Below are 174724 nucleotides of genomic sequence, written 5' to 3' on the forward strand. Positions count from 1 at the left end.
GCCAATGTGACCCGGGGCTATCTCAATAACCCGGTAGCAAACCGGGAAAGTTTTAAAGACGGCTGGTTCTATACCGGCGACCTGGGCTATTTTGACGAAGACGGCTATCTTTTTCTGACCGGCAGGCGCAAGGAGTTAATCAACCGGGCCGGTGAGAAAATTTCGCCGCGCGAGGTGGATGAAGTCCTGTATCAATTGGCCGGGATCGAGGTGGCGGCGGCGGTTGGCGTACCCGACAAGCTGTTCGGCGAAGAAATTGTCGCCTTTGTGCAGCTGCGGCCGGGGGCCGAGTTAAGTACCGACACCGTGGTTGCCCATTGTAAACAATGCCTGGCGGATTTTAAAGTTCCGAAAAACATTGTATGTATTAATGACTTCCCCAAAGGTCCCAACGGCAAGATCCAGCGTCGCAAGCTGGTTGAACTGTATCAGCAACTTACGGCAGCCACTGAAGTCTAATCACAGGACGAAGTATTCGCAAGAAAGGGGAGTGCGGTTATGGCTTGTGAACCAAAACAAGGCGCCTATCAGGTAGAGGTCGACGGGCAGGGCTGCAAAGCCTGCGGCTATTGCCGGGAAGTCTGCCCCCGAGAGGTATTCGGCCAGGCCGATTATTTCAATGACAAAGGCTATAAGCCGGTGCAGGCTACCGCGCCGGAAAACTGTATCGGTTGCCGGCGGTGTTTTTTCGCCTGTCCGGATTTTGCCATCAATATCGCGAAGCGACCGGTAAAGGAGGATTGTCATGAAAAGAGTATTTGACACCGGCAATGCCGCCATTACCGAAGCCGCTATTTTTGCCGGCTGTAAGGTTTTCGCCGGCTATCCGATCACCCCGGCCACCGAGATTGCCGAAAATATGTCCCGCCGGCTGCCGCAGATCGGCGGTTATTACGTCCAGGCCGAAGACGAACTGTCGGCTATGCATATCTGTGTTGGGGCCTCGTTGGGGGGGCTAAAAGCCATGACGTCGACGTCCGGTCCCGGCTATATCCTGTTCGCCGATCCTTACGGCTGGGCCTTAGGCAGCGAAATTCCCGTAGTTGTCGTCAATGCCCAGCGGGTCGGTCCGGTGAGCGGAATTACCGGCGCGCCCGGCCAGGGCGAGTTTTACTTCAGCCGCTACCCGACCCATGGGGGAAATTTTGAAAGCATCGTGTTGGCACCCAACAGCGTCCAGGAAGCTTTCACCCTGACCGTGGAGGCTTTTTATCTCGCCGAACGGTTCCGCATGCCGGTCACGGTCCTGGCCGATCAGATTGTCACCGATGGCTGGGAAACGCTGCTGATTCCCGAGACAGACGAGGAAATAAAAACGATGGGACTCAGGGTTGTTCCCCGGCAAATTAATTATGGTCCGGAATTCTATCCGGCCACCGATGCGATCGATGTTCCGCCGGTGGTCCTGGGGCATAACACCGGCGCCGCCTGTTCGGACTGGACACCCACCGCCGAGGGCTTTGACACCGAGGAAGTGGAATGGCAGCACAAGCATGCCTATCGCCTGATTTATAAAGTAAGAAATCACAAGGATATCTTCACCCGCTATGAAGAACTGGAAATTGAAGATGCGGATGTCATCCTGGCAGCTTACGGCAGCCCGTCGCGGGTACTAAAGAGCGCCGTAAAAGCAGCCCGGGAGCAGGGCCTGAAAGTGGGAGGCATCCGCCTGGCTTCCATCTGGCCTTTTCCGGATGAAGCCTTTAGCCGCAAGGCCAAATACCTGTCGGTGGAACTCAACTATGACGGTCAGCTGGTACGGGAAGTGCAGCGGACCGTTCCCAAAGACAGCCGGGTGCATTTTCTGGGAAGATGCGGCGAACTGCCCAAGGTGGAAGAGCTGGTGGCAGCCGCCCGGGATTTAATCAATGACCGGCCGCTCACAAGCGTAAAATGGCAGCGGGAGGCTTGGTGACATGGACTATTTAGCAACAAAGTACCTCAAAGCAAAAAAAATACCCAGCACCGCCTGCAGCGGCTGCGGTCTGGGCCAAGTGCACAAAAAAGTATTGCTGGCTATTGATGAGCTGGGGCTCAATACCGGCGATGTGGTATGGGGCACAGGCATCGGCTGTTCCGGCCGGCAGACCTTCAACACCTGGAAAGGCGATAACTTCGCCGGCACCCATGGCCGGGTGTATGCCATTGCCACCGGTTTGCGGCTGGCACTGCCGCCGGCACAAAAAATCATCCTTACCGTGGGTGACGGCGACGCTTTCGGCATCGGCCTGCTGCACCTCTTGCATTCAGTGCGACGCAATGTGGATATGACCGTCATCGTGGCCGATAACTTCGGTTACCAGTCTACCGGCGGCCAGTATGGCTGCACAACCCCCCGCGGCTCGATTACCGACAGCAGTCCGTATGGCATGCAGGACCCCAACTGGGTAGAGGACGGACGGGACATCCTGGATATCCTGCGGGCAGCCGGCGCCGGCTTTTTGGCCAGACATACCAGTATCGAAGGCCAAAATGCCGTGGAGAGCATTAAAAAGGCCATTCAGTTTACCGGTTTTTCCCTGGTGCATATCATCTATCCCTGTATCACTAATTTTGCCGGCAAGGCCTTGGGGTCCCGGAAGCCGGTGGTTGCCTACCGCTGGCTTAAGGAGCGCACCAACCCTGATCCGGCCGCCAAAGAAAAGATTGAGGGAATTACCTTTACGACTGGCATTTATCATGAAACGGCAGCTGGTCGGCCGGAATTTGCCGAGCATCTGCGGCAATTTACCGCAGCGGTGCGAAAGGAGGGACAACATGCAGCGGACTGAGATTTTAATTAGCGGCTTTGGCGGCCAGGGTGTTGTCCGCCTTGGCCAGATTTTCAGCACGGCGGCAGTCTATGAAGGCCTGTTCACCACCATGCTGGTAAGTCACGGCACCGAAACCCGGGGCGGCTATGTTCGTAGTCAGATTGTGGTGTCCGGCTCGCCCATCGACAGCCCGGTCGTGGAAAATCCGGCCTACTTCTGCGCCATGTCCAAATCAGCCTATAGCAAATTTGCCGGTCTGGTTAAAGCGGGTACGATTATCTATGATCCAGGCTATATTGAACCCGACCTGAGCACCGGTGTCCGTCACACCGCCCTGCCGGCCCGCGATATCGCCGTCCGGGAACTGGGCCGCGACATCTTTGCCAATATCGTTTTTCTCGGTATGCTGGGGCAGCAGCTGAAAACTGCCGTCAGCAGGGAGAACCTGATAAAAGCCTTACAGGCGCGGGTGCCGAAGTTTGTGGAGGAGAATGTAAAGGCGTTTGCGTTGGGGTATAAGGCAGGGTAATACAGTAACCCGTATTTAATAAATGTTACAAGCGTCCTGTGAGGACGCTTTTCTTGTGTCTGAGACCGGATACAAGAAAACGGGGGACACAGATTTGGCAGCCGCCATCTATAGGGAACGCTCCAACTCAAATTCCCAGTCCGTTTCTTCCGACCACCATCTGGGGTAATGCCGGCGTTCATATATCTTGCGGAAAAAAAGCCCCTGCGGCAAAAATTCCCCCGGCGACAGGTTGACCGGTATATCCCGGAAAGTTTCCACGGCAACCAGCATGTCCTCCTGGTTGCTGTTGCGTCCCCATAGCTTTACGGTTATGCTTTTAATTCTTTTGATTTTTACCTCACCGCTATTGTAAAACACCCCCTCAGCATAGGCTATGTTGCCGTCAAACCCGGCCCTGTCCACCCGAAACTCAATCAGCGCCTCAGGCGCGGGCAGAGTTTTCGGATTATTGGCAGGCGTGGGGGGAGTTTTTATGCCGGCAGGCGCGGCAAAGGCGGTAACAACAGATAATAGAAGCAATAAGATGATTATAATCGATATCTTTTGATAAATGATCAAAATAACCCCTCCCGATATTTTGTGGTTAATATTGGACATTATTTAAGAAATTCCTGCTTACCGTGGTAAATTTTATACATAATAATCAGTAGTACATTTCTGGTGATGATTGTTCATATAATTGAGATATGAACACGGAGCGGTTTTTCTGTATTTCATATCGAAAGGGGTTTGCCGATGGATGAGGAATTTTTACGTAAAATTCTGGAAGAGCAAAGAAGTATGGGCGCCGTATTGAGACAGTTGTTGGATGACCAGAAGCAATTGGCGGAGGCTCACAAACAGCTGACTGAAGGTCAAAAGCTATTGTCCGAAGGTCAGCAGCAGTTGTTTGGGGGGCAGGAGAAATTAGTTGCGGACCAAAAGCAAAATGCCGATTTTATTCAAAAGCTGCTGCAATCCGCCGGGGAAGCGGCTCCAGAGTCCGATGGGCACTTACATAATAACGCTGCTAATGAATTATTGGAAAACCTGGCCAATACTGTTGCAAAAGTTGAAAGCGAACTTAAAAAACTTCATTCAAACTTACGGACCATTGAAGCAATAACCGCAAAAAACTGGAATGAGCTTATTGATCTTCAGGCTGGGAAGTGAGGATGGGAGGATGCAATATTTTTTATCTTGAGCTTACATAGCCGGGTATTTGGTCTGATACTTAAGAAGGGCGTGTCGCAAAACGTTTTGGAAAAAACGTTTTGCGACACGCCATATTTTTGTATAGAGTGTTGAAGCTGGTATGCAGGAAACATTATTTTACTGCTTGAGATCGTTAAACTTAAAGCCATTATTGACGATAAAGACCCGCATGCTTTTGTTGTCACGATTCATGACGTTCACGACATAATCGGCGGCAGAGTTAAAACACAAAAAACTATATTGTAATATCCGTTACACTGTGTTAATATTACATGTGTAACGAATGTTACAAACAGAAACTAAATCGGATTGATAAGACACTAGAAAGGAGAATCGAAATGCTTTGGTCTGCTGTAGTATCATCTTTTCTTGCTTCCATAGTGGAATTTGTCGAGGCGCTAACAATTGTATTGGCTGTGGGCGTCACAATTAACTGGAGAAGCAGTTTGTCGGGGGCTGGCGTCGCTATGTTGCTTCTGGCGGCTTTGGTTGCTATATTTGGTTCGGCCCTGGTTATCTTTATTCCTATTGAGATTCTAAGGCTTGTGATCGGAATTATCCTGGTGCTCTTTGGCATGCAGTGGCTAAAAAAAGCTTTGCTCCGTTACAGTGGCCTCAAAGCCATTCACGATGAAGCAGCGATTTACGAAGAGGAAATGCGCGAGCTTAAAGCCCAGGGCGGAATAAACCATCGGGAGTTTAACGCTTTCGGTTTTGTAACTTCTCTTAAAAGTGTTTTGCTCGAAGGCTTGGAGGTCGCCTTTATCGTGATTACTTTTGGTACCACTGCTACAGCCGATAAAATGCAGGGAATTTGGAATGCGACAATTGGAGCTTCCTTGGCATTTTTGGTTGTTGTTGTATTTGGGGTTATAGCTCGTGGGCCACTCACCAAAATTCCGGAGAATACTCTCAAGTTTATCGTCGGAATCATGCTTGTCACTTTTGGAACCTTCTGGTCCGGCGAAGGGATGGGTATCGAGTGGCCCTTTTCTGACTGGTTCCTGTTCGTATTAGTTGCGTTCTTCCTCTTACTAAGTGCTGTAATTGTGCAGTGGCTTAAGCCTTATGGCAGTGCTCAAACGAAACTTAACCCTAATGCGGGAGGGGGTGGAGCATGAATATCATTACTCATACTCTTACGGCGATTTTTGATTTTTTTTGTGGCGACTGGCGGATATTCTGGGGTGTAGCTGTAACTTGCATTCTCGTTGAATTGGTTGAACATCTTACCATCCTTACGGTTATGATACCGTTTTTGGGGATCATTTATATAACCGGAATCTCATTAAGTCTGATTGTTGCTCTCCAGCGGGAAGTCCCCAAGTAGGTTATAACAGCACTTCGCCCAATTGGAGTACGTTTCTCACGGTTGAAGGGTATGCACCAGGATGGTGCTGGTTAAAATGGATATATATTATTGATAATAAGGGGTAGGGTAGGTCTAATGAGAAAATGGCTTGTAATAAGCTATAATTTACCAACAGAGCCTTCCAGAATACGGGTTGCAGCTTGGAGAGGGTTGAGAAAGCAAGGTGCTGTTAATATACAGAAGTCGATGTGGGTCTTACCGTTTAGTGAGGAGAATTATTCAGCACTATCATTACTATCACAAGAACTGGAAACGAATAACGGTGAAACTATTATAATGGAATCCGTATTTATTGAAGAAAAATATGAACAAAGAGTCATTTCAATTTATAATAAAGCCAGAAGTCTAGAGTATGAGGAGATTATTGACAAGTGTAATGATTTCTTTATTGAAATTGAAGACGAGACAAACAATGAAAACTTAACTTTTGCCGAGGCAGAAGAGAATGAAGAGGAACTAAATAAACTTTTATCCTGGTTTAATAAAATAAACGCCAGAGATATTTTTGGTGCTCCCCTTAGAGCCGAAACGGAAGAGGCGCTGGAAAAATGCAAGAAAATCTTTGAGGAGTTCAGTAATAAAGTTTTTGCTAAAGAAATAATATAAGAAGTGGCCAATTTCTGGGGATATTGTGCCGGCTACCTTTGGCTGGGTGATGGCCGCAGCTCCGTTCCAGGCCATCGTAATATTATGGATCATAACCTTTATTGCTACACTGATCTTGGATAGACTAAAGATGTGGTATTACTATCTTTACCGGCGCTCTTGACGTAGGAGTCCGGTCTTGTTACAATCAAAGTAATTAAGGAGCGATGGAGTTCGCTCGAAATCCTGGTTGACCAGGTAATGACTCCTACCGTAAGAGGTAGGAGTCATTTCTTTTTTTTGCAATAGGGAGGCATACTATGCATTATCTATGTACCGGGCGACTGTTGACGGCGGGAAGTTTGGCACAGGAAACGGAGCATTGATACGCTGGGATTAGGGGGAATTTCATGGCAGAGGATCGTGGAGTAGATCAAGAGGAAGGTCTGGCGGTGCTGCTGGCTGAAGCGGATGGACGACTAAAACAGGCCGGCAGGCGTTTTGCTCCATATGCCGTCCGGGCGGGTGAACTGGCTGCTCGGCTGCGGGAGGAGCGATTTCATCTAGCAGTATTGGGCCAGTTTAAACGGGGTAAGAGCAGCCTGATCAATGCATTATTAGGCGGGGAATTTCTGCCGGCCAGTTCGGTGCCGATGACGGCGTTACCGACTGTCATTGGCCGGGGAAATACGCGGTGGGCGAAGATAACATTTGCTGACGGGCGAACAGATGAGGGTACGTTTTCTGACGACTCGGCTCTAGAAGCCTATTTAAGCCGGTTTGTCGCCGAGCAGGCCAACCCTGGCAATCGCCTTGGGGTGAACCAGGTGGACGTTGAATATCCAGCCAGTTTGCTGGCCGGAGGAATCACGCTGATTGACACACCCGGCATTGGTTCTACCTTCCAGCATAATACGGACACTACGCTGCAGTTTCTCAGCCAATGCGATGCCGCATTATTTGTCGTTTCCGCCGATCCGCCGATTACAGCAGCGGAAGTGGCATTTTTGCAGGCGGTGCAACAGCATGTCCGGCGCTTCTTTTTTGTGTTAAATAAGGCCGATTATCTCAGCGCTTCTGAACGGGAAGTCGTGGCGGGATTTTTGCGGCAAGTCTTACAGGAGAAAGCCGGTGTGGCAGCACCAATACCAGTTTATCTGGTGTCAGCCCGGCAGGCGCTTTCTGCCAAAAAAGCCGGTGACCGGAATTTGTTGGCAGAGAGCGGGCTGAGTTTGCTGGAGGAAACGTTAATCGCTTTTTTTCGACAGGAGAAACAGGCCGTATTGACGGCGGCCATTGGGGCGAAATTGGCTGCTGTGCTGCAGGAAGCCCTGTTAGAGTTGGAGTTGACCGTACGAGCGTTAGAATTGCCAGTGGATGAATTGACAACCAAACAAGCGCTGTTGGCGCAAAAGCTAACTGAACTTACGGCGGAGCAACGCCTAGCGGGTGACTTGCTGGCTGGCGATCGCAAGCGAACTTTAGCATTTTTGGAAGAGCAGGCGGCCGCCCTGCGGAAGAAGGCAGGCGAGTACCTGGACAGAATAGTAGCAGAGCAACTGGGCGGCTATCGTCCCGGCTTGGAACAAGAAGTGCAGGCCGCGCTGGCGGAAACCGTTCCTACTTTTTTCGACCGGGAACTGAAGGCCGCGTCCGATCGGTTTGGCGAATATATAGCCGGTGTATTGGCGCCCCACCAACAACGAGCCGAAATGCTGGTCAGCTCCGTGCGCCAGGCTGCCGCCAGTATTTTTGCTCTTGACTATCAAGTGACGGAGCAGGCTACGGTTTTTTACATGAAGCGTCAGCCTTACTGGGTGAAAGAGAAGTGGAAGACCGGTTTGGGTGGTATTCCGCACACCTGGTTGGAGTCACTGTTGCCCGCATCTGTTCGACTGGCTCGTATCCGTAAGCGCCTAGAACAACAGGCGGAGGAACTGGTGTTGCAGAATGTGGAGAATCTGCGCTGGGCACTCTGGCAAAATGCCGAAACAACCTTTCATTCGTTTGGCGAAACACTTAAAACCCGCTTGTTAGAGGCGGTAAGTGGCACCAGTCAGGCGGTAGCAGCGGCAACGGCACAAAAGCAAGGACAGGTGGAGGCAGCAAAGGCCGAGCTGGTTCGCCTGCAGGAGGAGGCCGAGGCGTTGCGCCAGCTTGTGCGCCGTGCTGCCGCTTTATGCCTATCTAGGTAACGCGCAGACTCTGCGTCTGCCGGTGCCGATGATGAATATCTTAAACGGCGGCAAGCATGCCGATAACAGTGTGGACTTCCAGGAGTTTATGGTTATGCCGATTGGTGCCGCGACCTTTGCCAAGTTGTTATCATCTTAGTTTCCTGGCAGGCGTCGTAATCCGAAAGTCGGGCGATGGAGTTCGCCAAAGGTCAACAAAAGGAGGTAGTCGCAGATGGAACAAAATTTTGCTATTGCCGCGCAGTGGGTGCTGTTGGCCCTCATTGCCACGTTGGTGTCCATTCGGCTGGGCATTTCGGTGGCTCTGGTCGAAATTGCCGTGGGCGTGGTCGGTGGCAATGCTATGCAACTGGAGATTACGACCTGGGTCACTTTTCTGGCCGGGTTTGGAGCCGTGGTCTTGACGTTTCTCGCTGGAGCCGAGATCGATCCGGACAGCCTCATAGGCAACTTAAAAGAGAGCCTGGTCATTGGGTTTGCATCCTTTCTGCTGCCATTTGTGGGTGGCATGCTGTTTGCCGAGTATGTGTTCGGCTGGGACAGCAATGCGGCCAAGATTGCCGGCATTGCCCTGTCCACCACCTCGGTGGCGGTAGTATATGCCGTCATGGTGGAAAGCGGGCTGTCAGCCAGTCGCCTGGGGCAGGCCATTTTGGCCGCCTGCTTTGTTACCGACCTGGGAACGGTGCTGGCGCTGGGGCTCTTATTTACCGGTTTTTCGATGAAGGTTGTCTGGTTTACGGGGGTCATGATTGTGGCCGTATTCTCCGTTACGCCGCTGGCGGCCAAGGTATTCGAGTGGTACGGTGGGCGGGTTAGCGAGCCGGAAATCAAGTTTATTTTCCTGGTATTGTTGGGGTTAGCCTATTTGGCGGTAATCAGCGGCAGTGAGGCAGTGCTGCCCGCCTATATCATCGGCATGGCTATGGCCCGTTTTTTCAAGCAATATAAAGAAACACTAACCAAGATGCGAGCCATTGTGTTTGCAGTGTTTACTCCTTTTTATTTCATTAAAGCGGGAGCGCTGGTATCGGTAAGCGCATTATTTACTATGTCTGGTGCCATTCTGGTCTTCCTGCTGGTCAAAATGGCCGCCAAGTTTATCGGCGTGCTGCCGACCACCCGCTGGTTTCACTATATGCCGCGCACCGGCATTTATACTACGCTCTTAATGAGCACAGGTTTGACTTTTGGCACCATTTCTGCATTATACGGACTAACCAACAACTATATTGACGGCAATCAATACAGCGTGCTGGTTGCGGCAGTTATTTTGAGCGCCGTCCTGCCCACAATGATCGCCCAAAAATGGTTTTTCCCACTAGAGGCAATAAATGAGTTGCCAGCGGTCAGTAAAGAGAAGGAGGCTGATTAGCATGGATGTGAAGAAAATGGTCGTGGCTTATGATGGTTCAGCGGGTAGTCACAAGGCACTGGTCTGGGCGGTGGATCTAGCCGCTAGACTTGGCTCTAACGTGGTAGTGGTAAGTGTCGTCAAACCACCCGAGTTTAGTTCCAGCATTGACGAAGTGGATGAATGGTATGAAGATGGCGAGAAACAGTACCAGCCGCTCTTAGAGCAGGCGGCCGCCTATGGTGAGGATCAGGGAGTGTCCCTGCAGACGGAAATCTTAAAAGGGCATCCGGCCGAGAGCCTGATACGTTATGCCTCTGACCGCAAGGCTGACCTTATCGTCATGGGTACACGGGGGATGGGCGGCTTTAAGAGCCTCATTATCGGCAGTGTGGCACAAAAGGTAGTTACCTATGCGAAAGTTTCAGTGGTCGTGGTGAAATAACGCGAGCATAGCTGGTCCGAATTTGTACCTTTTTTAGGCTTTTCCGATAGTTATTGCTGGCAGTGACGGCGGCGGTTCGCTGGAGTGCTGTCTATCGACAAGTCGCATTAATGCAGGTGTAATCATCAGCACTACAATGATAACACTTGACGCGCATTCCATATGGAAGAATGCGCGTCAAAAGTTTGATTTGAGCTATTGGGGGCTGTAAAAAAATGATTTAAATCTAAATATCGAAATACAGTTTAAATTCCATCGGGTGAGGCCGTAGTCGGACAGCGTCAATTTCATTTGCATATTTGTATTCGATCCAGGTCTCCAATAGGTCCTGGGTGAAGACGCCGCTTTGAAGCAAGAAGTCGTGGTCGGCCTCGAGGGCTTTGAGCGCGTCTACCAGAGAACCAGGAACGCTCTTTACCTTGGTCTTTTCCTCGCCCGTCAGTTCGTAAATATTGACTTGAAGCGGGCCAAACCCTTCTTTAACCGGGTCGATCTTGTTCTTGATACCGTCGATACCGGCCATTAGCATAGCGGCTAGAGCAAGGTATGGATTCGCAGACGAATCAGGTGGGCGGAATTCGATCCGTTTGGTTTTTGGGTTAGTTGAGTACATCGGTATACGGATTGCAGCACTACGGTTACGGGCGCTGAAAGCGATATTAACCGGAGCCTCATAGCCGGGAACCAGACGCTTGTAGGAGTTGACGCTGGGAGCGGTAAAGGCCAGGAGCGCCGGAGCGTGTTTTAAAAGACCGCCGATATAGTAGAGAGCGGTCTGGCTCAAGAGGGCATAACCATTTTCATCGAAGAAGGTTGGTTGGCCACCTTTCCAAAGACTTTGGTGGACGTGCATGCCGGAGCCGTTGTCGCCAAAAAGCGGCTTGGGCATAAAGGTTGCGACTTTGTTGTTACGACGGGCGACGTTTTTGACCACATACTTAAATAGCATTACTTTATCAGCCATAGCGGTCAAGGTATCGAAACGCATACCTATTTCTCCCTGTCCTCCGGTAGCCACTTCATGGTGATGGGTTTCGACCGGAATGCCCAGCTCTTCCAGAACGAGCACTATTTCGCTGCGAATATCGTGAGTGGCGTCCATTGGCGGAACTGGCAGATAGCCTTCCTTGTTGCGAATCTTGTAGCCAAGATTGGGGCTTTCGTCGCGTCCGGTGTTCCATATAGCTTCTACCGAATCTACTTTGTAAAATGAGCCGTTTTGGGTCAAGTCATAGCGCACGTCGTCGAACAGGAAGAATTCGCATTCAGGCCCCCAGTAGCTGGTATCGGCAAAATCGAGCGTTTGCAGATAAGCTTCGGCTTTCTGGGCGACATAGCGAGGGTTACGACTATAGGAAGTTTTATCAGGACTAACGACATTGCAGATCAGACTGAGAGTAGGAACAGCCATGAATGGGTCGATGAAAACGGAATTGGGATCGGGAATGAGCAGCATGTCGCTTTCTTCGATACCTTGAAATCCTCGAAGGCTGGAACCGTCGAACCCGCTACCCTCCTCGAATACCTTTTCGTCAAATTCACCAATGGGAACGGTTTTGTGCTGCCAGATACCCGGCAGGTCGATAAATTTGTAGTCCACTAATTTGGCACCTTTGGTTTTGGCCAGAGCGACTACGTCTTTGGGGGACATACTCATTGTTTTCTCCTCCTCTTAGAAATTTGGGGTAAAATAAAAAACGCCAAAACATATAGGCTGAAAGCCTACATTGTCTGGCGTCAGTGCCGACTAAAATTTTTTATATTAAACTATCACTTCATTTTTGCGTGTAGATCAAGCAAATAAAAAAACTCCTACTAGTCCAAAGCTAGTAGGAGTCATTATCGGAATATCCGAGATTACGGTGAACTCCATCACCTTATTGCAATTAAATCAATCTTATTATAACAAATAGAAAAAATGCTGTCAATTACAACTTACAACTTAGAATAAGTCAGACAGCTTGCAGGTAAGGTCTTATCGTCAATTAGGGGGATACAGGCTGATCTTCCATATACGTTTGACGAAAGGGCAATATGGATGGTACAATGAATTCAAAGAATAGCATGAGGCGATGGGGTTCGCCGTAAACAACGTCTTGGACGCTAATGACTCCTGCAGGTATTATTTGCCTGCAGGTTTTTTTTTGCATTTTGGGGAGAAAAAGTTTGCATTCAGGAGGAGAATTTTTATGTCAAGAGATATTGTTGATACTTTTCCCTTGCCCTATCACAGTATACTATTTGAAAAGCCAGACGAAAACTTAATGATTGCACCGGAAGCGCCTGCTTTTTCCATCGATTTGAATCTTGATCAGATCATTGACGCCATAACGGCTCAAAAGCAGGAATATAATTTAAAATCTTTTTTCTATACTTCCCTGCATGCTGTAGATATGATTGAGTATCGCTATGAAATCATGCGGGAACTGGAAAAGAAAATTCTATTTGAGTATATAAAATCATTTGCCCAAAAAATGCAGGCAATGCGTGGCCAATTGGCCCAAGCAGAAAAGCTTTACTACCAATATCAGAAGGAGAGCTGGTTCTTGGACGCGGTAGAAATTTATTGTGAAACCATTAATAGCCTAGTAGATGGGTTAGCCCTTGTAGAATTAGAGGCCCGCGGTTTTCTTGCTTTCCGTGAATATCTATCGAATTATGCCCGGTCGGAAAGTTTTATTTCGCTTATCACAGAAACGAAAAAGCTCCAAGCCGATTTATCTTCGATAAAATATTGCCTGCTCCTAAAAGATAACAGCATCAAGGTTCGTAAGTATGAATTTGAAGGCGATTATAGTCTTGAGGTATTAGAAACATTCGAGAAATTCAAGCAAGGAGCAGTGAAAGACTATATCGTCAACTTTTATGAATCACCGAGTATGAACCACATCGAAGCAAAAATACTGGATTTCGTAGCCCAATTGCATTCCGACATCTTTTTCAGGCTAGATAATTATTATGAGAAAAATAAAGACTACCTTGATAAAAAGATTAGCGCTTTTGACCGGGAAATTCAATTTTACATTGCTTATCTGGAGTATATTGCAAAATTTAAACAGGTGGGTTTGAAATTTTGTTATCCCAAAATCTCTGATACCTGTAAGGAAGTTTATAATTATGGCGGCTTTGATTTAGCCTTGGCCAATAAACTTATAACCGAAAACTCAACCATTGTCTGCAATGATTTTTACCTGAAAGGCAAAGAACGCATATTTGTAGTGTCCGGTCCGAACCAAGGCGGCAAAACGACCTTTGCCCGCGTTTTCGGACAACTGCATTATCTGGCCAGCATAGGCTGCCCCGTCCCTGGCAATGAATCGGGACTCTTTCTGTTCGACAGGCTTTTTACCCATTTTGAAAGGGAGGAAGACATCGCAAATTTGCACGGTAAACTGCAGGATGATCTGGTCAGAATCTATGAGATTCTGAGCCAGGCTACAACAAACAGTATTATTATTATGAATGAAATTTTCACGTCCACTACCTTACAAGACGCTGTCTTCCTTAGCAAAAAGGTGATTGGAAGAATCATAGAACTAGATATGTTGTGCGTTTGCGTGACGTTTATTGACGAATTGGCTTCATTAAGCGAGCAAACCGTAAGCGTTGTCAGTACGGTGGCTTCGGAAAATCCAGCCATGCGGACGTATAAAGTCGTGAGAAAGACTGCCGATGGGCTGGCCCATGCGATGTCTATTGCCGAAAAGTACCGGCTTACCTACGATGCTATAAAGGAGCGGATAAAGTCATGAAAACTTTTCTCATATACAGGGACCGTGATTTTGATCTGCAGCGGAAACTGCCGGTAAATGAAAAGGCTCTGACGCAAGACCTGGAATTGAATACGTTGTTTAACGCCATGGCGCTCGGTGATAAGTTCCTGTTTGAAGTGGCCAGGAAAGTTGTTTTGTCTAGTATGAGTGACCTGGACGCAATACTTTATCGCCAAAGTATTCTTAAAGATTGCCTGAAAAACTCTTTAATTGTTAAAGATATGTACAACATCGCAGTAGAATCCATTGAAATCGAGAAAAAGCATTATCTTAGTTTTTTTTCATTTAAATATCCATCATCAATATTGCATAGATCGATAGGACTGTTGCAACTGTTCGTCGGCATACTTAAGAAACTAAGGGGTATTGCCGATAGTCATGCCGATAAATTTGAGTCTGAGGGGTTTATTAGGTTTTTTGCAATGCTTCAAAAGGAACTTACTGACGAATATTTCCTTCACATCCAAGAGCATTTGAAGGAATTAAAATTTCGTGAGGGAGTTCTGATCAGCGGCGAATTAGGAAAAGGGAATAAAGGTCTACATTATCTACTTCATAAGGTACAAGATAAAAAACAGAGTTGGATTGAACGGTTATTTAACAGAAAGACGCCTGATTACACCGTTTATATTCATGAGCGCGATGAAGCTGGTGCAAGAGCCCTAGGGGAATTAAAAGACCGAGGGATTAACACAGTAGCCAACGCCCTAGCTCAGTCCGCCGATCATGTTCTCGATTTTTTCACCATGCTGCGGACGGAGTTAGCCTTCTATGTTGGTTGTTTGAATTTGCAGGAAACACTTGTTCAAAAGGGGGAGCCGATAGCCTTTCCCCTGCCCGTGGCTGCCAACGCACGTAAGTCTTCTTTTAAGGGCTTGTACGACGTCTGTCTTTCGTTGACTATAGAAGGGAAAGTTGTGGGCAATGATGTGAATGCTGATGATAAAGATCTCGTGATGATCACTGGCGCCAACCAAGGTGGTAAATCGATCTTTTTACGGGCTATAGGCTTGTCCCAATTGATGATGCAATGCGGTATGTTTGCTCCGGCGGAAGCCTTTTGCGCCAATGTCTGCAACGGTCTTTTCACGCATTACAAGCGGGAAGAAGACACTTCCATGAAAAGCGGGAAACTGGATGAGGAACTCAGGCGGATGAGTGATATTATAGACAACATCTCCGAGAACTCCATGATACTGTTTAACGAATCGTTTGCTGCGACGAACGAGCGGGAAGGTTCTGAAATAGCCCGGCAGATTATTTACGCATTGCTCGAAAAACACATTAAGGTTTTCTTTGTGACGCATTTATATGAATTAGCGCATGGACTCTATGAGCAAAGGCTGGAAAGCGCAACTTTTCTGCGGGCTGAGCGGCAAGCCGACGGAAGCCGGACTTTTAAACTGACCGAAGGCGAACCCTTGCAAACTAGTTTTGGCAAAGATTTATATAACAGGATATTCAGTAATGCCGGATAGCTGTTAACATCGCTTTTGGAAAAGGAAGACGGATACACACTGTCCAATGATCATCTGTTGATTTTAGACTTTAAATCCACCGCGCCTCTCATCGCCCGGTGGATTTTTTTATATAAAACTGAAATATTTTAAACATATTGCTAATAAAAAAGATATTGTACGTATTTTTTAAAAGTTGTTTTATACATCATTTGCCTGACGCCATTTCCTACACTAATTTTTCAGTGGGGGGATTCAAAATGCACGCTATTCCTAACTGGTTACGTTGGGTACTTGTTCTCCCATCCGCCTATGCCATATCCTCGGTATCAAGAACAATAGAACAAGCGGGAAATAGTTTATGGCCTGGCGATACCCCGGTAAACTTATTTTTTCAAATAATATCGGCCATACTGGAAGGATTTATCGGCACAGGAGCATTTTTGCATATTATTTATGTACTGGTTCCATCACATAAAACGGCGGCAGTAATTACCACTTCAATATTATTGAGCATACTTTACGTAAGCAGTTTAATTATAAACATTTTATATTTGCCAAGCTGGAAAACCATTGCCGTGTGTATTCTTACCATATTTACCTGTATCATCTACAGTATATTGACAATAAAAAAAGTTGAGCTTTTTGGTTGCCGAATCCAAGAGCAAAATCGCCCACAATCATTTTGCAAAAAAGAGCCAAAATAAACGACTCCCGTTTGTTCACGCCGGCATAAAGGGATAGCACTCGCTTACTTTCGTTAGCAGCTTACTACATAACTGTGTCCTAATTATTTAATATTTTCAGAGAAGAATAGACTGTATTACGTTTTTAATATTCGGGGGATTCTAGTATTAACTTTAGCACTGCCTTTTTACAAGGAGTTGAATAGACGGTGAGCCCATTGCTTGATATAAATTTAGACAAAATCAGGTACAATACCGCTCAAGTCAGAGAAAAATGCCGGCAACAGGGTATAGCCGTGCTGGGAGTTACGAAAGGGTTTAGCGCTATGCCGCAGATCGTATCCGCAATGTTGGCAGGAGGCGCTGACGGCCTTGCCGATTCCAGGATGGAGAATATTATTGAGTTGAGGAACAGCGGGTTTACGCAACCGATTACCTTGCTGCGGATTCCGGAGCTAAGCGACGTTGAAAATGTTGTCCGCTACGCTGATATAAGTGTGAATTCAGAAATCACTGTAATGGAAGCGTTAGCTGAAACTGCTCAAAAAACGGAAAAATCCCACCAGGTTATTTTAATGGTTGATGTAGGCGACCTGCGGGAGGGCATCCTGAAGGAGCATGTGCTTGAAACCGCCAAACAAATATCCCGCCTTAAGGGGGTAAGATTACTGGGGTTAGGGACTAACATGGGCTGTTTTGGCGGCGTACTGCCCAGCACCGATAATTTAGGGCTTTTGGTTGAACTGGGATTTAGAATTGAGAATCAGTTAGGTTTCAAGCTTGAAGTCATTTCAGGCGGAGGAACGTCCACATTATTGCTGGTAGAAAACCGGAAGGTTCCTGCCGGAATCAATCAACTGCGAATCGGCGAAGGGATACTATTAGGCACCGACACCACGAACCAGAGAAAAATCTCATGGCTGTGGGATGATGCATTTGTTCTAAGTGCGGAGGTTATCGAGCTTAAATCTAAACCGTCTGTGCCGATGGGGGATATTGGCCGAGATGCATTCGGCAATGTTCCTGAATTTGTCGATATCGGAATCAGAAAAAGAGCAATTTTAGCTCTGGGCAAGCAAGATGTCTATATTGAAGGAATTGTCCCCGTTGATGGAAACCTGAAGATTTTAGGCGCCAGCAGTGATCATTTGATTGTGGATGTAACTGACACTGAACAAGATATAAAGGTTGGCGACAATATTTCTTTTCAGTTAACATATTCCGGTTTGGTTTCCGCCAGTCACTCCCGGTATGTAGCGAAAAAATTCAGGGAGGTTCAGTGATGGTAGAGATGATCGTGATGGTCGAATTGGTTGACAAAAATGATATTGAACTTATTCCCCAATTGGTTAAACTGGAAGCAGAGGCCTTTGGCCAGGGCGGATTGAATGAATGGCACCTTGTGCCGATTATCAGGCACGGACGGGTATATATCAGCAAAAAGGGCGAAAAAGTTGTCGGTTCGGTCCAGTACATATTAGACTGGGACAATCCGCAAAAAGCGTATATGATTGGTGTTTCGGTATCGCCGGAATACCGTGGCCGCGGGATAGGTACCGAATTACTTAAGGAAACCTTTAAAGCTTTGTCCAGGGAAAATATTGCAGAAGTTGAATTAACAGTTGCCCCGGATAATCTGGCAGCAATTAAAGTCTATGAGAGAAAATTGAAATTTGTAGTTACGGAATACAGAAAGAACGAATACGGAAACCACCAGGATAGACTGGTAATGAATTTATCTTTAGCCTAGCGTTGTTTTCGAAGCTTTGGCCTGCCGGGCGGGGTCAAGGGATACCTTTACCCGTTGTTGAAGTGTTCTTTTCCCCATTCGGCTAAACAGCGGAGAATCTTTTTTAAACTTTCACCCCGGGATGTAAGGGAATATTCAACCCGCGGCGGAATTTCCGGATATACTTTTTTAGTAAGTATTCCTTCCTTCTCCAGCTCACGCAACCGGGATGAAAGGGTTTTCGGGCTAATTCCCTGCAGTGATTTCTGCAGTTGACTAAATCTTTTGGTTCCGTCAGCAAGATCCCTTAGAATTAGCAGTGTCCACTTACTGCCAATAATGGAAAGAGTATTTTTTATCGGACAAATATCATTCTCATCATATTGTTTATCTTGATTAGTCACGTTGCTTTCCTCCTTTATAGCAATTATAACAAATGTAAGTACTTCCGCAATTGTAGAATTAACGGTATACTTGATTTGAATTTTATCATGAATATAAAAAAATTTCAAAACTATGGAGGGATAAGTCATGAGAATTCTCGCGGTTAACGGCAGTCCCGGGAAAACATGGAATACTGCAACACTGCTGAATAAAGCGCTGTTCTCTAAAACCGGACAGTGCGGGAAATAGGGAAAATTTTCAAGCAATAAGGAGTGGTGATTAGAATGTTGACGGTAAGCTCAGAATGCGAGAAGTGCGGTATTTGTGGGGAAACATGTCCAATGGGAATTATCCATATAGCTGAAGATGGGCCTGAAATCTCTTTTCTTGATAAGTGTATAGAGTGCGGGCATTGCATCGCAGTATGCCCGAAAGATGCACTGGATTACGAGAAGGCACCGCTGGATAAACAGGTTCCGTTAGGGGATGATCCAGTCCTGGACCCACTGACTGCTTCGCGTTTTTTAAGATCGCGCCGGTCAATCCGTTGCTACAAGCAGGAACCGGTATCCCAGGAGAAATTGCTTGCGCTATTGGAAATAGCCAGGTTTGCCCCCACCGGCGGCAATAGCCAGGGGTTGTCATATGTGGTGGTAACTGAACGGCAGCTAATGGAGAAGCTGACCGAGGCAACGGTTGAGTGGGTGGAGGAACTGGTCAGGGACAAGGTGGCAATGATAATGCCGTACGCCGAAATTGTGGATGAATACCGGCAGACAAAACGGGATGTTATTCTGCGGGGCGCACCCCATTTAATTGTGGCTACTGCCCCGAAGGAAATGAGCAGCGGGCAGAGCAACGCCCGTTTTTCACTGGCCTATGTGGAGCTTTTCGCACCGACTCTGGGCCTGGGTACGTGCTGGGCCGGTTTTTTGGAACAATGCGGGTTCTCAGGTTATCCCAAACTGCTCCAATTATTGGGGATCGAGGAAAACATGGCGGTGGCGGGGGCAGTGATGGTGGGTTATCCCCGTTATACGTACCGGCGAATGGTAGATAGGAATCCACTGCAGGTGACTTGGCGGTAATTTCTTTGGATTATCGGGAAAGAATTTCAGATATGATAATGCTTTGGTACAAGGAGGAAAACTGATTCTTTCTATAGAATTGCCAGATATGACTATGTTAAAATAATTTTTTGAGACCGGACAGAAGTATTGTAGAAAACAAAGCATAATCGACGGAAGCATTAAAAAAAACTACCCGAGTTGTAAACTAAGATGATGGTGTCAGATTTGCGTTATTGCAGGAAACGCAAGCCTGAACGCAAACCTGCCCCTGGCCTTCGGGTTTATTAATAACGATAGAGGTGATTGTAATGAAAGCAAAAGATATTATGGCAAAAGAAATTATCACTGTCAAACAAGATGCAACTATCAGGGAAATAGCAAAAGTACTTATTGATAACAAAGTTTCAGGAGTACCGGTTGTTGATAATAACGGGGGACTGGTGGGCATTGTCACGGAAGGAGACCTTTTGTTTAAGGAGACTAATCCTAGGCTTCCCGAGGCTGTTAATATCCTGGGAGCCATCCTATACTATGACGGGGTGGAAAGGTATAACGAGGACTTTAAGAAACTTATCGCCGGGCAGGCTGGTGAAATTATGACAGATAAGGTTGTTGTAATTTCAGAGGACACGGAAATAGCTGAGATAGCCAAGTTAATGATTAAGCATAATATCAAACGGTTACCTGTAGTCAAGGAAGATAAAATCATTGGCATTGTCAGCAGGGCTGATATTATAAAAACTTTTCTAACTTAAAGGAGCTTAAAGGATCTTAAAGGATAATTAAATGGCACGGCCCCACGCGCTGATGCCCGGCGATGCCAGCAGGGGCCTCCCTTTCCGGGAGGCCCTTTCTGTGATGCTGGGGGCGTTTCCGCTGTATTTTGTTGTTATTTACATTGTGCGCGCAACTGGAAACTAAGCAGATTACAGGTCAGCCGGATAAATATTTAATGCTATTGTCAGCCATAATAGGCGGGGGAGGGAGTATTTTGGCTGACAAGATTCTGGAGCTTTTAAGCAGCCTGGGATTGCCAGGAGTGTTTGCCGGCGTTTTTTTAGAAGCGATAGGATTGCCTTTTCCAGGCAGTGTGTTGGTGGCTTTGGCCGGTTTTTTGTCAAAGCAGGGGGAGTTTAATATTATCATGGCCTGGCTGGTATCTCTGCTGGGCTACCTGCTGGGATCACTTTCCGCCTTTATGTTGGGACGTCATATCGGCGAACCCTTTATAAAGAGATGGGGAAGATATATCAGACTAACTCCGGAACGCATTGACAAGGCGCAGGAACTTTTGCAAAAGTCGGCCCCGGCTTATATTATCGGTGGCCGCTTTGTACCGACAGTGGGTAACGTTACCCCCTACGTAGCCGGCATCAGCGGCATTTCTATTGTCAAATTTCTTATCTACGACATGGTTCACGCCGTTCTCTGGCTGACCGTCTTTTTAAGTGTCGGGGCTGTGCTGGGCAGCAAATGGCATAGGCTGGCGGACAACCCGTGGCTTAAATGGGTTGCCATCGGCGGCGGGTTAGCTATATTGATTTATGTATTTAGGGATTTATTTCCTGTACGCAGTAAAAATAGGGTGTAAAATATAGTATGAAGTAGATAAAGAAAAAAGCCGGTTGGAGTGGTAGTAATCATCTTGACCGGCTCTTTTTTATGTGGTATATGGTATATAAAGATATATAAAAATAGTAAAAAAGTAAAAAAGTAAAAAAGTAAAAGGATGATTGAAAATGAAAAGATGGTTTTTAGTATTACTGACTGTAATTATTATTAATTCTGGCTTAATAACCGGCGTGAATGCGGCGGCTCTCGTAGAAAAGAAGGAAATTGGAAAATATTTTACGGAATTTACCACCGGTACGTTTGTTATGTATGATGAGGCTAACGACCAATATGTAGTCTTCAACGAACCTCAAAGTATAAAACGCCTGTCACCGTGTTCTACCTTTAAAATTTACAATTCGCTTGCCGGGTTGGAAACTGGTGTCTTGGACCAAGAAGATGTATTTACTTTATTTAAATGGAATGGGAAGCAATATGCGTTTCCTGCTTGGAACCATGATCAAACATTGGCGTCTGCCACAAGGGATTCGGTTGTGTGGTATTTCCAAGAGCTTGCATCCCGGGTCGGAACGAAAAGAATGCAGGCATTTCTTGATAAGATAGGGTACGGCAACCGGGACATTTCTGGCGGATTAACCACATTCTGGCTACGGTCTTCGTTACAGATTTCGGCAAGTGAACAGGTGGACTTGTTGCATCGGCTGTACTCGGAAAAATTGCCGGTTTCCCCCCAAAATGTGGCGATAGTAAAAAAGAATATTACATTGTCAGAGGATAATGGAGTGCGATTAATGGGGAAAACTGGTTCGGGATTCCAAGATGATAAATGGCTATTAGGGTGGTTTGTCGGTTGTGTCGAAAAACAGGGAAATCGCTATTTTTTCGCTACCAATATTGAAGCGCCAGATGGTGCAACCGGTGGAAAGGCCAGAGAGATTACGAAATTAATCTTAAAAGACCTTCAAGTTTTATAAAATCGCTATTGGCTTAGAAGTATTAAACGAGCGTCTTCCTTTTCAGGAGCGCTCGTTTTCTTATTTACTACTATCCTCTACTTATTTATTAGCCCCTATTTGTAGTCAACACCGTCTTCAGATCGCTTTCAATCTTTATCAGTTCCGTGGCGGCCTGCTGCCGCTGTTGCCGCCCTTGGGCATAGATGCTGATTACTTCTTCAATGGTGTTGATCAGGTTGGTATTGACAGTCTTCAGGGTATCGATATCAATAATGCCCCGCTGCGCCGCCTTGGCGGTTTCGATTGTCGTATTCTTTAAGAGCTCCGAATTTTTGCGCAGCATTTCATTTGTGGCATTATCAACTTCGTTTTGCAGCTGCAAAGCTTTTGTCTGGTTAACCATGGCAATAGCCAGGACTACCTGCTGTTTCCAGATGGGAATGGTATTCAGGATGGATGTCTGGATTTTTTCCAGCAGAACCTTGTCATTGCTTTGAATAATGCGTAGCTGGGGAGCCGTTTGGATGCTTAAAGTGCGGCTGGTCTTCAAGTCATACAGGCGCTTCTCGAAACGCTCGGCAAGTTGAATCAGGTCATTTACTTTTTGGGCGAACATCATGTCGTTTTTCAAAGCAGCTTCGGCCTGGGCTTCAGGGATGGTCTTGTCTTTCAGAGCGCGCAGTTTTATCTCGCCGGCGATAATGAACTGGTCCAATTCGGTAAAATACTCTTCATTGGCCTCATACATCTTGTCGAGCATGATGATATCCCGGGTGAGGCTCTGTTTGGCTGCTTCCAGGCGATCGACGATTTTTTCTATTTCAACTTCGACTTTTTCGTATTTGGCCATAATTTTTTTGGCAGTACTTACCATGGGCCCAATGATGGGCAGGCTTTCCCAAAAACCGGGCTTGACTGCAAGGTCGGAATTCATTTCCTTAACTCTGGCAACAAGCTGATGAAGAATATCGCCCACTTCTCCCGCATCTTTATTACGGACATGCTGGATCATGTTGTCGGCCGTATGAGCGATTTTGGTTTGGGCGGACACTCCGTAATTAATGATTGCCTGACTGTCGGCAATATCAATTGCCTTCACAATGTCGTTAACCCGTTTCAACTGTTCGGCGGTCAAGTCTTTGGTCAACTCCGGCGTAACACTCAGTTCTTCCATGGCAGATACCTCCTACATACTATTATAGAAGTCAGAATTCAGAATAAGAGAACCGTCGAGCCGGGTCATTCTGACTTCTGACTCCTGATTTCTATTTCAGGTTGTTTATCAATGTATCCATTACTTCCGGTTTGGGCAGCGGGACAATTTTGTCGATCCTGTCCGGTATTCCCAAGCCGTCAAGCTTGTTTGCATCCGCTTCGATCCAGCCCAGCCCTGTCCTGAAGCCGTGACGTTCCCAGGCCAGCTTGCTTAGCTCCGTATCGGTCAATGCTTTGAGCAGTTGGCGGGCATTGGGTTTGATAACAATCAGCGGGTGTGAACTCCATATCGTCGGCACCGGATACAGCACGCGAACCTTGCTTTTTGCCTTGTTCCAGACATCCGGGTTTTGCACGGCAAACTCAATCAGCTGATTTTCATAGCCGATGATCATTGGCTTGCCGGTTTTGAGATATTGTTCAAACAGGACGGAAGACGTGTTTTCCATGTATCCCACCCGGGCATAGTATTCTTTCAGTTTGGGCAGGACGGTATTTAGCGAATCCATATTAATCACATCACCGGCCAGAACGTTGGCCATAAGGGCAAAGAATTCGTTGCCTGAGTTGGATTTGAGCGGATCGGTGGATGTAATGATAATTTTGCCATACAGGTCCGGTACACCGATATCCGGCCACTGGCTGCCGGCGAGGGCCAAATCGATTAATTTGGCAAAATCGACGGCAAAATAGGTTCCATCAATATTGTGGGCAATACCACGTTTGACCAGCGCGTCGACAATGTTATCCCAGGTATAGATGACCAGCGGTGAATTAAAAATAATTTCGTTTTCCCCATTACCATAGGCTTTTTTGTACATTTCCAAAATGTTCTGGCTGCCGGGAAAGATAAAATCAGAGTTGGACAGATAATCACTGTTCAGCATTTCCAGGGAACCGGCAGTTTTATAATCAACAGCTATCCCCCGTTTTAACAGCGCCGCTTTCACGGCTTCGTCCTCAAAAAAGGCTGCTTTTTCCCCGCCGATAAAGCCTTTTATCTGTGTTGCCTGCACGGCAGCAAGCCGGTTTTCCCTGCCTGGCCCCTCAGTCATATTATTTTTTATCAGGACCCCGCTGATGATGACCGCAACCAAGATGGCAATACCAAGTAGCCGCAGAATGACCGGCTTGTTCAAATGATTCTCCTCCCGTTCAGTGCGAGTCAAGATTTTTTTGCAAAATTTCGATCTCTACGTCCAGGTCCAGCCTGGTGTTGTTTAGCAGGGAATCCATGACCTTTTGTAAAGCTTGTTCCACAGCCGCCAAAATAGCGCTCACCTTTTCCTGATAGCTGCGGGTTGACGGACCGGGGGAGTATTCTCCCAACTCGGACTGGAGCGCCAGGACTTTAATCACGGCCTCCAGATAATAGGGCAATTGCCGGCGAACTGTTTTGACTAAATGGGGTTTCTTGCGTACGTATTCCAGTATTTCCCTGGATTTTTCAGCGATTTTTCCCGCTTGCGGCAGGCCGGAATTTTCTAAAATCGCTGCCTTTTGTGTGATATCGTCACGGAAGGCAGCGAAATCTTCTTGTGTCAACCCGGCAGCCATAAGGCGAAAACCGGTCCGGTTGCCGGCGGCAAACAACAGCAATATGGCAATGAAAACCGCAATAGCCGCCGCTACGGCAAAAACCAGGCTGGCTGACAGGAAAAGATAAAAAATCAAAAAAGTCAATCCCGCCGTGAGGCCTGAGTAAATATGGATCACAGGTATCCTCTCGCTTTCTTGAAAGCTTCGACAAGATTGTTGCGCCCGTCAAACAAGTTGGCGCGGGTGAGGTTTGTAATCTGCTGCAGCTGGACATCGGATGCTTGTCCGAACATAATACAAAAGACGGGAATATCCTTGTTGAGTTCCATAAAAGATTTCTGAAAATCCGCTACTTTCTTGCCGGTGTTGGAAAGGCCGTCAGTCATTAATACAACCGAAGCCACATACTTGTCGGTATTGACGGATTTTAACAACTGGAGCGCCTCAATCAGCGGACTGTATATGTCCGTTTCCCCGCCGGGATTTTTTTCCTCGATATGGGTCAGCAGTGTTTCCCAGGACATTTCCTGGCCTTGTCCCGCTTTCCAGACAGCTTGCACTTTATCGTTGAAAGGAATAACGATTACAATATCGTCGCCGGATGCCTGCAGCATGTACTTGGCGGCTTCGCTCTGATTAAGGACCAGCTTCATAGCTTCCTTGAGCTGACCGCTGCCGCTGCCGGCCATGCTCCCGGAATAATCCAGGCAATAAACGATATATGAGGGCTTGCGCAGTTCAGTTTGGTACATATTTAAGGCTTCCTGCAGGGTGTCGAACGAAGGCATTTTGATGAAAGAGAACTGTTTTTTTATATTAATACCCCAATTGGGATTGAATACGGCTGGATCGGCGCCGTCCATGGACATGCCGATACCTGTTCTCCGCCCCAAACCGGCTATTTTGCTCTGAGTATCACCGGCGAGCAGAAAGGCCTGGACTTTTTTGAACATTTCCTCTTTTTTCTGGCGGCCATGATCTATGTAGCCGAGAATATAATCGGCAACCGCAATGCCGTCGGCAGGATAAACAACGTGTAAGGGCTCTTTGCCGGCCGCGACAAGTTCCTTGTTCGCATCAATGATTACCGCCTCGTAATTGACCATCGCATCATAATCGCTTTTAAGAAACAAATCCTTCAACCACTCCGAACTGCCTGATGACCGATTGACTCCGGACAGCAGCAGTTTAACGCCGTCTTTTACTTTCTGCTCCTTCAGGTGGTCGGGAGTAATGGTTTCCGGGTTGCCGGCCAAAGCATATAGGAAGCCGATGTACGCACAGGCGCCACTGTTGGACTGGGTGGCCGAAGTCATGGCAAAACGCAGTTGCCCGGCCTCAATGGCTGCCAAAATATCTTTGGTCGCAATATCGCGGCCGGTGAAGCCAAGTTTTTGGGCCACACTTTCCCGAATGCCAAACACCACCGGCGAAGTCATAATGGATTTTTGCTGTTTGACAATTTTGCCTTTATCGCCCATGGAAAGCCACATACCGTTAGCGATCCACACCCCATCATAGCCATTTGCGCCGCTTTCCAGTTTATGCATGATGTCAATTGAGCCCAGGTAATCCATTTTAACGGCAAAACCATTTTTTGCGGCAAATTCGGCGATCATTGGCTCCATAATCTTATTTTCCGAACTTGATAGAATAACCAGGGTTTTATCATTATCAGCAGTATTGGCAGCAGGGTCTGGTCTTGAGCTGAAACAACCGGAAAGCGCAAAAGCTGCGAAAATAATTAATAGAATGAATACTATCCTTTTTTTCCCGAAAGCCATGAATATTCACTTCCTTATGCCGGCATCCTGTTTATTAAGCAGACGTCCATGCCAATATATTTGGTGCCATAAGAATAAAGGTGTTTGGGATAACGAGATTACTACGGCAACGCCTAAATTCCGTCTTATGCGAATAATGGCAATGCAAGCGGCGATCTTGTTTTTGCATTGAATGCCAACAGAAGGGGTTAATGATAAATACAGGCCTCATGATGTCACTTCGCCTGCTTTTTCAATCGCTTAGCTGGGTTTCCTGAAAAAATATACGGTCATTTAGTGCGCTGAATTTATCATCCAGATCGCGATATGATTCTTGTATTAATTCAATAATAGCCGCGTCGGATTCTTTAAGGGTTTTAATTTCGGCTTTTAGTTCCTTAATATCCTGTTTAGTAGCCATATTAGCTTTTACTTCCGCTAATTCCTGTTTAGTAGCCATAGCAGATTTAATTTCTTTAACTTCCTGGCGAAGCTCTTCGATAGCGGCATTTCCATTGCCAACTATGCGGATAAGTTGCTCCATCATTTTTTCGAGGCGGTCGAGCTTCTCATCGCTCATGGTTATCATCCTTTCTTGTGTAACATCTAGCAACCGTTTTAATAATAATCAGCCCATATATAATAAAATAATAAACATATATTCTGCTTTTACAGTGTCTTCTCCTTTAATTGTTTTGTCTATATTATACCAATAATCGACAAAAATTGGAAATTAAACTTAGGAGTGATTAGTGCATGAACGCAGCAAAAGCAATTGGAAAGAAATTAATGGAGAAAAAATGGCCAATTGCAGGCAATGCTTTTTGGAGCTACGTAAGCTACAACACGCCATGCTGGGGAATGAAGCCAGATACTTGCATCAATAAATAATAAATATATAAACAAGCAAATATTGAATTGAGCTTTTTACCGTCAAAATAAGGGATATCTTAACAGAAGAAGAGATAACGCAACTAACGTCCATTTTCACAAAGATATTGAACAAATATCAATAATTAAAAAATTGCGTGCTAAATATTGACAAAGACTGCGTGGTTGATTAAAATACAGATAACATATGTTACAGGCATACAGGCATACAGGCAATGAACGGAAATAGTAGGGACTTGGATAATTTTCAGAGAGCCGAAGGTTGGTGTGATTCGGTAGTTGATAAGTCTTGAACTCATCCGTGAGCTGCAGCCCGAAAATGTAGGGTGAGCCGGAATTCCACCGTTACAGGGATAGATGGTGTTAGCCGTCGAAAAAGCGGGTTCATTTTTTGAACCAATTAGAGTGGTACCGCGAGTAACCTCCGTCTCTATACAGGGATGGGGGTTTTTTAGCGCCTAAATTCCGGGTTTAGGCGCTAAAAATTTAAATTTAACAAGGAGGATATTGGGATGCGAAAAATTCTTGTATTAGACACTACGCTGCGGGATGGTGAACAGGTACCCGGGGCAAAATTGAACCTCCACGAAAAATTAACAATTGCGCATCAATTAAGGCGATTAAATGTGGACATTCTTGAGGCGGGTTTTCCTTCGTCCTCCAAGGGGGATTTTGAGGCGGTAAAAAGAATTGCGGGCGAATTTCAGGATGGTCCGGTGATAACTGCTCTGGCCAGAGCCGTACAGAGTGATATTGACGCGGTTTATGAAAGCATCAGACAAGCACAGCGGCCGCTTATCCACATTGTATTAGGCACTTCCAATGTTCACGTAGAAAAGAAGTTTAATAAATCCAAGGAAGCTATTTTGGAGATGGGAGTAAATGCGGTGAGATATGCAAAATCCCTGCTGCCGGATGTGCAGTATTCCACCGAAGACGCTTCGCGGTCGGATTTTGAGTATCTTTGGCAGACAATCGAAGCTGTTGTTAAAGCCGGCGCAACTATGGTAAATATTCCTGATACGGTGGGCTATGCCGTTCCCGAAGAGTTCGGCGAATTAATAAGCAAGATCAATTATCGGTTGAAAAATGTAAATGATAAGGTCATATTAAGCGTGCATTGTCACAACGATACCGGTCTGGCAACTGCCAATACCCTGATTGCCGTGAAATATGGCGCGGATAAGATAGAATGCACTATCAATGGCATTGGCGAGCGGGCCGGGAACGCCGCCCTGGAAGAAGTGGCGGTGGGGATGAAATTGCGGCCGGAATATTACAATGCATATACAGGTATTACTACTAAGGAAATTAAGGCTACATCCAAGCTGGTCAGTAATTTGATGGGACTGGACGTGCAGGTCAATAAGGCCGTTACCGGGGAAAACGCTTTTGCGCACTCAGCGGGCATCCATCAGGACGGTTTATTAAAATCCCGTGAATCCTATGAAATAATTCGACCGGAAGACGTTGGCGTGGAAGAGATGGAACTGGTTCTGACAGCCAGATCGGGCCGACACGCTTTTAAAGCCGCGGCCGTCCAATTTATACAAGAGAATCTGGCAGATGATGAATTTGAAGTCCTTTTTGCTATGTTTTTAGAACTTGCCGATGCGAAAAAAGAAATATATATTCACGATATTTATTGTCTGGTTAATGACTATTATACAAAGAAAGGAAAAAATCAGGAAGAAACCGGCCGGCACAGTCACTTGTACGAACTTATCAGTTCGCAAGTGATAAGCAATGATGTTTTTCCTTCCGCCAGCGTGAAAGTTAAGCATGGTGGGGAAGTACTGGAAGGCAGCGCCGGTGGTGCCGGTCCCATTGATGCTCTCTACACTGCCTTAAAAAATATCGTGAATTTGGATATTGGTTTGGTGGAATATAAAATCACCAGTGTGTCCAGAGGCAAGGAAGCTATGGGGAGGGTAAATTTGCAACTGGATTACAACGGAAAGATATACCCGGCCAGGGCTGTTGATACGGATATTATAAGGGCAAGTGCCGTTGCGTTTCTAAACGGAGTAAATAATATCATTCTTAGCCTTGACCTTGACATTTCTTAAGCGGACCTCCATGCCAATATATTGGGCGTCACAAGGAATCACAAGGAAGGAAAATGGAGAACGTTTTACCGCAGAGGCGCAGAGGGCGCAGAGAAACGCAGAGGGATTCATTCATTATTTATGGTTTTTCAACGATCTTCGTTATCCTTTTTCTGTGTCCCTCTGTGTCCTCTGCGTCTCTGTGGTTCCGGTTCCTTTGGCTTATGACGTTTAGATTTTCAGATAGCTCTTCAATTTTTTGGGCGGTTAAGTGGCTCCGGTAAAAGAAGGGGAGCCGGGAATTAAATAATAATTGACAAAATAATTATTATTTGATAATATAAATTATAAAGAGGCGCTAAATTTTAGTAGACTAAGGAGGAATACGGCAATGGAATCAACTGGCATTGTTAGAAAAATAGATGAACTCGGCAGAGTTGTGTTGCCAATGAAATTGCGCCGTACTATTGGCATCGCCGAAAAGGATGGTCTCGAAATATATGTTGATAATGACCGCATCATTCTACGGAAATATGTACCTGCCTGTGTGTTCTGCGGCAGTACTGATGAAATAGCTAACTTCAAAGGTAAAAATGTTTGTAAAGAGTGTTTTGCAACCATGAGTCAAAAGGTGGGTTAATAGCTCACCAACGGTTTTATCCGGGCCCGTAGCCGGGCAAGCCGTCTGCCTTGAAAGTTCAGGGCGGGCGGCTTTTATTATAAAAGTATCTGTTTGGGGCGGCGCAGGACCGCCTTATTAACGCTGCAATGCCGCTTAACCTCCCTTATAATAAGGCTGTCCTTTGCCTGCCGGTCGTCAAAAAGACGCGTTAGCTTTTTTCTCATAATCTAAGAAAGTATATTTATTATGAGCCGATTAGAGGAGTTCGGCGACATACGGAGAAAAATTTAAGACATCACGGGTTAAGCGGAGGTATGCACATGCAGCGGGGATTATTCAGCAACGTTTGTGCGCAAGCAGGAAACCCGAAATGGGAAAAATGTATAAATCGGATTTCGCCAATTTACAAAAAGCCAAAGGATATTCGCAGTGAATTTGCCCGCGATTATAACCGCATTTTATATAGTACTGCTTATCGGCGGCTTAAACACAAAACCCAGGTCTTCTTTGCCACCCGCCACGATCATGTTTGTACCAGAATAGAACATGTGAACCACGTCGGTGCCGTGAGTTACACCATTGCCAACTATCTTGGCCTAAATACGGAACTGACTAACGCAATAGCAATAGGACACGATCTGGGGCACGCTCCTTTTGGCCATACCGGTGAAGAATTTCTAACGGAAATCGTAAAAAGTGAATTAGGAGAAACGTTTTGGCATGAGCGCAACAGTCTGAGATTCGTGGACAAATGCGAGACATTGCCCGACAATGAAGGTATGGAACGCAACCTCAACTTAACTTACGCCGTGCGGGACGGTATCGTGTGTCACTGCGGCGAAGTTGATGAAAACTCGCTGTTTCCCAGAGCTGAAGCCTTTGATTTATATTCGGTGGAGAAGGCAGGTCAGTGTCCGCCCTTTACCTGGGAAGGCTGTGTTGTTAAGATTGCGGATAAGATAGCATACTTAGGACGTGATATTGAAGATGCACTCCTGCTTAAAATATTGACGGTCAGCCAACTGAAAGAACTTGTAAGAATTGGTCGTGAATTCGGCAATGCCAAAGCCAGTGAGATTAATAACACCCTGTTAATGCACGATTTCATCATTGATTTATGCAATACCAGTTCGCCGGCGAAGGGGATTGCCTTTTCCGCCAGATATCTTGAATTAATCAATGTATTGAAGCAGTTCAATTATCAGTATATCTACCGTCATGAGCGGCTTGCCACCTATAAGCGCTACGCCAGGCTGATTATCGAAAGCATATATCAGACGCTTTTAAATGGTTATAACGGTAAGGATACACAGGCTGAGCTAGCGAGGTATCGCGACATCTATCCGGTTTTGGTGCAATCCTTTAGCGACTGGCTTGATAAATACTCGGACATCGGCGCAAGAGATGCAAAAGGAAATAAATATCATAATGAAGTGTTATATTTCCTCGCCAACAGGAGGGATTACATTCAGGCAATTGTGGACTATATTTCCGGCATGACTGACAGCTTTGCCATAAAAATTTTCAATGAAATTACTACATTTTGAGGAAGAATTTGAGGGATATAAGAGGTAGATAAAATGAGCCATTTCTTTGCATTTTTATCCCGGATGAAGTTTATTCAACGTTGGGGCCTCATGCGTAATACCATGCCTGAAAACATCCAGGAACATAGTCTGCAGGTAGCTATGATTGCCCATGGTCTGGCTGCAATCCGGAATACATATTTCAAGGGAGAAATTGATGCCGCCAAAGTAGCTGTATTGGGCATGTATCATGAAATCGCCGAGGTTTTCACCGGCGATCTGCCAACTCCCGTGAAATATTTCAATCCGCAGATTAAGGATATCTATAAAGACATTGAGAATATGGCGCAAAAGAATTTGTACAATATGCTGCCGGATGAATTGAAGAATACTTATAGCAATCTCTTGATAAGGAAGGATGAAGATACGGAATTATGGCGGATAGTTAAGGCTGCGGATAAGATCAGTGCCTATCTGAAGTGTGTCGAGGAACTGAAAGCCGGTAATCAGGAGTTTTCTGTTGCCCTTAAGATGATTCGGCAAGAGCTTGATGCGAGTAATTTACCCGAGGTCAAATACTTTATGGAAATATTTGCGCCCAGCTTCTCGCTATCTGTGGATGAGTTAAACTACTAACGAATGCTTACCGGGACAGGGAAAACGATAAAAGCCAGTGAACTCGTTTAGCAGAAGCTAAACGAGTTCACTCGTAATTTGGCTCTTTTTTATTTTTTCAGATGATACGGAATGGTTGATACTATTACATTTTCTTTTAGAATTAATAAAGTCCGCAGGATCCATCCTGTCTGGTTATGCAATAGACGATGCCACCATTTCTTTGTTTCAAATTCAGGGATTAGCACTGTAATAAAGTCTTCAGGCGCTTTGTTTTTTTGTATTTTTTCAATAAAATGGAGGACTGGCTGAATGACCAGGCGATAAGGGGAATAAATGGTGATTAACCGCACGCCGGGATCCCAGGTCTGCCACTTTTCTTCTACTTTGCGGCCTGCTTCCCGGTCGGTGGCCACATGCAGGGCAATAACATCATCACTAATCGAGCGGGCATATTTCATGGTCTGCAGCACTACGCTGGTAGGACTGGATACAGGGACAACGACGATATTTTTGCCCTTTGGCCCGGGGGTCAACGCCTGCCACTCTTCCAGCGGCAGGTGGAGTTGCTCGGCGACATCCATGTAGTGCCGTTTGATAGCCTTAAAGATAGCGAACATAGCCGGAATAAAGATTAATACAATCCATGCTCCCTGGAAGAATTTAGTAGTGGCGATGACCACTACCACAAGACCGGTTACAATGGCGCCAAAACCGTTAAGAAAGGCCCGTATTCTCCATTTTGGCCCTTTTTCCCGCCTCCAATGCACAACCAGCCCACTCTGGGCAATGGTGAAGGACATGAATACTCCAATGGCATAAAGGGAAATCAAGTGCGTTACATTACCTTCGAAGCCGATAATCAGGATGCCGGCAAATAAACTTAATAGAAGGATACCGTTAGAAAAACCTAAGCGTTCCCCTCTTGCTCCCAGATAGCGCGGCATATAACCGTCTTTTGCCAATATGGAAAGCAATAACGGCAACCCGTTATAGGCGGTATTGGCTGCTAAATAAAGTATCAGCATGGTGGTAATCTGAAAAAAGTAAAACATCCACCCGCGGCCAAATGTCTTATCTGCCAGCGCGGAAAGCATGGTCACATTTTCTTGCGGCAAAAGGTGATTATGGAGAATCAGGAATGTTGTTCCGGCCAGCATGATAGCCAGCATCCCAGCCATCCAGAATATAGTTCTAATCGCATTCTCAGCCTGCGGCTTTTTGAACATGGGAACACCGTTGGAAATGGCTTCAATGCCTGTCATCGAGCTGCAACCGTTGGCAAAAGCGCGGAGCAAAAGCGCTAAAACCATCCAGTCAAACGAATGCCTTACGGCAGATGCGGGCGGAATGGCCGGCGCTGTTTCGGTAAGAGCATGATACATACCTACAACAATCAAAGCAAATATACTGAATATAAACAAATAAGTCGGTAGAACAAATATGTTGGATGATTCCCTTAAACCCCTTAGGTTGACAAGCATTAAGACGACAAACAGGACAAATAGGTCAATGGTAACTTCCGAGCCAATCAAGCCGGGAAACGCGGAAACTAATGCTTCCGTTCCCGCAGAAATACTAACGGCGACAGTCAAAGTGTAATCGGCGAACAAAGCTGCGGCCGCAATCAAGGCAGGAATTTCACCAAGATTATGCGTGGCTACGGCATAAGAACCGCCGCCGCCGGGATTAGCGCGGGCCACCTGTACGTACGACAGGGTGACAATGGCCAATAACACCAAAATAGCTGCGGCAACATAGCCGATATAACCGTAAAGCATCAGTCCCGGTACGGCCAAGGTAATGGCAATCTGCTCGGGACCGTAACCAACGGACGAAAGGGGATCGGAGGAAAAAATAGGTAATGCTTTCCACTTTGGCAAATACTCAGCAGTTAACTCCCGGTTGTGCAACGGACGGCCAATAATTAATTCTCGCAACTGACGGTACATTCATTAACCCCTCTCAGGATTTTCATATCTATTTTTCTAACAGAAATATAACTTTCTGGGATTTTCCGGCGGCTCCCCTTTCTCGCATAGACTCAGGAAATAAGCACCATTTAAAAACCACAATTTACTTTCGTCACTCCTGCTAAAGATTCCTTCACTCTTCCCCTTCTAACTGCCAAATATATCAAAAAATACTGCCACAGCTGTCCAGACAACACGCTGTGCAAATTTCGAAAGTTTTGCTATATAATTAAGTATAAGAGTAATTATCAGGAGGGAAGATTGGTCTTGATCACTTTACTGCTTATGGTTTATTATACCCGCTTAAATAGTTATTTAGTGCGAACTTATACTGTGTTATAATTAACATAATAAAGTATCGATAATTTAAAGGAGGGCCATTCATGAGGCGGGCAACCTTTATTCGTATATTAACGGCGATAAAGCTGGTTTCCAATAATGTCAGCGTCGTGGAAAACTTTAATAATAAAGCGTTAGTAACCATTCGGGTTCGCGAAATAACCGGCGAATCTGCCAAACAGTTTAGATCCTTTCGCAAAGTTCTTTCTTATTGTTCTTATTTTAATGTTAAAGCAGAAGACGGCGGGCTGGCGGTTACTTTAGAATTCGAGTGGCTATAAAGAATAAGCGAGTGATCAATTGGGAGGCCGGCGGTGAGAAAATAGGATTAGAATAGTTGACGCTGTTTTTTTAAGGCTGTATCCATAAACCTAAGTATCCGCCGCTGGTATTCGGCTTGATGATTAAAGACCGACATAGCATGAGCATCACTGGGGAAGATATACTTTTCTGCATACCCCCTGGTAGCGGCATATAGCTGCTCGCTCATGGAAACCGGGACCACTGCGTCGGCGCCGCCGTGCAGGTAAAGGATGGGAGTATTGGCATTGCGCACCGCCCGGAGAGGGGATACATCCTGATAACGAAATCCCGACTGCCAATTGGCGGCGATGCTGGAATAGCGTAAAAGAAGTTTTACCCAAAAAGGGTTGTGTAAATTAACAGCAGCGTCAATCTGTTGAATTAATAACTCCTCCAGATCGGTGTAACCGCTGTCGGCAACATAGAATTTCACCCGGTGGCTGGATTCGTTCATTTCCGCGTGCAGCAGAGCAGTCGCAGCGCCCATGGAAACACCGTGTACTCCTATAATACCGTTGGGATGACGTTCCTCTATCCAGTCTATCCATTGATCAAGATCGTACTTTTCATAATAACCCCATGATACCGACCTTCCGCCGCTTTCGCCACTGGCCCGGGAGTCATAAACTAATACGTTGTAGCCGGCTGCAAGATATATTGGCGCATACCATAGTCCCAGCAAGCGGCTGTTGGCAATGCCATGCACAAAAACCACTGTGTTATTCGACGGTGTTGGGTTCGGCAGGTATGTACCCTGCAACACGTAACCCAGGCGTGATTCAAGGCTGACATTTTGCCAGTGTTTGTTCTTTATGCCTTCTTCCAGGGTTACCCTTAAAGGTTGGAATCCCTTGGAGTCAAACCGGGTGTGCCAGATACAAAATTGTTTGTAAAAAATATAACCGGCCGCTAGGCCTGTAGCATTGACGATTACTAAGAAGACGAGCAGGATTGAAAGTACCACCAGGAAGGTTTGGAACCAAACTTTGCGTTTGAGCGCTTTTGTCTCATGATCTACGGACATAGTAATACCCCTCCGATAATTATTATAGCTGTTGCCTTGTTTTTTGCAACGAGCGGATAAACGAAAGCAACAAAATCGCCATCCTCTCCGGATGGCGATTTATCTGATATGTAGTTTAGCGAGTCCAGCTGATAGGCCAGTCCTTGGGGATATACCTTTCTTTATCCGCAGCCGGCTTGGGTTTATTAATATGTCTAAGTTGGTGCTGGGTGCTTTGAGAATTCCACTGGTTCGCCGGGGGGAAAGCATTGGAGTCTTTTGCGTTCACCATGGTATTCTTTTTATAAGGGGTTTTAACACGCATTTGAGCACCTCCAATATTATTAATATTTATTATTAATCATAAATCGATATCTTCGAATAGTCAATGCTTTATTCGGCAATAATTTCCAGCACGTTTTTTCTTCCCCGGTAGAATTAATAATATATATATTATGCTTGGCGACAATATGCTGGTTAAACAGCATATACCATTACCGGCGGCAGGGTACCCTATGCGTTATAAATCCCCGGTCGGCGCGGACCAGGGATTTGTTATTAATTCATTTTTTCCATGCCGCGATAGACTGGATGGCTGATATCTATTGTACCATTTAGCATTCCCTCAATGACTGCCTGGTTATGAGCAAGGTTGTCAATCTTGGTTTCAATATCATTGACTTGTTTTTTGATGGCCTGAAGCTCATCAAGAAGTTGTTTCAACAGTTCTTCATTCAAATATAATCCCTCCCTTTCCCCTACTGCGCCGGTCAAAACGCGGCGATGGGTGACTCTAAACTTTATAATCTGTTCGACTTCACATTTTTAAATTCCTTTATAAATATGTTTTCACAAGCGGAGAAATTTATTAATAAGGATAAACAGACAGTGAGTGAAGGAATCATACCGGTTGCCGGCGAATTATTCCAGAGTCGAATAGTTCTGGATGGAGAGTCGGTGTATGGGAAAAGAAAATTCTTCAGCATATCCTGTCCGGTTTTATACCAGTTGCCGCAGCGACAATGAATGGCTTAGACTAAAAATCAGCGAGGTACTCCGCCGTATCTTTAACGGGCATTCACTGTTTGAAGTGGCGGTTCAAGAAGCCTTGAACAACGCTCTGCATTTCGCAAAGGCTAAGGTAAGCATTAAAATCAATCTTCTTTGCGGCCGGCGGGTCGTCGTCCGGATTCAGCATTGGGGATTAGGCTTCAGTGGTAATACCGTTTTGAATACCATTGAAAAAGATTTTGCAATTCAAATAGAAAACAGACTTATGGATGAATCGGGGCGGGGTCTCATGATTATGAAAGCCGGAACTCATTGCGCCTGCTATAATAAGGACGGGAAAGAAGTGCTTCTGGCGGTCCGGCTCCCCGCATATTAAATTTATAAGACGGTGATAATATGCAGGAATTTTCACTTTCAACCCCCGCCGAGGGCTTTATCGATATTACCGGCAAAGTAAACGAGGCTCTTAGCGCAAGCGGGATTAAAAATGGCATCTGTCTTGTGTTTGTACCACACACCACAGCGGGGGTAACTATTAATGAAAATGCCGATCCCGCTGTGGTCACCGACATGTTGGCCGCATTTTCCCTCCTGGTACCGGATATTGCTTACCGGCACCAGGAGGGAAATTCGCCTGCTCATATCAAGGCTTCTCTGGTAGGTTCGTCAGTTTCCCTGCCGGTTATTAACGGAACAATGCGGCTCGGGACCTGGCAGGGGATTTATTTCTGCGAATTTGACGGGCCGCGCCGCCGGAGAGTTTGCGTTAGTTTTGTCGGCGGCTGACGGAGGGCCGGTACTATGGTTGTATTAATTGTTGAAATCGAATTGTTCCTTCCCGGAGCCTTATCCCTAAAGGATAAACGTCAGACGGTAAAAAGTGTGGTTGAGCGCATCAGATCCCACTGTCATGCTTCAGTAGCCGAGGTAGGTTTTCAAGACCTGTGGCAGAGATCGCAAATAGGTATTGCGATTGTAGCGGGGGAGCGGACCGTTCTGGAGAACCAAATAAATATCATCTGCCGGATTTTGGATGACACGGCGGCGATAGAAACAGTTGCGTTTCACACTGATTACGTGTGAAACGCAAGGGGAGTAGAGGAGTGATCGTGATGACGGCAGTAGGCGAACCGTTTATGGAAGGAAAGAGCCGGCTTGAGCCAATCGTTACCTACCGGTTCGATACCGGCGGGCATACTTTGGCAATCATTCAAGAGGGTCTGACGGAGCAGGAAATAGAGCTGGTTAACAGCGGCAAGGCAGAACTGGCATTGTATGTTGACCTGCCGGTGCTTTTCCTGCTTTATCGTTTTGGCGGAGATAGCTGTTGCTGGCTTGAGACTCCTTTTTCCTGGCATATGACGGAGGGGGACAAACGGGCTTATCCGGATGAATCAACCCCGGAGGCCCTGCTTAATATAGTTTTGGTGGAGGCGGCCACAGGTATCGTTAAGGTTGTACGAAGAATTAAGCTAAACTCCCTGTTTACGGCTAAACTGCACGAAACCATCCTGGCCCAATCCAAGACCAGTTTCAACGGCCAGTCTTTCGCCAAACATCTAAACACGGTGTACAACGAAATGGATGTGGAAGAAATGGTACACGCGGCGGTGGCCCGTCATAAAGAGTAAAGGCTTCAGGCTGTTGAAAAACTTCGCCTAGCGTCGTTGCTCCTCAGAGCCCTTGCTTGCGTACCCTCGAAGTACGCGGCACGGCGGGCTCTTCCGGTGCGCCTAGCTATGCTCGTTTTTGAACAGCCTGGAATTTGTCGACAAGCTGAAGGAGCGCCCCGGGCCGGGCGCTCCTTTTGAAATTATCTTGTGGCCGTCAGGCATGTTATGTTTTAGCCTTTCTGTCATATGGCGTCCAGTCTCCTCATATTAATTGTCTGAGGAATGGCAAAAAGGGGATGGACGGTAATATGGCTAAATGGGCGGCCTTGTTTTTTATTCTGTCGGTACTGATCTTGCCGGGGTTTTCCCACGCAAACAATTTTCAAACACCGGAAATATCGCAAACATCGCAAACATCTGTGAACCCTGCAAAATCCATGCGGATCATCATCAATCTGCCAAGCCGGACTCTGGAATTATATGATGATAATATACTGGTGAAAGAATATCCGGTTGCAATCGGCAAACCTTCAACGCCAACTCCCCGCGGGAGTTTTTCTATTGATGATAAAGCTGTAAATCCCTGGTGGTGTCCGCCGGGAACCGATTATGTCGTACCGTCGGGACCGGACAACCCGTTGGGCTACCGCTGGCTGGAATTTGCGCCGCTGTATGGTATTCATGGTACTAACGATCCGCGGTCAATCGGGACGCCCTCATCCAATGGTTGTGTCAGGATGCATGAGGAAGATGTGGAGGAATTATTTGAGCTGGTTGACTATGAAACACCGGTAGAAGTGACTTATGAGCGGATCAAAATTAGGTTGGACAACCACGGCCGCGCCTCCATAGGGATTTATCCGGACGTTTACGGCCAGGAATCCGTCAGTCTTGCCCAAGTGAAGCGATTACTGATTGATAAGGGGCTGGGCGGACTGGTGGAGGACGAATTCCTGGCGCGGCTGATTCAGAGAGAAGAAGGCCGGCAGATAGAATTTGCTCAACTCCATAATTTGAAGATCAATGACCAGCTACGGCCTGAAAAGATCGTCACCTGGCAAGGAGTCCGGTACGCACCGGTTCAGGCAATTTGTGAAGCGGTAAACACCGGGGTGATCTGGGACGAAAAAAGCAAAATGCTCAAGCGGTACGGTAAGATTGCTCCCGGTTTGAGGAAGAATGGCATTCTTTACGCAGCAGTCGACGATTTGCCAACATTATTCCCGGGTAAAGAACTGTGGAACTATACGGAAAACTGCCTGGAGCTCAGACTTTCCGTGGCCAGGCTGGATGATAAGATTATTACCGCTGAAATACAAGAGATTGATGGGGAAAAGGCTGTGCCGGCCCAGGAACTGGCCGATGCCTTAGGCGAAAAGGTAAAATGGGATGAAGGGACAAAACAGGTGCTGTTGCGAAATAAGCCGATACCATGTAATCTGGTTGAGAGCAAAGCTTTTGTTAAAATAAGTCATGTGGGCGGAGTATTTAATATTTCAGCTGTTTGGAACGAAGCGGCACAAACGCTGTCCCTTTCATATCCGCTTTACCCGGTGGATTATTCCATGTATCTTGACTTGATGGGCGAGTTCTTCTAACATAAAAGGTGTGGAATTGTTTATTAAGATGTGATATTATAATTTCATAATAATGATTATTATCTATTTATCTAACATTCATTGCTGAAGGGAATACTTTCTGTCGAGGGGGAGGAACTTACATGATTCAAGAAATTACGCTGCTGAATGATCAGGTGCACGTAAGTCTTGCCGGCAGTATTTATGCGGGGGAGGCAGCGGCAATCCGGGAAAAACTTGTTGCTTACATTGATAAGGGACATAATCAATTTGTAATTCGGGTCGATCAGGTCGACTATATTGACAGCTCCGGCCTGGGTATGCTGGTGGCTATTCAGAAACGGGCCGTGCAAAACGGCGGTGGTGTGATCATAAAAGGTCTGCGGGGTATAGTAAAAGAACTATTTGAGTTAACCAGATTGACAAAGGTTTTTGAAATTCAGTAAAATTTAGGTATATTATATATAATGCATTTCATATAGCATGTTTTGCGACAAAAAGGTGATAACATGACGAAAATCAAAAAAAATTTATCAGATGACGATATGTTGGCAGGCTGGCAGGAAGAGGGTACTTTTGAAACCGACCCCCAAGACGAGACCCCGGTGCGCAAGACTGCCGCGACAGTAAAAAAAGGTACGGCGCAAGATTATACCAGTGCCTTTTTCACGCCTGAATTACAGGAAGCGGTGGGAAAGGCTCTCTTGGAACTGAAGGTAAAACTATATAATGAAGGGATTGTGGATTTTAAACTCAAAGTTTCCAGCGAAGGCAAGCAAGTAATTCTAACTGCCGTTCCTGAAACCCCGAAGAAAAAACCTGCGGGAAAGGGGCGGTGAGATGAAAGCATTTACCGCAACTGACGGCAAGATATTCAAGATATTATGGATGCGTACCGGAACGGGCCGGCCAAGCGTGAGGCCATTTTAAGGGCTGCGGACTGACGCAGCAGGAAATATGCGGAAAGTGAGGATGAAGGTTATGGTTAAAACGGTCAAAGTCGCGGCGTTTTTGGGTAGTCCCCGTACTGGCGGCAACAATGCGGTGTTATTGGACGAAGTGATCCGGGGGGTGAACAGATCAGCCAATGCCGAAGTGCAAAGGTTTGTCCTGAATCAGGCCAATATATATCCCTGCCAAGCCTGTAACAGTTGCACCCATACCGGCCGGTGCGTCCGGCGCGATGATATGGACCTTATCTACACCGCCCTCGATGATTGTGATCTATTTTTGCTGGCCGCGCCGATATTTTTTAGCGGTTTAAGCGCTCAGGCCAAAATGATGATTGATAGATGTCAACCTTATTGGGCGGCAAAATACGTTCGTAAGCAAGACCTGTTTGCCGGACGGAAACGCTGGGGGAGTCTGATATCCACTTGCGGCCAGGCGGCAAGCTTGAACCAGTTTGCCGGAGCGCTGCAAGTAATGAATACTTTCTATTTGATGCTGGGACTAACCAAAGCCGACAACCTTTTCCTGGCAAATATTGACGAGCAGCCTGCCGCCGGCCGGACGGACGAATTAGCGCGGGCCTATCGCCTTGGGCAGCAGCTGGGCGGGAAATTTGGCTAAGCCCTGACGGAAAGCCGCAGTGGTTTCCGGAGTTTCGTTCAATAAATAGATTCGGCCGGGAACGCCTTTGCTATCGTAATCAATCCCGTTCCACCAGATGGCGATTTTAATTTTGGAGAGCTGCCCAATTTCGCTGAACATGCTGCTGAGCCAGGCAACCTTATCGCCGCCGACGGAATTTGAGCCGAATTCGGTGATCATAAAAGGTTTGCCAAAATGACGGTCATAATCATTATAGAGCTCAGAATAGATGGCTGCGAACTCCCGCCACTTTTCTCCCGGGAAATAGGTGCCGGTATTGTAGCCTGTAAGGCCAATGATATCCACATATTCGTCACCGGGATAATACATAAGATAATGATTCCATTTGAAATCAGGCAGGGACAAGTCATGGGGATTCCACACCCACAGAACGTTATCCACACCATTTGCGGCGAAAACATTTTGGACATAACGCCACAGGGCTTTGTACAGTTCGGGGTCCTTGCTGTAGTGAAAAGGGGAGTACAGGCACCAGTCCCCGTTCATTTCATTGTTCAGGCGGAACAGGACAGGGTGGCCGAAGGTCTTAAGCCGGACAGCGTATTCGGTAAAGTATTCGTCATATTTTCCGTCCAAGATATCATAAATAACACCGCTGGTATCCTGGAACTGATAGAAGGTCTGCAGGGTAAGCTCCAAATAACGCTGGCGTTGGTATGCTTGTTCCAGGGTGTGCAGCGGCAGGTGTTCATCCAGGGACTGATAGCGGACCAGTATGGGAAATTGATAATTGACCGATGTTTCCAGCGGGTCCAGAGTTTCAAAAGTCTGCGGGGCGCTAACCTCGAAAATTCCCCAGCGCAGGGGGCTGTCCATGCCGAAATATTCATCATAGAGTTTCCGGGTCTCGTCATTCAATAAGGTGGTGGAGTGGGCGAAGTGCTTGGAAAACTTAGGGGTGCCCCGGCGCTCAATTAGAGTAAAGCTGCGGGCGATATTGAGCTCGTTGGCGATGGGCTGGCTGGATTTAATGAGTATGGTATAGACTTCATTCCCATTTTTAGCCATCTCAATACTGGCATAGTGATTTTTGTCGTCAGCAATTTTGGCCAGTTTCCTGCGGTCCCACTTCAGGAGATGAACGTCAAAACCGTTAATATTAAGCATCTGGTCGGACAAGACGGTATGGTCCCTGGTGTTGCGGGCAAACCGGTTGCCGTATTCCATATACTGGTAGGCATCGGCTTGGGTACCATAAAAATTGTCGTAGTAGATTTCCATGCGACTGGTCGAACTGATAAAAACATTAACAACAGGCGAAAGCGACACATCGGTATAGGAATCGCCAGGAACGTAGATACTGTAGCCATTGGCGTAATCAGTAAACCGGCTGAATCCTGCCGGGGCCGGTTCTATTTTTTTCAGGTCATCTTCCGGGCCGGCAACCGGTTCTGCCGTTATTTCGCCGTTCAGTATAAAGATGGCGCCGCTTGCAGCGGAGATTGGAATTGGGGTAAAGGCTGAAAGGATAAACCAGATTCCCAATAATAACATTAACCTTTTTTCTTCTTTTTTCTCTTTTGATGCATGATTCATCATCAACTACTCCAATCATTATATTAAGAGCTGTATCATATTTTAGCTTACCGTACTGTGACGCCGGTGGCAAGAGAAATACAAAGAAGATTTATAAAATGTGAAAATGGTTGCAGCAGCCAGGAGGGAATATCATGTCTGATATTCGATTGAAAAATGAAGAGAGAAAAATAATTGTTGAAAGTATAAAAGAATTCTATTTAAAAGAGCGGGACGAGGAAATAAGCGACTTGTCTGCCGGTTTTTTGCTGGACTTTATTATCGAGCGTATTGGGCCTTACCTCTATAATCAAGGTATTCGGGATGCGCATAGGTTTATGAATGAAAAGGTGGAAGACCTGTTTGGCCTGGAAAAACGGGTACGATAAAAGACAAAAAACCGTGCCCCTCTTTTGGCGGGCACGGTTAACCTCAGCTTATCCCAATATCCGGATGTAAATTCTTTGATTCGACATATATAACTATATATGAAGCAAAATATGGATCAAATATAAAAATGCCAATAATATCGGCTGGTGAACCAGATATATGGTCAGGGAACGGCGACCCAGCCAGCGCAGGGGAAGTGTTGGGAGCAGAATATTTTGCGGGATATTGGGCCAAAGGGTTTCCTTATTGGGATATAGCGTTATTCCGGCAGCTACGCCGTACAGAACGACGCCGCCCCAGGGCAGGAGGGGATAATAATCGAGGGACTGAAAGCCCGGGGGAGTCAGGCCGAAAGGAATCAGCAGCGGGCTGGTTCCCGTTGTAAGACTCAGGAGATGCCCTGACAAAATGGCGGCAGTGCCAAAAGCCAATAATGCCGGGGGCGCAAGGGAGCGAAAATAATTTGCCGCCAGCATGGAGCAGCCCAGAAGGTGTAATATGCCGAACCGGATATAAATCTCCGGGCTAAAAAGATAGGTGACAATTGTAAGCACCAATCCTGCCGCCAATACCTGCAGTCCTCTTTTGGCAGGGTTGGCGCTTAAGGTGCTGCTGACGCCGGACAAGAACATGAATAATACAGCGGCGGTTTTGCCTTCCAGATACCAAAACCCGCTAAAATATTTAAAATCATAATGATAAAATTCCGCCAGATCAAATATAAGATGAAACGCTATCATTAAGATAATGGCAATTCCCCGCCAAAGATCAATTTCCCAAATCCGGCTGCTCCCAGGTTTTTTCAGCATTGAACTCTCCATAACGTACTATATTATACCACAAGTTGACTCTGGACTCACGGCCATATTCCGCGCAACTTCATAAACCCTGGGAACGGGTAGGGGTATCATTGGTGTCTGGCGCTTTGCGCTGACATAAACTACCCGTTCCTGCAAAAGGCCGCCAGATTTCTGGCGGCCTTTTGCGCGGCGGCTCTTCTTTTTTGGCTGTTGTTCACCTGCCATTGTCACCCGCTATATAGCATGTGCTATAATATGGAATGAGGAGGGGTGTCCAATGACTCTTCATGAAATTCTGAAAATTATTCGAAAGGAACTAAATATTACGCAAGAGCAGCTTGCTCATGAGTTGAATATCAGTTTTTCGACCATTAACCGATGGGAAAACAGCCGTACTTCTCCCAGTCGATTAGCCCGGATGCGCCTTGCGGATTACTGTGCTAAGAAGGGCATACCGGAAGCGATTGTAACCCAAATAGAAAAGGTTTAAGCCTCATACGACCTGGCAAGTCAGAGAGAATTTTTGAGAAGGTGATTGAATTACATATGGATATAGCTATGCCTTACAACGGCTGCCTGACTGCCGAGCAGTTCCTGTTTTACGAGATGCGTATTGTTTCGAAGCAGTACCTTGAGGGGTGAACGAGATGGGTAACAAACCGCCGTATACCATAACGGAGAAAGCCGCCGATTATTTGGCGAAAATCGTTGAAACCGTGACGCGGCTTGAGTTTGGAACGGAGTTCAAGCGCGATATAAAACTGCACCGCGAAAACCGCCTGCGGACTATCCATTCTTCGCTGGCCATCGAGGGCAACTCCCTCTCGCTGGGCGAAGTGACCGCCGTGATTGAGGGCAAAGTGGTCGCAGGCAAGCAGACGGAAATCAAGGAAGTCAAAAACGCCTACGAAGCCTACGACAAGATTATGACCTTTGATCCCTATGCCATCGGCGACTTCCTGAAAGCGCACAGGCTAATGACGCAGAGTCTGGTCAAAGAGTCCGGCAAGTTCCGCAGCGGCGACGTTGGCGTATTTGACGGCGAGGCCGCGATTCACATCGGGGCGCGTCCGCAGTTTGTACCGCAGCTTATGGAAGATTTGTTCGGTTGGGCGAAAGCCTCGGAACTGCACCCCGTGCTGAAAAGCGCGATTCTGCATTATGAAATCGAAACCATCCACCCGTTTTCGGACGGTAACGGTCGTATGGGACGGTTATGGCAAACGCTCCTGCTCGCCAAATGGAACGCAATTTTCGCGTGGATACCGATGGAATCGGTGCTGTACCAAAACAGGCCGCAGTATTATCAGGCGATTGAAAACGCAAGTAAAGCCAATGATTCCGGCGTGTTCATTGAATTTACGCTTTCCGCGATTTATGAAATCATCGCAGAACAAGCAAAGCACCAAGTTAAGCACGAAGATAAGCACCAAGTCGAACTCTCCGACACGCAGTTTGCCGTGCTGAACGCGCTTAAAAATAAGACTTTATCGCGTAAAGACATATTTGCCGCAATCGGAATGAACGGCGATTCACGCTCGTTCAAGCGGCACATCGAGCCGCTCTTAGACGAGGGCTTAATCGAAATGACCGTACCCGACAAGCCGAACAGCCGAATGCAAAAGTATCGGCTGACCGAAGCGGGTAAGGAAAGACTGAAGGAATAAGTCGGAGGCTTAGATATGCTGTCAGACACAATCAAATCAAGGCTTACGGAGCGTTTCGCCGCGCCGCTGCCCGAATTTCATAAACGCCGCATCGTCTTCTGGCACGATGAGGACAGCGAGTTTGCCGAAGCGGTGGATGAGCTTGCCCTGCCCGGCGTGACGCTCGTCAAACTTACGGGCAGGAACAACTTTGCCGTAAAGAAACTGCTGACAGCGGACGACCTTGCAGGCGATTACCTCATCTATGACCCGCTGACCTACGACAAGGAGCACAAAGACGATTGGCTTCTGGATATAAAGCTGTACGGCGAGGAGTTCCGTGCCGACCTTGTTTCTTTGCAGATGGAGGAACTGCTCGTCGACCCGTCCTCCGCAATGCGAAAAACGATGAAGCTGTACGCCAAGTTCCTTGACAACAAAGACCGCAAGGCTAAACTCAAAAAGATAGGCAGGACGTACCAGACCCCGCTCCAACTGCACATCGACGTTATGGCAGTGCTGTGCGGTATTAACGGCGACACGGCGCAGGACGTGATTATCGCCGTCCTCTCGGCAGGCCTGGAGAAAGAAAGCAACACCGCTCTTGACAGCATCGCCCGCTTTGGAAACATAGACGCCTTTTGGCAGTTGGTTCAGAAACTCACAGGCTATGTCGACTCTGAGGACAGACGCTTAAGTGAACTCGCCTCGCATATCCTTGTAACCGCGCTGTCGCAGACGATGCCCGCTTCCGCATTGAGGGGACTGGAACGGTTTATTGCCGACCCCTGCAAGGCGTACTGCTATCAGCTTGTTCACGAATGGCAGCGTGGCGAAGGCAGGGACGGGTTGGCTGAAGTTTGCCGCTATGTCGAGCGTGAGCTGCGCCTTACCGACCGCTTTGATAAGACGGAGGTAAACGTCCTTCTGAAAAGCGACACCTTTCCCGCAATCAACGAAAGCATACTGAAACGTTTCTTGACGGAGGTTGGCGAGCGGGTGATCAAGGTCGAGTCTATCCTCGGAGCGGTTGAAAACCGCCGTGCGGTGGCGTGGTATGACCTGACGGAGGATTATCTCGAAAGCCTGTATTATATCGCCAAAATGCAGGGGTTCTACTTGGCGCACATCGACGGCTTCCACATTGTCGAGCCTGTGAAGGTCTGGAGGCTATACACGAAAGACGCATACGAGATGGACAGCCACTACCGGCATTTCTATTTTTGTTTCGGCAACACGCTGAAAAGCCCCAGCGCTCTCTTGGAGGATGCCTTAAAAAAGTGTTCCGATGTGGTCGAGGGCTTGTACCGCGAATGGTTCTTAAAGCAGATTACCGGCGCTTACCTACAAGGAACTGCTGCAAATGAAAAAGCAGGAGCGGCGCGATTTGGTGGCGGGCAAAGAAATCATCTACATTTACCACAACACGATTGACGCGCTCGGCGATAAGCAGGCTACCGAATCGAAGGTGTTCGAGGCTTGCGAAACGGCTATCAGCGAACTCACGGGCATCGTTAAGATAATCGTTAACGATTTGAGCGGCATCAACATCTTCATCACCGCCGACCACGGCTTCCTCTATACCTACCATCCCCTTGCGGAAAGCCAAAAAATCAGCCGCCAGACCTTTGACGGCGAAGTGTATGAACTCGGTCGCCGCTACGCGCTTGTGTCTCCGCAGACAACTGCCGAATATCTCCTGCCTGTCAAGACAGAATGGGAAGTCGGCGGTGTTCCGATGAAAGGCTATGCGCCGCAGGACACTGTCCGCATCAAGGTTCAGGGCGGCGGCGAGAATTATGTCCATGGTGGCATCAGTCTGCAGGAGATGGTCGTGCCGGTCATTGTCTACAAGGGTATGCGAAGCGGCTACAAGCAGTATGTCGAGGTGCAGAATCCGGGACGAATACATCCGCAAGGGCTTTACGATGGACGATGAGCGGCTGAAAAATGGCGGCGGGCGTTATTTCCGTGAGCTTTTACAACGTATCCGCGATATCCGAAGCATCGGGCGCAACCTGTACCAGCAGGTGACTGACATTTACGCCACGGCGATTGACTATAACCCCAAAGCCGACGTCACACGGGAGTTTTTCGCCACTGTGCAGAACAAGATGCACTACGCCGCCCACAAGCACATGGCATCTGAGGTGATCTATGAGCGCGTGGACAGCGACAAACCTTTGGTCGGTATGACCAATTTTAAGGGCGACTACATTACCAAGAGTGATGTGGGCGTCGCCAAAAATTATCTGACCGAAAAAGAACTCACGGTGCTGAACCTTTTGGTTTCGCAATTTTTGGACTTCGCTGAGTTACAGGCGTTGAAGGAACACGCCATGACCATGAAGGACTGGATCGCTGAGCTTGACCGCCAGCTTTTGGGCAACCGCCGGGAGCTTCTTGCTGGCAAAGGGAGCGTTTCGCATAAACAGGCGATTGAAAAAGCCGAAAAGGAGTTTGAAATCTACCGCGCCCGCGAGATGAAGCAGCTTGAGAGCGACTTCGACCGCGCCGTGAAGGAGTTGACGCAACGGGAAGCGGGTGGCGACGATGAGTGACTGGTTCGGCGTACTCCCAGCACACTGGAAAAACAACACTAAAACACCGATAATTTCAATTTTTTGTCGGTGTTTTAGTGTTGACATTACCGCAGGCGCTTTGTTATAATAACACTAAAATACCGACGTTTTTATGGTTTTGTCGGTAATTTAGTGGTGATTCAGATGGACAAAAAAGACCTTGAAAAAGCATTTGCAAATAACAATGGGGTGCTTAAAACCTCACAACTTGCTGCGCTCAAAATCGATTCCACAGGCATAAAACGTCTGATTAAAAACGGCGTCATTGAAAAAATCAAAACCGGATACTATCGTTTTCTATCTGATGACACAGGCGAAGCAGCCATCATCGCCCGTCTCTTTCCTGATGGTGTACTTTGGCTTAATACCGCTCTTTTTTATTACGGATACAGTGACAGGACGCCCATGCAATGGGATATTATCATAAGCAAAAACGCTTCCCGCTCCCGATTTAAAATTGATTATCCCCATATAAACCCGTTCTTCGTGACACCGGAACGGCTCTCTTATGGTGTGACTACAATAGAAATTGACAGTTGTATCATGAATATTTTTGACCGTGACAGGCTTATCTGTGAGTGTCTCAAATACGAAGCCGACATGGATAAGGAAACATTTAATAAAGCGGTTCAGGCATACCTCACTGACCCTAAGAAAAATATAAGGAGCCTTCTGGCTTATGCCAAGCGCAGAAAGGCGACAAAGCGGGTGCATGATGTGATAGGAGTGTGGCTGTGATGGATGCAGGTGCTTCAGTAATTGCAAGGCTTAAAAATAAAGCGCAGACATCAGGATTGTCTTTTCAGGTTCATCTACGTTTGTTCTGTCAGGAGGAATTCTTGCGTCGGCTTTCCCTTTCAAAATATGCTGACAATCTGGTATTGAAAGGCGGACTTTTTCTTTTTTTCCTGAGTGGATTTGAAAGCACTGATTATGACCGCAGCAGTTTTGCTGAAATTATCAGCTTCTCGGAAAATGATGCCATGCTGGTCAAGTGGCGACAGTTTTTGAGACGAACCAAGCTTCCAGGCATTGAGTTTAGTGAGGTTACAGGCTTAATAAATACTTTTCTCGGAGGTATCTGGAATGCCATTATCGATGAAAATGAATGGCTTAAAAACTGGAACTGTCAGACCACATCATGGTAAGAGCTTGATTATAGGAGCACCGGCAATTTTGCTAACACCATGCTCACAAATATCTAATGGAGTTTGTTGGCAATGAGGATGAGGACGCCGTATCGAGAAAAGATGTGGAACGACTATTGTCATATTTCAAACTATGGCTGGACGGCTATTAAAGATAGCAGCATTTTTGCAACTTCATTTTTCCATGGTATAATAAAAAATAACTGGCGGCTGTTTTATTTAAGATGGAACTGCAGCCTGAGCTTTTGACAAGGCTTTCTTGTTCTTGGAATGTGAGTGAGGTCATAAGGGATGGAATTAGCTGAAAAACTACAGCGCGAATTAGAGGCCATGGTGGATGATATAGCTATTCAATCGGTTTCCGGGGGGGATCAACGTGAACAAAGACCTGTGGGTGATACTGCTGTCGGTGGGGATTGGCGCCGTCGGCCAAGTAGGCCTTAAATACGGCGCTACCAAAATTCCCGACAGTGGCCCATTGGTAGAAAAAATAATTACAGCCTGGCCGTTATTGGCCGGGCTGGCGTTATACGGGGTTAGCACACTCCTGTGGATTTATGCGCTGAGGACGGTTGAGCTAAGCTATGCCTACCCGCTTATCAGTTTGGGATATGTCCTGGTGTTTATAGCATCGTATTTTCTGTTTCACGAGCCAATCGGCTTGCTGCGGCTGGCGGGACTGGCATTTATTTTGTCGGGAATTATGTTGGTAGCTAAATCATGAGTTACGGTTCAAAATAGTGACTGGCAAAGCAGTATTAACAATATCTCAATAATTCGGCCAATGGCTGGTCATAGCGAAACACCGGAATCCGGTTCAGCGCTAATTGACTTGCCCGTGAATTTGCGTAACCGGTATTCGTTGTCAACCCGAACCGGTAGCCCAGCTCGTGGCTGGAGTAAAGAGTGGACAGGTTATAGCTGCCGCGGGGATACGCCACAGAATCGACGGCTTTCCCCAGAAGGTCTTCCAAAGCCGCTTTGGAGTTTTCCAGTTCTTGCGACATTTCAGCCGGTGATAAATTTCCGAGAGGCCTGTGACTTACCGTATGCGACCCGAAAGACATGCCGGCGGCCGACATTTCCAAGAGTTGTGACATGGTCATCCTGTTCGGCTGGTCAAGCATACCGGTGATGATGAAAAAACTGGCTGTCATGGAGAAGCTTTGCAGCAGGGGAAAGGCATTCGCATAGTTATCAAGATAGCCATCATCAAAGGTAATCAAAACAGGCTTGCCGGTTATGGAGCCGACTCCGGACAAATGATCTTTGGCCGCAGCCAGGGTAAGGGTATTATAACCATTCTCATGGAGATATTGCAGATCGCTTTTAAAGCGGCTGGGAGATATCGTTAGGGCATCGGTTTCAGGCCCAATCCGGTGATACAGCAAAATAGGCAAAGTATCATTAGCAGCTTGGGACGGTTGGAAATTAAAGGCATAAGAAATACTTGCCGCCGCGGCAAGGGATAGCATGCATTTTTGCAAAAATTGTCGTCTGGTAAGTGAGGTCACGGACGGAATCTCCCTTCCACTTCGTATTTGAAACTCTCTGGTCTGCTGAATAAAGGAAAAAGAGCCCGTCTTGACAGGCTTCGCCAAAAAATGATATATATCTCCAATTACTTTCTATATTACTATCGGTTTTTTGATAGTCAAATTAAGATTTGTGTCCTATGTTAAAATTTATTCAACTAAAGCTGACCTTTGACGGTCAGCCGGTTTGGGGAGGTAATACTACTGAATTTGCTCACAAAAAGGTAATAATGGAAATAGTTGGGGGATGATAAGATGGATAATCTATCTGCGCTTGTAACGCATTATATAGACGTATGGGGATATTGGGCTATCTTTATCGGTATGGCCCTGGAGAGCGCCAATATTCCCATACCGAGTGAATTAATTTTTGGCTTTGCCGGTTATCTTGTATATTTAGGAAAACTAAACTTCTGGTTAGCAACCACCTATGGTGTATTGGGCGGACTTTTGGGTTCAATAGTATCCTACGCAATCGGTTATTATGGCGGTCGGCCTTTCGTCTTCCAATACGGCAAGTACTTTTTTGTAACCCGTAATAAAATTGACTTAGCCCAACGGTGGTTTGACCGTTACGGGCTGACAGCGGTTTTTATTGCCAGATTGTTACCGGTAATCCGCACCTTTATATCGTTGCCGGCAGGCTTTGCCCGGGTTGATTTCACAAAATTTGTCGTTTACACAATCCTGGGTTCCATTCCCTGGACCATTGCCTTGACGTACTTGGGGCAGCTTCTCGGCGAAAACTGGCATCTGCTTAGTGAGTATGGGCACCAGATTAGTATTTTTGTAATTGTAATTATATTCATAGTTATCATGGCTATTCTGTGGAAACGAATTTCCGCCCAAGGTGCCAAATAACTCCCAAACTTATAAATACAAAGTATGCGCGGCACGCGCGGCAAATCCTTTCCAAAGCTGTATAGCGCTCATTCCGAATTCAGGAGTCAGAATTCTGAAATTTTATGAGACAATCCGTTCTTTTTATTCTGACTCCTGAATTCTGACTCCTGACTACTGAATAACTAGGGGGCGGCCAATTTGACAATAAAAGACAATAGGATACGCCGGATATTTGTAGAAAAAAAGCCGGGGTTTGCGGTTGAGGCAGCCGGCATTTATGCCGATCTCAAAGAAAATCTGGGCATAAAAGGACTGAAGGCGGTTAGGGTTCTTCATCGCTACGACGTGGCCGGGGTCAGCGACCAGGAATTTGCCGTCGCTGTTTACACTATTTTTTCTGAGCCGCCTGTAGACGTGGTATATCCGGAGCGGATTGAGGCTGATCCGTCGGATAAAGTATTTGCCATGGAGTATTTGCCGGGTCAGTATGATCAAAGGGCAGACTGGGCGGCTCAGAGTGTGCAGATCCTTAGCCAGAAGGAGCCGCCGGCGGTAAACACTGCGAAAGTGCTGGTCCTTGCCGGGGATATCAGCCAACAGGAATTCAAAAGAATAAAAGAATACTGCATTAATCCGGTGGAGGCCAGAGAAGCTTCCCTGGAAAAGCCGGCTTCCCTTGCCGTGACAGCGGCCGCGCCCGGGGACGTAGCCGTAATAAAGGGTTTTATAAATATGACGGAAGAAGAGCTTCAGGACTTTATGAATACCCAGGGGCTGGCCATGAGTTATGATGATCTGGCTTTCTGCCGGCAATACTTCCGGGAAACGGAGCGGCGCGACCCTACCATTACCGAGATTAAAGTCATCGACACCTACTGGTCGGATCACTGCCGCCATACCACATTTTTAACGAAAATCGAAGCTGTGCAGATTGAACCGGGGAAATACAACCAGCCGGTACAAGCAGCTTACCGGGAGTATAAAAAGTCCCGGGAAACCGTGTATGCCGGCAGGGAAAAAGATATCAGCCTGATGGATGTGGCCACGCTGGCTATGAAAGAGTTAAAAATGCAGGGCAGGCTGCCTGACCTGGATGAGTCGGAAGAGATCAACGCCTGCAGCCTTGTCGTTGACGTGGATGTGGACGGGCAACGGGAGGAATGGCTGGTTATGTTCAAAAACGAGACTCATAACCATCCGACCGAGATTGAACCATTTGGCGGCGCCGCCACCTGCCTGGGCGGCTGCATTCGCGATCCTCTTTCCGGCAGGTCCTACGTGTACCAGGCAATGCGGGTGACCGGCAGCGGCGATCCCCGGGCTTCCCTGGAAGCCACTCTCCCCGGCAAGCTGCCGCAACGCAAAATCACTACCGGCGCCGCGGCCGGCTATAGTTCATACGGAAACCAGATTGGCCTGGCTACCGGACAAGTGGCGGAAGTGTACGATGAAGGCTTTATCGCCAAACGCATGGAGATCGGCGCGGTAATCGCAGCGGCTCCCAGGAAAAATGTTGTCCGGGGCATTCCCGCACCCGGCGATGTTGTCATTCTGGTGGGCGGACGCACCGGCCGGGACGGCTGCGGCGGAGCAACCGGCTCTTCCAAGGAGCATAATGAAGAATCTTTATATAACTGCGGCGCTGAAGTGCAAAAAGGCAATCCGGTGACCGAGCGGAAAATCCAGCGGCTTTTCCGGCAGCCCGCAGTCGGCACCTTGATTAAGAAATGCAATGATTTTGGCGCCGGCGGGGTATCGGTAGCCATCGGTGAATTGACTGACGGTCTTGAGATCCGTCTGGACGCTATTCCCAAAAAATATGAAGGTTTAGATGGCACCGAACTGGCTATTTCCGAATCGCAGGAACGCATGGCTGTGGTCGTGGCGCCGGAAAATGCCGCAGCCTTCATAAATTTCGCTTCCGCCGAGAATCTGGAGGCCACAGTTGTGGCTCGCGTTACCGGCGAGAAGCGGCTGAAAATGGTATGGCGGCAAAAGACAATCGTCGATATCAGCAGGGATTTTTTGAATACCAACGGGGTGAAACAGCATACCCAGGTAAAAGTGGCCGCACCACCGGCGGCGCAAGCCTATTTTGCCGGCTTGCCGGCGCAGCCGTTGAACCTGAAAGAGATCTGGCTGAACAATCTGACGCATCTTAACATATGTTCGCAAAAAGGCCTGGTTGAAAGGTTTGACAGCACCATCGGGGCAGCAACGGTGCTGATGCCCTTTGGCGGCAAGTACCAAAGCACTCCGGCGGAAGGCATGATCGCCAAACTGCCGTTAGAGACCGGTGAGACCCATACCGGTACGGTTATGGCCTACGGCTATAATCCGCAGCTGGCCGGATGGAGTCCTTTCCATGGAGCGTTGTATGCGGTAGTGGAAGCAGTCGCCAAGGTGGTGGCGCTGGGCGGGGATTATAAGAAAGTGCGGCTTACGCTGCAAGAGTATTTTGAAAAACTGGGTCAGGACAGTGTCAAATGGGGCAAGCCTTTCAGCGCTCTCCTCGGCGCTTATTACGCGCAAAAACGCCTTGGTATTCCGGCAATTGGCGGCAAGGACAGCATGTCCGGCACCTTTAAGGATCTAAATGTGCCGCCGACGCTGGTTGCTTTCGCGGTAGCAGCCATGGATGTCCGTCACTCGGTTTCCCAGGAGTTTAAGGCGGCAGGCAGCCAGGTAGTGTTAATCCCGGCTCAGCGGGACGAATATGGCCTGCCTGATTTTGAAGTACTGACGCGAAATTGGGGTAGGATCAACGACCTTGTGCGGGCAGGCAAAGTATTGGCTGCTCATACGGTAAAATTGGGCGGCATAGCGGCTGCGGTAAGTAAAATGAGCTTTGGCAACCGGATTGGACTGGCACTCGCTGCGGTTTGGACCCGGGAGGAAAACCGGCATCGCCTGTTTGGACCCGATTACGGTTCCATCCTTTTGGAAATGCCGGCAGGCGCCAATCTGCCGGACTTGCTGCCGAAGGTGGATTATGAGGTTCTCGGCCTAACTCAGGATAGGCCGGTTATTACTGCCGGCGACGGGGATATTATTTCCATCGCCGAGGCGCTTGCCGCCTGGGAAGAACCTTTGGAAAAAGTGTTTCCCACCCGGCCGGAACCCATTGCCGGCAAGCCGCGGGCGGTTTTATACGAAAAACGCAATACCCGCAGGCCGGCCCGGAAGATCGCCAAACCAAGAATTTTCATACCTGTGTTTCCGGGGACCAACTGTGAGTACGATTCGCGGCGAGCCTTTGAAAAGGCTGGCGGCATAGTTGAAACCATGGTCATTCGCAATCTGGCGGGAGCGCATATTGAAGAATCCGTTAAGAACATGGCAACCGGCATCAACAAGGCTCAGATTGTGATGCTGCCGGGGGGATTTAGCGCCGGGGACGAGCCGGACGGCTCAGGCAAATTTATTGCCGCCATGTTTCGCAACCCAAGAATCAGGGAAGCCGTGTCGGAACTGCTGCAAAAGCGGGACGGACTGATGCTGGGCGTTTGCAACGGCTTCCAGGCCCTGGTGAAGTTGGGGCTGGTGCCTTACGGCGAAATCCGTGACTTGACGGCGGACAGTCCGACGCTGACCTTTAACCGGATTGGCCGTCACATTTCCCGTATGGTAAAAACAAAGGCGGTTTCGGTGCTTTCTCCCTGGTTTGCCAATGTGACGGCAGGAGAAGTGTTTGTTATTCCGGCTTCCCACGGCGAGGGCCGGTTTTACGCCAAGCCGGAGGAAATCGACCGCATGGCGGCAAATGGGCAAATCGCCACTCAATATGTTGATTTTCACGGCAATCCCACTTACGAAATAGAGCATAATCCCAACGGATCAATGGATGCCATTGAAGCCATTACCAGTCCCGACGGCAGGGTGCTTGGCAAGATGGGGCATTCCGAGCGTATTGGCGCGAATGTGGCGATAAATGTTCCCGGCAATAAGAATCAGAGAATATTTGAAGCAGGAGTAAACTATTACCGGTAGCCGCCCCTTAACGGATATTTAACCGAAAAAGGAAAGGCGAAAAGCAGGAACCCGGCTTAAAGTAGAAGAATATTTGAAGTATCATTACGGGGATTCTTGCATAGACTTTATTGTTGTTTATAAGTTCATAAGGAGTATAGATATGTACGAGATAGCACATGTTGGTATTGTTGTCAGGAATACGGCCCGGTCCTTGGAATTTTATCGTGAAGTGTTAGGCTGCACGGTTATTGACAGTTATGACAATGACAATGCCTGTCTTACTTTCCTGGCCTGCGGGCGGCAAATACTGGAACTGGTTGAATATAAAGCAGCTGCTGGCGGCGAACGTTCCGCCGGACCGGTGGACCATATTGCTTTCGCCGTCCTGGACATGGACGCGGCTGTAAGCAGACTGAAGCAAAGGAATGTGCCGCTTGCCTTTGACACGCCCCGCCTAGCGGGAAACAAAAAAATCCTGTTTTTCAGCGGCCCTGACGGCGAACGCCTTGAGTTTGTCCAAACATTATGATTCAAAAAAAATGCACGGCGCTTTTGAAAGACCTTCACCAATGGTGAAGGTCTCTTATCGCGAAGTTTAGCCAAGGCCGATTCCCGGAAGTCACAATCCATATCCGCCACCGAGTAACCCGGCCCAGGACGGTCCGGAAGCCTGGTCTCAGCATATTATGGTTGCCGCCAGACCACTGCCTACATATACTAAGATAGATTTATCGCGGTCGTCTATATGTTATGAATTCTGATGCAATGGGGAAAATTCCGGGAAATTATACTTTCGGATACTGCAATAAAAGCGGATTAAGGGGGGCTCATTATCCAATTTCAAGAAATCACATTAGAACAGAAACCTCTGTTTGACAGTTTTTTCCGCCAACGGCGATATGAGAACGCCCATTTTAATTTTACCAATCTTTTTATGTGGCGCCATGCTTATAATATCAGATGGACTGTCATTGATCAACATTTGTGTATCAAGGCTTGCTTCGGAACCTATAACTTTGCCCTGCAGCCTTTTGGCGGGGATGACGGCGTAGAAGACGTTCTGGCCCAAATGGAGGGCTACTTTGCCGCCAATGGCTGGCCATTCATATTGGGTGATGTGGAGAAGTTCATGCTGGATATATTGGAAAACTGGCGTCCAGGCTATTTTACGTTTACCGCTGACCGGGATAACTTTGATTATGTATATAACCGGCAAGATCTTGCCGAACTCAAAGGCCGAAAATATCACGGCAAGAAAAATCATATCAACAGTTTTATCAGGATGTACCCTGACTATCAATATTATCCGCTGACCGACGAGTGGGTGGGGCATTGCATTATTAACATTTTCGAGTGGTGCGCCCAAAAGGGCTGTGATGAAGATCCGATGTTGCTGAATGAAAAACAGGCGATTATCGAAGTGCTGCAAAACTACCAGGCTCTCAATTTGACGGGGGCGCTGATTACTGTTAATAACAAAGTGGAGGCATTTACTTTCGGCGAACAACTTAATGACGACACTGCAGTTATTCATGTGGAAAAGGCCAGTCCGGATATTAGAGGAATATATCCCTTGATCAATCAAAAATTTTGCCGGCATGCCTGGCAGTCCGTGTCTTATATTAACAGGGAGGAAGATATGGGAGTACCAGGGCTTAGAAAAGCAAAGGAATCGTATTATCCGGCGAAAATGACGGAAAAATATACTGTGAAAATAAAATAGTTGCAAGTCCGGTCATATATTTATTTGTGAGGGAAGGACAAGCAGATGGAAATTAGGTCAATAAAAAAACTGAAACTTTACGGATTCAATAATCTTACCAAGTCACTCAGCTTTAACATGTACGATATATGTTATGCAAAAACCCCGCAGCACCGCGACGATTATATCCAATACATTGACGAGGAATATAATGCTGACCGGCTAACCAGCATTCTTACCGAAGTGGCAAATATGATTGGGGCCAATATCCTTAATATAGCCAAGCAAGACTATGATCCCCAGGGAGCAAGCGTTACTATGCTGATTTCCGAAGATCAAATGAATCAGCCGGGGGAACCGGTGAGTGACGAGGAGTGCCTCGAATGCCATGTGCATCAGCCGATGCCGGAAACGGTTGTTTGCCATTTAGATAAAAGCCATATTACAGTTCACACCTATCCGGAAAGTCATCCTGACGAAGGAATAAGTACTTTCCGGGCCGATATTGACGTTGCAACCTGCGGTCATATTTCACCTTTGAAGGCTTTGAACTTTTTAATTAATAGCTTCAACCCGGATATCGCCAATGTTGACTACCGGGTACGGGGTTTTACCAGAGACGTAAACGGCAAGAAGTTTTTCATCGACCATAAGATTAACTCGATCCAGAATTATATTTCCAGTAATAACCGGGATATATACCAAATGATCGATGTAAATGTGTATCAGGAAAATATCTTCCATACCAAAATGCTGCTGAAAGAATTTGATCTGGATAATTACCTGTTCGGTACCGCCAAAAAAGAGCTTCTGGCCAGTGAGAAGAAAAAAATCAAACAACGCCTAAAAAAGGAAATGAACGAAATTTTCTACGGCAAAAATATTCCCAGAGTCAATATTAAATTTTAAACAAGAAGAATAACATCCCCCTTTCCGGGGGATGTTTATTTTTACTATTATGGACAAGGGAGAACATTATGAAACTTTTGCTGCATCCGGGGCCTGTTCGATTTTTTCACTGGATTATGTTCGCCGCCGTTACTTTCCTGGTAGTTTCCGGCCTTTATATGAGCAATCCCTGGGGAGGACTGCCATACGGCCTTATACGAAAGCTGCACAATATTGCCGGCATCATCCTGCTTTTGAACATCGGGGGGCAGTCCTATTATTATATTATGATGGGAAAGTTTACCGAAGTAATTTTTCTGCCGAGAGATTTACCTAATATGAGGAGTTTTCTGCGTTATACGCTGTTTATTACTGAAAATCATCCTAATTACGGCAGATATAGCCCGGGACAGAAAATCCTGTTTACGTCCTGGTGGCTGGCGATTCTGCTGGCAGGTATGGCCGCTATACCTCTAATGCTGCCGGCTGCCGGTTTTTCGTCAGGGGTATTGCGCATGTTGGGCGGACTGACGAATCTCCAGGTCATTTACTATGGCATCGCCATGTTTTTCCTGACAACAATTCCGTTTCATCTGTATTTGGTTTTTACTGAAGATCCCGCAAAACTGCAGGCTATGTTTTCCGGTTATATAAAGAAAGAGCCTAAATGCAGTGCGGAAGCAAGTGATTATAGAGTTAAATAACTGCCGCCGCAGAGGGCGTCAGCATCCGGAACCAATATATTGGTAAACACATTTCTGCCGGCGTCCATGCCTTGGGCGCCGATGAGCACAACCAGGTCACCGGTCTGGGCGTAATTAAGGGCTGTTTGCAGAGCGGCGGACAAAGTGACGGAATATGTATAGTTTACTCCCAAGGCGTCAAGAGTAGATAAAAAAGCCAGTTGTTCTTCCGGCAGGACAGTGTCGGAGGAGGGTACTTGTTCAGAACTTGACGTGATAATCAGCTCCAATGGCAATTCTTTCGCAATACCGGCCAGGGTGGCGGCGTTCATTGCGTTAATGGCCGGCCCTCTTTTTCCCCGTATCGCGTTGACGACAATCAAATGGCGGTAACGGAAGGCCTGAACCGTTTCAAAAACCGCTTCAATACTGCCGGGATTAAGGGCGGTGTCGTCAATTACCGTGAGTCCCTGGATATGGAAGACATTCATTCTTCGTTTCACGCCTTTAAAATTTCCTAACGCCGCGACAACCAACGGCAGGGGAATATCCTGCAGCAAGGCCGCGGTTCCAGCCAGTAAGGCATTTTCTACGTTATGGCGCCCAGGAACGGTAAGCCGGACAGGAATAAGGCAAGCGGGGATGACTGCACCGGCGGAAGTGGTGAGCGGACGGGATAGTTCCAGCACAAAATTACTGCTGTAGGAAGTCAGGTGCAGTATTCTTGCCGAAATATCGGCGCAGCTATCTACGGCGCAGGTGATAACCGGGCCGGGAAAGCTTACGGCCAAATCGGAGCAATAAAGGTCACCCTGGTTTATAACCAGGGGCGCGTGATTGGGGATAAGCCGCAGGAAATCCTGTTTTGCCGCCAGATAGCTCGAAAAATCGCCGTAAAAATCTAAATGATCAGGACAAATGTTCGACATGATTCCACCGGAGAATTGTACATGTTCCACCCTTTTCATTGCTACTCCCTGAGCGGATACTTCCATTGCGGCATGGGTTACGCCGTTTTGCCGCATTTCGGCCAGGTATTTGTGAATGCTTGCGGCATCAGGAGTAGTAAGGATACTGGGAAAAGATTTCTTACCGGTTTTCACCTGCACGGTACCAATAAGCCCGGCTTTATAGCCAGCCTGGGAAAATATATGCTCCAGCATATGGGTAATGGTAGTTTTACCATTTGATCCCGATACTCCCACCAGTGATAAGAACCGTGAAGGGTCACCGTAAAACGACGCCGCCAGTTGGGAGAATGCCCAACGGGCATCCGGCACATTGACTACCGGTGGTTTAAGAAAGGACAAATTACCCGGCTTGTCCGTGACAATGGCTATTGCGCCTCTGGCGACGGCGTCTTTAATATAAAGATTGCCGTCGGTTGACCGGCCTTCAATCGCAACGAAAACGTAACCCGGTTTTACTTCCGCCGAGTGGCAGGTTATTCCTTCTACCGTGCCTATTAGGTCGGATAGAGCGTTTTTCATCTTCTCTCCTCCTAATCACAAAATCGATACTTCATGTTATGAGGCTATATAAGGAAGTGACAGTTTATGACGGCGGGGAAAAAAAATTTTTTTGTGCCGGTAACTTTAATGCTGCTGATTCTGTTGCCATTGATTATTGTCATTGCCGGCTGCGGTTTCAGTAAACCGGCGCCCAAGCCGGAATCACAGCGGGCAGCAGCCGGGGTAACGGTAGCAGGAGTAGCGGTAGGGGGAATGTCGGCGGCGGAACTGAAAGCTGTTTTGCATGATTTAGCAGGCAAGACCGGGATGCCGCCGGTGAATGCCGGCTTTAGCCAGAGAACCGGTAAAATTACGCCGGAACGGCGGGGGCACACCCTTGACGTTCCCGAAACACTGCGCCGCATTCTTATGGCTCCGTCCGGCGCCGGGGTGCCGCCGGTTTATAAGGAACTGGCTCCTGCCATTACCGCCGATCAGTTAAAGAGAGCCAAGCTGCTGTCCTCCTATGCTACGCCTATTTTGGATAAAAGCCCCGGCCGGGTGAATAATATCCGATTAACCGCAGGGTTAATCAACAACACAGTCATTGAGTCCGGGGGGGAGTTTTCCTTTAATCGCACTACCGGCGAACCGATGGTGGAGCGTGGTTTTCAACCAGCCGCGGTGTTCGGCGATAACGGCCAAAAGGAAGAGGAAGTAGGGGGCGGAATGTGTCAGGTCTCCTCCACCTTATTTAATGCTGTGCTGGCGGCCGGCTTATATGTTGCCGAGCGTCATCCCCACTCCCAGCCGGTTAACTATGTGCCGCCCGGCCAAGATGCCACAACCTATACCGACAAGGACTTCCGCTTCATTAACTCTACCAGGCGCAGAGTGGCCATACGGTCAATGCTAAGCGCCGGGGAAGATAAACTTATGGTAGATTTATTTCAACTGCCTGATGTATAAAACAGCAGTTTATTACCAATATTAACAACGAGGTGGGAGCGCATGAGAAACAAAGCAATCAATACCGCATTAGTCGTCGCTGTAGTTGTAATATTCATCACGGGAGCGTACATGTTGCTCAGGCCTCCTGCCCAAAAACCTGCTCCGACGCCTCCTGTTCCGGCGCCGGCCCCTGAACCTATTCCGGGCGTACCTCAGTTTGATGCCGGCAAATATCCGGCCGAACCACAGGTCAGGGTTTATCTGGCCGACAAAGGCTATGTAACCACTATGGCGCTGGAAAAATACATTGAGGGAGTTATCGCCCAGGAGATGAAGCCGGATTGGCCGCCGGAAGCGCTCGCGGCGCAGGCAATCGTATCCAGAACTCTTACCGTTAACGCGATAGAGGCAGGCACCATCAAACAGCTGCATAACGCGGATGTCAGCACTTCCAAAGAAGAATTGCAGGCCTATGCGCCGGAAAAAGTCAATGATAGCGTCAGGCAAGCCGTTAAGCGGACCCGAGGAATGATTTTACTTTATGCCGGCGGATTGGTTAACGCCATTTACAGCTCCTGCAACGGCCAAATCTCCGCAACCCGGGAAGAAAGTTTTCCTGTAGAAATACCCTATCCAACGCCGTATTTTCAACCTGTCGCCGACGACTGCTATGAATATGCGCCTGACGATATTAAAACCTGGACGATAGAAATCCCCGGTTCCGAGGTTGCGGCCGCCATCGGCTATCAGGGCAGCCCGGGAGATATTCAGATACTGAAAAAGGGGCCATCCGGCCGGATACTCTATATTGGCGCCGGCGATAAAAAAATGTATGGTGCTGAATTTCGGCGGGCAATAGGATATGACCGCTTGAAATCCACCCTGATTACTGAAATGACGTACGACGGCAGCACATTTACTTTTAAAGGCCAGGGCTGGGGCAACGGTGTCGGCCTTTGTCAATGGGGCGCTTACACTTATGCTAAACATGGCGTAAAAGCTGAAGATATCATTAAGCATTATTATCCAGGTGTTGAAATCAAGAAAATCTGGCAATAAAATACATACCTGCAGGACGGCAGGAAGGTGAATTTATATCTTTGGTCTGCATACAATAATAATGCGAGGTAGTATGGCGGCTACCTCCCGGGGAATGCGCCGCTTGTCTGGTACGCACGGGCAAGCGGCGCGGTCCATTTTTATCCTTTATATATCTTTTATATTTAGTTATCAAATGCCACGAACTGCTTAGAAATCGTCAGATACCGTTGCATATGAAAAAAACTTATTGCAACGAGTTTGCTAATTACGGTTCAATTATCATAGTCAGACCGCCGAGGCGCGACGACGATTCTGATTTCGTTAGCTTAGCATGATAGTTTGTGCGGGGACCTCACGGAAGCGTACTGGCTGTACGCTGTAGTGAGGACCACAGGAGCAACGACGCAGATGGCGGCTTCTAAGCAGTTCCCTGCTTTTTAGTGAAAAATCTCTATTTTATTTGGCAAGGAGCCTGGCATACGCTATAATAATATAGTCAATATCGTCCATATAGTTAATGTGCAAAAAAGGTGATAATGTGAATTTGGGAGACACTGACAGCGGCCGGAGCAAAGCCGTTGCTGTTGCATTAACGATAGTAGGTACGCAACGGGATGTTTTGGGGGAAGAAAACCGGATTGAGCTTTTTACCCTCGGACATTACTATTACACAAAGGGTATCCATTATATTACCTATCAGGAAACAGAAATTAGCGGGATGGAAGGCGCAACAACCCTGCTACAGGTTGATCCGGATCAGGTTATTTTGGTTCGTTCAGGAAGCATTGAACAGAGACAGGTTTTCAGTCCGGGTCAGTGGACTTATTCTGATTATTTGACGGCGCAGGGTATATTCAAAATGAATGTACTTACTACCGGACTTGACATTGGGGTAACGGGGGATGGCGCCGGCTTGCCTCAAATCCGTATTGATTATGAACTTGAAATCGGCGGGCAGTGGCAAAGTAAAAATACACTGTCAGTTACTATACAGGGGGACAAGAGCAATGGACATTAAACAACTGTTGGCGGATGCTATTGAAACAGCTGTTAGCTCGGCGATGGATGAAGGTATTTTCGTGGCCGGACAGTTGCCGGCTCTATGCCTTGAAGTTCCGCCACAGAAGGAATTTGGCGATTACGCCACCAACTTTGCCATGCAGGCGGCCAAGGCGGCCAAGACCAATCCAAGGGTTATTGCTCAAGCTATTGTCGATCGGATTCATGAACCCTGGCTGGAGAGAACTGTCATCGCCGGCCCCGGGTTCATCAACTTTTATCTCAAACCCGGCTGGCTATACGATCAACTGGCACAGATACTGGCTGCCGGTGATACATATGGAATTTGTTCCAGGGCAGATGGAAAAAAGGATAAAATTCAAGTGGAATTTGTCAGCGCCAATCCTACCGGCCCGCTTCATGTCGGACATGGCCGCGGCGCGGCAGTCGGCAGTGCGCTGGTTAATCTGCTAAAAGCCGCCGGTCACGAGGTGGAAGCGGAATTTTACATCAACGACGCCGGCAATCAGATCGATAATCTGGCAGCATCCGTTAACGCCAGATACCTTGAGCTATTAGGCCGGAAAGTTGAATTTCCGGCCGACGGATATCATGGCCGGGATATTATTGATACCGCCCGGCGTATTATAGAACATCACGGGGACAAGTACCTTCAAATCAATGAAACCGAGCGGCTGGCAACTTTTAAGGAATTGGCTCTGGCGGAGAAACTTGCGGCGCTGAAAGAGGATCTGGAAGCTTTTGGGGTACTATTTGACGTTTGGTTCAGCGAACGCAGCCTTCATCGTAGCGGCGCACTGGCGCAAACGGTTGAGGCACTCCGAAAGTCCGGCCATATTTACGAGAAAGACGGAGCTTTATGGCTTAGATCCACTGCCTACGGTGACGACAAAGACCGGGTGGTTATTCGGGAAAATGGCGTACCTACCTATTTAGCCCCGGATATCGCTTATCACCGGAATAAGTTTGACCGGGGCTTTGACCGGGTTATCAATATCCTAGGGGCCGACCATCACGGCTATATTTGCCGGTTAAAAGCGGCGGTCGCCGCCGTGGGTTATGACCCTGATCACCTGGAAGTAATGATATTGCAAATGGTTAGTCTGTTTCAGAACGGTGAACTGGTAAAAATGTCCAAACGTACCGGACAGGGTGTCACTTTAAGTGAACTAATTGAAGAAGTAGGCCGGGATGCCGCCCGTTTCTTTTTCATTATGCGTTCCACCGACAGTCAATTGGATTTTGATCTGGATCTTGCCAAATCCCGCTCTAATGAAAATCCCGTCTATTACATCCAGTATGCTCATGCCCGGATTACCAGCATTTTCCGGCAAGCGGCAGAAGCCGGAATAGCTTTGAACGATTGGCGGACAGCCCGGCTTGATCTTTTGACTGAGCCGGCCGAAACGGATTTAATCAAAAAGATGGGACAATTGCCGGCGGAAATCATTTCTGCGGCCAAAGAAAGAGCTCCCCACCGTATAGCCCGTTATGCCCACGATTTGGCGGGACTATTTCATACTTTTTACAATCAATGCCGGATTATCGGGGTGGATACCGAACTTCAAGCCGCGCGCCTGGCTCTCGTCGCCGCAGTTCGTATCGTCATCCGTCAGACTTTGGGTATCTTAGGAATTCAGGCGCCGGATAAAATGTAGCCGGCTGTAAAAATCTTTTGTTTTGGTATGTTGCCGCTGCCGGGTATATAAAAGAGGAATTTGCCTTTGCGCATAGAATAGTAATACGGATTTTCTCATCGAATTCGAATTAAAAAGACACGAAGCTTCTTTAAATAACTGAATTATATAGGGCCAGCCTAAGCCCCCGCCGGTAAATTAATGCTCGGCGCGAGCTAAGGTTACTTTTTTGCGCGGAGGTTAGAAGTAATGGCAAATAATTCTTATCATGACAAAAACAAAGACAAGGACCAGAATGATGAAGTTAATTTAGCTTATCAGCTTTTAAAAGAAGCAGGACATTCCATGTATTTCCGTGATCTGATCACCAAGGTACTCAGTATTAAAGGCGGCTTGGTACGGTCACAGGCGCAGGCTATGGCTGAAGTTCATACGCAAATCAACATGGACAGCCGGTTTGTTCATGCCGGTAAAGGCATGTGGGGGCTGGCTGAATGGTCGCCGCAGCGGGCGGCTTCCCGGGAGCCGGAAGAGGCCGGTGCAGCCATCCCGGATAATGCCAGTGCTCTCAGGCGGGAAAAACTATTGGCGGCCATCCAGCAGGAATATGAAATGCCGGCGGAGGCAGCGGCATCCTATGAGACTGAGGCTTCAGAACTAAATGAAGAAGAGGACCTGGAAGACGAGGAGGAAAACGATTAGACTCCAATGCCTTGACATCTTATAACATAAAAGTATAAAATAGTTGGCATAATTGGGTTAGCTCTGTTCGTATATCTGTAGGGGGATTATGATGGCAAAGTATATTTTTGTAACAGGCGGGGTAGTATCTTCTTTAGGCAAAGGCATAACAGCGGCGTCTTTAGGGCGCCTTTTAAAAAGCCGCGGCTTAAAAATTACCATTCAAAAATTTGATCCGTATATTAACTTTGATCCCGGAACGATGAGCCCCTATCAGCATGGCGAGGTATTCGTCACTGAGGACGGCGGTGAGACAGACCTGGATCTTGGGCACTACGAACGGTTTATTGATATCAATTTAAGCAAAAGTTCCAATGTTACTGCCGGCAAGGTGTACTGGTCGGTCATCAATAAGGAACGTAAAGGCGATTATCTGGGCAGCACCGTTCAGGTCATTCCCCATATCACCAATGAAATCAAAGAACGTATCTACTGGATTGGTAAAGAAGACAACGCTGATGTCGTAATCACGGAAATCGGCGGCACAGTGGGCGATATTGAGAGCCTGCCGTTTTTGGAAGCTATTCGCCAAGTCAAGAAGGAAGTCGGCCGGAACGGTGTTCTGTATATCCATGTTACCCTGGTGCCTTATATCTCAGCTGCCGGCGAACTAAAAACCAAGCCGACCCAGCACAGTGTAAAAGAACTTAGAAGCATTGGTATTCACCCGGATATTATCGTTTGCCGGACTGAGCACGAAATATCGCCGGAAATGAGGGAAAAACTGGCGCTTTTCTGTGATATTGATGTTAACGATGTCATCCAAAATAAAAATGCAGCCAGTATTTATCAAGTACCGCTGATCCTTGAGGCGGAAGGCCTGGACCGGATTGTCATGCAGAAGCTGAATTTGCCTGACCAGGGAGCGGACATGAATGATTGGCGGCAGATGGTTGATAAAATATTAAATCCGGTCGATACCGTCCGGATTGCTCTTGTTGGGAAATATGTCACTTTGCATGATGCGTACCTGAGCGTATCCGAATCATTGCATCACGCCGGAGTTGCCAGTAATATAGCAGTGGATATCAAGTGGATTAACGCCGGGGATATGGAAGAGGAAAATATCGATATAGCGACTTATCTTGGCGATGTAGACGGTATTTTAGTGCCGGGCGGCTTTGGCGACAGAGGTGTGGAAGGCAAGATGAAGGCCATTCGTTATGCGCGGGAGAACCGAGTCCCCTACTTCGGCTTATGCCTCGGCATGCAAACGGCAGTCATTGAGTTTGCCCGCAACGTGTGCGGCCTTACTGCCGCCAATAGCACCGAATTTAATCCGGACACCCCGCATCCGGTTATTGATCTCATGCCGGAGCAAGCTGCCATTGAAGAAAAAGGCGGTACTATGAGGCTGGGCGTCTATCCCTGCAAGGTCCTGGGAAATACTCTTACTTATAAGGCCTATCAGGATGAAATTATCTATGAAAGGCACCGTCACCGGTTTGAGTTTAACAATGCCTACCGGGAACAGTTGACTGCCAGGGGTATGGTTGTCGGCGGGACTCTCCCCAACGGGCGGCTGATAGAAATCATTGAACTCAAGGATCATCCGTGGTTTGTCGGGACACAATTCCATCCGGAATTTAAATCGCGACTGACCAAGCCTCACCCCCTATTCAGAGATTTTGTCAAAGCGGCATTGGAACTTAAGTGCAGCAAAAGATAAAAAAAGAGCTGTTGGTTTCCCAACAGTTTCTTTTTTAATAATTTTTAATGATTTTTAATAATCAACAATCAATCAACAATCAACAATCAACAATCAATGAGACTGCTTAGCGCACTCTCAACTAGGAGGAAAAACATGTATAAAAAGTCGGTGGTGTTGTTCCTCGCATTCATCGTAGTTATCTCCATGGTGATTGCCATTTTCACCGGTCCCGGCTTAACAAAGAAAAATTTTGCCGGCAAGGATAAAATTGCTGTTATCTACGTTGACGGCGTGATCATTGGCGGCCGGGGACAGGGGGGACTGTTCGGCGAAACCGGCGGAACAGACGCAATAATTAAACAGATTCACGCCGCCAGGGATGATCAGTCGGTAAAGGCAGTCATTCTCCGGATCAACAGTCCGGGTGGCAGTGCGCCCGCTTCTCAGGAAGTAGGCGACGAAGTAAAGAAGCTGAAGGCAACCGGTAAGCCGGTTGTGACTTCCATGGGGGATATGGCGGCTTCCGGCGGATACTGGATCGCAGCCTGCAGTGACAGGATTTACGCTAACGCGGCCACTCTGACCGGCAGTATTGGCGTGTATATGCCCTATACCAACTGGGAAGAGCTTTATAAAAAAATTGGCATTAAACAGGAAAAAATAAAAAGTGGTCCGCATAAAGATATTTTATCGCCGGAACGTTCCATGACCCCCGAAGAACGGGACTTAATTCAGGCCATGGTTGATGATATGTATAACCAGTTTGTCGAAGTTGTGGCCCAGGGGCGGCGCATGGACCCGGAAAAGGTGCGGCAATTGGCGGACGGCCGGTTATATACCGGTCGCCAGGCCAAGGAAGCGGGATTGGTTGATGAACTTGGCAATATGTATGATGCCATTGAAGGGACGGCCCAATTAGCCGGCATCCCTGGAAAACCCGAAATCGTAGAGTATGGTAAAACCAGCCTTCTGGCAGTACTCCTTGGCGCCGAAGAACGGTTGGATTTGGGCAAGGTGCTGTTAAAACAGCTTGGCGAACCACCGCTCTTGGTTGCGCCAATGGCTATGCCCCAGTCCTGGCAGTAGGGAGGATGGCATGAAAAGTTACGGAAGTTTTCTGGAAACTGTATATGATGTACTGTTTGAACCCCGCCAGGCCATGCAGGCTATTGCCGAACAGCGTTTGACCGGGCAGGCATTGGCAATGTTTGCTATTAGCATGCTGGTTCCGGTTTGGACGGTATATACCGGCGTAACAGGTATGGCGGACTCACCGGCTACCGTGGCCATGTTCGGTGTCCATTTGTTTGCCAGTCTTGTGTTCTGGGTATTGAGCGCCGCTGTACTTAGCTTTATTGCTGAACTGTACGGCGGACAGGGTACCGTACTGGGCCTTTTCGCTGCCTTGGGATTTTCCCACCTGCCCCGCATTGCCATCATACCCGCGTGGGTATTCGTGGCAATTATGCCGCCAGTGACACGACCGGTATTAATGGGGATCATCGGGCTGGCAGTGGTGACGTGGACGCTGGCGCTGAATGTCGCCGCCCTGCGGGGAGCTTATGGGTTGTCCGGAGCCAAAGCGGTGCTGGTGTTACTCACGCCGATACTGGCGGTGGCTATCCTTATCACTGTCTGCGTCATGTTCGCCGGGGCGGCGATTGTTTACTGGCCGTTTAAAGCTTAAAAACCACTTTGACTCACTTTGACTCACTCGGCATGAATAAAAAGCGGAAGTTTCAGCACTTTTTGTGCAAAACTTCCGCTTTTTTATTATAATAAGAACCACTAGATAAATTATCTATTTTTGGAAAAAAATTAAAGGATTTAGCTAAGTTGATAAAGAATAAGAAAATATATTTATAAAATAAGAAAATAATACATAAAATCACATAAAATTTACTTTTATTACAATATCCGCAGAAATATTACAAAATTTATAAATGGAAGACAGATGATGCATGAGAAAATTTAACCGGACGACTAAATTAAACATTAAGGTTATAGGCATTTTAGCGGTATTTATGTTTATTTTTATAGTATACAGCCAATGGATAGCTTTTCAGGAAAAAAAGACGGAGTTTGCCCGTCAGCTGGCGACCATTACCGAGTTCCTGGTGAATGAAATGCCGGCCAGTTCGTTTGCGGAAATTACCGTACGGCGCGGCGCCGGGGGAAAACCGATTGAAGAGCAGGTCATGGCTGTCAATCGGGAGATTCAGCCTATTTTAGCCAAGGTATTAATACCGGTAAGTAACGTAAAGTACGGTATCTATTCCACGCATCACCAAAGACTGGTCGCTGTCGGTCCTAAACTTGAACACATGTTGCTGGTAACTGTGGATCAAAGGCTGGCTGCGGAACTGACAAACGTAAACACGCCGCGGCTGGGGCAGGTGGATAATTCCCTGGTATGGTATGGCGCGCCAATCCTGTATCATATAAGGCCTATCAGCAACAATGCCCAAATCATCGGCTATGCTGTTGCCTGTGTCAATTTGAACATTATCCAGGGTGAATTATGGCAGATCGCAATGATAAATCTTTTGGCCGGATTTCTGGGGCTAATCATTGTAATTATGCTTTTTCAGGATATGTTCTTCAAACTTAAACAAGATTTAAACCTATTTGCCCAGGCCATTCTAAAGGGCGGCACCAAAAATTTTGTCAGTACAATAAGCGAATTAACCCCCGTATTACAATATATAAGTGATCAAACAGAAAAAATGGCCCGTCTGGACAGGCTGAATATTATTGGTGAAATGGCTGCCAGTATCGGCCATGAAGTCCGGAATCCCCTAACGACGGTAAGAGGTTTTTTGCAGCATATGGGTAATAAAAAAGCTTTAGACAGCTACAAAGAACAATTTGAACTGATGATCAGTGAGCTTGACCGCGCCAATAGCATAATTACCGACTTTCTGTCCTTAGCCAAAAACAAGGCTATGGATTTTAAGGACCTTGACCTAAATAAAATAATTGCCGAGGTTACCCCCATGCTGCAGGCCGACGCCCTGCAGCACAATTGTCAGCTAGAACTTGATTTAAGCGTTGTTTCCACCGTGTGCGTTGACGAAAACAGTATGCGCCAACTCATTCTGAACCTGGTACGGAATGGGATCGAAGCCATGCCCCAGGGCGGAACGGTAAAAATTGCCACCGTCAATTGCGGGGACAAATTGATGTTGGCCATAACCGACCAGGGAATAGGTATTCCGCCTGAATTTATGGACAAGCTGGGAACCCCGTTTTTTACCACCAAAGATAATGGCGTAGGCCTGGGGCTGGCAGTTTGCTATCGCATCGTTCAACGCCACGGGGCGACAATTTCGGCAGTCAGCCAACCGGGGAAAGGAACCAATTTTACCATTGAGTTCAACTGTAATGAAAAACCGGCATAGGGCAAGAGGAAAGGAAAAGGAAAAGGAGGTGATTCGCCATGACCGAAAAAGCGCTGTCCATTTTTTTTCTTCTTTTCAGTTGTACTTATCTGTTTTTGGCCAGGGAACTGGCATTCGGCACGGCGGCAGCGCCGAAAACCGGTTTTTTGCCAACGCTGGCCGGGATTACGGCCGTTATATTAGGAATGGTAATTACCATCAGGCAATTGCTGCAAAAGCAACTTGCAGCAATTGTAATCAACTGGCGAAAGCTTAGTTTCGTTATCATTGGTTTGCTATGCTATCTAATTCTTCTAAAAATAACCGGTTATATTGCTGCCACCTTATTTTTCATGTTCTATTTGTTCAAAGTGGCCGATACCCCGGGCTGGATCCTGCCCGGCGCTCTTGCCGCCGTGATTGCCGTTGGTTTTTACTATGTATTTACAGGGCTTTTAGACATTCAACTGCCGTAGCCGGAAAGGAACGGGATGATATTGGAAGTCTGGACCACGTTATTGCATGGGTTCTATGTCAGTATTTCGCCGGAAAACCTGCTGGCTTGTACGGTGGGGGTCCTGCTGGGGACGCTGGCAGGGGTATTGCCGGGGATTGGGCCGGTGGGAGCCATTGCCTTGCTTTTGCCCCTCAGTTTTAGTATAAATGTTACTTCTTCCCTCATCATGTTCGCGGGAATATTTTACGGCGCAATGTATGGCGGGTCCACTACGTCAATACTCTTAAACCTGCCCGGGGAAGCGGCGTCGGTAGTCACTTGTATTGACGGCAACGCCATGGCCAAGCAGGGACGGGCGGGAGCGGCGCTGGCGGTTGCCGCCATCGGTTCCTTCATTGCCGGGACACTGGGGGTGGTAGGCCTGACGCTGTTTGCGCCGCTGCTGGCCAATGCGGCGCTGGTGTTTGGCCCGGCGGAGTATTTCGCCATTGCCGTATTGGGCTTGATAATCCTTACCCGGCTGACAGGCAGATCCATGTTAAAATCGGCGTTAATGGCTGTCATCGGCATCATCCTGGGGACGGTTGGCCTGGATAACCTGACAGGCGTCAGCCGCTTTAGCTACGTCTTTGATGAACTGCAGCGGGGTATGGAGTTCGCCATTGTCGCCATGGGGCTCTTTGGCGTAAGTGAAGTGCTGGATACTATGATCCGGCCGCCGGATAAAATCAGTTGGCAGCCGGTGCGGTTCCGGGAACTGTATCCCAGCTGGGAGGAATGGCGGCGTTCCCTGGCGCCTATCTTCCGGGGCGGGACCACCGGCTTTTTGGTGGGTTTGCTGCCGGGACCGGCAGCGACAATTTCCACTTTTGTGTCCTATGCCCTGGAAAAAAAACTAAGCAAACATCCGGAACAATTCGGCAAAGGGGCCATTGAAGGGGTTGCCGGGCCGGAGGCGGCCAATAATGCCGCCGCTTCGGCGACAATGATTCCGTTATTGTCGCTGGGTTTGCCTTTTTCCGGGGCCTCCGCCATTTTGCTAAGCGGTTTTATGATTCATGGCGTAACGCCCGGTCCGACTATGGTAACGGAGCGGCCTGACCTTTTCTGGGGTCTTATTGCCAGTATGTACCTCGGCAATGTACTGCTGCTTATTATCAATTTACCCATGGTCGGCATGTTTGCCTATATCCTCAAGACACCGGCAAATATTCTGATGCCGCTGGTGCTGATAATCACCATGGCCGGCGCTTATTCCCTCAACAATAGCGTTTTTGATTTGTGGCTGCTCGCTATCTTTGGCCTACTAGGATTTTTTATGCGCAAGACAGGCTTTGAGCCGGCGCCGCTGGCCGTTGGTCTTATGCTGGGCCCGGCGCTGGAGAGAGGCCTGGTGCAAGGACTGCTTATCGGCAACGGCGATATATGGACCTCATTTGCGCGGCCTATTTCCGGTACCCTGCTGGCGATAGCATTTATACTGATTCTTTTTAATGTGGTAAGGTGGGTTGGAAAAATAAGGTATGGCGGCAGGGCCGGCACAACCCATTTGGATAATAAACAATAAAAAGGGGAGGTAAGGTAATATGGGGTTTAAGAAGGTTGTTATTCTGGCACTTGCAGGTTTGCTAGCCATCGCAGCAATGATTGGCGGCTGCAGCTTTATGAAGGACACGCCGGTAATCACTGAAAAAAAATATCCTGACGGACCGATTACGATAATCGTCCCCACCGGTCCCGGCGGGAGCCCGGATCTGATGGCGCGGGCCATGGAAAAGGCGGCGATGAAGTACCTGGGCTATCCGCTGGTGGTCAAAAATATACCCGGCGGGGCGGCCACCATTGGCTGGAACGAACTTGCCGGGTCCAAGCCGGACGGCTATACCATCGGTGTTACAACAACCGGCATAATTTTGCAGCCGCTTTATGGCCCGACAAGATATCATTATCCTACAGCTTTAGAGCCCCTTGCCGAGGTGGGAACATTGCCCATTGTGCTGGCGGTTCGCTCAGATCAGCCTTGGGAAAGTATTGATGATGTGGTGAAGTATGCTCAAGAACATCCTGGTGAAATAAAATATGCGCATCCTGGATTGGGGGCGCCGACCCATATTGTGGCGGAAATGTTTGCCAAAGCGGCCGGCATTGATATAAAGCAGGTGCCCTTTGTTACAGCGACGGACGCAGTTGGCGCCTTTCTCGGCGGGCACGTTCAATTATTATTTATGAGTACGCCTGAATTGAAGGAACAAATAAGAAGCGGCAGGGTGAGAGTGCTGGCAGTGGCAGCGGAACAGCGGCTAACCGATGATCCCGAGTTGCAAAAGGTGCCAACCTTCAAGGAGCAAGGGCTGGACGTTGTCTTTAATCTTTGGCACGGAATCGGCGCGCCGAAAATGATGCCGAAAGATGTGCAGGACAGACTGGCCGAAGGACTTAGGAACATTGTGAATGAACCAGAATTTAAGGAGAATATGAGCAAAATAGGCCTGACGGTTAAATATCTGGGGCCGCAAGAGTGTAGCGAAAGATGGATGGCCGACAATGCGCGGCTTACGAAGTTTGTAAAGGAATCCGGGATTGCCGAGCGGATAGCGGCGCAGAAAAACTGACATAATCCAAGGCGATATTCAGGAGTCAAAAGCCACAAGGCAGAATAAGAGAAGGGTCATCTCGAAGTATTCTGACTTCTGACTCCTGACTTCTGAATACCTGAATAATAAGGAATACTAAATCAGTTACACTAAAATTTTGAACGGGGGAGTTACAGTATGGAAGATAAGGCAATAAATGTTCCTGAGGAATACCCTGGCAAACCGATTACGGTAATTGTTCCCGTTACTGCCGGCGGCAGTCCGGATCTGGCGGTACGGATAATGGCAAAGGCGGCAGCCAAATACCTGGGTCAGCCGCTGTTTGTTACCAATGTACCCGGCGGCGGGGCCACCACCGGCTGGAATGAGCTTGCCGGGTCCAAGCCGGACGGCTATACCCTTGGCGCCATAGCTACCGGCATAATTTTGCAAACCCTTTACGGTCCGGTAAAATATCATTATCCAACAGCGCTGGCGCCCCTTGCCCATATAGGATCTCTGCCGGTAGTGGCCGCAGTGCTGGCGGACCAGCCTTGGCAAAATATAGATGACTTGGTTAAGTTTGCGCAAGAGCACCCCGGTGCATTAAAATTCGGTCACATGGGCTTAGGTTCGCCGGTGCATGCTGTGGGCGAGATGTTTGCCAAGCAGGCCGGCATTGATATTGTCCAGGTACCGTTTGACGGGGGGGTTGAAGTGGTTACATCGCTTGCAGAAGGGCATACCCAACTTGCATTTATAGATTATTCGCAAGTAAAAGACTATGTAAAAAACAGTAAGGTAAGAGTGTTGGCGCTTGCGGCGGAACAACGTCTGACTGTTCCCCTATTTAAGGATGTGCCAACCTTTAAAGAGCAAGGGCTGGACATTGTAATGGACCTGTGGCTGGGAGTCGGAGCGCCCAAGGGATTGCCGGAAGTTGTAAAAGACAAACTGGCTGCCGGACTGGAGGCAATTATCCATGATGCCGATGTTGTGAAAAATATGGCTGATTGGGGGATAATGCTGGAATACCTGGGACCGCAGGAGTTCACCGCAAAATGGCTGGCTGATAATGCCCGGCTTGCAAAAGCCGTCAAAGAGACCGGTATTGCCGAACGCATAGTGATGCAAAAAAATGCAGCCGCAGGGATTCTGGTTGGTGGGGACAGGTAAATTATTGGCTTGCATAGAGAGTGAACTCGTTTCAGCATAGCTGAAACATCGGGGATTCAGGAGTCTACTCCACCTGAATTAATGCCGCCTGTAGAGGCGGGAGTCTTGACTCATTAACAAGATAAAAAAGGAGGAGCGTAAGATAATATGGCTTTTAAGAAGAGTGGTGCTATTTTACTAGTTGTTTGCTTGCTGTCGATGGCCATAATGATTGGTGGCTGTAACTTCATAAAAAGTGTGCCGGTAGCAACTGAAAAAAAATATCCTGACGGACCGATTACCGTAATTGTTCCTACTCCAGCCGGTGGCAGTGTAGATATCATGGCGCGGGCGATGGAGAAGGTAGCGATAAAACATTTGGGGCAGCCGATTATTGTTAAAAATTTACCCGGCGCAGGTGCTACGCTCGGTTGGAATGAACTTGCCGGATCTAAGCCGGATGGTTATACCATTGGTGTTGTAACTACAGGTATAATATTACAACCGCTTTGCAGTCCGACGCGGTACCATTATCCGACAGCGTTGGAACCGCTTGGTCAGGTGGTATCTTTACCGATAGTAGCAGTAGTCCGAGCCGATCAGCCTTGGCAAAGTATTGATGACTTAAATCGGTACGCTAAAGAACATCCGGGTGAAATAAAATTCGGTCATGTAGGTTTGGGTGCGGTGCGGCATATTGTAGGTGAGATGTTTGCCAAGGAGGCTGGCATCAATATCGGACAGGTTCCCTTTTCCGGAGAAGTAGAAGAACTTGCCGCCCTGCTGGGGGGACATGTACAAATTATATTTGTGAATACATCTATAATAAAAGACCATGTTAAAAGTGGTAAGGTAAGAGTATTAGCAGTTGCATCGGAACAACGGCTGAATGATCCTGTGTTCAAGGATGTGCCGACATTTAAGGAGCGAGGAATGGATGTGGTATTGAGTCTTTGGCATGGAATCGCCGCTCCCAAAATGATGCCGAAAGAAATACAAGCCAAGTTGGTAGAAGGACTCAGACAAGTGATAAATGATCCGGAATACAAGCAAAACATGGAGAATTTGGGAATGCCGGTTGACTATCTGGGGCCGCAAGAGTTTAGTGAAAGATGGATAGCCGATACTGTGCGGCTTACGAAAGTGGTAAAGGAATCCGGGCTTGCCGAACGGATAGCGGCGCAAAAAAACTGACATAATTAGGGGGCAACTATTTAGGAGTCAGAAGTCAGAATAAAAATTTATGGAACTATAAATTCAGGGAGCAAGGTTTTTTACAACCTTGCTCCCATTTAATTTTTGCTAAATGGAATAAGCCATTTCCTGTTTCTTAAAATTTATACCTAATTATAAAAGGATGAATGAGAAAAAGAGTCGAATTATAGTCAGAGTATTTGAAACAATCCGTAGTTAAGGGGGTAGTCAAAAACTCGGGATCTAGCGAATATTCCGAACAAAAGGGAGGAGGAAGGTATGGCCTGTAATAAAATCGCTGCTCTGCTGGCTGCTTGCATGTTGGCGATGGCAATAATGGGTGGCGGTTGCAGTTTCATGAAAGATAAGCCGATAATCACTGAAAAAAAATATCCTGACAGACCGATTACAATAATTGTTCCCATTACTGCCGGTAGCAGCCCGGATATCATGGCTCGGGCGATGGAACGGACAGCGATAAAACATTTGGGGCAGCCGCTTATTGTTAAGAATTTACCTGGTGGGGCGGCTACGCTCGGCTGGAATGAACTTGCCGGATCTAAGCCGGATGGTTATACCATTGGCGTTGTAGTTACTGGTATTATATTGCAACCACTTTATGGCCCGACTCGATACCACTATCCGACAGCATTGGAGCCGCTTGCCCAAATTGTATCTTTACCGATAGTAGCAGTAGTCCGCGCCGACCAGCCTTGGCAAAGTATAGACGACCTAAGCCGGTACGCTAAAGAGCATCCGGGTGAAATAAAATTCGGTCACGTAGGGTTGGGTTCGCCGCGGCATATTGTCGGCGAGATGTTTGCATGGGAGGCCGGTATTACTATTACCCAGGTTCCCTTTGCCGGAGAACCGGAAGAACTTACGGCTCTTTTAGAGGGGCAGGTTCAACTCATATTTGTCCATACCGCCGTAATAAAAGAGTATGTCAAAAATGGTAAAGTAAGAGTGTTGGCAGTTGCGACAGAACAACGGCTGACTGATCCTGTGCTTAAGGATGTGCCAACATTTAAAGAGCAAGGGTTGAATGTGGTGTTTAGTCTTTGGCATGGAATTGCAGCACCCAAGGGCCTGCCCGAGTATAAAAAAGCCAGGCTGCTGGAAGAACTCAGAGAAATTGTAACCGACCCGGAATTTAAACAAAATATGGAAAGTTTTGGGATGCCTGTTGATTATCTGGGGCCGCACGAGTTTAGACGGAAATGGCTGATTGATAATGCGGAACTGGCCGATAACGAACGGCTCACGAAAATAATAAAAAAAGCAAGGATTCCCGAACTGATAGAGGAGCAAAAAAATAATAATCCAAAAGAATTTTTTTGAAACGCTCTTATAATTTTTACTTGTGCCCTACAGAACTTTGTACAAATAAATTTCCCAGGGAGACCACTCGTCGGTGATTTTGGTTAGGAACTCCAGATTGTTGGCGCGGTAGTTGATAATTTCGGCGGCGGAGAAAATATATTCTCCGCCCAAAGCTTTAAGTGCGCGGGTATCAAGCTCCAGGTTTTTCAATTTTAATTGGTAGCCTTTTCTTACTTGCAGGTAGTTCAGTTCGGCGGGAAAGACATAACAGGTAATGCCCCAGTGGTCAAAGTAGTTTTGCCAGAAGGGGTTCTTGTTTAGTTCTTTGGCAATAACTTGCCGGAATTGGTGTTTATATTCCAGCGGATAGATGTTAAGGCGACCGTCAAGAGTGTAAAAACCGTGATACTGGGGGATGGCCGGGTAGAGGCCGATACTTACTATCCGGTATTCTTGTTTCGGACGGCCGATGTAGGCATCAACTTGTTTAAACAGCTTGTCCGAAAAAAACTGTCCGTAAGTGATATTTTCATACAGCCAGGCATTGGCCATTACATTGGTCTCAATGCCTGCTTTTTCTTTAAGCCAGAGGTTGTATTCGATATTGTTGCCAAACAGGTAAGCCATCTGTAGGGCCAAAAGAAGGGTAAGCAGCGGTTTCCCTGCATAGCGGAGCTTCACAATGATTGCCAGGGCTACGGCGAGAACAACATTCCACAGCAATGGATGAAACCAGTGAAAGCGCTGGATCTGAAAAGCGTTTAATATATTGATTTTGGCAGTGAAGGCCATAAATATTTGCCAATAGCGAAATCCGTAGAACACAGAGATTGCCAAAATGATAATCAATAGGGCAGCCAAGCGGGCGGACAGTTTATCGCGGCGAATTATTCCCGCCGTTAGGCCAAGCGGCACGGCTGCTGCCAGGATGAACTGGTGAAGACTGACTGCATGATATTGGCCGTTGATAAAATTATCGGCGATTAGATCGCGGACTCCGGCCAAATCCTTGCTTTGTCCCAGGAGAATACGGTCAATTTCCACCCTGCTGGATAAAAATCCCGGCGCGATAAAAGTATTGTAGATAAGCCCTATTTCGGTAACGGTATAGCATGCCGCCAGCAGGACAATAGCGATTAAAAAATTTATTTTCAGCTGCCGGGTTTTCCCGTAATCGATCACGGCGATGAGTGTCAAAGCGGCAAGGATAAAAACTCCGGTCAGGGGCAGGGATGAATAAAGAGCATAAATTAGGATGATAAGAGAATTAAACACCATTTTCCTGTTATAATAGGCATTATAAAATGCGTAGGCCAGAAGCGGCTGCCCGGCGATGGACCAGCCATATACGGAGTAGAATGGAAGAATGGCAAAACATAATGCCGTTCCCCACACAATAGAACTTTTCCAAGGAGTGTCTGCGGGTACGATATAATTTTTTAGCAGCAGGTACATGCCCGCCAAAGCTGCTGTGTGGACGAGAATCAGGTTCAGCAAATAGGCGTGAAACGGATGAAACAGCATATACAGCCAGGTGATGACATTCAGCCCGCTGGGAAGGCAGCTGCGGGGAACACCATTCATTATCTGATCTATTGTGCCGTTGAGGGAAAATGCCTTGCCGCTGTGGGCCAGAGTGGTCCAACCGGTGAGCCAGTCCAAGTTGTCATTTATTGGAAAATGAGCATTTTGTCTTAATAGGAGAAACGGCAGGAGATATAAAATAAATAGCGAAGATGTAAGTAAGAAGGGAAAATTGATGCGCCATCTATGCAGCTTTTCAACAATTGGCATAATAAACATCCTCTTTTGGATTAATCCGGTACTAAGCCAATAGCCTTATTATAACACAATTGTTTGCCGGAACATGGTAATAAATTTAAGAAAATTTTTTATTTCTTTCCATCTTTTAGGAGGATATTTGCGATTTATTACGAATATGATTATATCAGGAAAAATTTTGGAGAAAGCAAGGTGCTAACGCGTATGGTTAGAGCCAAACCCACAATACTTGTGATTGACGACCAGCCCGGAATCCGGCGTTTGCTGACGGAAGTCCTCCAGGACGAAGGATACAATGTAGTTACTGCGGCCAACGGTTATGAAGGAGTTCAGTTAGCACGGGACATTAAGCCTGCTGTCATTTTGATGGATATGAAGATGCCCGGAATGGACGGGATTGAAGCTCTCCGGGAAATAAAACGGCAGGGTCAAGGCGAAAAAGTCATTATGATGACGGCTTACGGTGAATTGGATATGGTGAATGAGGCACGGGAGGCGGGGATGAGAGATTATATAACAAAGCCTTTTGACATCATGCAGTTATGTGAGAAGATTGGCCAGATTGTGAACAGTCCTGATTCCCGGCAATTAATGATTGGTTAAGAGAAATAACCCGCCAAGACAGTTCGACGGCGGGTTCTATTTTTCAATATAACATTCCGGCAGGAGTTTTTTGTAAGTTGACGAAGTATATAAAACTAGAGGGAGGGATTGAACTTGATTATCGACTCGGTTGCCACTTTGGCGCTTTTTTGTTTACGCTGTGGAAATATTCAATTGCATTACATCTCCCGATTTTCCTCGCAAGGCGCCGGGCATCGCTTGATTTGTAGTTGTGGTCAGGTTCAAGCAACTGTGGCCAGCGCCGGCCGTCGCCAATATATCCTAGATATTCCCTGTGGAATTTGCGAAACCAGTCACCTGATCTGCTTTGATAGTAAACTTTTTTGGCAATCAAAAGTGAGCAAAATATATTGCCATAAGGCTAATCTGGAACTGGGATTTGTCGGAAGCCGTGAGGTCATTGAAAGCACACTGGCAACTCATAGCCAGGCTGCTGCCAAACTGGTACACGATGTGGATGACCTTTTTGACGGCTGTGACTGTAATAGTGTGAAAAACTCCCAGATAATGCTGCAAGTACTGAATAAAATACATGATATTGCGGAACAGGGCGGGGTATGCTGCTGCTGCGGCAGTACCAACATAACTGCCACTCTTTTAGTTGACGCGATTGAGCTCAACTGCAATCATTGTGATGGCCGCCTGATCATTCCCGCCCGGAATGACAATGATTTAAGCCAGGCGGAAGCTTTGTTTTCCATTGAGCTTGTTCCGCAAAGAGCCCAGTTGCGGCGACAAGAATAACCGGAACAGTAACTGGAGGGAAAATTAATGAAATTCTTTTTAGATACCGCCAATGTAGCTGAGATTAGGGAAATGGTTTCGCTGGGGGTGGTTGACGGCGTTACCACCAATCCGTCACTTATTGCCAAAGAAAAAAAAGACATCAAGGCTGTTATTAAAGAAATAGCCGGTATTGTTAAGGGACCGATAAGTGCCGAGGTTATAAGTACGACATTTGCCGAAATGTTGCCGGAGGCGCGGGAACTGGCTAAAATCGCCGGTAACGTGGTCATTAAAGTCCCCATAACGGCTGATGGTTTAAAAACGGCCAGCGCTTTAAAGGCCGAAGGGATAAAAACCAATGTAACTCTTATCTTCTCTTCGAATCAGGCTTTACTGGCCGCCAGGGCAGGCGCCGCGTATGTGAGTCCTTTTGTCGGGCGCCTGGATGATATAAACCAGGACGGAATTCAATTAATACAAGAAATCGCCGATATATTTGCCATACAGGGAATAGAAACAGAAATCATTGCGGCCAGTATCCGGCATACTCTTCATGTAACGCAGTCGGCTCTTGTCGGGGCCCATATCGCTACTGTACCGGCCAAAGTTCTTACGGCTATGCTTAATCATCCTTTGACAGACGCGGGAATCAAGCGTTTTCTGGATGACTGGAAGAATGCGAATTCATAACATGCTTGTAGCATTCAAGTCAGCAAATGCCTCGAACTGCTTAGAAATTGCCAGATGCTAGGCACGACGAGGACCGGAACGGAGGCGTACTAAGTGGTACGTTGGAGTGAGGACCGCAGGAGTACGATTCTGATTTCGTTAGTAATATCAACGCAAGTTAACTTGTCGCAGATGACAGCAACGCAGATGGTGCGGCGACGCAGTATGGCGGTTTATAAGCAGTTCCTCACTTAAGGTGAAAATTGTAGCTTCTTTGCTGGTATATCTATATCCTGGAAGGGGATGTTGCGTAATGGAACGCGAGTTAGCGCTGGAATTTGTGCGGGTGACGGAAGCGGCGGCGGTTGCTTCCGCCCGGTGGATGGGGCTGGGAGATAAAATAGCCGCCGATCAGGCCGCCGTTGACGGCATGCGGTCTGCTTTTGACACAGTCAGCATCAGCGGTCTGGTGGTAATCGGCGAAGGGGAGATGGACGAGGCTCCCATGCTGTTTATCGGTGAGAAGGTTGGTCATGGCGGCAGGGAAGTGGACATTGCTGTCGACCCGCTGGAGGGCACTAACCTGGTTGCCAAAGGCTTGCCCGGCGCCATTGCCGTGCTGGCTATCGCGCCGCGAGGGTGCCTGTTGCATGCGCCGGACATGTATATGGATAAAATTGCCGTTGGTCCCAAAGCGAAAGGAAAAATTGACATTAACGCCCCGGTTAAGGAAAACCTGTACGCTGTAGCATCGGCGCTGGAACGCCAGATAGAGGACTTGACAGTCGTTATTCTTGACAGACCCCGTCATGCCGCCCTCGTCAAAGAAGTCCGTGAAACCGGGGCGAGGATTAAGTTGATTAGTGACGGTGACGTTTCCCCGGCTGTTAACGCCGCTATTGAAGGCACGGCTGTACACATGCTGCTGGGAATCGGCGGCGCACCGGAAGGAGTTCTTGCCGCCGCGGCAGTAAAATGCTTGGGTGGAGATATGCAAGCCAAACTGTGGCCGGAGAGCGACGCCGATCTGGAACGGGCCAGGGCGCTGGGTGTCAGGGATATCAACAAAGTGCTTACTCTTGATGATCTGGTCCGGGGGGACGAAGTCATTTTTGCCGCCACGGCCATAACCCAAGGCGATTTGCTGAATGGTGTCCGGTATTTCGGCGGCGGGGCGAGAACCCATTCCATTGTAATGCGCGGTACGACAGGCACGGTAAGGTTTGTGGACGCTATACACCGGTTTGACAAAAAACCGATGATTATTAAAAAGGCTTAAATAAAAATATAAATTTTATATCTTTATATAACCTTCGAAAGGCTCCTGCGATTTGGGAGCCTTTTTGCTTTTATTATTGCGGTTATTTCCGCGGGGCCGGTTTTATCATTGGAAAATTTATGCATACTCTGAGGGGCTGCCGCTTATGATATTAATAACAGAATTAATCTGCGAGACAAGCGAGGTGATATTTTTGAAACTGCCGAAGCTAAATGCCAAACAGTGGGCGTGTGTTGGCGGCGTAGTGCTAATGGCCGGAGCGGGGGCTTGGGGAATCGCACCTCTCCGGCAAAACTGGCTGGAATCGGGAACGGTAAAACAGCTGGAACCGGAAAGCAAGGCGGCGCCGCCCGTACCTGTCCCAGAGCCGGCAACTGCTCAGCCGGCAGGGTCTCAGGCTACAACTACGACCAAACATGTAGTGGCGGAAGGAGAAACGCTATCGGCCATAGCTGCCAGGTATAATATTGATCTTGACACATTGTTATCCGCCAACCCGGGTGTGAATGAGCTCATTCATGCCGGCGACGAATTGGTGATTTTGCCGCAAAAGGGAATCGTGTATGAGGTTGATTCCGGCGACTCGCTATGGTGGATAGCCAATACTTATGGCGTAGATGTGGAAACAATCATTAAAGCTAACAATAAAAAGGACGACTTAATTAATATAGGAGAAAAATTATTTATTCCCGGCGCGCGCTATGCGCGGGCGGCCACTACCGCTTCCCGGGCCGGTGTCAGCCGGTTTGTATGGCCGACAAACGGTGAGCTTTCATCCCCTTTTGGTTGGCGATGGGGCCGCCTGCATGAAGGCGTCGACATTGCCAATGATGTAGGTACGCACGTTATGGCGGCCAGGTCCGGCCGGGTAGTATGGACCGGCTGGCGTGGCGGCTATGGCTATACCGTGATGATAGACCATGGGAGCGGGTTTATGACATTATACGGTCACCTTGATGATTTTTTTGTCCAGCGGGGGCAGTTTGTTCGTACCGGCCAGCGTATCGCTTCCATGGGAAATACAGGCAATTCAACAGGACCCCACCTTCATTTTGAAGTAATTCAAGACGGGCAGGCAATTGATCCGATGGCGGTCTTGCCTTAACAACGCTGAATAGCAAAAGAAGACTTGGCTTGCGCTAAGTCTTCTTTTGCTTATATATGCAAGTGTTATATTAATTCTTGCGTTGAGTGCCTGTGTCAATTGACCAGTTGTTGTCGACAACCGGATTTATTGTTCCTTTTTCCTTCACATAGCGAATGAGTAGTTCGCGTACTTGCCCTTCATCGCCAAACGCTTTCTGAGAATCGAAGGTGACTTCCGGCATATGGCCTTTGTCAAAACCCATAGCAGCCATATAGCCGCCGCCTCCGTTGAACCGGTAGTCATTGAGGGCGAGGGAAAATACGTCATTCTCTTTTACCGGCGTGTCTTTGTAAGTAAGATTTTTGATTCTGCTGCCGATTGGCTGAGAGATGTCAATAGTATACTTAACCCCTTGAATCATGTCATAGTTGTAATCGGATATAGAGCCGTCCTGACCATTGGTGCCAACGGCAATATCGCCTGGTTTAAATTGCTTGTAATATCTGGCGGCATGTTCAAGATATTGTTTGAGTTGGGCACCGTTAATTTTGACGGCGTATAAAAAGTTTTCATAAAGGTACAAAGAGGAAATGTCCTGTAATTTAACAGGGCCAGCCTTGATTACGGCCTTGGGGTTAAACATGGCGGCAGCCGAAAGGTCGGCTTTGGTATAGTAACGCTGTACATCATTGACCAGATCAATCATAGCCGTATCTTGCACAGTCGCCTTATCAGAGTTAAAAGTCTCGGCAGCTTTGCCGATGGTGGAGTTAAGATACTGGAGTGTGGCATCATGGTACGGCCAGGCTATATTACTTAATTCCCTATCAGGAGCAACGCCAACAGTTGGTATGTTGCTTGTGGTTGCATTGGTAAACCAATACCGGTTGCCAAATTTAGTAAAAGTGAGATCGGCTTTGGCCAGATAGTTACCCCATCTGCCCGGAGAGACTATGGCTACGCCGTTAATGGCACTATGGCCGTAGAGCACTTGCTTATTGGCGTCTTTTATCACCGTGTTGTTATCCAGGACCTGATGCTTGTGGCCGCTGACAATCAAGCTGATTTCAGGGCAAGCTTGGGCAATGGCGGCTACCTGGTTTTCGCCGGGGATGGACTCCTGGCCTTCAATCTCCACTCCGGAATGGCTGACGACTACGATGGCATCAACTTTATCCTTGATTTTTTCCACGATAGCTTTTACTGTTTCTACTTGATCCCTGAACTCCAGTCCCGCATAGTTTTGTTCGTTTTCCCAATTGGGGATGGCTTTGGTGGTTACGCCGATAATGGCGATTTTAATTTTTACCTTCTTATTATCAACATTGGCTTCTACTTGTTTAATCGTGTAGGGCTTTACCGCCGGCCATATTTTTCCTGTTTTGATATCATAGGTATTGGCGGATAGTACGGGAAAATTAGCGCCGGCGATTGCCTTGGCCAGGTATTGAGTGCCGTAGTTAAACTCGTGATTGCCCAATGTTAGAGCATCGTAGCCCATGAAGTTATACATTTGAACCATAGGGTGAACTTTCCAGTTTGTTGATTTGGCGTAATATGTAGTTAACGGGGTGCCTTGCAGCATGTCGCCGGCGTCAACCAGGATGGTGTAAGGATTGGCTTGACGCTCTCTTTTTACCAGCGTGTAGATTTTGGCAAGCCCCACGTCATCTGTTTTCGGTATCAGGTAATTCCAGTCAATGATATGACCGTGGATGTCCGATGTCGCCAGTACGGAGATTTTGAGCAAAGACTGCGGTGGCAGGTCGGGTTGCGTTGCTGCCCGGGATATGGTGAATGAGCCCAAAATAAATACCGTCATTATGGCTGCGGTAATAGTACGGAAAATCCGCATCGATTTGTACAAAACGAATCCCTCCCGAAGAGAAAAATTTAGCAATACTAACAAGATTGTTTATTCGCCAAGCTGGGCGTCATTCCTGTTAACAATTTGAACTTTAGTAAAAATTAAACCGGTTATGGCAAAGCATACTCTTGTGTATATTTGTGTATAAGTGGAAATAATGTTACTAATCTGGAATTCAGAAGTCAGAATTCTGAATTCTGAATGTTTCTGAGATGACCGTTCTTTCATTCTGACTCCTGACTTCTGAACAAAGAGGTATTGAAAATGGCCTATGTCATTGGCTGCCTGATGGCCGCACTGAGCTTTCTCATCAACCGGGCCCTGCTTTTGTATATCGGCCCGGTGGTGGTAGTCGGTTTAAGCCCGATAATGGAGGAGACAGCGAAAACTCTTTTGGCATACTGGTTAAAAGCCGATATTTTAGTGACGCATATAACTTTTGGGATAATTGAAGCTGTATATGATTGGCATCATAGCAGGAAGAGCGGTTTAACAGCCGGTTTTATGAGCATATTAGGCCATAGTTTTTTTGGGGCCGTAACTACCGGCATTCTATTGCTGTCCGGTAACATATTTCTTGGGCTGGTGGCCGGCATGGCAGTTCATTTGGCTTGGAATGCGACGGTTATCCGGCTAATTTCCTCAAAATAGTTATATTTAAGAAGGAGCGAAGGAGCGAATTCTATGAAAATTTTCTATACATGCGAATATTGCGGCGAACCGATTGATACAATAGAAGTGGATGAAGCCGACGAAGTCAAGTTTGGCTTTGATTGCTTGACTGACCGGGAGCGCCAAGATATAATTAAAACTGACGCCAGCGGCAATGCCATGTATGTGCATTCACTCTGCGGCAAATGTATTACCGCTATTGGACTTACCGAGGAATAGCCTGTAATACCTGCCATTGGCGGCAAAAATTTTCTGCATCAATTCGATTAATTTCAGATTGAGCCAAATTAAGGTTGGAAAGACAATAAGTTAAGGGCTTTAGCGCCTAGGCTAAAGCCTTTTTTGCAAGTACGTCAGGCAGAATTTATAACTTTTCGGTTTGTTCGCCAATAGCTTGCGCCTCTTTGGGCAGTGCCGGAAACCGGAAAGTAATTTATTTTCATGATTTTTATGATTTTCATGGTTGTTAAAGACCCTTTGGGTCTTTTCTTAAGTGGGAGAGAAAACGATGTTGACTTTGTTTGCCACCCTGCGCAGCGATCAGCAGCTACGCTTGGCAGAAAAGGCTTACGCGGCAAAATGTAAACAAACTTTGATATACGGAGTCACCGGTTCACAAAAAAGCGCTTTAATAGCTTCCGCCTACCAGGCAGCACCCCGGCCGACCGTGATCGTGGCCACCCGCTCCGAGGGCACGGAGAAGCTAAAGTCGGATTTGATGGCGTTTCTTCCTGAAACGCCTGTTTATGATCTGCCGGCACTGGACATTGTAACTTTTACGGTGGCTGCCAAAAGTATGGAGCTGGCTGCACGGCGCATGGATGTCCTAAGCCGCATGGCACGGGGAGAGAAAGCCATCTTTATAGCTGTGGCTGAAGCGGCAGTGCAAAAAGTATTGCCTAAGCAGGAATTCCTGAATAACCGCATGTCTCTGTCCCGCGGCGAAATGGTGGCCAGGGAAGAACTGATAGCCACTTTGGTCCACTTTGGCTATGAGCGTGTTGACCAAGTGGATAGCCCCGGCCAGTTCTGCGTTCGGGGCGGCATCATTGATATTTTTGCCATTAACCGGAATTTGCCGGTAAGAATTGAATTCTTTGGCGATGAGGCCGACTCTTTGCGGGAGTTCGACCCTGTAACGCAGCGGTCGGTAACAGAGATTGACCTTCTTGATATTATGCCGGTCACTGAACCGGAAACCAGCGGCAAGCCGTCGGTCTTTCTATCCTACTTGCCGGCCGACGCCAGTGTTATTTTTGATGAGTCCTCCCGCATCCGGGAACAAATAAGCCAACTGGTAAAAGAGAATCCGGAACTCAAGCAGCAAGTGTTTGGCTGGAATGAACTAACGGCGGCGGCTCAGGCTGTGAATGTAATTTATTTGTCGCTGTTGCTGCAAAAGATACCTAACACCGAGCCGGAAGAGATCATCAGTATTACTGCTAAAGGTGTTGCCCCCTTCCATAAGCAGATTGAACTGCTGGTAACTGAATTGAAAGGTTGGCAGGAGAAAAAATATAGCACTGTAATTTTCATGACCACCCCCGATAAGGCCGTTTCTTTGCAGCGGAATCTGGTTCAGGAGGGAGTTAGCGCTATTTTGGCTCAGGATCCGCAAACCCCTCTCATTCCAGGTACGGTTATGGTATTTTCCGGCGCAGTGTCCGATGGATTTGAAATGCCAAATGCCAGGCTGGCGGTATTGACTGAACTGGATATATTCGGCCGGCAAAAAAAGAAACGGCGGCCCCGGCTGGGAAAAGATCAGCAGATATCCTACTTCCGGGACATCAACATCGGGGACTATGTGGTTCATGTGAACCACGGGATTGGTAAATATGTAGGGGTGAAAACCCTGGAAGTCGGCGGCGTGCACAAAGACTATCTCCACATTCGCTACGCGGGGGATGATAAGCTATATGTGCCGACAGACCAGGTCCACTTGCTGCAAAAGTATATCGGAGCGGAAGGAGATGTTCCGCGCTTAAGTAAAATGGGCGGCAGCGATTGGATTAAAGCGAAATCCAAGGCTAAAGCCGCAGTTGCCGACATGGCCAAGGAACTGGTTGCGCTGTATGCCGAGCGTAAGATTCAGCCAGGCTACCCATTTCTTCCCGATACTCCCTGGCAACAAGATTTTGAAGACGCATTCCCGTTTGAAGAAACTCCCGACCAGCTGGCAGCTATTGCCGAGGTCAAACGGGACATGGAAGAAGCCCGGCCTATGGACCGGCTTTTATGCGGTGATGTGGGCTTTGGCAAGACGGAAGTGGCCATTCGGGCTGCGTTCAAGGCTGTTATGAGCCGTAAACAGGTAGCTGTCCTGGTTCCTACCACTGTGTTGGCGCAGCAGCATTTCCAAACGTTTTGCGCCAGATTTTCCGGTTTTGGGCCGGTTGTGGATGTTATCAGCCGGTTTCGCAGCGCGCGGGAACAGAAGGCCACCCTGAAACGGCTGGCATTAGGTCAGGTGGATGTACTGATAGGTACTCACCGTATTCTGCAGGCGGATGTTGCTTTTAAGGATTTAGGACTTTTGATTGTGGATGAAGAACAACGGTTTGGTGTGGCCCAGAAAGAAAAACTTAAGAAGTGGAAAGCTAGTTTGGATGTTCTCACATTAAGCGCCACGCCTATTCCGCGAACTCTGCACATGTCCCTGGTTGGCGCCAGAGACATGAGCATTATCGAGACGCCGCCCGAGGATCGTTTTCCCGTGCAGAGCTATGTGGTTGAGTATAACGAAGAGATTATCAGGGAAGCCATTGTGCGGGAGATGAAACGTGGCGGTCAGGTATATTTTGTCTACAACCGGGTCCAGACTATTGACAAGGTCCGTGAACGGCTGGCCGAAATATTGCCTGATGCTGCTATTAAGACGGCACATGGCCAAATGGCGGAAGAAATATTAGAGCAGGTCATGCTCGATTTTTATGAAGGGCGGGATGAAGTACTGGTGTGTACCAGTATTATTGAGAACGGCCTGGATGTACCCAATGCCAATACAATCGTTGTTTACGACGCCGATCATTTTGGCCTGTCCCAGCTCTATCAGATGCGGGGGAGGGTAGGGCGCTCCCACCGTTTGGCTTACGCATATTTTACCTATCGGCGGGATAAAGTTATAAGTGAAGTAGCGGAGAAGCGTCTGCAGGCTATCAAGGAATTTGCCGAACTGGGATCGGGTTTTAAAATTGCCATGCGTGACCTTGAAATTCGCGGCGCCGGCAACCTTCTTGGCCGGGAACAGCATGGACATATTGTCACTGTTGGTTTTGAAATGTATTGCCGTCTATTGGATGAGGCCATACAGGAAATCAAAACCGGGCAAGTGGTTGAACCGCCGCCTGAGCCTGTACTTGAATTTAATATTGACGCTTATCTTTCCGGTGACTACATTAGTGATGCTATGAATAAAATTGAAATTTACCAGCGTATTGCCGCTATCAGGAGCGAGGAGCATGTACAGGAGCTTTTGGATGAATTGATTGATCGTTTCGGCGAACCACCGGCACCGGTAGTTAATTTACTGAATGTAGCCCGTATTAAAAATACGGCGCGTCATCTGGGTGTTCGTTCCATTATTGAACAAGCGGGGCGAGTTGAAATAGTCTTTGGCGATTTTCCCAATGTAGCTCCCGACGGAATCGTGAATGCCCGCAATCTATATCCCGGCAAAATCACTTTTGTTCCCGGTCCGCCGCAAGCTGTTCGTCTGGCAACCGCCCGTTTATCTTTACCCCTTTTTGAGGTATTGCTCAAAATATTGACAACCTTGGCCGGCATGGAAAACCGGGGTAAAGTAGGTGCGGCAAGCCGCGGGTGACGGACGTTAAAGAATTTAAAGAAGTTAAGAAGTTAAAGAATTAGAAAAATGAATAAAAAAATCCACCTGGATATATACTACTATCAAACCAAGGATAACAAGAAACAAGAAACAAGAGCAAGATAACAAGAAAACAAAAAAGAAAAACCAAGGGGAACCAAAAGCAAGACATGAAAGGGATTGCGGCCGCACTGGTTTCAAATTGGGATGTAGATTTTCCAATTGTAGCATTTTGATGAAAGGGGGATAATAGTGAAAGCAACGGGAATTGTACGTAGAATTGACGATCTTGGCCGAGTTGTAATACCAAAAGAAATCAGACGCACTCTTAGAATACGTGAAGGTGATCCGCTGGAAATATATGTTGACCGCGAAGGCGAGGTCATCTTGAAAAAGTATTCCCCTGTGGGGGAATTAGGCGATTTCGCCAAAGAGTATGCGGACTCTCTATATGAGGCCATCAATCATGTGATTTTAATCGCGGATCGCGATAATGTAGTAGCGGTTGCCGGGGCTTCTAAAAAAGAGTTTCTCAACAAACCGCTTGGCCCTGCCGTGGAAAAGGTTATGGAGGAGCGGAAAACCACGGTTATTAACAACCCTGGTGAGTACAAACACTGCCAAGGCTGCGCTGCTAACTGTGAGGATGAGGAAACCTGCAAATTCACGGCGGAGGTTATTTCGCCTATTATTGTAGAAGGTGATGCCATCGGCGCAGTTATCATCTGTTCCAAAGAACCGGGTGTGCAGATGGGGGACATGGAAGTCAAGCTGGCCGAGACGGCAGCGGGGTTCCTGGCTAAACAAATGTCGCAATAAACATAACCTAAATGGACCATTTTCCAGAGCATACAAGTAGCGAACGATAACAAACAACGTTAATGTTCGCTACTTTTACGTTGTGGAAACTATTCAAATGCTTGAATAGTTTCCAGGAGTCAGAAGTCAGAATTCAGAAGTCAGAATGAGAATCTACTAGGCGTTCAGGACAACTTGCAGCCTATTCTGAATTCTGACTCCTGAATTTTGAATGCTTGAATGCTGTTTTATTACCAGGCAGAATTTGATATAATAGACATTATCCGGTCATTCGGGGAATATACTGCCTAGTAGTCTGTCATTTATTATGGTTTTAGGGCTGACAGACTGACCACTAAGGCGGGGAAAGCAACAAAGGGGAGAGGACTGACTCGGTTGAGTAAAGATACGTTTCTAAAAGGTGCTTTCATCCTTACGGTGGCCGGTATTGTTGTTAAAATTATCGGTTCGGTAAACCGCATTCTATTATCGCGGTTATTAGGCGGTGAAGGCGTCGGTCTGTATCAAATGGCTTACCCCATATACCTGCTGGCTTTAAGTATATCTTCCGCCGGTATTCCGGTAGCCATTTCCATTATTGTTGCTGAAAAGCTGGCTCTCCATGATTATCGCGGTGCCAAGCGCGTGTTTCATATATCACTTGGCGTTCTTGCCGCTACCGGCCTCATTTTTACTTTTCTGTTATATTATGGCGCAGGCTGGCTGATTGAGCACCAATTCGTACGGGACGTCCGGGCCTATTATGCCATCGCCGCCTTGGCGCCGGCAATATTTTTTGTTACCGTTTTGTCCAGTTACCGGGGTTATTTCCAGGGATTGCAGATGATGACACCCACCGCTGTATCTCAGATTTTTGAGCAACTCTTCCGGGTTGTCACCATGATTGCCCTTGCCTATCTGCTGCTGCCCCGCGGACTTGAGTATGCGGCGGCGGGGGCCAGCTTTGGAGCCGGCCCGGGTGCGGCAGCCGGACTTATGGTGCTCTTATATTTCTATTGGCGGCATAACTCAGAGTTTCAACACCATATGAATATGCAGCCAAAGGTCAGGCAGGAATCCGGATTTAGGATTGTCGGCCGGATCATCAAGCTTGCTTTGCCGGTATCGCTGGCCAACATCATGCTCCCGGTTGTATCTAACATTGATCTGCTTATTGTTCCCCCGCGGCTGGAAGCCGCCGGCCACACCGTCGAGCAGGCAACGGAGTCATTTGGGTATTTAACAGGCATGGCTATTCCATTAGTAAATTTGGCTACCATTCTTACCTCATCCCTTGCCGCCAGTTTAGTGCCGGCGGTGTCGGGAGCCTATACCTTGGGAAATAAACAGAGCATATATCAGCGGACGGCGACCGCCATGCGCATAGCCAACCTGATTACCATTCCCAGTTTTGTAGGCATGTGGCTGTTGGCCACTCCTATTTCCCAAATGCTGTACGGCACCCCGAATGCGGGAATCTGCATTGCGATTCTGTCGGTCGGCATATTCCTTCTCGGCTTTCACCAAGTTACCACCGGGGTGCTGCAAGGACTGGGTCATACTACCATTCCTGTCGTCAATATGGCCATATCCGCCGTGGTAAAGATTATTATGAGCTGGCTGCTTACCGCTATGCCTGAACTGGGGATTCGGGGCGCCGCCTGGGCAACTGTCGCCGATTTCGGCGTCGCGGCCGTATTAAACATGTATTTTGTATACCGGTATGTAGGCTTTAGTATTAATCTGACCGATACGTTTAAGGCTGCTTTGGCTTCCGCCGTCATGGGCGGAACAGTGCTGATGGTTTATGACGCAATGATGACATATACCCTGCATAATTCAATCTCCACTCTTGGCGCGATTTTATCGGGGCTGACGGTGTTTGGGATTGTCATCCTGCTGGTGGGGGGGATCGAAGCCAGAGATATTGAGCAAATCCCGAAAGTCGGGAGCATTTTAGCCAAAACATTACGTACTTTGAAGTTACTAAGGAGATAAAGAACATGGTGCGAGGAGAAATTAACATCATAGGGCTGGGGCCGGGATCTTTCAACCATATTACGCTGGAAACATGGGATACTATAAAACAAGCCAAGTTCCTGCTGTTGCGTACGGCCATACATCCAAGCGTGGCCGGTCTAACTGAGCGTGGCCTTATCTTTGAAAGTTTTGACAGGTTATATGAGAAGTTCGATACATTTGATCATGTTTACCAGGCCATTGCCGACGCCGTCATAGAAAAGGCAAAGACGCGGGGGCAAGTGGTGTATGCCGTTCCCGGCAGTCCGCTTGTTGCTGAAAAAACGGTAGAGATGATTATTAGTCAAACACAGGGCTCGGATATTAAAGTGCATATCACACCCGGCATGAGTTTTCTGGAAGTACTGTATGCCAGACTCCGGCTTGACCCGATAAATGGGGTTACTATATTGGATGCCGCTGACTTACGGGATATTCCGCCTAACCTGAATACTGCCTTAGTTATTACCCAGGTATTCAGTCGTCAGGTTGCTTCCAATACCAAACTCCTCTTGATGGACCATTACGACGATGAGTTTCCGGTAACCTTTGTTCGCAATTTGGGAATGGCTGACGAGGAAATCACCACCATACCTTTATTTGAACTGGATCGTCAACCGGCAATTGATCACCTGACAAGCGTTTATATACCGCCAAAGCCGCAAAAGGCTAAGGGTTTTTCCCTTGATCCGGTGGTGGACGTCATGGCTCGCCTTCGCTCACCCGGGGGATGTGTATGGGACATTGAACAGACCCATGCCAGTCTTCGGCGTTATATTGTCGAAGAAGTCTACGAAGTTTTGGAGGCTATTGATCTGGCTGATGGGGACAAGCTGTGTGAAGAACTGGGAGACCTGCTGCTGCAAATTATATTTCATGCCCGTATTGCTGAAGAGTGTGGCATTTTTTCCATGCAGGATGTCATTGACCAGGTAACGGAAAAAATGGTACGGCGTCATCCTCACGTTTTTGGAAACATTACCGTTCGCGATGCCGCTGAGGTAATCGCAAATTGGGAACAGATCAAGAAACAGGAAAAAGCCGGCGAGCGAACGCATGTACTGGATGGTGTTCCCAAAGGGTTGCCAAGCTTGATGAGCGCTTACAAACTGCAGGCAAAAGCGGCCAAAGTCGGTTTCGACTGGGATGATATCGGACCTGTTTGGGATAAAGTTGCCGAAGAACTGGAGGAATTAAGGGCGGCAGCCTGCCAGGCGGGTATAATTGCCGGCAAACAGGATAACAATAATCAAAATGATAATAATTACAAAAATGTTGAAGCTGAGCTGGGCGATGTATTGTTTACTATCGTGAATTTGGCCCGCTTTATGGGGGTTGAACCTGAGACGGCGCTTAATGCCGCAAATAAAAAATTTATGCGGCGATTCGACTACATAGAGTCCAAAGTAAAAGAAAGTGGCAAAAATTGGGATACTTTTACATTAAACGAGCTTAATTGGTTATGGAATGAGGCTAAACATAGCCAAAAATGAGCAAAATATCAAGTATTTTTGCCAAAATTTTTCGATTGCGGCAGGAATAAAAAAATGCATAGCGAATAAAGCTATTCGTAATGATTTACGACATAAGGAGGCAACATTGTGAATAAAACTGACTTGGTCAAAGCCGTAGCCCAAAAGGCAGACACCACTCAAAAGGATGCTGAAAAAGCAATCAACGCTATTTTTGCTGCAATTGAAGAAGCCTTAGCTAAAGATGACAAAGTACAAATTATTGGCTTCGGAACCTTTGAAGTTAAGGTTAGAGAAGAACGTAAAGGGCGCAATCCACAAACCGGTCAAGAAATTACTATTCCTGCTTCCAAAAATCCTGTGTTCAAAGCCGGCAAAGGTTTGAAGGACGCAGTTAACGCATAGTCACCAAAAACAAGTAATGAAGAACCAGGTTATTAAACCTGGTTTTTATTTCCAGAATTACTGCCTCGCTTTTTTGGGACTGCAGCGAGGCGTAACATTTCTTTGTTTCCTGCTCAAAATGCTTCCTGTTTTTTTCAGTTCCACCTGCATTACTCATCTCGAGCACTGAGTGAGGAGAGAATTTACGTGATAGGAAAGATATTGATTGTTGATGATGAACTCAATATTCGCGAGCTTATAAAGTTTAATTTGGAAAAAGCCGGCTATAAAGTGCTGGAAGCAGGCGATGGACAAAGTGCCGTCAGCGCCACTAGATCCGAACGTCCTGATTTAATTGTACTTGATATTATGCTGCCGGGCATTGATGGATTAGAGGTATGCCGTATTGTTAAAAATTCCCGGGAAACTACTGCCATTCCGATTATTATGCTCACAGCCAAGAATGAGGAAATTGATAAAGTTATTGGCCTTGAACTGGGGGCCGACGATTATCTCACAAAACCCTTTAGCCCGCGCGAGCTTTTAGCGAGAATTAAAGCAGTTCTGCGCCGCAGTCAAAAGGAGAACATCAGCGGCGGTGAACTGGTTGTTGGAAGACTGAAACTTAATTTTAGCCGCTATGAAGCCTACCTTGGCTCCGAGAAGCTGGAACTGACACCGAAGGAATACGAGATGCTAAAGCTATTTGTCACTAATATTGGTAAAGTGTTTACACGCGAGCAATTGCTCGAAAAAGTTTGGGGATATGAATATTTCGGGGATACAAGGACGGTGGATGTACACGTCCGCCATCTCAGAGTCAAGTTGTGCCAGGATGCGGAAATTGCCGATGCTATTGAGACGGTTCGCGGTGTAGGTTACCGTTTTCGCGATATCTGAGAGAGGTATTGTAGTTACTGTAGTTACTGTAGTCATCCTATCAGCAGCGTTGCGGCCGGTGAAGGCGGATATCCGACACCGGCTTTGTTTGATTATTCTTGTGCTTTTTATGATTGTACAAGATGCCGCTAAAAGAATTTACCGGCGAAAGCAAGCTGTCAAGTTTGAAAAAATCCTCTAAGCGGAATCTTTAAAATTTAACATGATATTAACACAAGATAGGATATTTTATGATATAGTGCTAAGAGAGACATTAGGGGAGGAACAGTATGAACTATAAAATTCAGGTTAGTAAGCTGAAATTATATTACGGGGACGTGCTTGCTTTAAAGAAAGTCTCCATTGACATAGCCGAAAATAGCGTATTGGCGCTTATTGGCCCATCCGGTTGCGGTAAGTCCACTTTTTTGAAGACTCTTAACCGGATGAACGATTTAATTGAAGGTGTTAAAATCGAAGGCGAAATTCTATTGGATGGAGAAAACATTTACCACCCCAAAGTTGATATTGTAATGCTCCGAAAACGGGTGGGGATGGTATTCCAACGCCCTAATCCTTTCCCTATGTCTATCTATGATAATATTGCTTTTGGCCCGAGAATTCACGGTTTGAATGACAGAGCCAGACTGGATCAAATCGTGGAGAAAAGTTTGACTGACGCGGTTCTATGGGAGGAAGTAAAAGACCGGCTGCATTCCTCAGCCATGGGCCTGTCGGGCGGACAGCAGCAACGTTTGTGTATTGCCCGTTTGCTGGCCGTAGAACCTGAAATCCTTTTAATGGATGAGCCTTGTTCCGCACTTGATCCTATTTCCACTATGAAGATTGAAGAATTGGTAACTGAGCTTAAAACAAATTATACGATTGTTATGGTTACACATAATATGCAACAGGCAGCCCGCGTTTCCGATTATACCGGTTTCTTCTTAAGCGGTGATTTAGTTGAGCATGACAAAACCGACGCCATATTCACCAGGCCACAGGACAAGCGGACCGAGGACTACATCACAGGCCGGTTTGGATAATTTGGGAGGATAATAATAAATGACAGTGCGGCAAAGCTATGATCTTGAACTCGAAGAGTTGCGGCTCAGCCTTCTGGAAATGGGGAGAAGGGTTTCGACTGCCATTGATGATGCGGTTGGTGCTTTGGCACAGCAGCGCATGGATCTTGCCCAAAAGGTGATTGAGAGCGACGATTTAATTGACCAGATGGAAATCGATATTGAAGATAAATGTATGGTGCTTATCGCCAGGCAGCAGCCGATGGCCCGCGATCTGAGAATTATTGGTACGGGCCTGAAGATAACTACTGACCTGGAGCGGATGGGGGATCATGCGTATGATATTGCCAAAATTACGTTAAGCTTGGGTAATCAGCCGCTGTTAAAGCCTTTGGTTGATATCCCTCGTATGGCGCAAAAGGCTCAGAATATGCTTAAAGCCGCTCTTACCGCCTACATCAATCTTGATATCAACCTGGCTGAGGAAGTGTGCCTGGCTGACGATGGCGTTGACCATTTGTATAACCAGGTATTCCGGGAACTTTTAACCTTCATGATGGAAGATCCCCGTAAAATTACGCAAGCCACCCAACTGCTTTTCGTAGCCCGGTATTTGGAGCGAATCGCCGACCATATCACTAACATTGCCGAATGGACTATCTATCTAGTAACCGGCCAACGGCGCAGGAAGAAGTAGGCTGTTTAGAGGGGAACTGCTTAGAAACCGCCATCTGCGTCGTTGCTCCTGCGATCCTCACTCCGGCGTACGACCAGTACGCCTACGTTCCGGTTCTCGTCGCGCCTAGACGGTCTGACTATGATAATAGAACCGTAATTAGCAAACTCGTTGCAATAAGCTTTTTTCATATGCAACGGTATCTGACGATTTCTAAGCAGTTCGTGGCTGTTGGATGGCCTTAGCACATTCTAGGTTCTAAAAGAATGTTGGGAAACTCCAATTACAGAAAGTTGAAGCTACAGAAAATTAAAGTTAAAACCCAACCGCCTGCATTGCAAGCGGTTGGGTTTTTATTCTTATGTTGTTTTTTCCCTTCGGCCCAAGTCATCAACTGCCCCGAACTGCTTAGAAATCGTTAGCTGCTAGGCGCCGGGGATTTCGAGGCCGGAGGCGTACGGGTTGTACGTTGAGGACCTCGAAATCCCCGGCAACGACGCAGATGGCGGTTTCTAAGCAGTTCCCCCCTAATTTGCCTCATTTTCATACCCCGGCAGGGTGATGGTGAACGTGGAACCTACGTCGACCGCGCTCTCGACTTCAATCTCGCCGTCTAGCATTTCAACGATAAACTTGACGATTGCCAGGCCTAAGCCTGTACCGCCGGCAGAGCGGGCGCGGGCGCGGTCAACCCGGTAAAACCGGTCAAATATAAGCGGCAGATCTTTAGCTGGTATGCCGATACCGGTATCTTTGACACAAAGCTTGATTCTATGATTTTCTTTGTCCGTCCAGCATGTAAGGGAGATCTTTCCGCCTTCCGGCGTATACTTAATACTATTTTCAACCAAATTCACAATAACTTGTTTCAGCCAGTCGTGATTGCCTAACGTGATTGTGTTTTCGCAATCGCAGTCAATGTCGACAGTTTGTTTTTTCTGTTGCCAGCGAGGCATAAGATCATTTTTTACCATACCCAGCATAGGGCCGACAGAAACCGGTTCCAACTTGATTTGGTTGCTGTATTCCTGGGCGTTGAGTTTGGCCAAGTGCAGCAGATCTTGCACCAAACGGTGCATGCGATCGGCTTCATTATGAATGATCGTAACAAATTTGACAGCCAATTCCTGGCTTTCCAGTGCGCCGTCAAGAAGGGTCTCGGCAAAACCTTTAATCGCGGTAAGGGGGGTGGCCAATTCATGGGAAGCGTTGGTCACAAAATCGGCTTGTCTATCTTGTAATTCTTGAATGGTAGTGATGTCATGGAACACGCTGAGTATGCCGGTAATTTCAGCGTCGTTGTCGGGAATTGGGGCGATAAATACTTGAAACACCCTCTTTTTACCATGAATATTGGTTTTTAGATCAATCAGTTTGCTTTCACCTTTACTGATCGTTAACTGCACGGCTTGGTCCAAAAGGCTATTGCCGATTACCTGGATATTATGCTGACCTAACATTTGGGGAGTTATGCCAAATATGGTCATAGCCATGGAATTGGCTGTCGTCACCCGGCCAAACCGGTCCAGTAATATTACCGCGTCTCCCATATGCTGCAAGATTAATTCCAATTTCACATTTTTGGCACTCGCGTCATTTACCTTGTCCTCTAAACTTGATGTCAGGTTATTGAGGGCATGGGCGAGAAGTTCGAGTTCATCGCCGGTGCGAATGAACAGCCGCTTATCCAGGTGGCCTTCGGCAATTTCATTGGCGGTGGCAATAATCTGTTCTAAGGGTTTGGTATACCGGTTTACCAGCGCCAGACTAAAGGCTAGCGCCACAAGAAAAGTAAGAAGCGACGCGGCCAGTAAAGCGGATAATATCTTCCGGTAACCTTCTTCAACCTGGCTTAAACTATTTGAAATGCGTACCACGCCGATAATCTCATTTTGGCGATAGATCGGCGTTGACACATAAAGCACATTATCCGTTTGGGTGGTGCCTGCTCTTATTTGCATGCCATTGCCGCCGGCAAGGGCTTCCAGCACTTCGGGACGTTGTAAATGGTTTTCCAGCCCTGCCGGATTATAATGGGAGTCGGCAAGAACAACGCCATTGGCAGCGATTATGGTTATCCGCATATTATCCAGTTTGGTTCCCAGTTCTTTTATCTTGCCGTCGATAGATGCCATTTTTATGGGATCGTTCATGTCTTCTTTCAGCAGTTCCTGAATGATCTTTGCCTGACTTGAAAAGGTTGTCTGCAGGCTGGTAACATTGTGCCGGTAAAAATACCAAAGAATATAGCTGCCCAGTAAAGTTGACGTTAGTATGGTCAGGGCGAGAAAGAAAATAATAAGCCGGTTGCGTAGTCCGCTAGCAAACATTCGTATACCTCCGTTAGCCATTCTATTCTCAATCATACACTAAATGGGTTTTCCCGGCTATCTTCTTCAGCCGGGAATAATAAATATAATGCGGGGCTGATATTTTCTTAATATTCTCTTAACACTCCCTTAACATTTTCTTAACACAACCCTTTCCGGAATGATTTACAATAATATACGAATATCCGGGTAGTCATTATAATGAGGAGGTCAAACAAAATGAAGTTGTCTAAATCCAAACTTTTAGCCACTGCTGTGGCCATGATGCTGGGGGTCAGCTTGATCGCCGGTTGCGGCGGTTCAAAAAAAGAAGCTCCCCAAACGGCGCCTAAGGCCCAAGCTGAGATTTCCGGCACTGTAACTGCGTCCGGTTCTACTGCCTTGTTGCCTTTCTTAAAGCCGGCCCAGGAAGAGTTCCAACAGAAAAATCCTAAGGTTACCATTAACATTGCCGGTGGCGGTTCCTTTACCGGTCAAAACCAGGTAGCTGCCGGTTCCGTTAACATCGGCAACTCCGATGTAGGCTTACAAGCCGAACTGAAAGATAAAGGTCTGGTAGAAACTAAGATTGTTGGTATTCCCTTTGTTTTCATTGCTAATCCTAGTGTTAGTGTGGACAGCCTGACTCAACAGCAATATGTAGATATCTTTTCGGGAAAAGTGACCAACTGGAAGGATGTTGGCGGTAAAGACGAAAAAATTACCATTATTCACCGTGCTAAATCTTCCGGTTCCCGGGCCACCATTCAAGAAGTGGTTATGAAAAGCGTTGACTTTACCGATAACGCTGTTATCCAGGATTCCAACGGCGCTGTCCGCGCAGGTATTGCCAGCACTCCCGGCGCTATCGGCTATGTTGATGCCGCCTATGCCGATCAAACTGTAAAAACTCTTGCTTATAATGGTGTGAAGTACTCGATTGATGCAGTCAGCAGCAAAAAATATCCGGTATACACTTTTGGCCGGATGATTACCAAAGGTGAACCCACAGGTGCGGTTAAAGCCTTTATTGATTATGTTGCAAGCGCGGAATTCCAGAATGCATACGCGGAAAAGAACGGATTTATGCCTTTGACCAAGGTTAAACCTGAATAAAATTCTTTTCTCTCCCTAGCAAGATACATACTATATAACTGATAGCACGAAAGCCATGCATCCATGTGTTGCATGGCTTTCTTTTTCCCGTTAACCCAAAATTAACATAAAATTAATATTTGATTAACAAATACCGACATAATTATGCGTATAATTGAGGAGACTAAACAATTCTGGACAGGGATGTGAAGACTCAATGGTATTTGCAACCGGCAATCGTAAACACCAGTTAAAATTGGTGTCTGACCGGTACATACGCTACTTGTTTATCACCAGCGCTTTCCTTATGACGATTATTATAGCGTCAATTATTGTTTTTGTTGGACACCAGGGCCTTATGACCTTTAAGGAAGTTACGCCGCTGGAGTTTTTCCTATCGGCAAAGTGGAACCCGACTAGTAATCAATTTGGTACCCTGAGCTTTATTTCGGGATCCATATATGTAACTTTGCTGGCGGTAATCATTGGCGCTCCGCTAGGCTTGGGCGGCGCTATCTTTATGGCCAAAATCGCTCCGGTTTGGCTGCGGGAAATCATGCGGCCGGCTACTGATCTGTACGTGGCCATTCCGTCGGTTGTCTACGGCTACATTGGCTTGACCATTTTCGTACCTTTTATCCGCACCTTTTTTGACGTACCCACCGGATTTGGTCTTTTTGCCGCCGGGATTATTCTTTCGGTCATGATTCTGCCGACGATCATCAGTATATCTGAAGACGCTATCAGAGCGGTGCCCAAACCACTGGAGGAGGCGTCGCTGGCGTTAGGAGCCACCCGCTGGCAGACTATTTCCCGGGTGTTGCTGCCGGCAGCTTTGCCGGGTATCTTAACTTCAATCATCTTAGCTATGGCGCGAGCCATTGGCGAGACAATGGCCGTACAAATGGTCATTGGCAATACCCCGCAGATGGCTAAGTCGCTCTTCACCCCCACGTCAACCTTGCCAAGTGAAATCGTTGTGGAAATGGGTAACACACCTTTTGGAACGGCATGGGGTAATTCCCTGTTCCTTATGGCTTTAGTACTGCTTGCCATATCAATGGTGATGATTCTTATTATTCGGCGCATCGCGAAAGGGAGGATAGCCTACTAATGTCAGCGAGATTTGTTGATAAAACGGCAACTGCCTGCATGTGGTTTGCCGGTATGATAATTTTAGGAATACTGGCAACCTTTTTAATCTATATGTTATATAAAGGACTGCCGGTACTCACTTGGGATTTCATCACCGGTATGCCAAGTGATATAAAAGCTGGCGGCGGCGTAGGACCGCAATTGTTTAACTCGTTTTATATTTTGTTCCTTTCCATGCTATTCTCCATACCGGTGGCAGTCGGGGCCGGTATTTACCTGGCTGAATATGCCGGTAATGACCGTTTAACGGATATGATTCGTCTTAGCACGGAGAGTCTGGCTACTGTTCCTTCCATTGTTTTAGGCTTGTTTGGCATGATCATATTTGTTAATATGTTCGGGATGGGGTTTAGTATTATCGGCGGTTCGCTGACGCTCATGCTGCTTAACCTGCCGGTATTGGTCCGGGTTACCGAGGAATCTATCCGCACTGTACCTTCCTATTATCGCGAAGCAAGTTTAGCACTTGGCGCAACGAAATGGCAGACCATATGGCGGGTAGTGTTACCCAACGCTTTACCCGGCATAATAACCGGCATTACCCTTACGGCTGGGCGGGCATTGGGCGAAACCGCAATCTTGATCTTTACTGCCGGTACCACTGTATCCCGCTTTTTCCCCAATTTTAGCTGGGGAGCGGCCGGGGAAACCCTGGCAGTTCATATGTGGTATGTTATGGCGGTGGGATTAGTGCCGGACCGGCTTACAATTGCCGATGGTATTGGAGCGCTGCTGATCATAACCATACTCATATTTAACTTGGCCTTTACGTTGCCGAGTAAATATATTCAGAGAAAGCTGACCGGATCAAGCCGCTAAAGAGCAAGAGATCCAGCCGGCAAATTTTTAGCAGCGCCCGACTAAAGGCGTTGCTTTCTCATTAATTGTCCATAGTCCATAGCGGTTTTTGGTTTTTCTTCGTAATTATAGATAAGTTTGGGTAAAATAGTATTATAGGATTGTGAGTATTCTTCATATTCAATCAATACCTTTGGAGGGGAATGAGTGTGGAAGTAATATTCATGCGGCATGGTAAGGCAGAAGAGCCTGGAGACCTTGTGCTTTCAGACGCCGAACGGGCTTTGACTGGTGAAGGCCGAAAGAAGGTAGAAAACGCAGCGCCGGGGATAGCTCAATTTATTCGCTGTGGCTCTTCGGCCGTGATGATATGGTCCAGTCCCCTGCTGCGGGCAAAACAAACAGCGGAAATCGTTGCGAGCAATCTGGGTAAAATCAAAATTCAACATTATGAAGCGATTGCGGCAGGCGATTTAGATATGCTTATTAAAGAGTGGGGCCGTTTAGGTGATGACGTGACTCTCATCATTGTGGGACATGAGCCATATCTTAGCCATTGGGCTGAAAAACTGGCAGGGGTGCGGCTGGTTTTTAAAAAAGGCGCCTGTGCGGGATTTGACGTGGCAGTGACCAATCCGGCAGAAGGCAGGCTGAAGTGGTATGCTACGGCGTCGATACTTGCCCGTCTAGCCAAAGGAAAGTAAATTGTATTTTTCACATTAAGCAGGGAACTGCTTATAAACCGTCATCTGCGTTGTTGTTCCTGCGGTCCTCACTTCAACGTACTTTCCCAGTACGCTTACGTTCCGGTCCTCGTCACGCCTAGCAGCTAACGATTTCTAAGCAGTTCGTGGATTTGTACGTTGAGCGTAAGTTGGGCAGATATAAGTTAATTAAGAATCGTCAGAATGCTTGGCCAGCCATTTACGGCAGGATTTTTTCATTTTCGTCCATATTTCCTCGAATTCAGCTTTGGCATGGAGGGAATGGGACAGTTGCCAACCGAGCAGCAGGCCGCTGTCATTGTGTAGTTTTCGGCTGGAGGATGCTTTCACCAGCTTATTGAGCTGACCGATGGTTGATTGCGTATCCCGTAGTAAACCAAGATTATCTTGCAGGGATTTCAGCCGTTTGGTGAAATTAGCTGATCGGCCCGGCAGGATCGGGGCAAAGACCTCCATGGCATAGCGGATTTTTTTGCCTTGAATTCTAAGTTGGTGAACTGCGGTTTCATCTGACAAGTCAACTTTGCTGCCTGCTTCAACAAATTGCTTAAGCCAGTTATTGAGGCGTCCGACAATGAAAAGAAGCAAGGAAGCATTGTTTTGTTCGCTGTATCGGTCCGGCCATTCTGCAGTCCAAACCCATAAGCCTAATAAAAGCGGCGTTGAGTAACCACGGGATACTGAATTATAGATTTCAGCCACCAGCTGCGTACGTTTTTCTGTAAACGCAGCAGTTAAAGCCTGGGATATGGGATCAGGATGATTTGGCAGATGATTATTCAGCATGAGCCATGTCTCATATAAGACATCTAAATCCCGCACCGGGCCCAAGGAGTTGCTCCATTGGCGCAGGCTTGTTTGCCAATCTGTAATTTCTTCCGCCGGCAGGAGTGGTTTGGCGAAAGACAAGAGTACTCTTAAACGCCGCAGACTGATTCTAAGATCATGGAGAGTTTCCGGATCGGCTGAATCAGCTAAAAAAGCATGTTGGGCGGCAATAACCAGATGAATCTGATGAATGATTTGCAAGCTCAAGGTGGAAAGAACCGGTGCCTGGGCGCTTTCTTTATGCAGCGGCAAAGGGGCCGGCGGATCTTTGGGAAAGCCATCATCTATACCGGCTAACTGTATTGCGCGATACAACTTACTGTGTTGTTCCGGCAGCAAAGGAAAGTGTTTTGCAAGTTCCGCGCCTAGCCTGATAAGCGCCAGCGAGGCACCACTTTTTAATTCCAGTTCCAGCAATTTCTGCCGGCTGTCACCGGCAACTATCTCGCCATCGTCAATAGCCAGCTCTATTTCGCTTCCGTCCGCAGCTACCAAATCAAAAATGTAACGATCAAAACGGGTGCCGAAAATAGGCGCCAATTCTTCTTCAGCGAGCAATTCTTTTAGGCGCGGCCCGATAGGAGTGTCGGCAAACGGTTCAATATTAGGCTGGGGATCGTGTACAACCGCGTTAAACTCTGTCCGCTGGTGGAGACCGCCATCGCTTGACCCGTCTGCTTTTATTGTCGCCGTCCAGTTTTCTTCATGGCGACGAAGCCGGTATGATAAGCGGGAATTTAACAAACTGTGGTTCCGGGTATCATAATATGTTGTGTCCAGAGTTTCTTTGCGGCCGGGCTGCTGCGCCAGAGACTGGAGCAACTGTGATTTTAACAGCTCCGGCAGGCATGAGGGATCGGTAATCTTTAGCTTTAGTTCTGATTCAATGTTTGGCATTTGCGTCCTCCTTATCTAAATAAGAGGTGGTTAATTATATTATTCTGCTTAATCTAATAAATGCCTGCATAGTCCATTTAGTATTCGCATATTTTTGTTATAAAATATTAATTATATATTAGATCCTTCTCTGTGTTCTCGGTGTCTCTATGGTTCCACTTCCTTTGTTTTTAGATTTTCAGGATAGCGAAAAAGCATGAAGCATCTCATCGAAGCTTCATGCTTTTCTTACTATTGTATTAATTTACGCTACTGTGACTGCATCAGCAATGAGGGTGTTCTGCGGAGTTCGACAGTTGAAAGCTGCAAGGGCGAAGAAGCGTTCAAACAAGCCGGCGGTGGATTGCTGGGCCCGGGGAAACAAAATAGTTGTTGCGGCGTGATAAAGGGTGTGATTCTCTTCCACAACCCAATCCAGCAAGTCGGCAGCGACAACAGCGTTATTGACTAACAAATCGTGAGGAAGGGCGCTTTGGGAGTAAAGCCCGTTATTATTTACCGTATAGGCGGAAAAATGATCTTTTATCCAGCTTTCATATTCTTTATGGCCGGAAAACAATTTGCCGCGAGCGTGATGGGGGACGCAAAGATCTTGCACCAAATGGGCGGTTACACCCAAAAAGAAAGCGCTCTTACGAATATCCCCCTGCCAGGCGCTGGCTAATGCAACCTGTAGGTAGCCGCTAAAATCGTCTAACGCCGTAGGGAACTGCCAGAGCCCTTTGCCTGTTCCCGGCTCGAAGTAGTGACTGCTGTTTTTCCAACCCTTGTCGGCCCAGTGTACTCCGGCATTTAACTCATTTATATATTGCTCGAAAAAATCCGCACAGCGCACATGCCCATCCCGTCTGAGGATGATTAATGCCTGGCGGTTTAAAAATTCGTGGGTGATGCTGGGAGTATCAAATAAGCTTTGAAACGGACTAACGGCGGCGAGCAAAATTTTCGCACCGGCGACTACCGATGCGCGGGATACGGATTCAGGTTTGATCATGGATTTCTCCCCCCGCTTGAAATGCGGCTGTTAGTTGTGTGCAGCCGCATTGGAATGAAGCAAATTTTGAATTATGGTGTCAATGATAACCGGCGCGGCCATAGGACGTCCCAGTAAGGAGACTTGCTTTTGCATACGGCAAAGCTTCTCCGGATGAGCCAGCAGGTTGGACAATATGGTACCCAGGTTCATATCATCTTCAACCCAGATGGCGGCGCCTTTACCGGTCAAATAGGTGGCATTTTCTTCTTCTTGACCGGGAATAGGTTCAAAGAAAAGCATAGGCAAATTCATGGCGGCTGCCTCACTGATTGTGAGAGCACCAGGTTTTGTAACCAAAACATCGGCGGCCGACATTAATTCAGGAATGTGCTTGGTATAGCCAAACACCTTGATTTTATGATGAGACTGACGGGCAAAGGCCAATACATGGCGACGCAACTCGCTATTATGTCCGGCAACGACAATCAGGTTTAACGGCATAGAAATTGCATTAAGCGTTTCCACTGCCTCGCTTAATGATCCTAACCCCAGACCTCCGCCCATCATTAATATAACCGGGCGGTCAGGCAACAGATCAAGTTCACGTCGAATTGTATTTTTGTCCAAACTCTCCACGGCATGATTAAATTTAGGGTTAATCGGAATACCGGTGGCATGAATGCGCTCCGCTGGAATGCCGGCAGAGCCTAAGGCCGTTTTTAGTTCTTCGGTAGCTACGAAATAAAGATCAATCTCTTGATAACACCACAGTCTATGAATGGCAAAATCAGTTAAAACTCCGACCAAGGGGATACTAATTTTGCGGTTGCGCTTCAGATACGCTGCAGCGCCGCAAGGAAACGGGTGAGTACAGATAATAAGGTCGGGGCGATGCGCTTTAATTAACTTCATCATGCTGCGTTTCATCGCCAGCGCCATCAAGTTTTGCACCTTTGAGCCAGGCAGACGCATTTGGAAAAATCGGTACAGCATATCGTACATATTGGGAAAAATATCAATCATTTTAAGATATGCTTCTTTGACCAGGGTGTTAAGATAGGAGTTTTCACCGGCCATAAAATCCACAACCTGCACTCTGGTCAGCCCTTGGCGCTCAAGCTCAACCTTGAGGGCTTGTGCCGCTTGTGTATGGCCCGCGCCAACCGAAGCCGAGACAATTAATACTTTTAACTCCTGAAAATTTTTCATCCTAATCACCTCGCCAGTAGATTACATCTATTAGCTTAGATAGCGAGTGCCTTTGCTATCATTCTATCACTAAGGGAGAAATTTGCTGTTAAATCTAAGTTAACAGACAGTTAATTTTTTATAACAAAATGTCGGATTTGACAATAAAAGACTGACGCTTCGACTTGTAATCTTGCTCAGTCTTAATAGTATTATCGTATTCATTATAGGTCCTAAAATTATTAAGGTCAATATACAAGTAAATCGCTACAAACTTATTTAATTTTTTCCATAATAAGAAAATAATACAAAGATTAAATTGTTTTGCTAAAATGAAATCCCGGGAAGAGTAAATGGCTGGTATGTATCGGGCTTACATTCGCCATAATAATTCAAGAACGCTTTTTAATAATAATGGAAAGGGGATAAAGTATACAATGAAAGTGACCAGATATGGCAAGCTAAAACAGGCATTAATCCTAATGACGGTTTTTACCGTGCTATTGGCCGCCTGCGCCGGTCAGCCGCAAAAAAAACCGGAAACTCCCGCGCCGCAAGCGCCCAAACAGGCTGTTGCCGGCAATGAGCCGGACATCTCGGTATTCATGCACGAAACAGGCGAAAAGAAAACCATGAAAATGGAGGAATACATTGCGGGAGTTGTTGCCGCGGAAATGAAAAATGACTGGCCGGTTGAAGCTTTGGCAGCCCAGGCAATTATAGCCCGGACATTTACCGTGGAAGCAATTGACACCAAGGGGGGGGTGCCGGAACGGGGCACACAGGCGTCAACCGATATCAAAGAGTTTCAGGCATATGACGCGAAAGCTGTTAATGACAACGTGAAAAAGGCGGTTGAGATGACTCGCGGTATGGTGGCAACATACCAGGGCAAGCCGATTAAGGCTTGGTTCCACGCTTCCGCCGGCGGCATAACGGCAACAGCCAAGGAAGGCTTAAACTATCGTGACGCCGAACCGCCATACATCCATTCGGTACAGTCGCCGGATGATTTGGCTCCTGCTGACATCAAAAACTGGACCGCTTCCTTTACGAAAGATGAAGTTTTAGCGGCTTTAAAAAAGATGGGAGTTAAGGCTAACGATATCAGCAGTATGGAAATAGGACAAAAAGGCCCGTCCGGCCGCACGGTCAGCCTTACGGTTAACAAGTCAACGCCGGTGTCGGGACCGGAACTTAGGATGGCTTTAGACAGTACCAAGCTAAAATCCATGCTGCTCGACGGAATTGAAGTATCGGAAGATAACGTGATATTTACGGGCACAGGTTATGGTCATGGTGTTGGCATGTCCCAGTGGGGTGCTCATAAAATGGCCAAGGAGAATAAAAAGCCGGAAGATATTATCACTTATTATTTTAAAGGCATCACTGTCGAGAAAAGATGGCAATAAAAGTATAACAACAGAGCCGGGGGGTACTACACCTCCGGCTCAAGCTATTAATAATGGTTCTATGCTTCCTTTTACCGGCATACACATAATTTGAAATGATTGGGCCAGGGAGGGAGTAATATGACGAATATGACGGTTGACAACAAGACGCCAAAATGGCGGCATCAGATTACCATGGTTGACCGGGAAGAATTAACTATAGACGGGGTAGTAAACTTAGGAAGCTATGATGAGAAAGAAATAGTTATGGAAACGGAACAGGGCATGCTGACAATCAGAGGAGATAGCCTCAATATCAAGCAGCTCAACTTAGAACAGGGATGTATTATTGTCGACGGGACAGTGAAGGGTCTTTCCTATGAAGATGAAATAAGACCGAAAAAAGGGCTGCTGGATCGATTCTTAAAGTAAAGGAGTAAAGGAGGGTTGCTTTGCGCAGTAAGGCGCTGAACGGTTGGTTCCTCCTGTTGGTCTTTTTGGTGGTGGAGTTATTTTTTTATGAGGTTACAGACTATCTAGCCACCTATTCCCGTATGGCGGCCGATGCGCGCTTTAGCAGCGGATGTACAGAATTTAGAGAAGTTAAAAACACTCCCTATGATAATATAATTAATCAGGCGGCAAGGAAGTTCAGTGTCAGTCCTGAATTGGTAGCCTCCGTTATTCGGGCGGAGAGTTCCTTCGAGCCCCGGGCAGTGTCGAAAGCGGGTGCTTACGGTCTGATGCAGGTTATGCCCGAAACTTGGCGGCAAGTCAATTCCAAAATCAAGGTATGCGCCGGTCGGCACGAGGGAGAGTGCACAAGCAAGTGTTACTTTACGCCTGAGCTTAATGTCCAGATTGGAACCGCCTATCTTGGACAGCTTGCTCAGCGCTACAAGGGGAACATGATACTGGCAGTCGCTGCGTATAACGCGGGGCCGGGAGCCGTGGACCGTTATGGGGGAATACCGCCTTATCGGGAAACGCAAGCTTATGTGGAAAGGGTTCAGAAATATTGGTATCAAATAAGTGGCGTCCAATTACCCGTACTAGGTGTAAGCGCCAATGAATGGCTGCAATGGAACCAGGGTTGCGGCTGGGGAATGCTCGGTACAGCCGGAATCATTGCGGTTTGGACAGGATTTCTTTATCAAAGGTATAAGTCGTGGTATTGGCGTTAGCCCGAAAAGGGGCTCTTATATGCGTTAACAGGCATAAAGGAGAGGGTATGGGTGGACTTTTCCACGCAGGTAACAACATTTGCGATTCTGTTTGGGGCAGGCGCACTGCTTGCTTTTTTATTTGATACCTACCGCGTAATGCGAAGAATTTTCAAACCCAATTGGCTTATTACCGCCGTTGCTGACCTAAGCTACTGGCTCTTAGCAACAGCCGTTGTTTTTGCTGCGTTACTTCTGGGAAATTGGGGTGAACTTCGCTTTTATGTTTTTGTCAGCCTTCTGACCGGGATAGCAACCTACTATCGTCTCTTAAGCCGGTTCATCCTCCGCTCGCTTATGGTGATTATGCGATGGATAAATACCGGGATGCGATTCCTGCGTATAACGTTTATTACTTTATTTTTGAAGCCGCTGCGTTTTCTCTTGCGTTTATTGATGTTACCCTTCGTCTTTTGCCAAAGAAAAGTAAAAAAGTGGTACAGAATATGGCGTCCGCCACCTTTGCCGCCGGATGACACGCCTCCCGCTCAGTAGAATCAGTAGAAAGTGAATGGAATTTTCCTTAAATTTTTCTGCAATAGAGGAAATTGCCGGTAAGCTGGCGAATAAACATATAGTCAAAGTGTGAGACACCGTATATATCGTATAATATAGCAATATGGTGGTGCTAAAAAGTGCAGAAAAACAGAAAAAGAGCCCGCTTTAGCTGGTTCCGGTTTTTTCTCCTGGTTTTAACTGCTTACTTTTTATATGCGGCAGGCAACCAGCAATTAGAACTTTTCCGTATCAGGCAGGAAGCTAAAATAATGAGTGAGCGGCTTCAGGAGGTTACCAGGGAAAACCAAGCCCTAGCCGGCGAGAAGGAAAAGTTAAATCAAGCCGCTTATATTGAAAAGCTGGCCCGTGAGCAATTGGGATTGGTAAAACCGGGGGAAGTACCCTACATTCCCGCCTCCCGCCCGGAAAATAGTTCAGGGCAATAGGCAATAGTCGGTTTTCGATAGTATTAAACAATCAGATAATTTCAGCTTTTCTTGACACATTTTAGACGGCAAGAGTATAATATGTTTGCAGAATACAGTGTTTTAAAATATTATTATTGCTTAGTCGCTCATAAGTAAATAATTGCGAGAGAAAAATTAAGGAGGAAGTTTGTAAGTATGTCCATTGAGGTTGGCAGTGTTTTAGAGGGAGTTGTGACCGGTATAACGAATTTCGGTGCATTTGTCGAATTGCCGGGGGGAAAGGTCGGCTTGGTTCACATCTCCGAGGTTGCCGACGTATATGTTCGCGATGTAAAAGACTTTTTAAAAGAACAGGACAAGGTTAAAGTAAAGGTATTATCAGTTGACGAGCGCGGCAAAATTGGGTTGTCGATCAAACAGCTACAGGCTCCCGCTCCTAAAAAACCTGCCAACGAGGTAAGGCGCCCGGGGAATCGGGTTAATTCCTTATCTTTCGAAGACAAACTCAACAAATTTTTAAAAGACAGCGATGAACGCTTGTCCGACTTAAAGCGCAACACCGAGTCCAAACGCGGCGGACGCGGAGCGGCAAGACGGGCGGAATAGGGGATCTTACCGATTAGGTTGTCGATCAGGTCGATCAGATTGTTATCATTTGAATTATTATTTACATTTTAAACCAAACTTTTTGAACCAAATTTTAGAATTTTACATAGAGGGGAACCGCTTGGTTAGCTCGGCCAGGTGGTTTTTTGCATTTTCCCGCTGTTCTTGTCGGAATATTTTGAGAAAGCAATGACCGATTAAGACAAACATTTCCCTGGCGGCATGGGTAAAATGTAAACCACAAGCCAAGTACTAACGTACAGGGGGAATCATTATGCCAAAAGTATCAGTTGTTACATTGCCGGAAGACGTACTTAAGGCGCCTTCGGCCGGACAGCCTGCCGCAGCGGCAGTGGAAGAACGACAGCTGGGAATAAGCTTTCCATGGCGAGAGTTGGCAAGAGAACTTTATAACAGGATCACCATATTGTTTTCTCCTGCCAACATATTGATTGATGTGCTTGCCTTTCTGTTGGGAAGAGTCTGCCTTATCGGTGAAGTTGCGCCCTTTGGCCTGGCTTTTTTTGCCGCAGTGGCAAGTGTGTCGCGGGAGAGGGCTCCCATGGCCGGTCTATGGGCCCTTTTGGGAGTAATATCGGTCGGGCAGTATATGGAAGCAGGTATTTACTTTTTATCCATGATTATGTATTGGCGAATATCGGACAAGCTGGACCGCATGCTTCCCAAGGCGCATGCTGTTCCCTTATTGATATTCGGTTGTGTTTTGCTAAGCGGATTGCCATTGTCTTTATGGCGGGAAGTCAGTTTTTATAATACCATGCTAGTCGTTCTCGACGCAGCCATGTGCATGGTCCTGGCATTCATATTCAGCTTTGGAATGCCGCTGGTTGTCTTTTCGTCCGAACAAAAAGCCAGGGGGGCCGAAGCGCTAATCTGTGCAGTATTTATTCTGGCAATAGCTGTGGCCGGTTTGGGAAATGCAACGATAATGGAATACAGTGTACGCAACATGGCAGGCGGTTTAATCACCATGGCCCTTGCTCTTACCGGCGGATCCGGGCTTGGCGCCGCCGGCGGAGTAGCGGTGGGTTTAGTCGTGAGCTTAAGCGACGGCTATGCTACTGCCGCAATCGCCATATATTCATTGGCCGGTTTATTGGGCGGATTATTCCGGAGCTGGGGTAAACCGGCTGTATTGCTGGGTTTTCTGCTGGGAAGTACGATTGGGACATTATATTTTGGACAAGCCGGTGAATTGCTGCTGGTATTAGTTGAGTCTTCACTTGCATCAGCGGTTTTTTTTGCTCTGCCTGCAATCCGGCTGAGCAGATGGCGGGAGAGCTGGCTTACTGATGAAAGTGGGGTTGACGCTGAAGCGGCGCTTGACGCAGCTATAAACAAATTACAGAATATGGCGGCCATGTTTAATGATCTGGCGAAGGCTTTTAGTAATGCCAATACAAAAGAGGAAACAGCCTATCAGGATAAGATTAAAGAAGCTCAGTTAAAAGAGATGCTTTCTTGTGTGGGGGACAAAGTCTGCGGTGCTTGTACCCGCCGTGACGCTTGCTGGGACAGGGATTTTTATCAAATATACCAGGCCATGCTGGCAACACTTGTTTTAGCGGAGGGGGACAGGCTAAAAGGGAGCAGTTTGCCTGATTATATCAAAGCTAACTGTGCAAATCAAAAGGAACTGATAGAAATCATCGGCCGGGTGGCTGACAACAACCGGGTTCACTGGTATTGGCAGAAAAAAATGGGGGAATGCCGTCAGGTTGGGGCCGAACAGATGAAAGCCACCGGGGAAATCATCATTAATTTGGCGTCGGAGATTAAGCGTGGTCCGCAAAATGACCGGGAGGTTGCAGGAATGCTGAGTGAACGGGCTGCAGCCCTGGACTGCCCGTTATCTGCGGTGCAGGTCGCATGGAAGCGGGGAACGGTGACGGTTGATGCGCAAAAATTGCCTTGCGGTGGAACCAAGGAGTGCGTACATACCATTCTGCCGCTGGCGGCCAACCTTTTGCAGGAAAAGATGGTTCTGCACACAAGTTGCGGCAATAAAGAAAAAAATAAAAAGTGTAAATTGACCTTGGAATTAGCCGAGAAGTACTTTGTCGAGACGGGAAGAGCCACTGCCGCTAAGGGCGGGGACAGCGGCGTGTGCGCTGATGTATGTGCCCGGCTGGACTTGGGAAAGGGAAAAGTGGCTTTGATTTTGAGTGATGGGATGGGCAGCGGTCAGGAAGCTGTCGGCGAAAGCCAAGCCACGGTATCATTCTTGCAAAAATTATTGACAATGGGATTTGACGTGGATACGGCTGTAATGACGGTGAACTCCCTGTTGCTTCTGAAAACTCCGGAAAGCTATGCTACCCTTGATATGGTGATAGTAGACACTTATACCGGCGAAACGGAATTTTTAAAAATTGGTGCACCTCCCAGTTTTGTTAAACGTGTCAGGGAAGTTTCCACCATAAAATCTTCCGGTCTTCCTATCGGCATAATCCAGCACATTGAAATTACTCCTGTGAAACGCGCTCTTTCCCGGGGAGACATTATTGTCATGGTGAGTGACGGAATTATTGACGCGGCGCGAGGCAAAGAGAATGAATTTGAAAGAGAAAATGAAAAAGAAAGCTGGGTAGCCAATTTCTTAAGACGGCTGGCAACCGAACGTCCCCAGGAAATAGCCAATAGAATTCTTCATCAGGCCGAAGAATTTTCCCAAGGCACGGCTGAAGATGATATGGCGGTGCTGGTGATCCGGATAGCGGAACTTCCGCCGCTGATTCAATAGGTAAAATGGGTAAAACAATACTTCCAGACGGGGAAAGTAAATCCCGTTTATTTTTTTTCCGGCCGGTAACACTATTATAATGAATTATATGGCAGGAAATCACCGGAATCGAGGCGAAATGATGATATAGCGGTTGATTTTCTTATTGAGGTGATTAAATGTTTGTTCAGCTGGAACAAATTGTTGCTATAACTATTTTGGCTGGAGAAATCATGCTCAAGAACGGGGCCGAAACCAGCAGGGTGGAAGAGACCATGAGCCATATTGCCCGGGCCTGTGGCGCCAGACAGGTGGACTGTTTCGCCATTCCGACGGGCGTATTTCTGTCAGCTGCCGATGCTTGGGGGCGAACACACATGGCTCTGCGCCGGGTACATAACCGAACCATCAATTTAGACCGGATTGCCAAGGTCAATGAATTATCCCGGCGATTGGCCGACGGTCGTATCGACTATGAATGCGCTCATTCTCTATTGGAACGTATAGGACGGGAACGGACCGGGTTTTCCCTGGTACCGTCCATGGTGGCTTCGGGGGTAGTCGGCTGTACAGTCGCCATACTGTTAAACGCCGGACCGGCAGAAGCTACCGGTGCTTTTGTTGCCGCCTTCACTGTCCGTTATATCGCCCATATTATATCCCGCCTTCACGGTGCCCAATTTACCTTCGAGTTTTTTGGCGGTATGACGGCAGCAATTATTGGGGTTTGGCTGCATCATATCTGGTCCGGCATCAGTCAGGAGCAAATTGTTGTTGGCGGTATCATGCCGTTGGTGCCTGGAATGGCAGTGACCAACGCTATTCGGGATGTGATAGCCGGCGATCTCTTAAGCGGCCTCTCGCGCGGGCTGGAAGCCGCCTTGACCGCAGTGGCCGTGTCGATGGGGGTGGTTATAGTTTTGGCAGTAAGGCCTTAATTAGAGGCTGGCTGAAAACGCCCATCTGCGTTGTTGCTTCTGCGGGCGCTCACTTCACGTACTTCTCTGTACTGTTCCGCTCACGTCCCCGTCGCGCCTAGCTCTGGACATTTTGAACCAGCCTCCCTGAATTAAGGTTGCGTGTTTTAAAACACGCTCATTAGCACTGGGGTGAAGAAAGTGTGATAGCGGTTAAAATCGGGGCGGTTCTGGCTATGGGCGTAGCGGTGGGGATTCTGTACCGTATTCCCCGGGCGCTTTTGCTTTATGCCAGCGTTACCGGGGCAATAGGTTGGCTGGTAATGCACGGGATATTGGTAAATAATGGTAACGTTATTTTTGCCAACTTTGTCGGCAGCATGGCTGTAGGTGCTGCTTCCGAGCTTTTCGCCAGGCTGTTAAAGAAACCGGCTACAATATTTATTGTACCCGGCTTTATTCCCCTGGTGCCCGGACGGGAAGCATACACCACTATGCTTTATATGGTGGATGGGCGATATCCGGAAGGAGTTTCCATGGGGATGCTTACCATGCTGACAGCCGGGGCAATCGCATTTGGCTTATTTGTCAGCGCCACAGTATACCGGCTGTTGCTGCAAAATATAGACGCAAAAGATAAAAAAGATAAAAGAAAGATAAAAGAATGGATGGAAGAATAGAAAGGAAGTAACCGTGTGCTTAACAAGGTGCGGGCTTGGATTGACCGCCATAGTCTTTTGGCCGCAGGCGACAGGATTGTGGCGGCGTGTTCCGGCGGTCCTGACTCCCTGGCTCTTGTTCATATGTTATATGAGCTCCGCCGGGAATATAAAATTGAGCTGGCTGTTGCCCATGTCAATCATATGTTTCGACCGGAAGCAGTAGAAGAAGCCCGTTTTGTAAAAGAGTATTGCGACAAGCTGGGTATTGCCTGTTACCAACAGGAAATTGATGTTCCTGCCTTTATTCATACCAGCGGCAAATCGGCCCAGGAAGCGGCCAGGATGCTCCGGTACCGGTATTTACGCGAAGTAGCGGCTGATTTTGGCGCAGCCAAGATTGCAACCGGTCATCACCGCGATGATCAGATAGAGACAGTACTGATTAACTTTATTCGGGGAGCGGGGACCGGCGGACTGAAAGGGATGAAGCCTCGTAACGGGGATATCATCCGCCCGCTGCTGGCCCTTAGCCGGGCGGAAATTGAAGCGTATATAACGGCTAACAGCTTGACTCCCTGTTTGGACAGTTCCAACCTCAAAACAAATTATCTGCGCAACCGGATACGGCTAAAACTTCTACCTCTCCTGGCGAGTGAGTACAATCCAAGCATTCATGATTCCATCTGGCGAACTGCGGAAGTAACCGGGGACGAGTATGACTATATTTGCCAGGCGGCAAGAAAAGCTTGGCGGTCGGTAATTACGGAAGATGCCGCAAGGCTTTTAGTGGAAAGTTCAAAGTTTGCGCGGCTGCATACTGCGGTGAAACGGGAGTTGATTCGCCAGGCAATTGAAAAAAAAAGGGGAACATTGACAGGAATTAGCTTTGTCCATGTGGAAAATCTCTTAAAGATGACTTTGCATGGGCGGGTAGGAACCTTTTTTGTTTTGCCAGGCGGCGCCATAGCCCGCAAAAACTACATCGGCCTGGAGTTGTTTGGCGGGAAATCCGGCTTGTTCCGACAAGCTGAGGCCGGGAAGTACCGGGAAACTTTTCTTAAATTACCGGGAGTTACCCAGGTGCCTGATCTGGGAATCAAGGTAAAGGCAACAATAGTCGACAGGCCCGACTTTAGTGATGCCGGCTCCAATCGTGGAAATAGCGCTGTTTTTGACTTGGGGCTGCTGCTGCCGCCGTTAGTAGTCAGGACAAGACTGCCCGGAGACCGTTTTCGGCCTTTGGGAATGAAAGGGAGCAAAAAACTCAAAGAGTATTTCATTGACGTTAAAGTGCCTCAGACCGAGCGGGATACGGTTCCGCTGGTATGTGACAGCCAGGGTATTCTTTGGATTGCCGGGTATCGTCAAAGTGAAACAGCTAAAGTTACCGGTCAAACTACAAAATTTTTAAAACTTGTCATGACTAAACAGGAGGATTTTTGAATATGAGTTATAATATGATGGAGGATGTGGAGAGAATACTAATCAGTGAAGCTGAACTGGCGCAAAGAGTTAAAGAACTTGGGGCTCAGATCACTGCCGACTATACTGGCAAGGAAATCCTGATGATTGGAATTTTGCGCGGGGCGGTTCTTTTCATGTCGGATCTTATGCGGGCGATCAGTTTGCCGGTATCTCTGGATTTCATGGCGGTATCCAGTTATGGAGTATCTACAACTTCCAGCGGTGTGGTACGCATAATGAAAGATTTGGATGAAAATGCCGAGAACAAGCACGTGCTGATTGTAGAGGATATCATTGATTCCGGACTTACTCTTAACTATCTTGTCGATAATTTAAAATCCCGCCGGCCGGCCAGCGTAAAAATTTGCACTCTTCTTAGCAAACCTGACCGCCGGAAGGCAGAAGTACAAATTGCTTACAATGGATTTACCATTCCAGATTATTTTGTAGTTGGGTACGGTTTGGATTTTGCGGAAAAGTACCGCAATTTCCCCTTTATCGGGGTGCTGAAGCCGTCGGTGTACCAATCAGCCAAGCAATCAGCCAAGATTTAATTTTTCGGTCAAATATAATTGTCAGTAAGAATTTGTTATGCTATAATAATACGATATGAATAGTCTATTATTTTTCACGATTCGCCAATTGTCTTTGCGTGGTCCAGCGAGAGGAGGGCTACTTTTTGAACAAATTTTTCCGTAATGTAAGCTTCTATTTATTGATTATCATCATTGCAATATCGATAATCGACTACTATTCATCCCGAACGACTCCCAAGCAGGAAATCAGTTATACCCAGTTTCTGAAACAGGTTGAAGAGCAAAACGTTGAACGGGTAACGATAGTGGATAACGCCATTAAAGGCAAACTTAAGGACGGCCAGGAGTTTACTACCGTCACTCCTAATGATCCTACCCTGATCAATCAGTTAAGAGAAAAGGGCGTGGACATTAAGGCCGAACAACCGCCACAGCCTCCCTGGTGGACGACGATATTCTCTTCGATTTTGCCGATGCTGCTTTTGATTGGTGTATGGTTCTTCATCATGCAGCAGACCCAGGGCGGCGGCAATCGGGTAATGTCCTTCGGAAAATCGCGGGCAAAGTTACATGGCGAGGATAAAATCAAGGTGACATTTTCAGATGTTGCCGGCGCCGATGAGGCTAAACAGGAACTGGAAGAGGTTGTTGAATTTTTGAAACACCCCAAAAAGTTTAATGATTTGGGGGCTAGAATCCCGAAAGGAGTTCTTTTGTTCGGACCGCCGGGAACGGGTAAAACTCTTTTGGCCCGTGCGGTAGCCGGTGAAGCGGGGGTCCCGTTTTTCAGCATTAGTGGTTCAGATTTCGTGGAAATGTTCGTCGGGGTAGGCGCATCCCGGGTACGGGACCTATTCGAGCAAGCCAAGAAAAATGCTCCCTGTATTGTATTTATTGACGAAATTGACGCCGTTGGCCGTCAGCGCGGCGCCGGTCTTGGCGGGGGACATGACGAGAGAGAGCAGACCCTTAACCAGTTGCTCGTAGAAATGGACGGATTTGGCATTAATGAAGGAATTATTATTATTGCCGCTACCAACCGGCCGGATATTCTTGATCCGGCGCTGTTGCGCCCTGGCCGTTTTGACAGGCAGATTGTGGTGGACCGGCCGGATGTCAAAGGCCGCCTCGAAATCTTAAAAGTGCATACCCGTGGTAAACCGTTGGCCAAGGAAGTTGATCTAGACGTACTTGCCAGAAGAACAGCCGGTTTTACCGGTGCCGATCTGAGCAACTTGGTCAATGAGGCAGCTCTTTTGGCTGCCCGGCGCAATAAAAAACGAATTGAAATGTATGAATTGGAAGAAGCCGTGGAACGGGTGGTAGCCGGGCCTGAGCGTAAGAGTAGGGTAATCAGCGAGAAAGAGCGCAACCTAACGGCTTACCATGAGGCGGGTCATGCTTTGGTCGGCATGCTCTTAACCCATACGGACCCGGTTCATAAAGTATCCATTATTCCCAGAGGGCGGGCCGGCGGCTATACGCTTATGCTCCCAAGAGAAGACCGGTATTACGCTACCCGGACGGAACTTTTGGAACAGCTTAAAACACTTCTTGGCGGACGGGTCGCGGAAGACGTGGTGCTGGGAGAAATTAGCACTGGCGCTCAGAATGATCTGGAACGGGCCACCGAGCTGGTAAGAAAAATGATCACCGAGTTCGGTATGAGTGAAGTGCTGGGTCCAATTACCTTTGGCCGGAAGCAGGAGCAAGTATTTTTGGGACGTGATATTGCCCGGGACAGGAACTACAGCGAGGAAGTCGCTTACTCCATTGATAAAGAGGTTCGCCGGCTGATTGAAGAAGCATACTCAAACACCGAGGAAATGCTGAAAAATAATATTGATAAATTACACCTTATAGCTAACGCGCTGCTTGCGCGGGAAACACTGGAAGCTGAGGAACTGGAGCAGCTTATGAAAGAGGGCCAAATTACAGAGAAGCCGAAAGACGAAGATGAACCGGCGCCGGTTATTGCGGCTCCCGGGCCGGATGATGGCACAGGCCCCAAAATCGTTTATAGCTTTGGTCTGACTCACTTACGTTAGCAGACAGAATAAAATAGTAAAAAAGGGAAAAAACGGCAGAATATCTGCCGTTTTTATGTTATTATAGAAGCATATAGCAATAATTGGAACCTTATGGTTGTGGCAATTTATATGCGGATGTGTTATGTTAAATCAGGGGAGATTACTATACTTTGCGAGGTGAATTATGTTTCGGAGAATGGTGTCGTTATTCGCTATAGTCGCTATTATTGGTTTCCATGTTTTACCTGTGCAAGCGGCTGAGCGGAATTGGGGTAATGAAATCACAGGGGATGTAAGAACATTTGACGGAAAAGTTGGTATATATGCCAAGAATTTAAGGACCGGCCGGGTATTTGACATTAACCAGAATGATGTTTTCCCGACTGCGTCTACCAGTAAACTGGTGGTAGCGCTTGCTACCTACAAATTTCTATATCCGCAAGTCCCGGGGGAAAAAAAGAATCTATACGAAACAGATATTGAGTCGATGATAACAGTCAGCGATAACCAATCCTTCTATGATTTATTGGACGAGATTGCCGCCGTGGAATCCGATTCCCTGGTCCGGGTAACAAAGGACTTGGGACTGAAGCAAACCCAGATACATAGCCAAGAGGCAAAGGAAAAATACAACTACCAGAGTGTGACCACTCCTTTCGAGATGGCAAAGGTTTTTGAGGCTATTTATCGAGAAAGATATTTGGGCAGGGAACAATCTGTAGTACTTAAAGACTATTTGGCCAACACTATTTTTCATGATGAAATACCTCGCTTTATGCTGACAAAAGTTATGCACAAAGTAGGTCAGTTGGACAACCTCCTGTGTGACGTCGGCATTGTTGATGACGGCAAAGATCAGATATTGATCAGTGCATATACGATCACGGATCGTCCGGAAGACTACGCCAGTGACTTTATCGCCAACACTTCCGCCAAACTCTATAATGCTTTAAGGCAAAAATAATACAGCCAGCCCGCAACGGGCTGGCTAAAAATTTATATTAGCCTAAACAAAATCCTGGCCTACGCCGGCACTTCCCTGCCGCTCATGCTGCTGGTGACTTCCCAGAAAAATACCTCCCTGCTGCAAATTATGAATCTTAACATGATTATTACCGAGATTGCCAGAGCTTTAACCGGAAGTATCGGGCTGATTTGCGCCATTCCGCTTACCGCGGTAATTACGGCGTTGCTGTTAAATAAAAAATAATTCCCTCGTTCTTAGCAGATACTAAGAAGTGCGAACAGCAAAAGAAAACGTCGAAAGGGAGCGGTGTGATGACAAGTGCGCCTGAATATAATCGGATATGCAAGCTTAAAGATGCCAGGAACTTTGGATATGCTGTAGCCGGAGATCCTGGCGGCAAACCTGTTTTTTTTCTGGGCGGCTTTCCCGGCTCGCGTTTTGACGGTTTGGCTATCGACGAACCGGCCCGGCAGGCTGGATTGAAAATAATATCCATCGACAGGCCGGGATTTGGCTTGTCGGACTTTCTGCCGAAGCGAACTTTTGGTGATATAGCGGGAGATATTGGACAACTGGCAAACGAATTGAAAATCAATAAGTTTGCTGTGATGGGTATTTCCGGCGGCGGCCCCTATGCGGCCGCCTGCGCCATGTCAATGCCGGACAATATTACTTCAACGACTTTGGTTTCTAGTATCTGCCCCATAAATACACCTAAACTGTTGCATGGCATGAAGCCTTTTTACCGGCGCCTTATAAAATTCTCGTCTTATACTACCATTGGGCTTCGCTTGGCTATCCTCAGACAGATGAAGCTAGCCAAGAAAGATTCACTCGGGTATTTTCTTGACATATTAAAGTTCAACCCCCCTTGCGACCAAATTGCGATTTTGAATTCCCGCATTCACGATTTAGCTTTGTCCACGGCCAATGAGGCCTATAGGCACGGGGTTGCACCCGTGCTGCATGAAGCCCGTCTTTATATGCAGGACTGGGGATTTGACCTGGGCCAGGTACGATCCAAAGTCATCATATGGCATGGGGCAAAAGATGAGATGACGCCAATTGCCATGGGGGCATACCTGTCTAACCGGATTCCGGTCGCTGAGGTGCATTTTTGCGAGGACGAAGGTCATTTCCTGCTGCTGAATCGGGCAAGGCAAATACTGAAGCAGGTGGCGGAAAATTTTTGAGTCCGGAAGCCGAAAGATAAGGATGACTTGCTGAAAAGAAAAATGCAGCCTGTCCCTGATAGGGGCGGCTGCATTTTTCTTGCGGTGAGTGGCCGGATAATTGATAATTTTTATCGCTCTAGCCTAGGTTCGGCGTTAGCCAGGTTTTCTGATCCTGGCACAAATTTTTTATTGCTTAAAAAGAAGGTAAGGATCAGGCCCAGAAATAAGATTACGGAAGCGGAACCAAAGGTATAATAAGTGGCCTGACTTTCGAAATTATCTTTGAGGAAGGCAACAATCTGAGGGCCGACGATTCCGCCGCAGCCCCAGGCAGTGAGGATAGTACCGTAAACAACCGGCATCACCTTTGGCCCAAAGACGTCAAGCACAAAGGAAGGCATAGCCCCGAAGCCGCCGCCGTAACACAGCAGGATATAACAGACAAGAACGCCGAAAATAATCGGATTACTGACGAACAACAAAGCAACAAAGACCACGAACTGAGTGCCGAGGATGAAACGGAAAGCCTGTACCCGGCCGATTTTATCAGACAGTCCGCCCCAAAAGAAACGGCCCAGCCCATTAAACACCGAACTGACGGCAATCAATGTAGCGCCGGCAGCGGCCAGCCCGGCCACCACTTGCGGGTCAGTCAGCGTAGCCGGATCCATCCCCTGTTTCAAAAGATCCTGCAGCAGGGGGGACTGAAAACCAATAAACATAATGCCGGCAATAATGTTGAAAAAGAATATTGTCCACATCGACAGAAATTTGCCCGAGAGAATACACTGCCTGGCGGTAATGTTATCCTGTGAGGCCTGGCCGCCGGCAACCGCAGGCGGAGTGTAACCTTTCGGCAGGAAGTCGGGAGGCGGATTCACAAGGAAATAACCGGCGGGCAGGGTGACGATAAGCATAGCCGTACCGGCATAAGAGAATACTTGGACAAGACTGCCGCCGGTTACGGACATCAGGAAGGGGGCCAGGAACTTGGCCATAATCAGGGCGCCAAACCCAAAACCCATAACAACCATTCCCGTGATGAAGCCTTTCTTGTCTGGAAACCACTTGGCGACAGTTGCCACCGGCGTTACATAGGCAAGGCCCGCCCCTATACCGCCGATAACACCATATCCGAGATAAAGAAGCGGCAGATTTTGGGTATCGAGGGCATAGGCCGCACCAAAATAACCGGCGCCAAACAGGGCGCCGCCAGTCATGGCAAGTTTTCGCGGACCAAACTTGGGGAGGTTGATACCGCCCCAGGCGGCTGCCAATCCAAGGGAAAAAATAGCTAGGCTAAATGCCCAGGCAACTTGGGAGTTAGTCCAGTTATTCGCCGCCATAATCGGCTGCTGGAAAAAACTCCAGGCATAAACGGTCCCCAGTGCCAACTGCAGCACGGTTCCCATGATGGCTATCAGCCATCGGTTGGGAACATTTTGTAATTCTGTTCTCATAATTTCCTCCTCTTAAATCAAACTAAACCATACATAACCAAATATTTTGAAAATAAAAACCTACATTTTGTATTATAAACAGTATGGAAATAAAATTCAATATGTTTTTAATCGTTTTAGTTTAATTATGTTAGTGAAAGCTTGCGACGGGAGGTATTGAAAAATAATATCCATCGGCAATCGGCAGGCCGGGATCTTGGCTTGCCGGATTTTCTGCACTGTTGCTGGGAATTCAATATACTTAGGACTGATAGTCCGGAAGATGACTTGCTGAAAAGAAAAATGCAGCCTGTCCCTGATAAGGGCGGCGGCATTTTTGCGGTGAGTGGCTGGGTAATTTCAGTTTCAGTTTGCGGCGGGGACGGAGCTAATCGTCACAGGTAAAAAAATTCTTACTCTAAAACAAGGATTTAGAAAATCTCGGGACGAATTTATAACATTATGTTATTTCGTCCCTAAGATGGGCAATGTTGGGAAATGAAATAAAGGACACGAGGACACTATGAAAGCATTACTGAAAGGCCTGATAGTGGTATTACTAACAACTATCCTGTTGGGTTGCCAAAAGGCATCTAGCCCGGTAATATCTGGTCCGGAACACGCCGTAAACGATGTAACCGCATATTTCCCGAGTGAATCCAATATGATCTGGGTTTATCAGGGAGAGGGCAACGAATTTGCCGGCTTTACCCGGCGGGTGATGATTCGGCAAGGCAATCGGGTGCAGTTTAGTGAAGACAACGGTGGTACAAAAATGATGATGGTGTTCCAGGTTTCAGCAGGAGAGGTAAAGCGGACGTTTTTTGTACCTGAATTCTATACGGATAAGAATATGCTGAATGAACCGGATAATCTGGCGGAAGTGATACTAAAGGCACCGTTAAAAAGCGGTGCTGTGTGGCAGGATGCAAGAAACAGGCGGGAAGTGCTGGGTATTAGCGAGAAGATAACAGTACCGGCCGGTACTTTTGAAAACGTGGTTAAAATCAAGGTTACTCCTTTACAGGGAGGACCTCAAGGCAGTCAATTATTAGAATACTACGCGCCTAATACGGGATTGATTTTGCGGGAATTTACCGCCGGGGATAATTTCAAAGTTTTGTCAAAACTAGATAATTTTAAGCCTTGATCCAATTTTGAAGACACCCACTTCTATAAGTGGGTGTTACCACTTCCAAACTTCGGTGGGGGTAGAGTCCCCCACCGAAGCCCCGAAGTTTAGCAGAAGCTAAACGAGTTCACTATTCCAATACTTCCGTAAACAGGATCACGGTCACAATATCGTCTTGATTTACCGGAGTATTGTAGGTCCTGGAAAGGAACTGCTGCATTTGGCTAATGCTGGTGATATTGGGATTTTCTATTTGTAGATCCTGGCGGGAAAGATTCGATATTTTTTTTACCAGAATTCGGTCGATAATAGCAGTATATACTTTTTTCCTGCCGGCAACCGGTTTGCCTACCGTTATCCAGACTACTTCGTCTTCACAATATTTTTTGGTTTTATCACCTAAACGTACGGTACCCTGTTGGCGATAATCCTTGTCGCCGGCACGGCAGTAGTAGTTTTCCGGTGAAAAGTTTATTGATTTCATAGTAGACCTCCGGCTGTTAAATGTTTTAAACGGCTTTCTTTAGACGGCATTGCCGGTAAATCGGGTTCGAAAATGCAAAAATGGCGCCGGTGGTAAAATTAATATTTACCATAAGCGCCATTGCTTAAAAAAAGTCTTTGATATGAATAGGGTAGCATACTGCCAGGGGAAAAACTATGGGATATCCTAACAAAGATAGAGGGTGTCAATTGGGCATATATCACGAAGAAATATGGGTATTTTGTTGACCTTATTAATAAAATTTGATATCCTTAAAGAATCATATAATAATCATATACTGAGCGTTCATAATCACATTCAAATGTGATTTAGTCGAAGAAGACTGTAATGTCGTGCATCCATGACATTATAGTCTTCTTTTTTAGATTATGCTTTGTATTGGGGAGAAGGGCGGGGATGACAGGATGATAAGTTGCCGGGAAGTGATAAATCTGCGTTCACTGGCTAAGATTAAGGTTGTGGCGGGTCATGCCGGTTTGGACCGGATTGTGCGCTGGGTACATTTTCTCGATCTGCCGGATGTTGTCCCCTGGGTACAGGGGGGAGAGCTGCTTTTTATTACCGGCATAGGATTGAACGGTGATACGCAAAGGCTGGCAGATGTTGTGCGGGGCATTATCGCTAAAAAATTGGCTGGGCTGGTAATTTATATTGGCCCTTATATAAAAGAAACTCCGGTCGAGGTCATCACTTTGGCGGAGGAAGCAAAGTTTCCGGTTTTTGAACTGCCATGGGAGGTCAAGCTTGTCGAGGTGACTCAGGAAGTATGCAGTTTTATTGTGATGAAACAAACGGAAGAACGGTCGCTAAACGATCTTTTGGAACAGATTCTTTTCCGTTCGTTGGAAGACCCGGAACTGTTGAGTCAACGCGCAGCCTATTACGGCTATGATTTGTCCAAACCGCATCAAGTAGCCATCATAAACCCTACTAATTTAGCATTATTCATCCAGGAGAAAAATCTGAAAGACGAAAAGGCGTTAGTTGCCTTTAAGATACGGTTTGAACAAACAGTACGTGAGATTTTAACCATGCGCAGCACAAAAATCCTTTCGATGCTGCGGCTGGACGAAGTTATTTTACTACTGCCCCATGAGAAGAAAATCACAGGATCGCGGTATAATATTGCGATCTTAGCAGACATTGTGGAGAAACTTTCTGCTAAGATGCCCGGTTTAGAGATAGCGGCGGGTTTAGGCGGGAGATTTGAAGATTTGCGTGGCGCCAGGCCGAGCTATATTCAGGCTAATAAAGCCCTGCGGTTTGCCGCATTTAAGACTGTCTCCCGGCCGATTTATGCCTATGAACGTCTGGGAATTTATAAGCTGTTATTCGAGATCGAGCCCGCTAAGCTGGCTTCCTATTATCAGGATGTGATCCAGCCGCTCAATGACTACGATAACGATCAGCAAATGGAGCTGGTAGCCAGCCTGTTTGCTTACTTTGAAGAAAATGGCAATGCCGTAAAAACTGCCAGGCGACTCTTTGTCCACCGCAATACATTGGACTATCGTCTGAAAAAGGTTGAGGAAATCACCGGGAGAAATTTAAATGATGCCTATGACCGCCTGACGCTGCAATTGGGTGTAATTATCGGGAAACATTTGACCCGTGAAGTTGATGATTTATTGTAATACTTAAAGCTTAGCGAGCTTAATGAGTTTAATGAACTTAATAAGATCACAAAATATGCAAGCGTATTTTATGAGATATGCACATAGACGTATGGGGCCATATTTGTTACATTTTATACATAAATAAATCAGTAACAATGAGTGTGAGTGCTTTCAAAAACAACAATTGTATTTAGCAATGACGCTGAATCAATATCCGCGGGATATTATCAGCGTTTTTTGTTTTGAATGGCTCATTTCAGAGAGGGGTCTTATAATGGGCAAGCCGGAAAAACTTACGGAAGGACTTTTGCAAAGAAAAAATAATGCAGTTGCAAGAGGGATATCAAACTCCACCACAATTTTTGTTAAAGAGGCAAGGGGAGCTGTTATCACAGATGTAGAGGACAGGCAATTTCTTGATTTTTATGCGGGTATTGGCACTCTTAACGTCGGTCATTGCCCGGAACCGGTGGTCAAAGCTATCCAGAGCCAGGCGGCGAAATTACTCCATTCCTGTTTCATGGTGACTATGTACGAGCCTTATGTCGCTTTGGCTGAAATGCTAAATTCGATAACACCGGGGTCATTTCCCAAAAAGACGATGTTTGCCAACAGCGGGGCGGAAGCAGTGGAAAATGCAGTTAAAATCGCCCGGCATGCCGCCAAAAAGACAGGTATTATTTCTTTTGAATGTGCTTTCCACGGACGTACGCTAATGACCATGAGCCTTACCAGTAAAGTGAAACCGTATAAATATGGATTCGGTCCCTTGGCGCCGGATATTTACAAGGTTCCGTCCGCCTATTGCTACCGTTGTCATTATCAGTCCACATACCCCGGCTGCGGCCTGCATTGTCTGGATAATTTCGAACGTTTTTTCACAGCGGAAATTGACGCCGAACATATTGCGGCAATGATTATCGAACCCATTCAGGGCGAAGGCGGGTTCCTGGTACCGCCGCCGGAGTTTTTGCCAGGTTTAAAATCCATCTGTGAAAGTAAGGGAATTTTGTTTATTGCCGACGAGGTGCAAACTGGTTTTGCAAGAACCGGGAAAATGTTTGCGGTGGAACACTGGGGGGTCGAACCTGATTTAATGACGACAGCCAAATCCATTGCCGCCGGTGTACCCTTAAGTGCTGTAACCGGCAAAGCGGAGATTATGGATGTGCCGGAACCCGGCAATATTGGCGGAACTTATGGCGGCAATCCTCTGGCCTGCGCTGCCGGGCTGGAAACTATCCGCTTTATTCAGGATAACGGTCTTTGCGGCCGGGCAGAGGTGATTGGCCGTCAGACTATGACAAGGCTGAAGGCTTTGCAGGAAAGATGTCCGGCAATCGGTGATGTCCGGGGCCTTGGCGCCATGATTGGCATCGAACTGGTCAAAGACAGGCAAACGAAAGAGCCTGCTAAACAGCTAGTGGGAAAAGTTGTGGCCGATTGCTTGCAGCAAGGGCTTATCATCCTTGGCGCCGGCATATACGGCAATGTGATTCGCTTGTTAATTCCCCTGGTAGTTACCGATGAACAGTTGGACAGGGGACTGGCAATTCTGGAAGAAAGCATCCTCCGGGCCAGTGCAGTATCCTAAGTAAATACGGACAGCATTTAACACAGAAGGATTGTTTGGCGGGCAAAGGCGCTTGTCGGCAGCTTACAGCTGTTGATACGCGCTTTTTTTATATAGCTCTTATAAAAACTTATAAAAATGCTGGGAGGTATTCTCTGTGAAAAAAATTATGCTGCTTGTCTTATGTTTGCTAGTGTCCTTATCACTTGTTCTTACCGGCTGCAATGGCTTGAAGACGGAAAACCGTGATTATTACAAGGTCGGGGTTATCACTTCCCTGTCCGGCTCGGAAGCATATGGCGGTAATGTTACCCGCCGGGGTTATGAACTCTGGGCGGAAACAGTGAACAAAAAAGGCGGGATCAAGGTCGGGGATAAGTCTTACCAGGTTAAGCTGATATTTGCTGATGACCAAAGTGATCCTAACGCCGGCGCTGATGCGGTACAGCGAATGATCACATCGGAAAATGTGGACTTTATTTTAGGGCCTTATACCAGCGGTGTTACTATGGCGGTAGCGCCGATTTTAGAAAAGTACAAAGTTCCTATGATAACAGGCTCGGCGGAATCGCCGCTGATTTGGAAACAAAAATTCAAGTACACCTTTGGAACGATTCCGGCGGTTGATTTAACCGGCAGCAACCCCATCGGCACCCTGGCGAAAAATGTGCAGCCTGCTCCCAGTACCATAGCAATTCTTGGTGTGAATGATCCCTTCTCCAAGGCTGTAGCCGAAGCTTTTAAGGCGGCTGCCGAAAAAGAAGGACTTAAAGTCGTTAAATATGATATTGTCCCGGCGGGAACCGACTTCACCCCGTTGATCAGCGCTATTAAGGGGCTAAATCCCGACATTCTCGCTGTCGGCGGTCATGAAAAAGAACATATGGAAATAATCAAAGCTTCGAAATCCCTTGGCCTTATGCCTAAAGTATTTTTAATGCACTATGGCATTACTACTCCTGACTTCATCAAAAATTTAGGCAAGGATTCTGATTTCGTTATGGGGGCTACGACCTGGACGCCGGACCTAAACTACAAAGATGAAGTTTTTGGTTCAACGAAAGAATATGTGGAAGCAGCTAAGCTTCGCTATGGCACTACCCCTGACTATACGGAAGCCGCCTGTGCGGCAACCGGGGAGATTTTTGCCGCCGCCCTGGCCAAAATTAATGCTCCCCCCGCCCTCAACGAAGAGCAGCGGGAAAAACTGGCCAAAGCCCTGGAAGAAGTGAAACTGGAGACTTCTTTATATGGTCCCATTCAGTTTGCCACCGACGGCAACTGGTATCATAATAATACCGGCTTAAAAGCGCTGACCATTCAGCTTATGAATGGCGAGCAAGTCATCGTCGGACCGAAAGAAGTTAAGCTGAAAGATCCGGTTTATCCGGTGCCGGCGTTAAGTTCCCGGTAAATAAGGCAAGTCAGGCCTTTGGAAGCCACCGTACAGGCAAAGGCGCATTACGGTGGTTTCCCTTATCTTCAATACCGATAAGAAGGTGTAAAAAATATGGAACTGGTGATACAAACTTTGATCAACGGCTTATTAATCGGCGGTATCTTTATCATGATTGCCGTTGGATTTTCGTTAGCCTTCGGGGTTATGGACATCATTGATTTCGCCGTAGGTGAATGGGTGATGCTCGGGGCATTTGCGGCTTATTGGGTACAGACTTTATTTAAGATTGATCCTTTACTGATATTGCCTTTTATTTTCCTGCTTTTCGGCGCTGTCGGCTATTCCTTTCAGCCTGTATTGCAGAGCGTCATTAATATCAAACATCGCAGCGCGGCTTTGATGGCCCTGGCTTTTACCTTCGGCTTATCGACTTTTTTCCGGGGATCGGCCCTGACTTTGTGGGGGTTTAATAACCGTAACATTACCACATTTTTGTCTGATCAAAGCATTACTATTCTCGGTATCACATTACCGGCGTTGCGGTGTGTGGCGACTGTTACCGCCATTATTACAACAGTGGCATTCATGCTGTTCCTCAAAAAAACCAGAACGGGAGTTGCCATCCGGGCTGCCGCTGAGAATAAAACGGTTGCCGGATTAATGGGAATAGACGGAACCCAGGTATCCCGGCTTGTTTATGCAATGTATGCGGCCTTGACCGGTATGGCCGGGGTTTTTATCGGCGCCATTTTTTCCGTAAATCCGGATATGGGGCTCAGGTATACCGCCTTTGCCTTTTTTGTGGTCGTGGTTGGCGGCATGGGGTCTTTGTCCGGCGCTATCGCCGCCGGGTTGCTCCTTGGCCTGTTAGCCAGCTTTGTATCAGTATATATTGGCGGCAGCTATGTTTTTTTGGTACTGTTTATGTTTCTGTTCATGATTCTCATCTTTTTGCCCAAAGGCGTTTTGGGTAAAGGAATTTAAAGGGGGGGTTAATGGTGAAGTCCCTGAACAATTTCCGGTTGATCAGTTATGGTATGCTTGTTGTTTTGCTTTGTGCGTTGCCCTTTGCTTTACCTACCTTTTGGGTCCGCATTGCGACCGGAGTATTTATGTGGGTAGGCTTGTCCTTAAGTTGGAACATGATTGGAGGATATATGGGATATGTTAGCTTCGGACACGGCGCCTTCTTTGGCGTCGGCGCTTATATAACCGGCCTCTTAATGACCATACAGGGTTTTTCCTTTTTGCCGGCAATGTTAATTTCAGGCATTTTGACCTGTCTTTTTGCCGGTTTTGTTGGTTATACCACATTGCGCTTAAATGGCGCCTATTTTGCTATCGGAACATGGGCTTTTGCCGAGATGATGCGTCAGACGGTGCTGGTGTTGCCTTTTACCGGCGGGCCTAACGGCCTCAGACTGCCCCCGGAAGTCAACGAAAATTTATTCTTTTTCTTAATGCTGATACTGGCACTCATAGTGCTGGCCTGTTGTTACATCGTGTTTGAGAAAAGCTCTTTCGGCTTGAAAGTCAGAGCAATCCGGGAAGAGGAAACGGCGGCTCAGAGTCTGGGTGTTAATACCGTGTGGGTGAAGATTCAGGTGTTTGCCATCAGTGCTTTGTTTCCGGGGATTATCGGCGCCGCTTATGCCTATTGGATGACTTATATCCATCCCGACAGCGTGCTTGGCCCATTGATTGCCGACCAAATGGTGGTGATGGTACTCCTGGGTGGTATTGGCACTTTGTACGGTCCGATTATCGGTGCGGCCGCGATGTATATTGGCAACCGCATCATTTGGATTACCTGGGGTGACAGTTCCGGCTACCTGATCATCCTTGGCCTGGCAATCTGTTTGATTATTCGCTTCCTGCCGCAAGGACTGGTCAATTTAGGGGTATTGGGCAGAATGCGGGTCAGATTGGATAAAATGATTTTATGCCGGACTGAGGCGCGAGAGGAGGCTTCGAAATGAGCATAATTGAAATTGAGGGCCTGAATCATTTTTTCGGGGGACTGAAAGCCATCGACAATTTTAATTTAACTGTCGCGGCAGGTAAAGTTCACGGAGTGATTGGTCCTAACGGGGCGGGTAAAACTACGCTTTTTAATTTAATAACCGGCGCATTCAAGCCAAATAACGGCAAAATTTATTACCGGGGAGTTAATATTGCCGGCAGGAAGGCCCATCAGATCGCCCGGATGGGCATGGCGAGGACGTTTCAAAACCTGAGGCTTTTTGGTGATTTGACAGTGGCCGAGAACATTCAGGTTGGCAGGCTTCATCATCACCAAAGCCGGAAAAAAGAACAGAATCCTTTTGGCCATGACGAAAAAGCTGTTCTTCAAAATTTATTAAATATAGCCGGACTTTCCAGCCGGGCCGGGAAAAAAGCCAGCAGCCTCCCCTACGGTTTGCAGCGCAAGCTGGAGATTGCCAGGGCTGTGGCAACTGAGCCTGAAGTGTTGCTCCTTGACGAGCCGGCTGCGGGTATGAACCCTATCGAAGTTTTGAATTTGGTGGACTTAATCCGGGATATTAAGAATCAGTTCGGTCTTACCATTATTTTAATTGAGCATCAAATGAAACTGGTTGACGCATTGTGTGATTATATTACGGTGATGAATTTCGGCGGCGTGATCGCCCAGGGAAATCCACAGGCTGTTAAGCAGGACCCGCTGGTTATTAAAGCGTATCTTGGGTTGGGGGAAGTAGGCTGATGGCTGATATGGAAATAATTTTGTCAGTAAACAATTTAGAAGTGGTGTATGGCGGGATTAAGGCGCTGCAGGGCATTTCCTTTGTAGTAAACCGCGGCGAAATTGTCACTCTTATTGGGGCAAACGGCGCCGGCAAATCCAGTACCTTACGGGCCATTTCCGGTGTGGTCCCTGCCGGCGCGGGTTCCATTATTTTTAAGCAAAAAGAAATTACCAATCTGCCGTCGCATTTGATTGCCCGTGGCGGTTTATCGCATGTACCGGAAGGACGGGGCGTTTTTACTAAATTATCGGTGGAAGAGAACTTAATTGCCGGCAGCTACCTGCGCCAGGATAAACCGCAGATTGCCAAGGATATGAATAATGTGTACGAAATGTTTCCCCAACTGGGCGAACGTAAAAAACAGCTGGGCGGCAGCCTTTCCGGCGGGGAACAGCAGATGCTTGCCATCGGGCGGGCCATCATGAGCGGCGCCGAAATGCTTCTGCTGGATGAGCCTTCCATGGGGCTGGCCCCGTTGATTGTGCAAGAAATTTTCGGGATTATTAAGCGCATCAATTCTACAGGCAAGACGGTTTTGCTGGTGGAGCAAAATGCCAATCAGGCCTTAAAGGTGGCCAATAGGGCATATATATTGGAAACCGGGCGGATTATAATGGCCGGCAATGCCGTCGAAATGATTGACAATCCTGAAATTAAGCGGGCTTATTTAGGCGGTCATTAAAGGATTTATAATGAATTTAAAACTTTAAAGGGAGAGACTTGCCAATGAATGACTTTACTTTTGTCCTGCCAACAAAAGTGATTTTTGGGGCCGGGGCGATAAAAAATATTGTTGATATTTGTAAAAGCCGGCACCTGGGCAAAATTTTCATTGTTACCGGCCGGACATCTACCAAAAACTCGCCTCATTTTCAGGATATTCTTGCCCTGCTTGAAAATTCAGGGCTGCCGGTCCGGGTATTTTCCGAGGTTGAAGCAGATCCCAGTGTGGAAACGGTAGACCAAGGCACGGCACAATTAATGGCATTTCAAGCCGATGCAGTGCTGGCTTTTGGCGGGGGCAGCCCGATGGATGCGGCTAAGTCCATGAGCATGGTCAGCGCCAACGGCGGGTCTATTCAGGATTATTTGCGCGGCAGGCGTTCGATTGTCAAACGCGGCGTTCCTCTGATTTGTATACCCACAACTGCGGGTACGGGCAGCGAAGTAACTGCCGCGGCCGTCACCACGGATAAACAAAGCAAGGAGAAAATCGGCATTTCCCATGAATTTATGATGCCGCTGCTGGCGATTGTTGACCCTCTTCTCCATGTCAGTATGCCTCCCGCCGTCACTGCTGCCACTGGTATCGACGCCTTGACCCACGCCATGGAAGCCTTTGTCGCGGTGAAAGCCAATCCGGTTACCGACAGTCTCGCGATTCAGGCGATTAAACTTATTGGGAGTAATTTACGGGCGGCCTATGCTCAGGGAGATGATTTAACGGCCCGCAGCAATATGGCTTTGGCCAGCCTTATCGCCGGAGCGGCTTTTACTAATGCCGGGCTGGGGGCCGTTCATGGCATCGCCCACCCCATAGGCGCCCGGTTTGGCATTTCTCATGGCGTGGCTAATGGTATTGTTCTCCCTTATGTGATGGAATATTATTGGCAGGACGGCAATGCTAAGTTTCGTGATATTGCAGCCGCATTGGGGGAAGATGTTCAGGGCAGGGCGGACAGGGAAGCCGGCTGGAAAGCCATTGCGGCTATTAATAAACTCAAACAGGACATTGCCATTCCTGACACGTTAGCTGCTGTGAATATTGCCGGTGAAGCACTGGAAGATATCGTAAAGGACGCGGCTACCTACCGGTTGCTGTCCAATAGCCCGCGGCGTTTAACAGTAGAGGACTTACGGATTATCGTCGGCAGAGCGTTTGGTAATTGCTGAAATTTGTATTATAATTTATTATAATTGTTATGCCCTACAGTTTATATAAACTGTAGGGCATTTGTCACATTATTAAGAAAAGCTTGCGGCAGAAGATAAAGGTATTAGAAGGCCTTGTTTGCTAAGCGATTTTTTTCTGAAACTTTATTATACTAACAGTCAATGTTATTACTATGAATGTGGTTAAGGCGGCGAATTGAGTATACAGGAAGTTAAGCCCCACCCCTTTTAGTATAATGCCGCGCATGATTTGTAAATAGAAGGTAAGCGGCAGAATATTGCCGAGTAAGTTGAAAAACAAAGGCATAGCTTCCCGGGGGAACATGAAGCCTGATAATAACACACTGGGCAGGAAGATGAAGAAGGAGAGCTGCATGGCTTGCATTTGAGTTTTAGCAAAGTTTGAAATTAGAATGCCCAGCGCCAGTGAAGCGATGATGAATAGGGAGGTTAGGCCGTACAGCAATAATAGGCTGCCGCGCATGGGTAAGTCAAATATGGCTATTCCCACCATTAACGCCAGTGTTACCTGGACGTAGCCGACAAAGATATAGGGTATGATTTTGCCCAGCATTAGCTCGTATGACTTCATCGGCGTCACGATGAGCTGTTCCAGCGTGCCTCGTTCTCTCTCCCGGACAATTGCCATGGATGTAATCATAACCATGGTCATAGTGAGGATCATGCCCAGTATTCCGGGAACCATGTAGTATGCGGTTACAAAATCCGGATTGTACCAAGGGCGGATGCGGATGTCATAGGGAGCATAAAATTGTTTCCCCAGAGTGCTTTGCATTCTTTGGATAAGAATTTCCTGGGATTTCATCTGCCCTATGATTTGGGCCGTACTGATAGCCGAGTTAGCCGCCAAAGAATCGGAAGCATCTACGATTACCTGCACCGAAGCTTGACGCCCATGGTTAATGTTTTCGGTAAAGTCCGGCGGAATAATAATGCCGACTTTTGTTTTACCCTGTTCAATGTGATCAGTTACTTCCTGAAAACTGCGGGCGGTGTAATTGATGTCAAAATAGCCGCTGGCAGTGAACGCGGACAGTAAGTCCCGGCTTTCTTGCTGGAGGGATTGATCAAAGACGATGGTGGACAGGTGCTTTACGTCGGTGTTGATGGCAAAGCCGAAAACCAAAAGCTGAATAATGGGTAACGCTACCATCATGCCGAAGGTTAGCCGGTCGCGTTTCATCTGAATGAACTCTTTGATTAGCAAAGCTCTAAGCCGGATCATGCGCTCAACTCCTTGCGATTGGATTTCACATAATGGACAAATACATCTTCCAGGGAAGGGGATATGACCTTGTATGGATAAGTTTCCCAGGCAGGCATATCCTCCGGCCGGACTAGGGCGTGGAGTCCGGCCCCCTGGGCGTACACATCGATGAAGGGAAGTTTATGAGCCGTAACTTCACTTAGAAGGGCCATAGGATCGGGATGATTGATGCGAATGAGTGTGCCTTTAATTGATTGTTTTAGCCTGGCGGGAGTGTCGGCGGCAATAAGGCTGCCCTCGAAAATAAAACCGATCTCATCGCAGTGTTCGGCTTCGTCCATAAAATGGGTAGTGACCATAACCGTGGTGCCTTGGGCCGCCAGTTTATAGATAATGTCCCAGAACATGCGGCGGGATTTGGGGTCGACGCCGCCGGTAGGCTCATCAAGAAACAGGATGGGGGGATTGTGGAGTATGGAACAGCCTAAAGCCAGACGCTGCTTCCAGCCGCCGGCAAGGTTAACGGTAAGTTCTTTTTCCCGGTCTTCCAGTCCGGCCATTTGGAGCATCTCGTTGATTCGTCCGTCCTTCTGCCGGCCGGTAAGACTGTATAAGCCGGCGTAGAAATCCAAGTTTTCTTTTACTGTCAGATCGTCATAAAGACTGAATTTCTGGGACATGTAGCCGATAAAGGATTTGATTGCTTCCCCTTCTTTGGCTAAATCCACACCCAGAATGGTTCCGTTGCCGGCGGTGGGAGTGAGAATACCGCAAAGCATGCGAATGGTTGTGGATTTTCCTGAGCCGTTCGGGCCCAGGAACCCGTAGATGCTGCCGCGTTTGATTTTTAGATTTACACTATTTACGGCAGTAAAGTTACCGAATTTCCGGGTAAGGTTATAGGTTTCCACGGCATATTCATAAAGGCTGCAATCGTCCTTGGGGCATTTGACTGCAGCCTTTTCCGGGACAGCAGCAATAGGAATTCCCGTGTTCGCCGCCGGGAGATCATCGGCGGCTTTGGCGGGCTGGGAAGCTAATGACACGAATACGTCTTCTAAAGCGGCCTCTATTTCGCCAAGAGATTCAATCAGGATACCGGCCTTGCCTAAAGCTTCCCTTACAGCCGCCATTGCCGCGGCGGGGTCACTCACAACCAAATGGTATTTGTCGCCGAAAGCGTTTACGTCATGGATCAACGCCGCCGGCAGGTGGTGGCGCACATCTTTGCTGCCGGTGCTAAGTTCAAGCAAGTGAAAGGGGAAACTTTGCTTTATTTTTGCCGGCGGGTCGCAGGAGACAATATGTCCGTGATGCATAAAGGCAATGCGGGTGCATAGTTCGGCTTCATCCATATACGGCGTGGATACGACAATGGTCATACCTTCTTTGTTCAGCCCGTAGAGCATTTGCCAAAACTCCCGCCGGGAAACCGGGTCAACGCCTGAAGTGGGTTCATCCAGGAAAAAAATTTTCGGTTTGTGCATCAGGCCTGCCGCCAGCGCCAGTTTTTGTTTCATGCCGCCGGATAGGTTATCGGCCAGTCGGTCTTTAAACGGCAAAAGCTTGGTAAATGTCAGGATTTCCTTGGCCCGTTGCTCAATGCCGGCGCTGCCGGCGCCGTAAAGGGAACCTATCAGCCGGATGTTTTCTATAACCGTCAAATCGCCATACAGACTAAACTTTTGCGGGACGTAGCCGATGGACTCTTTGATATTTTCCAGGCTACCCTGGTCCAGGACAGCGACACTGCCTGCCGACGGCTCGATGATTCCCAGCAGCATCCGAATGGTTGTGGTTTTGCCGGCGCCGTCAGGTCCCACCAAACCAAAAATTTCTCCCGGGAAAACTTGTAAATCAACCTGATCTACAGCAACTAAGCCGTCAAAGTGCCTGGTAAGCCCCGCAAGGTGAATGACAGGGTTCATTTCAGCACCACATCCGCCGGCATTCCCGGCTTCAAAATACCTTCAGCATTATTGATTTTAACTTTAACTGCAAAAACCATATTGGCCCGTTCATTCTCGGTCAGACTTTGCCGGGGCGTATACTCGGAATTTTGGCTGATTTCCTTAATTTCACCGCTAAAAGTACGGTCAGGGAAGGAATCCACCCTAATGACCGCGGGCTGCCCGATCTTAATAAGGCCCAATTGAGTCGAGGGTATATAGATTTTAACCCAGGAGTCTTCCATATTGCCGATGGTAGCTATCGCCGAACCGGCATTCACATATTCCCCATTTTCATAGTTTTTGGTCAGGACCAGGCCCGATAACGGAGCGGTGACAATGGTGTCCGCCAACAAGGAGCGGCTGGCGTCTACTACCGCTTTGCTGCGTTCTACTTCCAGGCGCTGGGCGGTGATTGTGTCTTCCCGGTTTCCTTCCCGGGCCAGACTCAATTTAGCCTGTGCCTGGACAAGGGAACTTTGCGCCACATCGGCGGCGGACTGGGCAGCATCCAATTGTTGACGGGAAATTGCACCTTGCTGATATAGCGTTTGGTAGCGCCGTAAATCCTCGCTTGCTTTTTCGTAGCTTGATTGACCAGACGATACTGCGGCGGCGGCCTCTTGAATCTCCTGACTCCTAGATCCTTTTTCCAAATCGCGGAGCTGGGCCAGAGCTTTGTCGAGGGCGGCTTGATCCCGGAGGAGGGAAGCCTTAAGATCCGGCCGGTCAATGGTCACAATGGTTTGTCCTGCTGTCACTCTGTCGCCGGCAATTATGGACAATCCGGTAATGTAGCCATTGGTTTTCGGGGTGATGTCCACACGGGTGACTTCAATCGTACCTGTGGCTGTAATTCCGTCTGGTCGCTTGTTCAACAGCTTGTAACCGGCGGCCGCCCCCAGAAGAATAAATACGAGAATACCAATAACTAGTTTTTTATTCATTCTTATCCTCCTTATCCTCTTTATCTTCTTTATCCTCATTGTCCCGCTGGATAATTCCGTTCAAATAGATATCAATGGCCTGGTTGACATAGTCATTGTTCTTAGCCTGAGTATCGGGGACGAAATCTTCGATTAGAGGCTTAACTAAAAAGTAAAAGTTCATCATTCCCGCTAAAGCCACCACTGCATAACTAGGCTCTATTTCCCGGCGGAAACAACCGGCAGCCAGGCTGTGACCAATGGTATTGTGCAAAATATTCTGAATTTGTTTAATGTATTTCTTTACGACGGTTTCCAGAAATTGAGTTGGGTCAACCAGCTCACGATGGATGAATTTCGATAAATACGGAAATTTAGTATGGATAGTTGCCACCGCTTGTGTGTACATGTGCAGTGTTTGAAGGGAGTCGGCCGAATCCCGGCTTTGAGCCGACTGCAGCAATTCCTGGACAGGCATGAACAGGTTTTCTAAAACCGCGGCATACAAGCCTTCCTTGCCGCCAAAGTAATAAGATATCAAAGCGCTGTTGGCCCCGGCTGCCTGGGCCAGTTCGCGGATGGATACGCCGTGGTAGCCTTTGGCGGCAAATAAAGGAGTGGCGGTTTCAATGAATTTTTTCCGCGCGTCGTTTCCCAAGGGAGTTCACCTCCGGCAAGAATTTAATCAATCGCTTAATTAAATCCTATCACGCTTATATTTTATTGACAAGAAATATTTTTGGAGATTAGCTAAATATAGCTGCAGGAAGGTACGATTATGAAAAATTATCGATCTTTAGGTTAATTTAGCAGGAAAAATACGAATTGCAAAGAACATCCATTTATATTTGCGCTCAATCCGGCGTAAATTTATTGTAACAGAATGCGGTCAGAGGTGAAGAGCGATGGTAGACCTGTTGAATGATGGCGTTTGTTCAATAAATAATAATAACCTGAATAACCTGAATAACCTGCCCAGTCCGGAGGAATGCGAAAGAATATTGGGTTTGTCGGTGGGGGATGCACGCCAAAGACATTGCCGGGCGGTGGCAAAGCTGGCCCGCCGTATCGCGCTGGCCCTGCTGCAAGCGGGACATTGCCTGGATACGGAGTTGATATTTGTGGCCGGCATGCTCCATGACGTTGCCAAGGGGCAGCCTGATCATGCGGCTTTGGGCGCTAAAATGATTGCCGGGTTGGGTTATCCGCAAGTAGCGGAAATTATTGCGCAGCATATGGATATAACCCTTAGCGGACCGGAGGTTGTCAATGCTGCCGAAGTCGTTTATCTCGCCGATAAATTAACCGAGGGTGATCGCGTGGTGGGTCTCAAAAGACGCTTTGAAATGCTGGCTGAACGGTACCCATACGATTATAAAGCTCAGGCAAGCATTAAAGCCAGGCTGACTAAGGCCGGATTAATTCAGAAAAAAATTGAAGGCATATTGGGAACTTCCATTGATAGCTGCTGGCAAGAGTAAAAACCGTAATGCATGCAGTTTAGTTGGACAATTTTCGCTGACATCCAACAAAACAGGGCTGTCTCAATTCATTGAGACAGCCCCGAAGCCTGGTTAATATTCTTCTACAACGGACTTGCTTATGCGTTTTTGGGGTCCATAATGGCGATGTCGCCTTCTTCGCCGGTACGGATTCGTACGGCGTTGGTAAGAGGATACACGAAGATTTTGCCATCGCCCATTTTGCCGGTGCGGCATACCGACTTGGCCGCTTCTACGACCCGTTCGACCGGTACTTCGCAGACCACGATTTCAATTTTGACTTTTGGCACCAGGTTGATGGCGTATTCCTGGCCGCGATAAATTTCTCTGTGGCCTTTACTCAGGCCACAACCATAAACCTGAGTCACGGTCATACCCGTTACGCTGATTTTATTCATGGCCTCTTTGAGCTCTTCCAGTTTTTCCGGGCGGGTCACTATATCAATTTTGGTTATCGGATTCATGGTTTCCCCTCCTTTGTCAGAATGACGCTGTGTTATGCCAGGGTAGTCTTATTGACGGTTACTTCACTGGTTGCGATGTTGGCGGCCGGAATGTCGAGCGGGGAACCGGTTATCAAATCCTGATACGCATAGCCGCGTTCGCCGTGTTCCGTGATGTCCATGCCCTGAACCTGCTGTTCGTCATCCGCCTTGATTTGCATGAAGGCGCCGATTACTTTGATGATAATAAATGTCATGACGGCGGCAAATACCCAGCTTGTGCCCACGCCGGCAAGCTGCTTCATAACCTGGGCGGCGTTGCCGTAAAAGAGTCCGTCGGCACCGGCCGAATTCACGCTGGTGGTGGCAAAGAAACCGGTGGCGATTGCGCCGAAGGTGCCGCCTACGCCATGAACGCCGAAGGCGTCCAATGAATCATCATAGCCCAGTTTGCGTTTGACTACCGCTACCGCGAAGAAGCAGAGAGCACCGCCGATTAATCCCATGATGATGGCCGAAAGTACAGTGACAAAGCCGGCTGCCGGGGTAATGACGACCAGACCTGCGATACAGCCGGAAACTGCGCCCAGCAAGGTCGGCTTGCCGTTATAGAGCCATTCGACGAATACCCAGGAAACCGTGGCAGCCGCGGCTGCGGCATGTGTTGTTATGAAAGCAAGTGCAGCCAGTTCGCCGGCGCCCAGGGAACTGCCGGCATTAAAGCCAAACCAGCCAAACCACAGGAGGGCGGCGCCTAACAAAGTCATCGGCAGATGATGGGGAGCCATTACGTCGCTGCCATAGCCTTTGCGTTTACCGATCATCAATGCAAATACCAGACCGGATACGCCGGAAATGATATGCACTACAGTGCCGCCGGCGAAGTCAAGTACACCATATTCGCGCAGCCAGCCGCCGACGCCCCATACCCAGTGCGCCACAGGGTCATATACCAGAGTAGCCCACAGCAATACGAATACGATATAAGCGGAAAACTTAACCCGTCCGGCAATGGAGCCGGAAATAATGGCCGGAGTAATGATGGCAAATACGCCTTGGAAGATTACGAAGGCATATTGGGGAATTGTAGCGGAATAATCAGGATTGGGAGCGGAGCTAATGCCGTTCAGTCCAACCCAGTCCAGGCCGCCGATAAGATGATTAATATCGGGCCCGAAGGCAAGGGAGTAGCCGAGGAGCAGCCATTGCAAGGAAATTACGCCAAGGCAGATAAAGCTCTGCATGATGGTGCTCAGTACATTTTTGGTGCGAACCATTCCACCATAAAAGAGTGCCAGACCGGGAGTCATTAACATTACAATTGCTGCACTAACCAGTACGAAGGCTGTATCACCGGTATCGACTTTAAGCGGTTCGGCCGGGGCGTCTCCCTCAGCGGCCAATACAATGGGGGTCAGGAGTAAGGTTAAGACCAGGAGTATGCTTAAAATGGCAGGTAACTTTTTCATACGGTAATCTCCTTCCTATACGATTGGATTTTTACTGCTTAGGAATACGGCGCCGCGCTAAATCAGCCAGCGCTGCAGAAGACGGAGGACAACTTTCACACGAAAACACCTCCCCGGGTTTGATGTTTGAATTTGAAAATGAAATGTCCTGGCGGCAGGCTGCCTCCAGGACATCATTGTCCTAAATGAAGTGGGAAAGACGTTTACATCGGTTTCACAGGTTATGAACCGATATAAGCGTCTTTGCTTATTACTATAGATAATCTATTAATTTGTTACCGTTATCGGTATGTACTGTATAAAATGGACAATTGGGTATCTGTAGTTTGTTTTTACAATAACGGTAAGTATTTGCTTGAATTGTTATGGAGGAATTATATCACCTCTAATTTTAAAATGCAATAGGTTTTTTTAAATAAATTTTCCTGAAATAGATAACAACATGAATTTAATTGAAAAATAGTATGGCAGCCAAGAGGAGCAGTTGTCGGTTTTACCCGTAACAGGGAGTTTTTTATCTGAATTTTTTTATTTTGTGTTCATTTTGCTCAGCAGATAATCTATAAAATTCCTTTTCTAAAAATAAATACGCCCGATGCTATTGCATTTAAAAAATGGAGATGCTATAATGAAGTTCATAAAAATACAATTAAATAGTTACTGTTATATGTTTCGGCTAATGTTGCTTTGGAGTAACCTGGCATACCGCTTGAAATAACGGAAATAAATTATTGGATAGTCTTTTGGGGCTAAGCAAAGAAGCTTATTTAAGTTCTATTTTAAAGAATAGAACTTGGGTAAGCTTCTTTATTTTTCACATAATGCACCGGTCAGGAGGAAAGGGTGCGGCCATCCGTTTACAAGAAACAGAAAAAAGAAAAGGGTGAAAGCATGAAAGAAGAAGAAAAAAAGATCCTGGCAAAACTGAAAACAGCCGTAGAAGAAATGGAGACCGAACTGGCGGAAGAAGCGGCGAGAGAAGCACTGGCGGCGGGAATTAACCCCATCGTGGCCATCAACGACGGCCTGGCCGCCGGCATGCAGACCATGAGCGACCTGTTCGACGAAGGCGAAGTATTCGTACCCCAGCTCGTCGTGGCGGCCGACGCCTTTGAAGCCGCCGTAGCCATCCTGACCGGCGGCATGTCGGACGAAGACAAATCGAAAGCCTCCAAAGGCAAAGTCCTGCTGCATACCGTCCAGGGAGACATCCATGACATCGGTAAAAACATCGTCAAAACCATGCTGTCCGCCAGCGGTTTTGAAGTCATCGACCTGGGCAGAGACGTAGCCGTCGAAGAAGTCGTAGCCAAAGCCAAAGCCCACAACGTGGACATCATCGCCGGCGCGGCCCTGATGACCACCACCATGCCGGCCCAGCGGGACATCGTCAGCCTGCTCAAAGAAGAAGGTATTCGTGAACAATTCAAATGCTTATTTGGCGGCGCGCCGGTATCGGCCGAATGGGTAGCCAAAATCGGCGGCGACGCCTATGCCGAAACCGCGACTGAAGCCGTGGAAAAAGCCAAAATCTTAGTAGCTGAGCTACGGGGGTGAAACATATACCGCGAGCGGGCGGGAAGTGCTGTCGGGAGTGGCGGCGAGCAAGGGAGTGGCCACCAACTACACCACGGGACTGGAAGCCAGAATGATGGCGGAAGTGGCCCATGCGGTAGCGGGTATGGAGACGGAGAAAGTCAATGAGATATTAGATAAACTGGTAGCGATGTATGAGAAGGATTACAAGACGGCGCCGAAGGGCAAGCCGTTTGAAGAATGCTATGATGTGGCCGGATTAGTGCCGACGGAGGAATATCTGGCGGTGTATGACGAGGCCGTTAAGATTCTTACCGGCCTGGGGCTTGATTACTGGTCGAAAAAGTAAGGCAACCGCAAGGAGTTCTGTGCTCGGCGGGTCCGGAGCTCCTTGCACAATTGTATACACGGAGGGTGGATCGAAGAGATCGCACGGACTCTAAATTCGTGTAGCCGGGTGCGACTCCCGGACTCTCCGCCAAATTAAGTACGGTGTACAACTGCATAAGCCTGCTTTAGAAATCCCGCGTTGACGTCAGCCGCCCCTTTATAAGCGGGTTTATACAGTTTGACAAAGAACCGAGCCGGCCGCGGCCATGCCGCCGCGCGGCGCAGCGATCAAAGCTGTTTTGCAGTCGGCAAAATAAAGGAAAAGGAGGGTGCCTTCATGGATCATTTGACCGGTTTTACATGTCAGGGCGAGACGCCGGAGGAGATACCGCTGGCGTTTGTGCGTTCGGTCGGGAAAAATTTTTATGATGCCCATACGGATCGCAATACCATGGCGGCCATTGCCAGGCAAAAAATGCTGCTGCATAAGGATTGCCTCTGCAAGGTGCCGTTTTGCGTAACGGTGGAAGCTGAGGCTCTGGGGGCCAAGGTAACCATTCTGGACGACAAAATCGGGCCGCGCTTCAGCGGTTATAAATTTACCCGGCTTGAGCAATTGCAGCAATTGACGGGAATGGATCTCGGGAGCGGGCGCATCAGCGAAGTGCTGCATGGGGTTGAGATATTAAAAAATACCGGCCAGACGGTCGTCCTGAATGTGGAGGGGCCCTTTACCATCCTGGGGATGCTGATTGACCAAATGAATATCTACAAAGGGTTCGGCAAATATGGCGCATTAATTCAGCAGGTTCTGAAAGTAATTGAGGACAGTATTGTCGAGTATATGGCAGCCGGTATCGAAAAAGGGGCGAAAATCATATCATACGCCGATCCGTCCGGCGGACTGGATATAATCGGACCCCGGCTGTATGCCCAATTGAGCGGCAACACTACCTGCAGCATTCTAAAGCGCATTGAGAATCAGCTGGACGGAGTCATCGTGCACTTGTGCGGCCGGACGTCAAGCTCGCTGATCAAAGCCGGGCTTTGTACGGTCAAACCGGTTGAAGTCGGGTATGGTCTGACCTATGGCGAAATGCTCTGCCGGCTGCTGCCGGAAAATAAAATCAAATTTCTGGGACAAAACTGTTTAAAGAGTACGCCGGTATATATGCAGAATCCGGTAGTCTGGCAGCTTGAACTGACATAAATAAGGCGGGAGCTGGTCATGTGTCTTTTTCCTGGACCGATGTACAAAAGAAAAGATTAGCCGAACTGAATTTTGTCATGGCGGAAGCCGCGCCTGTTTTCGCGACCGAACAAGCCCGGGATCAGGCTTTTAAACAAGCGGAGGTCGGCCTGGTCCGGGCCGGCAAGGAAAAGCTTGCTGCCTTGCTGACGGAGAAAAAACGGCCCGCCCTGTGCGAAATGGAAACACGGCTGGCGGCGGCGCTGACGGCGCAAGGGTTCGTGCAGGTGACCACGCCGGTTATTCTGGCCAAAGGAATGCTGGCCAAAATGACAATTGATGACCGGCATGCGCTCTTTTCCCAGGTGTTCTGGCTGGATGACAAAAAGTGCCTGCGGCCCATGCTGGCGCCTAACCTGTATTATATCCTCAAGGATTTAGTGCGGTTGTGGCCTCTGCCGGTGCGGATCTTTGAAATCGGCTCCTGTTTCCGGAAAGAATCTCAGGGCAATCATCACCTGAATGAGTTTACCATGCTGAATCTGGTGGAATGGGGCCTGCCCGCGGAGGCGCGTCAGGACAGGATTGCCGAGCTGGCCGCCGTTGTCATGGCGGCGGCCGGCATTGACGGCTATCGCCTGGAACTGACCTCGTCGGTAGTATATGGCGATACCGTTGACGTCCTCAAGGGAGATTTGGAATTAGCCTCCGGCGCTATGGGGCCGCACTTTTTAGATGGCAACTGGGGCATGTCCGGTGCGTGGGTGGGCTTGGGGTTTGGTTTGGAGCGGCTGGCCATGCTGAGGAGCGGCGGGCAAAATGTCCGCAGTGTCAGCAAAAGCATTTCTTATTTGGATGGCGTGCGTTTGAATATATAACCGCAAATTGGATCAGGGACGGGGGCTGGACTCATGCAAAACCTAAGTACAATACTGGACAAAGCCATGCATCGCATACCGTTGGCTCAGCAAGAAATTATCCACCTGCTGCAGCTTACCGATCCGGCGGAGCGTGAACGGCTGTTTGCGGCCGCCCGCCAGCAGCGGCAGCGATATTTTGCCGATAAGGTCTTTCTTTATGGCTTTGTCTATTTTTCTACTTACTGCCGGAATGAATGCGCCTTTTGCTTTTATCGAAATTCCAATAATGAACCTGTCCGGTACCGCAAAAGCAAGGAGGAAATAGTAGCCATCTCGCGCGCGCTGGCGGCGGACGGCGTGCATTTGATTGATTTGACCATGGGGGAGGATCCGGCGTTCCTGGCTAATGCCGCGTCGGGTTATGAAGACCTGCTGGAAATTGTCCAACTGGTCAAGGCGGCGACCGGTTTGCCGATCATGATTTCGCCGGGGGTTGTGCCGAGAGAGGTGCTTGTCAGGCTCAAACAGGCCGGGGCCGATTGGTACGCCTGCTATCAGGAGACCCATAACCGCCGGCTGTATGGCGAACTGCGGCTGAACCAGAGCTATGACCAGCGCTGGGACAGCAAAGTGTCTGCCGCAGCAATCGGACTGCTGGTGGAGGAAGGCTTGCTGGTGGGCGTGGGCGACTGCGCCCGGGATACGGCGCACTCGTTCAGCCGGATGCGGGAGCTGGGCGCCGCCCAGGTTCGCACCATGAGCTTTGTGCCGCAGGCGGGGACGCCGCTCGCAGAGACGGTCGCGGCGGGGAACCGGCGTGAAATTAATATTATTGCCGTTATGCGGCTGCTGTTTCCTGACAGATTAATACCGGCTTCGCTGGATGTGGAGGGGGTAAGCGGCTTAAAGGAGCGTCTGGCCGCCGGCGCCAATGTGGTAACCTCCCTTATCCCGCCGCAGGCCGGTTTGTTGGGGGTGTCGCAAAGCACGCTGGACATTGCGGACGGCTGCCGTACGGCAGCCGGAATACGGCCGATCCTGCAGGAATGCGGCCTGACGCCGGCGGCGCCGGCTGAATACGCTGCCTGGCTGGATAATACCCGCGGCTGTCGCGGCAGGGAGGCGGTTGTATGCGGATAGCCGTGCTGGGTGGGAAATTGCAGGGCGTGGAGGCTTGCTATCTGGCGAAAAAGGCCGGCTGGGAGGTCTGTCTGGCGGACAAAAATCCCGCAGCGGCGGCCACCGGCCTGTGCGACAGCTTTGTTGAAATGGATTTGCTTGATAAGGACAAACTGACCTGGCTGCTGCGGACGGTGGAGTTTGTCGTGCCGGCACTGGAAGACAGGCGGGTGCTGGATACCATTTACGACTGCGCCCGGGCAGCCGGGGTAAGGGTGCTTTATGACCGGGACGCGTACCGGCTGTCGGCTTCCAAGCTGGCGTCGGACCAATTGTTTGCCCGGTTGGGCGTTCCGGCTCCCCGGCCCTGGCCGGACTGCCGTTTTCCGGTTACGGTGAAGCCGTCCGGGGCTAGCGGCAGTGAAGGGGTACGCCAGGTGCAAAGTCCGGCGGAGCTGAATCAATTTCTGCAGAGCTTTGGCCGGCAGGGAGAATGGGTCATCCAGGAGTTTCTGGACGGCCCCTCGTATTCCATAGAGATCGCCGGGATGGCCGGCGAGTACCGAACCTTTCAGGTCACGGAGCTGGAAATGGACGCCGGCTATGACTGCAAGCGGGTGCTGGCGCCGGCGATACTGTCGCCGGACAAGGTGCAGCAGCTGGCCGACTGTGCGCTTGTCCTCGCGCGGGAACTGCAACTGGATGGCATTATGGACATAGAAGTTATTTTGCATGACAATGCCCTGAAGGTGCTGGAGATTGACGCCCGGCTGCCAAGCCAGACGCTGACGGCGGTGTATCACTCCACCGGCGTCAATGTGCTGGAGCTCCTGGGGACGGGTTTTGCCGCCGGCCAGCAGCCAAAAGTGCTTACGACGGCGGCTGCCCGGGGCGTGGTTTATGAACATATCCGGGTAGGCGGCGGCCAAATCGAAGTGTGCGGCGAGCATATCATGGGCGGTGTGGGGCCGCTCTTTGCGGCGGCGGATTTTTTTGGCGCCGATGAAGCCCTTACGAATTTTCATCCCGGCCGGCAGGAGTGGGTGGCCACTCTGATTGTGACCGGTAAAACCCGCCGCCAGGTCTGGCAACGGCGGGAGACCGTCATCAGGAATATTATGCAGGCCTGCGGCCTTGCGCAATATCTGGATTCGGCTCCGCTACCGCCGATGGGCGGCAAGGAAGGGATGGTTATATGACCAGGCTGCGGGAAGATGATATTGATACGGTGAGTGCGAGACTGCCGGCCTACAATGAGACCCTGCGCCGGCTCCTGGGCAAAGGTTTGGCGGAGGTGGCGGCCTATTCTCAGGCCGGCAGCCCCGGGGACTTCGCCGTCTGGCAGGATACGCCGGTCGGGGTGATCCCGGTTTCCTGCGGGCAGGGTGTGATTGGCGGTTTTGCCCATACAGTCAAAGAGATTATTGCCTTCCTGGGCTTTTCTTCTTTTGTTACCGCGCGCAGCGATGTCGGCGGGCTGGCCGAAGCCGTGCAGCGCGGCGCGCAGGTGGTTTTTCTGGCCGACGACGACCATTTTGTGGCCATTCACCTGGCCAAAGGCAAAGTGGTTGACAACGCGGCGGCAACAGGCCGGGGGTATGCGGCGGCGCTGGCCTTGCTGGCCGGCGGCCTGACAGGCGAAAAAGCGCTGGTAATCGGCGCCGGACCGGTAGGGGCGGGAGCGGCCGCTTATTTAACGGAACAGGGCGCGCAGGTTGTAATTTATGACAGTAATCCGGAAAAATCAGCGCAGCTTAGCCGGGCGATGGCCGGCGTGACGGCGGCTGACGACATGGCGGCGGCTTTGGCGGCCTGCCGGCTGGTGGTGGAGGCTACGCCGGCAGCCGGTGTCATTGACTGCCGGGACATTACCGACAGGATGCTGGTGGCAGCCCCGGGCGTACCGCTTGGCATAACGCCGCAGGGTGAGGCCAGGCTGTCTGGCCGGCTGATACATGATGTGCTGGAAATCGGCGTGGCGACTATGCTGTTTACTGTTTTTGCCGACTAAAATAAGGGGGGGAGTGCGGTGGCCGTACATAAAGGCCTGTCTTTGTCCAGGGAACTGGTGTCCCGGGAGCAGCCCGACAAGAAGAAAAAGTATTACCGGAAAAACATCGGCTTTTTTAAGCTGGTGGAGAAATTAAAGCTATGGCCGTCGCGTTCCGGCATTCTGCACGGCATTAAGACCATCCGGATTACCGGCAATATTGCCGAAATCACCACCCATTGCCAGGAGGTCTTTGTCGTCCGGAATTCCCGAACCAGCCGCGCCGCCCGCTGGCTGCGCAACAAGTGGTGCGTTTGCGCCTGCCGGGCCTGCAAGGTGCCGGACTGGAAAATCGAAAAATACAGCAGCACCATGATGACGCAGAAGTGGGGTGCGGGCTTGTAATGCAAGGCTTGACAATTAAAAATGCATCCACTATACTACTGGTGACCGGCGGGTTGTACCGGACAAAGCCCGGGGGTTCTTTTGATTACACATTGTTTCCGGGCAATCCAATGAAAGGTTGATACAATGGCTAGGGTAGCGGTCAAGATTGAATTAACAGAAGCGGAACGGGCGGAGCTGGAGAAAAACAGCAAAGGCCACAAAGTGGAAAAGCGGCTCTATATCCGCTCGAAGATTATTCTGTTGGCGGCAGAAGGCCTGGAGTGTACGGAAATTGCCAAGATACTGGGCGTTTCCGAAAAAACCTGCCGCAAATGGCGCAACCGGTTTGCGGAAAAACGGATGGACGGGATTGTCGATTTGGAAAGAAGCGGGGCGCCGGATACCTTTACCGAGGCCGAGCGTCTGGAGATCATCCGCATATCCTGCAGTCAGCCGGAAGAGCCGAGAAACTGGACGTTGGCCTATCTGACCGAGCTGGTCAAGGAAAGGCTCGGGCGCTCCATTTCGATTGAAACCGTGCGCCAGATATTAAAGTCTGCTGACAAAAAGACGATTGTTATGCCGCCCAGCAAACATAGCTTATATATTAAGCCCGCTAAGATGCGGACTGAGTAAGGGGATGCGTTTATTGCCGCAATAAGCGCATCTTTTTATTATAAAGGTGGCGGATACGAGGCCCGGCACGGGCGGCCGTCATACAACGCTGTGCCGCTGGCGCTTAACCTCCGCTTTTGCATAACGGCCGCCCGTGCCTCAGTGATGTTGACGGTTACAGGAACCATAGTATAACAGGCCCCGTCGCCGGAGGGAAGCAAGAAGGAATATATCAAATAAATTAATACCGTTATAAAAATTAGGCGTATTGTCTATGCAATGCAGACATTTATTACAGGTAACTACTTATTAGATTACATTAGAGTATTTTTTGGGATATGCGCTTATTTAGATTATAAAATAAATAATTTTACAGGGTATTGCAATTGGAAATTAGAGGTGCTATAATACAAACAAATAAATAAATACCGTTATTAAAGGACTGTAAATTACGGTCATTATTAACAATATAGCCAATATGTTGTTAATAATAACGGTAAAAAATTACTGGATTAATTTATATAAAGACGTACATAAGCAAAGGCGCTTATTGGCTCCCGTTTATAAAATGGGGCCGATAAGCGTCTTTGGCATGCAGCAGCCAGGGCAACGACAGGGTACATTAATTGGGGGGCGAAGGCAGTGAATTCAAAAGAGATATTTCTTAAAGCCATTAAACTGGAAAAAACGCCGCGAGTGCCTGTTACCATCTTGTCAGGCGGGGTATGGGTCTTCAACAGAAAGGGGATGTCGCTGGGCGATTCTTTTGACCTGGCGCCGGAGAAGGCCGCCGAGATTATCATGGCAACCAATGAAGAAGTACGCTCCGATATTGTGTGGGCGGCAGCCGGCTGCAACAATCTGGCGATACGGGCCATCGGCGGCAAAGCCAATTTCCACAAGGTGGGCGCAGCCTCGGATGTGCCTGACCCGCTGATTGCCAAGGCAGCCGACATTGACAAGCTGAGTGTGGATAAACTTAAGGACGATCCCGGCATGCAGGTTATGCTGGCAACCACTAAGATTCTGGCAAAAAATATCGGCGACAGGACGATGATCGGCAACAGTCAATGGGGACCGCTGACCTTGGCCGGGCTGATTTTAGGGACTGAGCAGCTAATGCGGATTATGATCAAAGATAAGCCGGCCGTGCATGCCATGCTGGAGTTTACTTCCGAGCTATGCTACCGTTACTGGGAATTATTCGTAAACGCCGGCGCCGAATTCGTGTCCATGGCCGAACCCACGGCTTCCGGTGACATGATCGCCCGCAAGCAGTTTATGGAGTTCGCCATGCCGTCAGCCACCAACATCCGATCCAGAATTGCCGACAAAGTCAGCGGCACGATGATTCACATTTGCGGTGACATTACCAAGTTCCTGGATCTAATTCCGGAGATCGGCGTCAATGCGGTTTCCCTGGACTACAAGGTGGATCTGGCCAAAGCCAGGGAGGTGCTGGACGGCAAAATCGCCTTTACCGGTCAGATGGATCCGGTGGAAATCATGCAGAACGCAACGCCGGACGGCGTTGCCGCCGCCTGTCGCGACTGCATTGAACGAGCCGGCCTAACCGGTGGGTATCTGATGATGCCCGGCTGTGACCTGCCGCCGGGCGTGCCGCTCGAAAACCTGAAAGCCATGGTGGACACGGCCCATAGCCATACAATGTAAGCTAAAGACGGACAATAAGAATGAGGGGGATATAAGGATGGCAGTGAATAAGGAAGAACTTTTCGGGAAATTATCCGATGCCGTTTTGGAGATGGAGGAAGAAATGGCGGCGACCCTGGCCCAGGAGGCTGTTGACAATAATGTGGATGCCTTTGAAGCCATTGACAAAGGCCTGGCCGACGGGATGTACAGGGCGGGCAAGCTGTTTGAGGAAGAGGAATATTTCGTACCCGAGCTGTTAATGTGCTCCGATGCGATGAATGCCGGCATGGATGTACTCAAGCCGCATATCAAGGTGGAAGCGCAGACGGAAAAATTCAAGGTAATCATCGGCGTTATCGAAGGCGATACCCATGATATCGGCAAGAACCTGGTCAAGCTTATGCTGGAGACAGCCGGCTTTGACATTATCGATCTGGGCCGCGATGTGGCGCCGCAGGCCTTTGTTGACAGAGCCAAAGCGGAGGGAGCCGCAATGATTGCGATCGGCACTCTGATGACCACCACCATGGACGGCATGGGCGACGTGATTACCATCTTAAAGAAGGAAAATATCAGAGATCAATTTAAAGTCATTGTCGGCGGCGCGCCTATCTCGCAAAGCTTTGCCGACAAAATCGGCGCCGACGGGTATGCCAGCAATGCCGCCCAGGCGGTTAAACTGTCCAAGAATTTGCTGGGCGTGGCGGAGTGACGCGGTGCGGTTAGCAAAACCGCACAGGAAAAAGGGGGGGGAGCTTGTGAGCGCATTTAGCCCGAAAGAGCGGCTGTTACGGGTTTTGGATAAACAAGAGGTAGACAGGCCACCGGTTATTTGTCCCGGCGGCATGATGAATTCAGCGATTGTGGATGTCATGAACAAGACCGGACATGAGCTGCCGGCCGGTCATCACGATGCCGGCATCATGGCCGAATTAGCCCATGACGTGCACGAAAACACAGGGTTCGAGAACTTCGGCATACCGTTCTGCATGACGGTGGAGGCGGAAGTATTAGGCAGTGAAATCAACTATGGCTCGCTCAAATGCGAGCCGAAAATTGAAAAAGAGGTTTTTCCCTCGGTTACGGCCGTGGAGTTTAAAGACATGGGCGCTATGGCGCAGAATGCCCGGGTCAATACCATCGTGCAGGCGACCTACGCCCTGGCGCGAAAATATCCCGATGTGCCGGTGATTGGCAACCTGACCGGCCCGATCAGCACGGCGGCTTCTCTGGTCGATCCCATGCGGTTTTTGAGAGAGCTGAGAAAAGACCCCGCCAATTCGCATAAGGTTGTTGATTATGTGAGCAGCCATTTAATTGAACTGGCGAAGCTCATGATTGATAACGGCGCTACGCTGATTTCAATTGCCGACCCCACCGCCACCGGCGAAATCCTGGGGCCCAAGATATTCGACGATTTTGCCGTAAGGTATATCAACAAAGTGGTGGATGCCGTTCATGCCCTGAATACCCCGGTTATTGTCCATATCTGCGGCAATCTCGGCGCGGTCAAGCAGCATGTGGCCGCAATCCGGTCGGATGCCATCAGCACCGATGCCATGGTGAATTTGAAATTACTGAAAGAGGAATATCCGCAGCTGACGACTATGGGCAATCTGAGTACATTTTTACTGGAATTAGGGGAGGAAAAAGTAGTTTCCCAGCATGCCCAGCGGCTGATTCAGGACGGCATTGATATTATCGCCCCGGCTTGCGGTCTGGGTACGGCTACGCCGCTCAAAAACATCGTTTCCATGACGCAGACGGTAAAGGGGAACTAAGCGATGGTGAAAATCAATTTTAAGGAAAAAGGCATTGTCGCCGAAGTGGAAGCCGGCACCACCATTTTAGCGGCGGCCCGCACGGTGGGCGTGGTAATCGAGTCACCCTGCAACGCGGAAGGAACCTGCGGCAAGTGCAAGGTGAAAATCAATCCCGGGCAGCTCGGCTGTTTGGTGCAAACCGGTGACCATCGTCTTACCCGGGAGGAGACGGAGGCCGGCTTTGTACTGGCCTGTCAGGCCAAGGCAATGGGTGATGTGGACGTCGAGGAGATTGTCAGACAGCAGAATAAGACCTTAAAAATCCTGGATCATGGCGAGAGCTTCGCCATTCAAATCGACAGCTTTATTACCAAAAAATATGACGGCAGCGCGAAAACCCTGGTGTATGCCGGCGACCAGGTTCTCGGCGAGGAAGCCGGCGACACGGCCGCCCTGAATTACGGTGTGGTAGTGGATATTGGCACAACTACCGTCGTTGCGTCGCTGGTGAATCTCGCTACCGGCGATGAGCTGGCTTCGATATCGGCCCTCAATCCGCAAAGCCTGCAGGCCCAGGACGTGCTCTCGCGGATCAAGTTTGCCTCGAATGAACTGGGCCTGAAGAAAATGTACGGCGACATTATTAAGGAAATCAACCGCATGATTGCCGAGCTGGCGAAAGAAACCGGCGTCCGGCAGGAATATATCTATGAAGTTATTTTCAGCGGCAATACCTGTATGCTTCATCTGGCGGCCAATGTCAACCCCTATTCACTGGGCAAATATCCGTACGACCCGCAAATCCGGGGCGGCAATCATATCAGCGCTTTTGCGCACCGGCTGAATATCAGCGGTTTTGGCTTAATCTACCTGCCGCCGATTATTTCGGCGTATGTCGGCCCGGACATTACCTCCGGCGTGCTGGCGTCCCGGCTGCAGGATCGCCAGGGGGTGACATTATTTGTCGATATTGGCACCAACGGCGAAATGGTTATTGGTTCCGACGGCCGGCTGTCGTCAACGTCGACGGCGGCAGGGCCGGCTTTTGAGGGCATGAACATCACGCATGGCATGCGGGCGGCCAAAGGGGCCATTGAACTGTTTGATATTGAGGACGACGGCCGCGTTGTTGTTAAGACCATCGGCGAAGCCAGGCCTGTCGGCATCTGCGGCAGCGGCCTTCTGGACATTGTCGGCGAACTGGTGGCCAACGGGGTCATCGGCAAAAACGGCAAGTTTGTCAACCCGGAAACAGCGGCGATACAGCCGGCATTAAAAAAGCGGCTGGTACAGCAGGACGGCAAGCCGGTCTTTGAGGTGGCCGAAGGCGTGTTCCTGACGCAGAAGGACGTTCGCCAGGTGCAATTGGCCAAAGGCGCTGTCCGGTCAGGGATTGAGTTTTTATTAAAAAGCGAAGGGGTTCAGGCCGAACAGGTTGACAAAGTGCTGATCGCCGGCTCCTTTGGGTATCATCTCCGGGCCAAGAGCCTGATCAACATTGGCCTTTTGCCGGAAGTGTTTGACGGCAAAATTGATTTTATCGGCAATACCTCCAAGTCGGGCGGGCGGGCCTTCCTGCTGAACGTAGCCTACCGGCGGGAAATGGAGGCGCTGGTAAACAGCATTAAGGTGGTTGAACTGGCCAATCATGACGATTTCGACAAGGTCTTCGTGGCCTGCCTGGGCTTCTAATGTAGTGCAAGACTAACCTGACGGAGGCATGGATATGAGTCAGCGCAAAATTCTGGCTAAACTCAGAAAAGCAGTGGAACAAATGGAAGCCCCGTTGGCCGAAAGAGCGGCCCGGGAAGCCGTGGCCGCCGGCCTTGACCCGGTTGTCGCCATCAATGAGGGCCTGGCGCTGGGCATGAAGAAGGTCAGCGAGCTGTTTGATGAAGGCGAAGTGTTTGTTCCCCACCTGCTGGTGGCGGCCGAAGCGTTTGAAAGCGGGGTGGCCATCCTGACCGAATCCATGCCCCTGGAAACCAGGGCGCAGGCTTCCCAGGGCAGGGTGCTTATCCACACTGTCCAGGGCGATATTCATGATATTGGCAAAAATATTGTAAAAACCATGCTGGCCACCAGCGGCTTTGAAGTCATTGACTTAGGGCGGGACGTGCCGGTGGAGACGGTGGCTGCCAAGGCCCAGGAACTGGCGGTGGATATTATTGTGGGCGCGGCCCTGATGACCACCACCATGCCGGCCCAGCGGGAGCTTGTGGAGTGCCTGCGGGAAAAAGGCATCCGCCAGCAGTTTAAGTTGCTGTTCGGCGGTACGCCGGTATCGCGCGAATGGGTCAGTCAGATCGGGGCGGACGGCTATGCCGACAGCGCTTCGGCGGCTATTGAAGTGGCCCGGACGCTCATGGCTGAAAAGCGGGCCCGGCGATAGTTTGTTAGCTATTCCAAAAGTTTTCAAATAGATGTAAGAGGCCAGACAGCACGAAAACTGCAAATTGGAATGGAAAAAATAGGGAGGTGAACCCAATGAGTGAAGAAAAAAAAATCCTGGCAAAACTGAAAACAGCCGTAGAAGAAATGGAGACCGAACTGGCGGAAGAAGCGGCGAGAGAAGCACTGGCGGCGGGAATTAACCCCATCGTGGCCATCAACGACGGCCTGGCCGCCGGCATGCAGACCATGAGCGACCTGTTCGACGAAGGCGAAGTATTCGTACCCCAGCTCGTCGTGGCGGCCGACGCCTTTGAAGCCGCCGTAGCCATCCTGACCGGCGGCATGTCGGACGAAGACAAATCGAAAGCCTCCAAAGGCAAAGTCCTGCTGCATACCGTCCAGGGAGACATCCATGACATCGGTAAAAACATCGTCAAAACCATGCTGTCCGCCAGCGGCTTTGAAGTCATCGACCTGGGCAGAGACGTAGCCGTCGAAGAAGTCGTAGCCAAAGCCAAAGCCCACAACGTGGACATCATCGCCGGCGCGGCCCTGATGACCACCACCATGCCGGCCCAGCGGGACATCGTGAGCCTGCTCAAAGAAGAAGGTATTCGTGAACAATTCAAATGCTTATTTGGCGGCGCGCCGGTATCGGCCGAATGGGTAGCCAAAATCGGCGGCGACGCCTATGCCGAAACCGCGACTGAAGCCGTGGAAAAAGCCAAAATCTTAGTAGCTGAGCTACGGGGGTGAAACATATATGACCATAGCCAAAACCTTAACCGTATTCGACATCTATGAACGGGCCAAAGTCGGCCCCAAAATAGAAGAAAAAGAATGGGATTTTAAAATCATCCCGCAGACCGCCAGCCGGCTTAAACAAAAATACAACATCAAAATGGACAAAAAACAAATCATCCCAACCGACCCGGTTCTCATTAACAACCTGTTCAAAGCGGGCCTCGAGATGCTCGTCGAATGCGGCGTATACTGCATCGACACCAACAAAGTCATCAAATACACCGAAGAAGAAGTCTGGGCCTCAATAAAAGCGGCGCCCAAACGCGTTACCTACGGCGAAGGCAAAGAAGCGCGGGAACTGGCCTGCCGCAGCTACAAAGACAAAAAGCCGCCGCTCATCCAGGGAGGGCCGACCGGTGCGCCGTGTTCCGAAGAACACTTCCTGGCCATCCATCAGTCCTATGCCCAGGAACCGCTGGTAGACACCATAGTCGACGGCGTACTGCAGACCATCAAAGGCCATGACCCGGTGCCGCAAAGCCCGTGGGAAATCGCGGCCGTCAAATCAGAAGCCATCCTGGTAAGAGCCGCGCAGGACAGAGCCGGGCGAACCGGCATGGGGCTCTAGGGGAATGAAACATCCTTATCCCCGGCCGGCGTAATCGCGGCGGACTTTCCGGGGGGAATGCGGCCGTCTGACAGCCATGAAGTATCCCAGCTCAATGAGCTGAAAATCGATGTAGGTGCATTGGTTTTCACCGCCCATTACGTACTGGCTGGCAATATCATCATGTGCGAACAGATGCCGATCTATGGGGGCTATGCGGGAGGATTGGAAGAAACCACCATAGTAGACGTAGCCACCACCATCAACTCCTTCGTCATGACCCAGGCAACCTGGCATCTGGATGGGCCGGTGCATGTAAGGTGGGGAATCACGACAGCCAGAGAGGCTCTGGCCGTCGCGGGGCACGCCGCCATGGCCATAGAGGCCAACACCGACTTGATGCTGGGGAACCAATACTATACCATAGCGGGTCCGTGCACCGTCATGTGCTTGCTGGAAACAGCGGCGCAGACCATCACCGACACCGCGAGCGGGCGGGAAGTGCTGTCGGGAGTGGCGGCGAGCAAGGGAGTGGCCACCAACTACACCACGGGACTGGAAGCCAGAATGATGGCGGAAGTGGCCCATGCGGTAGCGGGTATGGAGACGGAGAAAGTCAATGAGATATTAGATAAACTGGTAGCGATGTATGAGAAGGATTACAAGACGGCGCCGAAGGGCAAGCCGTTTGAAGAATGCTATGATGTGGCCGGATTAGTGCCGACGGAGGAATATCTGGCGGTGTATGACGAGGCCGTTAAGATTCTTACCGGCCTGGGGCTTGATTACTGGTCGAAAAAGTAAGGGAATAAATGTTGGCGGCGCAGACGTCTTTGCATTCGCGGGACGTCTCTGCCTATATACGCTGTAAACACGGTAAACGCGACGGCTGAAAATACAGGATGCAGGTACGGCAAGGGGGGAACTGGCTATGATCCGGCATGCCCAGGAACGGGATTTACCGGAAATTCTCGCTATCTATAATGACGCGATTATCCATACGACCGCCGTCTATGAATGGCATCCCCAGACTTTGGAGGATCGTTGGGAATGGTACCGGGGAAAAAAACAAACCGGTTTCCCGATCATTGTCTGCGAAATGGATCATATGATGTTAGGCTTTGCCACCTTCGGGCTGTACCGGGATCTGTCCGGGTTCAAATACACGGTAGCAGACTCGGTATATGTCCATGAGCATCACCGCTGTAAACAGGTTGGCACCGGTTTATTGCGGGAACTCGTCAAAATTGCCGCCAATCAGGATTTTGTAACCATGGTGGCCGAAATCGACAGCGCAAACGAGAGCAGTAAAAGGATGCATGAGAAAGTGGGCTTTAAGAATGCGGGCGTCATCTCTAAAGCCGGTTTTAAATTCGGCACCTGGCTGGATTTGGCTATTTATCAGTATGATTTGAATGGAGTTTAAAAAAGTATATGATTTTGAGGGTTACCAGCCGGTAGCCCTTTTTTGTGATCAAAAATTCAAAGTAATTGTAAGTGTAAATCCAAACAACTTCGACAAAATCAAGTTACCTGCGGTCTATAGCAATCCAGAGATACTAAAAGAAGAAGCTGCCGATGAGTTCGTGCGAATGTATTATGTCGCTTGTAGCCGTGCCCGAGAGAGTCTATATATCCACTTGCCGAGTGGATTTGACCAGAATGCAATCAATACGTCTTGGAAAAATAGAAACGTTCAATACGAAAATAATCACTTGAGAAGAGAGGCGTCATCCCTTGCGGGACAACGCCTCTCTCTTGCATTTCCGTATCGGTTTGGGGTATGGTTCAATAAGTTTCCCCTATTAAACCGTGCCTTTGTGAGGTCCAGCTTTCTTATTGTTATCACCCGAATATATCTATTTATTGCTGTCAGGGTATAATCGGAAAGCTTTGACATCCTGCTTAAAGGCCTCTTTATCTACACCCAGTGAGGCGGCTACGCTTTGCCAGCTGTTATTGATTTTTTTCATAGACAGTATGTCTTGAACGGGCTTTCCGGTATGCTTGGCCAAAATTCCCGCCATGGCGATATCACGTTGGCGGTATCCCTCCCGGAATAAAGCCTGGATATTTTCTTTACTTAAATTCAATCTGGCCGATAGCCGGGTAGCTGCAATTTCCTGGGCGGCAGCTTTTATTTGATCCGTGGAGATGTTCAAGGATTCTCTTACGTCTTTCCAGGAGTTATCCGCAGTTTTTAATGCCAGCACGTCATCCAGGGATTTACCGCTGACCTTGGCGAAGAAAGCAGCTTTCGATAAGTCCCTAAAGCTATGTCCCTGTTGATTATACTTTAGAATAGTCTCCTGGCTTGCGCCTGAAATTTCAGCTATACGCTGCGCCGCTTTTTCCGGACTTATCTCGTGCCGGGACTTTGCTTTGTGCTGGTACTGCCCAGGCTTATCATTGAGAACAGGAGAAGTCTGGGCGGCAAATGCACCGGCGCCGGTTAGAATGAAAGCGCCGGCGGCAAGAATGGCTACGGTTTTCTTTGCTGATTTGCCAATCAAATTCATAGGATATCCCTCCATCACTATATTAACCTATATATCTTAACAGCCTTCTGATTTGCTGACAAAGTTAGTGTAACCCCTATATATGACAAAACTATGACAGGAGATTTATTCACTTCTAAGGAGGGAACTGCTTATAAACCGTCATCTGCGTCGTTGCTTCTGCGTGCTTCACTCCAGCGTACATCCCAGTACGCTTGCGTTCCAGTACTCGTCGCGCCTAGCAGCTAACGATTTCTAAGCAGTTCGTGGCAGTTGTTAGGCTGAGCACTATTTACAAAGAAGAACAGACTTGGCTGGGAAACCAAGTCTGTGGCTTTATATTAAGCTTGTTATTTTTCGGTTGGCAACGTGAAGCGGAAAGTGGTGGCCTGGTTCGGGATGCTTTCGGCGGATACTTCGCCGTTCATGGCTTCGACGAGCTTTTTGGTGATGGCCAGGCCTAGACCGGTGCCGCCGTCGGCGCGGGTTCGTGATTTTTCTACGCGGTAAAATCGTTCCCAGATGCGAGGCAGGTCGGAGGGTGAAATGCCTGGGCCCTGGTTAGACACGGATATTTCGGCTTTATTGCCAATTTGGCTGAGAGATATCGTAAGGGGTGTTGCCGGCGAGGCGTAGCGCACGGCATTGGTTAGAAGATTTGACATTACCTGGCTGAATCGATCGGGGTCGGCCCAGGCATATATTTCCTGGCTTGGCAGGTTGAGTATCAATTGAAGTTCCCTTTTCGTCAAAAACGGCCCGATTTTATCTGCTTCCCTGGTAAGGGCCGCGCCCAGGTTGAGTTGCTGCCTGATAACGGATAATTCGCCGGCATCTAATTGCGAAAGCTCCAATAAATCATTGATTAAACGGCTGATTCGCCGGGTTTCACCCACAATGCTCTCCAGATATCGCTGGCGTTGTTCCGGGTGCGTAGCCAGTCCGTCCAAAATGGTTTCCGCCAGTGCCTGGATGGAAGCTACCGGAGTTTTAAGCTCATGGGATACATTTGAGAGGAAATCGCGGCGGTTGTGCTCCGCTCGGGCCAGTTCCTCCGCCATGCTGTTAAAAGTTTGCCCTAATCTGCCGATTTCGTCCTGTGAGGTGGCATTTGTCCGGCTGGTATAATCACCCTTGGCGAAGCGGACCGCTGTTCGGCTGATATCGCCAATTGGCCGGGTAATGCTGCGGGACAGGAAATAGCCGATAACGACTGTGGCTAAAACACCTGCAATTAAGGAATAGAGAAGGAGTTGCTCAATAACAAGAGCGTTTCTTTTGACACCTATAATGGGGGAATAGAGAAACAAGGCGGCGGAGGAATTGGCTGATTGAACAGGCAGCGCAACAATAATCGCAGTATTACCTCGCTTACGGGGGCGCAAAATCACTTGCGTACCGCCACCTGTTGACCAATCGGCCATATCCCATAATTCGGCCAAACTTTCGATTTGTTGTTCACTCCAATGCTGTGGCGGTTGTCCGGCGATGACTGATCCGTCCCGGTCCATAAGCCACATCATTCCCCCAGTCATATCACTCATACGGTTTAAAAGGTCATCGGCGGGTTTTCTACCTTCCGCCATGATGGGATTGATGATGCCGACGGCAGCACTGCCTTGAGTCAAAAGGTCGTGTCGTTTGCTTTTCAGCAGATGATTCTGCACCAGATAAGAGGTTAATACACCCAAGGTTATTGTACTGATTAAAATGACGGCAATATGAGACAAGAGTATTTTACCAAAGATTGTCCTGGTCATTTGCCTGTTACCTCAAATTTATACCCAATACCCCAAACAGTATGTATGTATGCCTGGGCGGGATTATCAATTTTATGGCGAAGACGCTTAACAGTAGCATCAACTGTCCTGTCGTCGCCGTCAAAGTCGTAGCCCCAGACGTTGGTCAGGAGCTGCTCCCGGGAGAAGACTAATTTAGGGTGACGTGCGAAAAACAGGAGTAACTCATATTCTTTGGGCGAAAGGGCCGCGATTTTGCCACCGGCAGATACAACTTGGGCCGACGGATCAATTATGAGTCCGGGAAACTCCAGGTTACTGCCGGCATCGTAGATAAGACCGCTGCGGCGCAGGACTGCTTTTACTCTGGCTACCACTTCCCGCGGGCTGAATGGTTTGGTGATATAATCGTCAGCTCCCAGGGAAAATCCGGCTAATTTATCGGCCTCGGCGCCTTTGGCGGTAAGGAAAATGACCGGGACTTCCCTGGTTATGGCTTTACATACTTCCAAGCCCGAAAGTCTAGGCAGCATAATGTCAAGGATTAATAAATCGGGTCGGAATTTTTCTTCCATTTCCAGGGCTTGTTGTCCGTCTGCCGCTGTGTATACGACGTATCCTTCCTGTTTAAGGTACAGGCTTAGCACTTCACAGATGTTAGGTTCGTCGTCTGCCACCAAAATTTTGATTTCGGACATTTGGTTCACCTCCATTACCATTAAATGTTATCATATTTTTTATTTGGACAGCAAATATATAATTGACGTTTGTTAACCATTGATATATTATTAGGATAACAATGGCAAGAAATCTTTGGGAGGAAGGGCGTTGCGGGCGGAAATTCTGGACTTTTTGCGACAAAATCAAGGGAAGTACGTTTCGGGGGAAGAGATTTCCCGTGAACTTAATGTATCCCGAACTGCGGTATGGAAACATATTAGGGCTCTAAAACAGGATGGTTATCAGATTGAGGCCCACACCCGTGCAGGCTATTGCCTGCGGGGAACTACAGGTAGACTGTTGCCTGAGGAAATTAAGGCAGTTTTGACGACAAAGGTTATGGGGCAGGAAATATACTATTATCCCCAAATTGGATCCACAAATAACGAAGCTAAAAAACTTGCCGCCGGCGGATGCCCGGAGGGAACCATTGTTGTTGCGGAAACTCAAAATACCGGCCGCGGCCGACTGGCGCGCGGCTGGTTTTCCCCTTATGGCAAGGGTATTTGGATGTCGGTTGTCTTAAGGCCGCCTTTTAGCCCCCTGGAGGCATCAAAATGCACACTGATGGCAGCCGTCGCCGTAAACCGGGTGATTCGTCAGGTGGCGGGAGTATATTCCGGAATTAAGTGGCCTAATGATATTTTGTTTCAGGGCAGAAAGCTTGTTGGCATTTTAACCGAAATGAGCGCAGAAATGGATGCCATTAACTATGTCGTTATCGGTATGGGAATCAATGTAAACATTGAGGAGCGGGAGTTTCCCGGCGAGATTGCCGCAACGGCGACATCTTTACTTGCTGTGTCGGGACGTGAGATTGATAGAAGGATGTTTTTAGCCGCTATTTTAAAAGAATTGGAAACAGCGTATCACCTGGTTCAAACCGGCGGCTTTACATCAATACTTGACGACTGGCGATCCCAATCTATTACTCTGGGTAAAAATGTGGATGTAATCGGCCCGGACCACCGCTATAGTGGCCTGGCAATAGATATTGACAACGAAGGTGCCCTGCTGGTAAAAACAGCACAGGGTGTTAGGAAGGTGTTAGCAGGAGATGTCTCCATACGACCTGTTGTTTAGCTTCACGATAAGGGGGGAACTGCTTATAAACCGCCATCTGCGTCGTTGTTCCTGCGGTCCTCACTCCAGCGTACCACCAGTACGCTTGCGTTCCGGTCCTCGTCACGCCTAGCATCTGACGATTTCTAAGCAGTTCGTGGCATTTGACTACTTGAGCACTTCAATGGTTTTTTCATGTTTATTATTCTTAATTACCTTTAGGAGGGAATACCTGATGAATGTACGAGGTATGGTTTTGACCGGTTTGTTTGCTGCGTTGCTTGCGGTGAGTTCTCAGGTTTCCATTCCAATTGGCCCTGTGCCCATTACCCTTCAGGTTATGTTTGTATTATTAGCCGGAATGGTTTTAGGTAGTCGGCTGGGGTTTGCCAGTGTTGTGGTGTGGGTGATGCTGGGAGTGTTTGGCTTGCCGGTATTTGCCCAGGGAAAAGCCGGCGCCGCGGTCTTAATCGGACCTACCGGCGGGTATATTTTTGGTTATATGGTATGCGCTTATTTTGTCGGCTATATAGCGGAAAACTACGAACCGACATATAAACGCATTATGCCGGCCATGCTGGCGGGGCTGGGGTTGATTTATGCTATGGGACTATTGGGTTTCATGTTGTCTTTTGAGTTTGTGCTGAATAAAGCTATGACAATCGACAAAGCTTTATCATTGGCTGTGCTGCCGTTCCTGCCTTTAGATTTGTTGAAAACAGTTGCCGCAGCCTACATAGGAGTGCGGCTGCGACGCGCTTTAACGCGGGCCGGACTGATTATGGCGAGGTAGGGTCTATGGGGAGCGGCTGCGACGCTGTCAATTCTTTAATGCGACATACATATATAGTATAAGTTTACGTTTACATTTATCCTGTTTTTCAGTACAATTAAATGAGTTAATACCGGACCATGATAACAGGGGGACTTTTCTTAATGCTACTAGTATTTGACGTTGGCAACACCAATATTGTTTTGGGTGTTTTCAACGGTGACCAGTTACTTTATCACTGGCGGGTATCTACTGATAAGCAAAAAACCGGCGACGAATACGGCATGCTTATCAATAACCTGTTTAGTTTCCGCAGTCTAAGTATGAAAGATATTGAGGCCATTGTCATTTCATCAGTTGTTCCGCCCCTTGTCGTTCCTCTTATCAGGATGTGTCAGAGGTATTTCCAGGTAGAGCCGTTAGTTGTGGGGCCTGGCGTCAAAACGGGAATGTGCATTAAATATGAAAATCCGCGTGAAGTTGGTGCAGACCGCATAGTCAACGCCATTGCTGCTTACAATAAGTATGGCGGGCCGGTTATCATCGTGGATTTCGGTACGGCGACCACTTTTTGCGCGGTGGCGGAAAATGGAGATTATATAGGGGGCGCCATTGCCCCTGGTATCAACATATCTACGGAGGCTTTGTTCCAACGGGCAGCCAAGTTGCCGCGTATTGAATTGATTAAGCCGAAAACAGTTATTTGCCGGAATACGGTAAGCAGCATGCAATCAGGCATTATTTATGGTTTTGTAGGCCAAGTGGACGAGATTGTCCGCAGAATGAAGGAAGAGATGGGGGCTGAGCCGCTGGTTGTGGCGACCGGCGGGCTGGCAAACCTTATTGCCCAAGAATCGCATACTATTAATAAAGTAGACAGCTTCTTGACTTTGGAAGGCTTGCAGCTTATTTATGAACGAAACCAATAATATATAATATGGATAGCGCATTTTCAGGCGATCAATAGTTGTCTGTTGACAGACACTAGGACCGCCTTTTGCTTTAACTATAATACAAATAATGTAAAACTTATTTTTCGAGGCGAATATATGCGCATAGGCAATATTGAACTTGATAACCCGCTGATTCTCGCTCCTATGGCCGGTGTTACCGACTTGCCATTTCGCCTGCTGGCTAAGGAAATGGGCTGCGGCCTTGTTTACAGCGAGATGGTAAGCGACAAAGGACTGATCTATAATAACTGTCATACTTTAAAAATGTTGCAAGTCGACGCCGGCGAACGTCCGGTAGCTATTCAAATATTTGGCTCTGATCCTGATTGTATGGCGCAAGCAGCTGAGATTGTTGAAAAGGCGGGGGCTGACATAATCGACATCAACATGGGCTGCCCTACCCCTAAGATTGTGAAAAACGGCGAAGGAGCGGCTCTCATGCGTAATCCGGGACTGGCCTACCGTATTATGGCATCTGTCGCCGCCGCAGTAAGTGTGCCTGTTACTGTGAAAATCAGAAAGGGTTGGGATGAAGCTTCTGTCAATGCAGTGGATATAGCCTGTTTGGCTGAGCGGGCAGGGATTGCCGCCATTGGTGTTCACGGACGGACACGGGAGCAGTTTTATGGGGGGAAAGCCGACTGGGACATTATCCGGGCGGTTAAAGAAGCTGTAGCAATACCGGTCAACGGGAACGGTGACATATGGACTCCGGCCGACGCTGTTCGGATGATCAACACAACGCGTTGTGACGGCATCATGATTGGACGGGGAGCACAGGGAAACCCGTGGATTTTCCGGCAAACTAATCATTATTTAAGAACAGGCTTGATTTTGGAAGGCCCGACTTTGGCTGAACGCATTGCCATACTGCTGCGGCATTTGGATATGCTGGTGGAGTATAAAGGTGAATATATTGGTATTAGGGAAATGAGAAGCCACGGAGCCTGGTATACAAGGGGGCTGCCACGATCAGCCGAGCTTCGCCTTAAGTTTAATCAGGTATTGAGCAAAGAAGACTTCATTGCCGTCTTAGAGGAATACCGGCAACAGGCACAAGAGGAATAAAAAAGGTTTAGAAGACTACCTAAACGTCATCTTGCTCAGATTATCAAATGCCACGAACTATCCTAAAAATCTAAAACGTCATAAGACAAAGGAACCGGAACCACAGAGACACAGAGAACGCAGAGGGGCACAGAGAAAGGATAATGAAGAGCGTTGAAAAACAATAAATAATTAATCCCTCTGCGTTTCTCCGCGTCCTCTGCGCCTCTGCGGTTAAACAGCCGTTACCTCTTTGGTCCCTTTACCATCAAGATTTACAGGATAGGCGCACCTTATTTATATTAGAGAGGACGGGTTTAGCATGCATATGCTGATTATGCCTGTGGCAAATGGAATTTTACCCAGACCGCAGGGCGGAAAAATGTCAGGTATGTTTATACTCGAGCATGGAGGTCAACTCCTGAAAGACGTGGGAGTAGACCGGGAAATTCTTATTTGTCCATGGGTGGTTAACGAGCAAGAGTTATATCCTGTGGGGGTAATAGTCCGTATTGTGGATATATGGGACCAGCGTATTGTTGACGACAGCGGTAATGAAATATCGGTACTTATGGCTACGCTTGAGGGGCGTGGGCATGCCCGCTGGTACACTACCGGCATGACGGCAAATTACATTTATTCTACTGATGTGGAAACCTTGAATTTAATGAAAATGCGCAAGGAATACCCTGCTATCTCCGGCGCCGGCTGGCTTGCATCAGGTGGATATACGGAGTTTAGGGACAAAACTGACCTTCCTGTTACGATTTACGGTCAGGATTTAGAAACAGGGCAGGAAGTAAGTATTACTGCCAATCTTGGAGGTCTTGTAGAACCTGAGCAGGCTCATACCATTGAGCATTCGATCATTCGGGCCCTAAATACATGTTGTTTATGTACACCCCGTACTTTGATTGAAGCTATGATGCTGGAAACCGACGAACTGAAAAAATCTGTGGAAACCAGTATAAAATATACGCTGCCGGAGGCCTTAGGCGTGACCGCCAGCGGGGCATGCGGCAATCCGATGACCAATTTGGCTCAGCTTTATTTGACGCAGGAACTGGCCGGCAATCTGGAGGCGGGCCGATCCCTTTACGAATCACTGGATAAGGCCCGCCGGACTACAATGTCGCAGCTTACAGAGGATGTTGGTCTGACAATGCACCAGGGCCTCAGAGTGTTGCAGGGACTGAAAAAAGGTATGGCTCATGATGATACTCTGTTAAAAAAAGATATATATAAGAAGGTAATCAGCCGTTTTCCCTTCGATCCGTGGGGCTAACGGTTTTTTTATTTTATTATAGTAAGAAAGTATATGTTTAGGACGGCGCAGGACAGCCTTATTAACGCTTCGACACTGCCGCTTAACCTTCGCTTATAATAAGGCTATCCTTTGCCTGCCGGTTGTCAAAAAGACGCGTTAGCTTTTTTATTATTTTGTAAAAATTGATAAAAATATAAAAATGCTAAGATAAATGTATGTACACAACCCTGTGCACATATAATATGCGGGGGATGATTGGTGTGCTGAGGATAGGAGAAAAGATTGTAAATCGCCAGAAAATTCACCAAACGATCGATTCTATTTTGGAAATGCGTTGTAACGGCCTGTCCCAAATCGAGGTAGCTCAGCAAATTGGAGTTGACCGGACCTTTATATCGCGTTTGGAAACCTTGGGAGAAATCCGTAAAGGTGGCCGGATCGCAATCATAGGTTTTCCAATAAAAAATTGCGACGAGATATACGCTGTAGCGAGACAGGAAGGTATAGACTTCTGCCTGGTATTATCCGAACAGGAAAGATGGGATTTTGTTCAAACTAAATCAGGAATTGAATTATTTAACACAATAGTGGACATGTGTGCCAATGTAAGGAAGCACGATATTGTTATTATCATCGGTTCCAACATGCGTATCAAACTCATCGAAGCTTTGATTGACAAGCCTGTTATCAGTGTTCAAATCGGAGAGTCGCCTATCGAGGAGGATAAATACGTTGACCCGGAAGATATCAGAAATCTCGTGCGACAACTCAGATTTTAGGTAGGAGGACACGATACTTTAATGAAGCGGGTAGTCAGCGTAAGTTTAGGATCTTCAAAACGCAACAGCAGTGTTACTGCCGATTTTGGCGGGTATAGGTTTCAGATTGAAAGAATAGGCACTGACGGGGACAAGCAGGAAGCGATGCGATTGATGCGGGAAATGGATGGAAAAGTGGATGCCTTTGGTCTGGGTGGAACGGATTTATATGTTTACGCCGGTACCAAGCGTTATATGTTTCGGGAATCGGCGCGTCTGGCAGCCGTAGCCCAAATTACTCCCGTAGTGGATGGCAGCGGTATAAAAAATACCCTGGAGCGCCGGGTTATCCCGCATCTTGCAACCAAGCTCGGGCTTAATTTTAGCCGTCTTAAAGCGTTGGTAGTTTGTGCGGTTGACCGTTTCGGGCTTGCTGAGGCTTTGGTTCAATCCGGCAGCAAAGTAGTATTTGGCGATCTTATGTTTGGCATAGGCTTACCAGTCCCTATTCGTTCCCTGGCAGGGCTAACAAGATTAGCAACTTTGATTGCGCCCGTGGTAACCCAGCTTCCTGTTAATTTTTTTTATCCAACCGGTTCCCGGCAAGGTCAATCTACGCCGAAATTCGGCAAATACTTTCGGGAAGCGGATATTATAGCCGGGGATTTTCATTATATACGCCGCTATATGCCGGCAGGACTTGCCAACAAAATGATTATTACGAACACAGTAACGCAGGAAGACGAAGTGTTTTTAAAAGACCGGGGAGTTACAACCTTGGTAACTACCACTCCGGAAATGGGCGGACGGTCTTTTGGGACAAATATTATGGAGGGAATACTTGTTACCTTATCCGGAAAACGCCCCGAAGATCTTTCCAGCAGTGATTACGTGAAATTATTGGATGAGATAGGCATTGAACCGCGGGTAAAACAGCTTTCTTAAGGAGGCGCAGAGATCTTGGAAAAGTTTGCCTTTATTATTCATCCACTGGAGGCCAAAGATTTTGGCAGAAAGTTTTCTTTTGCCAAGAATTGGCCGGATAGTTTCGTCGAGACTGTTATAAAGTACATACCGCCATTTAAAATCTCCAATATTAAAGGGATTGAATCCGAGCACAATCAGGCAGAGGGGTGGTTTGTCGGTTGTCCGCTTACTTCCCGTCAGATGATCAATATGCCGGAAGATTTGGTCTTAAAAAGGATCATTAAAGCAGGGAAAGTTGCGGAAAAACTAGGCGCCAGAATTGTCGGACTTGGCGCGTTTACCTCTATAGTTGGTGATGCGGGGATTACTATTGCCAATAATTTAAATATAGCGGTGACTACCGGCAACAGTTACACGGTTGCCACTGCTCTGGAGGGCACCAGACAGGCGGCTAAGGTCATGGGCATTAATATGGAACGGGCAAATGTGCTTATATTAGGGGCTACCGGCTCAATCGGGTCTGCATGTGCCCAAATTCTCGCCCGGGAAGTTTGCTACTTAACCCTGGTCTCCCGCGATGAAGCCAAGGTAGAGAAACTCGCCAAACAAATTTTAAAAACTACCGGATTAGCCGTAAAGGTTATGGCTAATACTAAATACGCAATTCAAAATGCGGATATTGTAGTGGCGGTAACAAGCGCCACCGATACTATCATTGAGCCGGAAGATCTCAAATCCGGGGCCATCGTTTGCGATGTGGCCCGCCCGCGCAATGTGTCACGGCGAGTGGCTGAAACACGCAACGACGTGTTAGTGATTGAAGGTGGTATTGTGGAAGTGCCGGGGGATGTAAATTTTGGCCTGAATTTTGGCTTTCCCCCTAAAACAGCTTATGCCTGTATGGCGGAAACCATGATATTGGCCTTGGAAGGTCGTTATGAGAACTTTACGTTAGGACGTGATCTTACCGTTAAACAAATCGAAACAATTGAAAAACTAGCCCAAAAACATGGCTTTAAATTAGCCGGGTTTAGGAGTTTCGAACAAGCCTTGACCCAGCAACAGTTATCGCTAATAAAAAGCAATGCCGTTGCGCAAGCTCGCCAGTCTCTTATATCACCAAGGACGAATGGGACGAATGCTTTAGAAATGATTGACAAACAACGTGATTATGCCTATAATAGATGAAAAATAGAGAAGGTTCATTTTAACGGAGGCCTCTCTTAGTGCCAAAGTGTCAAGTTGCTACTTGGCACTATTTATATTGCCTTACGGTCTATTTTGCCGTATCATTAATCCCAAGGCAGGCATTTTCCGTTTATAAGAATAAAATAGTTAATAAAATAGTTTATGAAGAGCATTTTTTAAATATTTGAAAAAATGCGTTGGGTGCGCAATAACAAAAAGAGGAGAATGCATTATGGAAAAAGAAATTGTACTTACAATTGACGGTCTGAAGAAGATAGAACAAAAACTTGATCATTTGAAATCTGTCCGTCGCCGGGAAGTAGCTGAGCGCATTAAACAGGCCATTGAGTTCGGAGATATTAGCGAAAACTCCGAGTATGAGGATGCCAAAAACGAACAGGCTTTCATCGAGGGGGAAATTCTGACTTTAGAAAACATCCTCCGGAAAGCGAAAGTAATTGACGAAAATGACATTGCCACCGATGTCGTCACCCTAGGCTCTACTGTTACCTTGAAGGATCTGGAATTTGGGGATGAACTTGAGTATACCATCGTAGGTTCGGCGGAAGCAGATCCGACGGAATCGCGCATTTCCAACGAGTCGCCGGTGGGTCAGGCTATTCTAGGCCAAAAAGTTGGCAGTATTGTGGAAGTGAATGTACCGGCAGGAATGCTAAAGTATGAAGTTGTGGACATTCAGCATCGGCATTGATCTTTCGATTGCTCAGCAATTGCCTTAATTTACAATTGTATTGCCATGCGACATATAGCATGGTATTGCTATTTTATGTATGATAGGAGAGAAATCATAAGTATGGCGGATATGGAAGAGTTACAAGAGCAATCGGTTGAAGAATTAAACGAACTTATGCGTGTTCGACGCAGTAAAATGGCGGACATAATCGGGCAGGGCATTGAGCCTTTTGGCCGTAAATATTATGTGACCAACCACGCCCAGGACATCCTGGAACATTATTCTGATCTGGAAGGTGCCACTGTCCGAGTGGCCGGGCGTCTGATGGCTGTTCGCGGCCATGGTAAAGCCAGTTTCGCCCACATTATGGATGTCTCAGGGAAGATTCAGATCTATTTTCGGCAGGATGTAATGGGAGAATCCGCCTATGAACAGTTTCATCTTCTTGATATTGGCGATATTATTGGGGTTGAAGGAACGGTTTTTAGAACGCAAAAAGGTGAAATAAGTATTAAGGCAGCCAATTTTGAGTTTTTGGCGAAATCATTACGTCCACTACCGGAAAAATGGCATGGACTCAAAGATATTGAAACACGTTATCGTCAGAGATATCTTGATTTAATTGTTAACCCGGAGGTTCGCAACAATTTTATATTGCGCAGCAAAATCATAAAATCGATACGTAATATCTTAGACGAACGTGGCTTTCTTGAAGTAGAAACGCCGATGATGCATCCGATCGCCGGCGGCGCTGCGGCAAAACCGTTTGTCACCCACCACAATGCTCTGGATATGAAACTTTATTTAAGAATCGCACCTGAGCTATATCTCAAACGCCTGATTGTCGGCGGCTTTGAAAAGGTTTATGAACTTGGCCGCGTTTTTCGTAACGAAGGAATTTCCATCAAACATAATCCTGAATTTACTATGGTGGAACTCTATCAGGCCTACGCTGACTATGAAGATATTATGCGGTTGACCGAGGAAGTAGTGGCTGGAGTCACCCGGGAAATTCTCGGAACTGCCAAAATTACATATCTTAATCAGGAAATTGACCTTACTCCGCCCTGGAGCCGGCTAACCATGACGGAGGCGGTTAAAAAATATGCTAATGTTGACTTTTCTACCGTTGCTTCTATTGATGAAGCGCGGGCAATAGCTGATAAACTGGGTGTTAAATATGAGAAAAAGCATGGCATAGGCGCTATCTTAAACATCATTTTTGAAGAGAAGGCCGAAGAACATTTGATTCAGCCAACTTTTATTATTGGGCACCCGACGGAAATTTCACCATTGGCTAAACGTAACAAAACCAACCCGGATATTACCGACCGCTTTGAGGCTTTCATTTTTGCCAGAGAAATTGCCAATGGTTTTTCGGAGCTGAACGATCCCATTGATCAGGAAGGTCGCTTTTCTGATCAATTGGCCCAGCGGCTGGCTGGTGACGACGAGGCTCATATGATGGATGAAGACTATATCACAGCGCTTCAATACGGCCTACCTCCCACCGGGGGATTGGGTATCGGCATTGATCGACTGGTTATGTTCTTAACTGATTCTTACTCGATTCGTGATGTTATCCTATTTCCCCATATGCGGCACAAGGACTAAGGTGAAATGGCCTGTTATTCAGGCCATTTTCACATATATTTACATTTGACATATTGCTGGCAGACTGCTATCATTATAAAGGTCGTTTGGATGAATTCCAGCGGATTATAGAAAACTTTAAAAACTATATTGACACAACTCGGTAAAATGTGTTAATATAAAAAACGTCGCAGTGATACAGCGACAAAATTTAGCAAAAAAGAAGCAAAAAAGATATATTGACATTACGTAATAAACGTGTTAATATATCAAACGTGTTCTCTGAAAACTGAACAATGTAAGATAAATACGCCAGATGTGCGGTGCTCAACGAGCACTAACAACAAGTTGGATGGAAAGCATCCAACACAAGAATTTCTGATGATATTGAGCCAATAAAACGGCTCCAATAATAAAACTTTATTGGAGAGTTTGATCCTGGCTCAGGACGAACGCTGGCGGCGTGCTTAACACATGCAAGTCGAACGGGGAGTTAGCAATAACTCCTAGTGGCGAACGGGTGAGTAACGCGTAGGCAATCTGCCTTCTAGATGGGGACAACACCGCGAAAGTGGTGCTAATACCGAATGAGATATAAGAGATGCATATTTCTTATAAGAAAGGTGGCCTCTGAAGATGCTACCGCTAGAAGATGAGCCTGCGTCTGATTAGCTAGTTGGTGAGGTAACGGCTCACCAAGGCGACGATCAGTAGCCGGTCTGAGAGGATGAACGGCCACACTGGGACTGAGACACGGCCCAGACTCCTACGGGAGGCAGCAGTGGGGAATCTTCCGCAATGGACGAAAGTCTGACGGAGCAACGCCGCGTGAGTGAAGAAGGTTTTCGGACTGTAAAACTCTGTCTTGAGGGACGAACGTATTATAGGTAAAGAATCTATGATAATGACGGTACCTGAGGAGGAAGCCACGGCTAACTACGTGCCAGCAGCCGCGGTAATACGTAGGTGGCAAGCGTTGTCCGGAATTATTGGGCGTAAAGGGCGCGCAGGCGGGTCTTTAAGTCGAAAGTCTAAGTGCGGGGCTCAACCCCGTATGGGCGTTGGAAACTGGAGACCTTGAGTGCAGGAGAGGAAAGTGGAATTCCCAGTGTAGCGGTGAAATGCGTAGAGATTGGGAGGAACACCAGTGGCGAAGGCGACTTTCTGGACTGTGTCTGACGCTGAGGCGCGAAAGCCAGGGGAGCGAACGGGATTAGATACCCCGGTAGTCCTGGCCGTAAACGATGGGTACTAGGTGTAGAAGGTATCGACCCCTTCTGTGCCGGAGTTAACGCAATAAGTACCCCGCCTGGGGAGTACGGCCGCAAGGTTGAAACTCAAAGGAATTGACGGGGGCCCGCACAAGCGGTGGAGTATGTGGTTTAATTCGACGCAACGCGAAGAACCTTACCAGGGCTTGACATCGATTGGAACATTCAGAGATGGATGCCTCTCTTCGGAGACAAGAAGACAGGTGGTGCATGGCTGTCGTCAGCTCGTGTCGTGAGATGTTGGGTTAAGTCCCGCAACGAGCGCAACCCTTATCCTTTGTTGCCAGCGCGTAAAGGTGGGAACTCAAAGGAGACTGCCGCAGAGAATGCGGAGGAAGGCGGGGATGACGTCAAGTCATCATGCCCCTTATGTCCTGGGCTACACACGTACTACAATGGGCTTCAACAGAGAGAAGCGAAGCCGCGAGGTGGAGCCAAGCTCACAAACAAGCTCTCAGTTCGGATCGGAGGCTGCAACTCGCCTCCGTGAAGTCGGAATCGCTAGTAATCGCAGGTCAGCATACTGCGGTGAATACGTTCCCGGGCCTTGTACACACCGCCCGTCACACCACGAGAGTTGGAAACACCCGAAGCCGGTGAGGTAACTGAAAAGAGCCAGCCGTCGAAGGTGGGGCCGATGATTGGGGTGAAGTCGTAACAAGGTAGCCGTATCGGAAGGTGCGGCTGGATCACCTCCTTTCTAGGGAAAAGCAGAGAGCCAGGTTTCTAGGAGCGAAAGCGACGCGGAAACCTGAGCGAATCGCTTAGTTCTGAGCGGAAGCGAAGAACATCCTATAAGCGAGCTCTAACTTCCAAGGTC

171 protein-coding genes, 1 rRNA gene, 2 pseudogenes, 3 riboswitches and 1 other annotated feature (1 of these 178 running past the window's edge) are annotated in these 174724 nt (G+C 48.0%); of the genes and pseudogenes, 141 read left to right on the top strand and 33 right to left on the bottom strand.

Translation table 11 applies throughout. The features are described 5' to 3' along the window. The 5 genes in view from MAMMFC1_RS08895 to MAMMFC1_RS08915 are tightly spaced (at most 39 nt apart) and all read left to right on the top strand, a layout consistent with a single transcriptional unit that may run on beyond the window. On the top strand, nt 1-459 hold the 3' portion of the coding sequence (locus MAMMFC1_RS08895) for an AMP-binding protein (protein ID WP_126308202.1). Its footprint begins 1095 nt before the window's first position; 459 of the gene's 1554 nt are visible here — the last part of the coding sequence; the start codon falls outside the window, past its left edge; it ends in the stop codon at nt 457-459. A 39-nt stretch (nt 460-498) separates the two neighbouring features. Further along, nucleotides 499-762: a 4Fe-4S dicluster domain-containing protein gene (locus MAMMFC1_RS08900; RefSeq protein ID WP_126308203.1), complete on the top strand. Its 264-nt coding sequence runs from the start codon at nt 499-501 to the stop codon at nt 760-762. Beyond that, the gene (locus tag MAMMFC1_RS08905) at nt 746-1915 is read left to right on the top strand and encodes a 2-oxoglutarate ferredoxin oxidoreductase subunit alpha (RefSeq protein WP_126308204.1); all 1170 of its coding nucleotides are present in this window, start codon (nt 746-748) and stop codon (nt 1913-1915) included. The genes MAMMFC1_RS08900 and MAMMFC1_RS08905 overlap by 17 nt, the downstream gene beginning before the upstream one ends. Before the next feature lies 1 nt (nt 1916). Further along, nucleotides 1917-2771 (top strand): thiamine pyrophosphate-dependent enzyme, encoded by an 855-nt coding sequence (locus tag MAMMFC1_RS08910; RefSeq protein ID WP_126308205.1) that lies wholly within the window; start codon nt 1917-1919, stop codon nt 2769-2771. Then, nucleotides 2758-3282: a 2-oxoacid:acceptor oxidoreductase family protein gene (locus tag MAMMFC1_RS08915; RefSeq protein WP_126308206.1), complete on the top strand. Its 525-nt coding sequence runs from the start codon at nt 2758-2760 to the stop codon at nt 3280-3282. Before MAMMFC1_RS08910 ends, MAMMFC1_RS08915 begins: the two co-directional genes overlap by 14 nt. Nucleotides 3283-3390: 108 nt before the next feature. Here the strand turns inward: MAMMFC1_RS08915 and MAMMFC1_RS08920 are convergent, their stop codons facing one another. Beyond that, a complete protein-coding gene (locus MAMMFC1_RS08920; protein WP_126308207.1) occupies nt 3391-3843 on the bottom strand; it encodes a hypothetical protein in 453 nt (150 codons plus the stop codon). Between the two features lie 177 nt (nt 3844-4020). Between MAMMFC1_RS08920 and MAMMFC1_RS08925 the strand changes: the two genes are divergently transcribed. From MAMMFC1_RS08925 to MAMMFC1_RS08965, 9 genes and pseudogenes are all read left to right on the top strand, one after another. Then, on the top strand, nt 4021-4437 hold the full coding sequence (locus MAMMFC1_RS08925; RefSeq protein ID WP_126308208.1) for a hypothetical protein: 417 nt from the start codon (nt 4021-4023) through the stop codon (nt 4435-4437). A 171-nt stretch (nt 4438-4608) separates the two neighbouring features. Then, a complete protein-coding gene (locus MAMMFC1_RS08930; protein ID WP_269471886.1) occupies nt 4609-4725 on the top strand; it encodes a DUF2179 domain-containing protein in 117 nt (38 codons plus the stop codon). Between the two features lie 92 nt (nt 4726-4817). Next, a complete protein-coding gene (locus MAMMFC1_RS08935) occupies nt 4818-5600 on the top strand; it encodes a COG4280 domain-containing protein (RefSeq protein ID WP_126308209.1) in 783 nt (260 codons plus the stop codon). Beyond that, nucleotides 5597-5809 carry a hypothetical protein gene (locus MAMMFC1_RS08940; protein WP_126308210.1) on the top strand — a complete coding sequence of 71 codons (213 nt, stop codon included), beginning with the start codon at nt 5597-5599 and terminating at the stop codon, nt 5807-5809. The genes MAMMFC1_RS08935 and MAMMFC1_RS08940 overlap by 4 nt, the downstream gene beginning before the upstream one ends. A 117-nt stretch (nt 5810-5926) precedes the next feature. Continuing rightward, a complete protein-coding gene (locus MAMMFC1_RS08945; protein ID WP_126308211.1) occupies nt 5927-6457 on the top strand; it encodes a Chromate resistance protein ChrB in 531 nt (176 codons plus the stop codon). A gap of 193 nt (nt 6458-6650) precedes the next feature. Then, nucleotides 6651-6714: riboswitch (Fluoride riboswitch) on the top strand. A 132-nt stretch (nt 6715-6846) separates the two neighbouring features. Further along, nucleotides 6847-8631: a dynamin family protein gene (locus tag MAMMFC1_RS08950; protein ID WP_126308212.1), complete on the top strand. Its 1785-nt coding sequence runs from the start codon at nt 6847-6849 to the stop codon at nt 8629-8631. Beyond that, nucleotides 8606-8761 (top strand): annotated as a pseudogene (eno, locus tag MAMMFC1_RS08955) (phosphopyruvate hydratase); the annotation flags it as partial. The gene MAMMFC1_RS08950 and the pseudogene eno, both read left to right, overlap by 26 nt. Before the next feature lie 84 nt (nt 8762-8845). Next, the gene (locus MAMMFC1_RS08960; RefSeq protein WP_126308214.1) at nt 8846-10006 is read left to right on the top strand and encodes a cation:proton antiporter; all 1161 of its coding nucleotides are present in this window, start codon (nt 8846-8848) and stop codon (nt 10004-10006) included. Between the two features lies 1 nt (nt 10007). Continuing rightward, nucleotides 10008-10430 (top strand): universal stress protein, encoded by a 423-nt coding sequence (locus MAMMFC1_RS08965; RefSeq protein WP_126310524.1) that lies wholly within the window; start codon nt 10008-10010, stop codon nt 10428-10430. A gap of 226 nt (nt 10431-10656) precedes the next feature. Here MAMMFC1_RS08965 and glnA read toward each other — a convergent pair whose 3' ends face one another. Next, nucleotides 10657-12087: a type I glutamate--ammonia ligase gene (gene glnA / locus MAMMFC1_RS08970; protein ID WP_194085699.1), complete on the bottom strand. Its 1431-nt coding sequence runs from the start codon at nt 12085-12087 to the stop codon at nt 10657-10659. Nucleotides 12088-12253: 166 nt separating this feature from the next. Next, a riboswitch (Fluoride riboswitch) is annotated at nt 12254-12316 on the bottom strand. Nucleotides 12317-12489: 173 nt separating this feature from the next. Next, a riboswitch (Fluoride riboswitch) is annotated at nt 12490-12553 on the top strand. Between the two features lie 66 nt (nt 12554-12619). On the opposite strand from glnA, the gene MAMMFC1_RS08975 reads away from it, so the two are divergent. The 5 genes from MAMMFC1_RS08975 to MAMMFC1_RS08995 all read left to right on the top strand — a co-directional run bounded on the left by MAMMFC1_RS08975 (nt 12620) and on the right by MAMMFC1_RS08995 (nt 18096). Next, nucleotides 12620-14182, top strand: coding sequence for a MutS-related protein (locus MAMMFC1_RS08975; RefSeq protein WP_197723958.1), 1563 nt, complete (start codon nt 12620-12622; stop codon nt 14180-14182). Nucleotides 14183-14268: 86 nt separating this feature from the next. After that, entirely contained in the window at nt 14269-15681 is a 1413-nt protein-coding gene (locus tag MAMMFC1_RS08980) for a MutS-related protein (RefSeq protein ID WP_197723959.1), read from the top strand. A 239-nt stretch (nt 15682-15920) separates the two neighbouring features. Continuing rightward, nucleotides 15921-16367 carry a hypothetical protein gene (locus MAMMFC1_RS08985; protein ID WP_126308216.1) on the top strand — a complete coding sequence of 149 codons (447 nt, stop codon included), beginning with the start codon at nt 15921-15923 and terminating at the stop codon, nt 16365-16367. A 188-nt stretch (nt 16368-16555) separates the two neighbouring features. Continuing rightward, nucleotides 16556-17629, top strand: coding sequence for an alanine/ornithine racemase family PLP-dependent enzyme (locus MAMMFC1_RS08990; protein ID WP_126308217.1), 1074 nt, complete (start codon nt 16556-16558; stop codon nt 17627-17629). Next, the gene (locus MAMMFC1_RS08995; protein WP_232035745.1) at nt 17629-18096 is read left to right on the top strand and encodes a GNAT family N-acetyltransferase; all 468 of its coding nucleotides are present in this window, start codon (nt 17629-17631) and stop codon (nt 18094-18096) included. The genes MAMMFC1_RS08990 and MAMMFC1_RS08995 overlap by 1 nt, the downstream gene beginning before the upstream one ends. A gap of 47 nt (nt 18097-18143) precedes the next feature. Here the strand turns inward: MAMMFC1_RS08995 and MAMMFC1_RS09000 are convergent, their stop codons facing one another. Beyond that, nucleotides 18144-18479 carry a winged helix-turn-helix transcriptional regulator gene (locus MAMMFC1_RS09000; protein WP_232035746.1) on the bottom strand — a complete coding sequence of 112 codons (336 nt, stop codon included), beginning with the start codon at nt 18477-18479 and terminating at the stop codon, nt 18144-18146. 264 nt (nt 18480-18743) lie between these two features. Between MAMMFC1_RS09000 and MAMMFC1_RS09010 the strand changes: the two genes are divergently transcribed. The 4 genes from MAMMFC1_RS09010 to MAMMFC1_RS09025 all read left to right on the top strand — a co-directional run bounded on the left by MAMMFC1_RS09010 (nt 18744) and on the right by MAMMFC1_RS09025 (nt 22075). After that, nucleotides 18744-19547 (top strand): nitroreductase family protein, encoded by an 804-nt coding sequence (locus MAMMFC1_RS09010; protein ID WP_126308219.1) that lies wholly within the window; start codon nt 18744-18746, stop codon nt 19545-19547. 290 nt (nt 19548-19837) lie between these two features. After that, complete coding sequence (locus tag MAMMFC1_RS09015; RefSeq protein WP_126308220.1) at nt 19838-20284, top strand: CBS domain-containing protein; 447 nt, start codon at nt 19838-19840, stop codon at nt 20282-20284. A gap of 236 nt (nt 20285-20520) precedes the next feature. Next, nucleotides 20521-21120 carry a DedA family protein gene (locus tag MAMMFC1_RS09020; RefSeq protein ID WP_174234370.1) on the top strand — a complete coding sequence of 200 codons (600 nt, stop codon included), beginning with the start codon at nt 20521-20523 and terminating at the stop codon, nt 21118-21120. Nucleotides 21121-21268: 148 nt separating this feature from the next. Beyond that, nucleotides 21269-22075 (top strand): penicillin-binding transpeptidase domain-containing protein, encoded by an 807-nt coding sequence (locus MAMMFC1_RS09025; RefSeq protein ID WP_126308221.1) that lies wholly within the window; start codon nt 21269-21271, stop codon nt 22073-22075. An 88-nt stretch (nt 22076-22163) separates the two neighbouring features. On the opposite strand, the gene MAMMFC1_RS09030 is transcribed toward MAMMFC1_RS09025, so the two are convergent. The 5 genes from MAMMFC1_RS09030 to MAMMFC1_RS09050 form a co-directional block, all read right to left on the bottom strand. Continuing rightward, on the bottom strand, nt 22164-23231 hold the full coding sequence (locus tag MAMMFC1_RS09030) for a toxic anion resistance protein (protein WP_126308222.1): 1068 nt from the start codon (nt 23229-23231) through the stop codon (nt 22164-22166). 91 nt (nt 23232-23322) lie between these two features. Further along, nucleotides 23323-24411 carry a hypothetical protein gene (locus tag MAMMFC1_RS09035; protein WP_126308223.1) on the bottom strand — a complete coding sequence of 363 codons (1089 nt, stop codon included), beginning with the start codon at nt 24409-24411 and terminating at the stop codon, nt 23323-23325. Between the two features lie 16 nt (nt 24412-24427). Further along, nucleotides 24428-24988 carry a 5-bromo-4-chloroindolyl phosphate hydrolysis family protein gene (locus MAMMFC1_RS09040; protein ID WP_158618714.1) on the bottom strand — a complete coding sequence of 187 codons (561 nt, stop codon included), beginning with the start codon at nt 24986-24988 and terminating at the stop codon, nt 24428-24430. Continuing rightward, nucleotides 24985-26595: a substrate-binding domain-containing protein gene (locus tag MAMMFC1_RS09045; RefSeq protein WP_126308225.1), complete on the bottom strand. Its 1611-nt coding sequence runs from the start codon at nt 26593-26595 to the stop codon at nt 24985-24987. The genes MAMMFC1_RS09040 and MAMMFC1_RS09045 overlap by 4 nt, the downstream gene beginning before the upstream one ends. Before the next feature lie 232 nt (nt 26596-26827). After that, nucleotides 26828-27154: a hypothetical protein gene (locus MAMMFC1_RS09050; RefSeq protein ID WP_126308226.1), complete on the bottom strand. Its 327-nt coding sequence runs from the start codon at nt 27152-27154 to the stop codon at nt 26828-26830. Nucleotides 27155-27330: 176 nt separating this feature from the next. Between MAMMFC1_RS09050 and MAMMFC1_RS22660 the strand changes: the two genes are divergently transcribed. The 5 genes from MAMMFC1_RS22660 to yfbR all read left to right on the top strand — a co-directional run bounded on the left by MAMMFC1_RS22660 (nt 27331) and on the right by yfbR (nt 32297). Continuing rightward, a complete protein-coding gene (locus MAMMFC1_RS22660; RefSeq protein WP_269471874.1) occupies nt 27331-27465 on the top strand; it encodes a hypothetical protein in 135 nt (44 codons plus the stop codon). Nucleotides 27466-27671: 206 nt separating this feature from the next. Next, nucleotides 27672-27900 (top strand) — a binding site (T-box leader). A gap of 77 nt (nt 27901-27977) precedes the next feature. Beyond that, nucleotides 27978-29534 carry a 2-isopropylmalate synthase gene (locus MAMMFC1_RS09055; protein ID WP_126308227.1) on the top strand — a complete coding sequence of 519 codons (1557 nt, stop codon included), beginning with the start codon at nt 27978-27980 and terminating at the stop codon, nt 29532-29534. Nucleotides 29535-29904: 370 nt separating this feature from the next. Then, on the top strand, nt 29905-30153 hold the full coding sequence (locus MAMMFC1_RS09060) for an AbrB/MazE/SpoVT family DNA-binding domain-containing protein (RefSeq protein ID WP_126308228.1): 249 nt from the start codon (nt 29905-29907) through the stop codon (nt 30151-30153). A 302-nt stretch (nt 30154-30455) separates the two neighbouring features. Further along, a complete protein-coding gene (locus tag MAMMFC1_RS09065; RefSeq protein ID WP_126308229.1) occupies nt 30456-31682 on the top strand; it encodes a deoxyguanosinetriphosphate triphosphohydrolase family protein in 1227 nt (408 codons plus the stop codon). Between the two features lie 33 nt (nt 31683-31715). After that, nucleotides 31716-32297 (top strand): 5'-deoxynucleotidase, encoded by a 582-nt coding sequence (yfbR, locus tag MAMMFC1_RS09070; RefSeq protein WP_126308230.1) that lies wholly within the window; start codon nt 31716-31718, stop codon nt 32295-32297. Between the two features lie 89 nt (nt 32298-32386). Here the strand turns inward: yfbR and MAMMFC1_RS09075 are convergent, their stop codons facing one another. Further along, nucleotides 32387-34228, bottom strand: a complete 1842-nt coding sequence (locus MAMMFC1_RS09075; RefSeq protein ID WP_126308231.1) for an APC family permease — start codon at nt 34226-34228, stop codon at nt 32387-32389. Between the two features lie 404 nt (nt 34229-34632). On the opposite strand from MAMMFC1_RS09075, the gene MAMMFC1_RS09080 reads away from it, so the two are divergent. After that, complete coding sequence (locus MAMMFC1_RS09080; RefSeq protein WP_126308232.1) at nt 34633-34869, top strand: hypothetical protein; 237 nt, start codon at nt 34633-34635, stop codon at nt 34867-34869. 47 nt (nt 34870-34916) lie between these two features. Here MAMMFC1_RS09080 and MAMMFC1_RS09085 read toward each other — a convergent pair whose 3' ends face one another. The 3 genes from MAMMFC1_RS09085 to MAMMFC1_RS09095 all read right to left on the bottom strand — a co-directional run bounded on the left by MAMMFC1_RS09085 (nt 34917) and on the right by MAMMFC1_RS09095 (nt 36632). Further along, a complete protein-coding gene (locus MAMMFC1_RS09085; RefSeq protein ID WP_126308233.1) occupies nt 34917-35915 on the bottom strand; it encodes an alpha/beta hydrolase in 999 nt (332 codons plus the stop codon). A gap of 115 nt (nt 35916-36030) precedes the next feature. Beyond that, complete coding sequence (locus tag MAMMFC1_RS09090) at nt 36031-36219, bottom strand: hypothetical protein (RefSeq protein ID WP_126308234.1); 189 nt, start codon at nt 36217-36219, stop codon at nt 36031-36033. Nucleotides 36220-36452: 233 nt separating this feature from the next. Next, on the bottom strand, nt 36453-36632 hold the full coding sequence (locus tag MAMMFC1_RS09095; RefSeq protein ID WP_126308235.1) for a hypothetical protein: 180 nt from the start codon (nt 36630-36632) through the stop codon (nt 36453-36455). Nucleotides 36633-36855: 223 nt separating this feature from the next. Here MAMMFC1_RS09095 and MAMMFC1_RS09100 point away from each other — a divergent pair, with 223 nt between their 5' ends. The 8 genes from MAMMFC1_RS09100 to MAMMFC1_RS09135 all read left to right on the top strand — a co-directional run bounded on the left by MAMMFC1_RS09100 (nt 36856) and on the right by MAMMFC1_RS09135 (nt 41667). Further along, on the top strand, nt 36856-37281 hold the full coding sequence (locus tag MAMMFC1_RS09100; protein WP_158618715.1) for an ATP-binding protein: 426 nt from the start codon (nt 36856-36858) through the stop codon (nt 37279-37281). 20 nt (nt 37282-37301) lie between these two features. Beyond that, the gene (locus MAMMFC1_RS09105) at nt 37302-37691 is read left to right on the top strand and encodes a secondary thiamine-phosphate synthase enzyme YjbQ (protein WP_126308237.1); all 390 of its coding nucleotides are present in this window, start codon (nt 37302-37304) and stop codon (nt 37689-37691) included. Nucleotides 37692-37706: 15 nt separating this feature from the next. Next, nucleotides 37707-37988, top strand: coding sequence for a DUF503 domain-containing protein (locus tag MAMMFC1_RS09110; protein ID WP_126308238.1), 282 nt, complete (start codon nt 37707-37709; stop codon nt 37986-37988). A 29-nt stretch (nt 37989-38017) separates the two neighbouring features. After that, nucleotides 38018-38536 carry a hypothetical protein gene (locus MAMMFC1_RS09115; protein ID WP_126308239.1) on the top strand — a complete coding sequence of 173 codons (519 nt, stop codon included), beginning with the start codon at nt 38018-38020 and terminating at the stop codon, nt 38534-38536. A 290-nt stretch (nt 38537-38826) separates the two neighbouring features. Further along, on the top strand, nt 38827-40116 hold the full coding sequence (locus MAMMFC1_RS09120; RefSeq protein ID WP_158618716.1) for a L,D-transpeptidase family protein: 1290 nt from the start codon (nt 38827-38829) through the stop codon (nt 40114-40116). Between the two features lie 122 nt (nt 40117-40238). Further along, a complete protein-coding gene (locus MAMMFC1_RS09125) occupies nt 40239-40541 on the top strand; it encodes an STAS domain-containing protein (RefSeq protein WP_126308241.1) in 303 nt (100 codons plus the stop codon). 63 nt (nt 40542-40604) lie between these two features. Then, the gene (locus MAMMFC1_RS09130; protein ID WP_126308242.1) at nt 40605-40934 is read left to right on the top strand and encodes a hypothetical protein; all 330 of its coding nucleotides are present in this window, start codon (nt 40605-40607) and stop codon (nt 40932-40934) included. A 142-nt stretch (nt 40935-41076) separates the two neighbouring features. Continuing rightward, nucleotides 41077-41667: a flavodoxin family protein gene (locus tag MAMMFC1_RS09135; protein WP_158618717.1), complete on the top strand. Its 591-nt coding sequence runs from the start codon at nt 41077-41079 to the stop codon at nt 41665-41667. On the opposite strand, the gene MAMMFC1_RS09140 is transcribed toward MAMMFC1_RS09135, so the two are convergent. Next, nucleotides 41617-43245, bottom strand: a complete 1629-nt coding sequence (locus MAMMFC1_RS09140) for a glycoside hydrolase family 26 protein (RefSeq protein WP_158618718.1) — start codon at nt 43243-43245, stop codon at nt 41617-41619. The two genes, MAMMFC1_RS09135 and MAMMFC1_RS09140, sit on opposite strands and share 51 nt — an antisense overlap. A gap of 134 nt (nt 43246-43379) precedes the next feature. Between MAMMFC1_RS09140 and MAMMFC1_RS09145 the strand changes: the two genes are divergently transcribed. Further along, nucleotides 43380-43613, top strand: coding sequence for a DUF2164 domain-containing protein (locus MAMMFC1_RS09145; protein WP_126308245.1), 234 nt, complete (start codon nt 43380-43382; stop codon nt 43611-43613). A 93-nt stretch (nt 43614-43706) separates the two neighbouring features. Here MAMMFC1_RS09145 and MAMMFC1_RS09150 read toward each other — a convergent pair whose 3' ends face one another. Then, nucleotides 43707-44423: a heparan-alpha-glucosaminide N-acetyltransferase gene (locus MAMMFC1_RS09150; protein ID WP_126308246.1), complete on the bottom strand. Its 717-nt coding sequence runs from the start codon at nt 44421-44423 to the stop codon at nt 43707-43709. A 268-nt stretch (nt 44424-44691) separates the two neighbouring features. Here MAMMFC1_RS09150 and MAMMFC1_RS09155 point away from each other — a divergent pair, with 268 nt between their 5' ends. From MAMMFC1_RS09155 to MAMMFC1_RS09190, 8 genes are all read left to right on the top strand, one after another. Beyond that, complete coding sequence (locus tag MAMMFC1_RS09155) at nt 44692-44904, top strand: helix-turn-helix transcriptional regulator (RefSeq protein WP_126308247.1); 213 nt, start codon at nt 44692-44694, stop codon at nt 44902-44904. Between the two features lie 157 nt (nt 44905-45061). Further along, nucleotides 45062-46081 carry a Fic family protein gene (locus MAMMFC1_RS09165; protein WP_126308248.1) on the top strand — a complete coding sequence of 340 codons (1020 nt, stop codon included), beginning with the start codon at nt 45062-45064 and terminating at the stop codon, nt 46079-46081. Nucleotides 46082-46096: 15 nt separating this feature from the next. Next, entirely contained in the window at nt 46097-47494 is a 1398-nt protein-coding gene (locus MAMMFC1_RS09170) for a hypothetical protein (protein ID WP_197723960.1), read from the top strand. Next, nucleotides 47424-47999: a PglZ domain-containing protein gene (locus MAMMFC1_RS22000; protein WP_197723961.1), complete on the top strand. Its 576-nt coding sequence runs from the start codon at nt 47424-47426 to the stop codon at nt 47997-47999. Before MAMMFC1_RS09170 ends, MAMMFC1_RS22000 begins: the two co-directional genes overlap by 71 nt. Continuing rightward, complete coding sequence (rhuM, locus tag MAMMFC1_RS09175) at nt 47989-48621, top strand: RhuM family protein (RefSeq protein WP_174234352.1); 633 nt, start codon at nt 47989-47991, stop codon at nt 48619-48621. Before MAMMFC1_RS22000 ends, rhuM begins: the two co-directional genes overlap by 11 nt. A gap of 165 nt (nt 48622-48786) precedes the next feature. After that, complete coding sequence (locus MAMMFC1_RS09180) at nt 48787-49380, top strand: type IV toxin-antitoxin system AbiEi family antitoxin domain-containing protein (RefSeq protein WP_232035747.1); 594 nt, start codon at nt 48787-48789, stop codon at nt 49378-49380. Beyond that, the gene (locus tag MAMMFC1_RS09185) at nt 49377-49790 is read left to right on the top strand and encodes a hypothetical protein (protein WP_197723963.1); all 414 of its coding nucleotides are present in this window, start codon (nt 49377-49379) and stop codon (nt 49788-49790) included. The genes MAMMFC1_RS09180 and MAMMFC1_RS09185 overlap by 4 nt, the downstream gene beginning before the upstream one ends. A gap of 376 nt (nt 49791-50166) precedes the next feature. Then, on the top strand, nt 50167-50514 hold the full coding sequence (locus MAMMFC1_RS09190) for an SMR family transporter (RefSeq protein WP_197723964.1): 348 nt from the start codon (nt 50167-50169) through the stop codon (nt 50512-50514). A 34-nt stretch (nt 50515-50548) separates the two neighbouring features. Here the strand turns inward: MAMMFC1_RS09190 and MAMMFC1_RS09195 are convergent, their stop codons facing one another. Further along, nucleotides 50549-51277 (bottom strand): polysaccharide deacetylase family protein, encoded by a 729-nt coding sequence (locus MAMMFC1_RS09195; RefSeq protein WP_232035748.1) that lies wholly within the window; start codon nt 51275-51277, stop codon nt 50549-50551. Nucleotides 51278-51580: 303 nt separating this feature from the next. Between MAMMFC1_RS09195 and MAMMFC1_RS09200 the strand changes: the two genes are divergently transcribed. The 6 genes from MAMMFC1_RS09200 to MAMMFC1_RS09225 all read left to right on the top strand — a co-directional run bounded on the left by MAMMFC1_RS09200 (nt 51581) and on the right by MAMMFC1_RS09225 (nt 59434). Next, entirely contained in the window at nt 51581-52186 is a 606-nt protein-coding gene (locus MAMMFC1_RS09200; RefSeq protein ID WP_126308251.1) for a DedA family protein, read from the top strand. Between the two features lie 180 nt (nt 52187-52366). After that, the gene (locus MAMMFC1_RS09205; protein WP_416338605.1) at nt 52367-56158 is read left to right on the top strand and encodes a phosphoribosylformylglycinamidine synthase; all 3792 of its coding nucleotides are present in this window, start codon (nt 52367-52369) and stop codon (nt 56156-56158) included. Between the two features lie 142 nt (nt 56159-56300). Then, on the top strand, nt 56301-56669 hold the full coding sequence (locus MAMMFC1_RS09210) for a VOC family protein (protein WP_126308252.1): 369 nt from the start codon (nt 56301-56303) through the stop codon (nt 56667-56669). Nucleotides 56670-57008: 339 nt separating this feature from the next. Next, nucleotides 57009-57863, top strand: coding sequence for a DUF2156 domain-containing protein (locus MAMMFC1_RS09215; protein WP_269471888.1), 855 nt, complete (start codon nt 57009-57011; stop codon nt 57861-57863). A 45-nt stretch (nt 57864-57908) separates the two neighbouring features. Then, nucleotides 57909-58751: an adenosylmethionine decarboxylase gene (speD, locus tag MAMMFC1_RS09220; RefSeq protein ID WP_126308254.1), complete on the top strand. Its 843-nt coding sequence runs from the start codon at nt 57909-57911 to the stop codon at nt 58749-58751. Between the two features lie 68 nt (nt 58752-58819). Further along, nucleotides 58820-59434, top strand: a complete 615-nt coding sequence (locus MAMMFC1_RS09225) for a cytochrome b/b6 domain-containing protein (RefSeq protein WP_126308255.1) — start codon at nt 58820-58822, stop codon at nt 59432-59434. On the opposite strand, the gene MAMMFC1_RS09230 is transcribed toward MAMMFC1_RS09225, so the two are convergent. Next, the gene (locus MAMMFC1_RS09230; protein WP_126308256.1) at nt 59419-60903 is read right to left on the bottom strand and encodes a Mur ligase family protein; all 1485 of its coding nucleotides are present in this window, start codon (nt 60901-60903) and stop codon (nt 59419-59421) included. The genes MAMMFC1_RS09225 and MAMMFC1_RS09230 overlap by 16 nt on opposite strands. 66 nt (nt 60904-60969) lie before the next feature. Here MAMMFC1_RS09230 and MAMMFC1_RS09235 point away from each other — a divergent pair, with 66 nt between their 5' ends. From MAMMFC1_RS09235 to MAMMFC1_RS09305, 15 genes are all read left to right on the top strand, one after another. Continuing rightward, a complete protein-coding gene (locus MAMMFC1_RS09235) occupies nt 60970-61833 on the top strand; it encodes a VanW family protein (protein WP_126308257.1) in 864 nt (287 codons plus the stop codon). Nucleotides 61834-61875: 42 nt separating this feature from the next. Then, complete coding sequence (locus tag MAMMFC1_RS09240) at nt 61876-62874, top strand: SpoIID/LytB domain-containing protein (protein WP_126308258.1); 999 nt, start codon at nt 61876-61878, stop codon at nt 62872-62874. Between the two features lie 499 nt (nt 62875-63373). Further along, nucleotides 63374-63874, top strand: coding sequence for a DUF1934 domain-containing protein (locus MAMMFC1_RS09245; RefSeq protein ID WP_126308259.1), 501 nt, complete (start codon nt 63374-63376; stop codon nt 63872-63874). Then, nucleotides 63864-65534, top strand: coding sequence for an arginine--tRNA ligase (gene argS / locus MAMMFC1_RS09250; protein WP_126308260.1), 1671 nt, complete (start codon nt 63864-63866; stop codon nt 65532-65534). Before MAMMFC1_RS09245 ends, argS begins: the two co-directional genes overlap by 11 nt. Nucleotides 65535-65762: 228 nt before the next feature. Next, nucleotides 65763-66215 carry a DNA-directed RNA polymerase subunit delta gene (gene rpoE, locus MAMMFC1_RS09255; protein ID WP_126308261.1) on the top strand — a complete coding sequence of 151 codons (453 nt, stop codon included), beginning with the start codon at nt 65763-65765 and terminating at the stop codon, nt 66213-66215. 91 nt (nt 66216-66306) lie between these two features. Beyond that, nucleotides 66307-67923, top strand: coding sequence for a CTP synthase (locus MAMMFC1_RS09260; protein WP_126308262.1), 1617 nt, complete (start codon nt 66307-66309; stop codon nt 67921-67923). A gap of 135 nt (nt 67924-68058) precedes the next feature. Beyond that, nucleotides 68059-68991: a signal peptide peptidase SppA gene (gene sppA / locus MAMMFC1_RS09265; protein ID WP_126308263.1), complete on the top strand. Its 933-nt coding sequence runs from the start codon at nt 68059-68061 to the stop codon at nt 68989-68991. A gap of 10 nt (nt 68992-69001) precedes the next feature. After that, nucleotides 69002-69592: a Yip1 family protein gene (locus tag MAMMFC1_RS09270; RefSeq protein WP_126308264.1), complete on the top strand. Its 591-nt coding sequence runs from the start codon at nt 69002-69004 to the stop codon at nt 69590-69592. Nucleotides 69593-69866: 274 nt separating this feature from the next. Beyond that, entirely contained in the window at nt 69867-71306 is a 1440-nt protein-coding gene (locus MAMMFC1_RS09275; RefSeq protein WP_126308265.1) for an ATP-binding protein, read from the top strand. 38 nt (nt 71307-71344) lie between these two features. Beyond that, nucleotides 71345-71761, top strand: coding sequence for a tripartite tricarboxylate transporter TctB family protein (locus MAMMFC1_RS09280; protein ID WP_126308266.1), 417 nt, complete (start codon nt 71345-71347; stop codon nt 71759-71761). A gap of 15 nt (nt 71762-71776) precedes the next feature. Continuing rightward, complete coding sequence (locus MAMMFC1_RS09285; protein ID WP_232035750.1) at nt 71777-73309, top strand: tripartite tricarboxylate transporter permease; 1533 nt, start codon at nt 71777-71779, stop codon at nt 73307-73309. A gap of 97 nt (nt 73310-73406) precedes the next feature. Continuing rightward, entirely contained in the window at nt 73407-74354 is a 948-nt protein-coding gene (locus MAMMFC1_RS09290; RefSeq protein ID WP_126310534.1) for a tripartite tricarboxylate transporter substrate binding protein, read from the top strand. A gap of 159 nt (nt 74355-74513) precedes the next feature. Beyond that, complete coding sequence (locus MAMMFC1_RS09295; protein WP_126308267.1) at nt 74514-75491, top strand: Bug family tripartite tricarboxylate transporter substrate binding protein; 978 nt, start codon at nt 74514-74516, stop codon at nt 75489-75491. 207 nt (nt 75492-75698) lie between these two features. Next, complete coding sequence (locus MAMMFC1_RS09300; protein WP_232035804.1) at nt 75699-76664, top strand: tripartite tricarboxylate transporter substrate binding protein; 966 nt, start codon at nt 75699-75701, stop codon at nt 76662-76664. Between the two features lie 357 nt (nt 76665-77021). Next, nucleotides 77022-78005: a tripartite tricarboxylate transporter substrate binding protein gene (locus MAMMFC1_RS09305; protein WP_126310535.1), complete on the top strand. Its 984-nt coding sequence runs from the start codon at nt 77022-77024 to the stop codon at nt 78003-78005. Nucleotides 78006-78032: 27 nt separating this feature from the next. On the opposite strand, the gene MAMMFC1_RS09310 is transcribed toward MAMMFC1_RS09305, so the two are convergent. Next, the gene (locus tag MAMMFC1_RS09310; protein ID WP_126308269.1) at nt 78033-79781 is read right to left on the bottom strand and encodes a DUF6044 family protein; all 1749 of its coding nucleotides are present in this window, start codon (nt 79779-79781) and stop codon (nt 78033-78035) included. Between the two features lie 192 nt (nt 79782-79973). On the opposite strand from MAMMFC1_RS09310, the gene MAMMFC1_RS09315 reads away from it, so the two are divergent. The 5 genes from MAMMFC1_RS09315 (at nt 79974) to MAMMFC1_RS09335 (ending at nt 84172) form a co-directional block, all read left to right on the top strand. Beyond that, complete coding sequence (locus MAMMFC1_RS09315) at nt 79974-80372, top strand: response regulator (RefSeq protein ID WP_126308270.1); 399 nt, start codon at nt 79974-79976, stop codon at nt 80370-80372. A gap of 114 nt (nt 80373-80486) precedes the next feature. After that, nucleotides 80487-81137, top strand: a complete 651-nt coding sequence (locus MAMMFC1_RS09320) for a hypothetical protein (RefSeq protein ID WP_126308271.1) — start codon at nt 80487-80489, stop codon at nt 81135-81137. Nucleotides 81138-81164: 27 nt separating this feature from the next. Then, nucleotides 81165-81809, top strand: a complete 645-nt coding sequence (gene fsa / locus MAMMFC1_RS09325; protein ID WP_126308272.1) for a fructose-6-phosphate aldolase — start codon at nt 81165-81167, stop codon at nt 81807-81809. A 292-nt stretch (nt 81810-82101) separates the two neighbouring features. Continuing rightward, on the top strand, nt 82102-83067 hold the full coding sequence (gene glpX, locus MAMMFC1_RS09330) for a class II fructose-bisphosphatase (RefSeq protein ID WP_126308273.1): 966 nt from the start codon (nt 82102-82104) through the stop codon (nt 83065-83067). 145 nt (nt 83068-83212) lie between these two features. Beyond that, nucleotides 83213-84172: a peptidoglycan DD-metalloendopeptidase family protein gene (locus MAMMFC1_RS09335; protein ID WP_232035751.1), complete on the top strand. Its 960-nt coding sequence runs from the start codon at nt 83213-83215 to the stop codon at nt 84170-84172. Nucleotides 84173-84242: 70 nt separating this feature from the next. Here MAMMFC1_RS09335 and MAMMFC1_RS09340 read toward each other — a convergent pair whose 3' ends face one another. After that, complete coding sequence (locus MAMMFC1_RS09340; protein WP_126308274.1) at nt 84243-86021, bottom strand: bifunctional metallophosphatase/5'-nucleotidase; 1779 nt, start codon at nt 86019-86021, stop codon at nt 84243-84245. A 264-nt stretch (nt 86022-86285) separates the two neighbouring features. Here MAMMFC1_RS09340 and MAMMFC1_RS09345 point away from each other — a divergent pair, with 264 nt between their 5' ends. The 10 genes from MAMMFC1_RS09345 (at nt 86286) to phoU (ending at nt 97793) form a co-directional block, all read left to right on the top strand. Beyond that, nucleotides 86286-86672, top strand: a complete 387-nt coding sequence (locus MAMMFC1_RS09345; RefSeq protein WP_126308275.1) for a hypothetical protein — start codon at nt 86286-86288, stop codon at nt 86670-86672. A gap of 33 nt (nt 86673-86705) precedes the next feature. Next, complete coding sequence (locus MAMMFC1_RS09350) at nt 86706-86912, top strand: anti-sigma-F factor Fin (RefSeq protein ID WP_126308276.1); 207 nt, start codon at nt 86706-86708, stop codon at nt 86910-86912. Between the two features lie 289 nt (nt 86913-87201). Next, nucleotides 87202-90519 carry a transcription-repair coupling factor gene (mfd, locus tag MAMMFC1_RS09355; RefSeq protein WP_126308277.1) on the top strand — a complete coding sequence of 1106 codons (3318 nt, stop codon included), beginning with the start codon at nt 87202-87204 and terminating at the stop codon, nt 90517-90519. Between the two features lie 252 nt (nt 90520-90771). After that, the gene (spoVT, locus tag MAMMFC1_RS09360) at nt 90772-91338 is read left to right on the top strand and encodes a stage V sporulation protein T (RefSeq protein ID WP_126308278.1); all 567 of its coding nucleotides are present in this window, start codon (nt 90772-90774) and stop codon (nt 91336-91338) included. A gap of 375 nt (nt 91339-91713) precedes the next feature. After that, nucleotides 91714-93315, top strand: coding sequence for a putative polysaccharide biosynthesis protein (locus tag MAMMFC1_RS09365; RefSeq protein WP_126308279.1), 1602 nt, complete (start codon nt 91714-91716; stop codon nt 93313-93315). A 5-nt stretch (nt 93316-93320) separates the two neighbouring features. Beyond that, on the top strand, nt 93321-94829 hold the full coding sequence (yabN, locus tag MAMMFC1_RS09370) for a bifunctional methyltransferase/pyrophosphohydrolase YabN (protein ID WP_126308280.1): 1509 nt from the start codon (nt 93321-93323) through the stop codon (nt 94827-94829). Between the two features lie 108 nt (nt 94830-94937). Beyond that, nucleotides 94938-95213, top strand: coding sequence for an HU family DNA-binding protein (locus tag MAMMFC1_RS09375; protein ID WP_126308281.1), 276 nt, complete (start codon nt 94938-94940; stop codon nt 95211-95213). Between the two features lie 186 nt (nt 95214-95399). Continuing rightward, nucleotides 95400-96092: a response regulator gene (locus MAMMFC1_RS09380; RefSeq protein ID WP_126308282.1), complete on the top strand. Its 693-nt coding sequence runs from the start codon at nt 95400-95402 to the stop codon at nt 96090-96092. A 269-nt stretch (nt 96093-96361) separates the two neighbouring features. Then, entirely contained in the window at nt 96362-97117 is a 756-nt protein-coding gene (gene pstB, locus MAMMFC1_RS09385; RefSeq protein ID WP_126308283.1) for a phosphate ABC transporter ATP-binding protein PstB, read from the top strand. Between the two features lie 19 nt (nt 97118-97136). Beyond that, the gene (gene phoU, locus MAMMFC1_RS09390) at nt 97137-97793 is read left to right on the top strand and encodes a phosphate signaling complex protein PhoU (protein WP_126308284.1); all 657 of its coding nucleotides are present in this window, start codon (nt 97137-97139) and stop codon (nt 97791-97793) included. A gap of 506 nt (nt 97794-98299) precedes the next feature. Here phoU and MAMMFC1_RS09395 read toward each other — a convergent pair. Beyond that, nucleotides 98300-100102, bottom strand: coding sequence for a sensor histidine kinase (locus MAMMFC1_RS09395; protein WP_126308285.1), 1803 nt, complete (start codon nt 100100-100102; stop codon nt 98300-98302). Nucleotides 100103-100321: 219 nt separating this feature from the next. Between MAMMFC1_RS09395 and MAMMFC1_RS09400 the strand changes: the two genes are divergently transcribed. From MAMMFC1_RS09400 to MAMMFC1_RS09415, 4 genes are all read left to right on the top strand, one after another. Then, nucleotides 100322-101197, top strand: coding sequence for a phosphate ABC transporter substrate-binding protein (locus MAMMFC1_RS09400; RefSeq protein WP_126308286.1), 876 nt, complete (start codon nt 100322-100324; stop codon nt 101195-101197). Between the two features lie 196 nt (nt 101198-101393). Continuing rightward, the gene (pstC, locus tag MAMMFC1_RS09405) at nt 101394-102290 is read left to right on the top strand and encodes a phosphate ABC transporter permease subunit PstC (RefSeq protein ID WP_126308287.1); all 897 of its coding nucleotides are present in this window, start codon (nt 101394-101396) and stop codon (nt 102288-102290) included. After that, on the top strand, nt 102290-103150 hold the full coding sequence (gene pstA / locus MAMMFC1_RS09410; RefSeq protein WP_126308288.1) for a phosphate ABC transporter permease PstA: 861 nt from the start codon (nt 102290-102292) through the stop codon (nt 103148-103150). The genes pstC and pstA overlap by 1 nt, the downstream gene beginning before the upstream one ends. Before the next feature lie 188 nt (nt 103151-103338). After that, nucleotides 103339-103833: a SixA phosphatase family protein gene (locus tag MAMMFC1_RS09415; RefSeq protein ID WP_158618719.1), complete on the top strand. Its 495-nt coding sequence runs from the start codon at nt 103339-103341 to the stop codon at nt 103831-103833. 189 nt (nt 103834-104022) lie between these two features. Here the strand turns inward: MAMMFC1_RS09415 and MAMMFC1_RS09420 are convergent, their stop codons facing one another. The 3 genes from MAMMFC1_RS09420 to MAMMFC1_RS09430 form a co-directional block, all read right to left on the bottom strand. Then, complete coding sequence (locus tag MAMMFC1_RS09420; protein ID WP_126308290.1) at nt 104023-105579, bottom strand: CYTH and CHAD domain-containing protein; 1557 nt, start codon at nt 105577-105579, stop codon at nt 104023-104025. A 244-nt stretch (nt 105580-105823) separates the two neighbouring features. Further along, entirely contained in the window at nt 105824-106573 is a 750-nt protein-coding gene (locus MAMMFC1_RS09425) for a zinc dependent phospholipase C family protein (protein WP_126308291.1), read from the bottom strand. A 30-nt stretch (nt 106574-106603) separates the two neighbouring features. Further along, on the bottom strand, nt 106604-107764 hold the full coding sequence (locus MAMMFC1_RS09430; protein WP_126308292.1) for an MGDG synthase family glycosyltransferase: 1161 nt from the start codon (nt 107762-107764) through the stop codon (nt 106604-106606). Nucleotides 107765-108180: 416 nt separating this feature from the next. On the opposite strand from MAMMFC1_RS09430, the gene MAMMFC1_RS09435 reads away from it, so the two are divergent. From MAMMFC1_RS09435 to MAMMFC1_RS09505, 15 genes are all read left to right on the top strand, one after another. Next, the gene (locus MAMMFC1_RS09435) at nt 108181-109155 is read left to right on the top strand and encodes a SpoIID/LytB domain-containing protein (RefSeq protein WP_232035752.1); all 975 of its coding nucleotides are present in this window, start codon (nt 108181-108183) and stop codon (nt 109153-109155) included. Nucleotides 109156-109275: 120 nt separating this feature from the next. Continuing rightward, nucleotides 109276-109566 carry a sporulation protein YabP gene (gene yabP, locus MAMMFC1_RS09440; protein WP_232035753.1) on the top strand — a complete coding sequence of 97 codons (291 nt, stop codon included), beginning with the start codon at nt 109276-109278 and terminating at the stop codon, nt 109564-109566. Nucleotides 109567-109586: 20 nt separating this feature from the next. Further along, nucleotides 109587-110318, top strand: a complete 732-nt coding sequence (locus tag MAMMFC1_RS09445) for a lytic transglycosylase domain-containing protein (RefSeq protein WP_126308293.1) — start codon at nt 109587-109589, stop codon at nt 110316-110318. Nucleotides 110319-110369: 51 nt separating this feature from the next. Next, on the top strand, nt 110370-110852 hold the full coding sequence (yabQ, locus tag MAMMFC1_RS09450) for a spore cortex biosynthesis protein YabQ (RefSeq protein ID WP_158618720.1): 483 nt from the start codon (nt 110370-110372) through the stop codon (nt 110850-110852). Between the two features lie 140 nt (nt 110853-110992). Next, nucleotides 110993-111301: an FtsB family cell division protein gene (locus tag MAMMFC1_RS09455; protein WP_126308295.1), complete on the top strand. Its 309-nt coding sequence runs from the start codon at nt 110993-110995 to the stop codon at nt 111299-111301. A gap of 177 nt (nt 111302-111478) precedes the next feature. Continuing rightward, nucleotides 111479-111889: a S1 domain-containing RNA-binding protein gene (locus MAMMFC1_RS09460; protein ID WP_126308296.1), complete on the top strand. Its 411-nt coding sequence runs from the start codon at nt 111479-111481 to the stop codon at nt 111887-111889. Nucleotides 111890-112163: 274 nt separating this feature from the next. Continuing rightward, nucleotides 112164-114653: a stage II sporulation protein E gene (gene spoIIE / locus MAMMFC1_RS09465; protein WP_126308297.1), complete on the top strand. Its 2490-nt coding sequence runs from the start codon at nt 112164-112166 to the stop codon at nt 114651-114653. Between the two features lie 158 nt (nt 114654-114811). After that, nucleotides 114812-115570: a threonine/serine exporter family protein gene (locus MAMMFC1_RS09470; protein WP_126308298.1), complete on the top strand. Its 759-nt coding sequence runs from the start codon at nt 114812-114814 to the stop codon at nt 115568-115570. 182 nt (nt 115571-115752) lie between these two features. Next, a complete protein-coding gene (locus MAMMFC1_RS09475; RefSeq protein ID WP_126308299.1) occupies nt 115753-116229 on the top strand; it encodes a threonine/serine exporter family protein in 477 nt (158 codons plus the stop codon). A gap of 15 nt (nt 116230-116244) precedes the next feature. Then, on the top strand, nt 116245-117654 hold the full coding sequence (gene tilS / locus MAMMFC1_RS09480; RefSeq protein ID WP_126308300.1) for a tRNA lysidine(34) synthetase TilS: 1410 nt from the start codon (nt 116245-116247) through the stop codon (nt 117652-117654). Nucleotides 117655-117668: 14 nt separating this feature from the next. Beyond that, nucleotides 117669-118229, top strand: coding sequence for a hypoxanthine phosphoribosyltransferase (gene hpt / locus MAMMFC1_RS09485; RefSeq protein ID WP_126310539.1), 561 nt, complete (start codon nt 117669-117671; stop codon nt 118227-118229). A 125-nt stretch (nt 118230-118354) separates the two neighbouring features. Beyond that, nucleotides 118355-120259 (top strand): ATP-dependent zinc metalloprotease FtsH, encoded by a 1905-nt coding sequence (gene ftsH / locus MAMMFC1_RS09490; protein WP_126308301.1) that lies wholly within the window; start codon nt 118355-118357, stop codon nt 120257-120259. Nucleotides 120260-120425: 166 nt separating this feature from the next. Next, complete coding sequence (locus MAMMFC1_RS09495; RefSeq protein ID WP_126308302.1) at nt 120426-121205, top strand: serine hydrolase; 780 nt, start codon at nt 120426-120428, stop codon at nt 121203-121205. 54 nt (nt 121206-121259) lie between these two features. Continuing rightward, entirely contained in the window at nt 121260-121451 is a 192-nt protein-coding gene (locus MAMMFC1_RS09500; protein WP_331852783.1) for a YibE/F family protein, read from the top strand. A gap of 68 nt (nt 121452-121519) precedes the next feature. Continuing rightward, a complete protein-coding gene (locus MAMMFC1_RS09505; RefSeq protein WP_126308304.1) occupies nt 121520-122401 on the top strand; it encodes an alpha/beta fold hydrolase in 882 nt (293 codons plus the stop codon). A gap of 110 nt (nt 122402-122511) precedes the next feature. Here the strand turns inward: MAMMFC1_RS09505 and MAMMFC1_RS09510 are convergent, their stop codons facing one another. Then, entirely contained in the window at nt 122512-123843 is a 1332-nt protein-coding gene (locus MAMMFC1_RS09510; protein ID WP_126308305.1) for an L-lactate MFS transporter, read from the bottom strand. Nucleotides 123844-123999: 156 nt separating this feature from the next. On the opposite strand from MAMMFC1_RS09510, the gene MAMMFC1_RS09515 reads away from it, so the two are divergent. Then, nucleotides 124000-124227: a hypothetical protein gene (locus MAMMFC1_RS09515; RefSeq protein ID WP_126308306.1), complete on the top strand. Its 228-nt coding sequence runs from the start codon at nt 124000-124002 to the stop codon at nt 124225-124227. A 118-nt stretch (nt 124228-124345) separates the two neighbouring features. Beyond that, nucleotides 124346-124972 (top strand): hypothetical protein, encoded by a 627-nt coding sequence (locus MAMMFC1_RS09520; protein ID WP_126308307.1) that lies wholly within the window; start codon nt 124346-124348, stop codon nt 124970-124972. A gap of 112 nt (nt 124973-125084) precedes the next feature. Here MAMMFC1_RS09520 and MAMMFC1_RS09525 read toward each other — a convergent pair whose 3' ends face one another. After that, entirely contained in the window at nt 125085-125438 is a 354-nt protein-coding gene (locus MAMMFC1_RS09525; RefSeq protein WP_126308308.1) for an RNA-binding protein, read from the bottom strand. A 425-nt stretch (nt 125439-125863) separates the two neighbouring features. On the opposite strand from MAMMFC1_RS09525, the gene MAMMFC1_RS09530 reads away from it, so the two are divergent. From MAMMFC1_RS09530 to MAMMFC1_RS09565, 8 genes are all read left to right on the top strand, one after another. Further along, entirely contained in the window at nt 125864-127093 is a 1230-nt protein-coding gene (locus tag MAMMFC1_RS09530; RefSeq protein ID WP_126308309.1) for a PucR family transcriptional regulator, read from the top strand. Between the two features lie 256 nt (nt 127094-127349). Then, nucleotides 127350-128669, top strand: a complete 1320-nt coding sequence (gabT, locus tag MAMMFC1_RS09535; RefSeq protein ID WP_126308310.1) for a 4-aminobutyrate--2-oxoglutarate transaminase — start codon at nt 127350-127352, stop codon at nt 128667-128669. A 136-nt stretch (nt 128670-128805) separates the two neighbouring features. Beyond that, a complete protein-coding gene (locus MAMMFC1_RS09540) occupies nt 128806-130062 on the top strand; it encodes an amino acid ABC transporter substrate-binding protein (protein ID WP_197723965.1) in 1257 nt (418 codons plus the stop codon). 96 nt (nt 130063-130158) lie between these two features. After that, nucleotides 130159-131031, top strand: coding sequence for a branched-chain amino acid ABC transporter permease (locus MAMMFC1_RS09545; protein ID WP_126308311.1), 873 nt, complete (start codon nt 130159-130161; stop codon nt 131029-131031). A gap of 11 nt (nt 131032-131042) precedes the next feature. Next, on the top strand, nt 131043-132026 hold the full coding sequence (locus MAMMFC1_RS09550; RefSeq protein WP_126308312.1) for a branched-chain amino acid ABC transporter permease: 984 nt from the start codon (nt 131043-131045) through the stop codon (nt 132024-132026). Next, nucleotides 132023-132772 (top strand): ABC transporter ATP-binding protein, encoded by a 750-nt coding sequence (locus MAMMFC1_RS09555; RefSeq protein ID WP_126308313.1) that lies wholly within the window; start codon nt 132023-132025, stop codon nt 132770-132772. The genes MAMMFC1_RS09550 and MAMMFC1_RS09555 overlap by 4 nt, the downstream gene beginning before the upstream one ends. Continuing rightward, nucleotides 132772-133497: an ABC transporter ATP-binding protein gene (locus MAMMFC1_RS09560; RefSeq protein ID WP_126308314.1), complete on the top strand. Its 726-nt coding sequence runs from the start codon at nt 132772-132774 to the stop codon at nt 133495-133497. The genes MAMMFC1_RS09555 and MAMMFC1_RS09560 overlap by 1 nt, the downstream gene beginning before the upstream one ends. Before the next feature lie 44 nt (nt 133498-133541). Beyond that, the gene (locus MAMMFC1_RS09565) at nt 133542-134708 is read left to right on the top strand and encodes an iron-containing alcohol dehydrogenase family protein (RefSeq protein WP_126308315.1); all 1167 of its coding nucleotides are present in this window, start codon (nt 133542-133544) and stop codon (nt 134706-134708) included. Between the two features lie 121 nt (nt 134709-134829). Here MAMMFC1_RS09565 and MAMMFC1_RS09570 read toward each other — a convergent pair whose 3' ends face one another. Genes MAMMFC1_RS09570 through MAMMFC1_RS09585 form a run of 4 tightly spaced genes read right to left on the bottom strand, consistent with a single transcriptional unit; the run spans nt 134830 to nt 139469 of the window. Then, nucleotides 134830-135954 carry an ABC transporter permease gene (locus MAMMFC1_RS09570; protein ID WP_126308316.1) on the bottom strand — a complete coding sequence of 375 codons (1125 nt, stop codon included), beginning with the start codon at nt 135952-135954 and terminating at the stop codon, nt 134830-134832. Then, complete coding sequence (locus MAMMFC1_RS22325) at nt 135951-137864, bottom strand: ATP-binding cassette domain-containing protein (protein WP_126308317.1); 1914 nt, start codon at nt 137862-137864, stop codon at nt 135951-135953. Before MAMMFC1_RS22325 ends, MAMMFC1_RS09570 begins: the two co-directional genes overlap by 4 nt. After that, nucleotides 137861-138832: an HlyD family secretion protein gene (locus MAMMFC1_RS09580; protein ID WP_126308318.1), complete on the bottom strand. Its 972-nt coding sequence runs from the start codon at nt 138830-138832 to the stop codon at nt 137861-137863. The genes MAMMFC1_RS22325 and MAMMFC1_RS09580 overlap by 4 nt, the downstream gene beginning before the upstream one ends. Further along, nucleotides 138825-139469 (bottom strand): TetR family transcriptional regulator, encoded by a 645-nt coding sequence (locus MAMMFC1_RS09585; RefSeq protein WP_126308319.1) that lies wholly within the window; start codon nt 139467-139469, stop codon nt 138825-138827. Before MAMMFC1_RS09585 ends, MAMMFC1_RS09580 begins: the two co-directional genes overlap by 8 nt. Nucleotides 139470-139716: 247 nt before the next feature. Here MAMMFC1_RS09585 and MAMMFC1_RS09590 point away from each other — a divergent pair, with 247 nt between their 5' ends. After that, nucleotides 139717-140292, top strand: coding sequence for an HD domain-containing protein (locus tag MAMMFC1_RS09590; RefSeq protein ID WP_126308320.1), 576 nt, complete (start codon nt 139717-139719; stop codon nt 140290-140292). 119 nt (nt 140293-140411) lie between these two features. Here the strand turns inward: MAMMFC1_RS09590 and MAMMFC1_RS09595 are convergent, their stop codons facing one another. Together MAMMFC1_RS09595 and MAMMFC1_RS09600 are read right to left on the bottom strand one after the other, a co-directional pair. Beyond that, complete coding sequence (locus MAMMFC1_RS09595) at nt 140412-140777, bottom strand: P-II family nitrogen regulator (protein WP_126308321.1); 366 nt, start codon at nt 140775-140777, stop codon at nt 140412-140414. Between the two features lie 32 nt (nt 140778-140809). Then, entirely contained in the window at nt 140810-142225 is a 1416-nt protein-coding gene (locus MAMMFC1_RS09600; RefSeq protein ID WP_126308322.1) for an ammonium transporter, read from the bottom strand. An 843-nt stretch (nt 142226-143068) separates the two neighbouring features. Between MAMMFC1_RS09600 and MAMMFC1_RS09605 the strand changes: the two genes are divergently transcribed. The 18 genes and pseudogenes from MAMMFC1_RS09605 (at nt 143069) to MAMMFC1_RS21155 (ending at nt 159298) form a co-directional block, all read left to right on the top strand. Then, nucleotides 143069-143782, top strand: a complete 714-nt coding sequence (locus tag MAMMFC1_RS09605) for a cobalamin B12-binding domain-containing protein (protein ID WP_197723966.1) — start codon at nt 143069-143071, stop codon at nt 143780-143782. Then, nucleotides 143766-144110, top strand: coding sequence for a monomethylamine:corrinoid methyltransferase (locus MAMMFC1_RS09610; RefSeq protein WP_269471889.1), 345 nt, complete (start codon nt 143766-143768; stop codon nt 144108-144110). The genes MAMMFC1_RS09605 and MAMMFC1_RS09610 overlap by 17 nt, the downstream gene beginning before the upstream one ends. Before the next feature lie 219 nt (nt 144111-144329). Continuing rightward, the gene (locus MAMMFC1_RS09615) at nt 144330-145301 is read left to right on the top strand and encodes a uroporphyrinogen decarboxylase family protein (RefSeq protein ID WP_126308323.1); all 972 of its coding nucleotides are present in this window, start codon (nt 144330-144332) and stop codon (nt 145299-145301) included. Nucleotides 145302-145321: 20 nt separating this feature from the next. Further along, the gene (gene pylSc, locus MAMMFC1_RS09620) at nt 145322-146158 is read left to right on the top strand and encodes a pyrrolysine--tRNA(Pyl) ligase large subunit (protein ID WP_197723968.1); all 837 of its coding nucleotides are present in this window, start codon (nt 145322-145324) and stop codon (nt 146156-146158) included. A gap of 33 nt (nt 146159-146191) precedes the next feature. Continuing rightward, nucleotides 146192-147280 (top strand): methylornithine synthase PylB, encoded by a 1089-nt coding sequence (gene pylB, locus MAMMFC1_RS09625; RefSeq protein WP_126308324.1) that lies wholly within the window; start codon nt 146192-146194, stop codon nt 147278-147280. Further along, entirely contained in the window at nt 147271-148458 is a 1188-nt protein-coding gene (gene pylC, locus MAMMFC1_RS09630) for a 3-methylornithine--L-lysine ligase PylC (RefSeq protein WP_126308325.1), read from the top strand. Before pylB ends, pylC begins: the two co-directional genes overlap by 10 nt. Further along, entirely contained in the window at nt 148455-149270 is an 816-nt protein-coding gene (pylD, locus tag MAMMFC1_RS09635; protein WP_126308326.1) for a 3-methylornithyl-N6-L-lysine dehydrogenase PylD, read from the top strand. The genes pylC and pylD overlap by 4 nt, the downstream gene beginning before the upstream one ends. Nucleotides 149271-149288: 18 nt before the next feature. Continuing rightward, nucleotides 149289-149654, top strand: coding sequence for a pyrrolysine--tRNA(Pyl) ligase small subunit (gene pylSn / locus MAMMFC1_RS09640; RefSeq protein WP_197723969.1), 366 nt, complete (start codon nt 149289-149291; stop codon nt 149652-149654). A 126-nt stretch (nt 149655-149780) separates the two neighbouring features. Next, on the top strand, nt 149781-150272 hold the full coding sequence (locus MAMMFC1_RS09645; protein WP_126308327.1) for a helix-turn-helix domain-containing protein: 492 nt from the start codon (nt 149781-149783) through the stop codon (nt 150270-150272). A 621-nt stretch (nt 150273-150893) separates the two neighbouring features. Next, the gene (locus MAMMFC1_RS09650) at nt 150894-151925 is read left to right on the top strand and encodes a uroporphyrinogen decarboxylase family protein (protein WP_158618721.1); all 1032 of its coding nucleotides are present in this window, start codon (nt 150894-150896) and stop codon (nt 151923-151925) included. A 37-nt stretch (nt 151926-151962) separates the two neighbouring features. After that, nucleotides 151963-152619 (top strand): corrinoid protein, encoded by a 657-nt coding sequence (locus tag MAMMFC1_RS09655; RefSeq protein WP_126308329.1) that lies wholly within the window; start codon nt 151963-151965, stop codon nt 152617-152619. Between the two features lie 46 nt (nt 152620-152665). After that, a complete protein-coding gene (locus MAMMFC1_RS09660) occupies nt 152666-153688 on the top strand; it encodes a uroporphyrinogen decarboxylase family protein (RefSeq protein WP_126308330.1) in 1023 nt (340 codons plus the stop codon). 3 nt (nt 153689-153691) lie between these two features. Then, nucleotides 153692-155362, top strand: coding sequence for an ASKHA domain-containing protein (locus MAMMFC1_RS09665; protein ID WP_126308331.1), 1671 nt, complete (start codon nt 153692-153694; stop codon nt 155360-155362). Nucleotides 155363-155396: 34 nt separating this feature from the next. Further along, entirely contained in the window at nt 155397-156062 is a 666-nt protein-coding gene (locus MAMMFC1_RS09670; RefSeq protein ID WP_126308332.1) for a corrinoid protein, read from the top strand. A 95-nt stretch (nt 156063-156157) separates the two neighbouring features. After that, nucleotides 156158-156820: a methyltransferase cognate corrinoid protein gene (locus MAMMFC1_RS09675; RefSeq protein WP_126310544.1), complete on the top strand. Its 663-nt coding sequence runs from the start codon at nt 156158-156160 to the stop codon at nt 156818-156820. Between the two features lie 7 nt (nt 156821-156827). Beyond that, nucleotides 156828-158219 (top strand): annotated as a pseudogene (locus MAMMFC1_RS22330) (monomethylamine:corrinoid methyltransferase). Between the two features lie 127 nt (nt 158220-158346). Beyond that, nucleotides 158347-158841: a GNAT family N-acetyltransferase gene (locus tag MAMMFC1_RS09685; RefSeq protein WP_126308333.1), complete on the top strand. Its 495-nt coding sequence runs from the start codon at nt 158347-158349 to the stop codon at nt 158839-158841. Beyond that, nucleotides 158831-159298: a hypothetical protein gene (locus MAMMFC1_RS21155; protein WP_145987630.1), complete on the top strand. Its 468-nt coding sequence runs from the start codon at nt 158831-158833 to the stop codon at nt 159296-159298. The genes MAMMFC1_RS09685 and MAMMFC1_RS21155 overlap by 11 nt, the downstream gene beginning before the upstream one ends. On the opposite strand, the gene MAMMFC1_RS09690 is transcribed toward MAMMFC1_RS21155, so the two are convergent. The 3 genes from MAMMFC1_RS09690 to MAMMFC1_RS09700 form a co-directional block, all read right to left on the bottom strand. After that, entirely contained in the window at nt 159275-159934 is a 660-nt protein-coding gene (locus tag MAMMFC1_RS09690; RefSeq protein ID WP_126308334.1) for a hypothetical protein, read from the bottom strand. The genes MAMMFC1_RS21155 and MAMMFC1_RS09690 overlap by 24 nt on opposite strands. A 329-nt stretch (nt 159935-160263) precedes the next feature. Continuing rightward, on the bottom strand, nt 160264-161673 hold the full coding sequence (locus tag MAMMFC1_RS09695) for a sensor histidine kinase (protein WP_126308335.1): 1410 nt from the start codon (nt 161671-161673) through the stop codon (nt 160264-160266). Beyond that, the gene (locus tag MAMMFC1_RS09700; protein WP_126308336.1) at nt 161670-162350 is read right to left on the bottom strand and encodes a response regulator transcription factor; all 681 of its coding nucleotides are present in this window, start codon (nt 162348-162350) and stop codon (nt 161670-161672) included. Before MAMMFC1_RS09700 ends, MAMMFC1_RS09695 begins: the two co-directional genes overlap by 4 nt. A gap of 130 nt (nt 162351-162480) precedes the next feature. Here MAMMFC1_RS09700 and MAMMFC1_RS09705 point away from each other — a divergent pair, with 130 nt between their 5' ends. The 11 genes from MAMMFC1_RS09705 (at nt 162481) to MAMMFC1_RS09755 (ending at nt 174604) form a co-directional block, all read left to right on the top strand. Next, nucleotides 162481-163455: a biotin--[acetyl-CoA-carboxylase] ligase gene (locus MAMMFC1_RS09705; RefSeq protein WP_126308337.1), complete on the top strand. Its 975-nt coding sequence runs from the start codon at nt 162481-162483 to the stop codon at nt 163453-163455. A gap of 214 nt (nt 163456-163669) precedes the next feature. Next, entirely contained in the window at nt 163670-164227 is a 558-nt protein-coding gene (locus MAMMFC1_RS09710; RefSeq protein WP_126308338.1) for a biotin transporter BioY, read from the top strand. A gap of 143 nt (nt 164228-164370) precedes the next feature. Continuing rightward, nucleotides 164371-165135 (top strand): type III pantothenate kinase, encoded by a 765-nt coding sequence (locus MAMMFC1_RS09715; protein ID WP_126308339.1) that lies wholly within the window; start codon nt 164371-164373, stop codon nt 165133-165135. Between the two features lie 120 nt (nt 165136-165255). Further along, the gene (gene dusB, locus MAMMFC1_RS09720; RefSeq protein ID WP_126308340.1) at nt 165256-166227 is read left to right on the top strand and encodes a tRNA dihydrouridine synthase DusB; all 972 of its coding nucleotides are present in this window, start codon (nt 165256-165258) and stop codon (nt 166225-166227) included. A 301-nt stretch (nt 166228-166528) separates the two neighbouring features. Further along, a complete protein-coding gene (locus tag MAMMFC1_RS09725) occupies nt 166529-167491 on the top strand; it encodes a hypothetical protein (protein WP_126308341.1) in 963 nt (320 codons plus the stop codon). Nucleotides 167492-167733: 242 nt separating this feature from the next. Next, nucleotides 167734-168252: a transcriptional regulator gene (locus MAMMFC1_RS09730; RefSeq protein ID WP_408631233.1), complete on the top strand. Its 519-nt coding sequence runs from the start codon at nt 167734-167736 to the stop codon at nt 168250-168252. A 21-nt stretch (nt 168253-168273) separates the two neighbouring features. Continuing rightward, entirely contained in the window at nt 168274-169176 is a 903-nt protein-coding gene (locus tag MAMMFC1_RS09735; protein ID WP_126308343.1) for a quinate 5-dehydrogenase, read from the top strand. A 15-nt stretch (nt 169177-169191) separates the two neighbouring features. Next, nucleotides 169192-170346 carry an NAD(P)H-binding protein gene (locus tag MAMMFC1_RS09740; RefSeq protein ID WP_126308344.1) on the top strand — a complete coding sequence of 385 codons (1155 nt, stop codon included), beginning with the start codon at nt 169192-169194 and terminating at the stop codon, nt 170344-170346. Between the two features lie 232 nt (nt 170347-170578). Next, complete coding sequence (gene greA, locus MAMMFC1_RS09745; protein WP_232035754.1) at nt 170579-171058, top strand: transcription elongation factor GreA; 480 nt, start codon at nt 170579-170581, stop codon at nt 171056-171058. Between the two features lie 111 nt (nt 171059-171169). Beyond that, entirely contained in the window at nt 171170-172654 is a 1485-nt protein-coding gene (lysS, locus tag MAMMFC1_RS09750; protein ID WP_126310546.1) for a lysine--tRNA ligase, read from the top strand. 399 nt (nt 172655-173053) lie between these two features. Continuing rightward, a 16S ribosomal RNA gene (locus tag MAMMFC1_RS09755) occupies nt 173054-174604 on the top strand. The last annotated feature ends 120 nt before the right edge of the window (nt 174605-174724 follow it).

The organism is Methylomusa anaerophila, from assembly GCF_003966895.1.
GTDB classification, from domain to species: Bacteria; Bacillota; Negativicutes; order Sporomusales; family Sporomusaceae; genus Methylomusa; species Methylomusa anaerophila.

Bases quoted from the DNA above. Each gene is read 5' to 3' on its own strand.
- MAMMFC1_RS08900 (WP_126308203.1), top strand. From the start codon at position 499: ATGGCTTGTGAACCAAAACAAGGCGCCTATCAGGTAGAGGTCGACGGG.
- MAMMFC1_RS08905 (WP_126308204.1), top strand. From the start codon at position 746: ATGAAAAGAGTATTTGACACCGGCAATGCCGCCATTACCGAAGCCGCT.
- MAMMFC1_RS08910 (WP_126308205.1), top strand. From the start codon at position 1,917: ATGGACTATTTAGCAACAAAGTACCTCAAAGCAAAAAAAATACCCAGC.
- MAMMFC1_RS08915 (WP_126308206.1), top strand. From the start codon at position 2,758: ATGCAGCGGACTGAGATTTTAATTAGCGGCTTTGGCGGCCAGGGTGTT.
- MAMMFC1_RS08925 (WP_126308208.1), top strand. From the start codon at position 4,021: ATGGATGAGGAATTTTTACGTAAAATTCTGGAAGAGCAAAGAAGTATG.
- MAMMFC1_RS08935 (WP_126308209.1), top strand. From the start codon at position 4,818: ATGCTTTGGTCTGCTGTAGTATCATCTTTTCTTGCTTCCATAGTGGAA.
- MAMMFC1_RS08940 (WP_126308210.1), top strand. From the start codon at position 5,597: ATGAATATCATTACTCATACTCTTACGGCGATTTTTGATTTTTTTTGT.
- MAMMFC1_RS08945 (WP_126308211.1), top strand. From the start codon at position 5,927: ATGAGAAAATGGCTTGTAATAAGCTATAATTTACCAACAGAGCCTTCC.
- MAMMFC1_RS08950 (WP_126308212.1), top strand. From the start codon at position 6,847: ATGGCAGAGGATCGTGGAGTAGATCAAGAGGAAGGTCTGGCGGTGCTG.
- MAMMFC1_RS08960 (WP_126308214.1), top strand. From the start codon at position 8,846: ATGGAACAAAATTTTGCTATTGCCGCGCAGTGGGTGCTGTTGGCCCTC.
- MAMMFC1_RS08965 (WP_126310524.1), top strand. From the start codon at position 10,008: ATGGATGTGAAGAAAATGGTCGTGGCTTATGATGGTTCAGCGGGTAGT.
- glnA (WP_194085699.1), bottom strand. From the start codon at position 12,087: ATGAGTATGTCCCCCAAAGACGTAGTCGCTCTGGCCAAAACCAAAGGT.
- MAMMFC1_RS08975 (WP_197723958.1), top strand. From the start codon at position 12,620: ATGTCAAGAGATATTGTTGATACTTTTCCCTTGCCCTATCACAGTATA.
- MAMMFC1_RS08985 (WP_126308216.1), top strand. From the start codon at position 15,921: ATGCACGCTATTCCTAACTGGTTACGTTGGGTACTTGTTCTCCCATCC.
- MAMMFC1_RS08995 (WP_232035745.1), top strand. From the start codon at position 17,629: ATGGTAGAGATGATCGTGATGGTCGAATTGGTTGACAAAAATGATATT.
- MAMMFC1_RS09010 (WP_126308219.1), top strand. From the start codon at position 18,744: ATGTTGACGGTAAGCTCAGAATGCGAGAAGTGCGGTATTTGTGGGGAA.
- MAMMFC1_RS09015 (WP_126308220.1), top strand. From the start codon at position 19,838: ATGAAAGCAAAAGATATTATGGCAAAAGAAATTATCACTGTCAAACAA.
- MAMMFC1_RS09025 (WP_126308221.1), top strand. From the start codon at position 21,269: ATGAAAAGATGGTTTTTAGTATTACTGACTGTAATTATTATTAATTCT.
- MAMMFC1_RS09030 (WP_126308222.1), bottom strand. From the start codon at position 23,231: ATGGAAGAACTGAGTGTTACGCCGGAGTTGACCAAAGACTTGACCGCC.
- MAMMFC1_RS09045 (WP_126308225.1), bottom strand. From the start codon at position 26,595: ATGGCTTTCGGGAAAAAAAGGATAGTATTCATTCTATTAATTATTTTC.
- MAMMFC1_RS09050 (WP_126308226.1), bottom strand. From the start codon at position 27,154: ATGAGCGATGAGAAGCTCGACCGCCTCGAAAAAATGATGGAGCAACTT.
- MAMMFC1_RS22660 (WP_269471874.1), top strand. From the start codon at position 27,331: ATGAACGCAGCAAAAGCAATTGGAAAGAAATTAATGGAGAAAAAATGG.
- MAMMFC1_RS09055 (WP_126308227.1), top strand. From the start codon at position 27,978: ATGCGAAAAATTCTTGTATTAGACACTACGCTGCGGGATGGTGAACAG.
- MAMMFC1_RS09060 (WP_126308228.1), top strand. From the start codon at position 29,905: ATGGAATCAACTGGCATTGTTAGAAAAATAGATGAACTCGGCAGAGTT.
- MAMMFC1_RS09065 (WP_126308229.1), top strand. From the start codon at position 30,456: ATGCAGCGGGGATTATTCAGCAACGTTTGTGCGCAAGCAGGAAACCCG.
- yfbR (WP_126308230.1), top strand. From the start codon at position 31,716: ATGAGCCATTTCTTTGCATTTTTATCCCGGATGAAGTTTATTCAACGT.
- MAMMFC1_RS09075 (WP_126308231.1), bottom strand. From the start codon at position 34,228: ATGTACCGTCAGTTGCGAGAATTAATTATTGGCCGTCCGTTGCACAAC.
- MAMMFC1_RS09080 (WP_126308232.1), top strand. From the start codon at position 34,633: ATGAGGCGGGCAACCTTTATTCGTATATTAACGGCGATAAAGCTGGTT.
- MAMMFC1_RS09085 (WP_126308233.1), bottom strand. From the start codon at position 35,915: ATGTCCGTAGATCATGAGACAAAAGCGCTCAAACGCAAAGTTTGGTTC.
- MAMMFC1_RS09090 (WP_126308234.1), bottom strand. From the start codon at position 36,219: ATGCGTGTTAAAACCCCTTATAAAAAGAATACCATGGTGAACGCAAAA.
- MAMMFC1_RS09100 (WP_158618715.1), top strand. From the start codon at position 36,856: ATGGGAAAAGAAAATTCTTCAGCATATCCTGTCCGGTTTTATACCAGT.
- MAMMFC1_RS09105 (WP_126308237.1), top strand. From the start codon at position 37,302: ATGCAGGAATTTTCACTTTCAACCCCCGCCGAGGGCTTTATCGATATT.
- MAMMFC1_RS09110 (WP_126308238.1), top strand. From the start codon at position 37,707: ATGGTTGTATTAATTGTTGAAATCGAATTGTTCCTTCCCGGAGCCTTA.
- MAMMFC1_RS09115 (WP_126308239.1), top strand. From the start codon at position 38,018: ATGACGGCAGTAGGCGAACCGTTTATGGAAGGAAAGAGCCGGCTTGAG.
- MAMMFC1_RS09120 (WP_158618716.1), top strand. From the start codon at position 38,827: ATGGCTAAATGGGCGGCCTTGTTTTTTATTCTGTCGGTACTGATCTTG.
- MAMMFC1_RS09125 (WP_126308241.1), top strand. From the start codon at position 40,239: ATGATTCAAGAAATTACGCTGCTGAATGATCAGGTGCACGTAAGTCTT.
- MAMMFC1_RS09130 (WP_126308242.1), top strand. From the start codon at position 40,605: ATGACGAAAATCAAAAAAAATTTATCAGATGACGATATGTTGGCAGGC.
- MAMMFC1_RS09135 (WP_158618717.1), top strand. From the start codon at position 41,077: ATGGTTAAAACGGTCAAAGTCGCGGCGTTTTTGGGTAGTCCCCGTACT.
- MAMMFC1_RS09140 (WP_158618718.1), bottom strand. From the start codon at position 43,245: ATGAATCATGCATCAAAAGAGAAAAAAGAAGAAAAAAGGTTAATGTTA.
- MAMMFC1_RS09145 (WP_126308245.1), top strand. From the start codon at position 43,380: ATGTCTGATATTCGATTGAAAAATGAAGAGAGAAAAATAATTGTTGAA.
- MAMMFC1_RS09150 (WP_126308246.1), bottom strand. From the start codon at position 44,423: ATGCTGAAAAAACCTGGGAGCAGCCGGATTTGGGAAATTGATCTTTGG.
- MAMMFC1_RS09155 (WP_126308247.1), top strand. From the start codon at position 44,692: ATGACTCTTCATGAAATTCTGAAAATTATTCGAAAGGAACTAAATATT.
- MAMMFC1_RS09165 (WP_126308248.1), top strand. From the start codon at position 45,062: ATGGGTAACAAACCGCCGTATACCATAACGGAGAAAGCCGCCGATTAT.
- MAMMFC1_RS09170 (WP_197723960.1), top strand. From the start codon at position 46,097: ATGCTGTCAGACACAATCAAATCAAGGCTTACGGAGCGTTTCGCCGCG.
- MAMMFC1_RS22000 (WP_197723961.1), top strand. From the start codon at position 47,424: ATGAAAAAGCAGGAGCGGCGCGATTTGGTGGCGGGCAAAGAAATCATC.
- rhuM (WP_174234352.1), top strand. From the start codon at position 47,989: ATGGACGATGAGCGGCTGAAAAATGGCGGCGGGCGTTATTTCCGTGAG.
- MAMMFC1_RS09180 (WP_232035747.1), top strand. From the start codon at position 48,787: ATGGACAAAAAAGACCTTGAAAAAGCATTTGCAAATAACAATGGGGTG.
- MAMMFC1_RS09200 (WP_126308251.1), top strand. From the start codon at position 51,581: ATGGATAATCTATCTGCGCTTGTAACGCATTATATAGACGTATGGGGA.
- MAMMFC1_RS09210 (WP_126308252.1), top strand. From the start codon at position 56,301: ATGTACGAGATAGCACATGTTGGTATTGTTGTCAGGAATACGGCCCGG.
- speD (WP_126308254.1), top strand. From the start codon at position 57,909: ATGGAAATTAGGTCAATAAAAAAACTGAAACTTTACGGATTCAATAAT.
- MAMMFC1_RS09225 (WP_126308255.1), top strand. From the start codon at position 58,820: ATGAAACTTTTGCTGCATCCGGGGCCTGTTCGATTTTTTCACTGGATT.
- MAMMFC1_RS09230 (WP_126308256.1), bottom strand. From the start codon at position 60,903: ATGAAAAACGCTCTATCCGACCTAATAGGCACGGTAGAAGGAATAACC.
- MAMMFC1_RS09235 (WP_126308257.1), top strand. From the start codon at position 60,970: ATGACGGCGGGGAAAAAAAATTTTTTTGTGCCGGTAACTTTAATGCTG.
- MAMMFC1_RS09240 (WP_126308258.1), top strand. From the start codon at position 61,876: ATGAGAAACAAAGCAATCAATACCGCATTAGTCGTCGCTGTAGTTGTA.
- MAMMFC1_RS09245 (WP_126308259.1), top strand. From the start codon at position 63,374: ATGTGCAAAAAAGGTGATAATGTGAATTTGGGAGACACTGACAGCGGC.
- argS (WP_126308260.1), top strand. From the start codon at position 63,864: ATGGACATTAAACAACTGTTGGCGGATGCTATTGAAACAGCTGTTAGC.
- rpoE (WP_126308261.1), top strand. From the start codon at position 65,763: ATGGCAAATAATTCTTATCATGACAAAAACAAAGACAAGGACCAGAAT.
- MAMMFC1_RS09260 (WP_126308262.1), top strand. From the start codon at position 66,307: ATGGCAAAGTATATTTTTGTAACAGGCGGGGTAGTATCTTCTTTAGGC.
- sppA (WP_126308263.1), top strand. From the start codon at position 68,059: ATGTATAAAAAGTCGGTGGTGTTGTTCCTCGCATTCATCGTAGTTATC.
- MAMMFC1_RS09270 (WP_126308264.1), top strand. From the start codon at position 69,002: ATGAAAAGTTACGGAAGTTTTCTGGAAACTGTATATGATGTACTGTTT.
- MAMMFC1_RS09275 (WP_126308265.1), top strand. From the start codon at position 69,867: ATGAGAAAATTTAACCGGACGACTAAATTAAACATTAAGGTTATAGGC.
- MAMMFC1_RS09280 (WP_126308266.1), top strand. From the start codon at position 71,345: ATGACCGAAAAAGCGCTGTCCATTTTTTTTCTTCTTTTCAGTTGTACT.
- MAMMFC1_RS09285 (WP_232035750.1), top strand. From the start codon at position 71,777: ATGATATTGGAAGTCTGGACCACGTTATTGCATGGGTTCTATGTCAGT.
- MAMMFC1_RS09290 (WP_126310534.1), top strand. From the start codon at position 73,407: ATGAAGGACACGCCGGTAATCACTGAAAAAAAATATCCTGACGGACCG.
- MAMMFC1_RS09295 (WP_126308267.1), top strand. From the start codon at position 74,514: ATGGAAGATAAGGCAATAAATGTTCCTGAGGAATACCCTGGCAAACCG.
- MAMMFC1_RS09300 (WP_232035804.1), top strand. From the start codon at position 75,699: ATGATTGGTGGCTGTAACTTCATAAAAAGTGTGCCGGTAGCAACTGAA.
- MAMMFC1_RS09305 (WP_126310535.1), top strand. From the start codon at position 77,022: ATGAAAGATAAGCCGATAATCACTGAAAAAAAATATCCTGACAGACCG.
- MAMMFC1_RS09310 (WP_126308269.1), bottom strand. From the start codon at position 79,781: ATGCCAATTGTTGAAAAGCTGCATAGATGGCGCATCAATTTTCCCTTC.
- MAMMFC1_RS09315 (WP_126308270.1), top strand. From the start codon at position 79,974: ATGGTTAGAGCCAAACCCACAATACTTGTGATTGACGACCAGCCCGGA.
- fsa (WP_126308272.1), top strand. From the start codon at position 81,165: ATGAAATTCTTTTTAGATACCGCCAATGTAGCTGAGATTAGGGAAATG.
- glpX (WP_126308273.1), top strand. From the start codon at position 82,102: ATGGAACGCGAGTTAGCGCTGGAATTTGTGCGGGTGACGGAAGCGGCG.
- MAMMFC1_RS09335 (WP_232035751.1), top strand. From the start codon at position 83,213: ATGATATTAATAACAGAATTAATCTGCGAGACAAGCGAGGTGATATTT.
- MAMMFC1_RS09345 (WP_126308275.1), top strand. From the start codon at position 86,286: ATGGCCTATGTCATTGGCTGCCTGATGGCCGCACTGAGCTTTCTCATC.
- MAMMFC1_RS09350 (WP_126308276.1), top strand. From the start codon at position 86,706: ATGAAAATTTTCTATACATGCGAATATTGCGGCGAACCGATTGATACA.
- mfd (WP_126308277.1), top strand. From the start codon at position 87,202: ATGTTGACTTTGTTTGCCACCCTGCGCAGCGATCAGCAGCTACGCTTG.
- yabN (WP_126308280.1), top strand. From the start codon at position 93,321: ATGGTGCGAGGAGAAATTAACATCATAGGGCTGGGGCCGGGATCTTTC.
- pstB (WP_126308283.1), top strand. From the start codon at position 96,362: ATGAACTATAAAATTCAGGTTAGTAAGCTGAAATTATATTACGGGGAC.
- phoU (WP_126308284.1), top strand. From the start codon at position 97,137: ATGACAGTGCGGCAAAGCTATGATCTTGAACTCGAAGAGTTGCGGCTC.
- MAMMFC1_RS09395 (WP_126308285.1), bottom strand. From the start codon at position 100,102: ATGTTTGCTAGCGGACTACGCAACCGGCTTATTATTTTCTTTCTCGCC.
- MAMMFC1_RS09400 (WP_126308286.1), top strand. From the start codon at position 100,322: ATGAAGTTGTCTAAATCCAAACTTTTAGCCACTGCTGTGGCCATGATG.
- pstC (WP_126308287.1), top strand. From the start codon at position 101,394: ATGGTATTTGCAACCGGCAATCGTAAACACCAGTTAAAATTGGTGTCT.
- pstA (WP_126308288.1), top strand. From the start codon at position 102,290: ATGTCAGCGAGATTTGTTGATAAAACGGCAACTGCCTGCATGTGGTTT.
- MAMMFC1_RS09420 (WP_126308290.1), bottom strand. From the start codon at position 105,579: ATGCCAAACATTGAATCAGAACTAAAGCTAAAGATTACCGATCCCTCA.
- MAMMFC1_RS09425 (WP_126308291.1), bottom strand. From the start codon at position 106,573: ATGATCAAACCTGAATCCGTATCCCGCGCATCGGTAGTCGCCGGTGCG.
- MAMMFC1_RS09430 (WP_126308292.1), bottom strand. From the start codon at position 107,764: ATGAAAAATTTTCAGGAGTTAAAAGTATTAATTGTCTCGGCTTCGGTT.
- MAMMFC1_RS09435 (WP_232035752.1), top strand. From the start codon at position 108,181: ATGAAAGTGACCAGATATGGCAAGCTAAAACAGGCATTAATCCTAATG.
- yabP (WP_232035753.1), top strand. From the start codon at position 109,276: ATGACGAATATGACGGTTGACAACAAGACGCCAAAATGGCGGCATCAG.
- MAMMFC1_RS09460 (WP_126308296.1), top strand. From the start codon at position 111,479: ATGTCCATTGAGGTTGGCAGTGTTTTAGAGGGAGTTGTGACCGGTATA.
- spoIIE (WP_126308297.1), top strand. From the start codon at position 112,164: ATGCCAAAAGTATCAGTTGTTACATTGCCGGAAGACGTACTTAAGGCG.
- MAMMFC1_RS09470 (WP_126308298.1), top strand. From the start codon at position 114,812: ATGTTTGTTCAGCTGGAACAAATTGTTGCTATAACTATTTTGGCTGGA.
- hpt (WP_126310539.1), top strand. From the start codon at position 117,669: ATGATGGAGGATGTGGAGAGAATACTAATCAGTGAAGCTGAACTGGCG.
- MAMMFC1_RS09495 (WP_126308302.1), top strand. From the start codon at position 120,426: ATGTTTCGGAGAATGGTGTCGTTATTCGCTATAGTCGCTATTATTGGT.
- MAMMFC1_RS09505 (WP_126308304.1), top strand. From the start codon at position 121,520: ATGACAAGTGCGCCTGAATATAATCGGATATGCAAGCTTAAAGATGCC.
- MAMMFC1_RS09510 (WP_126308305.1), bottom strand. From the start codon at position 123,843: ATGAGAACAGAATTACAAAATGTTCCCAACCGATGGCTGATAGCCATC.
- MAMMFC1_RS09520 (WP_126308307.1), top strand. From the start codon at position 124,346: ATGAAAGCATTACTGAAAGGCCTGATAGTGGTATTACTAACAACTATC.
- MAMMFC1_RS09525 (WP_126308308.1), bottom strand. From the start codon at position 125,438: ATGAAATCAATAAACTTTTCACCGGAAAACTACTACTGCCGTGCCGGC.
- MAMMFC1_RS09530 (WP_126308309.1), top strand. From the start codon at position 125,864: ATGATAAGTTGCCGGGAAGTGATAAATCTGCGTTCACTGGCTAAGATT.
- gabT (WP_126308310.1), top strand. From the start codon at position 127,350: ATGGGCAAGCCGGAAAAACTTACGGAAGGACTTTTGCAAAGAAAAAAT.
- MAMMFC1_RS09545 (WP_126308311.1), top strand. From the start codon at position 130,159: ATGGAACTGGTGATACAAACTTTGATCAACGGCTTATTAATCGGCGGT.
- MAMMFC1_RS09550 (WP_126308312.1), top strand. From the start codon at position 131,043: ATGGTGAAGTCCCTGAACAATTTCCGGTTGATCAGTTATGGTATGCTT.
- MAMMFC1_RS09555 (WP_126308313.1), top strand. From the start codon at position 132,023: ATGAGCATAATTGAAATTGAGGGCCTGAATCATTTTTTCGGGGGACTG.
- MAMMFC1_RS09560 (WP_126308314.1), top strand. From the start codon at position 132,772: ATGGCTGATATGGAAATAATTTTGTCAGTAAACAATTTAGAAGTGGTG.
- MAMMFC1_RS09565 (WP_126308315.1), top strand. From the start codon at position 133,542: ATGAATGACTTTACTTTTGTCCTGCCAACAAAAGTGATTTTTGGGGCC.
- MAMMFC1_RS09570 (WP_126308316.1), bottom strand. From the start codon at position 135,954: ATGATCCGGCTTAGAGCTTTGCTAATCAAAGAGTTCATTCAGATGAAA.
- MAMMFC1_RS22325 (WP_126308317.1), bottom strand. From the start codon at position 137,864: ATGAACCCTGTCATTCACCTTGCGGGGCTTACCAGGCACTTTGACGGC.
- MAMMFC1_RS09580 (WP_126308318.1), bottom strand. From the start codon at position 138,832: ATGAATAAAAAACTAGTTATTGGTATTCTCGTATTTATTCTTCTGGGG.
- MAMMFC1_RS09590 (WP_126308320.1), top strand. From the start codon at position 139,717: ATGGTAGACCTGTTGAATGATGGCGTTTGTTCAATAAATAATAATAAC.
- MAMMFC1_RS09595 (WP_126308321.1), bottom strand. From the start codon at position 140,777: ATGAATCCGATAACCAAAATTGATATAGTGACCCGCCCGGAAAAACTG.
- MAMMFC1_RS09600 (WP_126308322.1), bottom strand. From the start codon at position 142,225: ATGAAAAAGTTACCTGCCATTTTAAGCATACTCCTGGTCTTAACCTTA.
- pylB (WP_126308324.1), top strand. From the start codon at position 146,192: ATGCAAAACCTAAGTACAATACTGGACAAAGCCATGCATCGCATACCG.
- pylC (WP_126308325.1), top strand. From the start codon at position 147,271: ATGCGGATAGCCGTGCTGGGTGGGAAATTGCAGGGCGTGGAGGCTTGC.
- pylD (WP_126308326.1), top strand. From the start codon at position 148,455: ATGACCAGGCTGCGGGAAGATGATATTGATACGGTGAGTGCGAGACTG.
- MAMMFC1_RS09645 (WP_126308327.1), top strand. From the start codon at position 149,781: ATGGCTAGGGTAGCGGTCAAGATTGAATTAACAGAAGCGGAACGGGCG.
- MAMMFC1_RS09655 (WP_126308329.1), top strand. From the start codon at position 151,963: ATGGCAGTGAATAAGGAAGAACTTTTCGGGAAATTATCCGATGCCGTT.
- MAMMFC1_RS09665 (WP_126308331.1), top strand. From the start codon at position 153,692: ATGGTGAAAATCAATTTTAAGGAAAAAGGCATTGTCGCCGAAGTGGAA.
- MAMMFC1_RS09670 (WP_126308332.1), top strand. From the start codon at position 155,397: ATGAGTCAGCGCAAAATTCTGGCTAAACTCAGAAAAGCAGTGGAACAA.
- MAMMFC1_RS09675 (WP_126310544.1), top strand. From the start codon at position 156,158: ATGAGTGAAGAAAAAAAAATCCTGGCAAAACTGAAAACAGCCGTAGAA.
- MAMMFC1_RS09685 (WP_126308333.1), top strand. From the start codon at position 158,347: ATGATCCGGCATGCCCAGGAACGGGATTTACCGGAAATTCTCGCTATC.
- MAMMFC1_RS21155 (WP_145987630.1), top strand. From the start codon at position 158,831: ATGGAGTTTAAAAAAGTATATGATTTTGAGGGTTACCAGCCGGTAGCC.
- MAMMFC1_RS09690 (WP_126308334.1), bottom strand. From the start codon at position 159,934: ATGAATTTGATTGGCAAATCAGCAAAGAAAACCGTAGCCATTCTTGCC.
- MAMMFC1_RS09695 (WP_126308335.1), bottom strand. From the start codon at position 161,673: ATGACCAGGACAATCTTTGGTAAAATACTCTTGTCTCATATTGCCGTC.
- MAMMFC1_RS09700 (WP_126308336.1), bottom strand. From the start codon at position 162,350: ATGTCCGAAATCAAAATTTTGGTGGCAGACGACGAACCTAACATCTGT.
- MAMMFC1_RS09710 (WP_126308338.1), top strand. From the start codon at position 163,670: ATGAATGTACGAGGTATGGTTTTGACCGGTTTGTTTGCTGCGTTGCTT.
- MAMMFC1_RS09715 (WP_126308339.1), top strand. From the start codon at position 164,371: ATGCTACTAGTATTTGACGTTGGCAACACCAATATTGTTTTGGGTGTT.
- dusB (WP_126308340.1), top strand. From the start codon at position 165,256: ATGCGCATAGGCAATATTGAACTTGATAACCCGCTGATTCTCGCTCCT.
- MAMMFC1_RS09725 (WP_126308341.1), top strand. From the start codon at position 166,529: ATGCATATGCTGATTATGCCTGTGGCAAATGGAATTTTACCCAGACCG.
- MAMMFC1_RS09735 (WP_126308343.1), top strand. From the start codon at position 168,274: ATGAAGCGGGTAGTCAGCGTAAGTTTAGGATCTTCAAAACGCAACAGC.
- greA (WP_232035754.1), top strand. From the start codon at position 170,579: ATGGAAAAAGAAATTGTACTTACAATTGACGGTCTGAAGAAGATAGAA.
- lysS (WP_126310546.1), top strand. From the start codon at position 171,170: ATGGAAGAGTTACAAGAGCAATCGGTTGAAGAATTAAACGAACTTATG.